Source organism: Flavobacterium album, assembly GCF_003096035.1.
Lineage (GTDB): Bacteria > Bacteroidota > Bacteroidia > Flavobacteriales > Flavobacteriaceae > Flavobacterium > Flavobacterium album.
Window position 1 is genome coordinate 3,573,650 of record NZ_CP029186.1, and the last position, 186,351, is coordinate 3,760,000.

A 186,351-nucleotide genomic window follows, 5' to 3' on the forward strand; every position below is an offset into this window, starting at 1 on the left:
CTTTCCTGAGCCGGCTGTCTGCAATCAATATTATTGGCAGTAGCAGCGGCACCACTATCATTATGCAGGATCCAAATGTTACCCTGGTAATAATTTTTGCTTCAGTTATTTCAGAAAAACCTATCGTGTATTTTTTAACTCCATATTTTATCTCGATGTAATCTTTTGAAAAACTTATACGGGCACTTGATAACCACATCTAAAAACAGGTTTTAAAAATTATTTAGCTTTAACGATAACCAACCCATACATTATGATAGGGCTATCATTTAAAAATAACCCGCAGGCACATACATACCTGCGGGCTCAAACCGAAGCCGTAAAGCCTCATCTAAAATGTTATTTTTGGTTACAGTAAGCATATCGCACTACCTGTAAGGAATTAAAAAAAACCCGCAGGACCTTACATACCTGCGGGCTCCAAACCCAAAGGCTACCAACCTTTGGCATCCAACTAATCTACAAATTATTTTGTACTGGCTGGGAATTTAACACCCCCGTGAAAAATAAGCCGCAAGTCCGAAAGCCTGCGGCTTCCCCAAAAAATGAAGGCAAGCGCCTCCGACATCCAAAATAAATGCTTTTAACACACGGCAGGGGCGGGGGCCCTGCCCACTGCCATGGTTATTGCCTATGTAAGGCATAGTTTTCTATTCCGTCCCTGTTTAGTAGTGGCCTATCTAACCACTGATATACCCGTAGCAATACAATATCTTATCTCGGGAATACAATAAATTCGAATGTACCTGTCTGCCCTGTACCAGTAAATTCCGTAAACTGGATTGTAAAGCCTGTTGTTGTCCTGCTGGTTATCCAAGGTTCCGTTACGGCATCATAATTCCCCTTTAGAATCATTGATATGTGGTAATTCGCATTCGCCATTGGGGTTGAAAAGTTAACTGTTATTTTATTACCGGCAGGTTTAGAAGCAGAGGCGACATTATAACCCAGGTAAACCGTAGCTGCTGCCGGGCTGCCGCCTCCGTAAATATCACCCAACTCTATACTTCCGTAAGCACCATAATTGTTACCTCCAATCGCAACCCAGGATGTACCGTTGCTATACTCCATCAGGCCTGATGTACTATTATATCGCATAGCGCCTGCTCCTGCTGCTGCTGCTGTTTGTGAGCTTGTACCTACACGTACTGCACCATTTACCTGTAGGGGGGTGGTGGGTGCTCCTACGCCTATACCAACGTTCCCTGTTCCGCCTTGCAGGACTACCCTAACTGTTCCATCGGTCTCATCAGAAATGGAGAAGTCCCCGTTTGTACCCATAGGTCGCGCGCCAAATGCCCAAGTATGCCCACCCGTACCGGTATTAGTAGAATAAATTGTGCTATTGTTCCAGCCACTTCCTGCCGCTGTAGCATCTCCTGATAAATGCAGCTTACCCACAGGTGCAGTTGTACCAATACCGACTTTGCCATTTTCATCAATCGTCATACGAGTGGCAGAGCTCGTAGTAAATTGCAAATCGGTCAGTCCAGTGGTGCCATTGCCTCTATAAGTAGAGCTTATCCCCGTAGAATTCCAAATGTTAGCAGATCCGTTCCATTGCCCACCAAAATTAAAACTGCCCGTTGAGTCACCATAGGCCAAGTTAGTGGGCGATGATTTTGTACCGCGGCTCCTGAACATTGCTATTCCTGGATTAGTACCATACGAAGTAATTACAAAATCATCTTTGCCTTCGTTCCCTGTAGCGTCGTTAACAATTTCCAGAACTGAAATGGGATTTGTTGTACCAATTCCCACATTACCACTACCTGTAATACGCATCAATTCACTGAAAGTAGTATTGTTCTTTGTTGTACTAAACACAAATCCGCCTGAACCAAGACCCTGATGGTTAAGGAAGCCATAATAGCCCTGCCCGGTACCACCTAAGTTTGTGCGGTTCCAGGTAAGGTAGCCACCCTCAAGATTTTGTGTAGCTGTACCCGCACCTGCAAAGTGGAAACTTCCTGCGTTATCCAGCGTAACACCCGGAGTGCTGGTACCTATACCTACTCTGTCGTTTACAGCATCTACATTCAGCGTACTGCCATCTATTGTGTAGTGGCTCGTACCGGTAGTAGCGGTTGAAGCAAAATTAAGTGTATTTGTACCCATGGTAACGGTAGTAGCTCCCGATAGCGACCCACTGCCTTTATAGATACCACCTGTACCCGTAGCAAGATCTGCATTGGCTACCGTGGCATCAACAATTTTTGCTGAAGTAACGGCATTGTCTGCAAGGTCGGCTGTTACAATTGTAGCATCGGCAATTTTGGCCGAAGTAACAGCATTGTCTGCAATAGTAGTAGCGTTGCTATTGGCTGCAGCCGTTACATCGCCGGTAAGGGCTGCCCTTTCGAACGTAGTGCCGTTTAGCGTTACTGTGGTAGATCCAGTATATGTGCCCTTATCTACGGCCACCCATTTGGTACCGTCTGAGTAATACAACCCTGGACTCACGGCTGTAGCGCCGCTTCCTGCAGTGGTAGTGTTATACACGGTTATACCGGCCACAAACGCGCTTAGCGGGCTGGGGCTGGCGGTGCTGCTTAGCGCCATACGCGGGAACAAAAGCCCCTTGTTGGTGCTTTCTAACTCAAAAACAGCGTTGCTGTTTACGTTCGTAGGGTTGTCCCCAATTTTTACCTGCGCGGAAACGGCAGAGGCCGTAAGAACGAAAAGCAGGAATAGAAATAATCTAATTTTCTTCATACTATCAAGGTTATTGTTGAAATTTTTAGGAGTCAGTGCGTTATTTAATGTTTATCAGTTTCGCATCGGCTATGGCGCCGTTCGAAAGTTTTATTTTAGCCATATACACGGCTTCTTCATGATTGAATGGTTTTGTAAGCTGTGTGCCGGAAAGTTTGTCGTACACCTCTATCAGCCTTCCGGCAAGGTCGTATACCTCTACCCTTTCCAAAAACCTGTTCGAGTTGACATTAAGCTGGCCGTTTTTAATATAGGCAGTGGCCGTAGCCTGGCTTACTTCGCCGTTATTTAAATCAGGCATCTGGTACACTACATAAAACCTGTCGTTTTGGCTTGCCGCTTCTATAGCGAATGTATAAGGGCTTACAGCAAGGTCCCAGTATATCCCATATTCACTGTCATACAGGTATACGGTTACATCCTGAGTAAAAATACCCTCCCGGTTACTTATACTAATACTAAATTGGCCTTCGTCACCGCTGCCTTTAGATACGCCAAGCGGAACGGTATCGGTAACCACAAAAGAAGGGCGCGTATTGATGGCGATCTTCTGGGTATCTATAAAACTGTACAGCTGCGAGGTGCTCACACTATTTCGCCCTGCATCATACAGCCTGTCATAACCCATTGTGGCTTCTTGAAAATAGCCGATCTGTATCTGGCTGAACACACCGTTATCGGCAGTCATGGTAAGCTTAAACCTGTCGCGCTCCTGCACATCCTGGGCTGCCATCCTGAAAAAGTTGTCATTCCCGTTGGTTATCCGCATACAGTTGGTATAGCTCACACTGCCGGTACCCAACGCCTTAACCCTGAACCCCTGCCCTGATGCTATTTTTCCTGTAGGCAACTGCGATGATGGGGAGGTGACTACATTACCCGCAAGATTCCACAAGGCATAATCTGCCTGGGTGTACTGGCCTGCACCCGAGCCTGTAGATGCTGTTGCTGCGGTCCAGAAATAAAGGGTACCATCGAGCAGGTCGTTTGCCCTTAAAAACCTTGCTGCATCCAGTGCACTGGGATACGGGTTTGCAAGCAGCTCGTAGCTAGACCCTCCGTTTGGAGAGGCAGGGTTGTTTGCCACCGTTACTGTTACATTACCATTGTTTGCAGTACCTGTTAACGGTAAATTTATCCTGGCCTGTGTAGTAGCATCTGTAAAAGGAGCCTGCTGCTTTACCCGGGTAATAAAACCTTTACCGTTTGTAATGGCCGTAAGGCTTTGCCAGCCCCCGCCGGCCCCGGTAACATATTTATATTTTTGGTCAAAAGCCCCGGCAGTAGATTGCCCTTCTGCTATGGCATTATCCAACTGGCTAAAGAAGTTTTCTGCAATCGGCGTACCCCAATATATATAATCCAACTTGCGTTTAAGCCCGGTTGTTTTTACCATTGCTATAGCCGGCGCCGTACTTGTAGTACTGCGCTGTACGATAGATGCTTCCGACTCCATATTTACCTTTCCGCTGCCAGTGCAGCCGTATACAATTTCCAGGTACTGCCCGTTTGCCAGGCTGATATCTGCATTTAGCACCAGCGAGTTACAACTAAGGTTACCGCTATATGGGCCATCAATAACTACCGGATCTGACAGTGTAGGCGGAGACGGGCTCCAGGAAGTTCCGTCCCAGGTTTTAATATTGCCCGAAGACGCTATAAGCGGTGCACACCCGTCTACTTTACCCGCCAGGGTAAAGTACCTGTATGTAGCAAGATTTACACCGGTAGCGGTCACAGACCCTTTGGTAATGCTGCTGTACCCGCCAAGAACAGATACGAAGTCTACCACAGAGGTCAGTTCCTCCCACCTGGCAGTAGCGCTGTTAAAACCTGCAACTACTACGTTGTTGATATCGTTTCCGGTAATTGAGGCTACATCGCTTGACTCCCTCCATGTTAAAGATACGGTTGCCGATGATGCCGTTCCCTTTATATCCCAGTATTCTGTAGCAGAAATAGAAGTAAGCGTAGTTTCTAATACGGCGCTTACAGCAGCGGGATTTGCAAGGTAATATGCTGCATCTGTAGCTGTTGCGGTGCCTGAAGCGATTTTCACCGGCGCATAAAAGCCTCCATCGCCTAACGGATACAAAAACGGGTCGCTGCCATTATACGAAGCATATCCGTTTATATAATGACTGTCCGAAGCGCCGTTTGCAGTTACGCCCGATTCAAAAAGGAGCTTGCCGTAAGCAGTAGTGTTTTTAAATGTAGCTGTTGCGGCAGGAGCATTCCCAAAATTATAAGATCCGGCAGCAACATACATTGACACTCCTGAAGCAACATATATGCTTCCATTATTTTGCACCTGGGCATTTGCATTGATGTATGCAAAAAAAACCAGCATCAGCATACAAGAACCGGAGTATAACCTTTTTTCCTTTTTTAAAGTAAATCTTTTTAACATAATTTGATTTTACAGGTTAACTTTTTTCTGCAGTAAGCCTTTTCTTTTAATAAAATAATAGGCCAGTAAAAGCCCAAGTAATGCTAAGTATACCTGGTAATGGTTTATAGGCACCTCATCCGGCGGCGGATCCGGCCCTTCCTCGTCATCCTGCGCAAACACTGCCAGCGGCAATGCAAACACAATAAAGCAATACACTTTAATTGTAAGTAACTTCATATCGAAAAAATTTAATATTAATAGGGGTTGTAATTTTCGTAATACCAGAAGTGCAGTATTAAACAGGCAACTTCTTATACATAGCGAAATTATAACCGGTGTGAAGAACTTTATATTTAAAAATTGATGCTGCTGTTTAAAAATCAACAAAACATTTTAACATTAGAAAAAAGGGGGCTTTCGATTTGAAATCCCCCATTTTCTATGTTGTCTTGCTTTTTATCCAGTATTGTTTTCTGTAGGCCTCAGGGCTGAGGCCGGTAAACTTTTTAAATGTTGCGCAAAAATTGGACGGGCTGTAAAAACCCATATCTGCTGCCACTGCAGAAACAGGGAGGTCTGTGGCTTCAAGAAGCAGTTTTGATTTTTCGATTTTCCTGTTGAGTATATAACTATAAGGAGTTGTACCCATAAATTGCGAAAACATTCTGATCATATGGTGTTTTTTCCACTTTGTAAGCGGCACGAGGGTGTCAATATCTATTTTCTCGGAAATATGATCGTCTATGTACCGTACCACATCTTTTATACGCAATGGGGCATCCTGGTTAGTAGTGTCTTTAGCCCTTGTTACATCGATATTTTTATATCTGTAATTATTTAAAACCACAGCAACATTAGTTTTAATATCGGCAGCTTTAAAAGGCTTTATTATGATACCATGGGGCCTGGTTTCCTTTATTCGCTCGATAGTTAATTTGTCACTATACGATGTAATAAATATATATGGAAAATTATCCTTTACTAAAAGATCGAGGGCAAGGTCTATTCCATCTTTACTTCTGCCTAAGTTTATATCCATTAACACCAAGCTGGGCTTTTGAGACTGAATTACCTTGAGGGCATCTTCCACATTAGTGCTATGTTGTATCAATTTATAGCCTTCATCCAATAATATTTCCTGTAAGTATCTGGCTACAACATAGTCGTCTTCAACAATCAATATTTTCACACACATTTACTTGTTTTTTTTCTTTATTTGACAAAAAATTAACTATATATTAAAAGGTAATTTCCTACAAATCTAAAATAAAGTAAATACTACATGTATGATTTATTGATACTAATATCTAATAATTGACTAAATTGTTGCTGCGGCCGGCAATGATATAGTGTACTTTACACCATTGCTTGTATCGATTTCTAAAGTTGCATGGAGCTGCAGGGCCAATAACCGGATAAGCTCGATTCCAAATGATTTTTCCGAAATTTTTTCCATATCAAATCCCGGCCCGTTATCTTTAATCATTATTATATAGGCATCATTGCTTTTTGCTATATTTATCGTTATCTCCAGTGCATCGTTATCTAGCTTTGCGTACTTGCATGAATTATTAATTATTTCGCATATTATAAGCCCTAAAGGTATAGCGGTCTGTATATCGAATGTAAAGTTTATATTTTCAAACAAAACCCTGATTTCGGATGAATCTATCTGGTACAAATCAATTATAGATGGTACCAGATTATTTAAATATTGACTAAAATCTACATGCTCTGAATTTTCAAAGTCATAAAGATTCTGATGAATTAGCGCCATTGATATAATACGGCTTTCGTTTTGTGTAATAAATGGATGATGGGCAGGGTATCCAAGTTTCCTGGATTGTATATGCAACAAGCTTATTATTAACAGAAGATTATTTTTCACCCTGTGATGAATTTCTCTCAACAGTATTTCTTTCTCACTTAAGGATTTAGACAGCAATGCCTTGGAAATTTCCAGTTGCTTAATTGCATTGTTTAATTCTAAGGTTTTTTCGGCAACTTTTTGTTTTAAAAACTTTTCGCGTTTTATATTTAAATAGGTACCAAACCGAAAAGCATAATAGACTGTTATTGATAGAATTGCACCAATAATTGCCCAAAAGAAGATTGTTTCGTAATACCTTTTTTCAAAATTAACAGTAAAAGTCCTTACTACACTCTGTGTAGTTCCGTGTGTAGTAATCCTTATGCTTACCTTATCTTTCCCCCCTGCTTTTCTTGCAAAGCTAAATTTATTGCCTGTTACCTTCTTCCAGGATCCATCACTATGCAGTTTATACTCTATACTCAGGTTTTCTCTGTTAAAATAGTAAGCATAGGCAAAAGACACTTCAATAATGGATTTATCTTTGCTAATACTATAGCTTTCGGGATTTGGATTAACAACTTCTCCATCGGCTAAAATTTTATCAATCACAATATCCCCTGTAAAAGCCTGCCTCTTTACCTTTGAAGGGTCATACCATAAAAAACCCTGCATTGTTGGGAATCCTATTATATTACCGTCATTTACCGATGGATGTGTGCATCCCCCATTAAATTCGTTTGTCACAAGCCCCTCCTGTATTGTAAACCTATAGAAATCTACTGCTTTACCTTGTAAGGTATTTTCAACTATTGAAGCCCTGTTTGCGAGCAACAAGCCCTCGTTGGTACTTATCCACATATTGTCGAATTTATCGGTCTCTACAGTATGTGCTGTAGTGATAGCGCGATTACGGTCGTTAACCTTATAATCTATCCCCGATGATACTAAATATAGTCCCTGCCCATAACAGCATACCCAGTAACTGCCAGAACTGTTTTTAACAATATTCCGCGCATAAACATTCTCAAGGCCTTCTATTTTTAAAACCTCCCTTGAAAATGGTTTATAAGCGTATACGCCATTTTCTGTACAAATTAAAATTTTATCATACCATGAAAATAAATTTGTGATCTTTGTATTCTTTAGAGCTTTTGCCAAAAAAAACTCCTTAAACACCCTGCTATTTTGTTTGTATATTACAGGTTGCTCAGGATTGCGGGTTGCAATCCACAATATGTCCTTATGCCAACAGTAACCCAGGTATTCACCCTTATTCTTAAATTCTTTTTCCAGAAGCGGCTTTGATAAAGTATTGATATCGAATAAAACTTTATTGCTTGCCTGTATATAAAAAGTGTGATTGTAATTAAGCAGAAAACCATGGTTACGTTCTGATACAGCCCTGTCATATACTACTTTGTCATCTTTCAGGTTATATCGCCATCCTGTAGCGCTGTATATGGTGTTTTCACCGATTTTAGCTATCGAATAATTAATGTTATTCTTATGTAGTTCAAATTGCAAAGACCTGAAAAAACTATGTTTTACCTGTAATATACCTTTAGTTGCGCTTGTAATAAAGTATATGCTACGGTTTTTATCATGGTATATGGCGGCAACATCATTTACTCCGATATTTACTAAAAACTTTGCTGTTAACTGATTGCCGGTATATTCAATTATATATAAAATGCGATTATGCAGAAGATATGCAGTGTCATCATTACCAACAATTATCCTGTTCGTTTCACTATCACTTATATCTGATTGCTCAAAAAAAGACTGTATCACCTTGTCAGTTTTTATCGGCCTGTCTTTTACTATAGAATTTAGGCGAACTTCATAAACCATTCCATTTTCTGACACAAATATTTTATTACCTGCTTTAAATAATAACTCAGTATTTTTTAGCCGAAGTGTTTTTATTAAACTGAAATTATTGAGATCGAAAATCTTCAATCGATTTGCATATCTTATATATAGATAATGATAGGCTATAAAAAAATTAATAAAGTTATTGTTCGGATATCTTTCTGGCTCTGAAATATTTGCGCAATCATTTTCGATTTCTTTTTTGAACTTACCATTAGTCAAAATCCATTTTGTACTGCGATCATGAACGACACTTTCATCCTGTAGTTTTAAATCAAACCTGCTTATATTACCAGTTTTAATTATATACCACTTCTTCGCCGGAGACGTTTGAAAAAGAATATCACCTGTAAAAACATTTTTTTCCAATATCACGATCCTGTTATTTTCAATATCAGGAAACCATTCATTTCTTATTTTAATAAGCTTTAATCCATCATACCTGTACAATCCCATTTCTGTGGCAATCCATAAAAAGCCGTCGGCATCCTGAACACAGCCACGTATGGAAACTAAAGGATTTACAGAATCGTTTATCCATCTGACATTTGTGTTAATCCGGGCATTCTGAGCATTGCACACGAAAGCAAATAATAGCAATAAAGGGGGAAAAAATTTCATACTGGAGAAACAGTTTAATAATGTGAATTAAATTTACCTGCTTGTACTTTTATGACTTACAAAAAGATTAAAGTAAATGAAAATTATAAAAATTGATTATTACACCATTTAATAAACTGCTGAATGCATTAGTTCTGAATTATATTGAAATCCACATATAGTTGTTTTTACATTGGCCTGTATATTAAATAATAAACCTCTGTAAACAATGTTAATCTATTAGCTGGTTATTTCTTTGGATTCTAATACTTAATAAGGTAACGCAGCCCTGCCAAAAATTTATATTGGCATTATTCCTGAAACGAGATAGGTCTTAAAATTAAAAAAAATAAACCCGGAAAAGATTATTGTTATAAATTAATCGTTCACTTATATTCTTAAGATCCGGAATTACGAACAGATTTAGAGATGAGAGTTCTATCTGAGCGTTCAGAATAATCATACCTTGCCCGAATTTTATCCCTATATATTTTGATAAGACGCTATTGATCTAAACCTGGATTGCTGAATTAGGATTATTCACTGTAAGTCCACTAAGACGGTTAAAACATTCTTACTGTTATACTGCGGCTTGAAGCCTTACTTCCTTCCCTTCTACAAGTAAAGCTGTTTCTCCTGCTTTTAATTTATGGCAGTATATGGGAATAACAACACTACAGGATATGGTTAGCTGCCGATGCAGGTAGTCCAAAAATTCCATCGTATACTTAATTTATATAAAATTATTCCGTTAAATAATTATTAAATACATGTTAAATCTTAAGCATAACTTAAGAATAATTGTAGCCATCCTGAAACTAGCTTAAGTAAATTTGAAACAAAAAAACGATGGATAAAATACTAATCCTTTGGAGCGCAATACTGCTACAAATATCAGTGTACGGGCAGCAAAAAAATGTTTTTGATATCGCAAGAAACGGAACCTTAAAAGAGATTGAAAACAGTTTCATTAATGATCCTGATACTATTAATACAATCGATCCAAACGGTTTCACCCCTCTCATTTTAGCATGCTATCATGGCAATAAGGACGTTGCCTTATTTATTGCGCAAAAAGCTAAAGATATCAACTACAAATCTGCAATGGGCACAGCCCTCATGGCAGCAGTAGTTAAAGGTGATGCAGAAATAGTAAAGGAACTGATAAACCTAAAAGCAAATACCGACAGTTGTGATGCTAACGGCAAAACAGCATTGATCTATGCCGTTTTCTTCAATAAGAATGAAATTGCAAAAATGCTTATACAAGCCGGAGCAAACACATCAATTAAAGGTAATGACAACAAGACTGCCTATGATTTCGCATTAAACAATAAAAATACAGAACTTATAATACTCTTAGACAAATGAAGACAAAAGCCCCGCTTATCCTATTATTGCTTTGTGCTGTTATAAGCACAGCCTATTCGCAGAAAGAAACGCCACTAACTTCCCTCGGCGGCTCAATGAGCATAAAGCTACGGATGGAACAAATGCCCTACCCCCTGCTAACTTTAACCTTAACGGGGCCTGCTACCAAATGGTTTTCCGTTGGCTTTCACGCTACAACAATGGCATCTAACACCGACTGTGTGGTATATTCCACGTCATTCACCGACCGAAAGCTGCCCGGAGGCCACAACGCCCCTGTTACAGATGCCGTGAACGACTGGACGGTTGTAAGCAATACCGTAGCGGGCACCGTACGCACTATCGTAGCGACAAGGCCGCTAAGCACAGGAGATTCAAACGATTATACTTTTTTGTATTCTGCTGCGTCTATAAATATAATCTGGGCTTATGCCAGCACCAACACCACAACTGTTACCAATCACGGCAATAATTATGGAACTGCCAACCTTGCGTTTTCAACCGTTTTAGGTAACGATGAATTCACTGACCCGCTAAAAGATGTTTTTGTTTATCCGGTACCGGCAAATGGTAAACTGTTCGTATCCAATAAAGCAGCCCTGCCAATTGACACCATTACCATTTACAATACCGCCGCACAGGTAGTAACATCGCTGTCTCCCGGCAATCCTAATGACCTGTCGATTGATATATCTTCTTTAGCAGCGGGCGTTTATTTTGTAGAAATTGTATCCGGTAAGGAAAGTACAGTCAAAAAAATACAAGTCAATTAAAGTTTTTATGAAAAAACGAACAATTAAAATAGTTATGATGGTACTACTATTTGGATCATTATCTGTTGTTATCGGATACTATTACCTGATGACAGGCGGCGGAAGGGATCTTGCTACCGAAAATGCAGAATATAGTGTCGCTTCAAAGAACATAGTTACAGAATTTGAATCTAACAGCACCACAGCTACAAAAAAATACATAGACAAAGCTATTGAAGTTGAAGGTGTTGTAACAGAAGTAAAAGACTCTGTCGTAATCTTAGATAAGACAGTGATCTGCAAAATGCAGCAAAAAGAGGGTAACCTGTCATTAGGGGCTCCTGTAAAAATTAAAGGCCGGTGTATCGGTTTTGATGATCTGATGGAAGAACTACAGTTGGATCAATGCTCTGTAATTAAATAACGATAAACATGAAATCAAAAATTTGGATTACAGCGGTACTTATTGTTACCGCCTGTACCCTTGCAAGCGCCCAGGACGATTTGTTAAAGGAACTGGACAGTGTACCTGCCCAAAAAGAAATCGAGACAGCAGCCTTTAAAGGATTACAAATATGCACTATGCAGTCGACAAAAATGGCCGCTAAAAATGAGTTTTATTTTGTGGTATCCCACAGGTTTGGCGATCTTACCAATGGGCTGGACAACTTTTTCGGGCTGGACAATGCCTATACCAAACTGGGAGGTATTTATGGAGTAACCGATTGGTTTTCTGTGGGGCTGTCGCGCCAGACATATAATAAAACCTTCGAGCTTACCGCAAAGTATAAACTGGCAAGCCAGGAAGTTAATGGGTTCCCTGTAACGATCGTGGGCTATAATACAATGGACATAAATACCAAGCTTAGTACCGATACATACCCGGGGCTAAAAGGGGTAAACCGTTTTGGATTTACAACGCAGCTCCCTGTTTCCAGAAAATTTTCAAATTCATTTTCCGCAGAGATAAATCCAATCTATGTACATAAAAATTTTTATGACCCTGCTACAGAGAAAAAAGACCAGTTTTTAATTGGTACAGGAGCGCGCTATAAATTAACGAAGAGGCTCAGTATAAATTTAGAGTATAGCGCCAGGCTTGGCGCCCCTGAAACAGCTGTTTACCACAACCCCTTATCGGCAGGGCTTGATATAGAAACAGGCGGGCACGTATTCCAGTTGGTATTCTCTAACAGCCAGGCCATGAATGATGTAGCTTACTTTACTAACGGAATTGGCCAGTGGAATGGCGGCGGTATTTATTTTGGTTTTAACATGTATAGAGTTTTTTAATCATGAAAACAGTAAAAATTATTTTAGCTATAGCAGGTGGCGTTGCAGCAATAGCCGCCTGTACATCCAACACTTACGAAGAAGTATCGGCGCCGGTATCGGCAAACCCCACTTATCAGGCAGACGTAAAAAATATTATTAACGCTAACTGTGTTAGCTGCCATAGTGAAAGCTTTGGGCAAACCCCTTATTTAGAGACGTATGACCAGGTAAAGAATGCAGTGCTGAGCAATGGCTTATTAGATGAGATAGCAGCCCCTTCCGGCGAAGGAATGCCGGAGGCGCAACGTCTGCCGCAAAGTCAGATAGACGCAATTAACCTATGGGCCGCAAACGGATTTTTAAATCAATAAGAGTATGAAAAAAACAGTTTTTGCAATCACGCTGCTGCTTGCAGCGAATTGCCTCTTTGCACAGAAAATGATGACCCGTAACGGAGAGATAAAATTTGAGGCATCGATGCCTGCCTTAGAGGAAGTGGCAGCTACAAATACTACAGCATCATGTATTTTTGACAAGGCTACCGGAGAATTTGTAACATTGGTACTGATGAAAGGGTTTAAATTTAAGGTACCCTTAATGGAAGAACATTTTAATGAGAATTATGTAGAATCATCACAATATCCTAAAGCCACTTTTAAGGGTAGAGTGCTTAATTTTGATGCCGCCAAACAGGCGGCATCTAAAATGGTTTACGATGTGGAAGGCGACCTTACGCTACATGGGGTTACTAAAAAAGTAAAGTCTAAAATTACATTCAGCATGGTAAATGGTAAATTGCTGGCTACGAGTAATTTTACGATAAAACCAAAGGATTACAATATCGAGATCCCTAATTTGGTAAAGAACAAAATTGCCGAACAGGTACAAATTGCTGTCAACTTTACTCTGGAAGAAAAGAAATAAATTAGATATTAAAATGCAGTAACCCCGAATTACCACTAAATTCGGGGTTACTGCATTATACCATTGTCACTGGCTAGTGCTACTCCGGTTTTTCCTGCAACGGCGTATTAAAAATAAGGGTAACTGTAGTCCCGGAATCTTTTATACTGCTTATAGCAATCGATATATGCAGGAGCGAGGCAATTTTCCTAACGATGGAAAGCCCCAGCCCTGTCCCTTTGATGCCTGCATTTTCTGTAGCTTCTGCCCTGTAAAACTGGTCATACACCTTGTCTATATCATGTTCACCAATGCCAATCCCATTATCCGTGATAGTACACACTATTTTCCCATCTCCGGCATTAACTATTTTAATGGATAGGCTGCCATTATCTACAGAATATTTTATAGCATTAGACAGTACATTCTCTATTATAATTGAAAGCATTGAAGGATCCGAAAGGATATAAAAATGTTGCTCTACATCAAATAATACCCTGATGTCCTTGTCTTTAATCTTCGGGGAATACCGCTCTAATGCTTCCTGCATGATTTCGTCTAAAGCTACCTGCTGAAATGCGGAAGCTTTATCATAATTTTCAAAACGTGCCAGCATCAGCAACCTGTCTACCAGGTTATTCATCCTGCTTACTTCTTCAACACAATATTTTATTTTGCTAATGTATTCATCGGTATCCCGTGGCTTCCTGATAAGTACTTCCAATGTTCCTTTTATTATTGCAAGAGGCGTCCGTAATTCGTGCGATGCGTCTGCGGTGAATTGTTTTTCCCTGGCAATCGCATTTTCAATACGGTTGAGCAATTCATTTATAGTATCCGAAAGTATATAAAGCTCATCTTTGGTCTCCGGTAAGGCTATCCTTTGGCTAAAATCATTATCTGTTATTTTTCTTGCGGTATCTATGATATGTACCACAGGCTTTATACTGCGTGCCGCGATAAAGCGCGTAGCAAAGAATAAAACAATAAGGCCAACAGGATAGGTTAGGAACAGTATATATTTCAGGTTGTCCAATACCCTGGTTTCAGACTCTATCGACATTGCAATTACGGCATAACCCACCGTTTTACCTTTATAGAAAAGAGGGGTTTGTACCTTCCTCACCGGTATGCTGTCGATAAATGTATCTATATGGGTACCTTTTACAGCGCCTTCCGCCAGGACCAGATCACTATGCTTAAGGTTCGGCGATTTTTCCATCAGCTTTTTGTTTACATCATATATTTCAACAAAAACAGGATCCATAAAAACAGTTACATGCTCCGGTTCTTTCCACTCGCCTTCAGGCATGTAGGATATTACTCCGTTACTGGCAGTTACCTCGCTTTGGTGAATTTTTAGTTCCCGTTCAAGGTCTTCGTTGATATCATAGTTAACAGACCAAAAAACAGTACTGTAAATACTTATGAAGATGATAAGCATTAGTATAGCCACTCCAAAAAGGTTATACAATGAAATCCTGTTTTTAAAAGATGTTATTTTCATGACCCTGTGGTATCATTAACGATATAGCCTACGCCCCTAACCGTTTTTATACTATTATCATTTTTTTGCAGCCCGAGTTTTTTCCGGATCCCGTTTATAAAAACATCTATAATACCTGTGTCATAGTCAAAATGTATCTTCCATACATCCCTTATAATATCCTCACGGGTACATATTTTTCCTTTATTGATTAGCAGGTATTCCAGCAACATGAACTCTTTCTGGGTTAAATATACTTCGCTGCCGCCACTAAATATCTGATGTGTTGCCGTTTTAAGGGTAATATTTCCAAATATATAATCAGGCTTATCTGTTACATAGCTTCGCAACTGCACATTTATACGCACCAGGAGCTCTTCAAAGCTAAACGGTTTTTTTATGTAGTCGTTGGCTCCGGCGGTAAGCCCTTTAATGGTATCTTCAAGTGTATCCCTTGCCGTAAGGAAAATTATCGGCGTTGTTTTATCGGTAAGCCTTATTTTCATGCATAATTCGAGCCCTGTCATTTTAGGCAGCATCCAGTCAAGCAATATAAGCGAGTAAGAATGGCTACGGGTTTTATTGAAACCGGAGAGGCCGTCTTCGGCAATATCAACGTTATAGCCCTCTTCTTCAAGCCCCTGCTTAAGGAACTTCAGTATACCGCTTTGGTCTTCAACTACTAAAATATTCATGTAGGTACTGCTTTAAGCCTTAAAGTTACAAATAAAGTGAAATGATATTCTTACCGCTACTATTTCTGTAAATTATGATTGAATAACCTCAAATTTAGCACATCAAAATCCGATATTCAGGCTCCAAAATAATCTTAAGGCAATCTTAAGGTTCAGGCTAATATTCAGTTTGAATTCATTAGGATTGATTTGAAAGCCCCGGATTTCTAAAATAATTCAAAGCCGACTATTTAAAATTCAAAACAATATCGTAATATTGCAATATAAAAATATAATGATGGGCGCAACTAAAACGGACCACTTTACCGACAATCAAAATGAACTTGCCATTTTGGCAAAAGCACTGGGGCATCCGGCACGTATTGCAATACTTGAATACCTGATGAAAGTTGACACCTGCATTTGCGGTGATATTGTTAATGAGATGCCTTTAGCGCAGCCAACAGTATCACAGCATTTAAAAGAACTTAAGAATGCCGGCCTGATTAAAGGAAATATAGAAGGAAACGCGATATGCTATTGCATTAACGAAGCCGGCTTCGAGAAGATAAAAGGTTTCCTCGGGCATATCGCTGACTATACAGATAAGAAAAAATCAAGCTGCTGTTAAATACTCAATATAAATACTATGAAATTATCCGAAATCAAAAACCTGCTGGACACTATACAGCAATTGAGCTTTAAACTTCCTGATGGCAGTTTCGTGCCTGAAAACTTCCACGTGACAGAAGTGGGCCTCATCACTAAAAACTTTATCGACTGTGGAGGGACTATCCGCAAAGAAACAGTTGTAAATTTCCAGTTGTGGGAAGACTCCCACGATGAGGACCACAGGCTTAAACCAACAAAGCTATTGAAGATCATAGCACTGTCTGAAAAAGCTTTGGGTATAGAAGACTTCGATATTGAAGTGGAATATCAGCAAGGGACAATCGGGAAGTACGATTTGGGCTTTGATGGGCAGAGTTTTTTACTGTTGAACAAACAAACGGCGTGCCTTGCATCGGACCAGTGCGGCGTACCAGATGCAAAGAAGAAATTAAGGTTATCCGAAATTGGAGTTTCCGGCAACAACAGCTGCACTCCCGGAGGAGGCTGCTGCTAATTATATAAAGACATACTATGCTATATCCGGAAATTAACTCCATTATCAGTAGCCTAACATGCAATGGCCTGCCAGGAGATCGTAAAGTTATATTGCAACTTCTTATCAATTATATACAAACGAAGGTATCGCAAAAAAAAGAAGTCAGGCTCAATCTGATCTGTACCCATAATTCAAGAAGGAGCCACCTGGCGCAAATATGGGCGCAGGCCGCCGCGGCTTACTACCAAATACCTGATGTCTTTTGCTATTCAGGAGGGACGGAAGCAACCGCAATGTTCCCCGTTGTTGCACAAACGCTTCGAAACACCGGATTTAAAATACAGCAACTGTCTTCAGGAAGTAATCCGATATACGCGGTAAAGTTTGCGAAAAATGAACATCCGGTCATTGCCTTTTCCAAAACATATGATGATGAGTTTAATCCGAAAGAAGATTTCACTGCCATAATGACCTGCTCGCAGGCCGATGGGGGCTGCCCATTTATTGCCGGTGCAGAAAAAAGGATTGCCATTACTTATGAAGACCCCAAGACTTTTGATAATTCGCCCCTGCAATTTGAGAAATACAATGAAAGAAGCATACAGATAGCCACGGAAATGTTTTATGTGTTTTCACAAATAAAAAATTAATTATGTCTTCAACTGATTGCTTCCCTGTACCGGAAAGAAAAAGATTAGGGTTCTTGGACCGCTACCTGACATTATGGATATTCCTGGCCATGATTTTTGGCGTGGCCCTGGGTTATCTCCTGCCTTCAGGCAGCGGCTTCATTAATTCATTTTCAAACGGGACAACCAATATACCATTGGCTATCGGACTGATATTGATGATGTATCCGCCGCTGGCTAAAGTCAATTACAGCAAACTTGGCGAAGTGTTTGCCAATATCAAAGTGTTGGGAGCATCACTCCTGCTCAACTGGGTTATTGGGCCTGTATTAATGTTTTTTCTCGCGCTGCTTTTCCTTAATGGATATCCTGAATATATGATCGGTGTGATTCTGATAGGACTGGCCCGTTGTATTGCCATGGTCGTGGTGTGGAATGATCTTGCAGGTGGCAACCGGGAATATGCGGCAGGCCTTATTGCTTTAAACAGCATCTTTCAGGTGCTGCTGTATAGCGTGTATGCCTATATTTTTATTACCGCACTGCCACCCCTGTTTGGATACGAAAGCTTTGCCATAGATATCAGTATTGGTCAAATAGCACAGAGTGTTGGTATCTACCTGGGAATACCATTTGCATTGGGGCTAACGAGTCGGTATGCTTTAATTAAACTCAAAGGCATAGAATGGTTCGAGTCACGATATGTACCGTTTATTTCACCTGTTACGCTCATAGCCCTGCTCTTCACAATAGTCGTAATGTTCAGCCTTAAGGGAGAGCTCATTATACAGGTTCCTCTGGATGTTATCAGGATAGCTATTCCGCTAATCATTTACTTTGCAGTGATGTTTGTAGGAAGCTTCTTTATCGGGAAATTCTTTGGAGCAGATTACTCTAAAAGCACATCAATAGCATTTACTGCCACGGGAAACAACTTCGAGCTTGCCATAGCGGTGGCCATTGGTGTCTTTGGCATAAACAGCGGGCAGGCATTTGCAGGAGCTGTCGGTCCATTAGTTGAGGTACCGGCATTGATTGCGCTTGTAAACCTTGCTTTTTGGTTCAGGAAGAAATATTACCGGCAGTAGAATGGCTGATGCAGCTATCCCCGCACATTGATGTTGTGCGCCGGGCAGCAGTGGATATAAACTGAAATATACTGCGCTAACTTTTCCCGGTTGCAGCGCTTCTTTTTGCCGTGCTGGACTTTAAGATCAAATATCCCAGGACACCGGCAATTACAGAGGCTGCCAGGATCGCAAATTTTGCTGTTGTTTGTAAATTTATATCTTTGAAGGACAGCAGTGCTATAAAAATCGACATTGTAAAACCAATACCTCCTAAAAATCCTAAGCCGACCACATGTTTCCACGAAGTTTCCTCGGGGAGGCTCGAGATACCCGTTTTGACGGAAAGATAAGACATAATCAATATTCCGACAGGCTTGCCTATAAACAGCCCAATCAGGATCCCTAATCCAAGGTTAGTAGTCAAACCTTCCACCATTCCATCGGTAAACGTGATATTGGTGTTCGCAATTGCAAATATCGGCATTATAAGAAAATTTACAGGCCTGGACAGCGCGTGCTCCAGCTTTTCAAGCGGTGAGTCATAATCTTCCTCGTTGGTAGGTAATGTCAGTGCGGTAAGCACCCCGGCTATCGTAGCATGGATTCCGGAATGATGAATAAAATACCACATTACAATTCCCGGGATAATATAGGCAAACAGGTTTTTTACCCCCAGGCGGTTAAATATAATCTGCAAAGCGAAAGCCGCCCCGGCGTAGCCAAGGTAGGCAAAATGCAGCTCGGAAGAATAGAAGATGGCAATTACCAAAATGGCCATAAGGTCATCAACAATGGCAAGCGCGGCTAAAAATATTTTTAGCCCGGAGGGCACCCGGCTCCCTAAAAGAGACAATATCCCCAGCGCAAAAGCGATATCTGTAGCCATGGGTATACCCCATCCCTTCGAAGTATCCGTCCCGGCATTAAACAGGGCAAACAGAAGCGCCGGCACTGCCACCCCACCGATTGCCGCCAGCACCGGCAACGACGCATGCCGTATCGAGGACAGTTCACCTTCGACTATTTCCCGCTTGATTTCCAGTCCTACCAACAGAAAAAATATCGCCATCAGGCCGTCATTGATCCATAAAAGTATGGGGTATCGCAAATGGACGGTGTCATTTTCAAACCCTGCCTGTGTAGCCAGCAGGTCCGAAAAACCTTCAGCCCAACCGGTATTGGCTATTGTTAACGAAAGCGCAACGCAAAATAAAAGCAGTATGCCGCCCGCTGATGAAGAATGAAAAAAGCGAGCGAATATTTTAAGGTTGATGAGTTTTGCCATAGCTACAAAGTTACCATTTTAGCCTATAATTTACAAGCATTATAAACCTTACCGCGCCAGATATGACAGCAGTTTTCGAACCTCAGCCTGCTCGCTGACAAAGTTTCGGGCAGCCGTCTTCACATTTCCTACTTTAATAGTATAAGCAGTATCCGGTAATTCTTCAAACATAAATTCATCGGTCCAGTCATCACCTATGGCCATGATAAAGCCATAATCCTCATCCGCGGTCAGCCTGGCCGCTACCCTGCCTTTGCTGATGCTGCTGCTTTTTATCTCAAGTACCTTGTTGCCTTCGAGTACTGAAAGCGAGTTGTTGGCCAGCAGCTCTGTTAATACATGCTTAAGCTCCAGCGTTCGCTGTGCGCCCAGATCCCTGTCTGCCCGGCGGTAATGCCACGCAAGGGAAAATTCTTTTTCTTCTATAAAACTGCCGGGGGTGCTGTCTGTGAAATTTTCCATGATCGGTCTCACCTTTTCTTTCCAATCGGTTTTCAGCCGCTCTATTGCAGACCAGTCATGCCCCTTTTTTCGTAACCATACGCCATGGTCGGTAACTATAGTATAATTCTTATTGCCGAACCACTGTTCCAGCGTGGCACGGTCGCGCCCGCTGATGATCACAACTTCGGTGCGATCATCGGCTGCAAGGGAATCCAGCAATTCATATAGCTGTGCGTCAGGGGAAGCTTCCGACGGTATATTTTTGAACCCTACCAGCGTACCGTCATAGTCTAAGAGGAACAATCTCTTACCGGCGTTTTTATAATGTGAGGCTGTAGCGTCCATAAAATCGCTGCCGACTTTTACAGCTTGTGTTTGGGTGACCACATCTTTGGTCTCCTGAAGCGATTTGATAAAAGCTGACGACCATCGTTCCACATCATAGCGCGACACCCTCTTTTGCAATGCCTCCATACGTGATTGCTGTTCTGCTAAAGGCATTTCAAGCGCATATTTAAGGCTGTCGGCCACCTGTTCAAAATTGTTAGGATTAACAAGCAATGCTTCATGCAATTCTTTGGCAGCACCGGCCATCTCACTCAAGACCAGTACCCCGTCAGATTTCGTCCTTGTAGCGATATATTCCTTTGCCACAAGGTTCATTCCATCACGTATCGGGGTAATCAGCGCTACGTCCGAGGCAACATACAGGTCAATAAGGTCATCGAAAGGCATGGACCTGTAAAAGTACCAGATTGGGGTCCAATTTATGGTAGCCAGGCGCCCATTGATCCGCCCGACCAGTTCGTCGGTTTCCCGCTTAAGCTTCTGGTACTGCGACACGTTCTCCCGCGACGGTACCGATAGCATTACCAGCCTTACCTTGCCCTTGTATTCGGGATATTTTTCCAGAAAGTACTCAAAGGCTTTTATCCGGTTGGGAATGCCCTTGGTATAGTCCATCCTGTCAATAGAAAGAATAAGCCTGCTGTCAGCATAGGATATATTATGCGATTCTATATTTTGCATTATCTCTGACCTTGAGTTTACCGGCCGGCGTTCATGCTCTATAGCTGCGCCATGATAGCGGCCATAGTCGATACCCATCGGGAAAAAGTCGGCCTTTATGGTGCGCTCACCGTAAGTAATCTCATTGAACCGTACTTCAAGCCCCGCAATGCGCGTGGCTGTCGATATAAAATGCCTCACATAATCGTAAGTATGGAAACCCAGAAGGTCGGCCCCCAACATCCCTTGCAGGAGCTCATCACGCCAGGGACAGGTCCTGAAGAGTTCGTACGACGGAAACGGGATATGAAGGAAAAAGCCAATGGTAAGGTCGGGGCGCTTTTCCCGCAGCAGCTGAGGAAGCAAAAGCAATTGGTAATCATGTATCCATATGGTATCTCCCTGGCCTGCATTGGCAATTACTATATCTGCAAACTTGCGGTTTACTTCCTTATAACTTTCCCAATGCACCAACTCAAACTCTGTATATGCCTGAAAATAATGGAAGAGCGGCCACAACGCTTTATTGCTAAAGCCATAATAATAATTATCGAGGTCGTATTGTGTAAGCGGAACCCTTATGCATTTTTTTCCCCTCAAAGCCTCATCTACTACATGGTGGCGGCCCGCCGGGATCTCTTCCTCTGTGAGGCCAGACCATCCGATCCATATCCCGTTACCGTCGGCATGAACAGATTTCATCCCCGTAGCCAGCCCCCCAACACTCGATTTAACATTTAGTGTAATGTCATTGAAACTCAGGTCAACAGGCAGCCGATTGGAAATGATTATTGTTTTATTCATCTAAATTGCTTTGGATTAGTAATATGGTTTTAGTAAATTTAAAAAAATACAAGCGTTTGACCTACCTAAATCACGGTTTTATGACTAATTTAAATTATGGCATCATCGGCAATTGCCGCAGCGCGGCATTAATTTCAGATAAAGGATCAATGGATTGGTGCTGCCTCCCGGAATTCGACTCATCCTCAGTTTTTGCAAAGATTCTCGATGAAAAAGCCGGAGGGAGCTTCGGCATAAATGCGGCGGCGGACTACTCCATTACCCAACACTACATTAAACAGACAGCAATCCTCGTCACAGCATTCAATAACGGAAAAGATGCTTTTGAGGTCATCGACTTCATGCCGCGGTACCGGAAAGAAAATGGAGACTATCATTCCCCCCCGGAAATCATACGGTACCTGAAGAAAGTATCGGGGAGCCCCAAATTCAGCGTTCAGTATGAGCCAAAGCTCGAATATGCACAGGATGACACCAAACGCTATGTGAAAGAAGATTTCATCATCAGCGTTACCAACACAACAAAGTTTGATTCCTTGTTCCTTTATACCAACCTCAATAAGGAAGCTGTTGTCAACGGTACGGAACTTACCTTAGAGCAGGACAGTTTTTTGCTTTTGGGCTACAATGAGAAAATATTTAACCCTACCCTGGCCAAGATAGTCCTGGAGTTTGAACGCACCAAAACCTATTGGCTTAACTGGAGCGACCGCACAACTTCGTACGCAAAATATAATAAGCAGATATCGCGCAGTGCAATTACCCTGAAACTGCTCAGCTATGAAAAGACAGGGGCGGTTTTAGCGGCCGCGACCACATCACTACCCGAGACCATTGGCGAAGTGCGTAACTGGGATTACCGCTTCTGCTGGATCAGGGATGCCTCGATGGTGGTAAAGGTGGTTCACGAACTGGGGCATCATGAGATGGCACGGGATTACCTCCGATTTATCATTAATCTTATTCCCGACAAAGATGAAAAGCTGCAGATAATGTACGGGATAAATGGTGAAAAGAAACTGACTGAGGAAATACTTGGCCATCTGGACGGATACATGGGGTCTAAACCGGTGCGCATTGGCAACGCTGCCTATACGCAACGCCAGAATGACATCTACGGCATCCTGATGGATGTGATTTACCAGCAGCTTACGAACTTCAGCACTGACATTGAGAATGGCGAAGAATTATGGAATATTACAAAGGGGATCGTATGGGTGGTAGAGCAGCACTGGCAGGAACCTGATAAGGGAATTTGGGAATTCCGTACAGAGGAACGGCATTTTACCTTTTCAAAGATCTTATGCTGGACAGCAATCGACCGTGCTGTTAAAGTGGCCCGGATAATGAAGAAAACTTCTAAAATAGAAAAATGGCAGCCCCTTGCCGATGCAATCAAAGAAGATATACTGAAGCATGCATGGAGCGGCGAAGTACAGGCCTTTACACAATCTTATGGTTTGGACGATTTGGATGCATCTGTGTTATTAATGGAAAATTACGGATTTATTGATGCGATGGACCCGCGCTATGTTTCGACTGTGAAGGCAATACAACGCGAATTATGCAATGATGGGCTGCTTTACAGGTATAAGAACAAAGATGACTTCGGGCTTCCTTCTTCATCATTTACGATCTGCACGTTTTGGTTTATAAACAGCCTTTATAAGATAGGCGAGCGCAAAGAGGCTGTAAAGCTATTTGACAAGCTGCTCTCATACAGCAACCATCTCGGCCTGTTCAGTGAAGATATCGACTTTACGAGCAAGCGCCTTCTTGGTAATTTTCCGCAGGCGTACTCACATCTGGCGCTGATCGAGACAGCCGTCACAATGGCCGGCCTTACCGATGAAGAAGTCATAATGGATGCCTTGCGATAACAAGCTACATAATTAACCGTACACCTCCGAGTTCGGCCACGCGGTAAGAGAATTTATCGCTCGGGGAACCAATAAACATAAAGTTTTTCGGGATATTCCAATCTGTTGAAAGACGATCGATAAGCTCTGGCCCGAACGTGCCTGAAAGCTCTATGAATTCAATATGTATTTCAGGATAGGCCCTGTCGAGCACTTCCAGATCCGTCTTTAAGGCGGCATTGGAGTCACCGTCGTGCGCCACATTGACGATCTTTAATTTCCGGGTTGTTTCATTTTGCTGTACGTATTGCATCACCTTATTTAGTATGGCGACATCATCCCCTTTTGTAAAAAATACAAATTCCTGGGAATGTATCTTATGTTGCAACTTTCTAAGGTAGCGGTTACTTGCCACTGCAAACCGCCTGACGGGGCGATAGAGGTACTCAAGCGCATCAACACTCGTTTGAATGATGAGTGATCGGTTCAGCATAATGGCTATTAAAATAACCGCAGGTATCAGGTACTTTATGAACGTTTTGAATGCGTCTTCATTCAAAATGATGTTACCGGCAAAACCGGTTATAACAAAAGCTATAGCCAATACGACACTAATACCTTTGGCTTTTTCGGGCCGGGGCAGCTTTTTACGTTTAACTTTCAACAGAATATTACCAATCCCGAACATTGCCATCACAGCAAGGAAAGAAAATGTATAGACCCCTGCCAGTGATTCAATTTTACCTTGCGTTGCGAATAGAACAGAGATGCAAAGTATAAAGAAGGTGACGATGATCCGGTAGCTTGAGCCTTTTTTATTTTCATGGAGAAAATAATTGGGAAGCAATCTGTCAAGGGTGATCCGCTTCAACAGCCCGCTTACGCCAACGAAAGAAGTAAGGACTGCACCGCATAGCACAAGGACAGCATCTATAGAAATAAGCCATCCAAGCCACCCCCCGCCTGTAGTAGCGCCTAAATACGCCAGCAGCGATTCCTTATGTTCTCCCAACTGTACCAATGGTATGATTGCAATGATCAGCAGCGCTATGACGGGATTAAAGAAACTAACCACAACCCACATATTCCTAAGAGTCTTCCTGAATACCCCCGGCTTTTGCTCTTCCACAAAGTTCGCAGAACTCTCAAATCCCGAGATGCCCAGCATTGCTGCCGAAAAACCAAGAAACAGCGTAAAAATTATTCCTTTGGGATTTACAGGCAGTTCCCAGTTAAGGGATAAAGTAGCAGTGCCATTGGTTAATAGAAAATATACGGAGGCCACCACCAGCAGCGACAGCGACAGCAGGTGTATCAAAAATATGCATACTGCAACAGCGGCTGACTCTCCTATTCCCTTTATCGCCAGAATTGTAAAAAAAAGCAATACGATAGCAGTCGCAGGAATGACATCAAATCCCTGAAAAAGGTGGTGCAGATAATGCATTGCCTCGCTCGCAGAAATGACTGCTGTTGCCATGTAAGACAGTACGGTAAGTATGGCTGCAAGTGCTGCCACCCTTTTTGATGAGGTATTCAGAAGCACATTGTACGCTCCTCCGTTCAGGGGGAGCGCGCCAACAACCTCGCCGTATATCTTTCTAAAGAGATAGAGTACCAATGCAACAATTAATAATGAAACCCAGGCATACTGCCCCGCATATACTATTGTGAGGGCTGAAACGTAAAGGCAGGAGGAACTGATATCATTGCCGCAAATCGCAGTGGCCTGAAGCTCGTTAAGCTTATGAGGATCTCTTGAACCCATATTTATTTTAGTTTATTATAAAGTTACTACTTGCTTTGCCCCTGGCAGGTATTTCATTCTTAAATTTTTCTTAAAGGAGTATACAGGTGCTATAAAGTACAGTTAAATGATATTTGCAAAGGCAGCATCTGGAACCTTAGTAGTATAGTATATGCAAAATAAGAGCAATAGTCAAGCTGAGAAGGTGTGATAATAAATCGACTTAAAACAGAAAGTTGAATCGCTTTTCACGGTACAATTCCTTTGATATTCCTGCGCAACCTCATGGAAGCGGGTAAGAGAAGCTGCGCATCCTGGGTAATCAACACACCTCTATGTACAACACAGAACGTATTGCAAGCATGGCACTTTAAGAAAGTTTTGCGGTATTTTAAAGTTTCTTTAAGGGTATTGCATAATACTACCCCTAACTTTGTAAAATTGTTCCGGCAAACCCTGGCACCCACCTGGCGCATCGCGCAACTTAGTCTCCTAACTATAACATCTGAGGAATTTACATTCCGGCTACGGCTATATTTCTATTATTGGTGCTTTGCGGTTAGCCGCTATCGTTTAACCTTAAAATAGAACGCAAAAATGAATGACCTTTTTAACGCAACTTTTTTGGGCAACCCCGCAAAGGACTGGTTTATTGTAACAGGAATAATTACAGGGCTGATGATACTGCTGAAGGTTGTTAAACTTCTGGTTATACGGCGCATAAAAAAGTGGGCGTCAGGCACATCAACCTCATGGGATGACTTTATAATCAAAATGATAGAGCGTAATGTGCTTCCTATACTTTATGTAGCGGCCTTCTACTTCCCGCTGATGTCACTCGATTTTTCCGCCAGCGCCGCCAATATCCTTCAGGTCGCTTTTTTGATAGTCCTTACCTTTTTTATACTGCGCACCATCAGCGCCACATTTAAGAAATTTATATTCACCTTCATTAGCCGGGAGGAAGACAGTGAAACTAAGGAAAAGCAGGCCGCAGGCCTCATTGTGGTGGCAAACATCATTATTTGGGTGCTGGGAATTATATTCCTGATAGACAATTTAGGCTACAATGTGACGACCCTCATAGCCGGTTTGGGCGTGGGAGGTATCGCAATTGCACTTGCGGCGCAGGCTGTTTTGGGGGATCTCTTCAGCTACTTTGTCATCTTTTTTGACCGACCCTTTGAAATAGGAGATTTTGTAACCCTGGATTCCGAAGCCGGCGTGATTGAATATATAGGCATTAAGACTACGCGCATACGTACCCTTAGTGGCGAACAGCTCATTTGTTCTAATACAGACCTGACTAATTCCCGGTTGCACAATTACAAACGGATGGAAAAAAGGCGTGTTGTATTTAAGCTGGGGGTAACTTACCAAACGCCGCAGGAGCAATTACGATTAATTCCAGAAATCGTAAAAAGTATTATCGAAGCTACACCTGAGGTCCAGCTCGACCGTGGGCATTTTTCAGCTTTTAATGATTCCAGTCTGGATTTTGAATTTGTGTATTATGTCCTAAGTCCCGATTATACTATTTATATGGACCGACAGCAAAAGATTTATCTTGATATTGTCGCCAAATTTGAGGCAGAACATATTGATTTTGCATATCCTACACGCACTTTATTTATAGCGCAATAGGCACCCTACCCGATTTATCTTTTAAGCATTTTAGCGCAGGCAGCATTGGTAAATGGTATATACAGAATGCGATCCCGTGTACTTAAATATTAACATTTGTTCATAGAGATAATAAGCATTGCCGTACAAAACTACATTTATTACATCGTTTTAAATAATTGTCACCAACTACGCCTTTCAACAGTCGTTAAACTTCACTCAAAGTGACTAAAATCACTAAATTAAGGAAGGGTTTGTTTATCGAAAATGCGTTATCTTTGAACATAATCGCTCGGCAGGGAGCTTTTATCAGCCAGCGATTAACTCATTCCTGCTAAAATATTTTTTATTACCTAATGGAAATAGAACAAATATATCTGCTCAGGAGTGTTATCGACAATGCGCCTTATCCTATGGGAGTATATGTTGGAGATGACTTTACTATTGAGCTTGCAAACAAGTCGATGATAGCTACTTACGGAAAGGGTAATGATGTTATTGGAAAATCATACCGTAAGTTACTGCCTGAACTAAATGACCAGCAAATTTTTGATCAGATTGAACGAGTACGCAGTACAGGTATACCCTTTCACGCAAAAGATCAACGGGTTGATCTGGTCATAGATGGAGTGAGAAAGGTCCATTACTTCAATTACAGCTTTACTCCGATTTATACTCCTGAAGGGGCAATTTACGGGGTCATGAATACAGGTATGGATGTAACGGACCTGAATAATGCGCGGCAAAAAGTAATTGAAGGCGAAGATAAATTAAAGATGGCAATTGATAATGCTAATCTGGGTACTTACGAAATCAACTTCTCTGATAATTTTATACGCACATCAGGAAAGTTTAATGAAATTTGGAAGGTGTCGCCGCCAATTACAAATGACCACCTAATCTCAAAAATACATCCGGATGACCTAATTGTACGCCAAAAGGCTTTGGAGGCAGGAGAAATAGTTGGAAAAATGGATTATGAAGTCCGTATTATACATGATGATGGCTCAATTCGCTGGCTGCGGATTAATGCAATTTACCTGACGGATGATTATGATAATCGCGTTGGCTTATATGGCACTGTGCAGGATATTACAGAGGAAAGGGATTTTAGCAGGCAGCTGTTGCAACAGGTAAAAGAAAGGACAGAAGACTTACATCGTTCTAATGATAATCTCAGGCAGTTTGCACACGTTATCAGCCATGACATGAAAGAGCCATTGCGTAAAATTGAGTTTTTCAACAGCAGGATGCGCGATGAAGTTTTAAGCGGGTCAACAGAGGGTTTGAGATACAGTGAGAAAATCGCTAAATCAGCTACCAGAATGAACATGCTTATTGACGGGGTGCTTACTTATTCAAAGCATAACAAGGCCTTTTATAAAATCGAAACTGTTGATCTTAATGATGTGCTTAACAGTGTTACTTCAGATTTAGAGCTCACGATACTTGAAAAAAATGCGAATATAACTTCTGATGAGCTGCCTGCTGTACAAGGAGCGCTTATCTTATTAAATCAGCTTTTTTATAACCTTATTGCAAACAGCCTTAAGTTCAGCAGGCCCGGAATACCTCCTGATATTTGTATTACCCATAAATTTCAGTACCTGGAAGACGAAAATAAAGTGGTTTTATCATTTCGGGATAATGGGGTTGGTTTTGACCAGAAGCATGCTGCAAGAATCTTTGAACCCTTTACCCGCCTTCATTCACAAGACGAATATGATGGGACAGGGCTTGGCTTATCTCTTTGCCAGAAAATAGCAACCCGGCATCATGGTAATATAAGAGCGCATGGTATCCCTGGCGAAGGCAGCCTGATTGAGGTTTCGCTCCCCCTGAACCAATCTGTGATTGAGGTATAAATTGCCGGCAGTTCCGAAGCAGATTTTTACTCCTGGCTATTGCTATTAGCAGTGCTTTTTAATCTGTATTACCGTGTTGAGTATGTAAAAATCAATAAATTTCTTTCACCTCCTGTTATAATACTTCATACGGCAAAGTATTTTGTTATCGATTACAATATACTCCTAAAAAACAGTGAATTTACAGGTAAAACAAGTAAAATATTAACCTTTGTTTAGTAATATATATATTACAAAAAATATGTTAATATTGCCTAAAATTGACTAATTTTATGCGTATATTAAATAATCGCTACACGCCAGTCAATTAGAAATGTCATTTATAGCAATTATAGAAGATGAACCCCTCATCGCCAGGGATATACAGGATATTCTGGAAAAGGAAGGCCACGAATGTATGGCCGGCTTTAGCAATTATGAATCTGCCGTTGCGGCGATTGAAATGTATCCGTTCAACCTCATACTTGTAGACATCATGCTCCAGGGCAGGGACGACGGCATCCGCATTGGGGAATACCTGCATGAAAAAAAAGCAATCCCTTTTATTTTTATAACATCATTGCATGACAAGGAAACCCTGTTCCGCCTGTCAAAAATCTATGTCTTCGGCTACATAGTTAAACCCTTTAAGCCTGCAGATATAATAATCAATGTTGAACTTGTACTTCACCGATACAGGCATGTAAATAATGCGGCCACTACCCCTGCACCTGAAATTGCCGATGATGTGCCTTACCAGATACGAAAGGCAATTAACTACATACACGACAACATTTTCGAAAAAATATACCTGGACGACCTTGCCGCGCAAACACGGTGGAAAAAAAACCACTTTATCAGTATGTTTACGAAGACATTAAACATAACGCCGCACCAGTATATCCTCCAATGCAAAATCCGGAAAGCTATGGCGATGCTGAGCGCTGATGATGGTATTGCGGCTGCCGCAGTTGCCTTCGACCTCGGCTTCAAGAGCTATAGCTCTTTCAGCAAACTGTTTAAAAAAGTAGCCGGTTTAACCATAGAAGACTACAGAAAAAAGGAAATGCTGCGCAGGCACCTGCAATAGCGCTAATCAAACCCTATATCCATTGACTGCAGGAACTGGTTAAATTCCATTATTTTGCGCTTTGCCACGGCTACACTGGAACCGTCTATAAATTCGCATTGCATGCCGTCTTTCTTGTTTACCCGCTTTACATATTCAAAATTGATTATAGAGGAACGGCTTGCCCGAAAAAAGTAACGCTGCCCCGAAAGGATATTATCATACACCGAAAGATTTTTCGAAGCCAGCAGTTTTGTGCCGTCTACCAGCCGGAACTCGGTATAACGGCCATCGGCAACACAGTACAAAAGGTCTTTGAGCTTTATGATCTCGTAACTGTTAACCGATGAAATAATAAAAAAACTCCTCTCGTCCACAGCTGGCTTATACTGGTTTTTGGTTACCATCCTGCGGTTCTTTATGTTCAGCAGGGCCTTATCTACGGTAGCGGTAAGCGCATCCTTTTCTATAGGCTTTAGTACAAAACCCGAAGCATTAAATTCGTATGCCTTTGCAGCATCCATTTTGTCGGACGACAAAAATATTACCTCCGGCTGTAGTTTTAACCTGTTTAATGCGGCCGGCACTTCCAGTCCCGAACCTGCGCAGTCTATAAAAATAAGGTCGGGCTGTAGTGTGCATGCGGGATCCTGTAGGTTCGCGCCCTCCATGTCAAAAGGCATTATTACAATCTCGAAAAAAATGTCATTCAGCATTTCTTTTAAAACATGGGCCGCATGACGGTCTTCATCAATTATTATTGCTTTAAATGTCATTGTAAGGTATGGTTTGCTTTGCGAAATTAACATTTCGCCACCAATCGGGTGTGCGAAAAAAAAGCCTGACATGTCAAAAATTAAGATTTTTTTAACATTTATTGACCTACAAAAAAACCGCAGGCATTTTTGCCTGCGGTTCATCCAAACCCAAAGGCAACCAACCTTTGGCATCCAACTAAACTGACTGTTCATTAACTACGGGCCGGTTTTCACCCGTTAAAATAAACCGCAGGCTTTTATGCCTGCGGCTTCCCAAAAACGAAGGCTATTCTGCAGCCTTCCCCTCACAAAATTATTCCTTTAATAATTTTATATACATCAGGGCTTGGTGGCACACCCTGTTGCGGTAATACCGAAAGTTAAAGCATCCGGCATTTAAAATCATAATAGTCAACGCTGGTCCAGCAATGCCTTTAGCTGCCCAATGCCTCTCGGATTGCCTTTTATCTTAAAGGTGTTGTCGGCCAATAAGAGCGCGGGCGTGCCATAAACATTATAATTAACGGCATCAGCGCTGTAAAAGCCGGCACCATCGCATTTATGATACCATAATCCCGGCAAAGCAGCGTTTTCTGTATAACTCTTCCAGGCTGCCGTGTCATTATCGAGGCATACAGCCACGATAGCCAAATCATTAGCTGTATAGGCCTGACTTAGTTCTTTCAAAGCGGGCATAAGCTGTTCGCAATACGGGCAATCGGTTTTCCAGAACAGCACAATTATATTGCGTGCTGTAAGGTTATACAGGCTATTGCCGTTGGATAAGGCAACATCCGGCAATTGCGCGCCGGTATGCCACTGGCTGTATTGCATTTTGCGTTCCTGCATCAATTGCTCTGTTGGGCTGGCGGGGGCGGTTTGGGCATGTGCCCCAACCGCCATAATAAACACCAGCACCGTTAGCCTGCAAAATCTCAGCATACTGCTATTTTACCCATATTTGGTGGTACGTAGAGTTAGCAGCGCTGTTTGCATAATCATCCACTTCCCATCGGTTTGTCAATCCATTGCTGCTTAGGGTACCTACAATACCCCAATGGTATGTACTTCCTTTCCAAAAAGGAAAAGATGTAATTGAATTATCTCCATAATTAGAATAATAACTATCTGAAGCTGCAGGAAGGAAAGCCGTGTGGCCTGATAAAGCAGTAAAGCTTGTTGCAAGGCCCGTCATACTACCGAGGCCTGTTTTCATGTAAGTTATAGCGCCTGCAAGGCTGGTTTTAAAATGTATTACCCTGGTGTGAAGGCTGGTTTTGCCATAAAAACGTACGCTCGTAAAACTAAAGTTAACGGCATTAAACATAGCCGATGAGCAATGCCCCCATGTGGTAGCGCTGGCACTTTCGTCGGTACCCAGCGTACTGCTGCCAAGCAGCGGGAACGAGGTAGATTTTACTACCAATGCCGGTGTAGTGCCTCCTTTATGCAGGTAGTTGGCTACCAGTGTCCAGCCGCCGCCATCGGTGGTCATGTCGCAGTAGGCCTGTACAGGAGTGAATGTGGCATTACAGCCATCTATATCCAGCCAGTACAAACCGTCGGCAGATGATGGATAGTTCGTTTTTATCTGGTTACAGCTTATGGCTACATTACTTGTCGTTGTACCATTGCCATAGGTATACCTGTTAACCGATGTTGAAGGCGTCGTGTTTATAGTATACGTAAAACATCCCGTCGCTACCGGCGTTCCGGACCCTGATAACACTATAAGCTGGCTGCCTGTGCCTGCAAATGTACCGCTACCGGTATACGTTACGCCATTTGCAGTAGCCGATATATTGTATGTACCCACAGTAGTTACCGTTGCGGTAACTTCCATTGTAACAGAGCTTGGTGTTGTAATTCCTAATAGCGAAAAATTACTTCCACCTGCAGGACTATAAGCAGATACTACCGCGGTACCGTTAGACGATGGGTTATTTGCTGTAGTAATGCTAAAGCTGCATGATGGATTGCTGTTTAGCGTATAGGTTTGGGCGCCTGTAGCTGTAGGCGTTCCGCTGGCGTTCAGCACCACTGTTTGCGGGCCGGTAGCGGTAAAGGTCCCTGATTTAGAAAACGATACGCCATTTACAGGGTTTGTGGTAATAACATAGCTGCCCACTGTAGTTACGTTTGCAGTGATGGTTTTGGTTACTCCCGATGCTGCAACACCTGCTGTAAGCGTACCTGAAGTAGCGCCGCTGCAATCGTAGCTTGATACTACAGCTGTACCGTTTGATGATGATGGTACTGCCGTAGCATTACAGAACATCAGGCCGTGCGAGTTGACTCCCGTTGCAGTACTGGTACGTGTTACAGTAATACTGTCGTAGGGTCCTGCAGAACTAATGTTAAAGGCTATAGCAGAAGTGGCTGCTGAACCCGTATTATTAATTGAGGCGGTATTACCGCTTTGAGTAGCCGTAAAAGCTGCTACACAGCTGCCCAGGTTTAACGGTGCAAGTGTTACCGGGACAGGAGTGCCTGCCAATGAAGCCGATACCGTAACGCCCTCACTGTTTTCAGTGCTTTCATTAGCTGAACAATATACCTGTAAGTTCTTAACAGGAATGGTGAACGTGTAAGTGGCACTTTGTCCGGCACTAAGGTTAATCTGGCTATTTGTAGCTGGTGCGATACCACATTGAGTTGATGCGCCAGACCCACTATCAGTGTTCGTGGTTTTTGCAACCGTCACACTGGTACCGCCTACGTTAACGGTTTGTGGGTAGCTGCCGTAAGAAACAGAACATAATGTAGCTGTAAAAGATTCACCTACTGTCCTTGTAAAGGTACAGCCCGGTGTAGTGCTTATAACAAAGCTGCTGGTGCCCGCCGTAGCAGGTGTACCTGTAGCCGTTAGCACAATAGTCTGGGAGCCAAGGGCTGTAAATGTGCCGCTGCCTGCAAAGGTAACACCGTTTGCTGCAGCAGTGCTTATGCTGTAAGTACCCAGGGCTGTAACATTTACGGTAACCGTTTGTGTAACGCCCGATACCGCAGTACCCGCAGTCATTGCCCCTGCAGATGCCGTAGTGCAGCTCGTGATGGTCATTACACCAGTACCACCTGTACTAGGGCTTATGATGTTTCGGGTAAAGGTACATGTAGGAGTAGTATTTAGCGGGAAGCTTGCCACACCGGCTGTTGTAGGTGTTGTAGTAGCCGTAAGGATAATAGGCTGTGAGCCTGTTGCTACAGTACCCGATCCGGTAAAGGTAACGCCATTGGCCGTTGTGCTTATATTATAAGTACCCGCAGTAGTTACTGTAGCGGTAATAGTTTGCGTAACGCCAGATGGCGCAGTGCCTACAGTAAGTGTACCGGCAGAGCCTGTAGAACAGTTATAGGCCGAAACAACAGCCGTACCGCCTGAAGTAAGCGATGTAGCAGTTATATCAAAACTACAAGTCGGGTTGCTGTTAAGCGCATAGGTAAATGTACCTGTAGCTGTAGGTGTTCCGCTTGCATTTAGTACAACAGTTTGTGGGCCGGTTGCAGTAAAGGTACCCGATTTAGAATAGGTAACGCCGTTTACCGGGTTGGTAGTAATAACATAAGTACCTATGGTAGTTACGTTGGCAGTGATAGTTTTGGTAACACCCGTTGCCGCTACACCCATAGATAATGTACCTGCGGTAGCCCCGCTGCAATCGTAGCTTGATACCACTGCGGTACCGTTTGTTGATGATGGTACTGCCGTAGCATTACAAAACATAAGGCCGTGAAGGTTACCACCGCTGGCCGTACTGGTACGTGTTATGGTAATGCTGTCGTAAGGCCCTGTGGAACTGATGTTAAAGGCTATGGCTGAAGTAGCTGCTGAACCTGTATTATTAATTGAGGCGGTGTTACCGCTTTGTGTAGCTGTAAACGCTGACACGCAGGTACCCAGGTTTAGCGGTGCAAGCGTTATCGGCACAGAGACACCGGCCAAGGTAGCCGATACTGTGAGGCCTTCGTTGTTTTCGGTACTTTCGTTATTTGGGGAATACACCTGTATGTTTTTTAGCGGAACCGTAAAAGTATAGGTCGCACTCTGGCCTGCAAGAAAAGCTATCCCGTTATTTGTGGCAGGCGCTATACCGCATTGGGAAATATTTGACTGCAAACCACCATCTGTGTTCGTAGTCTTGGCAATCGTTACGCTGGTGCTGCCTATGCTGATGGTTTGCGGGTAACTGCCGTATGCAACAGGACACAGTGTAGATACAAAAGTTTCGCCTGTAGTACGTGTAAAGGTACAGCTTGGTGTGCTGTTAAGTACAAAGTTGGTTGTACCGGCAGCAGTTGGCGTACCTGTTGCTGTAAGTACAATATTCTGGGAACCAAGGGAAGTAAAGGTACCGCTGCCTGCAAAGGTAACACCGTTTGCAGCGGCAGTGCTTATGCTGTAGGTACCCAATGCTGTAACGTTTACAGTAACCGTCTGGCTAACGCCCGATACCGCAGTACCGGCAGTCATAGCGCCTGTTGCTGTAGTAGAACAGTTGGTAATTGTCATGGCTGCCGTACCACCCGAAGTCGGGCTTATGATAGTACGCGTAAAACTGCACGAAGGCGATGTACTAAGGTTAAAGGTAAAAGGGTTCGTGGCAGATGCAGAGATTGCACCCGGAGTTCCTGTTGCCGTTAATACGATAGTAGATGAAGGTGCGGTAACAGTTCCCGACCCTGAAAAGGTAACACCGTTTACGGCAGGGGTTGTAATGTTATAAGTACCCGATGTGGTTACCGTAGCAGTAATCGTTTGCGTAACACCGGATACCGGAGTACCCGAGGTAAGCGTACCTGCCGAAGCAGTAGAACAGTTGTAGGCCGATACAATGGCTGTACCGCCCGATGTAGGGTTTGCCACTACATTTCGCGTAAAGGTACAACCCGGCGCAGTATTAAGCACAAACGAGTTAGTACCCACGGTTGTAGGATTTCCAGAAGCCGTAAGCACAATGGTTTGCGGCCCTGTAGAAGTCAAAGTACCCGAGCCCGTAAACACGATACCGTTTACAGACGTTGTTATGTTGTAGGTACCAATGGTAGTAACGTTTGCCGTAATGGTTTGCGTAACACCGGTAATAGCTACACTGGCGGTTAATGTACCGGTAGAGCCGGAATTACAGTTATACGACGAAACCACGGCCGTACCGTTGGTAGAAGGATGTGTGCTTCCGGTATAGCTCAAACAGTTAGACCAGGCGCCGTTTTCATACGACTTTACGCAGTTGCTGGATATGTCATACACCACCATCCCGTTTACAGGGCTGACGATGGCATCCGTGTTGGCCACGCGGGTAAGCAGGAGCGCCTTATCGGTACTCTCGAGCTCCAGGGAGGAGCTTGCACCTACGCTGGTAGGGTTATCACCTATCTTTACCTGTGCGGTTGCACAAAGCGAGGTGAAAAACGCAAATAAGAATAAAACTTTTTTCATGTTACTTGTATTAGGTTTGGAAAAAATACGTACTTGTCCTGTTGTCCCGCTGCAGTACACTGCCGTGGGATCATTTAGCGGTTTAACCATTAAAGATTAATAGTTAATTACTTTCTGTTTCACTACAGCCCCGTTTATAAGGGTAATTTTAGCCAGGTAAACGGCCTGCTCGTGGTTAAACGGCCTGCTAAGCTTCATATCGTTGATATCTTTATATACCTGCACCAGCCTTCCTGTAAGGTCAAAAATCTCAACCTGCTTCATTTCAAGCCCTGCATGTGCATAAAACGTATGGTCTTTAGCGTAGGCAAATGCACCATAAGCTGTAAACTCGTTACCCGAAAGCACTTCGGCATTATATACCACTTCAAAACGGTCGGTGTTCACATTCTCTGCCTGTGCAAAGGTGTAAGGGCCGTTTTCTTTTAGGTTATGGTACAGGCCCAGCAGCTTGTCGTGCAGGTAAATAGTAACGTCGTCGGTTGCAAACACGCCGTCACCGTCGTTATAAGTAACACTAAAGGTTTCCTCTGCACGTTTTACCACCTGGAGCGGCACAATATCGGTAGGTTCAAAAAGTGGCCTGGTCTGGATGGCATATCCTGTAGTGCTCCCCTCTATAAGTGAATTGAACTCGGAGGTACTCACATTGCCCAGCCTGGTAGAATCGTAACCGTTATCGTAAGCGGTTGTACCTGCAGAGCTGTATGCTATAAGTACCTGGCTGAAAGAGCCGCTGCTGCCGTTAAGGTTAAGCCAGAACTTGCCTGTCTGCGCTTCATTATTCCTGAAAAAGTTATCGTTGCCCGACAGATTCCGGATACAGTTTGTAAGGCTGAAGGTTATAGGCGAAGGGTTGATCTTACGCACGTATACCGATTGCATTGTAGCTATATAGCCACTTGGCACCTGGCATCCCTGGCATGCAGCCACCCCACCGGAATAGTTATACACAGCATAATCTGCATCATTATAGTTGGTAGCGCTGTTTTGAAGGCCCTGCCTTGGTGTATTGTAGGTCCAGAAATAAATGGTTTTCCTGAAATTGCCACCCATTGCATCCAGCAGCTTCACTGCATTCAGAGGAGATGGGTAAGGATTTCCTATACGCACCCACCCTGCCGCATCGGGTACCGGCACAATAATAGGCCCGTTGTTGGCAGTACCTTCTGTTTTAATATGTACGGGGTATTTTTCAGTATACCACGCCCCTGCTGCGGTAGAAGTGTTGTAAGGACCCTGTGTATATCTTACCGTAGCAGCAAGTCCGCGCCCAATAGGCACGTTTGACGCCGTAACCGGTATAGAGTTTGTACCATTATTGTCGGTAAAGAAATTATAGAATGCCGAATTGGGATACGTATCGTACGAACCGTTTACAGCTGCGTTTGACGCACTGCTGATGTGGCCAAAAAATGTAGCAAAATCATTTATCGGGCTGCTCAGGAACACGTAGTCAAACCTGCGCATAGGGTTTGTAATTTTACTGATTTGTATTTTTGGCGGAGCAGCGCTGCCATCGCGCTGCAACAGGCTGGCCTCCGGACTCATGATCACGGTTCCGTTTCCGGTAAAGCCACGCACTACATCCAGCACGTCGCCATCGGCAAGTGTGTAATTGGCGTTCATGGTAATCGAATGGCACGTCAGGCTGCCTGAAAAAGGCGCGTTGATAACAACGGGGTCGTTAGCCTGGGGTGCCGAAGGCGACCATGAAGAACCATTCCATGTCTTGATATTGCCTGACGATGCCAGGATAGGGAAGCATGAAGTATCGATCTTAACACCTAAAGTGACAGCGGAATAAGTCCCGGGGCTCACAGCAGACGTGCTGGTTATTGAGCCTGCGGTTGGCGTCGATGCACTTCCATCCAGCGCTACAGTGTCAAAAGTTGAGGGAATCTCTACCCATTCGCTGCCATTATACCCTACTATAGTAAGGTCGGATAATGAAGTAGTAAGCATACTGCTAATGTTGCTGGATGCCCGCCATGTAAGGGTAATCACTGCAGCCGAAGCGCCACTTAATTTCCAGTACTCTATTGCCGAGATTTGGTTTACATACGAAGATACCGACGTACCAACCTCGGTAGGCACATTGCGAACATAAGCGACATCTACCCCCGAAGTTGTAGCAGGAACAAGCCTAACTGGGGCAAGCACAGCATTACTCCCTACAGGCGCTATTACAGCATCAGTGCCGTAATACCTGAAGTACCCATTTATAAAATGGCTGTTTGATGCGTTGGCCGAACTTACTGCAGCAGCAAAAGAGAGTACGCCATAGTTTGTGCTGCGTGAAGTAACCGTAGAGGCTGCACCTGTGCCAAAATTATAAGTGCCCTGGCTTACGTGCATGTTTGCACCTTCGCCAATGTAGAGCGATGCATTGTTTTGTACCTGGGCATACAGCCCTGAAACCGGCGCGGCACAAAACAAATAAAACAGCGGTAATAGCTTTACTGCCGAAAAGTGTTTGTATTTATCAATCATACTATTTGGTTATTAAACGGTTAGTCATTAAATCCCGGCCTGCAGGGATTATTCTGGTTTCCGGGTAGTCCGGCCCTGTAAGTAATAACCAGCTCCAATCAGCACCCCGAAGGTCATGGCGTAAGGTATCCAGTCATCAATAGGTGCAGGCGGGTCTTCTACCGGTGGGCCGTCACCATCGTCGTCAAATTCTACAGTACTGCCGAATTTGAGGCCTGCCCTTCCTAATTCCTCCGAAAGCCCGTAGGGATAGGAAAGCAGGCTGCTTAAAAGCGCAAAAATTAAAACGATTCTCTTCATGGTATAAATATTAGATGCATTAATGACTAATTATAAAATGAGGCACAGTACCAGGTATCTAAAATGTTTACTTGAACTCTATGTAAATCCCGGGGTGATTTACTATTTGTCAGTACTGTGCTCATGCCTCCCGAAAACCAGATTCTGCCGTTAATAAATACGGTTAATCATCGTAAAAGTATATCCACTTCCATGAATGCATAGTAACCGTTTAACGAACGTTATGCATCGTGTAACAAACAACAGGATTTAGCACATAAGTTCGCTTCGGCATATAACCGGGAACTTGCGGTACCATTATAAAGGGTTTTTAATATAATTTAATGAGGAGCAGCTACCCGCTGTCAGGCAAACAGGATGCTATAGGATGAAGGAAACATAATCGCTAAATTCTTAGTGAAAGACTTTAGACATACGTAGTTGTATGAGGTTTTTTTTAGAATTCTGAAGGCCTTAAACATAAAAAAAGCTGCTTGAAAGCAACTTTTAATGATAGGTAATGTATTGAAGATATTTTACCTTAGAATTGCCATAGGCAAAGTAAGGTGATATAAATAGGCTTCCGGAAATTAGGCGCTATTATTATAATAATGTGTCCGAATTTCCGGTTTTGCCGGTAAATAAATTAGTGAATACTGCTGTTGCTCCCTTCGTGGTCGCCTTCCTGTACATATTTGCCATATTTCGGTAGCGCTACACTGTCGAATTCGACTGCCAGTTTGTGCAGGCCTGAGAGCAGCTCCCCGTCTTCCATGTGTGTTCCGTGGCCAGTAATGGCTAACTGAGGCTGAAGCATATTCAGCCTGCGTACAGATTCACGCGCCAGCCTCCAGTCGGTTGTAAGGTAGGGCGGCGGGCCATGGACTTCTTCTTTCTGGATAAGCACTTTGTAAAAGGAATCCTGCTGTACGGTAACAAAGGCATCTCCGGCAATGAGCGTCCTGTCGCTTTCCCTGAAAAAAGACACATGCCCCGGAGAATGGCCAGGCGTGTGCACCCACTGCCATCCGGGGAGGTCAGGCACGCTGCCATCTGCGGGAAGCAGCATCAAAACTTCCTGTATGTCAATCGGCTCATGCGGATATATGGAGGATATTTTTGCAAGAAGCCCACCGCCTTCTACACCCGGATCCGGTTCGGGATAGGCAAGCTCGCCCGTAAGGAACGGAAACTCTTCCACATGCGCATAGACAGGCACATCTTTCCATTCTTCCAATAGGTGGACTATGCTTCCAACATGGTCAAAATGCCCATGCGTAAGCAGGATTGCTATAGGTTTGGTTCCTTTACCAAAGCGTTCTTCCGCGGCTGCAATAATGGCGGCGCCCGACTTTGGCATTCCGGCATCAATGAGTATCCATTTTCCCTCATTTGGATGCCCTATAAATATTACGTTTACGATCTGGTTGGTGTAATAATACACATCGGGCCTTACCTCCCTGCCTTTTCCCGCCGAAAATGAGGTCATCGGGATTATATGGTTATCGTCGCTTTGTTTCATGATTTGCTTAATTATAAATTATTTTTTGGCAGTGCTAAGCACCAGTTCGCAAATAAAATCTTCTTTATGCTCAACCCGCTTTCTGGCAAATTAACCAAGTGATGTCCTGGTTTTGGTCATCAGTGCCGCCATGATCTCAAAAACACCCAGTATAGCATGTGGAAGATACAGTGTATCGGAAAAGCCGAAAAGCCACGGCGACAGCGCTAAAATGACACCGGAGATCGCATCAAGCGCCAAATGGACATGCATGGGTATGGCGCGTATCAGGCCCAGCTCATAGCGTGTGTGCAAGCTGTAGAACAATGCTGCCACCCCCGCTATAAGAAAGGAAAGGGCGGCCGGTGTATCAAGGGCAAGGCGGAGTATCCAGGGCATTGCTATAAGCAATACACCTGTGCCGTAGTCAAGAAATCCATGGATTTTTGTAGTAATTGGTTTCATGGTCGGGAGATCGTATTATTATTTGTTCAATTACAAATGCAGAAGATCAAATTTGGCGATTTTAAAATCTAAAACAGTTATATAATTCATCATAATCATTGCATCCGGATGGTTCCGGTCAACGCCTGTTTGGATTTTTACATCTCCGGAAGCAGGATACTATGCAACGTTTTGGAAAAGCAAAGAATTCTGATACATATGCAAACTGATGCACATAGAAACTCCCTGAATTACAGCGTAAAACAATTATTTACGAGAGGTATCCCCGCGAAAATAATTAGCAAATATTTATGATTGATAAACCGGTTGCTGGCATTATTACTGCATATTGAATTACAAATCACTTACTATGCCTATTTACACAATGACCTTTGTTGACGAGGATAAACTCGGCCTGCGCGCAGAAAGCGTTAACGCAGCTGACAGAGTCAGGAAAATTGTGCTTGAAAAATTTCTGGGCCACAATTTTCAGCTGGCAGATTTCAATTGGTCCGGAAACTATGATTCGGATAATACACGCGCGTATTTCTTTGCACCTTACCGGTGCGAAACTGTTGTAGAGATACGCCTCGAACTTGACATAGCAGCATTGGCTACCAGGGATGCCATTTATGATCAATGTCTCAGCGCCCTAAAAAATGGGGAGCTGGCCCTGCAGCACCTTGAACTGCCGGATGACCGGTGCCCGCACAGCCATCACAGCCTGGTACATTTTGCCAGAACCGCCTGATTCCATTTTTTATGCGAAGATATTACTGATTTTTTTGCCTTTTGCGGTAAATCAGTAATGCCGTGATCGCTGTTGCCACAGCCGCTCCGGCGGCTACCTTTAGCAGGAAATTCTTCCTGTTGTATTCCATTTCGGCGCCCCAGCCCCGCTCATTGAAGTAGTCAGGTATATGGCCACGGCTTAGGTCACTGATTATGCCCTCCGCCACACCTACCCTGTCGGCAAGCATCAGCGGCAACCAATGCGCATAATCCGATTCACTGTATTTGAAGGCAAACCTTCTGATGGCGCCGCTCAGTCCCGATGGCGGCAGCGTAGTGCCAAAAACGGCCGGAAGGTTATTGCGCTCGGTAGACGTCAGTATCTCCACATCCCGGGCTTGCTGCGCAGGCCTTTCCCAGGTATAACCAAAGCGTTCTTCATCAGTGCGCCTTTTTATCGGGTAGGTAGGGTCATTTTTCAGGTCGGCGTCGATACCCCACCCTTTTATATGGCTGTACCCTTCGCTTAGCGCATTTGAAGGTACTGCAGGCAGATTATTATTATTTTCCATGGTTTTAGTTTTATATAGTTGCTGATGGCGGTATAAGTACGGTCTTGATGCAGCTGTCGAGCTTGGACGAAAATATATGGTAACCTTCCGCGGCTTCCTCCAACGGAATGCGGTGTGTAATGATCTCTTTAGGATTAATAACCCCATTCTTCACATGCTCGATCAGCCTTGGCAGCAATCTTTTTACAGAGGCCTGGTTGGCGCGTATTGTAATGCCTTTATTCACCACATTTCCTATCGGTACAAGCGCATCTATCGGGCCGTACACGCCTACAATAGAAACAATGCCGCCCTTCTTCACAGAATTTATAGCCCAGTGCAATGCGGTGGTAGACCCTCCCTGAAGCATCAGTTTGGTTCCCATAATATAGTTCAATGTATTGCCGGTGGCCTCGCAACCCACGGCATCGATACACACATCAGCACCTAAGGAGTCGGTGGCTTTTTTTAAAAATTCTACAGGGTCTTCCATAAAACTGAAATTATACGCCTCACACTGGGCAAATTTTTGGACGAATTCCAGGCGGTAATCAAGGTTATCAATAACGATAACCCTGCCCGCACCAAATAGCCAGGCAGACTTCGCGGCCATGATTCCTATCGGACCTGCTCCGAAGACTACTACTGTATCTCCCGGAAGTATGCCTCCCATTTCTGCCGCCTGGTAGCCGGTTGGCACCACATCGGTCAGGAGGACGGCATCATCAGGATCCATCCACTCCGGTATCACCGTTGGGCCCACGTCAGCATACGGCACCCGTACAAACTCCGCCTGCCCGCCGTTATAACCGCCTGCCGTATGGGAGTAACCGAAGATACCACCTACAGCAGTTGCCTGTGCATTGGACTCGTGGCAATTGCCATAGAGTTCCTGACGGCAAAAAGCGCACTTTCCACAGGCGATGTTAAAGGGTACCATTACCCTGTCACCTACTTTCAGCTTGTGTACGGAAGAACCTGTCTCCACCACCTCACCGATAAATTCGTGGCCAAAGGTGCTGCCCACACGGGTGTCGGGCACAAGTCCATGATACAGGTGAAGGTCGGAACCGCAAATGCAGGAGCGAAGGACACGTACAATAGCATCCTCCGGATGTTCGATCTCAGGAATGGGGGCATCCCTGTCTACTCTTACCCTGTAGGGCCCTCTATAATTCATTGCTAGCATAGTCTGGCTTATTTATTTTAGTTATATAGTTTCTAAATTACCACTTATTAACAGCTTCTCTTTACATCATTTCTACCAAAGCTTACATCATTAGGACTTAGGAGAAAAATCTAATTTTGAGGGCTCTCAATAAATGAAGGCTATTGTTTATAATACCTGTATTGAGCATGAAAATTATTACGTTAACAACGGTGCCGCTGTTTCAGGTTCTGCCTGAAAATAGGCTGCGCCGGACACTGTACTTTCAGGTGTTGCTATAAGAGCGTTGCAACGAAACAGTGCAGCTGCCGTGTCGGGACACAGTACGCGGTTTTTGTAGAGGTCAAGGTCATAAATGCCGCAATTGCTGTAGCTGGACAGGTCGTCCCAATCAGGGCGGTCGGTCACGGGATAGATGCAGGCGCCAAGCAGCGGTATATTGTCATTAAGCACTGCCACGCACTCCGCCGTGATCTCATCGATCCATTCTGCGCGGCCTTCGCCGAAATGCCCGGTCTCTGACAGGAAGATCGGCTTTTTATACCTAAGGTATGCCATACGCAGCAAATCGGCAACCCGTGCCCGCTTTAGCTCTGTTTCCGGCCATGGCAGTGTCCCTGTGCCGTGTTCCCACTGGCTGCTCCAGTAGTAATTAAAGCCCAGGATATCCAGATATTCCTCGCTGCCCCCCAGTTCGGGGCACATCCTGCCGGCAATGATGTCCATTGCCTGGAACTGGTGCCCGTTCAGGTTGCTGAGATGATCCGGGTCATCTTCCGGCCTGCCGTGAATACATATAAGCGGTTCTACAAGAATAATGCGGCAGTCAGGCGATACGACTTTAAGCACTCTTATGCCTTCAAGCGCGGCCTTACAGAGATGGTATTTTATATCAAAGCCGCAGTTGACCGCGAATGGCACGGTACCCCGCACGTCGCCCGAATGCCATGACAGGAAGCTGATCTCATTAATAGGCACGACAAAGAGTGGCTCTGAAGAAACGCTGTGGTAAAATTCGCCAAAAGCTTGGCACAGCGCTGTAAACCGTCGGCAGAAATGGGGATGCGTGGGGTAGATACCATCGGGGTATCCAAAATGGCACAAGTCCCAAATCACCTGGATGCCCTTCTCATCAGCAAGGCGTATGCGGTTTCCCACCTCAGAAAAGTCAAAAACGAACGGGGCGGTTTCCACCGCGCTCCAACAAATGCCCTCGCGGACTACCTTAATTCCCAGGTTGGCAAGTCCATCATAATCCTCTCCAGCACGGAGGTCGTGCTCCGTTTCTTTAAGGAGGTTGACACGGTCCCCGGAACGGTTGATATGGTCGGCACATTCGTAGCCGCCCATAAAGAAAGACCGGAAAGGACTCATAAGCTTGCTGGTGTTAGGGTTATATCGACATCCTTCTCTAGTGCCTTAAAAAGATCAAGGGCATTCTTGAAAGCCTGATCCATATTGAAATACTTGTAATTGGCAAGCCTCCCTACAAAATAGACATCCAGAACCAATGCAGCTTCATCCCTGTATTTTTCATAGATCTCCTGGTTCTTCGGATTAGGAACCGGGTAATAAGGCTCCCCTTCATCGGTTGTATATTCCCTGACTACAGTTGTCTTTTCAGATTGCTGGCTGCCAAAGTGTTTGTATTCGATGATCCTTGTAAAGTCTACTTCCTGCCCGGGATAGTTAACCACGGAATTTTCCTGGAAGAATTCGGTATCAACGGTTTCACTAACAAAATTGATCGACCTGTATTCCAGCTTGTCCTCAAGGCTGTGCTTAAAGTCAAAAAAGCGGTCGATAGGGCCCGTATAAAAAAGTTTTTCGTAGCCTTCAATCTGTTCCCGTATTTCAAAGAAATCAATATTTAATACGACCTCGATATTAGGATGGTCGAGTATGCGTTCGAACAACTTTGTATAACCTCCTTTCGGCAGCGCCTGGTAGGTATCCGAAAAATACCGGTCATCATAATTTGTCCGGACAGGTATGCGATCCAGTACAGATGCATCAAGTTCTTCCGGATATTTATCCCATTGTTTTTTTGTGTAGTGCCTGAACATCTTTTCATACAGCACCGGCCCAACCTTGTTCAGGGCTGCTTCCCTGCCATCCGCAGGGGCATCAACGGCCTGCCTGTTTTCGTCCAGCCAGTCTTTCATTTCGGCTTCAGAGCTTATAGCCGTGCCAAACAGCGCATTGACGGTTGTTATATTTACAGGGATTGGCACCAATGAACCATCTACGTTGGCGAGTACCTTGTGCTCCCAGGGATACCAGTCGGCAAACTTGTTTACATATTCCCATACCTGTTCTTCATTAGTATGAAAAAGATGGGCACCGTATTTAGAGACCAGGATACCGTTCTCATCTGTATAATCATAGCAGTTGCCTGCTATATGATTCCTTTTTTCAATAACCAGCACTTTCTTTCCTGCTTTGGCATACTGCTCAGCGAGAACAGCACCCGATATTCCTGCCCCGATAATTACTATATCTGCACTCCTCATACTATAGCATTCTCTTTAATTAGTTCGTTCATCTTGTTGGCGGTAGCATCCCATGAAGTATTTTCGAGAATCAGTTTATATTTATTCGATATAAAAGGATTTTGGTGGCCTTTAATCGCCTCGTCTATAGCGGCTGCAAATTCCTGCGGAGTAGCTACGATAGGCACGCAATTCTTGTAATCGCGCACGACATCGCGTATGGCAGTCGAAATAATTGGTTTTCCAGCAGCCATATACTCCAGGGTTTTGGTCGGGCTGATAAACTTTGTCGCATCGTTCAGGGCAAAAGGCATCATCGCTATGGCGAATGCTTTCAGGTACGCCGGAAGCTCGTTGTAGCCTTTCATTCCGAGGTAATGGATGTTATCAAGTCGCGGCAGCTCATGTTCGCCAATCTTGGCAAGCGGCCCTATCATTACAAAGGAAACATCCGGCTTCAGGGCAGCTGTTTCCTTTAGCAGTTCCAGGTCAATACGCTCGTCAATAACCCCGAAGTAGCCTACAATCGGAGACGGGATCGTGCTGATATCTTCCGGAATCGCAATGCCGTTCTGGGCCTTTGCGAAATGCGCCTGGTCTACAGAACTTGGGAAACAATGTACGTTATCGTGCAGCAGCGATTTGGATTCATACAGCGATTTTCCGCCGGTAAACACTATATCCGCATTAGCAACCAGGTATTTTTCCTGCTCTATCAGTTTCTCCGGCGCTCCCTTAAACAGCGAGAGCTCATCCATGCAATCGTAAACTATGGTATCGAACTTAAAATGATCCAGCAGCCGAACGAATGAGGCAGAGTAAAACCAGCCTGTAGCAACATTTGCACTATTAACGTATTGCGGCAGGATGGTAGCGATCTCATCGATAGACTTTACGTTTGGCTGGAGGATGTGAAGGGTATCACTTATCACGTTCAGCCTGCTGCCCTGCTCATTGTCACGATGCCATGGCTCCTCTATCAGCAGGATTTTGCTGTGGCCCGCGAACCTGCTTATTATGTGTTGCGGCCTTTGGTAAACGAAGTCCCACCTGAGGTGGCAAAATACAATCATATCGTATGATTGGGCTTCATTATTAGAAACACGGGTAGTAGTAGCCTCTCTGGCAGTTTGTTTGATTGATGGTTGCATCTGTTTATATTTAGTTGTTATGCTTTTTTAGCATCGGGGCGATCCCGGCTGAATTGGTATCCCGATATATTTACGCCAGCCGGCCAACGGATTTAGCGTACCAGGGCTATATCGGGAGTAATAGTTATGGGTGCAGGCTTTACAAATTACCTTGTTTGCTGCAGTAATGGATTACATAATTTTTCTGATGCATTGCACAATCCTGCGAATTACAGGTCGGGACAAAACCATAATAGCGGGAAGGCCTGATCTGAAAATACAAAAGTTTTATAATCGCATCTTCCTGATGCGGATTTCGGGGATGGCGGGATCTTTATCTGGCCTCATCCTGTAAGAGGCTCTGCAATTCAATGGTGGCATATCGTTCTTTTTATTTTAAAAGTACAACATCATTGTTGCTATGATTTGAAAACTATTATAAAATTATCTTAAAGGACATGAGGATGTAAATGATCGGAAAAATTATGCAAAACAGAGATGTTTTATAAGATATAATTAGCAGTAAATTACAAACGCTATCAGTAAATTCGTAACCTTAAACGTCCAGTAATGACCAAAAAAGACAACTCTGCAAAAAATGATTTTACCGGCTTTGTAAAGGTAAAGGGAGCGCGGGAACACAATCTCAAAAATATTGATGTAAGCATTCCACGCGATGCTCTTGTGGTGTTTACGGGCATTTCCGGTTCCGGAAAGTCTTCACTGGCATTTGGAACGCTATACGCTGAGGCACAACGCAGGTACCTTGATTCTGTTTCGCCTTATGCACGGCGTCTTTTTAACCAGATGGCTATACCCGAAGTGGATGAGATCGAGGGATTGCCGCCGGCTGTAGCCCTGCAGCAGCAGCGTGGCTCGGTTAGTACCCGCTCGTCGGTAGGAAGCGTGACAACGATCTCCAACCTGCTCCGTATGCTTTACTCGAGGGCCGGTGATTATCCTAAAGGGCAATCCATTATATATGCCGAGGCTTTTTCACCTAACACGCCCGAAGGCGCATGCCCCGTTTGCCATGGGCTCGGAAATGTTTATGAAGTTACCGAGGAATCTATGGTTCCCGATGATTCGCTTACCATTCGCGAGCGTGCAGTTGCCGCATGGCCATTGGCGTGGCAGGGACAAAACCAGCGCGACATACTCACCACGCTGGGATACGATGTAGATATACCCTGGCGGGAGTTGCCTAAAGAAACCCGCGACTGGATACTCTTTACCGATGAACAACCTGTAGTTCCGGTTTATGCTAACCGTCCTCCCGTAGAAGTACGTAATGCACTCAGGAGAAAATTAACCCCTGACTATATGGGGACGTTTACCGGGGCAAAGCGTTATGTAATGCACACCTTTGCAAACACCCAAAGCGCCCTGATGAAAAAAAGGGTCGCACAATATATGATCAGCAGCGTTTGCCCGGAATGCCATGGCAAGCGGTTGAGGAAGGCATCGCTGTCGGTTAAATTTGCAGGCTATGATATTGCAGAGATGAGCCGGCTCTCCTTAGAGGAAATTGCCGGTATTTTCAGCTCCTATGTAACACCGCTCGCAGAGCAGCTTTCAAAATCCGGTAAAGAGCATCCGGAGAAAACCATTGTGGCTTTCCGCATAGCAGAAGATCTTATAGCAAGGCTTAATGTCATTTTAGATCTGGGGCTGGGTTATCTCACCCTTGAAAGAAGCACCCCCACCCTATCGCCCGGAGAACTTCAGCGATTGCGCCTTGCCACCCAGGTGCGGTCTAACCTTTTTGGCGTGGTCTATGTTCTCGACGAACCTTCGGCCGGGCTTCACCCTGCTGATACTGAAGCGCTGCTCAGGGCGCTTGACCGCCTGAAGCAATCCGGCAATTCACTGTTTGTAGTCGAACATGAAATTGATGTAATACGCCATGCCGACTGGATTGTTGATGTAGGCCCCGCCGCCGGCGAACTTGGGGGGCAGGTGTTGTATAGCGGCCCGCCGCAAGGCCTCAGGGATATTGAAGCTTCAATTACTAAACATTACATTTTTGACCGAAAAGCCAAAGCTTCACCCCGGGAGAATAACCCGAAAGGCTGGCTTAAACTCGAAGGTGTCACAAGAAACAACCTGAATGATCTTTCCATTGCATTTCCTCTTGGCGTATTCACAAGTGTTACAGGAGTGTCGGGTTCCGGAAAAAGCAGCCTTGTGAGTCAGGTGCTTGTGGAATTGGTTGGGGAATATCTAGGATCCCCTGTAGCTGAAGCAAAAGAAGAAGCTGAAGACCCGCTGGAGCAAAATGCCCCATCAATTCTGGAAGGAAAAATTATTGAGGGAATGGATCTGATAAAGCGGCTTGTAGTGGTCGACCAAAAACCCATAGGAAGGACACCGAGATCCAATCTTGCAACCTATACCGGGCTGTTTGACAACATCAGGAAACTGTTTGCCTCTACTAAGTTAGCAAAATCGAGAAGGTATGATGCCGGAAGGTTCTCCTTTAATGTTGCCAAAGGACGATGCCCACACTGCCAGGGTGAAGGTTTTGTGATGGTAGAACTGCTTTTCCTGCCAAGCGTATATTCCCCGTGCCCTACCTGCGACGGTACACGCTATAACAAACAAACCCTTGAGGTAACATATAATGACCTGAATATTGCAGAGGTTCTTAACCTGACCGTCGACCAGGCATACGAATTCTTTAATGGCGATAAGGCGGTAGCACACGCGCTGGATACGATACGGCAGGTTGGCCTTGGCTACCTGCGGTTAGGCCAGCCGGCTACCGAACTTTCAGGCGGCGAAGCACAGCGCATCAAACTTGCTACAGAACTGCAAAGGCAGCAGCATGGAAATACGCTTTATATATTAGATGAGCCGACTACCGGGCTGCATCCCTCTGATGTTGAAAAGCTGTTAGTGCAGCTCAAAGGATTAGTGACTGCAGGAAATACGGTAATTGTGGTTGAGCACGACATGGATGTTATTGCCGAAAGTGACTGGGTTATCGATATAGGCCCCGGCGCGGGCAGCAAGGGAGGTACTATAGTAGCCGCAGGAACTCCTGTACATGTAGCAAAAAGCAAGACAAGCCGGACAGCGCCCTACCTGGCAGCACACCTGTAATACTACAAAACAAGGCATACTTATCAAAAGAAAAAGGATCGTATTTGAACGATCTTTTAACTTTCTATTGCTCCCTGAGGTAAGCTTCGACCTTATCAGGGTTATTGCTTCCGGAGGACTTTATAGCATCTAATAGCTCCTGTTTGCTTACTCCGAATTTCTCCGACCAATAGCGCACCTCATAATCTTCTGATGTATTGATGCGATTACGGTCAGGGCTGCCTGTTTTTGATTTGTCGTCACTCATAGTGTTTTAATTTATTATTTTACATTAATTATAGCTGTACTGTTATGGCGGTATCAATCCGCTGTCAGCCATTTTTTCCGGCCTTCCAGGGTAACGCGCCTGTACTTATCGGTATCAATGAGCATGCGGGTATTATCTCCAATTATGATCACATCCTCCGACCCTTTCATCAGTCTCGCGAACAGGTCTATCAGCGAGTTATCGGGAAGGCTGAAGTCGATTTTCATTGTCGTATAATATTTCAATACGACACTGGTAAATAAATGCAGCTTGCTTACTTCCTCGTTTGATTTCTGAACTTTTTCATCAGGATTATCAAGTCCGGCCTGGTAAAGTTTTGCTTCTCCCGCCTGAAGGGAATCTATAACCTTGTTGTAAATTTCTTCACGGCGTTTCTTTGTCCGGCTGTATGGCGGCAGTTTTATCTTATCCGGCAGGTACAGCCACAAATAATACAATTTTCCATCTTTCATAATATTCATTTTAAACATTAAGCCCGGTTCCGAAGAGCGCCCATCAGCGAAAAAATGCCAGCTTTACAGTAGTAATAGCTTATTTATTCCATTATCGCTACCCCGGATGGTAATGAGGACAGGCGCTATTTAGCCGGTTCCTGCTGCTTTTTGGTCTGCTCTGCCAAAACCGGGTCGGGCAATATATTGCTCATAGCCACCTGCATCTTGTTTTTAAATCCTGAAACAACTTTGTCTTTTCCGGCCATCAGGGCTTCGTAACCGTCTTTGGCAACATCTGCAGGGTCTGCCATGTCATCTTCATCCTGAATAGCTTTGCTGTCCAGCATATCTGCCTTCGCAAAGAATCCTGTATCGGTAACGCCCGGCAATAAAGCGGTGATGGTAATGTCTGTATCTTTAAGCTCCGAACGTATGCCTTCGGTAAAAGAAAGTACAAATGCCTTTGTACCATGATAAACCGACTGCCATGGCCCTGGCACCGTACTGGCTATAGAGGCAAGGTTTAGTATCCTGCCGCTGTTCCTGGCTATCATTTCTTTTACGAAGTGTTTTGTCAGGATGATCGTAGACGCGATATTAAGGTCTACTATTGCCAGTTCACGCTCTACATCCGTATCCTTAAAGAGGCCGTATACCCCCTGCCCTGCGTTATTCACAAGTACATCAACCTGTATGCCCCTGGAGCTTACCTCATCGCAAAGTGCAAAGGCTTCGTCGCGGTTAAAGAGGTCCTTCGCGATCGCGACAACCTCAACGCCCTGCTGCCTGAATTCTTTAACTTTACTCTCCAGTTCGTCTGCATGGCGCGCCACAATCACGAGGTTATAGCCGTCGCGGGCAAAAAGTTTAGCAAGCTCATAGCCGATTCCACTTGTAGCGCCTGTGATAAGGGCGAAATTTTTATTTTCTGACATAATGTTAACTTTTATATTATAACGATTCGCTCAATGTGTTATCGGCAGCTTTAAGGTTGATAGTGCTGCAGGCCGCATCGCTGAGTACCATATCGGCCTCTTTCTCTTCGGCAAGCGTTTGCATCAGCAGCTGTACCGCATCATTTTCGCCGAGCGCTTTCGCAAATGCACATAATGTGCCGTAGGTAGCAATCTCGTAATGCTCGATCTTTTGCGAAGCGGCAATGATACCCGCATCGCGCACAGGCCCCGGGGCAGTCTCCTCAAGGATATTGTCACCTTCTTTTACAAGGCCGGCCATCGCCTCGCACTTTTTACCTTCGGCAGTTTCTCCCAGCAGTCCGAAAATGGCATCAAGGCGTTCCACCTGTATCTTTGTTATCTCAAGGTGCTCTGTAATGGCCGATGCCAGCATTGGCGATGTAGCATTGGCAATCATTTTCGGTAGAGCTTTTATAAGCGCATTTTCCGCCCAGTAAATGTCTTTAAGGGAGTCGAGGAACAGTCCCCTCATGTCTGTAGCAGCGTCGCCCGCAGGTTCCACCATTGCGTTGTTCTGCGTTTGTGCAGCTTTTCCTTTAGTATCTTTCATATTTATATCTTTTTTAATTCGTTTATCTATAGTTGCGCTTCGCGTGCCCAAACCCTGTGGCCGGCCATAGCGGAAATGAAATTGGCTGTGATATCATTTTCCATATCTTCATCCATAATGATACCTTCGTCCTCATTGGTAAGCTTCGATGCGAATGCCGCGCCTGACAGAAGCTCAATGCTGTTTCCATGCACTCCTATTACTTTGCAGTGCCTGTAAGCATCGCTGATGAAATCCATGGCATCCGGATTTTGCGAAAGTTCGTTCAGGTCCATCCCACCGGGAATATATACCGCATCAAACAGCACCGAAGAACTGGTAAGGAAACTGAAGTCAACGGGTATAGCGCCGCCCTGGTTCGTTTGTACATGCCCGAGGTAAGGCGCGATAACACATCCCTTTGCACTTTCCCTTATCAGTGCTGACTTCATGGCCAGCACAGCGTTCTCGTCTACGCCATCGGCACATACAATAGCCACTTTTCGCGATGCTATGGTAGGCTTTACAGTCGGGTTATTGATCATGCTTAGCGCCTGCGATGCCTCTACCGAAGATGGCACCAGCTTAGGTTCCTGCTCCAGCCCCCTGCGCTCCGGCGATACGCCATAGTTCATTGGCTGCTCCGGTTTTGCCGGGACGGTTAGCCTTAATCCGGCAGCTACTTTTTCGGCAAGGCCGGCATCTATTTGTGCTACAATACCTATCATGCGTACCCTTATAGCCGTGGTCTCGACTTTACCCAACTCAAAGCGGAATGCCCTTACAATGTGGTCTTTTTCCACCTCCGTCTGGCTGTTAAAGAAAAGCCTGGCCTGGCCGAAATGATCGGAAAAGCTCTCGCTCCTCTGGCGCACCTTATGCGCATCTATACGCTCGTTATAGCTTACAAAACCGCCCTGGTCTATCCTTGCCTGGACCGGGCAGTCGCCGCCAAGTGAATTTGGCGAATAGCTTACCCTTCCTATATTGATTTCCTGGCGCATAAAGCCATCGCGCTGGTTGTTGTGCACCGGTGCTATGCTGCGGTTGATAGGAATTTCATGGAAGTTGGGGCCGCCAAGGCGCAGCAGTTGCGTATCGGTATAGGAGAAGAGCCTGCCCTGCAACAATGGGTCATTCGTAAAGTCGATGCCCGGTACTACATGCCCGGGATGGAAAGCCACCTGTTCGGTCTCGGCAAAGAAATTGTCAGGGTTCCTGTTCAGCACCATCTTACCTACTATAGTAACCGGAACAAGTTCTTCAGGAATTATCTTGGTAGGGTCCAGAAGGTCAAATTCATATTTTTGCTCATCAGCTTCGTCAACGATCTGCATGCCCAATTCCCATTCAGGGAAATTACCCATTTCTATTGCTTCCCACAGGTCCCTCCTGTGAAAATCAGGGTCCTTTCCGGAAATCTTTTGCGCTTCATCCCATACTACGGCATGAGTGCCCAATTTCGGCTTCCAGTGGAATTTCACAAAAAACGACTCATTTTGTGCATTAACAAGACGGAAAGTATGTACGCCAAAACCCTCCATCATGCGGTAGCTGCGCGGAATAGCCCTGTCAGACATCAGCCACATGATCATGTGTGCCGATTCCGGCATCAGCGAAATGAAGTCCCAAAAGGTATCGTGTGCCGATGCAGCCTGCGGAATTTCGTTGTGCGGCTCGGGCTTCACAGCGTGAACCAGGTCCGGGAACTTCGTGGCATCCTGTATAAAGAATACAGGTATATTGTTTCCAACAAGGTCATAAATACCTTCCTGCGTATAAAACTTAACCGAGAAGCCACGAACGTCGCGGGCAAGGTCGGTAGAGCCACGGAAACCGGCTACGGTTGAGAAACGGGCGAACACCGGTGTGCGTTGTCCCGCTTCCTGCAAAAAGCCCGCCCTTGTGAATTGCGGAATAGGGTTTGTTACCTCAAAATAACCGTGCGCTCCGGAACCGCGTGCATGCACGATACGCTCAGGAATACGCTCATGGTCGAAATGGGTGATCTTTTCCCTTAATATAAAATCTTCAAGTAGCGAGGGGCCCCGGTCTCCCGCTTTGAGGGAATTATTATCGTCATTTATCCTCACCCCCTGGTTGGTTGTAAGGAACTTGTTTGTCGAATCGGATTTGTTAGTGGATAAGTCCCGCTGCTTTGCTTCCTGGTCGACATGATAAGGTTTGTTGTTTTGCTTCATTGCACTCCTTTTTTTGACATTTGTTATAAATGTGAAGTTCACCCTTTTTTAGGCCCCGGCATGTCAAAGTTGTGCTAAAACAATTTACATAATTATGTCAGGCTGTTTTCATGTAAACTTTAGGCCGCGCATTCGTAACTAGTTAATAATCATTGCTTTAAACTTATAAATTAATAACACAGACTTTCAGTCATTGTAATAGCATGTAAGATCATGTAAAAAACTTTAATTAAAATTTATAAGTATTTGAAAAACAGGCGATGTATCTTGTATAATGAAATATTGAACCGTGAAACTATAAACCAACAGAATTCAAAACACTAATAACGATGGATGAAATAACACAGGCATTGTTCGCCGCCTCACGCCAGGGAAACGTCCCTGTGCTTAACGAGATCTTTGCTATAAAAGACAATGTAAATGTATATGATGAAAAAGGCTTTACGCCGCTGATACTTGCTGCCTATAACAACCATCCGGAAGCTGTAGAGGCTTTGCTTGGCGCAGGAGCCGATATTAATGCAGCCGATAACAGCGGCAATACGGCGCTGATGGGCTGTGCTTTTAAAGGCTATGGTTACATTGCACAGCTATTGCTGAGGCACGGGGCAAGCCATGACCAGCAAAATGGCAATGGCGGAACGGCACTGATGTTTGCTGCTATGTTCGGGCGTAATGATATCGTAGACTTACTGCTTGAAGCCGGGGCAAATAAAGACATGAAAGATATGCGGGGGATGACTGCCATAGACCTTGCCGCACAGCAAGGCAATATAAGGGCAGTGGAACTCCTGGAGAATAATGTAAAGCACCTGTAACAGTTATGTTGAATTACCAGGTGAGGACAATCATGTAAGATATTTGAAATTTCGTGTAAGCATCGCACAGAATGACACGTTAAATTTGAAAAAAGCTGAATACTTAAATTATGCCATCTAAAATTGTAAACCGCTGCAGCGCGGCAATCGCTGCCAAAGGCTGGAACATTGCTTTCACGGAAAGTGCCACTGCCGGGCGCATGTGCTCGGAATTTGCATTGACGGGAGAATCCGGTAAGATATTGAGGGGCGGGATTTCCTGCTATGAAGTTTTTGTGAAGGAGCAGATATTAAAAGTGCCCCACAAGCTGATCGAGGATCATACGCCGGAGTCCGCAGAAGTAACGGCTTCGCTTGCCCGCCAGTCGGCAAGGCTATTTAATTCGAAGGTTACAGTGGCTGTAACGGGCCTTACAACGACCGGTGGCAGCGAAACACCTGAAAAACCTGTGGGAACAATGTTCCTCAGCATCATAACCCCATTAGGGACAATTGATGACCGGACGGTATTTAAGGGTGACCCGGAGTCAATCATCCTCCAGACAATTGACCGGGCCGCAGAACTTATTGTCAAGAATATTGAAAATAAGATATAAGCTGATGTATGGGCAGTAAAAGGATCTATAACCAGGCAGCGCTGTTTGGGCCGCTTTATGCCTACCTTGTAGTGCTCTCGCCACCGCCTGGGGTTATAGATGCTATTGCCGCTATAAAGCAGGAGATGAACAGTATCGTGGATATTGGCGAACGCAACCTTCATTCAAAGGCGCATATTACCCTTTTTGACCGGCTAACCGATGATGCAGGCCTTGCGGAAACCGTGAAAACCCTTATAAGTACCGATGCTGCTTTCAATGTGACGATAGCTGGATGGGGAACGTTCGACCACGGCCATAGCGTAACAGTGTACCTGAAGATCGCTAATCCTGAACGTATCGTTGCATTGGCAGAAAAGCTTAAATCGAAGGCATCAACGCCGCACATCAGCCTGGCAAAGAAATTGCCTTATGCTACCTTTGAAAAGCTGCAACCCTTCCTCCAGAACTTAAATTTTACTGCAGTGTGGAAATGCGATGAGGTACTCGTATTAAGAAAATTAATGTCTGAAAAGCACCTGGGCTTTAAAGAGTCATTCTATATTCCCTTGCGGACACAATAGCAGGAAACCATTATTAAAAATAATCAGCCTATGAAAGCAATCGAAAAAATTGTCATAGCAGGTATCGTCGGCACCACCTTTATGACGCTCTACAGCTATTTTAAAGCAAAAAAGGAAAACGAGGAGTATGTTGAGCCGGTGATGCTGAATAAGCTTATCGACAAGTCGCCCAACCTGCCATCGGCACGGAACGAGGACTCTCATCCTGCAGGATGGGGGCTCCATTATGGTACCGGGGTAGTGTTTGTGGCTGCGTACTGGCTATTCTGGAAAAAAGTATTGCTGAATCCCACACCCGGAAGGGTTTTGGTTACCGGGATCATCAGCGGGGCGGCAGGTATCCTGGTGTGGAAACTCCTGTTCTCGCAGCACAGCAACCCGCCGCACAATGACCGCAAGGGATATTACAGGCAGTTGATGTATGCACATATTATTTTTTCCCTGTTTTCATTACTCACATACAAGGCGTTAAGCCTGAAAGAAGAAACAACTGCTGCCGTAATTCAGTAATTACGGCATAGCGGTTACCAATAAAAAATAGCAGCGGGAAACTATACCGCTGCTATTTTTTTTACCCGTTATTCTGGTGATCTATCTTTAGCTTGTGCTTTTTCAGGTCGTACCTGTCATATTTGCTCATTACATGTACCGTAATGTTTTCTATGGAGATCGCCTCGCCATCGTCGATATTATTAAAATTAGAGTCGGCTATGCCACGGCCGTCGACCAATATGGTCATTCCCGGCCCTATGGCTTCCATTACATTTCCGCTAATAAGGAGCGCTGTATTTTCCTCAAGGCCTATTCCCAGTAACCTCGGATTGGCAACCACTGCCTGGAACAGCCGGCCTATCCTGCCCCGCTTTACAAAATGCGTATCGATTATAACATCACTTATCAGTGCGAGACCGCTGGTGATCCTTACTTTGCCTTTGTATAATGCATCTTCGCTGGTTCCCTGGAATACCATATTATTTGAGGCCGCAGCAGCCCCCGCAGAGCTCCCTGCATAAATAAAATTGCTGTCGGTATTATATTTCTCCAAAAGGAGTTCCAGGAACGGCGTACCTCCCAGCAGCGATGTGAGGCGCATCTGGTCGCCTCCGGTCACCATTACTACATCTGCCTCCTTCAGCCGCTTCAGCAAGCCTGCATCACGCGCCTCCTCCCTTTCGTTAATATCTATCACGCCGGTATTTGTAACGCCCAGCCGGCCAAAGGCCTGGACATAATCTTTCCCGATCGACTTTTCGGTAGATGCCGTCGACAGGATTTCTATTCGCGATTTTTCTTTTTTTGCCGACTCGTCCACAATACGTTTTAAAATGCCATTCTCATTATAGATCTCTACATTGGCATCACTATCGAAAGTGTAATTTTTTTTGCTGTCATCACCTTTGTTTTCTGCACCTCCAATGATAATGAGTTTACCTTTTCCCATTTTTTTTAGTTTAATGTTTCTGATATCTTAAAATTACCATCCATTTATTAACAATTGTCTAAATACTATAATAAAGTTTTGCCAAAGTCTTTTGTACCGTATGTTTTCCTCAGTTACTTTGTTTCATACAACAAATTACTACACAATTCCATTAAAAACGATGAAAATCATAAAGACACAGGTACTCCGCGGCCCTAACGTGTGGAGCGGATACCGCAAAAAACTGATCCAGATGCGGCTTGACCTTGAAGAAATGGAAGATTATCCTACCAACCGCATCGATGGCTTCAGGGAAAGGCTACAGCAACTGCTGCCATCCTTAATTGAGCACGAATGTTCCGAAGGGCACAGGGGCGGGTTCTTTTACAGGGTAGAGCTTGGCACCTGGATGGGCCATGTGATCGAGCACATTGCACTGGAGCTGCAAAACCTCGCCGGCATGCAAACCGGATATGGCAGGACACGATCTACACGCGAAAATGGCGTGTACAATGTAGTATTCTCATATGAGCATGAAGAAGCGGGGCTATATGCTGCAAAAGCTGCTGTAAGGCTCGCAGAGGCGCTGATAGCCGGAAACCCTTACAACCTTGAAACTGATATTGAAGCGCTTCGTGAGATATGCGCCGATAACTGCCTGGGACCAAGCACTGGCAACATTGTAGCCGAAGCGGTAAAAAGAAATATCCCGTGGATGAGGCTCGGCAACGATTCGCTTATACAACTGGGTTACGGAGCACACCAGAAACGGTTCCAGGCCACGATGACCTGCAATACGAGCATACTGGCGGTAGACCTGGCAGGCAACAAAGCCCGCACTAAAGAACTGCTTGCTGCCGCAGCCCTGCCTGTACCGGCAGGCAGTGTTTGCCGTGAGAGGGAATATCTGGAAGAAACGGTTGCAGACGTTGGCTTTCCTGTTGTGATTAAGCCTTTGGACGGTAACCAGGGAAAAGGCGCGACCATAAATATAACCAATATGGAAGATGCTTATACGGCTTTTGATATCGCTAAAGAGTACAGCCGCAGGGTTATTGTGGAAAAATACATTGAGGGCCACGACTTCCGTATGCTGGTTGTAGACGGTAAATTTATAGCTGCGGCCAAGAGGATGCCTGCACACGTTGAGGGCAACGGCTTTGATACGATCAATACCCTTATCAATGAAGCTAATTCGGACAGCCGCCGCGGCGTGGGGCATGAGAATGTAATGACAAAGATCTATATCAATGACGATACCCACATGATGCTGATAAAGCAGGGCTACACGCTTGACGCTATTCCTGCACCGGGAACGATAGTGTACCTGAAATCGACAGCCAACCTAAGTACCGGAGGGTCTTCGGAAGATGTGACCAATAATGTGTGCGAAGAAAACATTATACTTGCCGAGCGCGTAGCTGCTATCATCGGGCTGGATATCTGCGGCATCGATGTGATGGCAAAAGACCTTTCACTGCCAATTGCCGAAACAAATGGCGCTATAATAGAAGTGAATGCAGCCCCGGGCTTCCGCATGCACCTGGCGCCATCTGTTGGAGAACCGCGCAATGTAGCTGCCCCGGTTATAGACATGCTATTTCCTGACGGCCGGCCAAAGCGCATACCGATAATCGGCATTACAGGCACTAACGGCAAAACCACCACAACGAGGCTTACCGCCCATATTACGCAGAGCTGCGGGCTGAAAACGGGATTTACCACTACTGATGGCATTTATATTAATAAGAAGCTGGTGATGGAAGGCGATACCACGGGGCCTGTCAGCGGTAAATTCGTATTGCAGGATCCCGGTGTTGAATTTGCAGTGCTCGAAACCGCACGAGGCGGAATACTGCGGTCGGGGCTTTGCTACGATGAATGCGACATTGCTATTGTGACCAACATAAACGAAGACCACCTGGGCCTTAACGACATCCATACCCTGGACGACCTCGCAAGGGTTAAGGCAGTCGTGCCGCAAACTGTAAAAAGGGACGGATGGGCCATACTGAATGCCGAAGACCGATACTGCAGGAAAATAGCAAGGGACTTGGATTGTAATGTTGCCTGGTTCGCACTGGATGCGGAAAACCCAATCGTAAAGGAAATGATAGAAGAAGGCCGGGTAGTTGCTTATCCCGACAATGGCTTTATTACGGTAATAAAGCAGGGAGAAGCCATACGGATCGCCTCCCTCAGCAATGTGCCCCTTACCCAAAATGGCGAATTGCCGTTTATGGTTGCCAATACCCTTGCGGCATCACTGGCAACGTATTTGTACGGCTTTACCGTTACACAAATAGCCGATGCACTACAGACATTTGTCCCTGGTTTCGAACTTACTCCGGGACGAATGAACCTTTTTGAGCTGCGGAGCTTTAAAGTACTGGTAGATTATGCACATAACCCACACGGTTACAATGCGATAAAAAACCACATTAAAAATACGCCCGCCCGCCGGAAGATAGGCATTATTTCAGGTGTTGGCGACAGGCGTGATGAAGACATCCGGGAATGTGCCATGATTGCAGGCGAGATGTTTGACCATGTAATCATCCGGCAGGAAAGCGACCTGCGCGGCAGCACGGCCGATAAGCTCGAAAGGCTCATTGCCGAAGGCCTTAAAGAATCTAACAGCGCTATCACTTATGATATCATTTCAAATGAATCAGATGCACTGAAACATGCGATGGACATTGCCGAGGAAGGCGATTTCATAACGGCGCTTACCGAAGATATAAAAACTGTTGTAAAGATCATTAAAGCACGAATAGAGGACGAATCGCGACATGACAGGTTCGTACAGTCTGCATAAGATAACGAATATATACCAAGATAAATAAGCCGGCAATTGCCGGCTTATTCATTACAAAACACTAATAACCAATTATTGACTTCTATTCTGCTACATTTATCGGTAGTACCTTCAGGCCGATTTCTTCTGCAAATGAAACAAAGCTGTAAAAGGCATCCCGGTCGGTTTGCGGAAAAATTGTGATCTCTACCTCATCATCCCGCTCTGATTTACTATCCTTAAACCGCATGGCTAAAAACCGGCTAGGCCCGGCGCTATCCCCCGCAAGATCGCCACTGTCCGAAAAGGAAGCAGTTGCAAATATGGTTTTAACAGGCGCCGCATTTTCTAATTGTGTGTAAAAGCTGCTGTTTGTTGGCAATTCTTCAGAAATAGCAACAATTGCAAGCCCGGCATTTTCCAGGGCCTCACCCATTAATCCGGTACACGATATGTTACCGGATGCCTTATCAATATCAAACTCGCGCGCGCCATAGTCCTGCATGTATTGTACGCCTGCCCGCCGCAATCTTTCCCTGACAATATCAACGGGCTCACCAGCCATGGCACCTACCTTCACGCGCATACCGTAAAAAGCTGCACGAAAAGCAATCCTGGTTGCCAGGTCACCTTCGCTAAATACCGCAATATTTTTGATTTCCATACCGGCTTTTTTATAGTTTATGACATGGTTTTTAACCCGTTGGACATTAAACAGTTGTTAATGAAATTAACATAGCATATCCGAAGCATTCCGTATCTTTGCGAAACACTTTGGATATGCCGATATTTCAATCGTAAACTAAACTTTCGTTTAGCTTATCTAAGGATTGCTCCGGGGCGTTGTAGTGCTGTTCCCTGTGCCGCTGCCCGTAGTATTGCGGTTCCTGTCCTTGTCCATACCGGTGCCTTGCGTACGGGTATCAGTATCTTTTTTCTTATTCACCTTAGAGCGTTTTTTTCCGGTTGCAGAACTGTCCTGAGTAGTGCTCTTGCTGTTGGTCCGGGTACTGTTTCGGTCCGTCTGGGTGCGCGTGCGATTATTGCTTGTAGTATCGGTCTGTGCAGAGGCGATCCCGAATGCCAGCACAGCCATCAGTGTTAAAGCTGCTTTTTTCATATGATAATTTTTTAATGGATTTCTGTAGTTTCTTTATCAAATGTACACAATGAAACAGGGCATCACATTACACTATTTCACCCTGATATTGCATCGTAAGACTTTAACAGATAGTGCTTTTTATCGGGAACCGCTGTACACCAGCCACCATGGTTTTAGTTAACTTTAAACGAAGCTGCCGAAGCGTATCCCTGCGTCATGTTTACACACTCATGACAATCGAGTTTGGAAAAAAGGAATCTTTTAGTCATAAAAAAAGCCGGGGACATGGAGTGCCCCGGCTATGCCTGATATTATACTATCCCGTCCGTATTCCCCTAACCATGAAAACATGAAAGTGAACGGGATCTATAGGATCAGGGTTTTGATGTCTGGCCTCCTGATGTCTGGCCTCCTGCTGTCTGAACTCCGGGGGTTTGTCCGGAATTCTGATTTCCGGAATTCTGGCTTCCTGAAGAACCTGAAGTGGTATTGCCCTGGCCGTTGGACGTTCCGCTTTGCGGGTTGTTGGTGTCTCCGTTAGCCCTTTGCGTTCCGGTAGAAGTGCTGTCATAAGGTAATCCTGTTCCGCCATCTGCACCAACCCCCTGTGCTGCCCCGGGTTCTCCGGTAGGGGCTTGTGTCTCGTCATAACTGTTCCCTGCGTCGGCACCGCTTTCCGAACCGCTTGTTTTATCTTTACAGGATACCAGGCTGAAGGCCGCAAAAATGGCAACAGCCAGGAATGATTTTACATTTAATTTTTTCATGATATTGTAGTTTAATATTATTCCAAAGTTCCCTATTTAATGACCGGGAATATTACATGATCCTACAATATTGTTTCATGATTTCAAACGGTTTACATAAAATTACGCGGAGAAAAGCCTTTACGGATTTCCTGATCCACCGCTTGCGCCATAGATCTGCCCGTTGGAATAGCTGGCATCATTGGCGGCCAGCTGTACGTATATTGAGGCCAGCTCGACTGGCTGCCCTGGCCTGCCCAGAGGTGTCTGCCCGCCAAAAGACTGGAGTTTTTCGGGGGTAGCGCCGCCGCTTACCTGTAGCGGTGTCCATATCGGCCCCGGAGCCACGCCATTTACCCTTATGCCTTTTGGCCCCAACTGCTTAGCCAGCGACTTAATGTAATTGGTAGTCGCCGCCTTGGTCTGCGCGTAGTCATACAGGTCACCGCTGGGATCATAGGCCTGCTCCGAACTTGTCCCAATGATGGATGCGCCGGGTTTTAAATGGGGCAAAGCTGCCTTAATGATCCAAAAGGGCGCATATATATTGGTTTTCATTGTAGCGTCAAAATCTTCGGTAGTTATATCAAGTATCGATTTCTGTGTTTGCTGCCTGGCTGCATTATTCACAACTATATCAAGCCCTCCCAGCCCTTTTACGGCCTCCTCGACCAGTTTCGTGCAAAATGCTTCATCCCGAAGGTCTCCGGGTATAGCTATCGCTTTCCTGCCTTCGGCCTTTATAAGCCTGATCACTTCCCGGGCATCTTCTTCCTCGGTCGGATAGTAATTAATGGCAACATCGGCTCCTTCGCGGGCATAGGCTATCGCCGCAGCCCTGCCCATGCCGGAATCGCCGCCTGTAATCAATGCTTTGCGCCCCTTAAGCCTGCCGGATCCCTTATAGCTTTTCTCGCCATGGTCGGGCTGCGGTTCCATTTTTGAGGCCAGTCCCGGCCAGGGTTGCCGCTGGTTTTTGAAAGGCGGACGGGGGTATTTTGTGGTAGGATCCTCCTGTGGGTCCGGCCCTGCGTACAAATCGTTTCTTAATTCGCCGGCGATAGCCGATGGCATTGCTGCCGTAGCAATAATAGCCCCCATACCTGTAATTGCCGACCGGCGGCTGATGACGTTTTTATCTTTCATATTTTATAGTTTAGTAGTTAAATATCTATAAGCAATTATTTAAAGCTGTACATGCAATAATCTATCGCTACAACCTGATAATTTTGTGAGGCTTCAATAATTTCAGGTGAGCAGCCATAGGATATGATCTCTCTTATCTTTTCTGTGATATCTCGCGTATCGCTACCGTCGATCTCAAAAAGGATATAAGTTGAAAACTCGCCTGCAGGGCTTATTGTCCCTACATCTGCATTATCCAGCACAAGAAAGGTATTTTCGTCCAGCGCGCTGTCTAAAGCTGTAAGAAGTGCAATGCCATTCTGCGGAAGTGCAATATCCCTGGATCCGGGGATTTTTATAAGGCAGTTTTTAGCGTCCATTGTAATTTTTTATATAAAATAACCCAATAAACAAGAATGAAGCCTTACACATTTTTGCACGCCGATTACATCATTAGCCAAAAAAAGCTGCTTGTCAGCAGCTTTTAGTTATTTTATGACCGGTAATGCATTATAAAATTTTCCTTGTCCAGCCCGTCGGTTATATATTGCCAGTTGATATAAATCGTTTCCGAGAGTATCTTGCGGAGCTCCTCATGGTCATCCGGCTTCTTTATAAATACATTCGCCCCAAGAATGAAAGCTTCTTCGGCTAATGTGGGTATATTGAACGATGTGTAAATAGCAATCGTTATTTCCCTCAGCCTCGGGTTCCTCTTGATCTCCTTAAGGCATTCTATACCCGATTTGCCGGGCATAGCAAGGTCGAGGAATATAATGTCGGGGATCTTTTCGGCAGTATTCAGGTAATTCATTAGTGCGATCCCGTCTTCACATACGTCAAGGGTATGGCTAAGGCGCAACTTATCGAAGACGTTTTTAAAGAAAAGGCGGTCATCCTGGTCGTCTTCTGCTAAAACTAGGTGTAATTTATCAGGATACATAATATTTAATTTAGGCTTGAAAGATAATTCCTTTTGTGCATGATCACTTTGTGGAAAGCAGTCGGTGTAAGGCCCGTTATCTTCTTAAACTGGTTTGAAAGGTGGGCAACGCTGCTGTAATGGAGCGCATAAGCAATCTCTGTAAGCGACATATTCTCATTGGTAAGCAGCTTTTTTGCGCGCTCAATTTTGTGGATTATGATAAAGCTCTCGAGGGATATGCAGCAAACCTCCGAAAAAGCCTGCGATATCGACCGGTAGTTTGCCCCTACTTTTTCAGAAAGATAACTTGATATCTTGTGTACAGGCAGGTCTTTTGAATTCAGCATTTCAATAATGGCATCTTTCGTCCTTTGTACCATCATGCCTTTCTTATCGTCAACAATCTCAATCCCGTAATAATTCAGACGGTCGATAAGCATGTTGTATACTTCCCTTTCGGTATTATGCCCAAGGACTATGTTGCCCGACCCGGCAATGGTATAATCCAGGCCAAGCTGCTCGAGCTGTTCCTGCAATACTACGCGGCAGGTTTTTTCAAGGTTATATTTCAGGTATAAGTTCATGGTTGGTGTGGTTTTCGATAAAAGTACGGTAAAATTACAGAGGCTAACTTCACAATTAAGAGTAATTTAGCATTTACCACAAAAAATACCCCATCCTGTAAAGGTGAGGTATGTTGGAAAAAAAGCATGAGTTGGACTATTTACAATAGTGCATATTTGTAAGACCAAACAATATAGGAAGCTATGAGTAACTGTAAATAGCCCGGCTTTTATACTTACAAAGTTCTTTATTAATCTGCATTATGCCTTACACAGTTTTACGATACACTTACACAATTTACCAATTCGCCAATTTATTGCATCTTCAACTACACTTCCTGCAGAAGTTCCCGTATATTTGTTTATTAATTAAATGATATTTTTATGTCGCAATCAGGGGCTGTCGTTATAGTTGAGGACGATATGGATGACAGGATATTCTTAAGCCAGGTGTTTAAAGAAATAAATATGGAACGTGAAGTTTTGTGGTTCAGCAGTACGTCAGAAGCTTTTGAGTTTCTTAAAACTACGAGCCGCTACATTTTCCTTATCTTTTCGGATATTCAACTGCCTGCGGAAAGCGGACTGGAGTTCAAGCAAAAGATTGATGCCAATCCGCGACTCAGGAGAAAAAGCATTCCATTTGTGTTTTATTCTACGTCGGCCAGCCAGCGCGATGTTGACGATGCCTACACAAAAATGACCATTCAGGGGTTCTTTCAAAAACTTGGCGATTACGACGAAACAAAAATGCTGATGAAAACCGTATTCGATTACTGGGACATCTGTAAGCACCCTAATAAGCAATAGCTCTTCCTATTCCCGTTTATATGCCATCAAAAAAAATACAGCAGCCGGCAAATCCGGAATTCCCTATTGTGGGGATAGGTGCATCGGCCGGCGGCCTTGATGCGTTCAGGCGCGTTGTGCGCAATATTCCGCAGGAAACAGGGATGGCCTATGTGCTTGTGCAACACCTCGCGCCCGACTATGAAAGCCTTTTGCCTGAATTAATAGCGAAGGAAACCTCACTGCCTGTCTATGAGATTACCGACGAGATACACCTGGCGCCGGACAGCATTTATATTATCCCCGAAAACAAGATCCTTACCGTAACCGACGGAAAACTAAGGCTGCAGCCCCGTGAAAATAAAAAAGTGCCCAACATGGCTATTGATATTTTCCTTAGCTCGCTGGCCGAGGTACATAAAAGCTTTGCCCGTGGCGTAATCCTCTCGGGATCGGGGTTTGACGGCACGACAGGTTTAAGGGCAATAAAAGAATTTGGCGGCGTTACCTTCGTGCAAAAGCCCGAAACCGCTGCTTTCGACAGCATGCCGCTCAGTGCGATACGCACCGGGGCAGCCGACTTCGTGCTTGCTCCTGAGGAGATACCCGGCAAGCTGCAGGAAATAGACACTGCTTATGATAACAACAGGGCCTATGCCGACAATGACCAAAGCGGCAAATCTGACGATGAATTTTTCAGGAGCGTGATAAAGCTGCTGCGGCTGCGTACCGGCAATGATTTTTCGCACTACAAGCAGCCCACTATACGCAGACGCATCGCAAGGCGGATGGTTATCACTAAAAAAGAAGACCCGGAAGCCTACCTTAGCTTTTTGAAGACTGACAAGAAAGAACAGGATGCCTTGTTCGATGATATCCTGATCCCGGTAAGCTACTTTTTCCGTGATTCAAAAATATTCGACCTGCTATGTGAAGAGGCGTTCCCGCATATTCTAAGCAGGAAAGACCCGGAAGACAGTATCCGCGTATGGATAGCAGGCTGCTCTACCGGTGAGGAAGCCTATTCGATGGCAATATGCCTACACGAATTCCTTGCCGATAAAGCGCCAGGAATAAAAGTACAACTATTTGCGTCTGACATTTCTGAGAATGTGATCGCAAAGGCACGTGCGGGGCTTTACACGTGGTATGACGTGCAGAACGTACCCGAACAACGGCTGAAGAATTATTTCACCAAAAGCAACGGTGTATACCATATCAATAAGGAAATACGGGATATGTGCGTATTTGCAGTGCATAATTTTGTCAAAGATCCGCCGTTTGCAAAAATGGACATTATTTCCTGCAGGAATGTACTGATCTACCTGGATCCGTTCCTGCAAAAGAAAGCCCTTAATACATTCCATTATGCGCTGAGGGGCCACGGTGTGCTGTTCCTTGGTAAGTCGGAAAGCGTGGGCTATTCCAACAACCTTTTCGACCCTATAGTAAAGGGACAGAAGATCTTTGCCAGGAAGGATACCAAAGACAACCGCCCCCCAATCACTTATGAACGGGGCGAAGCGCCATTGGTATCGGCTTCGTTTACAAACCAGAAGAAAAAAGGCGGAACAGAGCCCGACTTCCTGAAAAAGGCCAACGAGGTGCTGTTTTCCAAATACACCCCGCCGGGAGTCATTATCAATGAGAATAAGGAAATTGTACATTTCCATGGTGATACCAGCCCGTTCCTGCTGCCGCCACCCGGAAAGCCCAATTTCAATATCTATAAAATGCTTCGTGAAGGCCTTACTTTCGAACTTCGCAATGCGCTGTTAAAAGCCAAGACCGGTAATGACACGATCAAAAAGGAAAATATTACGCTTAAAGACAAAGAGTACCTGGTAACCCTTGAGATCATCCCGCTGGATAATGACCTCGAAACGCATTATATGGTACTTTTCCATAAGATCATGGCGGCGGAAGGGCAATCGCGCAGCGCCCAGAAAAAATCGGATGCCGAACGCATAAAGATGCTTGAGGCAGAAATAGAGCAGATGCGGGAAGATATCCGACGCGTAACCGAAGACCAGGAAGCCGCCAACGAAGAGCTGCAAAGCGCCAATGAGGAATTGCTAAGCAACAGTGAAGAGCTGCAAACCCTTAATATGGAACTGGAAACAGCTGCCGAAGAACTGCAGTCTAATAACGAGGAGCTTATCACGGTAAACGACGAGCTTATGGACAGGCAGGAGCAGCTTACCGTGGCAAGATTGTATTCAGACGGTATCATAGAGACGATCCGGGAACCACTTATCGTGCTCGACCGCGAACTGCGTATTAAGCGGGCGAATGCTGCCTTTTATAAATATTTCCAGGCCGCCTCGGATGAAGCTGATGGAAAAGTGATCTTTGAGGTTAGCCCTAAGCATTGGAATATAGAAGGCTTACGTACCGTGCTTTCCACCTCTGTGCTGGAAAGGAAAAAAGTGGAAGGACTGGAAGTACGCGTCATATTGCCAGATAGTGGCGAAAGGACCATGCTGCTTAACATAAGTCCCATAACCAACGAGAACCTTGAGGAGAACCTTATCCTGCTGGCAATTGAAGATATTACCGACATTACCAGGGCAAACATTATGCTGAAGCAAAGCAACAGCGAACTGGAAGAGAACAATAAGGAACTTGCCTCCTTTAGCTATATGGCCAGCCACGACCTGCAGGAACCTTTGCGCAAGATACACACCTTCAGCAAGCTTATTAATGACGACGAGGGCAACAGGCTGTCGGGCGACTCCAGGCTGTATCTTGAGCGCATCATGGTTTCTTCGCGAAGGATGCAGCGGCTTACCGAAGACCTGCTGCGTTATTCGCATATTACATCTGATGACACCAGCGAAATGCAGGATACGAACCTGGATGAGATTGTAAAGGAAGCGCTCGATGATATGTCAGGCAAAATAAAAACATGCGGGGCTGACATAGATATTGCTGCACTCCCCACAGTAAAAGCCGTTCCGCTGCTTATGCGGCAATTATTCCTGAACCTTATAGGCAATTCGTTGAAATACTGCGGCAGCGAAAGGGTTCCCGCGATACGCATATCCTACAGCAGGGTTTCCGGCGGAAATGCCGCAGACACCGAAAATCCCGGCGACCTATACAAAATTACCGTGAGCGATAACGGCATAGGTTTCCTCCCGGAGCAGGCCGAACGCATTTTTGAGCCGTTTCACCGCCTGCACAGCAAGGACAAATTTGAAGGCACAGGAATCGGGCTTGCCATCTGCAAAAAGATAGTGTTGTACCACAACGGATTTATAACTGCCGAAAGCCAGCCGGTAGGCGCAGCATTTCATATATACCTTCCTGCTTAATTGAACTATAAACAACTTTAAACAGTTCCTCAGGAATACTATGTCTCGCCTCCGGCAGCCATCTTTTGAAGCATACCGAAAATGGTCTTTTTGAGCAAGGTTACAGAATCGGGCTTTACATAGCATCCGGCTGCACCCAATTTATGGGCCTCTGCCCTGCACCTTTCAGTTACCGACGATGACAGCACAAAAACCGGTATCTTTGCTATATTCTCTGTAAGCTTGATTTGCCTTAGGCATTCAAGGCCATTTACATCCGGCATATTGATATCCAGCAGTACAATATTGGGTAATCCCGTTTTCAGCAATTCTATGCCGTTCCAAATAGTATTGGCATAACTGCATTTTATATCCTGCATGCCTTTAATCGCAAGCTGAAGAAAAATAAATTCATCTTCATCATCATCTATTTGTAATATGTGCATTTCTATACGATATAGGTTTAATTGAATTATCGCCTACAGGTAATGCTGCGGGTTGGAATCCGTCAAAAAGAAGTCACTTGCGGACGAGGTAAAAAGCCTCGTTATTAGGGTCAGACACAAATTTCCGAACTAATTGATGGTGTAACAAATTTTTAAGAACAGCTTAACAAACTTTAACACAAATCGCTAATTATTAAGCTATTATAACATAACTATGTAAATGCATGGACAAATCTTATAACCATTTGAACAGGTAAATGGGTAGCTTCGTAGGAAAGTATTTATTTAATTAAAAAACATCTCTATGAAAGCAGCAGTGATTCACGGTCCGGGCACGATAACGTGCGACAATATTGACGACCCGAAACTCGAAAACCAGGACGATATCATATTAAAAGTAACTTCAACGGCCATTTGCGGGTCCGACCTGCACATTTATTCCGGTGGTATCCCACAGCCCAGGCCAATGGTACTTGGCCATGAGTTTATGGGGATCATTGAAGAAGTGGGCAAAGGCGTTACCCACCTGAGGCCGGGCGACCGCGTTATTGTCCCCTTCCCTATTGCCTGCGGGTCGTGTTTCTTTTGCAACCACGAATTGCCGGGGCATTGTGAGCACAGCAACCCGGAAAATTACGGCCCCGAAGGCGGGCTTGTAACAGAGAAAGGCGGCGCACTGTTTGGCTATACCGACCTGTATGGCGGTTATGATGGCGGTCAGGCACAGTATGTACGCGTACCGTATGCCAACTTCGGCCCACGCGTAGTCCCTGACAACCTTACCGACGAACAGGTGCTTTTCCTTACCGACATTTTCCCTACCGGCTATACCGGTGTAGACTGGGGCGAAGTAAAGGGCGGCGAGACCGTAGCGATATTCGGTTCCGGCCCGGTAGGCATCATGGCTGCAAAAAGCGCATGGCTGCGTGGTGCGAAGCGTGTTGTTATAGTTGATACCCTGCAATACCGCCTTGATAAAGCAATGCAGACCGCAGGATGCGAAACCATATTGTGGGAAGACGGCGCGAAAGATGTGGTTGAACAGATACGTGCAATGACCGAAGGCCGTGGTGCTGATGTATGCATTGACGCAGTAGGTTTTGAACCCGACCGCAGTTTCCTTGACAGGGCAAAAGCAACCCTTAATTTTGAAAAAGGTTCGGTGAAAGTGATGGAGGCATGCATGAGCGCGGTTCGAAGGGGCGGCATCGTTTCGGTGCTGGGTGTTTACCCTGTCAATTATGATAACTTCCCTATAGGCCAGTTCTTTGATAAAGGCATCATCCTGAAAGGCGGGCAGGCGCCTGCGCACAAGCATATCGACAAGCTGCTGGGATACGTAAACGAAGGCCGCGTGAAGCTTGATGACATCATTACCCACAGGCTGCCGCTTACCGAAATATCGCACGCCTATGACATCTTTAAAAAACGTGAGGACGGCTGCGTAAAAGTGGTTCTGGATCCTTGGGCATAATCACATTAAACCCCGGCCTATAGTCAGGCCACCATGATAAGCTTTAAGGACATTTCTTTATAGCAATAAACTTATAAGATCAAAACTATGAAAAAGCTACGACTGTTTACATTTATATCCTGCGCGATCCTTTTTTCGATGACATCGTGCCTTGACAATAACAACAAGAACAATAATACAGAAGACCTTCACGAGTCTGACAACGGAAACGATGCGCCGACCTACAATAAAACCAGGGAGGAAATGGAGGCCGACAGCGCCCAAACCCCGTTGCCGCAAAAACGCGTACCAAAAGACAGTGTGGAGATCATTACCAAAGGGAATGCCTCATCGGAATAGCAGTAATATATGAAAGCAATTATTTTACTGGCTACCCTGAAGGAAAAAGGCTTATCCAACACAGCGGTGCTGACAGAATTTGCATTGGAATACCTGACAAAAGAAAATATCGAATGTGAGGTGGTCCGGCTGGCAGAACATAACATTTCGCCGGGATCGTATATTAATGTGGGCACCGGTGATGACTTTCCGGCCATCTACGATAAAATACTGGCAGCTGATATTTTGCTCTTTGCCACGCCTATATGGTGGAACAATCATTCTTCGGAACTCCAAAGGGTTATTGAGCGGATGGACGAGGTGTACGACATTATCGAGGAAGGCAAGCCCTCTCCACTGAATGGCAAGCTGGGCGGCGTGATCATAACCGGCGATTCGGACGGGGTGGAACATATAACCGGGAACATTGCCAACTTTTTCTGCTGCATTGGCGTTACTATCCCTGCCTACAGCTCTTTGGGTGTGATATGGGAAGGACACAGCAAACAGAAGAAAACAACCCGTGCTGCGCTGCTGAAGTACTACAAAAAAGAATATGCGCAGGATGCTGAAGCCATGGCAAAGCAATTTGCGAAAATGCTTACTGCACAAGGATAACCTTACCATGGCGGCAAAACTTTACATAGGGACATCCGGCTGGCATTATAAGCACTGGAAAGGCACTTTTTATCCAGCCGAACTTAAAGCGAAAGAACATTTTGATTATTACAGCCGGCATTTTGATACCGTTGAGATCAACAACACTTTTTACCGGCTTCCTCCAAAGGAAGTATTTACAAGCTGGAAGGAAAAAGTAGATAAAAGCTTCATTTATGTGGTTAAGGCGAGCCGGTTCATCACCCATATGAAGAAGCTGAATGATACCCTGGAAGGCCTGACACGCTTCCTGGAAAATACAGCGTTGCTCGGCGAAAATCTCGGGCCTATACTCTTTCAGCTGCCACCCGGCTGGGAAATCAATGCCGGACGCCTCGAAAACTTCCTGAAGATATTGCCTAATCATTTCCGGTATGTATTCGAATTCCGGAATGCTACGTGGTACCGGGAGGAAATTTACACCCTGTTGGAACAATACAATTGTGCCTTCTGCATTTATGAGCTGGCAGGGCACCTGTCACCCGTTATGGTCACAGCAGATTTTGCCTATCTGCGGCTGCACGGCCCCGGCGGCAAATACCAGGGAAGCTATACAGACGACGCGCTGCATAAATGGGCCGTACAATGCCGGGAGTGGCTTAATGCCGGGATAGATACCTACGTTTATTTTGACAATGACGAAATGGGCTATGCTGCTTTTAACGCATTGAAGCTAAAGGAATTATTAGGCAGTTAATCCTGCGTTAATCTTCCTGCAAATTTGCTTTACAAAAAGTAACTTTATACTATTCACTAAAATTTCAGGCTATGCCATGGTACAACGGTGATTACCCGCCCTCTTATAAAAACCAGCCGGTGCCGCTACGCGAAAAGGCTGTAGAAATAGCCAATGCCCTTTTAAAAGAGGGTGTGGAGGAAGGCATTGCGATAGCCACAGGGCTAAAAAGGGCCCGCGAATATTTTGAAGATAAAGAGTAAAGTAACATCCCCGTAATGAGAAAGTCAGCTACGATATCCCCTGAAAAAGGCGCTCCTGCAAAAATGCCCACCAATGTAAAGCCCATGCTGGCTACGTTGGTGAAGGAGCCGTTTAACGAACCGGGATGGAGCTATGAGGTAAAATGGGACGGGTACAGGGCGCTGGCTTATATCAAAAGCGGGGAAGCAGAACTATTGTCGCGAAATAATAAATCGTTTACCGAAAAATACTATCCTATCGCCGCAGCCATGGGAAAATGGGATTTTGATGCGGTGCTGGACGGTGAGCTGCTTGTCATCAAAAAAAACGGGAAAGCCGATTTTGGTGCGTTACAAAACTGGCGCAGTGAAGCGGATGGCGACCTTGTATATTATGCCTTCGACCTGCTGTGGTATGATGGAAAGGACATCACAGGGCTTCCGCTATCGGAAAGGCAGGCTATCCTGAAAGATATATTGCCTGCGGATGACGACCGCATACGCCTTAGCGAGGTATTTACCAGCGGTGGCCTCGATTTTTTTGCAGCAGCGCAAAAAATGGGACTGGAAGGAATTATGGCTAAAAAGTCGGATAGCCTGTACACACCTGACAGCCGCTCGAAAGAATGGCTCAAAATAAAGGTGAACCAAAGGCAGGAAGTTGTTATTGGTGGGTTTACCAACAACGAAGGTTCGTCAAAGCTGTTCAGCTCGCTTTTGCTGGGTGTTTATAAAAACGGGAAGCTGGACTATGTTGGTAAGGTTGGCACAGGCTTTACTGTGAAAATGCAGAAGGAAATGATGGAGGCTTTCCGCCCGTTTATAACCAAGAAAAGCCCGTTTGCTTATGAACCGGATATCAACAAGCCTTCACGGTTCCGCCCCGATCCGCCGAAAGCCGTTGCCACCTGGCTGAAACCAGAACTCGTTTGCGAAGTGAGCTTTACCGAAGTGACATCGGACGGCGTTTTCAGGCATCCATCATTTGAAGGAATGCGTACCGACAAAAGAGCCTCTGAAGTCGTACTGGAAACGGCTGTAGAAACAGAAGACGTAACATCTGCAACAAAAAATGGCGATACAGCCCTTGTAAAAGCACCCGAAGCAGCCGATAAGCGTACGCTGCTCAACCCTAATGAAGAATCGCAGGTAAAGGCCATTAATGGGCATAACCTGAAATTTTCGAACCTCAGCAAAGTGTACTGGCCTGAAGAAGGCTATACCAAACGCGATATGCTGAACTATTATTACCAGGCTGCCGAGTTTATCCTGCCCTACCTGAAGGACCGCCCGCTGACATTATACCGCTTCCCGAACGGGATTCATGGGAAAAGCTTTTACCAGAAAGACGTAAAAGGCAAAGCTCCCGAATGGGCAAAAACATTTCCGTATACCACCAGCGATGGCGAGGATAAGGAATTCCTGGTAGGCAGCGACGAGTATACACTGCTGTGGATGGCATCGCTGGGGTGCATTGAAATGAATCCCTGGTTCAGCAGGGTGCAGCATCCTGACCATCCCGATTATTGTGTTATCGACCTGGATCCCGCGGACAGTACAACTTTTGAGCAGGTGGTACAGGCAGCCCTTGAAGTGAAAAAAGTGCTGGACGAAATAGGTGTCCCCGGTTTCCCGAAAACATCCGGGTCAACAGGAATACACATTTATATCCCGCTTGGCGCGAAATACACGTATGACGAATCACAGTTGTTCGGAAGGGTGGTCGTCTCCATCGTGCAAAAACGTTTATCGAGCTTCACCAGCATTGAGCGGCAGATAAAGAACCGGGAAGGCAAGATGTACCTCGACTTTTTGCAGAACCGCCCGAATGCAACGATATCCTGCCCTTATTCCCTTCGCCCAAAACCGGGAGCAACCGTATCGATGCCATTGCATTGGGAAGAAGTAAAACCGGGACTGTCTATGAAAGATTTTACCATAAAAAATGCTATTGCGCGGGCACGGGGCGAGGGCGACCTTTTTAAAGGCACGTTTGGGAAAGGTATCGACATGAAAAAAGCCCTGAGCAAAGCGCAGGGCCTTTTGGAAGCGTAGTTACCACTCTATTTTTACTTTCGAATCGCCCGGTATGCAGAATTCTACAATATCATTTTCCCTGCCAACAGGGCCTGTTTCCTCATACCTCCCGTTTTGATTTACCGAAACTGTAACTGAAGGTACCTTTTGGCCATCGGCTAGTGGTGCAATTACCATACGATAGGTAAAACGGCTGTCTCCACGGGTAGAAAAAGTAACGGCATCTCCACTTTTATGAAATTGCGTAGCAGGATATTCATTAAATATCATAAACCCGCCTTTGTCTACTTTATGGTACTGGCGGGGCACTATCCCAAAAGCAATCCCTGCGCCGTATACTTCCTGCCCTACCTGACCGGACCGGTTCCAGCCATCCTGCAGGTCTTCGAGCGCTATCCAGAGGTTTGGGTCGATCTCGCCCGTTTTAACATCCTCCCTTTCAGCCAGTACTTCCCGTGGCAGTCGCGGAGGATAATAGTAGGAAACCCTGTGTATCACATATTTTATGCATTCGGCGAGCAATAGCCGTACAGAAGGCAGGATTTCTTCAACGCCATCTGCTTCCTTCAGGTAGGTATGGATGGCTGCAAATACTTCCTGTTCCTCGTAGGCAGCGGTATAAGGCGCATCTTTTAACGGATAAATAGCAAAGAAGGTCTGGTAGTGCTTTGCATTGCCATAATCTGCTTCCCACAATTGTACGTTCTTCATCACTGCTGCAATGCATACGTAGCTGAGATTGAGGAACAATTCGTCTTTAGTTTCTTTATACAGCCTTAGCAATGCCCCTGCCGAAAAAGCAGTATTATTGGCCTGGTAAAATACATCGAAGCCAAGGCCGTCAAGTTTCTTCGCCGCCTTAACTGCTTCGTCAAAATATTTTTTGCTGCCGGTGAGCTGCCACACCTGTATCATCAGGTGCGCATAGGCGCCGGGAACATCTTTTTCGCCCCCCTTACCTTCTTCGGTTTCCTGCTTAAGTACTTCAAGGGTAGCCATCTTATAGAATACCGGCCACTCGTAATTGAAGTGTTGGGCAACTTTAATTACGTAATCCACAGAATCCATCAATAGCTTCTTAGCGATTTCGTCGCCATCGAGTGCCATGCGCGAAAGGTTTAGAAGCGGATGGTGCAGGTACCAGGAATCCATCACTTCAGGCTGTTTTTGCTCTTCGCTCCAGTCAAGGTCCTTCTCCTTTGCAGGGAGCCATCGCACCAGGGTTCCCAACTGCTTGTCATAGAAGTTCTCAAGCCCGTTCTTTAGCGTTTCAATCACCGGGGAATGGTCTTCGCCGCTCCATCGGTCGAAATCCATTAATGGAAGCAATACCGCTAACTGCACCATGCTTTCGGGCGGTGTCTTGTAATCGCTTACATAGGCATTCAGGTAGGAGCGCCCATCGGCAAACTGCCAGCAGCCTTTATGGTTTTGCAGGTCGTTCAGCCCTTTATGCAAAAAATCCGGCCAGTCATGGTATTCAGTATCAGGCCTTGGGAGATATACATAAATGTCGGCCAGGTGATTCAGGTAGTGTTGCGCCATTTGGTAATTATCCTGCGGAATTTCGTCCGTAAGCAGGATAAAGGCATCCGAGATAATATAGTCCTCACCTTCCTTTAAAGGCTTGTCAACACTGGTCGCCGGGAGTTTCATTCCAATTTCCGGCCACGAGCCCCCCACCAGGTCGCCCGCCGATGTTTCGGTTTCATTACAATATTTATTAAGCGCCGTCAGGTTCTGGAAATAAAAGACTGAACCGGTTTCGGGATTTTCAAGGCTGAAAAATAAATTTCCCGACCGGCTTCCCACCTGGCCGGCATGCACTGTACCTTTGGTATTCTGTACCCTGCCTGTTTTTGAGAACATGGGCATTATATCGCGGGGCCAGTAGGGCATCAGCAGGTCAAAAGCCGGTGTAAGGGTTGTAATATAACGGAATATGTTTTTTTCATCGTCCGGGAAAGACAGCGTAACACTAATTTTTCCGGTTGTTCCGGATAGCAAAAATTCAACTTCGGTATCATCTTCGGTAATGTTGTCTAAATTTAGCACATCATTCGCAGCATAGGCAGCCCTGAAGGCAACGCGGCCCCCATTCGGCCATTCGGCGACGAACCACATGCAGTAATCCGCAAGGATCGTTGTTAAACGGTAATCATTTAGTTTGCGCTCAAAAATAATCTTGCCGCCCTCCAGTCTGTCCTGAGAGGTTGCGGTCCAGGCAGAAATTGGTTTCATAAGGTATCAGTTGTAATGATCATATAACCTGCAGGTGCGGCCTCACTTTCAGCTCCACCACATCGCATCGTTTGGGCTGGGACAGGCAGTACAGTACGCTCATTGCAATGTCATCGGCAGTGAGCATTTCCAGTGCTTCTATTTTTTTTAGCTTTTCTTCGGTGGACTGTTCCTGCATATCGGTATCTACGGCACCAGGCTCAATAAGCGTAACTTTGATACCGCTCTTGTTGACCTCTTTGCGAAGCGCTTCGGAAAAACCCTGTATACCCGACTTAGTTGCCACATATACTGTTCCCGTCTCTTCCCGTACATCGGCGCTCATTGAGCCTACATTCACAATATGGCCATCGCCTTCCATACGCTCCAACGCCTCAGCGCTGCAGGCAATATAGGACATAAGGTTCGTACTGACCACCCGCTGCCATTCTGTATAAGAACCATCCTCAACATTGCCGGCAGAAAGGGCCGCATTATTGACCAGGATGTCAAGCTTATCAAAATTCCCGTCCACAGCGCTGAACAGGGTGTTAATACCCTCTTCCGTACTAAGGTCGGCTATAACACCATATACCTGGCCTTTAGCGTCTTTGTGGAGGTCTTTCAGCGCATCCTCCAAGTGCTGCCCGTCCAGGCCGGCTATCATCACATGGGCACCAAGCCTGGCAAGCAGCAACGCAGCAGCCCTGCCTATTCCTGTTGTCCCACCGGTAATGAGTATCTTCTTACCTTCCACCGATAGCGGGAGATATTCATTAAGTGCATCCATCTTATCGTGTTTAGGTTATTGTGGCTTCGTTACTGTTGGCGGCGATGCCTGGGTACTATCCGGCGAGACCATTCCCGTGCTGTCCTGTGCCTGAGGTGTTTCAGGCATTGTACCGCCGCCCGAATGGCTGTCCGTTGTTTCTATCGCATCGTCTTCCATCGGGTCGTTGCCTTTAGGATTATCCTTGCAGGATGCCAGCGCCATAATTGTAGTGGCGGCAAGCATTAAAGTTAGCTTTTTCATATACTGGTTTATTTATGTTCTGTTTATTTATGTTCTGTTATTTTATGCAGCCCGCAATTGGCAGGGCCGTTTATTACTTCGCCGTAGGCTGTAAAGCGCGAACCGTGGAGCGGGCAGTCGAATGACTGCTCATCATCGTTCCACTGCAGCACGCCACCCATGTGCGGGCAAACTGCGGTACAGGTATGCAGTTCGCCATTTTCATCCCTGTAGACCGCAATTTTATCCAGCCCCTTCGAAATGATTGCGCCCTTTCCTGCTGCGAGTTCTTCAACTTCTTTGATATCGCCCGATGAGATCCAGTCTTTTATCATCCTGTAAGCCATATTGCCTACCTCTTTCATATAATCAATGCCCGTGCGTAATGTTATCCTTGAAGGTTCGTACAGCGCGGCATACGGATTCTCTACGCCGTTGATAATATCGTTGGTAATGATACCGCCCAGCGTACCGTGGGTCATTCCGTTGCCGGAATCGCCCGTTATGATATAAATATTGTCATCACCGGGATTTTTCCCGATGTAGCCTAACGAATCTACGGGCTCCATTACCTGGCCTGACCATTTGTATTCAATTTCCGAAAAATGAGGAAAATGCTGCATGGTCCAGGCCGTCAGCCTTTCATAACGCTCCGCTTCTGAAATATGTTCCTCTTCCGCCTGTCCGGTTTTGTGGTCTTCGCCTCCGGAAATAAGCAGGTCGAAGTTATCGTCAAGCGGTTCGAGCCTTACGTAGTGGTACGGCTTGGCAACCCACTTCGACTCCATGTTGCCGGTGTCCCACCACATGGCATATGGTAAAATACCTTTCGGCACTTTAGCAGCGATCACGTAGGTACGGTACGGCCATTGTTTAGTATGCATGGTAAACAGGTCATTCACCGGAGTATTTGTAGCCACAACAATATGGTTTGCCCTGATGGTAAATCCGTTTGCTTTCGCACCGTCTTCAGTAATCTCATCCGCATGGGTGTTGGTGTAGATCTCCCCTCCCTTCCTGACAATCGCATCAGCGAGGCCTTTCAGGTATTTAAGGATATGGAACTGCCCCTGGTCAGGGAACCGTATCGCCCTTTGGCTGCCTGATGCAATTCCCGGCATTTGGGAAACCATTTCGGTAGGAAGCCCTGCCCTTTGCGTGGCCTCAAGCTCTTTGTCCAGATTTTCTTCTTTATCAGTAGGATCGGTAAACAGGTATCCGTCTACCCGCTTAAACTGGCAGTCTATATTTTCCAGACTTACCACACTGTTGATCCATTCCAATGCCTGCTTATGGCTTTTCGCGGCCAGGGAGGCTTTTTCGCGGCCAAAGAATTTTTCGAGGTCATAATACCGGTCATCCAGCGCATAGGAGATCTGGGCAGTTGTCCTTCCCGTCTCGCCGCTGCCTAAACAGCCGTCTTCAATAAGCACTACCCTCCTGCCCGACGCCGAGAGGCAGTAGGCTGCCGTAAGCCCGGCAATACCGCCTCCTATAACCAGTACATCGGCCATTACGTCGGTGTCCAGGGTTTTATACTCCAACGGCCTTTGTGAATCATTCCAGTACGAATGATGATTTCCACTCGTAAATTTATCTTTTATCGGATCTCCGTTTTCCATAAGCTAATTTTAAATATGATCAAGAACTGCATTACAGGAACGCTCCTGTTTGGTGAGCCGTACTACAATGAAGCGCCCGTCATCAGTTATATAATGTCTTTTTCAGGCTCGGCATAATCGCTTATCGGGTGCTGCTGCGTTTGTGGCTGCGGCCTGCTGCCGTAGTGCTTACTGTGTTTGTCGCTGCCCTCTGTTTTTACCAGCTTGTTGTAAATGCCAAGAAGCAGGAACGGCGCCGCCCATTGCCCTACGAAGAGCGCAGTGTGCCTTTTGCCAAAGCATTTCAGTGTGGCAGATGCAGCCATAGAGCCAACGGCTGCCCATAAAAACAGGTCGGATGGCAGTTTTGCGGTCTGGTTTTCGATGGCTTTTGCAACCGGCCCTTCGGAATGGTCATTTTGGATAATTGACATAGTTTGTTGTTTTTAGGTTTGTAGTACATAAAATTACTCATACTAAAAACACGCTGTTTGTACCATTATGTTAATCTGTTGTAATATTGCGTTAAAATGTAGGAATTGCATGAAATTTAGATGCAAATCGATCCCCAAACTATATTACATTCAGATCACATTATATTACGATTAAATGAATCTGCCGTAACTATGCCCTGAAAACAAAAAAGCCCCTGATCTTTCGAAAAGGGGCTTTAGCCGGTTTAGATAAACTATCGCTTTATGAATTTTATATGCGCTCCCGAAGCGGAATTTATAAAATACATCCCGGCGCTCAGAGAACCTGTGTCAATAGTATTTACCCCGGATTTTAATGGCTGGCTGCTAACCGTTTTCCCGGTCATATCGGTTATCACGATCTCAGTGGCCTCTTCGGTCTCAACAAACAATTGGTCTACAACAGGGTTCGGATAGACCTTCCAGCCTTTCTTTACAAATGCTTCTGTCCCCAGATCGGTAATTACAACACATTCCGATGTTGCCGAACATCCGTTTTGTGTAACGATAACTGCATAAGAGCCATTTGCCGTTGCCGTGAAGGATGCTTCTGTAGCGCCATTAATAGGTTGGTTCGCTGTACAGTTGATCCATTGGTAACCTGCCCCTGTAGCAGCTGCCGTAATAGTAGCGCCTGAAACAGTCAGCGCAGTGTTTACCGAATTTACAACGACCGTCATAGTAGCTGTAGTCGCACACTGGCCTGCGTTTGGCATGAAGGTGTATGTAGTCGTAGCGGTGTTGTTTATCGCAGGGCTCCAAGTTCCTGTAACGCCATTTATGGAAACCGTTGGCAGTGTGAATGACCCGCCAGGGCATATTGCCGCAACCTGCGAGAATATCGGCGTTACGTTATTATTTACCGTCACCGTCATAGTAGCTGCAGTAGCACACTGGCCTGCGTTTGGCGTAAAGGTGTATGTAGTCGTAGCGTTGTTGTTTATCGCAGGGCTCCACGTTCCTGTAATCCCATTGGTTGAAACCGTTGGCAGTGTGAATGACCCGCCCGGGCATATCGCCGCAACCTGCGAGAATAGCGGTGTCACGTTATTATTTACCGTCACCGTCATAGTAGCTGTAGTCGCACACTGGCCTCCGTTTGGCGTAAAGGTATACGTAGTCGTAGCGTTATTGTTAATCGCCGGGCTCCATGTTCCTGTAATGCCATTGGTTGAAACTGTTGGGAGCGTAAACGACCCACCCGGGCATATTGCCGCAACTTGGGAGAATACAGGTGTAACGTTGTTATTTACCGTTACCGTCATAGTAGCTGTAGTAGCGCACTGGCCTGCGTTTGGCGTGAAGGTGTATGTAGTCGTAGCGTTATTGTTTATCGCAGGGCTCCAAGTTCCTGTAACGCCATTTGTAGAGGTAGTTGGCAGTGTGAATGACCCGCCCGGGCATATCGCCGCAACCTGCGAGAATGTAGGTATCACATTGTTATTTACCGTTACCGTCATAGTGGCTGTAGTAGCACACTGGCCTGCAGCTGGTGTGAAGGTATAAGTAGTCGTAGCGTTATTGTTTATCGCAGGGCTCCATGTTCCTGTAACGCCATTTGTAGAGGTAGTTGGCAGTGTGAATGACCCACCAGGGCATATTGCCGCAACCTGGGAGAATACCGGTGTTATGTTATTATTTACCGTTACCGTCATAGTAGCTGTAGTCGCACACTGGCCTGCATTTGGTGTAAAGGTATACGTAGTCGTAGCGTTATTGTTGATTGCAGGGCTCCAAGTTCCTGTCACGCCATTTGTAGAGGTAGTTGGCAGTGTGAATGACCCGCCCGGGCATATCGCCGCAACCTGCGAGAATGTAGGTATCACATTGTTATTTACCGTTACCGTCATAGTGGCTGTAGTAGCACACTGGCCTGCAGCTGGTGTGAAGGTATAAGTAGTCGTAGCGTTATTGTTTATCGCAGGGCTCCATGTTCCTGTAACGCCATTTGTAGAGGTAGTTGGCAGTGTGAATGACCCACCAGGGCATATTGCCGCAACCTGGGAGAATGTAGGTATCACATTGTTATTTACCGTTACCGTCGTAGTAGCTGTAGTCGCACACTGGCCTGCAGCTGGTGTGAAGGTGTACGTGGTCGTAGCGTTATTGTTAATTGCAGGGCTCCAAGTCCCTGTAACGCCATTTGTAGAGGTAGTTGGCAGTGTAAACGAACCACCCTGGCATATCGGAGCGACCTGTGTAAATGTTGGCACTGTACCCGGGGTTACCGTTACTGTCATTGTAGTGCCAACAGCACATTGCCCTGCATTTGGCTGGAAGACGTATGTTGTTGTGGCATTATTATTTATCGCAGGGCTCCACGTCCCGGTAATGCCATTAGTTGACGTTGCCGGCAATGTAAATGAGCCTCCCTGGCAAATGGCTGCCACTTGTGTGAATGTCGGTGTGGTATTGTTATTTACAGTAACCGTCATCGTAGCAGTAACCGCACACTGGCCTGCATTTGGCGTAAAGGTATAGGTAGTAGTGGCTGTGTTATTCAATGCGGGACTCCACGTACCCGTAATGCCATTATTTGAAGTTGTTGGTAGTGTGAATGACCCGCCTGAACAGATTGCCGCCACCTGTGTGAACGTTGGCGCTATGTTATTATTTACAGTTACCGTCATTGTAGCTGTTGAAGCACACTGGCCTGCATCAGGTGTAAATGTATAGGTTGTAGTGGCTGTAGTGTTCACGGCCGGGCTCCACGTGCCTGTGATACCATTGGTTGAAGTCGAAGGCAGTGCAAACGATCCCCCTAAACATATTGCCGGAACCTGTGTAAAGGCAGGAGTTACCGGATTGGTAACCGTTATGGTTATTGCATTGCTCGTAACGGTTGGTGTAGTCGGGCACAATACACTGCTGGTCATTACAACCGTAACTACAGCGCCGTTAGCCAGCGTGCTTGTGGTGAATGTAGGGCTGTTCGTTCCAGCATTGTTTCCGTTCACTTTCCATTGGTACTGCGGCGCCCCACCGCCATTAACAGGTGTTGCTGTAAAGGTTACCGGGCTGCCACTGCAAACCTGTGTGGCCGAAGCGGCAACGGACACCGAAGCGTTACACGGTTGTATCGCCCCGTAGACGCAAATAGAGAAGTTGTCCGTAGTAAGCCCCTGATACACATTGAATACCCTGATGTAATATTCCTGGCCCTGCGTAAGGCCGGAAGCCGTACCTGTTTCGCTAAGATTTACCCCAACACTGTTGACACAAGCAATAGGAGTACCCGTGCATCCGCCCTGGAACACCTGGAAACCAAGGTCGCGCCCTAACATTGGCCCTATATAAATGGTTGCAGAAGCGCCTTCGGCTATGAACCTGAACCAAACGTCCTGACCTGCCTGTGGTGCGCAAGAGATTGCCGGGCCATCAAACATTGCGCCGCTAAATGTACCTCCAACCTGTGAGCAAGTCGTGTTTTGTGTTAAAAGCGTTGCGTTCTGGCAGGTGTCATTTGCCGGTTTCGGATATTTGGTAATGCAGAAGGAAATATTGTCCGAGGAATACCCTGTCATATTATGGAAAAATCGAACATAATACGTTTGCCCTACAACGAAGTTATTATTGATGTAATATTCCGATGTATTGCTGCCAAAGTTGTTTACGCATGCCATTGGGGTACCCGAGCAGCTTCCTTCAAAGATCTGGAAACCGGGGTTAAAGAAAGAAACCGGGTTAAGATAGATGCTGTAGGTTTGCTCAGTAGCCACAAATTTATACCAAATGTCCTGCGACGTAGTACCTGCCGGGCAGGCAGCCGGCCCATCAAGTGTCGACCCTATGAATGTTCCTCCCACATAAGAGCAGGTTGTACCTGGGAATACTTCTGTTGCATTCGCGCAAAGGTCGTTAGCAGGTGTTGGGTATTTGGTAAGGCATATCCTGAAATTGCTGAGGGGAAGGATGTTGGTAGCATTAAACACCCTGATATAATATTCCTGGCCCGGAATAAAATCATTACTATAGTAGCTCTCAAATGCACCTGCCGCACCCGAATTTACACAGGCAACCACTGTACCGTTACATCCGCCCTGTATAATTTCAAAGCCGTGGTTCAGGCTGGTGATCATGTCGAGCGTAATGCTGTTGGTAACATCGGTCGCGATAAACTTGTACCATACGTCCTGCTGGGTTCCCGTGGCACATGCAGGTATGGCACCATCCATCATAGAACCGCTAAAAGTGCCTGTTATATAGTTGCAGGCTGTACCCGGCGTAAGCTGTACGGCATTAGCGCAAAGATCGTTGGCCGGTGGCGGGTATTTTATAATACATACCTGGAAATTTCTTGTATCCAGTGAGCTTAATGGATTAATAACCCGGATGTAGTATTCCTGGCCGATAACGAAATCACTGGCAAAGTAATACTCAGCAGTATCATTAGAATAGAAATTTTTACAGGATACCAGCGTCCCGTTGCAACCGCCCTGATATAGCTCAAAAGCTACATTTACATTGGTTGCACCGTCAACATCAATTTCCATCATCTTGTCGGTAGCGGTAAACTTGTACCAAACATCCTGCGATGCGTTTACAGCACATCCAGGGACTCCGCCATCTTTTAGCGACCCGCTAAAGGTACCCGAAGTATTTGTACAGGTAAGCCCCGGGGTCAGCTGTATGGCATTGGCGCACAGGTCATTTGCCGGTGGCGGGTATTTTATAATACATACCTGGAAATTTCTTGTATCCAGTGAGCTTAATGGGTTAATCACCCGGATATAGTATTCCTGCCCGATAACAAAATCACTTGCGAAGTAATACTCAGCAGTATCATTGGAATAGAAATTTTTACAGGATATCAGCGTCCCGTTGCAGCCGCCCTGGTACAGCTCAAAAGCAACATTTACATTGGATGCTCCGTCAACGTCAATTTCCATCATCTTGTCGGTAGCGGTAAACTTGTACCAAACATCCTGCGATGCGTTTACAGCACATCCGGGGACTCCGCCATCTTTTAGCGCCCCGCTAAAGGTACCCGAAGTATTTGTGCAGGTAAGTCCCGGGGTCAACTGTATGGCATTAGCGCACAGGTCATTTGCCGGTGGAGGGTATTTGGTAACACAGATCTGGAAGCTGCGCGTCTGCAATGCAGACGATGCGTTGAAAACCCGTACATAATATTCCTGCCCTACGATAAAGTTATTGTTGAAATAATTTTCTCCCCAACCGTCAGGATAATTGTTAACACAGGTGATAAGGGTGCCATTGCATCCTCCCTGGTAAAGCTCGAAACCATGGTTAAGGTCCGACGTTTGGTTAATACCTACACTCATAGTTACATCGGTAGCGGTAAACTTGTACCAAACATCCTGCGATGCGTTTGCAGCACATCCAGGGACACCGCCATCTTTTAGCGACCCGCTGAATGTCCCTGAAGTATATGTACAGGTCGTACCCGGGGTCAGCTGTTGTGCATTGGCACAAAGGTCGTTTGCCGGGGTTGGGTATTTGGTAACACAGATCTGGAAGCTGCGCGTCTGCAATGCAGACGATGCGTTAAAAACCCGTACATAGTATTCCTGCCCTACAATAAAGTTGTTGTTGAAATAATTTTCTCCCCAACCTTCAGGATAACTGTTTACACAGGTGATAAGGGTGCCATTGCATCCTCCCTGGTAAAGCTCGAAACCATGGTTAAGGTCCGACGTTTGGTTAATACCTACACTCATGGTTACATCGGTAGCGGTAAACTTGTACCAAACATCCTGAGATGCGTTTGCAGCACATCCAGGGACTCCGCCATCTTTTAGCGACCCGCTGAATGTCCCTGTAGTATATGTACAGGTCGTACCCGGGGTTAGCTGTTGAGCATTGGCGCAAAGGTCGTTGGCCGGCGTCGGGTATTTGGTAACACATATCTGGAAATTGCGCGTCTGCAATGCAGACGATGCGTTGAAAACACGCACATAATATTCCTGCCCTACAATAAAGTTGTTGTTGAAATAATTTTCTCCCCAACCTTCAGGATAACTGTTTACACAGGTAATAAGGGTGCCATTGCATCCTCCCTGATAAAGCTCGAAACCATGGTTAAGGTCCGACGTTTGGTTAACACCTACACTCATAGTTACATCGGTAGCGGTAAACTTGTACCAAACATCCTGCGATGCGTTTGCAGCACATCCAGGGACACCGCCATCTTTTAGCGACCCGCTGAATGTCCCTGTAGTATATGTACAGGCAGTACCCGGGGTCAGCTGTTGAGCATTCGTGCAAAGATCGTTGGCCGGGGTTGGGTATTTGGTAACACATATCTGGAATGTAGATGTGGCAGCTGTGCCGACATTGAATACGCGAATATGATATTCCTGTCCTACAATGAAGTTGTTATTAAAGTAGTTTTCCCCCCATCCTGACGGATAGGCATTTGTACAAGCAACCTGTGTACCGCTGCATCCACCCTGATAGATTTCAAAACCGTGATTGAGGCTGGAATTTGCATTCAACCCTACAGACATTGTAACATCGGTAGCAGTAAATTTGTACCAGACATCCTGCGATGCACCCGAAGAACAGGATGGCCCCACTCCCGTTATGGTTGCACCATTGAAGGTTCCTGTAGTATAACTACAGGTTGTGCCGGGCGTGAGCGGGATAGCATCCGCACACAGGTCATTAATGGGAGGTACAAGCACTGTTGATGTATCAGCCGCTATTGCCCTACCGCAAATCATTGACATGAAAATGAGAAATAAAAAGAAATAGTTTTTCATATGATTGGTTATAATATTATCCAGGCTGCAAACATAAGAACCAGCATTATTTCAGCCGTACAGCCATGTTGCACGTTTGTGTACTATTGTTGCATTGTTATTAAATCTGCTGATCTTTAGCAAATTGGCTGGGGCTTTTACCAAAGTGTTCCGTGAAAGATTTTGTGAAATACGACTGGCTGCTGAAGCCGCATTTGTAAGCGATCTCAGAAATATTGCCATCGTTGGCCAACAAAAGGTCTTTGGCTTTTTCGAGGCGGACCATACGGATAAAGTTGGTCGTAGAGAAGCCTGTCAACGCAGTAAGCTTCCTGTGCAGCTGGCTCCGGCTCACAGCCATGTCGTCGGACAATTCGTTAACCGAATAGTCAGTGTTGTCTATATTTTCAACAATACAGGCCGTCACTTTATTCACATAGGCATTATCACTTTTGATGCGCTCCTCGAATGTTTTTGGGGACTTGATGGAAGCTTGGTAAGCTTCCTTATTGCGCTGTATCGTGGTAAACAGGTTACGGATGGTAAGCTTCAGCTCATCCGGCGAGAAAGGTTTGGCAATATAAGCGTCCGCACCATACCCAAGGCCTTCAAGGCGGCTTTCGAGCGATGCCTTAGCCGAGAAAAGCACGACCGGAAGGTGATTTGCCAATTCATCTGAGCGTATTTCTTTCAGTAATCCTATGCCGTCTTTTTCGGGCATCATGATATCCGAAAGCACGATATCCGGCAATTCTTCGCGGATGAGGTCGATAGCCTCCTGTCCGTTCCTGGCATGGATAACCCTGAAGTTTTCCTGCAGTACCGATATGGTGAAGGCAGCCGTGTCCGGGTCGTCTTCCGCCAGCAGCAGTGTTGGTACGCCTTCCTGCTGTGCCACCGGAACTGTAGCAATATCCTGTTCCTGTACGGGGATGGATACCTTGAATGAGGTGCCCGAAGGATTGCTTTCCATCTGTATCGTTCCCTGTGCCAGCTCGACCAGTTCTTTTACTAATGATAATCCGATGCCGGTCCCGTTCGTTCCCGCAGCATATTTGCCCCTGAAAAAACGGCGGAATACTTTTTTCTGTTCCTTTTCAGGGATACCCGGCCCGTTGTCTTTTATCTCTAATACAAGGTTCCTACTTTTTATTTCCGACTTAACATGGATTTCCGATCCTTTAGGGCAATATTTTACGGCATTCCCTATGAGGTTGGATAGTATCTTTTCCAAAGCGTTCGATGGGAAGGAATAATTGCCGCCAAGGTTATTCTTATCGTTAATGATGTGTTTGTTATCCGATTCGGCTTCGCCTTCAAAGCTGCTTACGATATCATCGATAAAGTCGCCTATGCTGCCCGTAGTATGATTGAGCCTGAAACTGCCTTTGCCAAGCTTAGATGCATCCAGCAGCTCATCGACCAGGCATATTAGTTTTTTCGAGTTACGTTCCATCAGCAGCAGCTGTTCAGCGTTTTTAACACCCGGCTCCTGCTTCATTACCTGTATAGGGCCTTCAATGAGTGTGAGCGGTGTCCTTATCTCATGGAATATGTTCTCGAACATCTTCAGCTTCTCCTGCTCAAATTGCTGCGTTATCTTTCTTCTCTGGAAAAGAAGGTAAAAGATAAAACCCGCAATGAGCAGCAGTAAAAATGCGCCGAACAGTATAAGGTTGCGCTGGTTTTTCCCCCGTTCGATCTCCTGCTTGTTCAGCTGGAGCTCCTTTTCCTTTTTTTCGCTTTGGTACCTTATCTCAAGTTCATCAACTTCTTTCTGCTTTTGTACTGAGAACAGTCGCTGGCGTGCCTCGCTTTCCAGTTTTTTGTAGTAGTAAGCGTTCTTAAAGTCGCCTACAGATTCATAAGCAAGGCCTAAACGGTCATACAAAGCAGGCTTGAATTGGTCTTCGGGGCGTTTGTCGTTGACAGCAATGGCCTTTTTCATGTATTCAATCGCGCCCGCATAATTTTTATTTTCCAAATTGTAATCACCTATGTTCTGGTAGGCAGTCATCTGGTTTACAAGGTCGTTATGCCTGATTGCAAAGTCCAGGCTTTTTTCGTAATAGTAAACGCATGAATCCGGCTTAACGGTTTGGTAAGCTGCGCCAAGGGAATTGTAAACGGTTGCCAGGTATTCGGGCTGTTTTTTCTTTAAAAGTGTCTTTTCCGCCTCTTTAAGGGTTTTTACCGCTTCTTTAGGTGAGCCGGTAGAGATTTGAAGGATGGCAAGATTTGTAGTGATAAGCGCATAATATTGGTAATCGTTCCCATCTTTCTTGGCCTGTGCCGCAAGTTTCAGGTATTCCTCAGCCTTTTTTGGATTGTTTTGGTAAAAATAACAAACTCCTATCCCGTTGTAGATCGTACCTGCCAATGATTTTTCCTTATGCTTCTCGGCAAGCGCAAGCCCTTTCAGGTAAAAGGAAATGGCTTCCTTCATTTTGTTCTGCTTTTGATAGGCTTCCCCTATTTTGGCATACGACCTTATAACTACAACATGATTATTGTTTCTACGCCCGATTTCGATAGCCTTGTGCGAATAATATATCGCTGAATCAGGGTTTTGCCCCAGATAATAGGTTGCCATCTCTACATTTAGCTCACCCCTTCGCAAATCATTGGCATCTTTCATTAAATTCCGGATGGAATCTGCGGTATTCTGGCTAAAGGCTTTGTAAGGTGACAGGGTTAAGATTACCGCAAAAAGGAGTAAGACAAGATTCCCTCCTATTTTATAGCCGCGCGGCTTTATACTCAAAGTGTTATATTTAACTGACATATGGCTGGTTTCCGTGATTTTTTTTGCAAATATATAATAAGTCGTTATCCAACAAGCTTGTATTTACACTATTTGCTAACACTTTGTTAAATAGTTATCGCTTATTCCCACTCGAAATCTTTTTACTAATCCAACAACCGTTAAATTTCTTACAAACAACGCCTTTTAGAAAAATACAGTTTGTAACTTTATATAAAAGTGTATTGTAATGAAACAGCCCTTACTGGCATTTAACGATAAAGGCATATACTGCGCCGCAGCCGATGTATACCTGGACCCGTGGCGGGCAGTTCCAAAGGCCATTATTACGCACGGGCACAGCGATCACTCCCGCTGGGGGCATGGCAGCTATATCACCCATCACCTCAACGTACCCATTATAAAGCACAGGCTGGGTGACATTAACGTGGCCGGTAAGGACTGGGGCGAGACCTTTACTATAAATGGCGTAAAATTCAGCTTTCATCCTGCGGGGCATATTGTGGGCAGCGCGCAGGTACGGGTAGAGCACAAAGGGGAAGTTTGGGTATTTACGGGCGATTACAAAACCGAGGATGACGGGATTTCCACCCCTTATGAAGTGGTGAAATGCCACACCTTTATTACTGAAAACACCTTTGGCCTCCCCTGCTTTAAATGGCAGCCACAGGCAGAAGTAATGGCCGAGGTGAATGCCTGGTGGTCGCAAAACCGCGCCGAAGGTCAAACCTCCATTCTGTTTGGCTACACACTGGGCAAGGCACAGCGCCTGCTAAAGCACCTCGACCCGTCTATAGGCCCGATATTTACCCACGGGGCCGTAGAGAACATGACACGGGTTATCCGGCAAATGGTGGATATGCCCGAAACTACACTCATAACCCGCGATACCAAAAAAGAAGAACTACAGGGCAGTATTATACTTGCGCCCCCATCGGCACACGGCAGTACGTGGATACGACGTTTCACTCCTTATGTAACGGGTTCTGCAAGCGGCTGGATGGCTTTTCGCGGGGCACGAAGGCGCAGGGCTATTGACAAGGGATTTGTAATGAGTGACCATTGCGACTGGGCAGGCCTGCTGGAAAGCATACAGGCTACCGGCGCCGAAAAGATAATCTGCACCCATGGTTATAGTGATATTTTTAGCACTTACCTTAGGGAACTGGGCTATGATGCGCGCACCGAGCATACACAATACGAAGGAGACGAAGGCGAAACCGACACCATGGAGCCGGATGAATTCACAACTGAGGAAGGAGGCGAATCATGAAGAATTTTGCCGAACTCATAAAAACACTCGACAGCAGCAACAAAACTAATGTAAAGGTTGATGCGCTTACACAATACTTCCGCACTGCGGGAGATACTGACAAGGTGTGGACGATAGCTATACTCTCCCACCGCAGGCCGCCACGCCCGGTAAATACCAACCTGCTGCGCATGTGGGCGGCAGAGCTTGCTAACATCCCGTTGTGGCTGTTTGAGGATTCCTACCACATTGTGGGCGACCTGGCCGAAACAATTGCACTGATTATCCCAACCTCTAAAGACCATAGCGAAAAAACGCTGACGGAATTTGTGGAGGAAATGATCACACTGAAACGAAAAACAGATACCGAAAAGAAAGAGTACCTGCATACCAACTGGCTTTCGCTAAATTATTATGAGCGATTTGTGTTTACCAAGCTGATAACAGGCAGTTTCCGCATCGGCGTAAGCCAAAAACTGATGACCCGCGCGCTGAGCAAGGCCACCGGCGTAAATGAAGATGTACTTGCCTATAAGCTCATGGGTGAATGGGATCCGGCACGGATAAGCTTTGAGAAATTAGTGCTTACCGAAAAGGAAGATGATAACCTGAGCCGCCCCTACCCTTTTTACCTGGCCTATGCCGTAGAGGGTGAGCCTGAGGACCTGGGCGATGTAGCGCAATGGAGCGCCGAGCATAAATGGGACGGCATCCGCAGCCAGACGATCATCCGAAACGGGCAGCTTTATGTGTGGAGCCGGGGCGAAGAGCTGGTTACAGATAAGTACCCGGAGTTCAACAGTTTTCTGGGCGTAATCCCTGATGGAACTGTAATAGACGGCGAAATACTGCCATGGATTGATGGCGGCATCGGCTTGTTCAACGACCTGCAAACACGTATCGGCCGCAAGGTAGTTTCGCCTGCGCTGCTAAAGAAAACCCCGGTTGTAATCCGTGCCTACGACCTTTTGGAATGGGAAGGCCGGGATATACGCACACTGCCTTATACGGAACGCCGTGAGCTTTTGGAACAACTGTTTGAGCAGATAAAAGACTACCAACTGCCGTTGCAGCTTTCGGAACGGATAAAGCTAAACGACTGGGATGAAGCCCTGCACGAAAAAGCCAAAGCCCGCGAGCTGCGAAGTGAAGGCCTTATGTTTAAGCGAAATGACTCTGCTTATGGGGTGGGCCGTAAAAAAGGCGACTGGTGGAAATGGAAGCTCGACCCTTTCAGCATTGATGCCGTTCTTACCTATGCCATGCGGGGCAGCGGCCGCCGTGCCACCCTGTTTACCGATTATACTTTCGCCCTTTGGCAAACCAATGAGGATGGCACAAAAGAACTGGTGACGTTTGCAAAAGCGTATTCCGGGCTGACCGATGCCGAATTCCGCATGGTTGATGACTACATCAAAAAAAATACGCTCGACCGTTTTGGCCCGGTGCGCAGCGTAACGCCAAAACTGGTATTTGAAATTGGCTTTGAGGGCATTGCTTTTTCAGGCAGGCACAAAAGTGGCGTGGCAACGCGTTTTCCGCGGATACTGCGCTGGCGGCATGATAAAACCATTGAAGAGGCAAACAGCATAGACGATTTAAAAGACATGATACCAAAATAGGCCGTTTAACCGAATTTAAATAAATGTCTATTATGAATTTAACCACATAACTTGTCCCGCCAATTGCGGGAGGCACATAGTTTTAGAAGGAATATAAAGCTCAATTAATTGACACAGAGCATGAAGCTTCGCTTCACTATGTGTGAATATGTTTCCTTTATCGACAATAAATAACTATGAAACCTATGTATCTATGTGGTTAATTTAAATTTAGGTATTCACTAAATATATTTTTGGCAACCAAACTATAAACAAACATGAACAGGGAACAGCTTTTCGGCATTGCTACAGACTGGTTTACCAACCGGGGGTGGAAACCGTTCCCATTCCAGACACAAACATGGACGGCTTTTCTACAGGGGAAGCACGGCCTGCTGAACGCCCCTACCGGCAGCGGGAAAACGTATGCTCTGTGGATGCCCATCGTGCTCGACTATATAAAAAGCAACCCTGACTATAAGACCAAACACAAACCCGGGCTTAAAGCCATCTGGATAACACCGCTGCGGGCACTTTCAGTAGAAATAAAGCAGGCGGCAGAACGTGTAGCCAATGAGCTTGAAACGGGAATGACGGTAGGCGTTCGTACGGGCGACACTTCATCTTCAGAAAGGACGAAGCAGAAAACCAAAATGCCCGACCTGCTTATCACCACGCCCGAAAGCATGCAGCTGATGCTTGCCTCTAAAGATTATGCCTCAGTATTTAAAACCTGTCGCGCCATAGTTATAGACGAATGGCACGAACTCCTGGGAACCAAGCGCGGCGTGCAGGTGGAACTTGCCCTCAGCCGGTTAAAAACAGTCGCTCCAAAAATGCGTATCTGGGGGATATCGGCTACTATTGGTAACTTGCAGCAGGCTATGGAAGTGCTGCTGGGCCCGCGATCTGAAGCTTTGGAAAATTCCTCAATGATAAGGGCGCACATCAACAAAAAGATAAATGTTATTTCTGCGATCCCCGAAAAAATGGATGCCTACCCCTGGCGCGGACACATGGGGCTCCATCTGGTTAAAGAGGTAGCAGACATCATTAATAAAAGCCGGACTACCCTGATATTCTGCAATACGCGTTCGCAGTGCGAACTATGGTTCCAGGCGCTGCTTGCCAAATATCCCGAATTTGCCGGGGAACTCGCCATGCACCATGGAAGTATTGCCCGCGAAACCAGGCAGTGGGTAGAACAGGCGATACGCGATGAGCAGCTGAGAGCAGTGGTTTGTACGTCCAGCCTTGACCTGGGCGTTGACTTCGCACCGGTGGAAACTGTAATACAGATAGGCGGTCCGAAAGGGGTAGCGCGCTTTTTGCAGCGGGCAGGGCGCAGCGGCCACCGCCCCGGACAGGAAAGCAATATCTACTTTCTGGCAACCCATGCTATAGAGCTGGTTGAAGCCAGTGCCCTGCGCCGCGCCGTTCAGGAAACCGTGGTGGAAGACCGCGTACCTTACCTTAACAGCTGGGATGTGCTGGTGCAATACCTTGTTACCCTTGCCGTGAGCGATGGCTTTTACAGTGATGCTATTTTTAAGGAAGTGCAAAGCACCTTTTGCTATCAGGGCATGACGGCAGAAGACTGGCAGTTCTGCCTCAATTTTATTACCCGTGGCAGCCAGAGCCTGCAGGCGTATGACGAATATAAAAAGGTAGAGATCGAACCCGATGGGAAATTTAAGGTAAACAGCCGGCAGGTTGCGCTGCGCCACCGGATGCAGATAGGAACTATTGTAGGCGATTCTGTAATGAATGTAAAGTTTTTAGGCGGTGGCTACATTGGCAGTGTCGAAGAATGGTTCGTCTCCAAGCTGAATCCTGGCGATGTATTTATATTCGCGGGCCGCAAGCTGGAGCTGTCACGCATACGAAATATGGAAGTGCTGGTACGCATGGCAAGCCCGTCAGCAAAAGCTGTCCACGCCAGCTGGATGGGTGGCCGGCTCACGTTGTCCAGCCAGATGAGTGAACTTATACGCGAGGAATTATATGCCGCAAATACGGATGATATGAGCTATGAGCTGAAATCGCTTGGGCCCATGTTCGCCCGCCAACGGAAAGAAAGCATCGTGCCTGCCGCGAGCCAGTTCCTTATAGAAACGTTTAAGACACGTGAAGGCTACCATGCTATTTTTTACCCTTTCGAGGGGCGGTATGTACACGAAGCCTTAGCCAGTATTATGGCCTATCGCATCAGCCTGCTGAGCCCGATAACATTTTCCCTGGCCTATAATGATTATGGGTTTGAACTGCTCTCTGACACGGAAATAGATATGCAGCAGGTTCTTGACAACGACTTGTTTTCGCCGGTTCACCTCCATGCCGACCTGCAGCACAGCCTCAACGCGACCGAAATGGCCAGGCGGAAATTTCGCGATATTGCCGTGATAGCAGGGTTGGTATTTACCGGATATCCCGGCAAGGTGGTCAAAACCAAGCACCTTCAAAGCAGCAGCCAGCTTATCTTTGAAGTGTTCCGGGATTATGAGCCCAATAACCTTTTATTCCAGCAGGCCTACCGCGAAACTTTTGAACACCAGTTGGAAGAAGGCAGGCTGCTGATCGCACTTGAGCGGATAGCACAGCAGGAAATTGTGTGGAAGCGCTGTGACAAGCCCACGCCATTCAGCTTCCCCATCATAACGGACAGGCTGCGCGAACGCTTATCCAGCGAGACCCTTGCCGAAAGGATAAAGAAAATGACGGCAAGCTATATGAAATAAAGATTTTTTTTGCCACGAATTACACGAATTTTCACAAATTGCGTTTCTCAGAAAGAGTGGAAAAATTAGTGGAAATTTGTGTAATTCGTGGCTAAATCTTTTGGTGCGTCTGCCCTGATAATGGATAGCATATTATTCAAACTTCCAAAACATAGTGGTATTTTTGCAGCATGACATTGGAGGTTTCGATAAACAATCACGATTTTGTATTGCATTGCTCCGGCGCAATGTATTGGATCCAAAAAAAGATGCTGCTAATCAGTGACGCGCATTTGGGCAAAGTATCGCACTTTCGCAAGCATGGGGCCGCTATACCGGGCGGCATCATCCATAAAAATTTTATAAAGCTCGACGAGGCGATACATCACTTCAATCCCGAAAGTATTTGTTTTTTGGGCGACCTTTTTCACAGCGAATTAAATAACGAATGGCAGTTATTCCAAAACTGGGTAGTCCGGACTAACATTCCTATTGTATTAGTTGCCGGTAATCACGACATCATCAATCCTGCTAAATATCACGACATCAACATTCAGATTGTTAGCGATTGGGAACTCGACGGCGTACTGCTTACCCATTATCCTGAAATTCGCGAAGGCTTTTTTACATTGTGCGGGCACATACATCCTGCCGTGGAATTACGCGGGGCGGGGCGGCAGTATTTGAAGCTTCCCTGCTTCTTTAAGTCCCATGGGCAAATGATATTACCTGCGTTTGGCGAATTTACGGGTACCTATGTTATGCAGCCGCTGCAGGACGATGTAGTTTATGCCATAATAAAAGATGCTGTTATTAAAGTCGCATTCGATTAATAAAGTTTTCATAATCAGACCTGCCAAATTATTCTCTAACTTTGATCTTTATTTAATCATTTTCCGGTCAGGGAAAATACTTCATAATAATCCCTGTTATCCATTAATTCCAAGTTTTGACAAACACTCATGAAAATATTATTCCGTTATTTAAAACAGTATAAAGCTACTGTATTGCTTGCATTGGCGCTGGCAACCATTAACCAGATCTTTTCGCTTTTAGACCCTTTTATCTTCCAAAAAATCATTGATGACGTAGCCACGGTATACAGGGCAGAAAACCATACTGTGAACCAGTTCTTTATGGCGATACTTCCTTTATCGGCTGCATCAGTGGGGGTTGCGTTTGTAAGCCGCATCGCCAAGAATTTCCAGGATTATTATATCAGCACCATCACACAACGCGTTGGCGCGCAGATATATGCCGATGGTATCAGCCACTCGCTACTGCTTCCTTTCGAATCTTTTGAAGACCAGCGTTCGGGGGAGACTTTGGGCATCCTTCAAAAGGTGCGTACCGATGTGGAGAAGATCATCCTTACGGGCATAAACATCCTGTTTCAGTCGGTTATAGCACTAATATTCATATCCATTTATGCCTTTACGGTGCATTGGGCCATCCTGCCTTTGTTTCTTGCCACAGGTCCGCTGATTGCCTGGATAAGTTCTGTACTGAGCAAAAAGATCAAGACCATACAGGTGCAGATCGTAAAACAGTCTACCGGCCTGGCGGGATCTACAACAGAATCATTGCGGAATATCGAGCTCGTAAAATCGTTAGGGCTAGCAAAACAGGAAATAGCCCACCTTAATGCTACAACGCAGAAAATACTTAAGCTGGAGCTCAAAAAGGTGAAATATGTACGCTCCATGTCGTTCATACAGGGCACCTGCGTAAATTTACTGCGTACACTGATGGTACTTGTACTTATTTACCTTATCTACCAGGGCAAGATCACGTTGGGGCAATTCTATACGCTTAACATCTATTCGTTCTTCCTGTTCGGGCCGCTACAGGAGATCGGCAATGTAGTGAATACCTACCGCGAAGTGGAAGTATCACTGCAAAATTTCGACGACATCTTTAAAATACCTGTAGAAGAAAAGCCGAAGAACCCGCACCCTATCATCAATATCGACACCCTTGAATTCGAAAATGTAAAATTCAGGCACCAGTCGGCTAATAAAGATGCCCTTAAAAATATCAGCTTTAAAGCACAGCGTGGCGAAACACTTGCTTTCGTCGGACCGTCAGGCTCGGGTAAATCGACCCTTGTAAAATTGCTGGTAGGCCTGTACCGCCCTAAAGAAGGAAAGATATTGTATAACGGCCATAATTATGACGAGATCGACTTCGACCAGCTTCGGGAGCGTATCGGCTTTGTTACACAGGACACGCAGCTGTTCTCCGGTACGATACGGGAAAACCTGCTGTTCGTAAACCCGTCAGCTACCGATGAGCAATGCCTTGAGGTTCTCCGGCAGGCTGCCTGCCACACGTTGCTCGACAGGGCCGAAAATGGGCTGGACACTATTATTGGCGAAGGCGGCGTAAAAGTATCGGGTGGTGAAAAGCAGCGCCTGAGCATCGCACGTGCGTTACTGCGCAACCCTAACCTTCTGGTATTTGACGAGGCGACTTCATCACTCGATTCCCTTACGGAGGAGGAGATCTCCGAAACCATACGCGAGGTATCTATCGATAAGACCCACCTTACCATTGTTATTGCGCACCGCCTCAGCACCATCATGCACGCCACCAATATCTTCGTTTTAGAAAAAGGGAATATCGTGGAAAGCGGGTCGCATAACGATCTTATAAACCTTAAGGGACTATACTACGCGCTCTGGAGGCAGCAGATTGGTGAGAGGGAAAAATCGGAGCATTAAGAGTTTTGCATCTGACATATGAGCCGTTATCCATGCTGGATAATTCGCCAAAATGGTATAAATAAAATGAGCCCGGTAAAAATACCGGGCTCATTTTATCTACGCTGACTTGTGAAACAAGCCACACTTATTTATTCAGGATAACAACAATTTTATTGAAATCGGCAGCAGCATTGATCACTGCACGATAGGCCTCGAAATTTTCCATAGGGTAATTAAGGATATTGTAATATTCCGTATTTTCTACAATGATCTCATTGCCTTTTTTCTCGTACTTGCTGATAAATGCAGCTTCAGTCTTACCATTCACGGCTAAAGTTTTATCCATGTTGAATTTATCAAGGTTTTTAACCGTAGCGCCATCCGGCAGGATAATCTTTATTTTGCGCGTGTAAGAGTGCGGATGGTTTATCTCTACAGGAAGTACCCTCTTGTTTTCCTGGTAAAGCTCCATTTGTTTGCCTATAGTCTGCCCTACAGAGAATAAATAGTTTTCGCCAGCCTTGTGTATAAGGTCTTTACCATCAAAAGTAATATCCATAATAAACGGCTTTTTACCGATAAAATCCACGCCGTCATTTGTAGTTGTAAGTGTTTTATACTCCGTCTCTACCGTATAATTCTCGGCAATGCTTTTAAGTACAGTCTTATAATTCTCAGCCGGTGCAAAATCTTTTATCGGCTGGAAATTCAATGCTGAATACCCGCCGAATTGTATTTTACTTGTCACCATCGGATTTTCCATGTCTTTAGAAAAATCGACAGTGATATCCATAATGTCATGCGTTATGTCAGCGCCGGGAATCTCAATCATGGCCACTTCACCTATGCCCATTTTGGTACCTGCAAAAGCTTTTTCTTTTATAAATAACCCGTTTGTTCCTGCCAGTTCTTCAGGTATAAGCGGTATCCTGTATTCTACTTCCAATGGTGTCATGTATTTTTTGATCGACGGGAAATAAAACAGCAGCTCGTCCAGGTTTTCGTAGCTTTCAAAATCTTTGTCAAATGCCACCTTGTAACGGCTGGATGTCAGCACAAGGTTATTCTCTACACCCATTGTTGTAAATACCGCAATGTACAGCCTTAAAATATCCGTCTGGTTGGCCTGTTTTGACTTTATGATATCCTGAAGCGATTCCTGTCCATCAATATACCTTTTGTAGGTTATGGTTTTTTTTATCTTATTTTCGATATTCCAAACCTGTTCCTGCAAATCAGACGATTTGGCTATGCCCTTACAAAAATCGGCTATGGCATTTTGGTCTTTTTTACTATATTCAGGATGAAACCTGTCGTACAGGTTGGTAGAAAACTCTTTAAAACTGAAAAGGTTTTTTGTGCCGTTTGCTAAATTCTCATCCAGTTTATATCGAAAACGCTTAATATTGCTGTTCCAGTTCGAATACTTTTCGTCATCGTTCAGGGCAGGCGTATCGGTATCACTTACAGTTAGTGTATTTAATTTTGCCGATGGCGCCTTTTGGGTAATAACCGCTTCAGGAAGCCCATTATAGCTTTTAGTACGGAAAACCAGGTGATCCGGATAAATCAGCTGGAATTCACTCTTGGCAATTGGGTATTCATCCTGTAACTTGATTGTCCGCCCTTTTAGTTCAGGAGTTTCTTCAAGTATGAATATGGTTTCTATGACTGCTCCTTTCTCGAGGCCGTTTACTGCAAAATATTTGTATTTGACACCTCTTTCTTCGTCAGTCTCTTCTTTGATATCGCCTTTTTTAAGTTCGATCACTTTACCGCTTTTCAACAATACACGCGCCTTGGTAGCAATTACATTTTCATTAGAACCGTATGGAATATATATCCTGTTATTACGCTCTACCGCATCATCGCTGTTTATATATATTTTTTCGTGCGACAGATAATATTGCAACGCCCCGTTCTTGCCCGGAACAAGCTCTATCTTAATATTACGCTCGAGTATCGCTTCTTTTTCATCTTTGTATTTGGCCGGGATTTCCGGTTTTGTTTGCTTCTCATCCCAATTGTAATTTTTAAAAGAACAGTCCTGGGCATAGCTGTAACCACAGCATAGGACAAAAAGCAATAATGCAGTTTTTATTCTGAGGGTCAAATTCATTTTTCGATAAGTATTAAGGTTTGTGTATAGGCGCTTTTGAGTTTTTTTATGGTCTCCGTCCATAATGCAAAGTCGGCTTTTTCCAGCAATATCTTTTTAATCTGTATTTTTGCAGCCAGCGATATGATTCCCCCGCTGTTGGTATATTTAAAATCGGCTTTCATTACATCATTATCAAGGCTGAAATTGTCAGGCAGATATTTTACCGAATAATTTTTTGGGATCTCCAGGTTATAAATGACATTTTCTGATGAGAGATAATCCAGGTCATAAGACGTTACACGATCCGGCTCTAGTGTAAGCTTTTCGTAAGTGTGATCCATACAAAGGTTTATATACAGCTCCTTATCTACCTGTATGGCATAATCGTCAAGCTCAAAATTAAAATTAACCTGATAAGGCTTGTCGCGGTCTTGTATATTTGCTTCGGTATAGTCTTTAAGATAAAACTTATTGCTCCCCATCAGGACAAGGCTTTTTATCATTTCGAAACGAGTTTTCCCTGAAGCATCGCCAAGCTGTGATAAAATATTGCTTCTTGAATAGCCACTGTAACTGAATGCCCCCGAACCTACGATTTTTTCCTTATCAAGGCTCAGCTTTATAACTCCGGCAGCTTCATTATTTTCGGCTGCGACAACAGGAACGCGGATAATTTTATAGGTATCCCCATTGCTGATAAGGACTTCTTTCCCCTGGATAAACGCTGTAGGGATGCCGTATCGGGTTTCGCGATCGGTGGCATCAAGAAATATATAATTGCCATTATCATTATATACGGCTATCATGTGGTTGTCTACCGCTGGCGTAGAAAGCTCTTCATAAGAATACGGTATATCGCGCGTGCCAACCCAGGAAACAGTAACATTTTTAACTCCTGCATAATGGGCCATAGCGCTTGTAATGCTGGCCATGTCTTTACAGTCGCCAAACTTACGCTTGCATACCAACGCTGCTTCGCGCGGGATAAAGCCTTCATACCCATTTTCGAAAGCGATGTACTTAATATTGTCCTTCACCCAGTAGAAGATCTTTTTTACTTTTTCGTTATCCACTGTAAGGCCGGCTACAAGCTCCGCAGTGATAGCTTTAAGTTCTGTATCTTCCGTTTTATTGAGGTTTTTTGTAAATGCTTTGTAGTAATCATAGAGTTTTTCAGTGTTGTCCAGTACATTTATTTTTTTGGAATCTACTGTATAATCTTTCACATAAATGTTGATGTGCGGTATAAAATAGCGGAAACCTGGATTATTAGGTTCCATTTTTATTGCTTTTACATTTTTTAGCGTCCAGCGGTATATAAACTTGCCTTTCTTTTCAGACTTGGAAAATTCTATGGTGTTATCAGGGTCGTTAAAAATACGGTAGCCGATGGTTATGTCTTTGTCTGCACGTACTTCAAGGGTAGAATCGAGCATAGGGTAGCCGCTGCCAAAAATATAGCTTTGCAGCAAAAACGGGTCTAAAAATTCGGTCTGTACCGAATATACTTTCCTCGCTCCCGCTTCCAGGTTGGGGAAAATGAGCTGGCGTTCCTTAACATCATTATAAAAAACACCATTTTGCCTTGACTGTTTTTCGTTGGTTTGCGTAACCTTGATTTTGCGCTCTTTGCCTTTGTCATTAACTATTGAGAAAGCCTCATATTCCTTCAGCTTAACCAATTCTGAATATGAAAAATCTTCTTCATTGTTCTGGATGCCATTTTCTGACATGATCATCGATTCGTAATATTTACTGCGCAGCACACGCAGCTTTTTGTCTTCTACAAAAATATCATACGAGCTCTTATCACTAATGATCAGCTCATTAACATCAGCGTACATTTTCTTGTATTCTGAAAACGAGCCCGGTTTTTCCTGTGCTGATGCCTGCAATGCCAGAAGCGGCAAAAGCACCATAAGAAATTTATTTAATCTCGACAAGTACATCTGAATCATAGCGTTTAGTCTGGGATACTGTCCCGTTAGTATATACCTTGCAAAGGCCGTGCATCTGGTCATTTTTGTATTCGGCTGTCACCCACGGCCTGCCGTCTTCTTTAAAAAATTCCTGAAGGCCTTCAAAAGATGAATTTTTAAAATTTTCTTTCTTGTATATTTTGCCGTTGGCATAATATTCTATGCGGGTGCCGTTCAAGAGGCCTTTATCATAGTTACTTTCATACTCCGGTTTTCCGTCAGGGCTGCTGATCATAAATTTCCCATCAAGGTTGCCATTTAAGTAATTAACTTCCATCGCATTTTTCCCGTTAGCGTAAACCGATACGATCTTGGCAGTCTGGCCGGTAATTGGCTTTTTTTCAGATAACTTTCCATCCTTGCCTAACGCTATGTAATAAATCAGCTGGTTACGCCTGTAACCCAATATGAGTATATTATCCCCTTCAAGATTATAATATTTTACTTCCCCTTCTATTTCCTCGTCATACTGGGTAGTTTCAGAGAATTTATTTTTATTGCTGTAATAACGTGTAGTTGTCCCCGTATTATTGCCAAAAAGATAGGTGTCCGCTAACCTGAGGTTACCTGCAATATCATAAATTTTACTTATGCCATTCTCGCGCCCTGCATAATACTCCTTGTCTAACAAAGGCGCTCCTGTAGGGCCGTTTTTAAGGTACCTGCCATGCCTGCTTCCATTTGCATAGTTGCACTGAATGTACACATTGCCTGTTTTATCTTTAATAGTATAGCTGCCGTTCAGCATTCCGTTAGCTAATGTGTATTCATGTACCAAAGTGCCTTTATAGTAAAGGTTCTTAATTTTGCTGCTGTTATTGGTATAGTCTACTTCATTTTCTTTTTTACCGTCAGTATCAAAGGTTTCTATCTTTACTTCAACACCCGCCTTGTAGGTAGTGATTTCGCTTGGATTTCCATTTTGCCAGTAATCATATCTTTTCGAATATAATACATCATTTAAATAAAAACTCTCAGACGAAACTTTTCCGTCATGATAAAAGGTTTTTGCCGGGCCGCTTGCCTTTCCGTGATTGTAATAATAAGTACCCGAAAGGATGCCATAATCATACCTTTCATAGATACCCTGCAGTGAGTCGTTTACATAGTTAGCTATGCTGGCCAGCCTGCCGTCATCATTGTAACCGAATGATTTGCCGGACTGCAGCCCATTTTGGTAACTTTCTTTGCTCCTTAAAATACCGGTGCTGTAAAAATAATCCCATTCGCCTATTTTTTTGCCCTTTTCATATTTGCCGGCGGTAATTGTCATCCCTTCAAGCGTTTTAATAGTGTATGTGCCTTTATTTACCGGGACTTCTGAAGGTTTTGTGTTACCGGCCGTATATTGGAGGCCCGACCTGATCTCATTAGCCTTATAATTTTCCTGAAAATAGAGTTCGCTATTACTATTGTAGTAGTTATAGCCGGATGCATTACCGTCTTTATCATAGGTAACTTCATAGGATTTTTTGCCATTAGCAAAATTAACGACACCTTTTGTAGGAATATTGTTTACAAAAGTGGTTTCTTCCTGAATGGTACCGTTTGGAAAATACTTTTTAAATGGTGAAGAAATGATGCCTGCTTGATAGTCAAGTTCTGATTTTACAACTTTGCCATTGTAGTATTCCATCGATTTACCTTCGCGTTTATCCATAACAAATGAGTCTTCGCTGGATATGTTGCCTGCTTTATCATAAGCAATATATTTACCGTTAAGCTTGCCATTGGAATAATTTTCCTCCGTTTTCTTAGTGCCGTTTTCATAAAGGCAGATCAAGGTTCCCTCACGCTCACCGTTAACAAAATTTCCTTCGCAGGCTTTACCTCCATTCAGGTAATATGATGTGCAGATACCATGAAGCTTGTCATCTTTATAATTTTCTACCAGTTCGATATTGCCGTTCTCAAAATAGGTTGTCCTTTTGCCGTTGAGCTTGCCATTTGTAAAGTATTTTTCTTCAGTAACATTCCCTTTTGAATTATAATATTTCTGCAGGCCTTCAACTTCGTCATTTACAAAGTTTAGTTCCGATATCATGTTACCATTGGAGTTAAGTACTTTATACTTACCTTCTTTTTTGCCATTTACCACTTTACCCAAAAGATACGGTTTCCCATTTTGGAGGTATACCACTACCTCTTCCTGTTTTCCAAAAAGGTCTACTTTACGCTTTGCAAAAACATCCCAGAAATCGTTGGCAATATAGCCGTCAGTAAAAGCCTGCATCTTCTTATTCTGCGATGTAAGCTTTTTACCCAGCTTTTCTTTAAGGCTCATCAAAATATAATAAGAGAATCCTTCAAACTGCTTCTTTTTCGACATGTCCGCTAGCCACGGAATATAGGTAGTTTCAAAAAAACCGTTTTGTATTTTGTGCTCAGGCGCATAATCTATTATTGCCTGTACCTGGCGGATGATTATATCATCAAATTCCGAGTTTACTTTATAAACGCTCTTTAACGGCAGTGAGTTCCTGAGGATGACGTCAATGTCTTCAAAATTATCACCTCCCGCCCTCGAAAACGTAAGTTTGCTTTTATCCAGATAGTTATCTGCAAATTTCTTATTCAGCTTACTTATAATCTCTGGGCCGGCAGAACTCTCCGGAGCCAGCGTAAGATAGGCCAGTAAAGCCATGGTGCCTTCTACAGCACGCCCGTCTTCCAGCGCTATAAGGCCTAAAAGGTAATGTGACCCCAGATGGTTTGGGTTAATGGTAATGGCTTTTTCAAGCAGGTCGACACTTTTTTGCCGCTCTTCTTTCCGTACATAAAGCAATGCCATGTTGTACAGCAGGGAGCTTGAATTTGGGAATAATTTCTGGGCTTCCAAAAACATCTTCTCAGACTTCTCATATTCTTTGCGGTCACTTAAAAAGTTACCATAAGACATATAAAAATCAGGCACTTCGGCCATATATCCTTTTGCAAAAGCATTTTCGTAAAACGCATTAGCGGCCTCTTTATCTTCGCTTGCAGCAAGAGCTATGGCTTTTTCATATTGTGCGGTGTAATAATTCGGATCATTTGTAACGAGCTTATCAAATTGCTTAACTGCCTCAGCATACTTTTGTTCGTCATACAACCTGATGCCTTCAGCAAGAAATGCGCTACCATCATAAACAGCTGAATAGTCTACCTGGGCGTAGGCTGTGCTGCAAAGCCCAAGAACAAGGGCTGCCATTATGTTTTTCATGGGGGAATAATATTTTTCCAAATATAATTTTTTTAACAAACACACAGCGCCCTTCTTAAAGTTTTCTAAAAATTTTTTAAAGCATGACACCAAAAACATTTACAGAACTAAACTAATAAGTTATAATTTAATGAATATAAAACACATACGATACCAACGTGGTTTAAAAAAAATACTATTTTTGGAATAACTTCAATCTTTTACTATGGCCGATAAATCCCAACTAAGAAGTTCTATTTTCAGGCATCTTGATGGCCTTGCTGTGGCACCGGTAGCAATTGCCCTCAGGAAAAAAGGAGTTTTAGAATTCATACTTGACAAAAAGCAGGCACAATTAGCAGACCTTACAGCTGTTTTTAAAGCTAATGAAGGCTACCTGAATGTAGGCCTGAGGATACTGGCTTCACAGGGATTTTTAGGTTACGAAGTGAATAACGCCACACAGGAGATCACGGTTTCAGTAAATGAAAAGACACCGATAGCCTTTCCGCTGTTCTATCTTTATGAAGATGTCGTGGACCTGCTTCAATTCTCAACACAGTTCCATCCAAGGCTTTTTGAGGATGCGCCGTTCGAAAAGCTAAACCTCATCTTTGAGAAATATAAGAAGAATTACGGGATAGAATTTTCCGAAGACAACTTTGTTAAGGATATACAGAACCAGATATTAAAACATATTGAGGGCTACCTCATCGGGCCCACAATTGTACGCCTGGCAATGAACGGAATGTTCCATAAATATTTTATGGAGACCTCTTTCAGGCCCGAAGAATTCCATAAGTCTCCTGAGAACTTTAAAAAGATACTCGACTTCTTTGTACACCTCGGGTGGTTTCTTGAGAAAAACGGCAACTACCAATTTACAGAAACCGGCCTGTTCTATGCCAAAAGAGCCAGCGCTTATGGCGTTACCGTTTCATATCTGCCGACATTTGCCCGGATCGAGGAACTGATTTTTGGTGACCCGTCTGTTTTACGGTTGGTGGCTGACGGGGAGAATGAGATCCACGTTGACCGCGAAATGAATGTTTGGGGAAGCGGGGGCGCGCACGATACTTACTTTAAAGTGGTAGATGAGATCATTGTCAGGCTCTTTAACCTGCCGATCGAAGAACAGCCTAAAGGCATCCTGGATATGGGCTGTGGCAACGGCGCTTTCCTGCAGCATATTTTTGAAGTGATCGACAGGCAGACTTTACGTGGTAAAATGCTGGATGATTATCCGCTGTTCCTTGTTGGAGCAGATTATAACCAGGCAGCCCTGAAAGTCACAAGGGCTAACCTCATAAAGGCTGATATCTGGGCCAAGGTTATCTGGGGCGATATAGGCCGCCCGGATTTGCTTTCGGACGACTTGCGGGAAAATTATAATATCGACCTGAAAGACCTGCTTAACGTGCGCACTTTCCTTGACCACAACCGGATATGGGAAGACCCGAAACATATTAAGGAAGGCAGGGTAAGCAAGTCTACCGGGGCATTTGCCTACCGGGGCAGAAGGATCAGCAACAACATGGTAGAAGATAACCTGCTGGAGCATTTGCAAAAATGGTCGCCGTATGTACGCAAGTTCGGCCTCCTGCTAATCGAATTGCATACCATAAACCCGAAACTTACTGCTGACAACATTGGGAAAACCCCAGCAACGGCTTATGATGCCACACACGGTTTTTCCGACCAGTATATTGTTGAGATAGATGTCTTCAATAGTGTTGCTGCAGAAGCCGGATTATTCCCGGACCCTGCCATATTCAGGAGGTTCCCGGATGCGGATATAGCAACGGTAAGCATCAATCTATTGAAAGGAAATTGATCTTTATATAATAAAAAGAAATGTCTCAAAAATATTTGTCATTCTGACGAAGGAAGAATCTCATATCTATAAAAACCTGAGATTCTTCACTTCATTACATTTCGTTCAGAATGACACTTTTGAGACAGTTTTATATATCATAATTCCTTCATAATTTCAGACAGTATCCTATACGATTTTACCCTGTCCTGATGGTTATGCATATTGCTTACTACCATCACTTCATCTACGCCTGTATCGTCCAGGAATTTTTTCAGCTGTTTGGCTACCGCTTCTTTCCTGCCGACAAACGAATATTTCAGCATTTCGCGAACCGCCGGGTTATGCTGTATCATCATCAGTTCATCGGTCATTTCCATGGGTGGCTGCAACGGCTGTCGTTTTCCTGTCAGTATCCCCAGGAACATCCGGATTACTGAGGTGAAATTCCTCTCTGCCTCGTCATCGGTATCGGCTGCAATAACATTGATACCAGCAATAGTATAAGGTTTATCAAGGTATTGGGAAGGCTGGAATTCCCTGCGATAAATGTCCAATGCCTCGAGCAGCAGCCCTGTAGCAAAGTGGCTGGCAAAAGCATACGGAAGCCCCATTTTTGCGGCAAGATGGGCACTGTCCAGGCTTGAGCCAAGGATGTATATTGGCACGTTAATGCCCTCAGCAACTACCGCCCGCACCTGCTCCCATTCATTTTCTTCCGAAAAATACGTTTGTATCTGCTGTATCTCCCCGGGAAAATTGTTCACTGCCTGCATCCTGTCACTGCGTATGGCATGTGCCGTAATCTGGTCGGTTCCCGGCGCCCTTCCCAATCCCAGGTCGATGCGGTTGGGGTACAGCCTGCCCAGCGTGCCGAATTGCTCTGCCACAATAAGGGGCGAATGGTTGGGCAGCATGATACCTCCGGACCCTACCTTTATCTTTGTGGTATGCCCTGCTATGTTGCCAATAAGCACCGAAGTAGCCACACTGGCAACATGCACCATATTGTGGTGCTCTGCCAGCCAAAACCGGGTATATCCCATCTCTTCCGCCTTTTGGGCAAGCTCGGCGCTGTTTTTAAGTGTCTGCTCTATTGTAACTCCTTCTGACACAATGGCAAGTTCCAGTACGGAGTAAGCTATTTTCTTTTTTGTTGTTTCCATAATTATATTCCGCCTTACTTATGTAAGGTGCTGTAGCTTATCGTGATCCGCTGCATTCAAGAACCGTTCCATGATAAGCTTCAGTTTTGGGTTAATGTAAAGTTCGCAAAAAGGTTTTGTCGGATCGCTGAAATAGTAGTCCAGCAGCTCCTGCCTGCTCCGGGTAAAGGACACAAAAGGAAGTACCCGGGTGATCAAAGGCTTATCGAATTCAGGCTGCAAAGCCCTGATAATATCAAGTGCCTGCCGCCTGTCCCCTTCATTAAAAGTATAAACCGCCGACCTGTATTTATCCCTCATCGGGTGCATCGAGGTACTGCTGTGGGTATATAGATGGATGGCAATAAGCGTTTCGAAAGGCATTATATCATCTTCATAAGTGACAATTACGCCTTCTGAAAGTGATGAATTTTCGCCATCTGAGGCAATCCATCCCTGCTCAACCGACACGATTCCTTTCAATGAAGAAAAAACCGCTTCGGTACACCAATGGCACCCACCTCCAAAACCCGCCTGCTTACTCATCCGCTTTTACTTTCTGCGTATCTTTCAGCTTGCTTTTAAAAAGCTCCTTAAACTTCTTCAGCTTAGGGTCGATAACCGCCTGGCAATAGCCCTGCTCTGCGTTGTTAGCATAATAATCCTGGTGGTAAGCTTCCGCTTTATATAACTGTTCAAATGGAGCAATTTCTGTTACTATTGGGTCTCCGTAAGCGGGCTGCATCTCACCGATCACACTTTGCACAATGCCTTTCTCCTTTTCATTCCTGTAAAAGATAACACTGCGGTATTGTGTCCCGGCATCGGCGCCCTGCCTGTTAAGCGTTGTAGGATTGTGCGTACTGAGATGTATCCGCAGCAGATCGGCATACGATATCTCATCAGGATCATAGGTAACCTCGATTACTTCGGCGTGGCCTGTCATACCGCTGCAAACTTCCCTGTAGGTAGGGTTATCAATGTTGCCGCCGCTGTACCCGCTTTCCACACGGCTAACGCCTTTAAGCAAAGTAAACACTGCCTCAGTACACCAGAAACAACCGCCGCCAAACGTTGCTTTCCTTTCATTGCTTTCTACTTTTTTCAGGGCTACGGCATTCATACAATACCTCAGCCCGCCTGGTTTAGGCCCGTCAGGAAAAACATGTCCCAGGTGGGCATCGCAGGTATTGCATACCGTTTCTACGCGCACCATACCATGGCTCACATCTTTATTATACGCAATAGCATTCTCTGTTACCGGCTGCGTAAAGGAAGGCCATCCGGTACCGCTTTCAAATTTTTCAGCGGCATCAAAAAGCAATGTACCGCAACATACGCAGGCATACTTGCCCGGCTCGAATAAAGAGCACATTTCCGAACTGAACGAGCGCTCCGTACCCTTCAAACGTGTTATCCTGAATTGCTCGGGAGTTAAAAGCCGCTGCCACTCCTCATTGGTTTTTACAACTTTTTCAGTTGGCATAGGGTTGCCGTTATTGGCAAATTTTACAATATCAATCCACTTAAGCATACTAAATCCTTTCTTTAATGTATTTTCTATTATTACAGTTATAAAAAGCGTGCCAAAAGGATTACTTAGGAGTAATCGGCTCTTTTGTCAGGTTATTGCACCTTAGAGGCTAATAATTGATATTGTAATATGTATTAATGCATAACACATTAATTTGCAGAGTGACAGGAGTTACTCCCTTCTGTTTTTTTGTGCTTTAAATTTCATTACATCTTTGCTTAATGACGTGTCTTTAGGGTTAAAGCCCATAAGTTCGGAAGCTATGAACGGATTGGCTTCTATAGACCCGGCTATGATTTCATATGCTATTTCCCTGACAGGTACCTGCAGGGATTCATGCTTGTGGAATTCGATCTTAATAACCTGCAAAAATGCCTCCATCCTGCTGTCTTCAAGCTCATTGGCATAAAAGCGCTTTATCTCGCCGGCAAGCACATCAACGTTATCAATGTTGGCAAAATAGTTATTGAGGCAATTGTGTGCGTCGAACTTTTTGTGCCAGCCTTCCAGCAGCAATTCCTGCGCCTTTAAAGGCTGGCCCATTTTCTTCCGATAAATAAGCGATGCTTTTACAAACTGGTTATTTTTTACATAATCTTCGGCAACCATTGCATAATAGCGGCTGGCTTCGGCCTCGTTGTTCAGGGCCGCATAAAGCTCTGCAACTTTTTCAGTTTTCTCCAGTTCTTTGTAAATATCTATCGCTTTGGCATACAGCCTGCCTTTTTCAAAACATTCCGCAGCGCGCGGCTTGTCTTTGCAATACTTTAGGTAAATAGCACCAGCCTCGCCATAATATCCGCCATCTTCCAAAACCTGTGCTGCCCCGTAATTGTCCTTCAGTAATTTCAAGTACACCCCTGCAGCCTTTTGGTATTCCTTTTGGGCAATGAAATCTTCGGCCAGTTGCTCATAACGGTTTCTAAGAATAGAAAATTTGTCATGGTCAATAGTTGCAGAAAGGCCTCCGCCTGTACGCCCTGTTCTCTTATCATTTTTAAAAGCTGAATAAAGGAACCTCCCTATAAAAACAAAGAGTATAAAAGGAAAAGATGAAGATACCTTACCACTAAATACCAAGCCAAGAAGGAATACCGCCCCCAGTATGACACCAACTACATATAGCAATGTCCTAAGGTCTGATCCGGGGCTTAACATACCACTACCGGTTTTGCCAAATTTGAACCTGCCGCCCCCTCCTCCACGGGAACTGCCGATACTATCCAGGGGGATGCCCAGCTTCAGGGCTTCTTCCGGATGCTTTTCCAGGTATTTAAGCAACTTATCTATTTCCTTCTGGTTGCCCTTCATGACCTTATCGATGTTAAAAGGCAGCTTACCCGAATCCGGCTTCTCAACCTGGCCTTCTATGACCTCCGCCAGTTTTGCCTCATCGGCCTCGATACTTAAAGACCGGATAAATCGGGGTATATACACCCCTTTTGAAGGCACTGTTATTTCTGCCTCCTTAAGTTCCGGCATTGCTATAAGCGCGTCCCAATCAATTTCTTCTGTAAGCTCGATCAGCCCTGTTTCCTGATGTATGACATAAGCGGCGGCGGTAAACTCGCTGTTCCATTCTGCAGAACTCAGACCGGGGGATATGATGGTATTCTCAGGGATAAAAAGCACATTATTCACACACTGCATAAAATTGTGTTTCCCTATATCGTTAACCTTCGTTCCGCCTCTCGGCACTACAAGGCAGCCGAAAAGCTCATTAGCAGCTGAGCCGGGAAGCGCATACATGGAAATATTTTCCGGCTCCAGTCCCATCCTATAGATCTCCTTCAGCCATACACCGGCATCGGCGCCTTTAATGAGCACGGCAGACCTTGAATAACTGTTTTTATGATACGGCCTGATCTTAAGCTCCATGGTTCAGGATGGTATTAATAAAGGGTTGAAAATATTTGGCATCAAAATCATCTATTGCTATATATTCGGTCCCTTTAGTGTCGTTATAATAATCGTCGCTTCCCACAAAACAGGTATCTGTAGCCATAGCCAGCGGGACATGCAGTGTGGTAGGCATATAAATTGCCGGTATATCAGGATTGCTGCTCTTCAAAGTAAGAATGCCAAATCCGTCAGAATATACCGCACTGCCATCAGGGAAAACAAATCTTTTGCTTTTCCATTCATACACTGCCTGTACAGCAACTTCAAAAACCCTGTTACCGGTCAGGATTATACTGCCATGATACACAGAGGGATCGTTTATATTCAAACGGTGCTTATTGATCTGGAGCTGTCCCTGTTTCGTTATGCACAAAGGCATAAAATTCTGAAGTACGCTTTTATATGTAAATATGTTATTAAACCTTTCTATTTTCTTTTTAGTATCTGTAAATCGCTGCAGTATCCCATCCGGGGGCAAGGCGCGCCTCACGTCCAGCTCAGTATCCCTTACGGAAAGAAGTAAATATTCTTCTGCTGCTTCATTAAAGAGGTAAAAGCCATCATCCTCAACTATAGAATAACCGGAAACCCCGCCAATCAGCGAAACACCTTTTTTATGGTATTCCCTTGTATTAAGGTTGAGCATAGAAACATACATTGCTTTGGGATAAAATGCCGCCAGAATGTACTCCCCATACTCATTAACCTGAAGGGCATAAAGGCCATTCTGGTTTACAGAAAGGTCGTGCAGCAGCAATTCGGCGCCTTTATGCATTTTAAAATAGTGTCCTTTGTTTTCCGGCAGGGTTACACTAATCCTGAAAAAAGTACCGGCATTGGTCAACAGAAAGAATTCATCATCCCGAAGGGCAAATACCGCCAGGTGACTTTTAGGCGGAGGCACGAGAATGGGATAATTTATTTCGGGGACTGTACTGTCCCTTCCTGTAGTATGTTTCGACGGTGGTGATTTTTTTCCCGCAGGCTTTTTAGCCCATAGCTCTTCCAGCGGCAGCCAGATGTGCTGTATGAGTTTCCTGCTGCGGTTCTGTACCCTATAGAAATTGAGGCTGCCCCCTGCTTCTGTGGTAATTATATACTTAACCTTATCGTAGTTATCGCTTAATGCGCGCTGCATATCTGCTGCCGCAAGGGCATCTTCGGTAGTGATAAGGAATACCTCCGAATGTTTTACATCAGTATTTTCATCCAGTATGGCGCAGAGTGCAGGGGCAGCATGGAGCTGTGACCCTAAATTATTGAGGCCATCGATAACATCCTCTACGGTTTCCGCACTTATCTCTTTGTAACCATTGCCGATGACAAATATCCTGCATTCGATATCCGTCCTGGGATGTTTGGCTATTGCAAGTGCCGATGCGAATGCCAGTATTTTTGGTATTCCCCAGTTTTTCAGGGAACAGTCTATGAGCAGCAGCCGCACAAATTTATCCGACTCCGGCGGTACCTCACGCTTTATATAAAGCGCTTCGTTATTGGCTATGCGCGACATAAAAACATCATCGTCATACGCAAACTCAGAAATGAGCAGCTTATCAAAGTCGCCCTTATTGGTAAGATCGGACACCCCGCCCAAAGGCTGGTGGCTTGGCGCGGAATGATGCAGCGGAATATTGAGTCCGCCCCAAATGCGGTGTATCAGGCTGCCTACAGGAAACGTTTTAGGCTCATCAATGAGCTGGTCTGTAAAACTGCCCGATACTTGTACAGGCTGCTGCTCTGCTATCTTTTCATCCAGCACTGGCAATTCCGGCACACCGCTTATGGCGGCCAGCAAGGCTTGGTGTGTTGGATATTTTACATTTAAATGTGCAAATACATTAATGTCTTTCTTAAGTGTCGCTTCGCTCAGGGGCAGTTTTTTTGCACATTCTACAAGCAGGTGTTTATGCTCCCTGTAATGCTGCATTATGGTTTTGGCATTCCTTTCCGAAACCCGGTTATGGCAATCTTTAAAAATGGCCTGCAGCAGCTCTTTTCGCTTATCGCCCTCCCTGAATTCCGAAGGCAGCTCACTGAGGGTAGTTAAAAAATTCCGCGCATAGCTAAACCCTCTCGGGTATACGGTTTCCCTTGTAACGCTTTTGCTGTTGTTGACGATCTCAAAAACCTTTGCGAGCGAATCTTTCCCGTTATGGTTGGTTGCTATGAGCGCCAGGAGAAACGACCCGAATGGCGGCAAACCGTCAGGCGAAAGCAGCTCAAGCGTTTCCATGACAAAACGCTCGTAGGCAATAGTGCTGCCACCCGGTATAGTAAGGGCCTCAAAAACGTTATCGGGAGAAAAAACCTCGGTTTCCCACACCCAAAAATAGTTGTCGTATGATTGGAAATACTCCTTAATATCCATTTTGCCCAATAGTGTATGTTAAACGGAATGAGCTTATGGAGAGCGGCATGAAAGCTTCTTTTTCTATAGGAATGTACGAATTGTCCTTATGCCATAGAATCATCATCGAGTTACCAGGGTCTATCTGCTGCATTAGCTTTTTGGCAAGCAATGGCAATTCAAAATCAAAACCGGCAGGCAGCAGGAAATCGTTATACATCCAGTAAGATGCGCCGGCCACGGGCAGCAATGGTGTACCCGCTATGAGCACCTCATCGTTCACGCCCACCCATTGTAACCCGGCGAGCCGCACTTTGGGCGCTGTGTTAATGTAATCTCCTGCCGCTGTTCTTTCGGCAAGCACGGCATATACCGGCTGTTCTTTTTGTGATGGTACTATCCTGATGCCGATCTTTTGGCTGATGCCAAAGTAGTTATGGTTAAATAACGGAAGTTTCACCGGAAGCGCATAGGTCAATGGCGACCACAGCAAATTGTGGGGCATTTTCCGTACCGGCAAAAGGCTGCCCTTCAAAAACAACAGCCCGTCCTTCGCATAATAGACCCTGCTGTAGGGCAAACCTTTAATAATGGCGCTTTCGGCCTGCTCCGGAGTGATATCCTTAACCCAAAGCGATCTTTCATCAAAAGCGGCCTTCAGGTTATCCCAATGCCTTATTTGCCCTAATAATTCCTTATGGGCAGCGGGTATCTCCAGCAAATGATCTGTTACAGGGTTTGCAGTATAGTTTGCCATAAGGCCTCGATCTCGCGTTGAATATATTGTTTTTGCTCGCCGTTAGCTATCCAGTCACACCTTGTCTGCAGGTACCTTAGCTTGTCTTTTATCACGTTCTTTTCTTCAAAAGAAAGCGAACTGTCCTGCCATCTTTCGGCAAGGAGCTTAACGTCCTTTATCACTTCTTCAGGGTTCGGGGCTTTATTGAACGCAGCCTGCGGATGGCTTGCCGGATTGGTATCCTTTTCAATAACCGCGTTTATTATGCTTTCCAGCACTTCTATCTGCTCTTCGGTGTCCCATATATACTTGAGCACCCACAAGTCAGAAAGTGTTGCCTCCATGCGGCCGCACATCAGTGCGCTTGCCGCAATAAGGTTCTGCAGTTTTACAGCCCTCCTGTCGGAAACTTTAATCCCGGTGTTCCTGAGGTTGTGCACCAGGTCTACATAAGGCTGGCGTATGCCCGTGAGGTCTACCTCCCTGCATGCTGCCTGGAGTTCTTTAATTTCGTCGGCATCTATGGTGGCCAGGTCGTCAGAAAGCCGGTTTTCCAGCTTCCAGCCTGCCAGCAATACTTCGTGAAGCTGATCGGGGTCTACATAATCACATTTTATACGGATCAGGAAACGATCCAGCAGGGCGTTCAGTGCCTCATCTTCGGGAAGGACATTGCTTGCCCCTACAAACATCAGGGCGGGAAGCTTCCTGGTCTCTTTACCCCTCCTGAATATCTTTTCATTGAGCGCCATCAGAAGGCTGTTGAGTATTGCTGAGTTGGCATTGAATATTTCATCAAGGAATACCATTGACGCTTCAGGCATCATACCTTCGGTGTTTGTAACCAGTTCCCCATCTTTCAGTTTCCTGATATCGAAAGGCCCGAATATTTCGTTAGGCTCGGTAAACCGGGTAAGCAGGTATTCAAAATTCCTGCCTTGCACTATCCTGTCGGATAACGCTCTTACAATAGCGCTTTTTGCCGTTCCCGGAGGCCCCAGCAAAAAGGCATTCTCCCTGGCTATAAGGCCTATTCCCAAAAGGTCTATAATTTCGTTCTTGCCTATAAAAGTGCTTTTAAGCTGCGATAAGGCGTTGTTTAATTTTTGTGCCGTAGCCATGCGTGTATATAAAGAAATGCCCTAAACAGGCGTAATTAATTAGTTATTGAAATTCGCGCCAAAAATCGTTTTTATAGTCGCCCATATTGGCCAGCAGGGCGCTTTTGATTGTAGCTTCATCTGCCCATTTGGCTGCTTTCCTTTCGGTTATCCTGTCGAGGTAAAGCTGCCTGAGGCAATCGTTATCCATGGCAGCCGCCAGATTTGCTGCGGAGGGGCCTTCATCGGTACCAATGGCAGAATAGTGGAAATCTTTGAGGTAAGCGTTTAAGATCGTTATTAACGGGTCGTTGACATCTACCTTTTCGAGTGCGTGCTTTATGGAGGGCAGGAAACGCAGGCACAGGTCTGCCGACAGCATTGCAGAAGCATCTATGCCGCCGCTGTATGGAGGCAAAAGTGACTTAAGCTCTGTTGCCTTATCCTCACGGTAGAGGAATAGTTGGGCAGCACCGTATACTGTTTTGGCAGCCCATAGTGCAGCATTTGGCGAAAATGGAGGAGCTGTAAAGGGATAATCCGTGGCCTCCCTTTCATATTCGCCCTCCAAAAACGCGATAACGTCCTGCTCTTCCCTGTAAGGTATCGGCGCCAGCCTGTTGTAGAGTATGATATGCTCTACAGTGCGCAAATGATATAAAGTTTCAAGAAAAGGCCTGTCGGGCTGGTTCATAGCAAGTACTGCCTGAATATAACAGGCCTATCCGCAAAGTTATGATAAAAAATGAAACTGCCTGTATGTGTTTTCGCCATGCTATTATTTAAATATAAAATACAAGAACTGCATTATGCTGTGCCCTACTCCTTAAACTCATCATCAACAGCCTCGCGCAAATCATACAGGAGCCATTGTTTGGCAAGAACGGCATTTTTTTGGGACCTTAATAATGCGATAAAATCTTCGACGCCAACAGGCTCATTGCCATTGCCATGAATCAGGACAATACTACCCGCCTGTGCGTGCTGCCCTTTCGCCAGCCATGCATCGCTGCCGACTGGAATAAGCCCGTAACCGGTTACGCGCCCTACGATGGCATTATCCGAAACAAGGCCCGGAAAGCGGAAGAAGACTGAAGGCAGCAACCCACGCTCCAGCATGGAGATCTCGGTGCCGAGTATTTCAAAATCAAGGTCAGTTCCCGGCTCAAGAAGGAAATTATCCTTCAGTGGTATTTTAGGGTCAAAATGGTGGTTATAGGTGTGGTTTACCCATGTAATAGTAATATCGCCTGAAGTTACAAGGCCTTTGAGCCATTGGATGTCTTCCGCATGCGTGAGCATAAACTTGCCGCTAACCGATAGCGCTACAGGTACAGGCTTTTCTATCTTTTGGAACTCTGTAATGAGCGAGGTGAAAACGATCCTGTCCAATGGCTTGTGCGAAGGGCAAAGGTCGATGGTCAGTGTTACACCATGTTCTTTTGGAAAGCCATGGATGATCCCTGCATCCTGCAAAGCAAACGACTGTTTCTTTGCAGTGAGAATGGCCTTAACGTAGGGTGTATCCTTGTATTTTGATAAAAGCTCTGACCAGTTGAGCGGGCTTGCAACTATATTTTTGGAAGGAACCATTTGTGTCTCCAGTGCTTGGGGATCGACAGCGAGATAGCTTTCAATACTGTTCCTGGTAAATTTCCTGAGAAAGATAAGGTCGCGTGTTCCGTACTTGCCGTAGCCGTAAAAAGCTTTGTAATTCCCTATCGTTTCCTGTGCGCCTGCGAGATTGCCTGTTAAAATAACGACCGCTATGATGAAAGAATGAAATATGCGTGGCATCAGCCTGTACGTGCTTTTCATATGTACATCAGTTATTTATTAAATTGAGGTAGCTTCTCGGGTTCCGGCGCGCTATCAGGTCGAATTCTTCGCTGCTAAGGCCCGCAATGGTATCGGAGAGTATCTGCTTTTCAGATTTATGGTTGCGCACCACATAAAAGTCAGTACCAAATAATACCCGGCTCCTCAGTTTGGTATTGTCGTGTTTCAGCGTCGACTTTAGCAAAGAATGGATGGCATTGTCATGGGCAATGTAGCTGATATCGGCATATACGTTGTCAAACTGGAGCATCATACTGCATATTATGGAGTACCAGTCGCAGCCTTTCCATAACTGCTCGATCTTGCCATCGGTTCTTTTGCCGGTTTTGCTTTTCAAAAAAGTGATTCCTACCGTTGGGTTCTTAAGCACCTGGCTGCTGTAGAGGTCGCGGTCAAGCTCAAAGAATCGGTGCCATTCGTCCTCGCCGCCAAAATGGGCAAAGCATATTTTAAGCCTTGAAAGGTTATGGGTAAGAGTCGTGTTTTCATCGGTATAGCCAAACACTTTGTGCAGGCCGGGCGCCTTTTGCACAACTTTTCGCAGCAACTCTTCTTCCAACAGGCAAAGGTAATTTAGCGGATGCGTGAAATTAACGCTGAAATCTTTATTCGAGGTCTCAGGCAATAGCAGCGGAATGTATTTTCCTTTGCCATTGGCCTGCTGAAAAATAGGGTGCCTGTCCCATTGCTTTTCTTTTTTGCCGCGATAAAAAATGGTTCCCCTAATGCAGTGCGTCATGATCGGGATGTTGTTCTCCTGTGCATACAGCCACAGTACCAAAAGCCGCTCATCAAACGGGTAATAGCCCAATGCGGGATATATCTTGAAACCTGAAAAGCCGTTTTCCTCTACATATGTTTTTACTACGCAGGGCTCTAAAACAATCCTATCGTTGGCAATGGTATATTTAAAGAAATTCTCATCATCGGCCATCCTTCTGGGATCGACGAACAGGAACGGGTAGATAACATCCTTCAGTATCTTTTTCATTTTCCTGAGGTCTTCCATCTGGGTGTAAAAATCGGTCGTGACTTTTCCCGCTCCCATATATTCCATATCCATAGGCAGTATTACAAAGGATGTCTTTGACGGATACTGGTCCCTCAGCCTGCGGAATATCCCTGCCTGTGTGGTATAAAATGCAAAGCGACCAATGGTGAGGTAACGCAGTACCAGCTCTTTGGTGCCTTTTCCCGGTAGCGACCTGAAAACCGACCAGCCTTTTTTGAGGAGAAAGAACAAGAGGTTTCTGCCGGTAGGGAAAAACAGCCAGAACGCCAGCACCGTAAGGATTTCAGGGAATGTTTTTTTATGCCACAGCAATATATGGTAACTGATGAGCCAGGCTTTAATTTGGGGCAGCACATCCGGAAAAATCATATACGCAATATGCAGCAACAGCCACAGGCCTAACGCCCAATAGAAGAGTGATAAAACGGCAGACCGTGCAATTCCCATACGGATATGATAAAGTGCAATTGCCAGCCGTTTGTACCAGGGCTTAAATTGCCAGCGATAAGGCCCTTTATACCATTTCCGGAATAAGGTTACGATCCATTTCAGGGAGAGAATGCGATACAGTACACCCCAAAAGATGCCCGAAACGAATGTTTTTGCCAAATATGGCGGCACATGGTCGGCCGTAAAAATATGGGTATGGCAATTGATCATCGGCAGTTCTTCGCCTCCGGCTTCCCTTGTTTCCATAATGGTATTTGGTTTAAAGCATAGTAAAAATAGTAATAAAGAAGTTAACTGTTTGGTTTTTTTGATATACCTTTAATGTAAGCTGCTCACCCAAAAGAATTTTTTATGCATACAGGATCAGACATAAGGGAAGTTGTTTTAAAATACACACTCGACACATCGGATGACATCGCGCTAAATTGCGACCACTGGACTGCAACCGATTTTGCCGGTGCCATAGATTCGGGATTACTAAAGTATGAAGGCTGGAGCCCAATGGGATCTCCGGATAGTGCCTCTACCGGAGGCGCTATAACCGTATTTATTTCCATAAGCATTGAAACTGACGACCCTGTCCTGCAGGAAGAGGACTTCACCAGCGGGCTCATCGATGCCTTCCAGATTGGGGCATGCGTCATCAGCCACAACGATGATCATACTGTAAATGTAACCGTGCGGGGCATCATAAGGGACCATACTATTCACCGGCAGGAATGACCCCTGTTTGACGGCGGGATAAAAAAAGGGGAAGCCGCAGCTTCCCCTATATCTATATTCCATCCTGCTTATTGCAAGGCGTAGCTGATGTTCACATTGGCCGTAACTATCATCTCACCAACGGCAAGTGTCTGCCTTTCTGCGCCGTCCATGGCTTTGTTCATCATCATCATTGGGGCAGGCGGATAATAGGTCTGTGTGTTATCGGTAACCAATAGTGCCTTGCCTGTTTTCTGTCCCAGCGCTGCAGTATAGTCATCTGCTTTCTTTTTCGCATTGGCTACAGCCAAAACCCTTGCCTCGCTTTCGTATTGCGCCTGTTTCGATGTCCTGAATTCAACACCATTTACCGTGTTGGCACCTGCATCTACAACACCCATCATAAGGGCATCGTATTTTGTAAGGTCTTTCAGGTGGATAACAACGGTCTGCGAAGCTACGTAGCTGTATTTCTTTTTGTCATAGTCGTAATTCCTGTTCAGGCTCACCCTTTTTGTCTGGTAATCTTTTTCGGGCAGCTTGGCATTCTTCAGGTATTTCAGGATGGCATCAATAGCAGCGTCATTCTTTTTCTTTACGTCGGCAGCATCGGCCCCCGTGTTTTCAACGCCTATGGTTATTACGGCCTCATCCGGTACAACAGATACCCTGCCTTCGCCTGATACGTTTATCTGTGGAGGCTGGTTTTGCTGGATCTGGGCGTTTGTCATCGTACTTACGAACACAAACAATACTAATGCAATTTTTTTCATGGTAATTTTGTTTTTGATTTTATGATTTGTCTGTAAGATTCCAAAATGCGTGCCAATTATTGCTGTTTACAGCTTTCCCATCTTCGCCATTACGAATAAAATCACGATAGGCACAGCAAGCAGTATGACTACCAAGGTGTTATCATATATCATGTATGGCATTCTTGACAGCGCAATTGCATAACCGCCAATGGCCCCTCCGAAGTGGGCCGTGTGGCCAATGTTGTCATTTTTGGCTTTCATACCATATATGGAAAAAAGCAGGTAAATTATCCCGAAAATGTAGCCCGGAATAAAGAAATTTATTTTCCTGTCGGGATCAATCAATATCGATGCAAAGAGCACCCCTACAACAGCTCCGGAAGCCCCTATTGCCCTGTAAGAATAGTCGTTTTTATGAAAATATAATGTAAGCAGGCTACCGGATATAAGGCTTGTAAAATATACCAGTAAAAAACCAATAACACCAAATTTGAAAATCACGACAGGTGCAAAAAAGAAAAGGGTAACCATGTTAAAGATAAGATGCGTAGGGTTCGCGTGCAGGAATGCCGATGTAAACATCCTGTATTGCTCTCCTGCCCTTATGCTGCCGACATGAAATTCGTATTTTTTGAAAAAGGAATAATCACCGAAAGCCTTATAGCTTACAATTGCATTTATGGCAATGATAGCCACCAAAACCAAATCTATATCTCCCATATATTTTTAATAAAGCGTAAAATTAGCCAATCCTGTTGTTATTTCCCATCCAAATTACCTTACAAACTCCAAATAAATAATAAAAAGTATATTTGCATAAAAAAAGGATGCAGCTTTTAGCATATATATTTAGCTACCCGTTTTTCTGGCTTATTTCGCTGCTGCCGTTCCGGGTACTTTATTTCCTTTCTGACATTACGTATGTAGTTACCTACAGGATCATCGGCTACCGCAAATCTGTAGTGCGCCACAACCTGGCTCTTGCCCTGCCCCACCTTACTGAAAAAGAACGCAGGGAAGTAGAAAAAAAATCATACCGCCATTTTTGCGATACCTTTTTTGAAATAGCGAAGTCGCTCACCATTACCGATAAAGAAATACGCAAAAGGTTTACCTTCACCAACATCGAAGTGGCCCACGAATATGAAGACAAGGGCAAAAGCGTTGTCCTTTTCACCGGACATTATGCCAGCTATGAATGGCTGCTATCTATGAATATGTACTTTAAATCCTTTAAAGGCATCGGAATCTATAAAATAGTAAAAAACAAATACTTTGATGCACTGGTTAAAAAAATGCGCGGCCGGTATGGCGCAGAACTGATCGGCACCAAGAACATTATCCCGGCTATGCGCCAAAACAACAGGAAAGGCATCAAAGGGTTTTATGGCTTCATCAGCGACCAGTCGCCCAAAAAAAGCAGTATTATTTATTATGGCAAGTTTTTTGGCATTACAGTGCCCATGCAGGTTGGTGGGGAGATGCTGGCAAAGAAGCTGGATATGAACGCCATGTTTGCCCGTATCGACAAAACAGGCCGTGGGTATTATGAATGTACTTTTATTCCGTTGCCTGGCAGCCCGAAAGATTATCCCAATTATGAGATAACCGACTGGTTTATGAAATTGCTGGAAGACCAGATCAGGGAAAAGCCCGAGTATTACTTATGGACGCATAAAAGGTTCAAGCATCGCCTCGACGATACTACAGCTCAAACCAACCCTTGATCATTTCGCCTGCATCTGCCTTCGAATTTACATGGCTGAATTCGTTACTTGCATTGTTGTATTTATAATCCTTTGCCCACTCTGTGTGGTTTTCTGCCAGTGCCGCAATGCTGTCGCATACATATTGTATCTCTGCATTGGTAGTTGTCGGATGGATCGACATACGTATCCAGCCCGGTTTCTGGATCAGGTCGCCGGCCGTGATCTTATCAGTGAGGTAATTTGACATTTCCTGATCTACATGCAGCAGGTAATGCCCATAAGTTCCCGCACAGCTGCAGCCCCCACGGGTTTGTATACCAAAACGATCATTGAGGAGCTTTACCCCAAGGTTAAAATGAAGCCCGTCTATGTAAAAGGATATTACGCCAAGTCTGTTTTTATGCTGTGGTGCAAGTATGTTTAAATTTGGGATGTTGCCAAGTCTTTCGAAAATATAGTCAATGATCTCTTTTTCCCTTTCCAGGATATTAACTACGCCCATCTGCTCTTTGAGCTTTATAGCAAGAGCTGTTTTTATAACCTGCAGGAATCCGGGAGTACCGCCGTCTTCACGCTCTTCTATATCATCTACATATTTGTGCTCGCCCCAAGGGTTGGTCCAGCTTACGGTACCACCGCCCGGATGGTCGGGCACCATATTTTTATAAAGCTTTTTATTGAATACCAAGACGCCCGAAGTGCCGGGGCCGCCAAGGAATTTATGGGGCGAAAAGAAAACGGCATCAAGGTAGGCCTCTTCATCAGCAGGGTGCATGTCGATATTTACATAAGGCGCTGAGCAGGCGAAATCTACAAAACAGACACCATTATATTGGTGTACCATTTTTGCTATTTCGTGGTATGGAGTTTTGATGCCTGTAACATTAGAGCATGCCGTAACCGATGCTATCTTAAGCGTGCGGTCTTTATATTGTTCAAGCAGCTCCTTTAAGCTGTCAAGGCATATGAGCCCTTCGGGACAGGCGGGTATCACTACAACATGGGCAATGGTTTCCAGCCATGATGTCTGATTGGAATGATGCTCCATATGCGAAACGAACACCACAGGCCTTTTCTCTTCGGGGATAGTAGTGAATGCCCTGAGGTTTTCGGGAACTTTCAGGCCAAGGATGCGCTGGAACTTATTTACAACACCGGTCATACCCGAGCCTGTAGTAATAAGGATATCATCGTTGCTCGCATTTACATGGTGCTTTATGATGTGCTTGGCTTCGTGGTAAGCATTGGTCATTGCCGTGCCCGATACGGTAGTCTCGGTATGCGTATTGGCTACAAAAGGGCCAAAATCGTTCAGGAGCTTTTCTTCAATCGGGCGATAAAGCCTGCCGCTGGCGGTCCAGTCGGTATAAACAATTTCCTGTTTGCCGAATGGCGAAACGAACTCCTGCCCTATCCCGACAATGTTTTGCCTGAATTTGTCGAAGTAGTGTTCCAACTCGCTTTTTAGCATGGTATCTGCAGCCTGTAACATAGTGTTGCGTGTTTAAGTCCCTGCAAATTTATTAAAGAAACCGATTGAAATATGAATAGTATTGATTTTTTGCCACGAATTGCACTTATTCACAAATTAATATGAAAAACGTGATTATTTGCTGCTCTTTGTAAAATACCCAAAAACCTATATTCCCATCTCCACCTGAAATCGGATATACCAGTTTTGCTTTGATGTGTTATCCAAATAGGTCATGTCGTCAAGGGTAAATTCCATTTGGGCCTTGAAGGCATGTTCCCATACATATTTTGTAACACCAATGCTGTATTCTTTAGTGTCGGGTGCAAGGGCGGCAATATCCCTGTTAACCTTTTGGGTAGAAAACCGCCCAATTATCTCGTAATTCGAAGGGAAAAGGTAACTCAGCTGGTAGTCGAAACCACTACCGGTAAAGATGTATTTAATATCAGTAGCATCATTTGGATTAAAGGTTATCGGGTCATGCGCCGACCGTTTCATGTAAGCTGCCATAGCTGCCCACCCGTTATATTTCATCATGGCATCCAGGAAGGTTGTTTTCATATCCTTTTTCTCAAAAAGGTCATCGCCCAGCTGGCCTCCTGTCCTCCTCGCTTTGTTGTTGTATTGATACGCGCCGGAAACCATCAGTTTAGGCGTTGTTTCCCTTTTAAGGTCACCTTCAAAAAAAGCTCCGTCTTTTGTAAATGAACCGAAAGGGTACAGCTCGACCTTACCGGTATAGGCCAACCCGTTATCAGGCTTATCGGTAGAGTTCCGGCCCTCGCCTGTTGTTATAGCGGTCCTGAAGTTGTAGGAGAATTTATCGGGATGCTCATTTTGGTTGTGTACCTGGAAACCAAAATCCCTGTCGATATTAAATTTGGCATTGTTGATAGTCCTGTCGGTAAGCTGCAGCCCTCCCGAAGAATTGACCCTTTGGCGGTTGCCCGGCAATTTGGTTTGCCCAAAGCCTATGTTCCAATGTTTATTCGGACGATAGAAGATTACGGCATCACGAATTATATTAAGGTTCTCACCTTCTTTGATCTCCCCTACATCACCGGGTGCAAAAGACAGCTGAATAGCATAGATGAACCGCGGATCTCCCACATAACCGTCAAAACGAAGGCGAAGGCGGCGTACCTGCCCGTCAATCGCAGCTTCCTCACCCTCTTCCTGCATATATGTTGCCCTGTTCTGGATCCTGAAGCGGATATTGAACTGGAAGATACTGTCGGGCGAGGTTATCCCCAAACCCTTACCATAATTATAGTAGGGCAGCGCCGAAAGCTTCAAATCATTATCTTTGGTCGTCCTTTTGATATCGATCTGTGCAAATGCGTCTGTGAGACAGAAGAACAACAGGATTAAGAGTACATTTTTTTTCATCGGGTGCCTTTTTTATAATTAAGTTCAATATTGTACAACACAGAAATATTCGCTTTTGGTGAATTGGCAATTGTTACCAAATTGTTTTATTTCAAAAAGCTCTGTAAAGTTTGCGCAAACTTAATATTAAATCCACCCATCCAATGTTACGTAAATATTACCTTTGCAAAAAATTAAAGTTATGTCGAACATTTATATCGGCTATTATTTCACTATCGAGCCTAAAGAACCGGGAGCGGAAATACTGATGGCTGAGCTGGGAGAAACCCCTTTTGAAAGTTTTATAGAAACCGAAGAAGGCCTGTCTGCCTATGTACAAAAGGACTTTTGGAACGAAAACATCCTTGACGGAATCTACATTTTGGGATCAGATGAATTCAGGATAAGCTATACTTTCGAAGAAATCGAGCAGGTGAACTGGAACGAGGAGTGGGAAAAGAATTTTGAACCGATAGAGGTTGACAACACCTGCCGGGTAAGGGCACCTTTCCATGAAAAGAAGGACGTGAAGTACGATATCGTGATCGAGCCTAAGATGAGCTTCGGCACAGGGCACCATGAAACAACTTTCATGATGATACAGCACCTGCTTGAAACAGATGTTGAAGGGAAGAAAACGCTCGATATGGGGTGCGGCACTGCAATTTTAGCAATACTTGCCGAAATGAAAGGCGCACAACCTATAGATGCCATAGACATCGACAACTGGTGCTACCTTAACTCTATTGAGAATGCAGAGCGGAATAACTGCCACCACATCAGTGTTTATGAAGGCGATGCTGCGTTACTGGAGGGTAAAAAATATGATGTTATCATAGCCAACATTAACCGCAACATATTACTGAACGATATGCAGGCGTATATGGACTGCCTTAATGCCGGCGGCACACTGTTATTGAGCGGATTTTACGAAGAAGACATTCCTGCGATCGATGCATCATGTACCGAAAAAGGCCTTACCTTTGTAAAAAAATTTAGCAGGAACAATTGGGTTTCTCTAAAATATGTAAATTAGCATTCAGATTAACAGATTGAATATGAGTACACAGGAAAAAGTTTTAGAAGAAGTATTAGTTGAAGAACTCACTTCGCTGAATAACGAGATCATATTGTATAACGATGAATTGAATACGTTTGACCACGTTATAAATACGCTGATAAAAGTTTGCAGCCATACGGCAGAACAGGCAGAGCAATGCTCCCTCATTGTCCATTATAATGGCAAATGCACGGTCAAGACCGGCGAATATAAAGAGCTGAAACCGCAGTGTACCCAACTGCTCGAGGCAGGATTAAGTGCGGAAATAGTGTAATAAAAAAAGGATGCCGGCTGGCATCCTTTTTTGCTTTAGCACGGGGGCTATTATTTTTCATATACATACTTTATGCTGCCTGACCTGTATATAGCTGCGCCGGCATTATTTCTATCGGGATATTGAGAGAAAATGTTGTCATCCTCCCACGATAGCCTGTTACCCTGCTTGGTAAGCGTAAGGGTAACATCGTTGTTGTTCTCGCCTTCGTAGGTAACAGCAATAATAGCAGTTGTACCACTTCCTTCAACTATTTCCCAGGTACCTGTATAGGTAACATCTTCAGCACAACCTGCAGTACCTTCCGTTTCATTAACAAGGATTGCGGTGGCTACATACGTAAAAGTATTATCAGCCCTTAGCGTGATTTTTCCGTTGTTATAACATGAAGATTCTTTCATCTGGTCAATGTTCGAATCACCATCTTCGTCGAAATCCGTTGCTTCGCCTGTATTTACTTCTTTGAGGTTATATGTTCCCTCAATACGCGATTCATTGTTGTTGCTGTCATTGTCATCGTCACTGCATGAAGTGAATCCCAATCCCGCTATTACAAGCGAGCACATTAATAAATTGATCTTTTTCATTTTACATTAATTAAGTTGTTAATGCCGCAAAACTATTCCCCTATCCCGTTAATAAAAATTTAAAAACAGTTAATTAAATTTACTTTAACACCGGACTGTCTTATAATTTGTCTGTAAGTCATTAAACAACAACACACTTACAGAGAACTGCATAAAATGTAACCTATAGCTTACAATAAGCACATTTTAACAACGATTTTAACAGAATTAACATTTAAAACCTCCTGTTCCACAAGTCATAATACTAAATTCATCATCCTAATGCATATATTACACTTGTTGCGTCGATCATTTCACTACAACAAAATTTATTTTATACTTAAATTAACTATACATTACCACAACATATCGTTATAGATGCGAAAAAAAACAGGCAAATTGAATTCTTCAAATCCATCAAAAAGACTGTATTAATTGAGATTTGTACAATTCAGGATATGAAAATTATAACGTTAAATAATTGTATAGTTTCTATATACCTGCGAAAACGAAATAGTATATGATATAATTACTATTTTGGCTGAAAATTAAAATTTATCAATCATGAAAAAATCTTTACTCTCAAATTTTTTAAAGGGAGCGGCGTTATTAGGGATTACCTTACTATCCGGTAATGTAAAGGCACAAACACAGTTAACTGTAGATGCCAATGCAGCTTATATTGGATATGTAAACATCTTTGAAAATAATGCCGGCCAGGGTTATTTATGGGGAAGCCCATGGGGTGTTGCAGACCTAAAAACAGTGGTAAATACTGCTGATAATACGCTCTCATTATATCCAAATTACAATCTCTATGGTACAGGAGACGATCCAACATACTGGACCAACGGCGATATGGGTAATAAGATTGTTGAAGCAAGCACTTATATAGAAGACAATAATCTTTTGGGACAAAATATCGTATTTAGTGGAAACGTAAATAGCAACAACCTTGCAGCCGGTTATACAGGAACAGCATTTATCAAAGTTTTGGATGCCGGATATGCCATGTTAAGCTACCAGACAGCAGAACTTGATGCAGGAAATTTTACTATCACTACTAATGTAGCTGATTTTCCTGCAGGAGCTCACGTACAATATGGCTTTGCAATAAGGGGACTTAATGGTAATCCTGCAATGGAAGCTGCCAACGGTAAAGTTGTAGTTACAGCAGGAGCTCCTGTAATCGAAGAGCCGGGTAATGATGCGACAATTGTTACTGTAGATACAGCTGCAGCACAAATTGGGTATGTAAATGTTTTTGAAAACAATGCCGGACAAGGCTACCTTTGGGGAAGTCCTTGGGGTGTTGCGGACCTTAAAAGTGTAATCAATACTACTGACAACCAGATATCGCTATATCCGAACTACAATCTTTACGGAACAGGTGATGATCCTGCTTATTGGACCAACGGGGACTTAGGTAACAAAATATTAGAAGCAAGCACCTATGTAGAGGATAATTCACTGCTTGGACACACCATAACATTTAACGGAAACACAATCAGCAATACACTTGTTGCCGGTTATGAGGCGCTTGTTTTTATAAAAGTAATGGATGCCGGTTATGCCACACTTGACTATGTACATGAGCCGCTTGTTGCAGGCACAGCATTTAGCGTGACATCTCATGCTGAATCTTTCCCAACTGCCGCACACATACAATATGGATTTTCTGTTAAAGGCCTGAATGGCAATCCTGCAATGGAAGCTGCCAACGGTTATGCAGTAGTTGGCGCCGCTACAGCAGGTGTAAAAGATTTCTCTAAAAACACTGTTGTAATGTTCCCTAACCCTGCAAGCAACGTGCTTAACTTCGCTTCTGAAAATGCAATCGATGGCATTCAGGTATACAACGTTATGGGCCAGAAAGTAATTGATGCAAAACCTGCGCAAACTAATGCTTCTGTGGATGTATCAGGCCTTACAAACGGTGTTTACATTGTAAATACTACAATAAACGGCAAACAAAGCTCTGCCCGTTTTATTAAACAATAATTTCATATATTTTCTAAGTTCATGTTGATAAAGCCGCCCATAGTGTTTTGGGCGGCTTTTTTTTACCTCGACGATGCACCGCAATCGTTTTTGAGGTTGTATATTCGCGTTTTACCCATCTATAACTAACCAAACTACCACATTTTGATAAAAAAGGCAATCCTCTTACTACTGTTTTCCCTCGCAGGATTTGCGCAGGAACTGCCGCCTATATTAAAATATACGCCCGAAATTTACAATGCGGGCAACCAAAACTGGATGATCAGCCAGGACAGCGGCAACTTTATGTACTTTGCCAACAATGAAGGCCTGCTCGAATTTAACGGGTCGGAATGGACATTGTACCCATCCCCTAACGAAACCATACTGCGTTCGGTAAAGGTTATAAACAACCGTATATATACCGGATGCTATATGGAATTCGGGTACTGGCAAAGGCAGCCTGACGGCAAGCTTAAGTACTTTTCGCTAAGCAAATCCATCAAGAAAGATATACTTGATGATGAACAGTTCTGGAACATCGTCCAGTACGACCGCTGGGTAATTTTCCAGTCGCTGAGCCAGATATTCATTTACGATACAAAGACCCAAAAGTACCGTATCATTAAGCCTAAAACAGGCGTAAATAAAATTTTCACGGTTGAAAATACCATAATGTACCAAACATTTGGCGAAGGGCTTTTTGAAATCGAGAACGGCAGAAGCAAGCTTATAAGCAATGACGCAATGTTCATTAAAAACAAGATCGTAAACATATTCCACGTCAATGATGGTTTACTCCTGCAAACGCAGTTCAATGGCTTTTTAGAATATAAAAATGGCATTATAACACCCTGGGCTACAGAAGCTGACGACCAGATGAAAATCAGCAGCATCTATAACTGCCAGATGCTTAGCGACGGCAGCCTGGCGTTGGGATCGGTATCCAACGGTATCTTTATCATAACGCCGCAGGGCAAACTAAAATACCATATTACACAGAATAAAGGGCTTAGCAATAACACCGCCTTATCGGTATTTGAAGATAAGGATAAGAACCTTTGGGTCGCACTTGACAATGGTATCAATTGCATCAACCTGCAATCGGCAGTACGGAGCTTTGTGGATGATACCGGCTTTTTAGGTACCGTATATGCCTCCATACTGTACAACGGGACACTTTATGTAGGCACAAACCAGGGGCTCTTCTGTAAAGCCTATAAAAGCAACGAAGAGTTTAAATTCGTTTCGGGTACCAAAGGCCAGGTCTGGTCGCTGTACGAATATGACGGGGCCTTATTTTGCGGGCATGATTCGGGTACATATATTATAAGCGGCACCACATCGGCACATTTGTTTGCAGGGTCCGGTACATGGAAGTTTGAAAGGCATCCTTACAATAAAAACCTGTTATTCCAAGGGAATTATCATGGAATATCAGTACTTGAAAAGACGGCAACAGGCTGGAAATTCAGAAACTGGATAAAAGGTTTTGACTACTCCAGCCGCTATTTTGAAGTTGTCGGAAATGACATTTACATAAGCCACGAGTATAAAGGCGTATTCCGTATAACGACTGACAGCGGCTATGGCAAGGTAGTTAATTTCCATGCTTACAAGACCCCGTCAAAAGGCAAGAATGCCAGTCTTAGCAGCCTTAACAACGATATATACTACGCATCAAAAGACGGGTTTTTCAGGCTCGACAAAAAGACAAAAGAATTCGTAAAGCAGGATAAGCTGTCGCAGGTTTTTGTAAACGATGAGTATATTTCCGGAAAGCTCACGCCGGACAGGACGGATAAGCTTTGGTTCTTTACAAAAAACTACATCAATTATTTTTCATGTGGCAAGCTGAATACTGAACTGAAGCATGATATCATACCTATCCCCTCTTCGCTTACCAATTCTATGCTGGGCTTTGAGAACATAACCCAAATAACACCGAGCACTTACCTCATAGGCACGACAGACGGTTACTATACCATCAACATGAGCGAGCTTGCCTTTAACAGGTATAATGTTTTCATTACCAATGTGGCAACCAACGTGATGAACCAAAACACGATATCGCAGCCGGTTTCGTCTGAAGGGAGTTTTGGCCACAGTGAAAACAACCTGACCTTCTCATTTACCGTGCCTGAATATGGTAAATATGTAAATGCCGAATACCAGTATATGCTTGAAGGCCTCCAGGATGAGTGGAGTGAATGGAGCGACAGGCCGTTTATCAATTTTAAGAACCTTGCCTCCGGGGATTATACTTTCCGTGTGAGGGCAAAGACAGGCAACTCGCTATCAATCAACACAGCAGAGTATTCATTTACGATCCTTAAGCCGTGGTATGCCACTACCTTTGCATTAATCATCTACCTGATAATTGCCATAATTGCAGCCTACCTCATCAACCGGGCCTATAAGAACTATTACCACAGGCAGAAAGAAAAGCTGATTGAGGAAAACAACAGGCTGCTCGAGATTAAGGAGCTTGAAAACGAGCAGGAGCTGATGAAGATAAAAAACCAGCAGTTGGAACAGGACTTTGAAAATAAGAACAGGGAGTTGGCTGCCTCAACAATGAACCTAATCAAAAAGAACGAACTGCTCTCGATGATCAAGGATGACCTGAAGAAATCCGGCGAAGGTGGCAATATCAAATCTGTTATCACTACTATCAACAAGAACATCAATGAGGATGATACCTGGGATATGTTTAAAGAGGCATTTAATAATGCAGATAAAGACTTTTTAAAGAAGATAAAGAAAGCCCATCCGTTGCTTACACCGAATGATTTGAGGCTTTGCGCGTACCTGAGGCTGAATTTATCTTCCAAGGAAATAGCGCCATTGCTTAATATTTCGGTAAGGAGTGTTGAGATTAAACGATACCGTTTGCGTAAGAAAATGGATTTACCCCATGAATTAGGGCTTGTTGAGTATATTCTTTCTGTTTAAACTACTACAACAATTATATAAAGTACCTATACATTTCCACAACAAACGATGTAATTACAATGTTTTCGTAGGCTTTGTCCAGTTTTTTGTAACGCTCTTAAAATCGTGTTAATACAGGGGTAATATCAAAAATTGTGTCCCGCAGGTGTTTTTTTCAGGAATGTATATTATTTGTAGGGGTTCATTTTAGTTTATTTATTTAAGACTGGTATAATTTTATAAAATCACAAAAATCAATTTTTATATGAAGTCAAAATTATTCTTGATTGCCTTTATGCTGGTATCATCATTTTGTTTCGCACAGGATGTCGAGATCAGCGGCAAGGTAAATGAAGCGGCAACCGGCCTTTCTATGCCCGGGGTAAACATCGCCGTAAAAAATTCTACGGTAAACTCGGTTACTGACATTGATGGTAATTTTTCCATAACAGTACCCACCGGTTCAACGCTTGTATTTAGCTTTATAGGCTTTGAATCTTTTGAAATGGTTGCCATAACCACCCAAAGCGTTACTGTAAACCTTAAGGAGACTGCAAAAACGCTCGACGAGGTAATAGTAATTGGCTATGGCTCCCAGAAAAAAAAGGAAGTAACCGGTGCTGTAAGCGTAGTGAGCGCTGAAACCCTTGGGAAGCTAAGGCCCGTAAAAGTAGAGCAGGCGCTTCAGGGAACGGTTTCAGGGGTAAATGTGACTACACAATCGGGATCTCCCGGTGCCGGCCTTGATATCAGGATTAGGGGTATCGGTACTAACGGTGCTGCAGGCCCTACAGTAATTATTGACGGCTACATTGGAGAGCTTGGCCTTTTGAACCCGCAGGATATTGAGACCATCACTGTATTGAAAGATGCACAGGCAGCTATATATGGTACTATTGGAGCTAATGGCGTTGTTTTGGTTACAACCAAAAAAGGCAGAAAAAACCAGAAAACTTCTGTTTCTTACAACTTCTATACAGGTTTTCAGGAAACATCAAGGAAACTGCCTACATTAAATGGTACACAATACGCTGCATTGCTTAACGAAAGCTATGCAAATGGCGGGCAGCCAATACCATTTCCAAATCTTAGCGGCCTTGGAAAAGGAACGGACTGGCAGGACCAGGTATTCAGCAAAAATGTACCGCTTATCAGCCATGACCTTAACCTTTCGGGGGGATCGGACAAAATAACCTATTCCCTTAGCGGTTCGCACCTTGACCAGGATGGTATCGTAGGGCCTGACAAGTCGAACTTCCTCAGGAACACTGCCAGGCTTTCACTTGGCGCAGATCTTACTGACAACCTTAAACTGAATACCAACCTTATCTATACGTATTTCAACAGGAGGACATTAAACGAAAACGCTCTTGGCTCGGTACTATTCAACGCGCTTAACGTTTCGCCATTACAAAATCTGCGCGACGAGAACGGCGATTACACCCTTGTACCTGCCACTTCGGGATTTGGTAATGAAATCATCAACCCATTGGCACAGATAGACAATACGTACAACAGCTACTATTATAAAAGGATAAACGGTACTTTCGGGCTTGATTATACCGTAATAAAAGGGCTTACGATCACCGGTAGGATGGGTTTCAATACGGCTAACAGCAACTCAAAGAGTTTCAGTAAGATCGTTGACTACGGCCCTGGTAAAATATACAACGTTACCCGCAGCAGCGTTTCTCAGGCAACTGTAAACGATAATAGCTATACGTTTGACCTCTTTGGGGTTTACCAAAAATCTATTGCAGAAAGCCATAATTTCTCATTCACACTTGGTACTACGGTATTTAAAGAATGGGGCACCGGATTGTCGGCAACAGGTTATGATGTACCGAACAACTCATGGCAATTTGCCGACATAAGCCTTGCAAATGGCCTGCCACTGCAAAAATCTGCCGGATCTTACAAATATGACGAAAGAAGGCTTTCTTATTTCGGAAGGCTGCAATATGACTACAAAGGACGTTACCTTTTCTCTGCGATGCTACGAAGGGATATGTCGACTAAATTCGGTCCGGATAACAGGGTAGCTTATTTCCCTTCTGTTACAGGAGGATGGGTACTTTCTGACGAATCGTTCTTTAAGCAAAACAATATACTTAGCTTCGCGAAACTGAGGGCAAGTTATGGTTCGCTTGGTAACGACCAGATTGGTAACAACCTTTATACTGCACTATTAAGTGGTGAAGCTACTTATGTATTCGATAATGCACTTACCACAGGTACTGCTGTTGGGCCGATACCAAACCCTAAAGTGAAATGGGAAGCTGCCAAGAAATTTGACATAGGTGCCGATCTTAATTTCTTTAATAACGATGTAACCTTTGTTGCCGATTATTTCGTAGATACACGTACCGACCTTCTTATACCAAACATCCCTGTATCAGGTATATTGGGAGCAAGTGCGCCGGGCTCAAGTTTCCCTACCATCAATGCCGGTGATGTGAAGAACTACGGCCTTGAGCTTGCTGTAGGGTACAAAAAGAACCTGAGCGACAACCTTAGGATCGATGTTAATTACAATGTTACCTTCCTTAAAAACAAGGTAACTAAAGTTGATAATGCAACCGGTTTCTTGTCAGGTGGCGGCTTTGGCCTTGGCGAAGCAGCAGCAAGGATGGAAGTTGGCAAGCCAATGGGATACTTCTACGGATTGAAAATGGAAGGTATCTTCCAAAACCAGGCAGAGATCGATGCAGCCCCGTCACAAAGCGGGCTCGGCTCACAAAGTACACAACCGGGTGATATCCGTTTTGCAGACATCAACAATGACGGCAAGATCGATGCTAATGACAAAACCAATATTGGCGACCCTATACCGGCCGCAACAATGGGCTTTAACATCAACCTTCAATATAAAGGCTTTGACTTTGTGGCATACACATTTGCTTCAATAGGCAATGATATGGTAAGGAACTATGAAAGGAACGTGCCGAACGGCAACCGCCTTAACTATGTGCTTAACAGATGGACTGGCGAAGGCACCAGCAACTCAGTGCCAAGGGTGACTACAGGCGCTACCAATAACAATGTTTTCTCCAGCTATTATGTAGAAGATGCATCATACGCAAGGATACAAAACGTGCAGCTTGGCTATACGTTCGATGAAAAATTATTAGGCAAAAGCGGCCCGACGAAAGTAAGGCTGTATGCAGGTGTGAACAACCTGTACACTTTTACAAAATACAGGGGATATGATCCGGGAGCATCATCAGGCGCACCTATAGGAAGCGGTATCGATTATGGCTTCTACCCGGTTGCGAGGACGTATATGGTGGGTGCAAACATTAATTTTTAATTATTACGACAATGAAGAAGAAAATAATAACAGCCGTAGCTGCACTAAGTTTTTTAACGCTGAATATTTCATGCGGGGATGATTTTGTTGACAGGACTCCTCCCTACTCTATAGACTCTGAGAACTATTTTAACTCTAAGGCCGATTATGAGCAGGCGCTGATCGCTGTGTATGATATGCTGCAATCTACCTACCAGAATGTACTGTTGGGAGAGATCGCTTCTGACAATACGCTTTGCGGTGGTGAAAGCGCTACAGATACCCCCGGCTTCCAGCAGGTGGACAATATGAGCCACACACCCGTGAACCCCCAGGTAAAAAACATATGGGACTGGATGTTCGCCGGTGTAAACAGGGCCAACTATATCCTTGAATTTAAAGACAAGACCGATTTTGAAGGAAAAGAGCAGATAATTGCACAAACACGCTTTTTAAGGGCGTATTTTCACTTTGAACTGGTTAAATGGTTTGGCGGCATCCCGATGAAAGGCGATGCCAGGTTTAAGCTGGGCGATGAAACAACAATCCCGCGCTCTTCTGCAGAAGAAGTATATGCATCTATAGAAGCCGACCTTCTTTACGCTATTGAGAACCTTAACCCCGGACCTCCTGCACAGCAGGGAAGGGTAACCCAGAATGCAGCAAGAGCGTTGCTCGGGAAAGCCTACCTGTACTGGGCTGACCTTGGAGACGGCCACCCGGAGAAGTTTGCACAATCGGCAGCTGTTCTTGAGACGCTTATACAATCTAACGCCTACACACTTGTAAGCAATTATGATACGATATTTGAGAACAACAACGAGAACAACTCTGAATCGGTTTTCGAAGTGCAGTACACCGATGCTGAAGGTGGAAGCTTTACCTGCCTGCAATGTAGCGAAGGTAACGTAGCTGTAGGTTTTAACGGCCCAAGGGGCTTTGATGGGCCGTTATACGACCCTGGCTACAGCTTCAACATCCCGACTCAGGAAACATATGACTTTTTTGAGCCCGGAGATCTAAGGAGAGATGCTGCTATATTGAATATAGATGCATTTGCCGCCGCACATACCGACTGGAATAATAATAACGGTGTTCATTACAGCGAAGGTTATGAGCATACAGGCTTTTACAACAAAAAATACATACCAAGGAAAGGCGACCTTAACATTCCTGACCAAAACCTTACCAACCCGAACAACTACAGGTCTATCCGTTATGCCGATGTACTATTAATGGCTGCTGAGGCGCTTAACAGGGGCGGCCTGGACGATGTTAAGGCACGTACATACCTGAACATGGTTAGGCAAAGGGCATTTGGCAATGCAAGCCACAACATTACAGCTTCAGGAAGCGCGCTTACACAATTTATATGGGATGAAAGAAGAAGGGAACTTGTAGGCGAAGGCCACCGTTTCTTTGACCTTGTAAGGACCAAACAGGCTGCATCTACCATAGATGGCTTTGTAGAAGGCAAACACGAAGTATTCCCGCTTCCGTATGAAGAGATACAGTTCTCTAACGGCAACTGGCAGCAAAATCCGAATTATTAATAAAAAGCTATATGAAAAAATTTAAATTTATATTCAGCATCCTTTTCGTAGCGCTGCTTGCAGGCTGCTCTGACGAGGACAACGATACGGCATTTGCCGACAACGCAAATGCCCCGCAAAACCTTTCTGCCCTATTCACCATTACGCAGGATAACAGCGGGCTGGTAACTATAGCCCCTCATGGTGAAGGCGTAGTAAGCTACGAGGTTTATTTTGGCGACGGGACTGTAGAACCTGCAGCCCTCGGCCTTGGTGAAAAAGTGGACCACGTATATGCCGAAGGGCAATATAATGTGACGCTTATCGCTACAGGCATCAACGGCAAGACTACAGAAACAACACTGCCGCTTACCGTAACCTTTGTTGCCCCTGAAAACCTCCAGGTGAACATTGCAGCAGTTGTAGGTAACTCATTATCGATAAATGTATCGGCTACAGCAGATTATGAAACGTATTTTACGGTTTCTTTCGGCGAAGATGATTCCCTGCCTCCTGTACAGTTCAATGAAGGCCAGACAATCAATTATGTATATGATGCCATCGGTACGTATACCGTAACGGTAACGGCTTACAGCGGAGGTGCTGCAACAGCAGTTTATACACAGGATGTGACCATTTCGAACCCAATGGTGCTCCCCATCAACTTTGAGAACCCAACGCTGAATTACAACATCACTACCTTCAACGGTGCAACGGCAAGTGTGATTGCTAACCCGAACTCCGCAGGCATCAACACAAGCTCTAAAGTAGGCGCTATGACACCTGCAACAGGTGCGGTATGGACAGGCGGATTCTTTACGCTTGACACTCCTGTAAGCTTTGCAGCAGGCCACCATTTCAAAATGAAAGTATGGTCTCCGGCAGCAGGCGTTCCTGTAACACTTAAGCTCGAAAACCTTACCAATGCAAACATTAATGCTGAAAAAGCTGCAACTACAACTGTTGCGAATGCGTGGGAAGAACTGATCTTTGACTTTGGCGGGGCTAACCTGAATGCGCAGTATTCAAAAATAGTATTGTTCTTCAATGGTGGCAACCCGGGCACGGGAGATACTTACTATTTCGATGATATTGCCGTATTCAACGGACAGGACCCTGTAGCATTCCCGCTTACTTTCCAAAGCAGTTCTGCGAACTATATTTGGAATAACTTTGGCGGTTCTATCGGTACAAAAGTTAATAACCCGCACATGACCGGTATCAACACAAGTACACAAGTAGGACAGGTAGTGAAAAACGTGGCATCCGAAACCTGGGCAGGTGTTGCGATACCGATGTCGGCTCCTATCGACTTCTCTGTGATGCACAAGGTAAAAGTAAAAGTATGGTCGCCTGCAGCAGGCATCCCGGTGCTTATGAAGTTTGAGAACATGAACCCGCACAACACTGCAGTTGATATTGAAAAGCAAACAACCACTACTGTGGCTAACCAGTGGGAAGAACTGACTTTTGACTTTACAGGAATAAATAACGCAAATAATTATCAGCAGTTGGTGCTCTTCTTCAATTTCGGTTTTGCAGGTACAGGAGAGACTTACTATTTTGATGATGTGCAACTATCAAATTAAAACTATGAAAAAGACATTAAAAACTTTAGGTACCTTCCTGATGCTGCTTTTCCTTGTGACGGGCTGCCAGGATGACGACACAAAATTCGGGGATATCGTAGCCCCTACCAATCTGGCTTTTACCTACGATGTAGTAGGAAAATCGGATGAGTTCCCTAACGGTGACGGAAGCGGAAAAGTGGTATTGAGGGCAACTGCCGATAATGCCATCAGCTTTAAATACATGATCCAGGGCGGCGGTGAGGCAACTGTAGCCGGTGGCGTATATCCTTATACGGTAACAGCACAGGGTGTGAACTCTTATGAAGTTGTGGTAATTGCTTACGGCAAAGGCGGGGTGGCTACAACGGCTTCTTTCATGATGGAAGATGTATTGCTTAACTTCCGGGATGATGAGACTACGCAATTCCTTACAGGAGGCACTTCGAAAGTATGGTATATCGCTGCGGCAGAAGCAGGCCATCTTGGGGTAGGCCCGAATACTCCTGATGGCAACAACAACTGGCCATCGTATTATGCTGCTGCTCCTTTCGAGAAAGCAGGATCTGACGTGAGCAGCTGTTTTTACAATAATAAATTTACCTTTAGCCTTGACGGCGAACAGATCAAATTTGAAAATGACAATGGCGGCGCTACTTTCTTTAACGCTTCCTATACAAGTGTAGGCGGCACCCCTCTTGGAGCGGACAACTGCCTTCCTTATGATGTTTCGGGAGTGAAAAACGTAACACTTGGGGCCGCTTCATCGTATGTATCCCCGGCAGCAAGTACAGGCACACAGTTTACCATTTCAAATAACGGCTTCTTAGGATATTACATAGGCAGCAATACTTATGAAGTCCTTAGCATTACAGCTACACGTATGCAGGTAAGGGTTGTTCAGGGCAACAATACCGACCTTGCATGGTACCTTATCCTTACCACACAGCCTCCATATCCTGACGATGAGCCGGTTTATGACAACCTTGTATGGGAAGACCAGTTTAACGTTGATGGCGCTCCGGATGCTTCTAAATGGACTATGGAAATAGGCAACAATAACGGCTGGGGCAATGGTGAAAAGCAATACTACAAAGCTGAAAATGCAGTAGTATCGGGCGGTACGCTTAAAATAACGGCTAAAGCTGAGAACTTTGGAGGGCAGCAATATACTTCGGCCCGTATGAAGACCGAAAATAAATTTGAGTTTACCTATGGTAAAGTTGTGGTAAGGGCGAAACTGCCAACGGGAAGCGGTACCTGGCCTGCCCTGTGGCTGCTGGGCGCTAACCAGGATGTTGTAGGATGGCCTGCATGCGGCGAGATAGATATGATGGAGCATGTGGGTAACGAACCTAACAAGGTGAGCGGAACACTGCACTATCCGGGCCACTCAGCAGGTAATGCAGACTCTACCACTACTACAGTAAACGGAGTGCAGGATGGTTTCCATACCTATTCGATCAACTGGAGCCCAAGCTTTATCCGTTTTTATGTTGACGACGTGGAATTCAAGACATTCCCGAACTCAGCCGCGGTACCTTTCAACCATGATTTCTTCCTGATATTCAACGTAGCAATGGGGGGTTCACTTGGAGGTACTATTGCCCCTGGCTTTACACAATCTTCTATGGAGATTGATTATGTACAGGTTTTCCAGGAATAAATTTTTAAAAAACATCTGTTCTAATTACCAATAGTATGGAGGCCGGTTACGGCCGGCCTCCTTACTTATTGGATTCAAAAAATTATAATGAAATATAATTTACCTAAATACGCCTGGGTGGCCCTGCTTGCAATTGCGCTGGGATGCGGCTCCACCAAACAAAATGTTGCCTCTGTAAAACAGGAGCTTGCTATAGACCGTAAAGTCGACTCGGTACTGAACCTTATGACCCTTGAAGAAAAAGTGGGCCAGATGAACCAGTACAACGGCTTTTGGGATGTAACCGGGCCTGCACCCAAAGATGGTGTTGCAGCCGATAAATATGAGCACCTTAAAAAAGGATGGGTAGGCTCCATGCTGAATGTAAAGGGCGTAAAAGACGTAAAAGCATTACAAAAAATTGCCGTAGAGCAAACCAGGCTGGGAATACCGGTGATATTTGGCTACGACGTTATCCACGGATATAAGACTATAAGCCCCATACCGCTTGCCGAAGCAGCAAGCTGGGATATGGAGGCCATAGAAAAATCGGCAGGGATAGCTGCCGCCGAAGCAGCTGCTTCGGGACTGAACTGGACATTTGCCCCTATGGTAGATGTATCCAGGGATGCACGCTGGGGCCGCGTTATGGAAGGCGCGGGCGAAGACCCATACCTTGGCAGCCGAATAGCTGTTGCTAGGGTACAGGGCTTTCAGGGAGACCTTGGCGAATTTAACCTTGCTGCCTGCGTAAAGCACTTTGCAGGGTACTCTTTTGCCGAATCCGGCAAAGATTATAACACGGTAGATATAAGCAATAACACGCTTCACAATATAGTATTGCCGCCTTTTAAGGCTGCTTCTGATGCCGGTGCGCTCACGTTCATGAACTCGTTTAATGAGCTTGAAGGTATACCTGCTACCGCAAACGCCTACCTACAGCGCGATATTCTTAAAAAAGCCTGGAACTTTAAAGGCTTTGTAGTGTCGGACTGGGGCTCTATGGGCGAAATGATGGCTCATGGCTATGCGAAAGACCTAAAGCATGCCGCTGAGCTTGCCGCAAACGCAGGCAGCGACATGGATATGGAGTCGCACGGCTATGTACAGCACCTTGTGGCACTTGTAAAAGAAGGCAAGGTATCTGAAGCAAATATAAACGACGCGGTTCGCCGTATTTTAAGGGTTAAGTTCGAGCTTGGCTTGTTTGACGATCCGTACAAGTATTGTAACGAAGCCCGCGAGCAGCAAACCATCGGAAAAAAAGAATTCCACGATGGTGTGCTTGATATGGCTAAAAAATCGATTGTACTTTTAAAGAACGACAACAAAAAACTACTGCCACTTAAAAAACAGGGGCAGAAAATAGCCGTGATCGGTGCATTGGCAAACGACAAGACCAGCCCGCTTGGAAGCTGGAGGATAGGCGCTGATGATAACACAGCCGTATCGGTAATGGAAGGAATGAAGGCCTACAAAGGCAACCAGCTGGTATATGCCAAAGGCGCGGACGTAGCTTTGGGTGACCCTAAATTTATTGTAGAAACAAAGATCAATATGACCGACAAAAGCGGGTTTGGTGAAGCTGTAAACGCTGCTAAAGCTGCCGATGTAGTGGTTATGGTACTGGGCGAGCACGGACTGCAGACAGGCGAAGGCCGCAGCCGCAGCGAGCTGGGATTACCAGGCGTACAGCAGGAGTTACTGGAAGAGGTATATAAAGCCAACCCAAACATTGTTTTGGTACTGACCAACGGAAGGCCGCTGGCATTGCCTTGGGCTGCACAAAACATCCCTGCAATCGTTGAGGCATGGCACCTTGGTACTGAAAGCGGAAATGCCATAGCGCAGGTGCTTTATGGTGATTATAACCCAAGCGGAAAGCTCCCAATGAGCTTCCCGAGGAGCGTTGGCCAGATGCCGTTATATTACAATCACAAAGCTACAGGAAGGCCGGGCAACGGGCAGCCTACCGAGAGTGTTTTCTGGTCGCATTATATCGATCAGAGTACGTCTCCCCTCTACCCTTTCGGGCACGGTTTGAGCTATTCTAAATTTGAATATTCCAACCTGAAGCTGAGCAGTCCTTCCTTCTCTGAAAAAGGGCGTATAACAGTTACATTCGATGTTAAAAATAACAGCAATGTTGATGGCAAAGAGGTAGCACAGTTATATATAAGAGACCTTATCGGGTCGGTTACGCGCCCTGTAAAGGAGCTGAAAGGCTTTGAACTTTTGGAGATAAAAGCAGGCCAGACAAAAACCGTTACCTTCACCATAGACGAAAAAACTATAGAATTTTATACTGACAACGGGAAGTGGGAAGCTGAACACGGCGACTTCATTGTGTTCGTGGGCGGAAGCTCCGAAACGAGCCTAGAAACAGGATTTACTTACGGAAAAGAAGCAAAACCATGAGAAAGATAACAATGGCGCTGGTACTGCTTGCAGCGATCTCTGCTTCGGCACAGGTAAAAAAAGGCAAGCTGGTATGGGAAGAGAACTTTAACGGCAAAAAACTTAATGAAAAAGCATGGAACTTTGAGCTTGGCGACGGGTGCCCCAACGTTTGTGGATGGGGCAACAACGAGCGCCAGCTCTACACCAAAGACAACCACAAGGTTGAGAACGGCTTCCTGACCATCACCGCAAAAAAGGATGGCGACAAATACACCTCGACCCGTATAACCACTGCAGGCAAAAAAGAATTTAAATACGGGTACATAGAGGCACGTGCCAAGATACCTACAGGACACGGTATATGGCCGGCATTCTGGATGCTGGGTTCCAACATCGGGCAAAAGGGATGGCCATTGGCAGGCGAAATAGATATTTTAGAATATATTGGCCGTGAGCCGGATATGGCCTACACTACCCTTCATTTCCAGGATCGCCATGGCGATAATGCCTATGGGCACAAAACCCCTATGCCGGAAATTGAAGAAGGTTTCCATAATTATGCCATACAATGGACGCCGGAAAAGATCGATTTCCTCGTAGACGAAAAAGTATTTTTCTCCTACGCTCCGGAAAATAAAAACGAGGCAAACTGGCCTTATAACCAGCCTTTCTATATTATTTTGAATGTAGCTGTTGGCGGGAACTTTGGCGGCCCGGATGTAGATGACAGTATATTCCCTCAGGAATTTGTTATCGATTATGTAAAAGTCTATTCCAACTAAAATTTTGATTTCAGTTAGTTTTCTTTGAAAAATGGGCCGCTTTTAGAAGTGGCCTTTTTCTTTTATGAAAAACATTAACGAAAAGAATAGGAAGCAAATACGGTCACTACAGATAGTAACGTCAGCCATAAGAATGCCTTGGTCAGCAATCCCGTTCTTGTCCTGAAGTCGACCGACTTGCTGAAAAGGAAGTTTACCAGGAAAAGAAATACAAGGAATACGACCAGTATAATTTCATTGAAAGCTATCCTGCCCAACACAAACCTCCAGAAATTATCAAGCTGTGACTGCAGCTGTTCCTTCCCCCCCAGATGAAATAGTGAAGTAAATATAAGCAGGATACCTACACAAATAAAGTACGTGTAGTTGATAATATAGAAGATTTGTTTCATTGATTTAAGATTAATTCATCAAACCATACATCTTCATATCCTTTGTCGTCAATTAAAAACCTATAACCTGGGGGCAGCGCCAAATATTTTATTATTAGTGGACATTTATCTTTTAAATGACTAATATGAAGAGGAGAGAAAAAATTAGGATCATTCGAAAATGCTTTCCCTCCCCAAATGTACCAACCAGAGGTATCACCTTCAATCTCATGACGAAGACCATTTATTGGCATTTCTCCCTGCATTGCAGATTCTGAAATTCCAATCTTAAAATTATTTGGACTAGGAATATGGTCTGCAAAATATTTTTTACAAATATCTAATTGAGTTAGGTCATCCATATTAATGCGGCAGCTTGTTCTTTATCAGGCCATATAAGTATGTTCCTAAAAGCGATCCAAGCAGCACGACACCTATTCCCCAGAACCCCGCTCCTATCAAAATAAAGATCGGTCCCGGACAAGTGCCTACAAGCCCCCACCCAAGGCCAAAGAGCGTACCGCCAACTATGTAGCGTGTAAAGCCTTTTTCTTTATCGGCAATAATAATGGGCTGCCCGCTGATATCTTTCAGGTTACGGCGCTTTATAACCTGAACGCCTATCACGCCCGTTACCACAGCTACACCAATGATACCAAACATGTGGAACGACTGGAAATGGAACATTTCGTAAATGCGGTACCACGATACGGCTTCCGATTTTGTAAGTACGATACCGAACACCAGGCCTACCAGCAGGAATTTTATAAATTTCATGGTACTTTTAATTAAAGATAAGCGGTAATAACAGCCACGACATAATGAGGCCGCCAATGAAAAATCCGATAACAGCAATAAGCGAAGGCAGCTGCAGGCTGCTAAGCCCCGTAATGGCGTGGCCGGATGTACAGCCTCCCGCATAACGCGTGCCGAAGCCTACCAAAAGACCACCAAGCAATAGTATCCCGAGGATTTTTGGCGACTGCAATGCCTCGATGCTTGTAAGCGTATCTGGAAGCAGTTTGCCGTCGGGCTGGTCGATATGCATCTGCTGCAGTTCGGTCACTGTCTTAGGGTTCAGGTTAACACCCGATCCGTCACTCATATACGTTACAGCAAGCCAGCCCCCGATCATGGCGCCAAGCACCACTACAAGGTTCCAGCGCTGGGCTTTCCAGTCAAACCTGAAAAATTCAGATGTCTTGCCGGCACCGACCATGGAACACATAGTGCGGAGGTTGGACGACATACCGAAAGTTTTGCCGAAATAAATCAGCGACAGCATAACCATCCCAATTATGAAGCCCGATATGTACCAGGGCCACGTTCCGTAAAAGCTATACATAGTTGAATATTGTTTATTTTATTGATTATCGGCTAATGTTGGTGGTACAAAAATAGGAATTTATATGGCATCCCCAACCCCATAAAAAGGCATAAAAAAACAGCTCCCATTTCCGGAAGCTGCCTGTATATTCATTCAATAGGATTGAGCGGATCCTTATCTTTTCTCAATCTGGACATCAGAACCATTTTGCGCGCTTATCGCACTCATTACAGCATCAAAGTCATTCGTATTAACCGTTTGTGAGAAGTAGCCCGGTACGATAGCTACCCTGAATACCTGATTAAGGGAGAAATCCTGCCTTGTTAACGGATCAAAATCGGCTTCCAGGTAAATAGTAATATCATCCTGTGAGAAATCGAAGAAATATTTAAGGTTCTCTTCGTTTGCAGTACCTGCATTAAAAGTATACGATGTCGGTACCGGTTCCCATATATCTTTTCCGTTTGAAGTTGATCCGGAAAGCCTGTACAGCAAAATTACATCAGAAGAATAGATGGATGGATTTAAAGGCACTGTTACCCTGAAATTTCCGGTAGCTGTAAAGTTTACATTATCAACCTCAAATACTTCGCTGATCGTGTCGTTATCTACCCTGTCATCATTATTAGTACAGCTTGTAAAGGCAAGTGTCCCGATTACAGTAGTAAGGAGTAAAAATATCTTTTTCATAATTTAAATTTATTAATGTTATTTTATTGTCTAAAAGTAGCGTTTCAAAAATTGAACCAAAAATTTAAATTGGTAAAAAAATATTAAACTTTTTTTGAATACCTTTATCCTGCAATGGAAACGAACCCTAAACTTTACATGGTTTTACTGGGCTGCACGCCAAAAGGCAGGCTCACGGAACAGCACGATATATTTTTTGGAATCGGAAAATCCGTTTTGGAGCTTAAGCGTGAAATGTATGGCTTTTGGCCCGATGGCGGTCAGCTGCACGTGGATTGCTGGCGCGAAGTCACGCAGGTTGACGGTTATAGCATCACTATTGTCCCGAAAGAAGATGCCGATACCCCGGAGAAACTTTTCTTCCTGAACCTTGGCGGCTACCGCCCGGGGGAATTCGAGGAATACCATTACAAAATGCTCGCGGTCGCCCCTACTATGGGTAAGGCCATAAAGGCATCCAAAAAGACGGCTTTCTATAAAGAATGGGGCTTTAAAGGCGCCGAATCGCACGTAGACGAAAAGTATGCCCTTGATGTTGACGACATGCATAAAGTGGAAGACTTATTTTCCGATGAATTAAAAGCCCGTTACAGCATCAGGATCGAAAAAAAAGAAGGCGCTGAAGATGAGCTGCATATCGGGTACCTGAAACTCGGCAAACGTTAAGCCCTCCCCCCGCTGATAATTTTTCATAATTATTTACCGTGCAATATTACGCTTACAGCCTTTTTCGGTTATATTTAGCTTTTAAATATAAATCCTACCATGGCGAACAGAAGCTACATTTATGGCCTGAAGAATGGGCGCTACACCAGTATTGGCGAATATCCTTATTTTATACCATATGCATTTAAAGTGCTTGCGGGCTTTGACCCTGAGCCTATAGAGTCAGCACTATTCGACCCAAAAGTAGGGATAAAGGCCGATTTTGCAAAAGGGAAAAAAGCCCTTTATTTTATCCTTGACTTTCTATCGGCTACAAAACAGATGGCCGATCGTGACGAGTTTGATGCGTTTGTAGCAGAAACAAAAGCTTTCCTCGACCCTATTGATGCCGAACATATCATTTTGGAAAACGGTGAGATATACAGCCTCTATACCGATGATAACGGTGAATATCTCTCGGCGGAAGGTCTTGAGGCTGCGAACGTGACCGAGTGCAAGACCTGCTTTTTCAGGGGTGAGGAAATCGACGTTATCAGGCAATATAATATTCAGCCTTCACAGTTATTCAACCTTGACAATGAAACCCTGAAAGACATTTTAGCGTCTGTCATCATACTTAAAGACGAATGGAAGAAAAGGCTGGCAGAAGGATGTTGGCGCGATGTGCTGTATTTTCAATTTAATTATAAAGACCAACAATAAAAATGAAGACGATAAAAGATTTCAATACAGATGGTGTACTGGTTATAGCAAATACAACCAAATTGAAAGGAACCTTCCCCATAAACGGGTTTAATTATGATTATCCTGAAGGCCTGTCTGAACTGATAAAAAACGGCACCATCCATATTATAACCACCGACGGCGATGTGAAAGCTATATCATTTGTTTTTGACAAAGAGGAAGTAGATACAGCGAAATGGAAGCTGAATGATTCCAATAACTACTTAAAGGTGGAAGAGGGCGATGAAGTCCGGCTGATGGCCCATGGCGACTTTACGCGTGTATGCGACTGGAAAGGCGGCGATTTCGGGGCTTATGTTGACGACAGCCCTTTTGATACCAAGCGGCTTTTAAAAAGCATGCCGAAAATCGACATCCCAACAGGCTATCACAAGGTAAATGTTTACACTAAAGCAAAGCTTCGTAAATATGCATTCCCTGAATTTATTTTTGTGATGGAACCGGCATCGCCCGCAGACACAAACGAAATCACATTAGAGCCATTGGAATGTTATGGAGGATAAGCAATTATTACTTGAAAAACTACTGAAATATTCGGGTTGTGACCTGAAAACCTGCGAAGAACAGCTGGCAAAACGAAACGGCAATTTCTGGGAAGCGCTCTATGGCCTTACTATGCCGGTTGAAGAAAAAGACATTTTCACAAAAAAACTGTATGTAGCGGAAGATACCACGGAATTATTAGCAATACTCCGCAGCCTTAAGGAAATTTATGGCGGATGGGGATTTTCTGATTTAAAAAGCAAGGTTTATGACGACGACGAGGCATTCTTTATGTCCTGCAAGCCAACCGGAGAAGAAGGCATGTATGAGATCGTTCCACAGCCGGAAGAAATAGAGAAGTATGGAGCGTTGTTGAAGTCGGCGGAACAGGAGGTCGTCATTGAAACCTTACAGGTGCTTGGCATGATTGAAGTAAAGCATTTCAGCAGCGATATCATCAGTGAAATAAAAAAGCTCTTAACAGGTAAAAATGCGCATTTGGCGAATGAAGCCATGAGATCTAACACCACAGACCAGCCTGAAAAAATAGCCGTGTTCTTAGACGAACTGCAACACAACTTTAAGCCCAACCGCAGCCAGAACCATTTTATGGTTATCAGGGCGTTCTGGAGCAAAAATGCACCCATTTATCCCGAAATAACCGATGATATCCAAAGGCTTACCCGCTCGGGAAATAGCCAGGTGCGTGATATGGCTAATGATGTGTTGGTGCGTTACGGACAAATTAGCCCCGAAGAAAAAGCTGCTGCAGAACTAAGGCGGCGAAATGCTGAAGTTGCCGGCATACATCTTAAAGTGGAGAAAATAAAAACCGCAAAAGCCCTTTATACATTTGCCGATAAATTCAATTGGGACGAAGATGTGGAATACATGTTCGCGGTAATTCGCCATGAACTGTGCGAGACAGCAACTGCAAAGCTAGTATACTGGAGGAGCGAGCCTAACTATTATCGGAAATTCACAGACGAAAATCAGGTTGAAGAATATCACAGGGATACCTACCGCCTGCAACGCGAGATCGAACATGGAATTTCGGCGGGGAAATATACCGTAGGGAAATTAAAATACGATCCTAAAGATGATCATGCCCTTGACAGGACTGAAAGCAACATGTCGGAGAGCGAAATAAAGAAGGCGATACCTGAGTTTATGTATTGATGAAGGCCTATCGATCCCGCTTGACCAGCCTGTACGAATAGTCCGGAAACTCACTAACTTTAATGATATAAACGCCTGACTGAAGCCTGCCTACGTCTATCCTGTTCTGCCCGCCTGTGAGCGTACCGCTTAAAGCATTACGCCCATTCATATCAATAAAATCGTACTGGATACCTGCAAGTGACGGCTCTATTTCTATATGGAGCATATCGCCTACGGGATTTGGGTAAACCCGTATCCTGTTTCTTATATCATTGCGCATAGTTGCCAGCGGCAGGTTCTCCAAATACTCCTGAAGATATGCCGAAAGGTCGAACCTGTGAAGCCTTTGCGGCACGTTCACAAAAGGTGCTTTTACGAGATGTTCATTGGTTACAAAATAGTCGAGCCCGTTAGAAGTAGTAATCCCTTCGGCCTGGTGGAAGCCCATGGAAGACATACTTACCTTCCGCTTATTTCCACTGAAAAAATTATGCCCATTGAAGTCATACAGCAGGTAAAAGAACGGTTGTACCAGGCTGCTATAGCCGGTTAGCACTACCAGCTTTTTATCTTCGAGATAGGTTGCACCTGTAATAAGCCCGTCCACATTATAAGTAGCTTTAAGCTGTGCGACATACGTGCCCGGCGTTTTAAGCAGTGCATAAACACTTGTTTTTTTACTGACCCACTGCTTGGTAAACAGGTAGATACTGTCCTGCGCCACTACAAAAGCCTCACAATCAAAGTCGGTATTGTTGCCACCTGTAGGTGTGAGATTGGTTTGGTTGGAATACGAAAAATTAATGGAATTGGCCTGAACATTTCCCGAGAGGAGGTCGGCCTTCCCTACCCTTATTATCCTGAGGTTATTGCGGTTGCCGTTGCTGTTATTACCAAAGTCGCCTATATAAACATATTGGGAATCCTGCGAAATTTCCTCCCAGTCCTTGTTGGAAGTACCGGTTACAGGCAGTGTTTGCAGTACAGCCCCCGTGATGCTGTCGAGCGAATACAATTTGATATCGGTATTGTCGTTATGCGTTACCAAACGCTTGTCCCACTTTATAAGGCCGGAAGTTTCTTCCACGGTATTCGGAAGGTTTACTGAAGTTGTTGGTGCAACCGATGACGAACTGTAGGTACAGCTGCCATCATTTATCGTGGCCTGCGGGTTGTAGTTATTGGAAAGCGGGTCGGTACACCCTGCAACCTGTGCCTGCGCCGGGCAAAAACCAAGCAGGAAAACAAATATGAGGAGAAGTGCTTTCATAGCTGTAAGGTATGGATTTACTATAAAGTTACCAATATCCAGCAAGCATTGAATGTGAGCCGGTTATATTTATGAAAAGTTTAAAGGTAGGGTTGGAAGTCGGATGTTTGGGGGCGGAACTACAACATCGGACATCCGACATCAGACATCGGACAAAAAAACCTTACCAAACGTTAAATCCCTTCTTTTTGCAGAATGGTGTTTCTAATTTTAAGTAAACAAAAAAAGAAACACACCATGAACAAATTAATAAGGGGCCTCATAGCAGGCTGGGGCGCAAAAAAAATCGGGGGCGGATGCATCGGCACCATTATAGCATTTGTAGTGATTTATTATTTATTGGGATACTGCGACAGGATGTAGTTTAGCCTGCGGCTGCAACTGAAGCGGCCGCGGCATTCATCGCAGCCCGGAAATAATGCATTGCTACGAGCGCAAGGAGCATTGTATCTTCTGTCATGGTATCCTCATTTACAGTAAGTAGATACCCGGGGTTAAACTTCCAGGAAAACTCCTGCTTCACTTCCATTACTACTTCACCTTTGTAGTTTTCCAACACATAACCACACTTAAAAAAGCCTTTTGGCTTTAACGTATAAAAATGATGGGCTTCTTTTGTCCTGCTTATCACATTACCGCTCCACTTCGTCTTTATATCGAAAATGGGCATGCCATCTTTCAGCACCTCGCCATGGGTTTTCCAGAAGCCTTTTCCTTTCAGGATATACATTGAGGCTCCGATGGTTATTTCCGCGTCCTGCGAGAACCATTTGGGATAATATAGCGTGCCAAAGGGCTTGCCATCAATAAGTGCGGTATAGCGGCGGTTCTTTTCGGAAGTAATTGTAATCGTTTGCATAGTATGTTTTTTAGTACAGCTAAATTACGCTATGATTAAGCAGTAGCCAAAAATGTTGATGCAGATGATAGTAACTTCATTACATTTTCCAACAAAAAAGCCTCCCCATTACGGAAGGCTTCTATCTAATAATCTAACAGTCTAAAAATCTAATAATCTAAAAGAATTACATATTCCTCCTGTACTGCCCTCCTACCTCGAACAACGCCGAAGTGATCTGGCCCAGGGAGCATACTTTTGTAGCTTCCATCAGCTGCTCAAAGATGTTCTTGTTCTGTATCGCTGCATCCTGCACAATAGCAAGCTGCTCCGTTACTTTGTCGGCATGGATGGTGTGCAGGGCTTCCAGCGCATCGATCTGGAACTGCTTCTCTTCTTCGGTTGCGCGTATCACCTCAGCAGGGATAACCGTTGGCGACCCTTTCGAGCTTAAGAAAGTATTGACCCCAATGATCGGGAACTCGCCTGTGTGCTTCAGCGTTTCGTAATAAAGGCTTTCCTCCTGTATCTTGCTGCGCTGGTACATGGTCTCCATGGCGCCAAGCACGCCGCCACGTTCGGTGATACGGTCAAATTCAGCGAGTACAGCTTCTTCTACAAGGTCAGTGAGCTCTTCGATGATGAACGACCCCTGTATCGGGTTCTCATTCTTCGCAAGGCCAAGCTCTTTGTTAATGATCAGCTGTATCGCCATCGCACGGCGCACGCTTTCCTCTGTGGGCGTCGTGATAGCCTCATCATACGCATTGGTATGCAATGAGTTACAGTTGTCATATATTGCATACAGCGCCTGAAGTGTTGTACGGATGTCATTAAAGTCGATCTCCTGTGCGTGCAGCGAACGGCCCGATGTCTGGATGTGGTATTTCAGCATTTGCGCACGCTCATTGGCGCCGTATTTATTTTTCAGGGCTTTCGCCCAAATTTTACGCGCCACACGGCCAATCACCGCATATTCAGGGTCGATGCCGTTACTGAAGAAGAACGAAAGGTTCGGCCCGAAATCGTTGATGTTCATACCGCGGCTCAGGTAGTATTCCACGTAAGTGAAGCCGTTCGCCAATGTAAACGCCAACTGTGTTATCGGGTTGGCACCGGCCTCGGCAATGTGGTAGCCGGATATGGAAACCGAATAGAAGTTACGTATGTTGTTCGTAATAAAATACTCCTGCACGTCGCCCATCAGCCTCAATGCAAATTCGGTCGAGAAGATACAGGTATTCTGTGCCTGGTCTTCTTTAAGGATGTCGGCCTGTACGGTACCGCGCACCTGTGTCAGTGTGCGGACTTTTATTTCATTGTACACATGAGCAGGCAGTACCTGGTCGCCGGTCACGCCAAGCAGCATCAGGCCAAGGCCGTCGTTACCCGCAGGCAGTTCGCCATTGTAACGCGGACGTGCAATGCCTTTTGCTTTGTATATTTCGTTGATGTGGTTGTCTACTTCTGCTTCCAGGCCGTGCTCTTTGATGTAAAGCTCACACTGCTGGTCGATGGCGGCATTCATAAAGAAGCCCAATAACATTGGCGCAGGCCCGTTGATGGTCATACTCACCGATGTCAGCGGGTGGGCCAGGTTAAAGCCTGAGTACAATTTCTTGGCATCATCAAGGCAGCAGATAGATACACCGGCGTTACCGATCTTCCCATAAATATCGGGGCGTACATGCGGGTCGTTGCCATACAGCGTCACACTGTCAAAAGCAGTAGAAAGGCGCTTGGCAGGCAGTCCGGCACTCACATAGTGGAAACGCTTGTTGGTACGCTCAGGGCCGCCCTCTCCGGCAAACATCCTCGATGGGTCTTCACCCTCACGCTTGAACGGGTATAGTCCCGATGTGAACGGGAACTCGCCCGGCACATTCTCCTGCAGGCACCAGCGCAGGATATCGCCCCACGCCTTGTATTTCGGCAGGGCCACCTTAGGTATCTGCGAATGCGAAAGCGATTCGGTGTGTGTTTGTATCTTGATCTCCTTATCCCTAACTTTAAAGGAATATACCGGATTTTTATATTTGTTCACCTTGTCGTCCCAAGTAAGGATGATCTCCCAGTTGTATGGGTCAAGGTTCATTTTTACACGGTCAAACTCTTTTAGCAGGAGCGAAAGGAATTGCTGTTTATCGTCACCTGTTACAGCAACAGATGCCTCATCAATACCGGCTTTGCTGATAACAGGCGTTTTCCCGGTAACGGTCTCAATGGTCTTATAAAGCCCGTACAGCTTTTGCGCCACTTCCTGCTGGCCCATGGCCACCTCATCATACTTGCGATTGTTCTCTGCAATTTCGCTAAGGTAACGGGTGCGGTGCGGTGGTATCACGAAGATCTTCTCGCTCATTTCGCGGGTGATTTCGAAGGTCGTTTTCAGGTCGGCGCCCGTTTTCTCCACCACTTTGTCCATGATCTTTTTGTAGAGCGTGTTCATGCCCGGATCGTTGAACTGTGAGGCTATCGTCCCGAAAACCGGAAGGTCGTCAGGGTTGGCATCCCACAGGTTGTGGTTGCGCTGGTATTGCTTCTTCACATCGCGAAGTGCATCAAGCGACCCGCGCTTGTCGAATTTATTGATGGCAACCAGATCGGCAAAATCAAGCATATCGATCTTCTCCAACTGTGTAGCAGCACCAAATTCAGGTGTCATTACATATAATGATACATCCGAATGCTCGAGTATCTCGGTATCGCTTTGCCCGATACCTGAAGTTTCAAGGATAATGATGTCGTATTTCGCTGCCTTTAGCACCTGAATGGCTTCAGCAACATATTTGGATAAGGCGAGGTTACTCTGCCTTGTAGCCAATGAGCGCATATACACCCTTGGGTTGTTGATGGCGTTCATACGGATACGGTCGCCCAGCAATGCCCCGCCTGTCTTACGCTTGGATGGGTCGACAGATATAAGGCCGATAGTCTTTTCAGGAAAGTCGATCAGGAAGCGGCGAACAAGCTCATCTACCAATGATGATTTACCCGCACCACCCGTACCCGTGATACCTAATACCGGGATTTGTGACGTTTCATTCTGCTTATGGATGGCATCCAGCGTTTCTTTTGCAATCTCAGGGAAGTTTTCCGCCGAAGATATTACCCTTGCTATTGCTGTCGGGTTCTTTTCTTCCAGGTGGTTGATCTCACCATTAAGGGAATCGCCAACAGGGTAATCGGAACGCTTTACCAGGTCATTGATCATACCCTGAAGCCCAAGCTCACGCCCATCGTCCGGAGAATAAATGCGGGTAATGCCGTAGTCCTGCAGTTCCTTTATTTCCTCAGGAAGGATCACTCCGCCCCCACCGCCGAATATCTTTATGTGGCCCGCGCCTTTTTCCTTCAGGAGGTCGTACATGTATTTAAAATATTCGTTGTGCCCGCCCTGGTAGGAGGTCATTGCAATTGCATTGGCATCTTCCTGAATAGCAGTGTTCACTACTTCTTCCACACTACGGTCGTGCCCAAGGTGGATTACTTCCACGCCGGTGGACTGGATGATACGGCGCATGATATTGATAGCGGCATCGTGCCCGTCAAAAAGCGATGCGGCAGTAACGATCCTTACTTTGTTCTTAGGAATATAAGGTACAGCTTGTTCCATTATGAATTATTCAATTTTGAGAGCGCAATTTACGTATTTATTAAAATTTTAATTGCAGACGGGCGTAAAAATATTTATATAAGAAAACGTTTTCGAAATTTGGGCGTGCCGGCTACGCAAGCTTCGCTGTCTGGCTATCGGCTATATCCCTCCGCAAGCTACGGGTATGCCGCCTCTATCCTTCACGCGGACGGTAATATCGTGTTATCGTTATTTTATATATTTACGAAACATCAAAGCCTGAAATAGTAGTAACTTTCGTGAAAGAATGCATTGAAGAATGTAAATTCCCCAAATGGGATCGCCTGATAACTGATATCCGGAATTATTGTATGTACTAATTCTTCGGGGAACTGTTGCGCATGAAAATATTTTTTCGCCACATCTCCCATCTGATCCATCAAGGGTTTATAATACATTTCCATTTCATGGCTTCTTTTTGGCTCTTTGTAGCCAGGCCGAAGAAAATCAACCGGTTCTGCCAGAGCATGGCTTACATCAGTTTCCAAAACATAGATAACATAATAAGGAATAATAATGCTGACATAAAGGCAAATGGAATAATGCTTTGTACCGATCAATTCTCCAAGTTGTAGGTTATGCGCCCGGTCATTTTGGTGGAACAAAGTAAAATCATAGAAATTCTTTAAAGTATCCAGCGATTCTATTTCTTTATAGAACCTATCAAAATCGCCATTCTTTTTTCTCAATTCTTCTTCATGGCATTTGTTTGACAAAGCTATAAATTCAGTGGAAGCCATATAATCCTGAAGATGGCTTATTTCATTTATACCTCTTGGGAAATATTTATAAACGGCTTCTGTAAAATATTCTTTAGTCATCTCTATAATTTGCAGCCAATTTATAAAAAAGAACAAATATCATCTCACAATATGCCCCACATTGCCTTCATGAAAATAAACAACCCGTGTGCGGAACGATTGCGCATGAACCTTTGTCGGGTACCAGTCCCGGCCTTTGCTCCCGAGGATGAACAACCCGTCATCATCGCCTACTACTGTAAAGTTCTCCCCCCGTGGCTGGCGGTGGAAAATGGGCAGGCCATATTCTTTTACAAGGGTTTCGGCGAGCTCGGTCACATTGTTGGTTACCATACCTATTTCGCTGATGTTGATATACGAATTGCTGCTGAAAGGATAATTCGAAAAGTTCTTGTTACTGTAGCGCGTAATAAACTCGAGTATGTTACCGTTGTTATCGAGAAAGTAAAAGGACTTTGCATCCCAATTAGTAAAGTCGACAATATCGCCCGATGGCCCACCGGAAATGATCTCGGTGCGCCATTTCATCATACGGTAGGCTTCTTCAAAGCGGTTGTTCGGCACATCGATGGCAAAATGATATACCGGCTTTATGCCTGCCGACCGCCTGAAAATAAGTTTTGTCACCCCTATACTGAATGTTACCAGGTCCTTCTCCGCAGCATAAGGGTCCAGCCCTAACACCTTTTTATAAAACCGTGTGGTTTCAGTAAGGTCATCACTAAGCAGTTCTATTTCGATGATGGTCATTCGTGAAGATTTTGGCAACCCGCTAATTTACGTATTAAAGCGGCTGCACATGCAAAACCTATCATAAACTTTGGCAGCCACAACGTTAAAGCATAACGAAATCCTTACATTTGCCGGCAAATTCAACACTTTGCCATGGGGTCGTCAAAATACTATGCTGCCGGGATCACTGCCTTCCTCATTTGGGGATTTTTCAGCTTTGGATTAAAGCCGCTGCACGCATACCCTTCCCTGGATATTCTCTTTTACCGGATATTCTTCTGTGCGCCTGCCATGTCGCTCATAACGTTGCTTTTCCGCAGGAACACAATAGCCGAAACACGGGCCATATTCCGGCAAATGCTTCCTGGCGCAAAAAGAAAATTACTGCTGCTAACTTTCGGCAGCGCTTTATTGCTGATGGCTAACTGGTTCATCTTTATTTACGTTATGAATCACATCAGCGTTAGTGCGGCATCTTTCGCCTACCTCGTCTGCCCGATACTCACCACGGTTTTCGCTTACTTTATCCTGAAGGAAAAACTAACCCCGCTGCAATGGGCTGCCGTAGGCCTCAGCGTTGCGGGGTGCGTGCTGCTTTCCTACAATAACTTTATGACCATACTTTACAGCCTTGTAGTGGCTGCCACCTATGCGCTTTACCTCATCATGCAAAAAAAGATAACGGGTGTCGATAAGTTCCTGCTGCTGAACGTACAGCTTATCATCATCGTACTTTTATTGCTGCCATTCTACCCGTCATACGGCGGCCCTGTACCGCAGGCAGCTTCGTTTTACGGATACATAGGCATCATAGCAGTAATTTTCACCATTATACCACTATTCCTTAACCTGTATGCGCTCAAAGGCATCAGCTCTTCATCCGTGGGGATATTGCTGTACATTAATCCAATTATCGGTTTCTTACTGTCAGCCTTTTATTATAATGAAGAAATTACCGTATACCAGATAGCCGCCTATTCGCTCATACTTGTTTCTATAGTGGTGTTCAATGTGCGTTTCGCGAGGCCGGCTACTACCTGACTTTCCAAAACGGAAGGACATTTTCTGTAAGAAATTTAGCAAGGAAATTAGACTTTATTTTTACGGTTTACTATTTCGGAACGGTTTTTGTTTCCATCAAAAAAACCTTAATAAAATGAAAAAGATATTCTATTCCCTTCTGCTTATAGCTTCGATAACAACAGGTGCCAATGCGCAGTTAAAAGACCTTATCGGGAAAGGCAAGGACGTGCTTTCCGGCGGAAAAGCGTCCAACTTCAGCAATGCCGATATTGGCAACGCTCTTAAAGAAGCCCTTAATAATGGTGTGACCAAGCAGGTTACCAAGCTGACCGCCGTGGATGGCTTCTATAAAAATGAGGCCGTAAAGATACTACTGCCGGAAGAGCTGCAGAAAGTCGATAAAAAACTAAGGCAGATGGGAATGTCCAGCCTTGCCGATGAAGGCATAAAAGTACTGAACCGCGCCGCCGAAGATGCCGTGAAGGAAGCCACCCCGATCTTTGTGGATGCCATTACAAAAATGACCATTACTGATGCGAAGAACATCCTTATGGGTGCTGATAACTCGGCTACTACATATCTTCAAAAGACTACGACAACACCGTTGTATGGCAAGTTTAGCCCGGTGGTAAAAACATCATTAAGCAAGGTAGGTGCCGATACGGTTTGGGCCAACATCATCAGCAAGTACAACGCCCTTCCGCTTGTAAGCAAGGTAAACCCCGACCTTACCGATTATGTGACCAACAAAGCGCTGGATGGCGTATTCAAAATGATCACGGTAGAAGAGAAAAATATTAGGACAAATTTATCATCACGGACTTCCGATTTACTTAAAAAAGTATTTGCTTTACAGGATAAAAAGTAACGATATTTTCCTATGAAAAAGCTCATCCTCCCGCTTCTCGCAATTTGCTTTATGTTCTCCGGCTGCGCCGAATTGCAGCAGGTGGCCTCCCAAATACCACAACTTGGCGAACTCAACAATGCCGATATCGCTGCCGGCCTCAGGGAAGCGCTTGATAAAGGGATTGACAAGCAGGTGAGCAAGCTTACGCAGACCGATGGCTTCTATAAAAACCAGCTGGTAAAGATACTCCTGCCTGCTGAATTGCAAAAAGTGGATAAGACCCTGCGCGACATCGGCCTGGGGAGCCTTGCCGACGAAGGCCTTAAAATGATGAACCGTGCTGCCGAGGATGCCGTGAAAGAAGCAACGCCTATATTCGTTTCGGCTGTGAAGAATATCACTTTTACCGATGCAAAGAACATACTGCTGGGCAACAACGAAGCCGCTACCACCTACCTGAAAGGCCAGACCTCATCGCAGCTGTATACCAAATTCAACCCGGTGATCAAATCGTCCTTTAATAAAGTGGGTGCCGATAAAGTGTGGAGCAGCATCATCACGCAATACAATAAAGTGCCTTTGGTACAAAAAGTAAACCCCGACCTGACCGACTATGTTACTACAAAAGCGCTGGAAGGTGTTTATAAAATGATCGCCGTTGAGGAAAAAGAAATCCGTACCAACATCAATGCAAGGACATCCGACCTGCTGAAAAGGGTTTTCGCTCAGCAGGACAACAGATAGCTAAAAATTTAATTATCAATAAACTATAAATAACATAGCCTTAACATACGCGAGAGATATTTTTAAGTAATTTGCATTTAATAAATGGTTTTCTCACATTTGGTTAGGGTTAGTTAGAAGAATGCCGGTATGATGAATACCGGCATTTTTATTGTGCCCCAGTGCCGCCTGTTGATACCATGCCTGTTTCAAAAAAATTTCGTTAATACGCTGAAATGTAAGCCGAAGGTTAGTTACTTTTGCAAAAAAAAGAATACGTGAAAAGGAGCCTTATTTTACTATGCTTACTGGCACATGCTGTGGGATTTTCGCAGGAATGGAATACCGAACTTGAAACCGCAAAACGCAAGGCAGTTACTTTCAATAAAAATATACTGCTTGTTTTCTCGGGTTCCGACTGGTGCATCCCCTGTATGGAACTGGAGAAAAAGGTTTGGCAGACCCCCGAATTTAAAGCCGCGGCCCAAAAAGACTGGATACTGCTGCGCGCCGATTTCCTCCAAAAGAAAGGTGATCCTGAGCCTGTAAATGTCAACGACCCAAAAATGATACTGGCCGAAAAATACAACCGCGACGGCTTTTTCCCTTTTATCGTAACGCTTGATAAATACGGCAAAGTGATCGGTAAAGTAGGCTATGAGGATTTTGATACCGCAGAGGAGTATATCTTTCTATTTAGGAGGATGCGGAAGTAATTTTTTTTACCAAATTACACAAATACTTTTGAAACGCGGATGACGCGGACTTAGGCAGATTTTCGCGAATTTTCTATGAGGGGTGAATGTTTGTCTTTATAAATTGATTGGTCTTTTTAGAGAAGAAAATTACGAGGCCAATCAATAAGACTATTGAACCGTCAATTATATATTTAGCCGTTTTGTCGTCTACAAATTTTCCCGGAAAAAGGAATATGTCTTTAAAATATTCATAGCCTAAAAATTTATACCTGAGCAATACGTATAAAATCACAAAAACAATAAGTGAATTGAGCCAATATAACCGGTTCTTTACTGTTATGATAGATGAAATGATAAATGCTATCAGCAATCCAACGAAACCTCCCAAAGCCAATATTATAATGAAATCAGAAGTTTCTTCAGGCCTGTTTTCAGCGGTTTGTTTTATTCCTGTTTTATCTGCTTCTGTAATTAGCCCTGCATAATAGCTGAAAACAAAAAATCTGAATGCATAGATCACAAACCATGCTGCCACGCCGTGAAGCATAATAAGTTTCCAGTTAAGCCGGGAAATAATAGTTTTCATTCAATTGTAGTTTGTCCAGATATAATTTTAAACCGGCTCCTCTATCCGCTCCTGCAATTGCTTAAAATAAGCGAACGCCTTAACCATCCTGCTGCCATACCACGAGAACATTTCGCCATCTACAAAAACGGTCTTGGCATGGTGGGTATGCCTGCCCAGCTCAAAGGCATCTTCGTCTTTAAAAGGATAGGGTTCTGACGAAAGCAGCACTACTTCGGGGTCGCCCTGGATGCGCATTTTCTGAACGATGACCTCCGGGTAGCGGCCTTCCCTTTCTTCGTAGATGTTGCTAAAATGGTTGAGCTTCATCATTTCGTTGATAAACGTTTCCTTACCCACCACCATGTAGGGTTCCTTCCAGATAAAGTAAGCCGTTTTAAGCCACTCCTTCCCCTCCATGAACTTTTGGAAGTCGGCTAAAGCATAATTGATCTTATCTATCCACTGTGCCGCAGCGGTACGCACTGAGAATAGCTTCCCAAACTCCGTTATCATATCCAGGCTGTCCTGCAGCGTGATGATATCGCTCGTCCACACCGGGGCGATTTCCCGCAGGCTGTTCACGATCTCCTCGGTATTCTCCTCCTTATTGGCAATGATGATGTCGGGCTGCAGCAGCCGTATCTTTTCGTAATGCACTTTCTTGGTGCCGCCGATTATCTTTTTGGTCGACTTCAAATGGTACGGGTGCACGCAGAATTTGGTTATCCCTACAAGGCTGTCTTCGAGCCCAAGGTCGAACAACAGTTCGGTTTGCGACGGGACGAGGGAAACAATGCGTTTGGGTGTAGCGGATAGCGTTAGGGTATGGCCTGTCTGGTCGGTGTAGGTTTTCATTTTACAGTTTTAATTAACCGCAATACAGTTTCATATTACGTACGTTGTCACTTCGAGCGCAGTCGAGTAGGCAAAATTAAGAAATGCCGCCTTTCGACTCCACTCAATATGACATTTCTTTATCGTATGTCAAGCGCTTTGGAAAGCTGCGAGTCAATAATGATCTCGCACATTTCCTGTTGCATCGTGTACGCCTCTGCCCTTGCCATTTCGGCGAAGTCTTCCCCATTACCGGCGTATATGATGCCGCGTGACGAGTTTACCAGCAGGCCAATGATATCGTTCATGCCGTAGCGGCACACTTCCTTCAGGCTGCCACCCTGCGCGCCCACGCCCGGTACGAGCAGGAAGCTGTCGGGTACGATCCTGCGGACTTCGCTAAAGTACTCTGCCTTGGTCGCGCCAATCACATACATCAGGTTGCCGGAATTCTGCCAGGTGCGCGACGTTTTGAGAACCGTTTTGTAAAGCTCGCCCTCATCGGTTTTCTGCGTCTGGAAATCGTATGCGCCGCCGTTGGAGGTCAGCGCCAGCAGTATGGTAAACTTGTTCTTAACAGCAAGGAACGGTTCCACGCTGTCCCGGCCCATATAGGGCGCTACGGTAACGGAGTCGAACGCCAGGTCCTCGAGGAACGCCTTAGCATACATGGCCGAAGTATTGCCGATATCGCCGCGCTTGGCATCGGCAATGGTGAATATTTCGGGGTGCCTCTGGTTCAGGTAATTGATGGTCTTTTCGAGCGCGTGCCAGCCTTTGAGCCCGTAGGCCTCATAAAATGCGGTGTTGGGCTTGTAGGCCACCGCGAGGTCGTGCGTAGCATCGATAATGGCTTTATTGAACTCGAATATAGGGTCCTCGGTGTCTAACAGGTGCTGCGGAATCTTGTCCAGGTCCACATCCAGCCCGATGCACAGGAATGATTTTTTGCGGAGTATCTCGGCGTGCAGTTGTTCTGTAGTCATGGTAGTTGTTGTTTGCACAAAAATAGGAAATTTTATGGTACCACACAGGGCGACTTTAGAGCCGATGTTGGGATATTTTAGGGTGTGCCGATGTGAATTTCAGGCACGGGTTGGAGGGCTTTAGGTATGAAAAGGTATGAGTGGGGTTAAAAGGGGTTTATTTCGCAAAGTTGTGCAAAGAAGACGCGAAGGTTTTGGGTGTGAGTAAAGTGCTTCCCCTCCCCTAAGGTGTCCGCCGGACGGGGTGGTTAATGATGAGGAAGAATGGCAGCCTGGTCAATAGACATGTCATTTCATATAGCGAAAACTACAGCTAGCAATTGCACGCTAGTACAGTTGCAATTTCTAATGATATTAAATAGAAATACCTTACATTATCTCAATGTTATGTTAACAAAATTTTTATATTTGGTTAAAAAAAATGAGTAAAAGCATAAACGATATTATTGTCGAATATAACCTGAAACATGGAATAGCCGAAAAATATTTGAAAATAGCAAATATAGAGTATGCAGATTTCGATTCAAATGTCGATGATCATATCATCAGTTTTTTTAATTTCCAGTTTTTGCAAAAAAATCAACAACTTATAGCATTGGAGGACGAACTAAATATCTCCTTATTTAGAATTTCAGAAAAAGATACTGTTGATCCCTCAAAATTATCTAAAATACCTCCGAAAAATTACTATTATATAAGCGATGATAAAAAAGTCATTGGCTTAAACTTGAGCGGTAATAATTTTGACTCAATTGAATTTATCAGTCAATTTAAAGAACTTGAGGAACTTAATCTTAATGATAACAAAATTCAAAATTTATCTCCACTAGCTAAATTAACAAGGCTAAAACATTTACAACTAGACAATAATCTAATTATTACCCTAGAGTATCTAAGAGATTTAAAAGCCTTGGAATTTTTAACATTATCAAATAACAAAATTGAAAGTGTAAATTGGCTTACGAATTTGACGAAATTGGTGTCATTAAAGTTGAATGGAAATAAAATAAAAGAATTTAAACAATTGGTAGATTTACCAAAGTTATTGAATTTAGATTTATCTTCAAACGAAATAAGTAATGTATCATATGTAACTAATTTTGAAGAAATTGCGTATAATTTACAAGATAATAAGATCTCAAAAGTTCCCGATTCCTTCTTCATAAAAAAAACCTTTATCAATTATAAACGTCTTAGGCACTCATTATTACATCTTCTATATGTAGCATTAAATTCAAGCAAGCTTGATTCAGGGTTTATTAATAATGTTCTAGATTTACAGGAGAAAACAGATGGAGAAGTTTTAAAAAATACAGCAAAGTATCGACATGCTTATGATAGAATCTATAATACTTACTTTACTTTAATATTTAACTCATATTTCGAAAAAAATCCGATTATTTCTCCACCATTAGAAATAATATTAGAAGGGGAGCATTCTGTTTTTAGATATTTTGAACGAAGAGATACGCAAGAAAGAGAATTCATTTATGATGCTAAAGTGACTATCGTTGGTGAAGGAAGTGCGGGAAAGACATCGTTACAAACAAGACTTTTAGATCCACAAAATGCTTTACCAAAATATGAAGAGAGGACACGAGGCATTAAAGTTGTAGAATACAACTTTGAAAATTTTAAGGCACATATTTGGGATTTTGGAGGTCAAGATGTATATTATCCTGTCCACCGCTTTTTTTTAACTAGCGACTCAGTCTATGTATTGGTTGCAGCAACTAGGGGAAATGTACATAATTTTGAATATTGGATACCAACTATATACCAATTCGGCGGTAATAGTCCAATTATAATAGTTCAGAACTGCTTTGATGGAATTACCGCTAATTGGAATAACATATTAAGCATATTTTATTCTAATCCAGACTACAACATCTTAAAACCTTATTCACAAATTAATTTACCAAACAATAATGAAGGATTAGAAGGTGCAAAAAACATCATTGAAGAGACAATTAAAAAACTTCCTCTAATTGGGAAAGAAGTTGTAAAATCATGGGTTAAAGTAAGAGATAAAGTTATAGAGATATCTGAAACATCGCCGTGTCTTTCTTTTGATCAGTTTAGAGATCTCTGTAGAGAGATAGATATCGAATACGATACGAATCATTTTTCAGATATAAAAGAAATAGTTGACATAGGAAAATTTCTTCATAAACTTGGAATTATTTTATGGTTTAATGATACACCACTATTAAGAAGTTATATTGTAATCAAACCTGAATGGCTTATGAATGCAGTATATTTTATTTTAGATGAAAAAAAATCTGAAAAGGGGTTTCTTACTTCTGTAGAGTTTGATGAAATTTGGAATGATAAATCATATATAGATAAAAGAGATTTTTTGAAGTCAATACTTGAACAATTTAAAATCGCATTCCCAAAAAAATCAAAGCTTGGTGAATATATTATTCCTTCAAAATTAAAATCCTTATCTGATTCGGATCAGTGGAAAATTGACATTAATAATAAATGCATCAGGTTAGAATATGAATTTGATTTTTTGCCGTACGGATTGACTAATCAAGTTAGCTCTGATCTTTCCAAATATATTACAAGCGATGATTCTGTTTGGTTTAATGCAGCCAACTTTAAAAAAAATGATAGTCATGCACAAATTGAAGAGAACCGAATAAAACGAATGCTTTTGATTAAAGCAAGAGGAAATGATGCTAGGGATTTAGTTGCAATGATAATGAAATCAATTGATGATGTAATAGATGAATACAGAGGTGTTAATCTTAAAATTAAAGTACTATGTAACTGTAATGTTTGTATAGGTTTACAAAATCCAATGGAATTTGATTATGATAAAATAAAAGAATGGATTAATTTAGGTAAGGATGAGAAGACTTGCCTAGAAAGCGATGAAAAAATCAATATTAGGAACCTTATCTACGATGCTGGTTTTGACTATATAAGTAAACATGACATGCTAAAAATTTTACAAGAAAATAAGACGATGAAAAATAAAAGTATTAACATATCTCCCATTATAAATAATAATCCACAGTTTAGTCAAAATAACAATATCAATATCCAACAAAAAATTGATATACAATATAGTTCGGAATTTGAAATTATAAAGGAGATTCTTTTGGATTTAAAGGATGAAGCAAAGGACAATAAACTTTGGCAAGAAACGCTTATTGAGTGTTTAGATCACTTTAACCGAATTGAGTACGCAGAAGACAAACCTTCACAAAAAACATCATTATCAATTATTGAACGAGGATTCAAAAAGCTAAAAGACTTGAAGGACATTGTAGCTATTAGCTTTCTATCTGTTGATATAGAGAAAAAATTTCCAGATTTACTGTCTCATTGGGAAGCATTTAAATCTATTTTTTAAACACTTTAACCCTATGCTTACTAAGCCTGAGTTTATCTCCTCGTAGCCCGCTAACTTAGTCCATATATCGCTTGCCCAAACTAACGGCGCGGCCCAAAGAAAAGAGATTGCAGCACTCCGTTCCTCCGCTCGAAATGACAAGTACTCACGGTAAGCGATGGGCAAAAAAAATCCCGACTTACATCGGGATCATTTATTAATATACTTCGCTTTCTTTGAGCTTTTCGGTGTTGTTTACGAGCTGGAGCTCATCGATCATTTTGTGGATGTTACCGTTCATGAAGCCGTCCAAATCGAAGAGGCTAAGGCCTATCCTGTGGTCGGTGATGCGCCCCTGCGAGTAGTTGTAGGTGCGTATCTTGGCCGAACGGTCGCCGCTGCTTACCTGCGAGCTGCGTTTTGCAGCATCTTCTTCCTGCTTTTTGGCAAGCTCCATTTCGTAAAGGCGCGAACGTAATACCTGCAACGCCTTGTCTTTGTTCTTGTGCTGCGACTTTTCGTCCTGGCACTGCGCCACAAGCCCAGTTGGGATGTGCGTCATACGTACGGCCGACTTGGTCGTGTTTACCGACTGGCCGCCCGGCCCTGACGAACAGAACAGGTCGATACGCACATCGTTCATGTCGATCTGCACGTCGAACTCTTCCGCTTCCGGAAGTACCATTACGGTAGCCGCAGACGTGTGCACACGGCCCTGTGTCTCGGTTTGCGGCACACGCTGTACGCGGTGCACGCCGGCCTCGAACTTAAGGGTACCGTAAACATCCTCGCCGGTAACCTCAAAAATGATTTCCTTGAAGCCGCCCGAAGTACCTTCGTTCATATCTACAACGCTGGTTCTCCAGCCCTTTGCTTCGCAGTATTTGGTGTACATCCTGAAAAGGTCGCCCGCAAAGATACTGGCCTCGTCGCCTCCGGTACCGGCACGTATTTCGACCATCACGTTCTTGGCATCTTCAGGGTCTTTTGGTATCAGCAGGAACTTGATCTCCTCTTCAAGCTGCGGAAGCCTTTCTTTAGCTTCATCCAGCTGCATTTTAGCCATTTCCACCATTTCGGGGTCGCTGCCGTCGGCGATTATTTCCTGCGCCTCTTTAAGGTTGCCGGTCACGTTGAGGTATTCCTCGCGTTTTTCTACCAGCGCCTTGAGGTCTTTATATTCTTTGTTCAGCTGTACATAGCGCTTCTGGTCGGCAATGATATCCGGCTGGATAACAAGGTCCGACACCTCATCAAAACGCTGCTTTATAAATTGTAACCTGTCTAACATTTTCTTTCTCCTTATTTCGAGGTGCAAAATTACAAAAATTGTTCCAATCCTGCACGGTTTGTTTATAATGATTAAAGGTGCAAGTCTTAGCCACGAATTACACGAATTTTCACAAATTATTACTCACCATTATTGTAATGGGTTGAGTGAGCAGAATTAGTGAAAATTCGTGTAATTCGTGGCAAAAAAAATCTACGAACATGCAGCGCAATACCCCGTTACCCAACTGCTGATGCTTTCTTTTCGGTAACCCTGTGGCAGCTGTACAGTGACCTGCTCTTCAAGGCATTCCACCTTTTGGCAGCCCACACACCGGAAGTGGAAATGGTCGTGCATGTGGTGCTCATGGTCGTGGCAGTCCAGGCAAAGGGCAAAGTAGTACTTACCTTCGTCGCTCAGGATGCGGTGGGTCACGCCATCCTCGCAAAAGCTGTTCAGCACACGGTAGATGGTCACGCGGTCCATTTCGCCCTTTACTTCGGCTTCTATCATTTCCTGGCTCAGGGCGTTGCCTGCATTTTTCAGCAGGTTAAGGATGGTGTTCTTGGCGGGGGTGTTGCGGCGTTTCATTTATTAATGCAATTATGTTGCAATAATATGAATTTAATTTATATTTGCAAAATAAAATTTGGAATGCGGATCGGGCGGATTTTCGCAGATGATTTAACCACATAGATACATCCGCTGTATAGCACTATTAAGATTTGCCTTTAGTGACACAGAGATTGAAGCGTCGCTTCACTATGTGGAAATATGTTTCCTTAAAGGTTGATAAAAAACTTTGAAACTATGTCTCTATGTGGTTAAAAACTAATAATAACTGTAAACATTGAAAATGAAAAAATACGACGTTATCATCATAGGCGGGAGCTACAGCGGGCTGTCGGCGGCAATGGCCCTGGGGAGGACATTACGGAACGTGCTTATCATCGACAGCGGGAAGCCTTGCAATCGGTTTACACCGCATTCGCATAACTTTATAACGCACGATGGCGAGGTGCCGGGCGTTATTTCGGCGAAAGCCAAAGAGCAGGTGCTGGCCTACCCTACCGTTGAATTTGTTACCGATACCGCTAAAGATGCCACCAGGATAGACGGTTTTGAGGTAACAACAGCATCGGGCTTAGCCTATACTTCTAAAAAGCTGTTGGTCGCCACAGGTGTAATCGACATCATGCCGGACATTAAGGGCTTCGAAGATTGCTGGGCAAAGTCGGTGGTGCATTGCCCCTACTGCCACGGCTATGAGATCCGAGGAAAGAAAACAGGTATCGTGGCCAATGGTGATGCAGCTTATCATTATGCGCTTCTGGTGTCGCAACTAACGGATGACCTCAGCATTTTTACCAATGGCAAAGCGGAGTTTACTGAGGAACAACGGGCAAAGTTTATGAAGAACAACATTGCCATTAATGAAAAAATTATTGCTGAACTGGTGCATACCGACGGCTACGTGAACAGCATTGTCTTTGAGGACGGCAGCCGCCAAAACATCGAGGCTATCTATTCGAAGCCTGCGAATATACAGCATACGGATATTCCTGAAAAACTGGGGTGTACCATTAATGAATCCGGCCTGATACAGGTGGACGATATGCAGCGGACAAATGTTTCCGGAATCTATGCGGCAGGCGATTGCACAAACGGTCAAAGGGCAGTGGCGATTGCGGTGGGATCAGGAATGAAAGCCGGTGCCATGATAAATGCCGAACTGGCGATGGAGGTGTTTTAAAATAGCGTATCATTGCCTTTTTAAAGCTATGGAATATAAAGTCTATACCCCTTGTGACGAACTAACCAGGCAGATACGCTATCACTGGAGCCTGGATGCCGGTGCTGATGCTCCCAAAGAACGCGAGCGTATCTTTCCTGACGGATGCATAGAGCTCATCTTTAATTATGGCGAATTGTTCATGAAGCATGAGCCGGACGGAAGCTCCTTTTTGCAGCCGCGAGGCATTATTTACGGACAGATAAAATCGTTTATAGAAGTTGCCCCTACCGGTAAGGTGGGGCTTTTCAGTACGCGTTTCAACCCGGCGGGATTACAGCCTTTTCTCAATTTTGACGTGAATGATTTTACCGGAAAGGCGCTTAGTGTCGGCGAAATATGGGGAGATGAAGGCATTGCTTTGGAAAAGGAAATGATTGAATGTGCCGACAACGAAGCCCGTAAAGCCACTGTTGAGGCTTTCCTGTTAAAAAGACTGGAGTCGATTGCGTTTGACACTCACGATGTGGAATACTATGTAGATGCCCTACTGCAAAACGAAGGTACAATAAGCATTGACAAACTGGCCGATGAGCTCTCCATTGGAAAACGACAATTGGAACGTAAATTTATCGCAGCGGTCGGGCTTTCGCCGAAGTTCCTGTCACGCATCATCAGGTTTCAAAACACACTGCAGCTTATTGAGAAAAAGGAATTCATCAGCTTCACCAATGTGGCCTACGATGGCGGTTTTTACGACCAGGCGCATTTTATAAAGGACTTTAAAGAATTCACTGGGCTGAATCCAAAGCAGTATTTCTCCGAGAATTTAGAAATGGCGAAACATTTTGTTTTTGATGAGTAATCTTTAATTCTACAAAGGACACCACAGAAAACACAACGATTCCAAAGGTTTGTTCTGTGTCCCTCTGATAAAATAGCTCATGTCGTTTTTTTACAATTTTGCCATTCGGCTAAAACACATCTTTGCAGCACATAAATAAACAATCATGAAAAGAACTACAATTTTATCTGCTATCCTTTTGTGCGGAGTATTACATTCCTGCAATAGCAAAAAAGAAACTGAAACGGTTGAAACAGATCCCGCAACTGTAGCAAAAACCTATCCGCAGTTGGAAAAAGCCGGCTGGTTTATCGGTAACTGGGGCAACACAACGCCTGAGGGTACATTAACCGAAAGCTGGAAAAAGAAAAACGACTCGGTTTATAAAGGGCAGTCTTTTTTTGTGATCGGCAAGGATACGGTATTCGCCGAATATATCGACCTGGCCGAAACAAACGGCAAGCTAATCTATACCGTGAGCGTAAAGGGCCAGAACAATGAAGCTCCGGTATCTTTTGAAATGACATCGGCGACCGAAAGCCAGATGGTGTTCGAGAACCCGAAACATGACTACCCAACTAAGATAACCTATAATAAAATTAATAACGACTCGCTTGTAGCAGAAATTTCCGGGATGCAAAAAGGCAAACCGGCAAAAGAAACTTTCACGATGAAAAGGCAATAAAACCACTTTATTATTACTGTAAACCCTGCTTTTCTGTGGGGTTTTGCTATTTTTGCCACACAACTTCCACCAATGAAATTAATCACCGATACCGTTTATACAAAACAGGATTACACTGCAACTCCCCTGCCCTACGCCGAGTATGACAACTGTACTTTTACCGACTGCCTGTTTAATGATGCCAACCTTACCGGGATCATTTTCACACAATGCCGCTTTGAAGGATGCAACCTCAGCAATGCCAATATAAAGGGTACGGCCTTTAAGGAAGTAGTGTTCATCAATTGCAAGACGCTTGGGCTTAATTTTAGCATAAGCGAGCCTTTCCTTATAACACTTGGCTTTTCGGAATGCCAGCTCGACTTTGCATCCTTTTATAAGCTAAAGCTAAAAGGCACACGGTTCCTCAAATGCAGCCTTAGGGAAGCCGATCTTACCGAAACTGATCTTACTTCAGCAAGCTTTGACGGCTGTGACCTGGCACACGCGATATTTGAAAATACCATACTCGAAAAGGCCGATTTCCGCTCGGCGATCAATTATAGTATCGACCCGGAAAACAACCGCATCAAAAAAGCGAAGTTCTCCCTGCAGGGCGTGCCGGGGCTTTTGAATAAATACGATATCGGCATCGAATAGTTACCGCCGGGCATCAAAATACCTAAAATACGCTACACAGCCTGATTCGTACAGATCATCGTAATAAGCCGGATACAGTTTTTTAAGTTTCTCCTTGTATTGGTTATGGCTAAGGGCATAATCATAGCCGCCCGACGAGTAATCCTCAGCGTTACTGTCATATTGGTACTCCACCCTTTCATGCTCACAGTAGGAAGCCATCCGCAGGCAGAGCGCGCGGAATTTCCTCGTCTTTGCAGATTTGAACGCTTTCAAATAATACTGCTTTGCATACAGGCAGCTATGGAAATCCGCCTCATCCGGCAGGCTGCTGCTGAGCTCGCTGCTGGACCACATATAGCGGCGCATATACCAGGTGTTCCCTATCTGCGTCATGTTCAGGTAACAATTGGCTGCCAGGAAGTTGTAGTAATCCCTGTCTTTCTCACGGGGGTTGTTTCCTTTTGAAATATATTTTATAAGATGCTTCGTAATATCGGCTTTGGTAAGCTGTATGCTGTCTTTCCGGTGAACAAAATCGGAAGTATATTTGATTTCATAAAAAGGATTATCATCTAAATAGCCGGATGTACGCGAGTCGGGTTCCATCCTTTCAAAGGCCGCAAGCGCGTCGTTAAGCCTGTTGAGGCGGATGTATTTTGTACCGAGCAGGTCGTACAGCAGGTTTACATCGGTAACTTTTTCATAAAGCCATTTGGAAAAAACGTCATTAGCTTTGTTCGACTTTACCGCTGTGATTAGCTTTTGAATAGCAAGCGGAGAATAAACCCCATCTATATAATCGAAATAATAGCTGTAGTAATCATTATAATACGGGCTGCGCTGGTCGCGTGCTTTCCAGTCCATACCATCAAGGCGGGAATAGATCAGGGCGGCATCGGTGGTATTACCAAGGTATTCGAGTTCCCGCCCAATGGCAAAAACAAATTTTACATTTACAGATGCCTCTGCCATCAGTATTGGTTTTACCTCCTGCGGTATAACAGCCGAACCGTATGCCTGATTAGCTGTGAGGCATAACGCCCTGATAAGCGTAAGCTGGTGCGCCATCCTTTCATTACCTTCTGAACGTTTTTTCAGGGAATTCACCTGTGCAAGGCAGGCATTGTAGTCTTTAACCATAAACAGCAGATAAGCCCTGGCTACCCTGAAAACATCAGGGTCTTTTACTTTATTTAAATTCACCGAATTGACGAACTGCAGCAACTTGGCCGCATAACGCCTGTCATCAGCAACTTTTTCGAGCAGAATCGGTGTTGCCGAAGCCGTTGGATTATCATAATTATCGACTAATGACGGGCTGAAATACGAATAATAAGGCGTATATATCCAGTCCTCCAGCTTGTTCATTTCGCGCACCATCAAAAAACCAAGCGCTTCGGATGACCTGTTGTTCTTATAAATCTCCTCAAGCAGGGTAAGCGAATAATCGGTTTTCCGCATTCCGGCCATTTCATAGATATCTGCTGCCTTATTTTTAGCATGCTTTAGTATCTGATCCAGCGGCAATTCATTATGGAAATAATTAGATACGGGAAAGCGCTTATCGGATACTTTGGCAAATACCAGCGCAGCATAATAGCTTTGCAATGCCGGGTCTTTTTCGGCAGCCGTACGGAAATACAGGCTCCAGTAATCGATTATAGTAGTGCTTTCTTTTACGGCAAAATATTCGTCGTACAGCTTTCGTACACTATCAAAATCCTTATTGTAAAATGCCATACGTATGGCAAGGAAATAATACCTTGATTTTATAGCGCTGTTTTTAGCCGACTTTGCTTTCTCTATGGCGATGCTTATCCTGCTTTTTCTTTTTGGGGAAACGATATCCTCGTCACGTTCCCACGGGTTTTCATAATACTCATTGTAGCTTTCGACCGCCTTAGCAAACCTCAGGTACTCCAGCGCCTCATTATCCTTCATTTTGTAAAGGTACTGCACCATCGGGTTGTTGTCATACTGTTCCATCAGGGCGCTGCCATATACCGCTTCCTCAATACTTTTCAAGGAAACTTTATGGTTGCAGTAGGCCAGCCACAATGCGATGTTAGGGTCCTCTTCCGCACTTTGGCGATAGTCTGTCGGCGGGTCATATGAAAAATAGGAAGCCGTATAGTTGAACATGCTGTAGCCGCCGTAATAATCCCGGTAATCGGTAAAAAAGCAGAAACGGATATCATCACCTGTAGGGTAATACCAGCAGGCACGGGCCGTTTGCCAAAGGCTACTCAGTAAAAGCAGTGTAAATACGGTTGACTTCTTCATTGCTGTAATTCTTTAATTGTTCGGCATCAAGGTGGAAAAGCGACACGGTTATGGTTTCACCCAAAGGGACTTTTTTCTTAATTATGCTAATGACTTCCTGCAACGCTTCTTTAGTCACAGTTTCTTGTTTTACCAAATCGCCTTTGCGTATCCATATATCATCGACCATCGTGTCCCGAACTGCTTCATACCACAGGCCTTCCTTTTTCCGGAAACCACCTTCTGTCATAGGGTTGCTGTACATTATGGCCCTGAACTTGTTGTTTTGGTACAGCTGTGCCCAGGAATATACCGGCAAAGCGATATCCAGGTGCAACGGGTATTTTTCGCCGGTATCGAGATAGCTCTTTAATTCGTCAACATCAAGTATCGTATTTTTCTTTTTGTCTTCCAGCGGATGGATAAGGTTGTAGCACATCAGCATGGCGCTGTCTACCGGCGGAATGCCCATCTTATCGGGATATTTGTAGGGGTATAACCTCAACGTGCAGCTTATCTTCTTTTTCGAAAGTGCCTTTAGCTTTTTGAGAAAGTAGAAATAGTTATCTTTTGTAGATGGTGTCCAGTCGCAATCCATTTGGTACTCTGCTATCCTGCCTGCGGTTGCCGTGTCCCTGCTGACCTGCATGGCATATTTTTAATCAGGAAATTTACATTATCCGCAAGGCTGTCGAGGCCGCCTTTAGTACATTTCTTAAAAACCTCGTTGCGCAGGTATACCACAGGGACTACCGTATAGGCACTTTCGGGATCGAACAAATGGAACTGCGTCTTGGCAGTGGGAATGTTACCGAACAGGGTATCAGGCTCCACTTCAAAAAATTTGATATAGAGCTTCCTCGCTTTTATGGTATTCAGAAGCGTGTCTTCCTTACCCTGCAGGCCCCAGGAATTGTTTTTCCAGTAATAAAAGGCTTTTTCTACATGGGCAGCCTTGTGGTCTGTGCAGGATAACAGCAAAAGTGCCGCGAGAAGCGACAGGAAGTGAGGTTTCATCAGTAAGGGTTGGATTATAGACTTGTAACGTATAAGTATGTTAAAAGTATATACTTTCCTTCAATTATTTTCATAAAAAAACCTGTTTATTTCTAAACAGGTTTTTTACTATTTTGTTCTGTCACTTCGAGCGCAGCCGGAAGTTTTCGAAAAAAGAAAATGCCGCATTTCGACTGTGCTCAATGTGACATTTTCTTTTACACGATTAGGTTACTTCACGGGAATATTCTCCAGTATTTCCAACACGAACTTCCAGTATTTCTGTGCCGACTTAATGCTTGCCCTTTCGTCCGGGCTGTGTGCTCCTTTGATGGTTGGGCCAAAGGAGATCATGTCCATTTTCGGGTAATTGGTACCAAGGATACCGCATTCCAGGCCGGCATGGCACGCCACAACGCTCGGCTTGCTGCCATTCTGCTTTTCATAAATATCAGTCAGTACGTCAAGAATCGGGGAATTTACGTTCGGTGTCCAGCCCGGGTAAGAACCTGAGAAGGTCACCTCGCAGCCTATCAGCTCGAATGCCGAACGCAATGCATTGGCCAGGTCGAACTTGCTGCTCTCTACTGACGAACGCGTAAGACAGCCTACGTGAAGCCTGCCCTCTTTCACGATCACTTTCGCAATGTTATTGGAGGTTTCTACAAGGTCGGCCATATCGGCGCTCATGCGGTACACGCCATTGTGGGCTGTATACAGCGCACGGATAAGTCCTTCCTGAACACCCAGTTCCATTACTTTGGCAGGCGTATCGGCTTTTTCGATAAGTATCTCAAGGTTCGGCTCGGTGGTTTTGAATTCTGTTTTGATGTCATTTATAACTTCCTGCATATCGAATACAAAAGCCTCATCGAATATTTCGGAGATAATCACTTTGGCAACACTCTCCCTCGGGATCGCATTGCGAAGGCTACCCCCGTTTATCTCGGCAATCTGCAGGCCGAAGTTCTCAAAGCTGTCGAAAAGCAGGCGGTTCATGATCTTGTTGGCATTTCCCAGCCCTTTATGGATGTCCATGCCCGAGTGCCCGCCGTTCAGCCCTTTTACAGTAATGCTGTAACCTACCGAGTTTTCAGGTACGTCCTCTTCATGGTATTCCCTTTCGGCGGTAACATCCACCCCACCTGCACAGCCGATGTCTATTTCATCGTCTTCCTCGGTATCAAGGTTCAACAATATCTCGCCCCTTAATAATCCACCCTTAAGCCCCATAGCGCCGGTCATACCGGTCTCTTCGTCAATGGTAAACAGCGCTTCGATAGCCGGGTGTGGTATGTCGGTGCTTTCCAGTATCGCCATGATGGTGGCTACGCCAAGACCGTTGTCTGCCCCAAGTGTTGTCCCTTTGGCACGCACCCAGTCTCCGTCCACATACATTTCAATACCCTGCGTATCGAAGTCGAAAACCGTCTCGGCATTTTTTTGGTGCACCATATCAAGGTGGCTCTGCATCACGATGGTTTTGCGGTTCTCCATACCTTTGGTGGCAGGCTTCTTAATGATCACGTTGCCTACTTCGTCCTCAATGGTTTGGAGGTTTAATTTTTTCCCGAAGTCTTTCATGAAAGCAATAACCCTTTCTTCTTTTTTAGAAGGGCGCGGCACCGCATTCAGGTCGGCGAATTTATTCCAGAGCGCTTTTGGCTCAAGATTCCTAATTTCCTGGCTCATTTATGTTTGTTTGTTGTTTAGTTCTTCAAGTATTAATTCGATGGAATGCTTAAAATGCGGGAGGTCATTGGTAATTACATCCCAAACTATATGATTGTCAATCCCAAAATATTCATGGACAAAGATATTTCGAAGGCCTACGATTTGCCGCCATTCAACAGAATTATATTCGGCTTTTATGTCATCCGATAAATGATTGCTTGCTTCACCGATAATTTCAAGTTGTTTAATACAGGCAAACAGCATCATTGAATTTGCGGAAAAATCTTCGAAGTTTGTCGAATTGAGATAGTTTTCAATTTCATTGATCGCATCATAAATATGCTGAAGCCGCGCAAGGTCACCAAGTTTACTTCGCATAAATCAATTGCTTTTCATTATCTACAGATTCGCGCAGATGTTTTGATACGGCATCGGAAGAAATAAGGTCAACTTTTACTTTAAGCAATTCTTCAAGGTCAAGTTTCATTTGTATGAATTGCAATCCAATTCTTTGCCTGTAATCAAGGTCAACTATCAAGTCTATATCGCTGTCCCCATCAGCTTCTCCCCTTACGTAAGACCCAAAAAGATAAGCCTTTAAGACAGGTTTTGCCTTAAAGTAATCTTTTATGGTTTCTATTTTAGATTTTGCCAGTTTCATAACAATTTACGGGGTAAATTTTAAACAGGCATCAATATCTTCTCTAATTAATGAAGGATATTGTCTTAAAATTTCCTTCTTAGATTCGCCTGCACTCAAAAACTCCAGAATTGTCTGCACAGTAATACGCTTGCCGCGGATAGTTGGTTTACCGTTGCAAAGTTTATCGTCAATAGTTATCCTTTCAGCAATATAGTCCATTGTAAAAATGTATAAACAAACTTAGTGAATTTAAAGTATACCGATCACAAAAATATATTTCTTAAAAATTTGCCATCCATATAAAAATAACCTTTTCCGGCACACCGATCTTTTTCATTGGGCTATCCTGTTTACCAAGACAAAAATAGTATTTATCTTTACAAGATACTTAAACTGCCCAATGAAGAAAAAGAAAATACTCGCCATCCTGCTTGTCGTACAGATAATTATTGTTAACCTGCTCGGATTATTTCCTGAATTTACAGAGAAGTATTATAGCAACGGCCTTTTCCCTTTCCTTTCAAAAGCATCGCGGGTGCTCTTCGGATGGATCGGCTTTTCTATAGGCGACATCCTTTACCTTATTGCTATTGTCCTTTGCATCCGATGGCTTTTAAAGCGAAGGAAAACCTGGCGCAGGGAATATAAATATAACCTGCTGACCATGGCGGCGGCATTTTCTGTTTTCTATTTCCTGTTCAATTTCCTATGGGCAGTAAATTACAGGCGCGTACCGTTGCATGAAAAAATGGGCATGGACAAAGACTATACGCTTACCGAGCTCGTGGCATTCACCAAAAAGCTTATTGTTAAGACCAACGCCATGCATGCAAAGATCGAAAAGATCGACAGCCTGAAAGTTGTAAGTCCCTATTCTGTTGACGATATATATATGAAGTCGATAAACGGCTACAGCAACCTTGGCAAGCAATATTCCTATTTCGCCTTTGAGCATGAAAGCATAAAATCGTCGCTACTGAGCACACCGCTCTCCTATATGGGATTTGGCGGCTACCTGAACCCTTTTACCAACGAGGCCCAGGTCAACTGCAACCTGCCACTTTACAACCTACCCACTACGGCCTGCCACGAAATGTCGCACCAGATAGGCTATGCCAGCGAAAGTGAGGCTAACTTCATAGGGTATATGGCTTCTATTTACAATAACGACCTTTATTTTAAATATTCGGGATACTCTTTCGCGCTAAAATACTGCATGAACAATATTGCCAAAAAAGATGAGAAGCTGGCCAAAAGCCTTGCGCCGCTTATCCATAAAGGCATATTGGCCAATTTTAAAGAGAGTGAAAAATTCAATGCCGAATATGATTCTTTTATTGAAGATATTTTCGAATATATTTACGATAATTACCTGAAGCTCAACGACCAGAAAGATGGCATGAAGACCTACAGCAAGTTCGTTGGGCTGCTTGTCAATTATTATAAAGATAAAGAATTATAATATTCCCTGTAACATTTTCGGCTTTTGAGCTACCAATGCAGCATGAGTTCATCAATTGAAACGTCTTTTGTAACGCAGCTTCAGGAACACCAAAACCTGATCCATAAAATATGCAGGCTCTACACTAACAATGAAGATGCCCACAAAGACCTGTTTCAGGAGATAACCATTCAATTATGGAAGGCGTACCCGCAATTCAGGGGCGATGCCAAATTTACCACATGGGCCTACAGGGTCGCGCTGAATACCGCCATCACACTTTACCGAAAGAAGACAAGGACCGTAGATACCATTGAGTTTGACAGCAAGCTCCACAGGGTAAATCAGGAAGAATATAATTATGAGGAAGAAGAGCACATAAAACTGCTCTACCAGGCAGTTCAGCAGCTTAATGACATCGAAAAGGCGCTCGTATTCATGTACCTTGAAGACAAGGATTATAACGAGATCGCCGAAACACTGGGTATCAGCGAAGTAAATGCCCGGGTAAAAATGAACAGGATAAAAGGGAAACTAAAGAAAATATTAAATCCGTAAGGAAAAAATGGAAGAGTTAGATAAATTAAAACAAGACTGGAAGAAGAACCAGGGTAATTTCCCGAAGTTCTCCGAAAAGGACATTTATGCTATGCTGCATAAAAAGTCGTCTTCCATCGTAAAATGGATACTCATCATCAGCATACTGGAGTTTCTGTTCTGGCTGGGAATCTCGTTCCTTATGAAAGACAGCTCAAGCCAAAAGCAGATGGAAAGCTTCCATGTAGATTACATCACGATACCGATGACGATAATCGGGTACGGCATCATCATTTATTTCTTCTGTATGTTCTATATCAACTACAGGAAGATAACAACAACCGACAACGTAAAAAACCTTATGTCCAGCATACTGCGGACAAGGAAAACAGTATCAAACTACATTATAGCCAATATAATATACCTGGTAGTGACGTGTGTGGTAGTATTCATCATTTACTTTAACAAAGACACACAGCTTATTGCTACACTTCATAAATATGAAATGAACGGCAATGCAGGGATGTTCTATATGATCTATATCCTCTTAGCGGTAATTTGCATAGGGATCATTATCCTTTTTATCTGGCTGTTCTACAAGCTTATATACGGCCTGCTGCTGAAACGCCTGCGCCACAACTACGAAGAACTTAAAAAGATAGACCTTTAAACCATCACCATGAAAAAATTACTGATCGCCGCCATAGTGTTTTTGAGCTGCTTTGCCAATGCACAGAAACTTGATAATTCACTCCTTTGGAAAATTTCGGGTAACGGCCTGAGCAAGCCTTCCTACCTCATGGGCACCATTCATGTTACCTGTGATAACACACTCGACAAAAAGGTACTGGATGCACTTGGCGCTACATCGCAGCTTTACCTGGAACTTGACATGGATGAGCCGGGCATGCAGATGAAAATGATGAGCGGCATGATGATGAAGGACGGTAAAACCCTTACCTCCCTTGCTACGCCGGAAGATTACAAGATAGTAGATGAGTTCTTCAAAAAGAACATGGGCATGGGCATCAAGATGATGGATAAGTTCATGCCATCTGTTGTTGGGATGATGGTCCTCCCGAAAATGGTAGACTGCCCTATAAAGTCTGTTGAAGAAGCGCTGATGAATGTGAGCAAGGAGCAAAAAGAAGAAGTGTACGGACTTGAAACTATTGAAGATCAAATGGCAGTATTTGATGCTATACCTTATGAGGAGCAGATGAAGGAACTGGTAAAGACCGCCAAAGACGGCCTGGATGCAAGTAAAGCTACCTTTAAAAAGATGATGGATCTTTATAAATCGCAAAACCTTACTGCCCTGATGGATTTCATGCAGGATAAGGAAAACCAGTTTTACGGAGAGAACAGCGATGTATTGCTGGACAACCGCAACAGCAACTGGATCCCGAAAATAGAGGAGATCGCTAAAAAGAACCCTACCTTTTTTGGCGTTGGCGCTGCCCACCTTGGCGGCGAAAAAGGCGTAATTATGCTGCTAAGGCAAAAAGGCTACACCATTGAGGCTGTGAAATAACATCATCCTATAAAGGTTATACTTAAAATCTTATAAATCAATTTTTAACCATATCGGCATATAACCTTTGAACCTATGTATCTACGTGGTTAATTAAATCAGACAGTTATTAAATCTTAGAAATATCTTTCCGGCCTGCAATTGCGTAGGCCTTTATTATATAAAACCAACCAACAGCCTTACAATGAAATACATTTACGCATTCCTTTTACTGGTTACCTCTACCGGAGTATTTTCGCAGGTCGTCAATGATACCATAAAGAATGACAGTATCGGGAAAATGGAAACCGAACTGGACGAGATCGTACTCGAAAAGAAGAAAAAAGCCATAGAGCGCAAAGCCGACAGGACTATTTTTAATTTTGAAGACCAGCCACAACTGAATTCAGGTTCTTTGTATGACGGCCTAAAAAAGATCCCGGGGCTTATCATTTCAGATGTTGCAGGGATGCTGTACCAGGGTAAGGCACTTCAGGTGTATATGGATGGGCGCCCGCTGAATATTTATTCCAATGAGCTGAATGCTTACATGGAAGGCCTCCCGGCAAACTCAATTGAGAAAGTAGAGATCATTACACAGCCCGGAGCTGAATTCCCTGCTACGTCCGGCGGGGCAATCATCAACATCATCACATCGAAGAACACGAAGAAATATTTGTCGGCTACCTATTCCAACGGGTACAGCTATACAAAATACGATGATTCAAGGCACAGGTTCAATAACAGCCTACTGCTGAGCTCGGGCAACAAGCTTTTCACCTGGCAGGTAAACGGCGGGCAGAGCTATGCCGAAAGCTATCAGGCCACAAGGTTTACCGCCCCGGGTGTAGTGCTTTCGGAAAATTATACCGACAGGGCGAACCGGTTTTATTATTTAAAATCAGGCGTAAAATTCGACTTCAAAAAAGACCGCCTGCTGCTTAACTATGACCTTAATGGAAACAACAACACTTCGTATATAGCAGCGGAAGGCGCAGGCTTTACCTCGGACGATAAAACCAAGACAAAGCGTTTTTATAACGATGCCATGATTACGTACCAGAAACGCTTCAATGATCCTTTTACAAAGCTGGACTTCCGCTTCAATTATAATAACAGCAACAATGATTTCAGCCAGGATTCAAGGCTGAATCAAAATACGGTACTCGGAAATAACAGCAACCAGGATTTTTACCAGTTCAAAACCGATTATACACAGGAGCTTAAGCTAATAGAAAAAACCAAGATTAGCGCAGGCGTACTGGCCGACAGGTTGGACTTCACAACTGAAAGCGCAGGTGTAAGAAATCTTGAATATACCCGGTCGAGCTACGCCGCTTATGGCGAGGCGCAGGTAACGTATAAGAAATTCGACTTTATACTGGGCGGAAGGCTGGAGTCGTATGACATTCACGGCAGTACTGCTACCGACAACCTGATCCCGTTTGACCTGACACGTTTTTTCCCGAATGCGACTATACAGTACAACATTATGCCGCAGGTATACCTGAATACCAATTTCAACAAAAAGATAAGCCTGCCGGATACTTCTTCGCTAAACCCGAACAATACGAACTACCAGAACCCCAACGTAGGCTTTTTTGGGAACCCGAACCTGGAACCGTCTATCTTCAATAACTATGAGATCCTGTTAAGCGCTTTCGAATATTTTACGATAAATTATTCGGTTACCGACGCCAACAACCTTATCATCAACCGGATTATAACCACCCAAAGCGGCGGGGCAGCCAGCGTTTCCCAAAACCTGCCGAATGCTACCATCCATAATTTCAGCTTCGGGATACCGGTACCGTATATGCTTTTTACCAAAGGCCTTAATGAGGTACTGAAAATGGATTTCAACCCGGACGAGATCAACTTCCTGTACATTTACGCCGGAAGCCAGAAGCACAATATACCGGGAGTAGATACCAAAGCCGTTTGGAACCTCAATTTTTCATCACAAATTATCCTGCCAAAGAAGATAAAACTGTCGGCCAATTTCAATACGACAACTGCCGGGGGTAACTATTATTATTATACCGTAAAACGCCCGCTTTACCAACAGTTGGACCTTAACTTCTCGAGGAAATTCCTATCGGATAACTTATCTGTTTCTGTGTATGTAAATGACCTGCTTAACACCAACAGGCAAGGGTTCGGCTCTGTGGGTACCGACCTGCTTTACACGACCAAAACGGATACCAGGAGAGTTGGTTTTTCCCTGAATTATAAAATACCCACCAAGAACAAGCTGGCTAAGGAAAGTAACATCCTGAGCAATGAGAAACAGCAGCAGGATAACCTGATAAAGAATTAAATGAGGTTTTCTCCACTTGCTGCGGCTGTAGAATACATACAGTTATGACTAAAAAACAAGAGAGGCGGTTGCCTCTCTTGTTTGCAATAGCTAATACTGCCATTTCCGTTGTCTATTGAGCTCTTCCTGCTGCTCCATGACCTCTGTAGGGATAACCTTCAGGAAAGACGGATGCTGCTCAATAGCATATTCTATTTTCTCTATGATCGATTCAACGCTCTCATTTTCATAATCGATCTGGAGCGGTTCCTTTACAATGAAAGATTGCAGTATGCCTTTCTTTTTCATACGCAGTCCTTTCTTATCGAAAGAGCGGCGAAAACCGTCAATAACTATAGGCACTACAATGGGCTTATGCTGCCTGATGATATGCGCTGTACCCTTCCGGATTGGCTTAAAGGGCTTTGTAGTACCCTGCGGAAAGGTAATAACCCAGCCGTCTTCCAGTGCGATACGTATATTCTCCGTATCGTTCGGGTTTACCTCGCGCTGTACCTCTTTTCCTTTGGCCCTCCAGGTGCGTTCTACGGTTATAGCCCCAGCATAGGAAAGTATTCGCGGCAGCAGGCCTTCTTTCATGGTTTCCTTAGCCGCTACGTAATAAATGTTGAGCTTAGGCTGCCACAGGTAGCCAACGTTTTTTATGTTGTCCTCGCGCCCTTTAAGGCTGGCATTGAACACATGGAACATCGCCACAACGTCGGCAAAATAGGTTTGGTGATTGGATATAAAGAGGACGTTCCTATCCGGCAACGCCCTGATGATCTCAGACCCATCTATGATAAGCTCGTTAAAACCCCTGTATCTCCTGTGTGTAAGTACACCGAAAACACGGATGAGCCATTTTTTCAGGAAAAGTATATGTCCGAAAGGATTTCTTTTAAATAACCCCATAATTATAGCAAAGTGAACCGCAAACTTACGAAAAGGTTATTATTTTAGGGCGATTTTTATCGTTTCTTTAAGCTCGCTGAGCATCATGGCCGTAGCGCCCCAAACAATATGCTCTTCAAACTTAAATGCAGGTACCATCAGATTTTCAGCATAAGAGGTTGTCATTCCGGTACTGACTATAATAGAATCATCGAGGAAGACATCGAGCGGCAGGTGGATGAGCGCTACTACTTCGTCCGGATTTGGCTGAAAAGCAGGCTCGTTTTCTGTTATGCCTAAAAAAGGATGTACAAGGAAATTGCTTGGCGGTATGTATATTTCCGAGAACGGCATGATGACGTTTATTGCCTCGGGCGATACACCAATTTCTTCAAAAGTTTCACGAAGGGCGGTATCGGCAAGAGTCTTATCTTGCGGTTCTGCCTTCCCCCCCGGGAAAGATATTTGTGAAGAATGCACTCCCGGATAGGCATTACGCTTTATCAACACAAGGTGGGTTATACCTTCTATGGGATAGAACAGCATCATCACTGCCGATATGCGCGGGTTTTTATCTTTGTAAAAGTCTTTATCAAGAGAGCGGACCCTTTCCATCGGGGACATTTTTACATGCGCTTCTACGGCAGGCAGCTGTTGATTGAGTATCTTTGGGATATATTTGATAAATTCGGTAAAAAGCATTGTATCGTTTCGGTTTCAACTATAAAGATACTTTAAAATAAAAACAAACAAGCATGTTTAGCAAAGCAGAGGCACAAAAAATCAAGAAGGAATTCTGGACAGCATTCGCAGAGGCATATCCCCGCAAATGGCTTTTATATGACACAAAAATTAAAGATGTATCCTTTAAGTTTTATGTCGATAATAAAAAAGCGCAGGTAATGCTAGATATCGAGCCCAAAGAAGATGAGAAGCGCATCATTTATTTTGAAAAAATAGAATCGCTAAAGGCAATACTGCACGATGAATTTTTGCCCGATGCCGTGCTCGAAAGGAATTTTTACCTTGAAAACGGAAAAGCCATCAGCCGGATTTGGGTAGAGTTAAATGGCATCAGCCTGTACAATATGGCAAGCTGGGCGGCTATCTTCCGTTTTTTCAACATTAATATGGATGCCTTCGAACGCTTTTTTTATGAATACGAAGATTACATTCGCGACCTTGACATTAACACATAAAAAAGGGCTGCCAAAAAGCAGCCCTGATTGTTTTAGTAAATTTAGTTAGCGGAGCATTGCAAAGTGCCCTCTTAGTTCCCTGCCGTCTTCCCTTGTAACTACAAACCAATAGTCTGTTGAGGGCAGCTGGGCGCCGTTAAGTGTACCGTCCCATCCTTCGTAGTTAGGCCCGAATGATGTGATCAGCTTGCCGTAACGGTCGAATATTGTTACATTGAAATGTGGTTCTTTTACAGAATATTCAATACGCCACCTGTCGTGTGAGCCATCGCCATTCGGTGTAAAGAAATTAGGGTAATGCATCAGCACCACTTCTTTAATATCCTGGCCACAGCCGTTGGCATCTTTAACATACACCTGGTAAACACCGGTCTCAAGGCCTGTAAATACATTTTCAACCTGGTAGTTTATTCCGTCGATAGAGTACTCGTAGTCACCTGCCTCTTTGGTATAAACGGTTATCGAGTTATCGTCCCTGGTCCAGTCTTGCGTATCTACTTTTTCAATTTTCGGCGTAGAAGATGCCTTGATCTCTACTTCAGCATAACCATCACATGATTTGTTGCCGTATGCTTTCTCTACGATAACGGTGTAAACACCCGGATCTGTCACCATAATGCTGCGCGTCGTTGCCCCTGTAGACCATAGGTAGCTGCTATAGCCTGCACCAGCCGAAAGCATTATCCTGCCTTCGTTACATATTGTCCCGGTGGTTGTAATAACCGGCTCCTGGTAATCGCCAATAAATAACCTGAACGAAGTAGTGCCGTGGCATATTGATATCTCGTTATGTACAAGCCTTGCATATATTGTCTGACCATTAGTAACATTTGTATAATATTCAGGAAGCGGGTTTGTACCGTTATCAGCATCCTCCTGCGTAAGGTGGTACGTAATTGTATAAGTAGCGCTGAACAGCGGACCCAATATGCCTGCATTTTGATCTGTAAGGTGGAATTCATGGTTTTGAACAGTACCGGCTTCAGCGCAGATTATCATATCACCGGGATTTGACGCATTTGCCAGTGCAGGTAAAGATTGTACATTGAACCAGCGTGTAACGATATTACCGCATGTATCTTCAATTTCAAACACATATTCTGCAGGCTCAAGGTTGGTGAATACGTTGCTTGTTCCGTTATTGAATGCGAAAGGTGAGCCATTTTTTTCGATGATCTTATACGCTGTTGGGTAACCTGTCACATCAAGCATAACGTTGTTTGGTGTTCCAAGGCACGCAAGAGAGTAGGCACTGTTTATGGAGAATCCTTCGGTATATTCAAATTCGCCAAGTACGCTGATACAAACTGTATTTTCCGCACTTCCGTTGCTAAAGGTCTCAAATTTCTTAACGATCCTGAACTTGCCTGAGTAGTTAAGGTTATTCTTTACTGTATTATTATTAAGCTTTATGCTGTTGCCGGTCACAGGTACAGATCCTTCAGTGTACATATTTCCGTTTGAAGGATGGCCCCAGGCGCCTGTAGCAGGATTAAACTTCTGAAGCCAGTAGGAAGACGCTTCAAGTCCGTTGCTACCATCGGTAACTTTTACAGAGAACCCACCGCAGTTTGGTGTGTATACAAAGCTATTCTGCGGAGGCATATATCCTTCAACATTTATAGTTTGTGCTTTTACAACGCCACATACGTCTGTTGCGGTAAAAGTATACGTTCCCTGTGGAAGAGCTGCCATGTAAAGATCGCCCTCACCATCAATATTAGCTGATACATTATATGGTAAAGCATGCCCGAATGCAGATGGCGCAGCTGTGATTGAAGCCGATTGAAGATTACCGTTGCCGCTTCTTACACGAACGGTACCAAAACCTGCATCACATGCCGGAAGCGTGGCGATATCAAAATCTTTCTCTACATAAGGAGGTACTTCAACATCCTTTTGATACTCGAATCCGCAATCATCTGTAAAAACTATAGTATAAGTACCCAGAGGCATGTTATTAAGTGTCAGCCTTCCCTGTGCATTAATATTTGACGAAACATTTTGCGGCAATGCTATGGTATAAGTAGCCGGTGCTGCAATGATAGTCGCTGTCACGATTTTTTGCAACGGAACGCTTATTCTTATCTTACCAAATTCAGAGAAGCATCCGTTATTAGATCCACTTGCAGTGGGCTTTGGCTTGATGAACTCAACCAGCAACGTTGTAGTTGCTGTACGGCCACAGCTATCTGTTATCTCAACTTCGTAATTCCCGAAAGGCACCGGATTGGTAGCGCTGCCATAATTTACAGTTGCATCTGTAAAAGTACCTCCCGCGTTAGAATTAAATGCAGCAGCATCAAATCCTTCAGGCGCACTGGTAAAATTAACTGTATAAGAGTTTGTGAATTTTGTAGCAGTAAGGG

The 186,351-nt window shown here is 44.5% G+C and carries 154 protein-coding genes (2 of these 154 only partly in view); 67 read left to right on the forward strand and 87 right to left on the reverse strand.

What is annotated here, in order from left to right:
- From HYN59_RS16100 to HYN59_RS16125, 6 genes are all read right to left on the reverse strand, one after another.
- Positions 1-199, reverse strand: the 5' portion of a protein-coding gene (locus HYN59_RS16100) for a hypothetical protein (protein WP_108779256.1). The gene continues 191 nt to the left of window position 1, outside the view; the window shows 199 of its 390 coding nt (coding positions 1-199); the start codon lies at positions 197-199; its stop codon lies beyond the left edge, outside the window.
- A gap of 515 nt (positions 200-714) precedes the next feature.
- Entirely contained in the window at positions 715-2,715 is a 2,001-nt protein-coding gene (locus HYN59_RS16105) for a beta strand repeat-containing protein (protein ID WP_108779257.1), read from the reverse strand.
- 40 nt (positions 2,716-2,755) lie between these two features.
- Positions 2,756-5,071, reverse strand: coding sequence for a hypothetical protein (locus HYN59_RS16110; protein WP_108779258.1), 2,316 nt, complete (start codon positions 5,069-5,071; stop codon positions 2,756-2,758).
- A gap of 63 nt (positions 5,072-5,134) precedes the next feature.
- Complete coding sequence (locus HYN59_RS16115) at positions 5,135-5,344, reverse strand: hypothetical protein (protein ID WP_108779259.1); 210 nt, start codon at positions 5,342-5,344, stop codon at positions 5,135-5,137.
- Positions 5,345-5,546: 202 nt separating this feature from the next.
- Complete coding sequence (locus HYN59_RS16120) at positions 5,547-6,296, reverse strand: response regulator transcription factor (RefSeq protein WP_181369465.1); 750 nt, start codon at positions 6,294-6,296, stop codon at positions 5,547-5,549.
- A 129-nt stretch (positions 6,297-6,425) separates the two neighbouring features.
- On the reverse strand, positions 6,426-9,413 hold the full coding sequence (locus HYN59_RS16125; RefSeq protein ID WP_108779261.1) for a sensor histidine kinase: 2,988 nt from the start codon (positions 9,411-9,413) through the stop codon (positions 6,426-6,428).
- Positions 9,414-10,241: 828 nt separating this feature from the next.
- Here HYN59_RS16125 and HYN59_RS16130 point away from each other — a divergent pair.
- Genes HYN59_RS16130 through HYN59_RS16155 form a run of 6 tightly spaced genes read left to right on the forward strand, consistent with a single transcriptional unit; the run spans position 10,242 to position 13,714 of the window.
- A complete protein-coding gene (locus tag HYN59_RS16130; RefSeq protein ID WP_108779262.1) occupies positions 10,242-10,763 on the forward strand; it encodes an ankyrin repeat domain-containing protein in 522 nt (173 codons plus the stop codon).
- Entirely contained in the window at positions 10,760-11,536 is a 777-nt protein-coding gene (locus HYN59_RS16135) for a T9SS type A sorting domain-containing protein (protein ID WP_108779263.1), read from the forward strand. Before HYN59_RS16130 ends, HYN59_RS16135 begins: the two co-directional genes overlap by 4 nt.
- Before the next feature lie 34 nt (positions 11,537-11,570).
- A complete protein-coding gene (locus HYN59_RS16140) occupies positions 11,571-11,939 on the forward strand; it encodes an OB-fold protein (protein ID WP_181369466.1) in 369 nt (122 codons plus the stop codon).
- An 8-nt stretch (positions 11,940-11,947) separates the two neighbouring features.
- A complete protein-coding gene (locus HYN59_RS16145; protein ID WP_108779265.1) occupies positions 11,948-12,808 on the forward strand; it encodes a DUF5777 family beta-barrel protein in 861 nt (286 codons plus the stop codon).
- Between the two features lie 2 nt (positions 12,809-12,810).
- A complete protein-coding gene (locus tag HYN59_RS16150; protein ID WP_108779266.1) occupies positions 12,811-13,161 on the forward strand; it encodes a hypothetical protein in 351 nt (116 codons plus the stop codon).
- A 4-nt stretch (positions 13,162-13,165) separates the two neighbouring features.
- Entirely contained in the window at positions 13,166-13,714 is a 549-nt protein-coding gene (locus HYN59_RS16155) for a YceI family protein (RefSeq protein ID WP_108779267.1), read from the forward strand.
- Between the two features lie 79 nt (positions 13,715-13,793).
- Here the strand turns inward: HYN59_RS16155 and HYN59_RS16160 are convergent, their stop codons facing one another.
- Entirely contained in the window at positions 13,794-15,200 is a 1,407-nt protein-coding gene (locus HYN59_RS16160; RefSeq protein WP_108779268.1) for a sensor histidine kinase, read from the reverse strand.
- Positions 15,197-15,874 (reverse strand): response regulator transcription factor, encoded by a 678-nt coding sequence (locus tag HYN59_RS16165; RefSeq protein ID WP_108779269.1) that lies wholly within the window; start codon positions 15,872-15,874, stop codon positions 15,197-15,199. Before HYN59_RS16165 ends, HYN59_RS16160 begins: the two co-directional genes overlap by 4 nt.
- A gap of 277 nt (positions 15,875-16,151) precedes the next feature.
- On the opposite strand from HYN59_RS16165, the gene HYN59_RS16170 reads away from it, so the two are divergent.
- From HYN59_RS16170 to arsB, 4 genes are read left to right on the forward strand one after another with little or no spacing between them, the layout of a single operon-like run.
- Positions 16,152-16,484, forward strand: coding sequence for an ArsR/SmtB family transcription factor (locus HYN59_RS16170; protein ID WP_108779270.1), 333 nt, complete (start codon positions 16,152-16,154; stop codon positions 16,482-16,484).
- 18 nt (positions 16,485-16,502) lie between these two features.
- Positions 16,503-16,979 carry a DUF6428 family protein gene (locus HYN59_RS16175; protein ID WP_108779271.1) on the forward strand — a complete coding sequence of 159 codons (477 nt, stop codon included), beginning with the start codon at positions 16,503-16,505 and terminating at the stop codon, positions 16,977-16,979.
- 17 nt (positions 16,980-16,996) lie between these two features.
- Positions 16,997-17,611 (forward strand): low molecular weight phosphatase family protein, encoded by a 615-nt coding sequence (locus HYN59_RS16180; protein WP_108779272.1) that lies wholly within the window; start codon positions 16,997-16,999, stop codon positions 17,609-17,611.
- Positions 17,612-17,613: 2 nt separating this feature from the next.
- A complete protein-coding gene (gene arsB, locus HYN59_RS16185) occupies positions 17,614-18,678 on the forward strand; it encodes an ACR3 family arsenite efflux transporter (protein ID WP_108779273.1) in 1,065 nt (354 codons plus the stop codon).
- Positions 18,679-18,754: 76 nt separating this feature from the next.
- On the opposite strand, the gene nhaA is transcribed toward arsB, so the two are convergent.
- Both nhaA and HYN59_RS16195 read right to left on the reverse strand, forming a co-directional pair.
- Positions 18,755-19,945: a Na+/H+ antiporter NhaA gene (gene nhaA / locus HYN59_RS16190; RefSeq protein ID WP_108779274.1), complete on the reverse strand. Its 1,191-nt coding sequence runs from the start codon at positions 19,943-19,945 to the stop codon at positions 18,755-18,757.
- Positions 19,946-19,993: 48 nt separating this feature from the next.
- Positions 19,994-22,201, reverse strand: a complete 2,208-nt coding sequence (locus HYN59_RS16195; protein ID WP_108779275.1) for a bifunctional alpha,alpha-trehalose-phosphate synthase (UDP-forming)/trehalose-phosphatase — start codon at positions 22,199-22,201, stop codon at positions 19,994-19,996.
- A gap of 80 nt (positions 22,202-22,281) precedes the next feature.
- On the opposite strand from HYN59_RS16195, the gene HYN59_RS16200 reads away from it, so the two are divergent.
- Complete coding sequence (locus tag HYN59_RS16200) at positions 22,282-24,081, forward strand: glycoside hydrolase family 15 protein (RefSeq protein WP_108779779.1); 1,800 nt, start codon at positions 22,282-22,284, stop codon at positions 24,079-24,081.
- 4 nt (positions 24,082-24,085) lie between these two features.
- Here HYN59_RS16200 and HYN59_RS16205 read toward each other — a convergent pair whose 3' ends face one another.
- On the reverse strand, positions 24,086-25,828 hold the full coding sequence (locus tag HYN59_RS16205) for an APC family permease (protein WP_108779276.1): 1,743 nt from the start codon (positions 25,826-25,828) through the stop codon (positions 24,086-24,088).
- Between the two features lie 576 nt (positions 25,829-26,404).
- Here HYN59_RS16205 and HYN59_RS16210 point away from each other — a divergent pair.
- The 3 genes from HYN59_RS16210 to HYN59_RS16220 all read left to right on the forward strand — a co-directional run bounded on the left by HYN59_RS16210 (position 26,405) and on the right by HYN59_RS16220 (position 30,364).
- Positions 26,405-27,451, forward strand: coding sequence for a mechanosensitive ion channel family protein (locus HYN59_RS16210; RefSeq protein ID WP_108779277.1), 1,047 nt, complete (start codon positions 26,405-26,407; stop codon positions 27,449-27,451).
- A gap of 335 nt (positions 27,452-27,786) precedes the next feature.
- A complete protein-coding gene (locus HYN59_RS16215; protein WP_108779278.1) occupies positions 27,787-29,295 on the forward strand; it encodes a sensor histidine kinase in 1,509 nt (502 codons plus the stop codon).
- Positions 29,296-29,608: 313 nt separating this feature from the next.
- Entirely contained in the window at positions 29,609-30,364 is a 756-nt protein-coding gene (locus HYN59_RS16220; RefSeq protein WP_108779279.1) for a response regulator transcription factor, read from the forward strand.
- Between the two features lie 2 nt (positions 30,365-30,366).
- Here the strand turns inward: HYN59_RS16220 and HYN59_RS16225 are convergent, their stop codons facing one another.
- The 7 genes from HYN59_RS16225 to HYN59_RS16255 form a co-directional block, all read right to left on the reverse strand.
- The gene (locus HYN59_RS16225) at positions 30,367-31,119 is read right to left on the reverse strand and encodes a LytR/AlgR family response regulator transcription factor (RefSeq protein ID WP_181369467.1); all 753 of its coding nucleotides are present in this window, start codon (positions 31,117-31,119) and stop codon (positions 30,367-30,369) included.
- Between the two features lie 393 nt (positions 31,120-31,512).
- Positions 31,513-32,043: a TlpA family protein disulfide reductase gene (locus tag HYN59_RS16230; protein WP_108779281.1), complete on the reverse strand. Its 531-nt coding sequence runs from the start codon at positions 32,041-32,043 to the stop codon at positions 31,513-31,515.
- 4 nt (positions 32,044-32,047) lie between these two features.
- Positions 32,048-36,538, reverse strand: coding sequence for a fibrinogen-like YCDxxxxGGGW domain-containing protein (locus tag HYN59_RS16235; RefSeq protein WP_108779282.1), 4,491 nt, complete (start codon positions 36,536-36,538; stop codon positions 32,048-32,050).
- 96 nt (positions 36,539-36,634) lie between these two features.
- The gene (locus tag HYN59_RS16240) at positions 36,635-39,031 is read right to left on the reverse strand and encodes a hypothetical protein (protein WP_108779283.1); all 2,397 of its coding nucleotides are present in this window, start codon (positions 39,029-39,031) and stop codon (positions 36,635-36,637) included.
- A gap of 48 nt (positions 39,032-39,079) precedes the next feature.
- On the reverse strand, positions 39,080-39,331 hold the full coding sequence (locus HYN59_RS16245) for a hypothetical protein (RefSeq protein ID WP_108779284.1): 252 nt from the start codon (positions 39,329-39,331) through the stop codon (positions 39,080-39,082).
- A gap of 625 nt (positions 39,332-39,956) precedes the next feature.
- Entirely contained in the window at positions 39,957-40,832 is an 876-nt protein-coding gene (locus tag HYN59_RS16250; protein WP_108779285.1) for an MBL fold metallo-hydrolase, read from the reverse strand.
- 90 nt (positions 40,833-40,922) lie between these two features.
- The gene (locus HYN59_RS16255; RefSeq protein ID WP_108779286.1) at positions 40,923-41,276 is read right to left on the reverse strand and encodes an SPW repeat domain-containing protein; all 354 of its coding nucleotides are present in this window, start codon (positions 41,274-41,276) and stop codon (positions 40,923-40,925) included.
- A 349-nt stretch (positions 41,277-41,625) separates the two neighbouring features.
- Here HYN59_RS16255 and HYN59_RS16260 point away from each other — a divergent pair, with 349 nt between their 5' ends.
- Positions 41,626-42,006: a hypothetical protein gene (locus HYN59_RS16260; RefSeq protein ID WP_146185970.1), complete on the forward strand. Its 381-nt coding sequence runs from the start codon at positions 41,626-41,628 to the stop codon at positions 42,004-42,006.
- 22 nt (positions 42,007-42,028) lie between these two features.
- On the opposite strand, the gene HYN59_RS16265 is transcribed toward HYN59_RS16260, so the two are convergent.
- From HYN59_RS16265 to HYN59_RS16285, 5 genes are all read right to left on the reverse strand, one after another.
- Positions 42,029-42,559, reverse strand: a complete 531-nt coding sequence (locus HYN59_RS16265) for a hypothetical protein (RefSeq protein ID WP_108779288.1) — start codon at positions 42,557-42,559, stop codon at positions 42,029-42,031.
- Between the two features lie 10 nt (positions 42,560-42,569).
- A complete protein-coding gene (locus HYN59_RS16270) occupies positions 42,570-43,727 on the reverse strand; it encodes a zinc-dependent alcohol dehydrogenase (RefSeq protein ID WP_108779289.1) in 1,158 nt (385 codons plus the stop codon).
- A 177-nt stretch (positions 43,728-43,904) separates the two neighbouring features.
- The gene (locus HYN59_RS16275; protein WP_181369468.1) at positions 43,905-45,080 is read right to left on the reverse strand and encodes a glycoside hydrolase family protein; all 1,176 of its coding nucleotides are present in this window, start codon (positions 45,078-45,080) and stop codon (positions 43,905-43,907) included.
- Positions 45,077-46,219: a UDP-galactopyranose mutase gene (gene glf / locus HYN59_RS16280; protein ID WP_108779290.1), complete on the reverse strand. Its 1,143-nt coding sequence runs from the start codon at positions 46,217-46,219 to the stop codon at positions 45,077-45,079. Before glf ends, HYN59_RS16275 begins: the two co-directional genes overlap by 4 nt.
- Positions 46,216-47,349 carry a glycosyltransferase gene (locus tag HYN59_RS16285; RefSeq protein ID WP_108779291.1) on the reverse strand — a complete coding sequence of 378 codons (1,134 nt, stop codon included), beginning with the start codon at positions 47,347-47,349 and terminating at the stop codon, positions 46,216-46,218. The genes glf and HYN59_RS16285 overlap by 4 nt, the downstream gene beginning before the upstream one ends.
- 549 nt (positions 47,350-47,898) lie before the next feature.
- On the opposite strand from HYN59_RS16285, the gene uvrA reads away from it, so the two are divergent.
- Positions 47,899-50,433, forward strand: coding sequence for an excinuclease ABC subunit UvrA (gene uvrA / locus HYN59_RS16290; RefSeq protein WP_108779292.1), 2,535 nt, complete (start codon positions 47,899-47,901; stop codon positions 50,431-50,433).
- A 64-nt stretch (positions 50,434-50,497) separates the two neighbouring features.
- On the opposite strand, the gene HYN59_RS16295 is transcribed toward uvrA, so the two are convergent.
- The 5 genes from HYN59_RS16295 to HYN59_RS16315 all read right to left on the reverse strand — a co-directional run bounded on the left by HYN59_RS16295 (position 50,498) and on the right by HYN59_RS16315 (position 54,842).
- Positions 50,498-50,680, reverse strand: a complete 183-nt coding sequence (locus HYN59_RS16295; RefSeq protein WP_108779293.1) for a DUF3606 domain-containing protein — start codon at positions 50,678-50,680, stop codon at positions 50,498-50,500.
- A gap of 53 nt (positions 50,681-50,733) precedes the next feature.
- Entirely contained in the window at positions 50,734-51,153 is a 420-nt protein-coding gene (locus HYN59_RS16300; RefSeq protein WP_146185971.1) for a hypothetical protein, read from the reverse strand.
- Between the two features lie 125 nt (positions 51,154-51,278).
- A complete protein-coding gene (locus tag HYN59_RS16305) occupies positions 51,279-52,070 on the reverse strand; it encodes an SDR family NAD(P)-dependent oxidoreductase (RefSeq protein WP_108779295.1) in 792 nt (263 codons plus the stop codon).
- A gap of 16 nt (positions 52,071-52,086) precedes the next feature.
- Positions 52,087-52,662 (reverse strand): YciE/YciF ferroxidase family protein, encoded by a 576-nt coding sequence (locus HYN59_RS16310; RefSeq protein WP_108779296.1) that lies wholly within the window; start codon positions 52,660-52,662, stop codon positions 52,087-52,089.
- A gap of 26 nt (positions 52,663-52,688) precedes the next feature.
- Complete coding sequence (locus HYN59_RS16315) at positions 52,689-54,842, reverse strand: catalase (protein WP_108779297.1); 2,154 nt, start codon at positions 54,840-54,842, stop codon at positions 52,689-52,691.
- 329 nt (positions 54,843-55,171) lie between these two features.
- Here HYN59_RS16315 and HYN59_RS16320 point away from each other — a divergent pair, with 329 nt between their 5' ends.
- The 4 genes from HYN59_RS16320 (at position 55,172) to HYN59_RS16335 (ending at position 57,329) form a co-directional block, all read left to right on the forward strand.
- The gene (locus HYN59_RS16320; RefSeq protein ID WP_108779298.1) at positions 55,172-55,660 is read left to right on the forward strand and encodes an ankyrin repeat domain-containing protein; all 489 of its coding nucleotides are present in this window, start codon (positions 55,172-55,174) and stop codon (positions 55,658-55,660) included.
- A 110-nt stretch (positions 55,661-55,770) separates the two neighbouring features.
- Entirely contained in the window at positions 55,771-56,256 is a 486-nt protein-coding gene (locus HYN59_RS16325) for a CinA family protein (protein WP_108779299.1), read from the forward strand.
- Between the two features lie 8 nt (positions 56,257-56,264).
- On the forward strand, positions 56,265-56,819 hold the full coding sequence (locus tag HYN59_RS16330) for a 2'-5' RNA ligase family protein (RefSeq protein WP_108779300.1): 555 nt from the start codon (positions 56,265-56,267) through the stop codon (positions 56,817-56,819).
- 30 nt (positions 56,820-56,849) lie between these two features.
- On the forward strand, positions 56,850-57,329 hold the full coding sequence (locus HYN59_RS16335) for a hypothetical protein (protein WP_108779301.1): 480 nt from the start codon (positions 56,850-56,852) through the stop codon (positions 57,327-57,329).
- A 61-nt stretch (positions 57,330-57,390) separates the two neighbouring features.
- Here the strand turns inward: HYN59_RS16335 and HYN59_RS16340 are convergent, their stop codons facing one another.
- On the reverse strand, positions 57,391-58,260 hold the full coding sequence (locus tag HYN59_RS16340) for a cyanophycinase (RefSeq protein WP_108779302.1): 870 nt from the start codon (positions 58,258-58,260) through the stop codon (positions 57,391-57,393).
- A gap of 160 nt (positions 58,261-58,420) precedes the next feature.
- Between HYN59_RS16340 and cphA the strand changes: the two genes are divergently transcribed.
- Positions 58,421-61,057: a cyanophycin synthetase gene (cphA, locus tag HYN59_RS16345; protein WP_108779303.1), complete on the forward strand. Its 2,637-nt coding sequence runs from the start codon at positions 58,421-58,423 to the stop codon at positions 61,055-61,057.
- An 82-nt stretch (positions 61,058-61,139) separates the two neighbouring features.
- On the opposite strand, the gene HYN59_RS16350 is transcribed toward cphA, so the two are convergent.
- From HYN59_RS16350 to HYN59_RS16380, 7 genes are all read right to left on the reverse strand, one after another.
- Complete coding sequence (locus tag HYN59_RS16350) at positions 61,140-61,700, reverse strand: 3-hydroxyacyl-CoA dehydrogenase NAD-binding domain-containing protein (protein WP_108779304.1); 561 nt, start codon at positions 61,698-61,700, stop codon at positions 61,140-61,142.
- A 159-nt stretch (positions 61,701-61,859) separates the two neighbouring features.
- Entirely contained in the window at positions 61,860-62,156 is a 297-nt protein-coding gene (locus HYN59_RS16355; RefSeq protein WP_108779305.1) for a hypothetical protein, read from the reverse strand.
- A 356-nt stretch (positions 62,157-62,512) separates the two neighbouring features.
- Positions 62,513-62,905 (reverse strand): hypothetical protein, encoded by a 393-nt coding sequence (locus HYN59_RS16360; protein ID WP_108779306.1) that lies wholly within the window; start codon positions 62,903-62,905, stop codon positions 62,513-62,515.
- A 120-nt stretch (positions 62,906-63,025) separates the two neighbouring features.
- The gene (locus tag HYN59_RS16365) at positions 63,026-64,030 is read right to left on the reverse strand and encodes an SDR family oxidoreductase (RefSeq protein ID WP_108779307.1); all 1,005 of its coding nucleotides are present in this window, start codon (positions 64,028-64,030) and stop codon (positions 63,026-63,028) included.
- A gap of 35 nt (positions 64,031-64,065) precedes the next feature.
- A complete protein-coding gene (locus tag HYN59_RS16370) occupies positions 64,066-64,389 on the reverse strand; it encodes a hypothetical protein (protein ID WP_108779308.1) in 324 nt (107 codons plus the stop codon).
- Between the two features lie 113 nt (positions 64,390-64,502).
- A complete protein-coding gene (locus tag HYN59_RS16375; protein WP_108779309.1) occupies positions 64,503-64,952 on the reverse strand; it encodes a response regulator in 450 nt (149 codons plus the stop codon).
- Between the two features lie 5 nt (positions 64,953-64,957).
- Positions 64,958-65,518 carry a helix-turn-helix domain-containing protein gene (locus HYN59_RS16380; protein WP_108779310.1) on the reverse strand — a complete coding sequence of 187 codons (561 nt, stop codon included), beginning with the start codon at positions 65,516-65,518 and terminating at the stop codon, positions 64,958-64,960.
- Between the two features lie 363 nt (positions 65,519-65,881).
- Here HYN59_RS16380 and HYN59_RS16385 point away from each other — a divergent pair, with 363 nt between their 5' ends.
- Together HYN59_RS16385 and HYN59_RS16390 are read left to right on the forward strand one after the other, a co-directional pair.
- Entirely contained in the window at positions 65,882-66,307 is a 426-nt protein-coding gene (locus HYN59_RS16385; protein WP_108779311.1) for a response regulator, read from the forward strand.
- 20 nt (positions 66,308-66,327) lie between these two features.
- Positions 66,328-69,603 carry a CheR family methyltransferase gene (locus tag HYN59_RS16390; RefSeq protein WP_108779312.1) on the forward strand — a complete coding sequence of 1,092 codons (3,276 nt, stop codon included), beginning with the start codon at positions 66,328-66,330 and terminating at the stop codon, positions 69,601-69,603.
- A gap of 38 nt (positions 69,604-69,641) precedes the next feature.
- Here HYN59_RS16390 and HYN59_RS16395 read toward each other — a convergent pair whose 3' ends face one another.
- Entirely contained in the window at positions 69,642-70,028 is a 387-nt protein-coding gene (locus tag HYN59_RS16395; protein WP_108779313.1) for a response regulator, read from the reverse strand.
- 304 nt (positions 70,029-70,332) lie between these two features.
- On the opposite strand from HYN59_RS16395, the gene HYN59_RS16400 reads away from it, so the two are divergent.
- From HYN59_RS16400 to ligD, 6 genes are all read left to right on the forward strand, one after another.
- Entirely contained in the window at positions 70,333-71,502 is a 1,170-nt protein-coding gene (locus HYN59_RS16400; RefSeq protein WP_108779314.1) for a zinc-dependent alcohol dehydrogenase, read from the forward strand.
- Positions 71,503-71,589: 87 nt separating this feature from the next.
- Positions 71,590-71,841, forward strand: a complete 252-nt coding sequence (locus HYN59_RS16405) for a hypothetical protein (RefSeq protein ID WP_108779315.1) — start codon at positions 71,590-71,592, stop codon at positions 71,839-71,841.
- A 9-nt stretch (positions 71,842-71,850) separates the two neighbouring features.
- Positions 71,851-72,438: a flavodoxin family protein gene (locus HYN59_RS16410; protein WP_108779316.1), complete on the forward strand. Its 588-nt coding sequence runs from the start codon at positions 71,851-71,853 to the stop codon at positions 72,436-72,438.
- Positions 72,439-72,445: 7 nt separating this feature from the next.
- Positions 72,446-73,174, forward strand: coding sequence for a DUF72 domain-containing protein (locus tag HYN59_RS16415; RefSeq protein ID WP_108779317.1), 729 nt, complete (start codon positions 72,446-72,448; stop codon positions 73,172-73,174).
- A 71-nt stretch (positions 73,175-73,245) separates the two neighbouring features.
- Positions 73,246-73,416, forward strand: coding sequence for a DUF2188 domain-containing protein (locus HYN59_RS18120; RefSeq protein WP_181369469.1), 171 nt, complete (start codon positions 73,246-73,248; stop codon positions 73,414-73,416).
- A gap of 15 nt (positions 73,417-73,431) precedes the next feature.
- Positions 73,432-75,450 (forward strand): DNA ligase D, encoded by a 2,019-nt coding sequence (gene ligD, locus HYN59_RS16420; RefSeq protein WP_108779318.1) that lies wholly within the window; start codon positions 73,432-73,434, stop codon positions 75,448-75,450.
- On the opposite strand, the gene HYN59_RS16425 is transcribed toward ligD, so the two are convergent.
- From HYN59_RS16425 to HYN59_RS16455, 7 genes are all read right to left on the reverse strand, one after another.
- Positions 75,451-77,673 (reverse strand): hypothetical protein, encoded by a 2,223-nt coding sequence (locus HYN59_RS16425; RefSeq protein WP_108779319.1) that lies wholly within the window; start codon positions 77,671-77,673, stop codon positions 75,451-75,453.
- Between the two features lie 19 nt (positions 77,674-77,692).
- Complete coding sequence (locus HYN59_RS16430; protein ID WP_108779320.1) at positions 77,693-78,442, reverse strand: SDR family oxidoreductase; 750 nt, start codon at positions 78,440-78,442, stop codon at positions 77,693-77,695.
- A 15-nt stretch (positions 78,443-78,457) separates the two neighbouring features.
- On the reverse strand, positions 78,458-78,685 hold the full coding sequence (locus tag HYN59_RS16435) for a hypothetical protein (RefSeq protein WP_146185972.1): 228 nt from the start codon (positions 78,683-78,685) through the stop codon (positions 78,458-78,460).
- A 23-nt stretch (positions 78,686-78,708) separates the two neighbouring features.
- Positions 78,709-80,286, reverse strand: coding sequence for an FAD-dependent oxidoreductase (locus tag HYN59_RS16440; protein ID WP_108779322.1), 1,578 nt, complete (start codon positions 80,284-80,286; stop codon positions 78,709-78,711).
- An 86-nt stretch (positions 80,287-80,372) separates the two neighbouring features.
- Entirely contained in the window at positions 80,373-80,699 is a 327-nt protein-coding gene (locus tag HYN59_RS16445; protein WP_219928787.1) for a hypothetical protein, read from the reverse strand.
- 254 nt (positions 80,700-80,953) lie between these two features.
- On the reverse strand, positions 80,954-87,463 hold the full coding sequence (locus tag HYN59_RS16450) for a T9SS type A sorting domain-containing protein (protein ID WP_146185973.1): 6,510 nt from the start codon (positions 87,461-87,463) through the stop codon (positions 80,954-80,956).
- A 100-nt stretch (positions 87,464-87,563) separates the two neighbouring features.
- Positions 87,564-90,206 (reverse strand): hybrid sensor histidine kinase/response regulator transcription factor, encoded by a 2,643-nt coding sequence (locus tag HYN59_RS16455; protein ID WP_181369470.1) that lies wholly within the window; start codon positions 90,204-90,206, stop codon positions 87,564-87,566.
- A 229-nt stretch (positions 90,207-90,435) separates the two neighbouring features.
- Between HYN59_RS16455 and HYN59_RS16460 the strand changes: the two genes are divergently transcribed.
- The 5 genes from HYN59_RS16460 to HYN59_RS16480 all read left to right on the forward strand — a co-directional run bounded on the left by HYN59_RS16460 (position 90,436) and on the right by HYN59_RS16480 (position 98,499).
- Positions 90,436-91,479: a ligase-associated DNA damage response exonuclease gene (locus HYN59_RS16460; protein WP_108779325.1), complete on the forward strand. Its 1,044-nt coding sequence runs from the start codon at positions 90,436-90,438 to the stop codon at positions 91,477-91,479.
- A complete protein-coding gene (locus HYN59_RS16465; RefSeq protein ID WP_108779326.1) occupies positions 91,476-93,080 on the forward strand; it encodes an ATP-dependent DNA ligase in 1,605 nt (534 codons plus the stop codon). Before HYN59_RS16460 ends, HYN59_RS16465 begins: the two co-directional genes overlap by 4 nt.
- A 257-nt stretch (positions 93,081-93,337) precedes the next feature.
- Positions 93,338-95,797, forward strand: a complete 2,460-nt coding sequence (locus HYN59_RS16470) for a ligase-associated DNA damage response DEXH box helicase (RefSeq protein ID WP_108779327.1) — start codon at positions 93,338-93,340, stop codon at positions 95,795-95,797.
- A gap of 227 nt (positions 95,798-96,024) precedes the next feature.
- On the forward strand, positions 96,025-96,609 hold the full coding sequence (gene pdeM, locus HYN59_RS16475) for a ligase-associated DNA damage response endonuclease PdeM (protein WP_342748358.1): 585 nt from the start codon (positions 96,025-96,027) through the stop codon (positions 96,607-96,609).
- A 129-nt stretch (positions 96,610-96,738) separates the two neighbouring features.
- Positions 96,739-98,499 carry an ABC transporter ATP-binding protein gene (locus tag HYN59_RS16480; protein WP_108779329.1) on the forward strand — a complete coding sequence of 587 codons (1,761 nt, stop codon included), beginning with the start codon at positions 96,739-96,741 and terminating at the stop codon, positions 98,497-98,499.
- Positions 98,500-98,626: 127 nt separating this feature from the next.
- On the opposite strand, the gene HYN59_RS16485 is transcribed toward HYN59_RS16480, so the two are convergent.
- Genes HYN59_RS16485 through HYN59_RS16495 form a run of 3 tightly spaced genes read right to left on the reverse strand, consistent with a single transcriptional unit; the run spans position 98,627 to position 105,763 of the window.
- Entirely contained in the window at positions 98,627-100,567 is a 1,941-nt protein-coding gene (locus tag HYN59_RS16485; RefSeq protein WP_181369471.1) for a DUF3857 domain-containing protein, read from the reverse strand.
- 29 nt (positions 100,568-100,596) lie between these two features.
- Positions 100,597-102,501 (reverse strand): DUF3857 domain-containing protein, encoded by a 1,905-nt coding sequence (locus HYN59_RS16490; RefSeq protein ID WP_181369472.1) that lies wholly within the window; start codon positions 102,499-102,501, stop codon positions 100,597-100,599.
- Positions 102,502-102,508: 7 nt separating this feature from the next.
- Entirely contained in the window at positions 102,509-105,763 is a 3,255-nt protein-coding gene (locus HYN59_RS16495; RefSeq protein WP_181369473.1) for a toxin-antitoxin system YwqK family antitoxin, read from the reverse strand.
- A gap of 205 nt (positions 105,764-105,968) precedes the next feature.
- Here HYN59_RS16495 and HYN59_RS16500 point away from each other — a divergent pair, with 205 nt between their 5' ends.
- Positions 105,969-107,576: a class I SAM-dependent methyltransferase gene (locus HYN59_RS16500; protein WP_108779333.1), complete on the forward strand. Its 1,608-nt coding sequence runs from the start codon at positions 105,969-105,971 to the stop codon at positions 107,574-107,576.
- Between the two features lie 137 nt (positions 107,577-107,713).
- On the opposite strand, the gene HYN59_RS16505 is transcribed toward HYN59_RS16500, so the two are convergent.
- From HYN59_RS16505 to HYN59_RS16550, 10 genes are all read right to left on the reverse strand, one after another.
- Positions 107,714-108,721 (reverse strand): LLM class flavin-dependent oxidoreductase, encoded by a 1,008-nt coding sequence (locus HYN59_RS16505; RefSeq protein WP_108779334.1) that lies wholly within the window; start codon positions 108,719-108,721, stop codon positions 107,714-107,716.
- A gap of 18 nt (positions 108,722-108,739) precedes the next feature.
- Positions 108,740-109,246: a peptide-methionine (S)-S-oxide reductase gene (locus tag HYN59_RS16510; RefSeq protein WP_108779335.1), complete on the reverse strand. Its 507-nt coding sequence runs from the start codon at positions 109,244-109,246 to the stop codon at positions 108,740-108,742.
- Positions 109,239-110,234 carry a bifunctional methionine sulfoxide reductase B/A protein gene (locus HYN59_RS16515; protein WP_108779336.1) on the reverse strand — a complete coding sequence of 332 codons (996 nt, stop codon included), beginning with the start codon at positions 110,232-110,234 and terminating at the stop codon, positions 109,239-109,241. The genes HYN59_RS16510 and HYN59_RS16515 overlap by 8 nt, the downstream gene beginning before the upstream one ends.
- A gap of 171 nt (positions 110,235-110,405) precedes the next feature.
- Entirely contained in the window at positions 110,406-112,112 is a 1,707-nt protein-coding gene (locus tag HYN59_RS16520; RefSeq protein WP_108779337.1) for a hypothetical protein, read from the reverse strand.
- Complete coding sequence (locus HYN59_RS16525; RefSeq protein WP_108779338.1) at positions 112,102-114,507, reverse strand: hypothetical protein; 2,406 nt, start codon at positions 114,505-114,507, stop codon at positions 112,102-112,104. The genes HYN59_RS16520 and HYN59_RS16525 overlap by 11 nt, the downstream gene beginning before the upstream one ends.
- Complete coding sequence (locus HYN59_RS16530; RefSeq protein ID WP_108779339.1) at positions 114,497-115,243, reverse strand: hypothetical protein; 747 nt, start codon at positions 115,241-115,243, stop codon at positions 114,497-114,499. Before HYN59_RS16530 ends, HYN59_RS16525 begins: the two co-directional genes overlap by 11 nt.
- Positions 115,216-116,346, reverse strand: a complete 1,131-nt coding sequence (locus tag HYN59_RS16535; RefSeq protein WP_108779340.1) for an AAA family ATPase — start codon at positions 116,344-116,346, stop codon at positions 115,216-115,218. The genes HYN59_RS16530 and HYN59_RS16535 overlap by 28 nt, the downstream gene beginning before the upstream one ends.
- A gap of 43 nt (positions 116,347-116,389) precedes the next feature.
- Positions 116,390-117,019 carry a hypothetical protein gene (locus tag HYN59_RS16540; protein WP_108779341.1) on the reverse strand — a complete coding sequence of 210 codons (630 nt, stop codon included), beginning with the start codon at positions 117,017-117,019 and terminating at the stop codon, positions 116,390-116,392.
- Positions 117,020-117,144: 125 nt separating this feature from the next.
- Positions 117,145-118,143 carry a polysaccharide deacetylase family protein gene (locus HYN59_RS16545; RefSeq protein WP_108779342.1) on the reverse strand — a complete coding sequence of 333 codons (999 nt, stop codon included), beginning with the start codon at positions 118,141-118,143 and terminating at the stop codon, positions 117,145-117,147.
- Positions 118,144-118,150: 7 nt separating this feature from the next.
- Complete coding sequence (locus HYN59_RS16550; protein WP_108779343.1) at positions 118,151-119,872, reverse strand: amidohydrolase family protein; 1,722 nt, start codon at positions 119,870-119,872, stop codon at positions 118,151-118,153.
- Between the two features lie 105 nt (positions 119,873-119,977).
- Here HYN59_RS16550 and HYN59_RS16555 point away from each other — a divergent pair, with 105 nt between their 5' ends.
- Entirely contained in the window at positions 119,978-120,349 is a 372-nt protein-coding gene (locus HYN59_RS16555; RefSeq protein WP_108779344.1) for a hypothetical protein, read from the forward strand.
- Between the two features lie 68 nt (positions 120,350-120,417).
- Here HYN59_RS16555 and HYN59_RS16560 read toward each other — a convergent pair whose 3' ends face one another.
- Together HYN59_RS16560 and HYN59_RS16565 are read right to left on the reverse strand one after the other, a co-directional pair.
- A complete protein-coding gene (locus HYN59_RS16560; protein ID WP_108779345.1) occupies positions 120,418-121,101 on the reverse strand; it encodes an SIMPL domain-containing protein in 684 nt (227 codons plus the stop codon).
- Positions 121,102-121,167: 66 nt separating this feature from the next.
- Positions 121,168-121,794, reverse strand: a complete 627-nt coding sequence (locus HYN59_RS16565) for a rhomboid family intramembrane serine protease (RefSeq protein WP_108779780.1) — start codon at positions 121,792-121,794, stop codon at positions 121,168-121,170.
- A 116-nt stretch (positions 121,795-121,910) separates the two neighbouring features.
- Here HYN59_RS16565 and HYN59_RS16570 point away from each other — a divergent pair, with 116 nt between their 5' ends.
- A complete protein-coding gene (locus tag HYN59_RS16570; protein WP_108779346.1) occupies positions 121,911-122,810 on the forward strand; it encodes a lysophospholipid acyltransferase family protein in 900 nt (299 codons plus the stop codon).
- Here HYN59_RS16570 and HYN59_RS16575 read toward each other — a convergent pair.
- Both HYN59_RS16575 and HYN59_RS16580 read right to left on the reverse strand, forming a co-directional pair.
- Positions 122,788-124,284: an aminotransferase class V-fold PLP-dependent enzyme gene (locus HYN59_RS16575; protein ID WP_181369474.1), complete on the reverse strand. Its 1,497-nt coding sequence runs from the start codon at positions 124,282-124,284 to the stop codon at positions 122,788-122,790. The two genes, HYN59_RS16570 and HYN59_RS16575, sit on opposite strands and share 23 nt — an antisense overlap.
- Positions 124,285-124,431: 147 nt before the next feature.
- Complete coding sequence (locus tag HYN59_RS16580) at positions 124,432-125,655, reverse strand: porin (protein WP_108779347.1); 1,224 nt, start codon at positions 125,653-125,655, stop codon at positions 124,432-124,434.
- 181 nt (positions 125,656-125,836) lie between these two features.
- Between HYN59_RS16580 and prmA the strand changes: the two genes are divergently transcribed.
- Positions 125,837-126,670: a 50S ribosomal protein L11 methyltransferase gene (gene prmA / locus HYN59_RS16585; protein ID WP_108779348.1), complete on the forward strand. Its 834-nt coding sequence runs from the start codon at positions 125,837-125,839 to the stop codon at positions 126,668-126,670.
- 22 nt (positions 126,671-126,692) lie between these two features.
- Complete coding sequence (locus HYN59_RS16590; RefSeq protein WP_108779349.1) at positions 126,693-126,968, forward strand: ATP-dependent Clp protease adaptor ClpS; 276 nt, start codon at positions 126,693-126,695, stop codon at positions 126,966-126,968.
- 50 nt (positions 126,969-127,018) lie between these two features.
- Here the strand turns inward: HYN59_RS16590 and HYN59_RS16595 are convergent, their stop codons facing one another.
- The gene (locus HYN59_RS16595; protein ID WP_108779350.1) at positions 127,019-127,555 is read right to left on the reverse strand and encodes a DUF5004 domain-containing protein; all 537 of its coding nucleotides are present in this window, start codon (positions 127,553-127,555) and stop codon (positions 127,019-127,021) included.
- Positions 127,556-128,098: 543 nt separating this feature from the next.
- Here HYN59_RS16595 and HYN59_RS16600 point away from each other — a divergent pair.
- The 8 genes from HYN59_RS16600 (at position 128,099) to HYN59_RS16635 (ending at position 143,664) form a co-directional block, all read left to right on the forward strand.
- Positions 128,099-129,535 (forward strand): T9SS type A sorting domain-containing protein, encoded by a 1,437-nt coding sequence (locus HYN59_RS16600; protein WP_108779351.1) that lies wholly within the window; start codon positions 128,099-128,101, stop codon positions 129,533-129,535.
- A gap of 144 nt (positions 129,536-129,679) precedes the next feature.
- The gene (locus tag HYN59_RS16605; protein WP_281261172.1) at positions 129,680-132,469 is read left to right on the forward strand and encodes a triple tyrosine motif-containing protein; all 2,790 of its coding nucleotides are present in this window, start codon (positions 129,680-129,682) and stop codon (positions 132,467-132,469) included.
- A 244-nt stretch (positions 132,470-132,713) separates the two neighbouring features.
- On the forward strand, positions 132,714-135,758 hold the full coding sequence (locus HYN59_RS16610) for a SusC/RagA family TonB-linked outer membrane protein (RefSeq protein WP_108779352.1): 3,045 nt from the start codon (positions 132,714-132,716) through the stop codon (positions 135,756-135,758).
- Positions 135,759-135,769: 11 nt separating this feature from the next.
- Positions 135,770-137,290, forward strand: coding sequence for a RagB/SusD family nutrient uptake outer membrane protein (locus tag HYN59_RS16615; RefSeq protein ID WP_108779353.1), 1,521 nt, complete (start codon positions 135,770-135,772; stop codon positions 137,288-137,290).
- A gap of 11 nt (positions 137,291-137,301) precedes the next feature.
- Positions 137,302-138,858: a PKD domain-containing protein gene (locus HYN59_RS16620; protein WP_108779354.1), complete on the forward strand. Its 1,557-nt coding sequence runs from the start codon at positions 137,302-137,304 to the stop codon at positions 138,856-138,858.
- Positions 138,859-138,862: 4 nt separating this feature from the next.
- Positions 138,863-140,503, forward strand: a complete 1,641-nt coding sequence (locus HYN59_RS16625; protein ID WP_108779783.1) for a glycoside hydrolase family 16 protein — start codon at positions 138,863-138,865, stop codon at positions 140,501-140,503.
- 87 nt (positions 140,504-140,590) lie between these two features.
- Positions 140,591-142,900 (forward strand): beta-glucosidase BglX, encoded by a 2,310-nt coding sequence (bglX, locus tag HYN59_RS16630; RefSeq protein WP_108779355.1) that lies wholly within the window; start codon positions 140,591-140,593, stop codon positions 142,898-142,900.
- Positions 142,897-143,664: a glycoside hydrolase family 16 protein gene (locus tag HYN59_RS16635; protein WP_108779356.1), complete on the forward strand. Its 768-nt coding sequence runs from the start codon at positions 142,897-142,899 to the stop codon at positions 143,662-143,664. Before bglX ends, HYN59_RS16635 begins: the two co-directional genes overlap by 4 nt.
- A 74-nt stretch (positions 143,665-143,738) precedes the next feature.
- On the opposite strand, the gene HYN59_RS16640 is transcribed toward HYN59_RS16635, so the two are convergent.
- From HYN59_RS16640 to HYN59_RS16660, 5 genes are all read right to left on the reverse strand, one after another.
- Positions 143,739-144,056: a hypothetical protein gene (locus tag HYN59_RS16640; RefSeq protein WP_108779357.1), complete on the reverse strand. Its 318-nt coding sequence runs from the start codon at positions 144,054-144,056 to the stop codon at positions 143,739-143,741.
- Positions 144,053-144,397 (reverse strand): immunity protein Imm33 domain-containing protein, encoded by a 345-nt coding sequence (locus HYN59_RS16645; protein ID WP_108779358.1) that lies wholly within the window; start codon positions 144,395-144,397, stop codon positions 144,053-144,055. Before HYN59_RS16645 ends, HYN59_RS16640 begins: the two co-directional genes overlap by 4 nt.
- Position 144,398: 1 nt before the next feature.
- Complete coding sequence (locus HYN59_RS16650) at positions 144,399-144,812, reverse strand: DUF6691 family protein (protein WP_108779359.1); 414 nt, start codon at positions 144,810-144,812, stop codon at positions 144,399-144,401.
- 7 nt (positions 144,813-144,819) lie between these two features.
- Positions 144,820-145,380, reverse strand: a complete 561-nt coding sequence (locus HYN59_RS16655; protein WP_108779360.1) for a YeeE/YedE family protein — start codon at positions 145,378-145,380, stop codon at positions 144,820-144,822.
- Positions 145,381-145,536: 156 nt separating this feature from the next.
- Positions 145,537-146,052, reverse strand: coding sequence for a hypothetical protein (locus HYN59_RS16660; RefSeq protein ID WP_108779361.1), 516 nt, complete (start codon positions 146,050-146,052; stop codon positions 145,537-145,539).
- A 114-nt stretch (positions 146,053-146,166) separates the two neighbouring features.
- Here HYN59_RS16660 and HYN59_RS16665 point away from each other — a divergent pair, with 114 nt between their 5' ends.
- The 4 genes from HYN59_RS16665 to HYN59_RS16680 all read left to right on the forward strand — a co-directional run bounded on the left by HYN59_RS16665 (position 146,167) and on the right by HYN59_RS16680 (position 149,124).
- A complete protein-coding gene (locus HYN59_RS16665; RefSeq protein WP_181369475.1) occupies positions 146,167-146,718 on the forward strand; it encodes a DUF1543 domain-containing protein in 552 nt (183 codons plus the stop codon).
- A 99-nt stretch (positions 146,719-146,817) separates the two neighbouring features.
- A complete protein-coding gene (locus tag HYN59_RS16670; protein WP_108779362.1) occupies positions 146,818-147,420 on the forward strand; it encodes a DUF7822 domain-containing protein in 603 nt (200 codons plus the stop codon).
- A gap of 2 nt (positions 147,421-147,422) precedes the next feature.
- A complete protein-coding gene (locus tag HYN59_RS16675; protein ID WP_108779363.1) occupies positions 147,423-147,965 on the forward strand; it encodes a hypothetical protein in 543 nt (180 codons plus the stop codon).
- Positions 147,955-149,124, forward strand: a complete 1,170-nt coding sequence (locus HYN59_RS16680) for a DUF4274 domain-containing protein (RefSeq protein WP_108779364.1) — start codon at positions 147,955-147,957, stop codon at positions 149,122-149,124. Before HYN59_RS16675 ends, HYN59_RS16680 begins: the two co-directional genes overlap by 11 nt.
- Before the next feature lie 7 nt (positions 149,125-149,131).
- On the opposite strand, the gene HYN59_RS16685 is transcribed toward HYN59_RS16680, so the two are convergent.
- A complete protein-coding gene (locus HYN59_RS16685; protein ID WP_108779785.1) occupies positions 149,132-150,376 on the reverse strand; it encodes a T9SS type A sorting domain-containing protein in 1,245 nt (414 codons plus the stop codon).
- Between the two features lie 237 nt (positions 150,377-150,613).
- Here HYN59_RS16685 and HYN59_RS18395 point away from each other — a divergent pair, with 237 nt between their 5' ends.
- Positions 150,614-150,739, forward strand: coding sequence for a hypothetical protein (locus tag HYN59_RS18395; RefSeq protein WP_281261173.1), 126 nt, complete (start codon positions 150,614-150,616; stop codon positions 150,737-150,739).
- A gap of 1 nt (position 150,740) precedes the next feature.
- On the opposite strand, the gene HYN59_RS16690 is transcribed toward HYN59_RS18395, so the two are convergent.
- The 4 genes from HYN59_RS16690 to HYN59_RS16705 all read right to left on the reverse strand — a co-directional run bounded on the left by HYN59_RS16690 (position 150,741) and on the right by HYN59_RS16705 (position 156,362).
- On the reverse strand, positions 150,741-151,235 hold the full coding sequence (locus HYN59_RS16690; protein ID WP_108779365.1) for a hypothetical protein: 495 nt from the start codon (positions 151,233-151,235) through the stop codon (positions 150,741-150,743).
- Positions 151,236-151,401: 166 nt separating this feature from the next.
- On the reverse strand, positions 151,402-154,830 hold the full coding sequence (locus HYN59_RS16695) for a methylmalonyl-CoA mutase family protein (protein ID WP_108779366.1): 3,429 nt from the start codon (positions 154,828-154,830) through the stop codon (positions 151,402-151,404).
- A 233-nt stretch (positions 154,831-155,063) separates the two neighbouring features.
- Positions 155,064-155,672, reverse strand: coding sequence for a hypothetical protein (locus tag HYN59_RS16700; protein ID WP_108779367.1), 609 nt, complete (start codon positions 155,670-155,672; stop codon positions 155,064-155,066).
- A 39-nt stretch (positions 155,673-155,711) separates the two neighbouring features.
- Positions 155,712-156,362 carry a VOC family protein gene (locus HYN59_RS16705; RefSeq protein ID WP_108779368.1) on the reverse strand — a complete coding sequence of 217 codons (651 nt, stop codon included), beginning with the start codon at positions 156,360-156,362 and terminating at the stop codon, positions 155,712-155,714.
- Between the two features lie 135 nt (positions 156,363-156,497).
- On the opposite strand from HYN59_RS16705, the gene HYN59_RS16710 reads away from it, so the two are divergent.
- From HYN59_RS16710 to HYN59_RS16725, 4 genes are all read left to right on the forward strand, one after another.
- Positions 156,498-157,385, forward strand: coding sequence for an EamA family transporter (locus HYN59_RS16710; protein ID WP_108779369.1), 888 nt, complete (start codon positions 156,498-156,500; stop codon positions 157,383-157,385).
- A 115-nt stretch (positions 157,386-157,500) separates the two neighbouring features.
- Complete coding sequence (locus HYN59_RS16715) at positions 157,501-158,235, forward strand: DUF4197 domain-containing protein (RefSeq protein WP_108779370.1); 735 nt, start codon at positions 157,501-157,503, stop codon at positions 158,233-158,235.
- 12 nt (positions 158,236-158,247) lie between these two features.
- Positions 158,248-158,961 (forward strand): DUF4197 domain-containing protein, encoded by a 714-nt coding sequence (locus HYN59_RS16720; protein ID WP_108779371.1) that lies wholly within the window; start codon positions 158,248-158,250, stop codon positions 158,959-158,961.
- A gap of 257 nt (positions 158,962-159,218) precedes the next feature.
- Entirely contained in the window at positions 159,219-159,656 is a 438-nt protein-coding gene (locus HYN59_RS16725; protein ID WP_108779372.1) for a thioredoxin family protein, read from the forward strand.
- 73 nt (positions 159,657-159,729) lie between these two features.
- Here HYN59_RS16725 and HYN59_RS16730 read toward each other — a convergent pair whose 3' ends face one another.
- The 3 genes from HYN59_RS16730 to pyrF form a co-directional block, all read right to left on the reverse strand.
- Positions 159,730-160,224, reverse strand: a complete 495-nt coding sequence (locus HYN59_RS16730) for a hypothetical protein (protein WP_108779373.1) — start codon at positions 160,222-160,224, stop codon at positions 159,730-159,732.
- 27 nt (positions 160,225-160,251) lie between these two features.
- A complete protein-coding gene (locus HYN59_RS16735; protein ID WP_108779374.1) occupies positions 160,252-161,061 on the reverse strand; it encodes an ABC transporter substrate-binding protein in 810 nt (269 codons plus the stop codon).
- Positions 161,062-161,180: 119 nt separating this feature from the next.
- Positions 161,181-162,026 carry an orotidine-5'-phosphate decarboxylase gene (gene pyrF / locus HYN59_RS16740; RefSeq protein ID WP_108779375.1) on the reverse strand — a complete coding sequence of 282 codons (846 nt, stop codon included), beginning with the start codon at positions 162,024-162,026 and terminating at the stop codon, positions 161,181-161,183.
- A gap of 421 nt (positions 162,027-162,447) precedes the next feature.
- On the opposite strand from pyrF, the gene HYN59_RS16745 reads away from it, so the two are divergent.
- Positions 162,448-165,393, forward strand: coding sequence for a COR domain-containing protein (locus tag HYN59_RS16745; protein ID WP_108779376.1), 2,946 nt, complete (start codon positions 162,448-162,450; stop codon positions 165,391-165,393).
- Between the two features lie 196 nt (positions 165,394-165,589).
- Here HYN59_RS16745 and prfA read toward each other — a convergent pair whose 3' ends face one another.
- Positions 165,590-166,663: a peptide chain release factor 1 gene (prfA, locus tag HYN59_RS16750; protein ID WP_108779377.1), complete on the reverse strand. Its 1,074-nt coding sequence runs from the start codon at positions 166,661-166,663 to the stop codon at positions 165,590-165,592.
- 192 nt (positions 166,664-166,855) lie between these two features.
- Positions 166,856-167,233 (reverse strand): Fur family transcriptional regulator, encoded by a 378-nt coding sequence (locus tag HYN59_RS16755; RefSeq protein WP_108779378.1) that lies wholly within the window; start codon positions 167,231-167,233, stop codon positions 166,856-166,858.
- Positions 167,234-167,498: 265 nt separating this feature from the next.
- Here HYN59_RS16755 and HYN59_RS16760 point away from each other — a divergent pair, with 265 nt between their 5' ends.
- From HYN59_RS16760 to HYN59_RS16775, 4 genes are all read left to right on the forward strand, one after another.
- A complete protein-coding gene (locus HYN59_RS16760) occupies positions 167,499-168,395 on the forward strand; it encodes an NAD(P)/FAD-dependent oxidoreductase (protein WP_108779379.1) in 897 nt (298 codons plus the stop codon).
- A 28-nt stretch (positions 168,396-168,423) separates the two neighbouring features.
- Positions 168,424-169,239: a helix-turn-helix domain-containing protein gene (locus HYN59_RS16765; protein ID WP_181369476.1), complete on the forward strand. Its 816-nt coding sequence runs from the start codon at positions 168,424-168,426 to the stop codon at positions 169,237-169,239.
- A 145-nt stretch (positions 169,240-169,384) separates the two neighbouring features.
- Positions 169,385-169,903 carry a DUF6265 family protein gene (locus HYN59_RS16770; protein ID WP_108779381.1) on the forward strand — a complete coding sequence of 173 codons (519 nt, stop codon included), beginning with the start codon at positions 169,385-169,387 and terminating at the stop codon, positions 169,901-169,903.
- Between the two features lie 72 nt (positions 169,904-169,975).
- Positions 169,976-170,542, forward strand: coding sequence for a pentapeptide repeat-containing protein (locus tag HYN59_RS16775; protein ID WP_108779382.1), 567 nt, complete (start codon positions 169,976-169,978; stop codon positions 170,540-170,542).
- On the opposite strand, the gene HYN59_RS16780 is transcribed toward HYN59_RS16775, so the two are convergent.
- The 7 genes from HYN59_RS16780 to HYN59_RS16810 all read right to left on the reverse strand — a co-directional run bounded on the left by HYN59_RS16780 (position 170,543) and on the right by HYN59_RS16810 (position 176,318).
- Positions 170,543-172,807, reverse strand: a complete 2,265-nt coding sequence (locus tag HYN59_RS16780; RefSeq protein ID WP_108779383.1) for a hypothetical protein — start codon at positions 172,805-172,807, stop codon at positions 170,543-170,545. It lies immediately after the preceding gene.
- Positions 172,767-173,435, reverse strand: coding sequence for a hypothetical protein (locus HYN59_RS16785; protein ID WP_108779384.1), 669 nt, complete (start codon positions 173,433-173,435; stop codon positions 172,767-172,769). Before HYN59_RS16785 ends, HYN59_RS16780 begins: the two co-directional genes overlap by 41 nt.
- The gene (locus HYN59_RS16790; protein ID WP_108779385.1) at positions 173,396-173,803 is read right to left on the reverse strand and encodes a hypothetical protein; all 408 of its coding nucleotides are present in this window, start codon (positions 173,801-173,803) and stop codon (positions 173,396-173,398) included. The genes HYN59_RS16785 and HYN59_RS16790 overlap by 40 nt, the downstream gene beginning before the upstream one ends.
- A 210-nt stretch (positions 173,804-174,013) precedes the next feature.
- Positions 174,014-175,474 (reverse strand): aminoacyl-histidine dipeptidase, encoded by a 1,461-nt coding sequence (locus HYN59_RS16795; RefSeq protein WP_108779386.1) that lies wholly within the window; start codon positions 175,472-175,474, stop codon positions 174,014-174,016.
- Positions 175,475-175,834 carry a HepT-like ribonuclease domain-containing protein gene (locus HYN59_RS16800; protein ID WP_108779387.1) on the reverse strand — a complete coding sequence of 120 codons (360 nt, stop codon included), beginning with the start codon at positions 175,832-175,834 and terminating at the stop codon, positions 175,475-175,477.
- Entirely contained in the window at positions 175,824-176,117 is a 294-nt protein-coding gene (locus tag HYN59_RS16805) for a nucleotidyltransferase family protein (protein ID WP_108779388.1), read from the reverse strand. The genes HYN59_RS16800 and HYN59_RS16805 overlap by 11 nt, the downstream gene beginning before the upstream one ends.
- A gap of 6 nt (positions 176,118-176,123) precedes the next feature.
- On the reverse strand, positions 176,124-176,318 hold the full coding sequence (locus HYN59_RS16810) for a DUF433 domain-containing protein (protein ID WP_108779389.1): 195 nt from the start codon (positions 176,316-176,318) through the stop codon (positions 176,124-176,126).
- A 181-nt stretch (positions 176,319-176,499) separates the two neighbouring features.
- On the opposite strand from HYN59_RS16810, the gene HYN59_RS16815 reads away from it, so the two are divergent.
- The 5 genes from HYN59_RS16815 (at position 176,500) to HYN59_RS16835 (ending at position 181,910) form a co-directional block, all read left to right on the forward strand.
- Complete coding sequence (locus tag HYN59_RS16815) at positions 176,500-177,561, forward strand: DUF3810 domain-containing protein (RefSeq protein ID WP_108779390.1); 1,062 nt, start codon at positions 176,500-176,502, stop codon at positions 177,559-177,561.
- 42 nt (positions 177,562-177,603) lie between these two features.
- Complete coding sequence (locus tag HYN59_RS16820) at positions 177,604-178,098, forward strand: RNA polymerase sigma factor (protein ID WP_108779391.1); 495 nt, start codon at positions 177,604-177,606, stop codon at positions 178,096-178,098.
- A 7-nt stretch (positions 178,099-178,105) separates the two neighbouring features.
- On the forward strand, positions 178,106-178,747 hold the full coding sequence (locus HYN59_RS16825; RefSeq protein WP_108779392.1) for a hypothetical protein: 642 nt from the start codon (positions 178,106-178,108) through the stop codon (positions 178,745-178,747).
- Between the two features lie 9 nt (positions 178,748-178,756).
- Positions 178,757-179,611, forward strand: coding sequence for a TraB/GumN family protein (locus tag HYN59_RS16830; RefSeq protein WP_108779393.1), 855 nt, complete (start codon positions 178,757-178,759; stop codon positions 179,609-179,611).
- A gap of 184 nt (positions 179,612-179,795) precedes the next feature.
- Entirely contained in the window at positions 179,796-181,910 is a 2,115-nt protein-coding gene (locus tag HYN59_RS16835; RefSeq protein WP_108779394.1) for an outer membrane beta-barrel family protein, read from the forward strand.
- A 90-nt stretch (positions 181,911-182,000) separates the two neighbouring features.
- Here the strand turns inward: HYN59_RS16835 and HYN59_RS16840 are convergent, their stop codons facing one another.
- Positions 182,001-182,804, reverse strand: a complete 804-nt coding sequence (locus HYN59_RS16840; protein WP_108779395.1) for a lysophospholipid acyltransferase family protein — start codon at positions 182,802-182,804, stop codon at positions 182,001-182,003.
- 39 nt (positions 182,805-182,843) lie between these two features.
- The gene (locus HYN59_RS16845) at positions 182,844-183,485 is read right to left on the reverse strand and encodes an NUDIX hydrolase (RefSeq protein ID WP_108779396.1); all 642 of its coding nucleotides are present in this window, start codon (positions 183,483-183,485) and stop codon (positions 182,844-182,846) included.
- 53 nt (positions 183,486-183,538) lie between these two features.
- Between HYN59_RS16845 and HYN59_RS16850 the strand changes: the two genes are divergently transcribed.
- The gene (locus HYN59_RS16850; protein ID WP_108779397.1) at positions 183,539-183,982 is read left to right on the forward strand and encodes a DUF4268 domain-containing protein; all 444 of its coding nucleotides are present in this window, start codon (positions 183,539-183,541) and stop codon (positions 183,980-183,982) included.
- A gap of 45 nt (positions 183,983-184,027) precedes the next feature.
- Here the strand turns inward: HYN59_RS16850 and HYN59_RS16855 are convergent, their stop codons facing one another.
- A protein-coding gene (locus HYN59_RS16855; RefSeq protein WP_108779398.1) for a T9SS type B sorting domain-containing protein crosses the window boundary here: on the reverse strand, positions 184,028-186,351 show its 3' portion. The gene runs 928 nt beyond the window's last position; only the last 2,324 of its 3,252 coding nucleotides appear in the window; its start codon lies beyond the right edge, outside the window; it ends in the stop codon at positions 184,028-184,030.

Coding starts and splice junctions, on each gene's coding strand:
- HYN59_RS16450 (WP_146185973.1), bottom strand. CDS start 87,463: ATGAAAAACTATTTCTTTTTATTTCTCATTTTCATGTCAATGATTTGC.
- HYN59_RS16305 (WP_108779295.1), bottom strand. CDS start 52,070: ATGTCAGAAAATAAAAATTTCGCCCTTATCACAGGCGCTACAAGTGGA.
- HYN59_RS16590 (WP_108779349.1), top strand. CDS start 126,693: ATGAGTACACAGGAAAAAGTTTTAGAAGAAGTATTAGTTGAAGAACTC.
- HYN59_RS16435 (WP_146185972.1), bottom strand. CDS start 78,685: ATGAAAAAGCTAACTTTAATGCTTGCCGCCACTACAATTATGGCGCTG.
- HYN59_RS16490 (WP_181369472.1), bottom strand. CDS start 102,501: ATGGTGCTTTTGCCGCTTCTGGCATTGCAGGCATCAGCACAGGAAAAA.
- HYN59_RS16335 (WP_108779301.1), top strand. CDS start 56,850: ATGAAAGCAATCGAAAAAATTGTCATAGCAGGTATCGTCGGCACCACC.
- HYN59_RS16795 (WP_108779386.1), bottom strand. CDS start 175,474: ATGAGCCAGGAAATTAGGAATCTTGAGCCAAAAGCGCTCTGGAATAAA.
- HYN59_RS16170 (WP_108779270.1), top strand. CDS start 16,152: ATGGGCGCAACTAAAACGGACCACTTTACCGACAATCAAAATGAACTT.
- HYN59_RS16665 (WP_181369475.1), top strand. CDS start 146,167: ATGGAAACGAACCCTAAACTTTACATGGTTTTACTGGGCTGCACGCCA.
- HYN59_RS16320 (WP_108779298.1), top strand. CDS start 55,172: ATGGATGAAATAACACAGGCATTGTTCGCCGCCTCACGCCAGGGAAAC.
- HYN59_RS16165 (WP_108779269.1), bottom strand. CDS start 15,874: ATGAATATTTTAGTAGTTGAAGACCAAAGCGGTATACTGAAGTTCCTT.
- HYN59_RS16470 (WP_108779327.1), top strand. CDS start 93,338: ATGAACAGGGAACAGCTTTTCGGCATTGCTACAGACTGGTTTACCAAC.
- HYN59_RS16690 (WP_108779365.1), bottom strand. CDS start 151,235: ATGCAAACGATTACAATTACTTCCGAAAAGAACCGCCGCTATACCGCA.
- HYN59_RS16260 (WP_146185970.1), top strand. CDS start 41,626: ATGCCTATTTACACAATGACCTTTGTTGACGAGGATAAACTCGGCCTG.
- HYN59_RS16640 (WP_108779357.1), bottom strand. CDS start 144,056: ATGAAACAAATCTTCTATATTATCAACTACACGTACTTTATTTGTGTA.
- HYN59_RS16845 (WP_108779396.1), bottom strand. CDS start 183,485: ATGCTTTTTACCGAATTTATCAAATATATCCCAAAGATACTCAATCAA.
- HYN59_RS16535 (WP_108779340.1), bottom strand. CDS start 116,346: ATGGCTACGGCACAAAAATTAAACAACGCCTTATCGCAGCTTAAAAGC.
- pdeM (WP_342748358.1), top strand. CDS start 96,025: ATGTATTGGATCCAAAAAAAGATGCTGCTAATCAGTGACGCGCATTTG.
- uvrA (WP_108779292.1), top strand. CDS start 47,899: ATGACCAAAAAAGACAACTCTGCAAAAAATGATTTTACCGGCTTTGTA.
- HYN59_RS16610 (WP_108779352.1), top strand. CDS start 132,714: ATGAAGTCAAAATTATTCTTGATTGCCTTTATGCTGGTATCATCATTT.
- HYN59_RS16155 (WP_108779267.1), top strand. CDS start 13,166: ATGAAAAAAACAGTTTTTGCAATCACGCTGCTGCTTGCAGCGAATTGC.
- HYN59_RS16520 (WP_108779337.1), bottom strand. CDS start 112,112: ATGGAGCTTAAGATCAGGCCGTATCATAAAAACAGTTATTCAAGGTCT.
- HYN59_RS16295 (WP_108779293.1), bottom strand. CDS start 50,680: ATGAGTGACGACAAATCAAAAACAGGCAGCCCTGACCGTAATCGCATC.
- HYN59_RS16310 (WP_108779296.1), bottom strand. CDS start 52,662: ATGAAAGATACTAAAGGAAAAGCTGCACAAACGCAGAACAACGCAATG.
- HYN59_RS18395 (WP_281261173.1), top strand. CDS start 150,614: ATGAACAAATTAATAAGGGGCCTCATAGCAGGCTGGGGCGCAAAAAAA.
- HYN59_RS16415 (WP_108779317.1), top strand. CDS start 72,446: ATGGCGGCAAAACTTTACATAGGGACATCCGGCTGGCATTATAAGCAC.
- HYN59_RS16650 (WP_108779359.1), bottom strand. CDS start 144,812: ATGAAATTTATAAAATTCCTGCTGGTAGGCCTGGTGTTCGGTATCGTA.
- HYN59_RS16240 (WP_108779283.1), bottom strand. CDS start 39,031: ATGATTGATAAATACAAACACTTTTCGGCAGTAAAGCTATTACCGCTG.
- HYN59_RS16215 (WP_108779278.1), top strand. CDS start 27,787: ATGGAAATAGAACAAATATATCTGCTCAGGAGTGTTATCGACAATGCG.
- HYN59_RS16495 (WP_181369473.1), bottom strand. CDS start 105,763: ATGAAAAACATAATGGCAGCCCTTGTTCTTGGGCTTTGCAGCACAGCC.
- HYN59_RS16545 (WP_108779342.1), bottom strand. CDS start 118,143: ATGAAAAGCACGTACAGGCTGATGCCACGCATATTTCATTCTTTCATC.
- HYN59_RS16760 (WP_108779379.1), top strand. CDS start 167,499: ATGAAAAAATACGACGTTATCATCATAGGCGGGAGCTACAGCGGGCTG.
- HYN59_RS16715 (WP_108779370.1), top strand. CDS start 157,501: ATGAAAAAGATATTCTATTCCCTTCTGCTTATAGCTTCGATAACAACA.
- HYN59_RS16325 (WP_108779299.1), top strand. CDS start 55,771: ATGCCATCTAAAATTGTAAACCGCTGCAGCGCGGCAATCGCTGCCAAA.
- HYN59_RS16805 (WP_108779388.1), bottom strand. CDS start 176,117: ATGAAACTGGCAAAATCTAAAATAGAAACCATAAAAGATTACTTTAAG.
- HYN59_RS16140 (WP_181369466.1), top strand. CDS start 11,571: ATGATGGTACTACTATTTGGATCATTATCTGTTGTTATCGGATACTAT.
- HYN59_RS16720 (WP_108779371.1), top strand. CDS start 158,248: ATGAAAAAGCTCATCCTCCCGCTTCTCGCAATTTGCTTTATGTTCTCC.
- HYN59_RS16790 (WP_108779385.1), bottom strand. CDS start 173,803: ATGAAACCTCACTTCCTGTCGCTTCTCGCGGCACTTTTGCTGTTATCC.
- HYN59_RS16775 (WP_108779382.1), top strand. CDS start 169,976: ATGAAATTAATCACCGATACCGTTTATACAAAACAGGATTACACTGCA.
- HYN59_RS16810 (WP_108779389.1), bottom strand. CDS start 176,318: ATGGACTATATTGCTGAAAGGATAACTATTGACGATAAACTTTGCAAC.
- HYN59_RS16245 (WP_108779284.1), bottom strand. CDS start 39,331: ATGAAGAGAATCGTTTTAATTTTTGCGCTTTTAAGCAGCCTGCTTTCC.
- HYN59_RS16800 (WP_108779387.1), bottom strand. CDS start 175,834: ATGCGAAGTAAACTTGGTGACCTTGCGCGGCTTCAGCATATTTATGAT.
- HYN59_RS16680 (WP_108779364.1), top strand. CDS start 147,955: ATGGAGGATAAGCAATTATTACTTGAAAAACTACTGAAATATTCGGGT.
- prfA (WP_108779377.1), bottom strand. CDS start 166,663: ATGTTAGACAGGTTACAATTTATAAAGCAGCGTTTTGATGAGGTGTCG.
- HYN59_RS16460 (WP_108779325.1), top strand. CDS start 90,436: ATGAAACAGCCCTTACTGGCATTTAACGATAAAGGCATATACTGCGCC.
- HYN59_RS16405 (WP_108779315.1), top strand. CDS start 71,590: ATGAAAAAGCTACGACTGTTTACATTTATATCCTGCGCGATCCTTTTT.
- HYN59_RS16285 (WP_108779291.1), bottom strand. CDS start 47,349: ATGCAACCATCAATCAAACAAACTGCCAGAGAGGCTACTACTACCCGT.
- HYN59_RS16370 (WP_108779308.1), bottom strand. CDS start 64,389: ATGGACGCTAAAAACTGCCTTATAAAAATCCCCGGATCCAGGGATATT.
- HYN59_RS16300 (WP_146185971.1), bottom strand. CDS start 51,153: ATGAAAGATGGAAAATTGTATTATTTGTGGCTGTACCTGCCGGATAAG.
- HYN59_RS16355 (WP_108779305.1), bottom strand. CDS start 62,156: ATGAAAAAAGCAGCTTTAACACTGATGGCTGTGCTGGCATTCGGGATC.
- HYN59_RS16380 (WP_108779310.1), bottom strand. CDS start 65,518: ATGAACTTATACCTGAAATATAACCTTGAAAAAACCTGCCGCGTAGTA.
- HYN59_RS16445 (WP_219928787.1), bottom strand. CDS start 80,699: ATGTCAATTATCCAAAATGACCATTCCGAAGGGCCGGTTGCAAAAGCC.
- HYN59_RS16115 (WP_108779259.1), bottom strand. CDS start 5,344: ATGAAGTTACTTACAATTAAAGTGTATTGCTTTATTGTGTTTGCATTG.
- pyrF (WP_108779375.1), bottom strand. CDS start 162,026: ATGACTACAGAACAACTGCACGCCGAGATACTCCGCAAAAAATCATTC.
- HYN59_RS16230 (WP_108779281.1), bottom strand. CDS start 32,043: ATGCTGAGATTTTGCAGGCTAACGGTGCTGGTGTTTATTATGGCGGTT.
- HYN59_RS16220 (WP_108779279.1), top strand. CDS start 29,609: ATGTCATTTATAGCAATTATAGAAGATGAACCCCTCATCGCCAGGGAT.
- HYN59_RS16745 (WP_108779376.1), top strand. CDS start 162,448: ATGAGTAAAAGCATAAACGATATTATTGTCGAATATAACCTGAAACAT.
- HYN59_RS16425 (WP_108779319.1), bottom strand. CDS start 77,673: ATGAAACCAATTTCTGCCTGGACCGCAACCTCTCAGGACAGACTGGAG.
- HYN59_RS16635 (WP_108779356.1), top strand. CDS start 142,897: ATGAGAAAGATAACAATGGCGCTGGTACTGCTTGCAGCGATCTCTGCT.
- HYN59_RS16685 (WP_108779785.1), bottom strand. CDS start 150,376: ATGAAAGCACTTCTCCTCATATTTGTTTTCCTGCTTGGTTTTTGCCCG.
- HYN59_RS16390 (WP_108779312.1), top strand. CDS start 66,328: ATGCCATCAAAAAAAATACAGCAGCCGGCAAATCCGGAATTCCCTATT.
- HYN59_RS16235 (WP_108779282.1), bottom strand. CDS start 36,538: ATGAAAAAAGTTTTATTCTTATTTGCGTTTTTCACCTCGCTTTGTGCA.
- HYN59_RS16560 (WP_108779345.1), bottom strand. CDS start 121,101: ATGAAAAAAATTGCATTAGTATTGTTTGTGTTCGTAAGTACGATGACA.
- prmA (WP_108779348.1), top strand. CDS start 125,837: ATGTCGAACATTTATATCGGCTATTATTTCACTATCGAGCCTAAAGAA.
- ligD (WP_108779318.1), top strand. CDS start 73,432: ATGAGAAAGTCAGCTACGATATCCCCTGAAAAAGGCGCTCCTGCAAAA.
- HYN59_RS16315 (WP_108779297.1), bottom strand. CDS start 54,842: ATGAAGCAAAACAACAAACCTTATCATGTCGACCAGGAAGCAAAGCAG.
- glf (WP_108779290.1), bottom strand. CDS start 46,219: ATGAGGAGTGCAGATATAGTAATTATCGGGGCAGGAATATCGGGTGCT.
- HYN59_RS16135 (WP_108779263.1), top strand. CDS start 10,760: ATGAAGACAAAAGCCCCGCTTATCCTATTATTGCTTTGTGCTGTTATA.
- HYN59_RS16200 (WP_108779779.1), top strand. CDS start 22,282: ATGACTAATTTAAATTATGGCATCATCGGCAATTGCCGCAGCGCGGCA.
- HYN59_RS16555 (WP_108779344.1), top strand. CDS start 119,978: ATGCATACAGGATCAGACATAAGGGAAGTTGTTTTAAAATACACACTC.
- HYN59_RS16130 (WP_108779262.1), top strand. CDS start 10,242: ATGGATAAAATACTAATCCTTTGGAGCGCAATACTGCTACAAATATCA.
- HYN59_RS16205 (WP_108779276.1), bottom strand. CDS start 25,828: ATGGGTTCAAGAGATCCTCATAAGCTTAACGAGCTTCAGGCCACTGCG.
- HYN59_RS16385 (WP_108779311.1), top strand. CDS start 65,882: ATGTCGCAATCAGGGGCTGTCGTTATAGTTGAGGACGATATGGATGAC.
- HYN59_RS16365 (WP_108779307.1), bottom strand. CDS start 64,030: ATGAAAGATAAAAACGTCATCAGCCGCCGGTCGGCAATTACAGGTATG.
- HYN59_RS16840 (WP_108779395.1), bottom strand. CDS start 182,804: ATGGGGTTATTTAAAAGAAATCCTTTCGGACATATACTTTTCCTGAAA.
- HYN59_RS16815 (WP_108779390.1), top strand. CDS start 176,500: ATGAAGAAAAAGAAAATACTCGCCATCCTGCTTGTCGTACAGATAATT.
- HYN59_RS16465 (WP_108779326.1), top strand. CDS start 91,476: ATGAAGAATTTTGCCGAACTCATAAAAACACTCGACAGCAGCAACAAA.
- HYN59_RS16695 (WP_108779366.1), bottom strand. CDS start 154,830: ATGGAACAAGCTGTACCTTATATTCCTAAGAACAAAGTAAGGATCGTT.
- HYN59_RS16730 (WP_108779373.1), bottom strand. CDS start 160,224: ATGAAAACTATTATTTCCCGGCTTAACTGGAAACTTATTATGCTTCAC.
- HYN59_RS16430 (WP_108779320.1), bottom strand. CDS start 78,442: ATGGATGCACTTAATGAATATCTCCCGCTATCGGTGGAAGGTAAGAAG.
- HYN59_RS16105 (WP_108779257.1), bottom strand. CDS start 2,715: ATGAAGAAAATTAGATTATTTCTATTCCTGCTTTTCGTTCTTACGGCC.
- HYN59_RS16160 (WP_108779268.1), bottom strand. CDS start 15,200: ATGAAAATAACATCTTTTAAAAACAGGATTTCATTGTATAACCTTTTT.
- HYN59_RS16830 (WP_108779393.1), top strand. CDS start 178,757: ATGAAAAAATTACTGATCGCCGCCATAGTGTTTTTGAGCTGCTTTGCC.
- HYN59_RS16525 (WP_108779338.1), bottom strand. CDS start 114,507: ATGGATATTAAGGAGTATTTCCAATCATACGACAACTATTTTTGGGTG.
- HYN59_RS16835 (WP_108779394.1), top strand. CDS start 179,796: ATGAAATACATTTACGCATTCCTTTTACTGGTTACCTCTACCGGAGTA.
- HYN59_RS16175 (WP_108779271.1), top strand. CDS start 16,503: ATGAAATTATCCGAAATCAAAAACCTGCTGGACACTATACAGCAATTG.
- HYN59_RS16785 (WP_108779384.1), bottom strand. CDS start 173,435: ATGCAGGTCAGCAGGGACACGGCAACCGCAGGCAGGATAGCAGAGTAC.
- cphA (WP_108779303.1), top strand. CDS start 58,421: ATGAAAATCATAAAGACACAGGTACTCCGCGGCCCTAACGTGTGGAGC.
- HYN59_RS16395 (WP_108779313.1), bottom strand. CDS start 70,028: ATGCACATATTACAAATAGATGATGATGAAGATGAATTTATTTTTCTT.
- HYN59_RS16265 (WP_108779288.1), bottom strand. CDS start 42,559: ATGGAAAATAATAATAATCTGCCTGCAGTACCTTCAAATGCGCTAAGC.
- HYN59_RS16770 (WP_108779381.1), top strand. CDS start 169,385: ATGAAAAGAACTACAATTTTATCTGCTATCCTTTTGTGCGGAGTATTA.
- HYN59_RS16675 (WP_108779363.1), top strand. CDS start 147,423: ATGAAGACGATAAAAGATTTCAATACAGATGGTGTACTGGTTATAGCA.
- HYN59_RS16705 (WP_108779368.1), bottom strand. CDS start 156,362: ATGACCATCATCGAAATAGAACTGCTTAGTGATGACCTTACTGAAACC.
- HYN59_RS16500 (WP_108779333.1), top strand. CDS start 105,969: ATGGCCGATAAATCCCAACTAAGAAGTTCTATTTTCAGGCATCTTGAT.
- HYN59_RS16540 (WP_108779341.1), bottom strand. CDS start 117,019: ATGAACCAGCCCGACAGGCCTTTTCTTGAAACTTTATATCATTTGCGC.
- HYN59_RS16765 (WP_181369476.1), top strand. CDS start 168,424: ATGGAATATAAAGTCTATACCCCTTGTGACGAACTAACCAGGCAGATA.
- HYN59_RS16350 (WP_108779304.1), bottom strand. CDS start 61,700: ATGGAAATCAAAAATATTGCGGTATTTAGCGAAGGTGACCTGGCAACC.
- HYN59_RS16210 (WP_108779277.1), top strand. CDS start 26,405: ATGAATGACCTTTTTAACGCAACTTTTTTGGGCAACCCCGCAAAGGAC.
- HYN59_RS16570 (WP_108779346.1), top strand. CDS start 121,911: ATGCAGCTTTTAGCATATATATTTAGCTACCCGTTTTTCTGGCTTATT.
- HYN59_RS16780 (WP_108779383.1), bottom strand. CDS start 172,807: ATGAAGAAGTCAACCGTATTTACACTGCTTTTACTGAGTAGCCTTTGG.
- HYN59_RS16440 (WP_108779322.1), bottom strand. CDS start 80,286: ATGGAAAACGGAGATCCGATAAAAGATAAATTTACGAGTGGAAATCAT.
- HYN59_RS16510 (WP_108779335.1), bottom strand. CDS start 109,246: ATGAGTAAGCAGGCGGGTTTTGGAGGTGGGTGCCATTGGTGTACCGAA.
- HYN59_RS16550 (WP_108779343.1), bottom strand. CDS start 119,872: ATGGAAACAAGGGAAGCCGGAGGCGAAGAACTGCCGATGATCAATTGC.
- HYN59_RS16645 (WP_108779358.1), bottom strand. CDS start 144,397: ATGGATGACCTAACTCAATTAGATATTTGTAAAAAATATTTTGCAGAC.
- HYN59_RS16615 (WP_108779353.1), top strand. CDS start 135,770: ATGAAGAAGAAAATAATAACAGCCGTAGCTGCACTAAGTTTTTTAACG.
- HYN59_RS16710 (WP_108779369.1), top strand. CDS start 156,498: ATGGGGTCGTCAAAATACTATGCTGCCGGGATCACTGCCTTCCTCATT.
- arsB (WP_108779273.1), top strand. CDS start 17,614: ATGTCTTCAACTGATTGCTTCCCTGTACCGGAAAGAAAAAGATTAGGG.
- HYN59_RS16330 (WP_108779300.1), top strand. CDS start 56,265: ATGGGCAGTAAAAGGATCTATAACCAGGCAGCGCTGTTTGGGCCGCTT.
- HYN59_RS16225 (WP_181369467.1), bottom strand. CDS start 31,119: ATGACATTTAAAGCAATAATAATTGATGAAGACCGTCATGCGGCCCAT.
- HYN59_RS16700 (WP_108779367.1), bottom strand. CDS start 155,672: ATGACTAAAGAATATTTTACAGAAGCCGTTTATAAATATTTCCCAAGA.
- HYN59_RS16250 (WP_108779285.1), bottom strand. CDS start 40,832: ATGAAACAAAGCGACGATAACCATATAATCCCGATGACCTCATTTTCG.
- HYN59_RS16735 (WP_108779374.1), bottom strand. CDS start 161,061: ATGAAAACCTACACCGACCAGACAGGCCATACCCTAACGCTATCCGCT.
- HYN59_RS16620 (WP_108779354.1), top strand. CDS start 137,302: ATGAAAAAATTTAAATTTATATTCAGCATCCTTTTCGTAGCGCTGCTT.
- HYN59_RS16515 (WP_108779336.1), bottom strand. CDS start 110,234: ATGCTTAAGTGGATTGATATTGTAAAATTTGCCAATAACGGCAACCCT.
- HYN59_RS16375 (WP_108779309.1), bottom strand. CDS start 64,952: ATGTATCCTGATAAATTACACCTAGTTTTAGCAGAAGACGACCAGGAT.
- HYN59_RS16660 (WP_108779361.1), bottom strand. CDS start 146,052: ATGAAAAAGATATTTTTACTCCTTACTACTGTAATCGGGACACTTGCC.
- HYN59_RS16150 (WP_108779266.1), top strand. CDS start 12,811: ATGAAAACAGTAAAAATTATTTTAGCTATAGCAGGTGGCGTTGCAGCA.
- HYN59_RS16655 (WP_108779360.1), bottom strand. CDS start 145,380: ATGTATAGCTTTTACGGAACGTGGCCCTGGTACATATCGGGCTTCATA.
- bglX (WP_108779355.1), top strand. CDS start 140,591: ATGAAATATAATTTACCTAAATACGCCTGGGTGGCCCTGCTTGCAATT.
- HYN59_RS16125 (WP_108779261.1), bottom strand. CDS start 9,413: ATGAAATTTTTTCCCCCTTTATTGCTATTATTTGCTTTCGTGTGCAAT.
- HYN59_RS16480 (WP_108779329.1), top strand. CDS start 96,739: ATGAAAATATTATTCCGTTATTTAAAACAGTATAAAGCTACTGTATTG.
- HYN59_RS16625 (WP_108779783.1), top strand. CDS start 138,863: ATGAAAAAGACATTAAAAACTTTAGGTACCTTCCTGATGCTGCTTTTC.
- HYN59_RS16180 (WP_108779272.1), top strand. CDS start 16,997: ATGCTATATCCGGAAATTAACTCCATTATCAGTAGCCTAACATGCAAT.
- HYN59_RS16820 (WP_108779391.1), top strand. CDS start 177,604: ATGAGTTCATCAATTGAAACGTCTTTTGTAACGCAGCTTCAGGAACAC.
- nhaA (WP_108779274.1), bottom strand. CDS start 19,945: ATGGCAAAACTCATCAACCTTAAAATATTCGCTCGCTTTTTTCATTCT.
- HYN59_RS16755 (WP_108779378.1), bottom strand. CDS start 167,233: ATGAAACGCCGCAACACCCCCGCCAAGAACACCATCCTTAACCTGCTG.
- HYN59_RS16410 (WP_108779316.1), top strand. CDS start 71,851: ATGAAAGCAATTATTTTACTGGCTACCCTGAAGGAAAAAGGCTTATCC.
- HYN59_RS16340 (WP_108779302.1), bottom strand. CDS start 58,260: ATGGGAAAAGGTAAACTCATTATCATTGGAGGTGCAGAAAACAAAGGT.
- HYN59_RS16825 (WP_108779392.1), top strand. CDS start 178,106: ATGGAAGAGTTAGATAAATTAAAACAAGACTGGAAGAAGAACCAGGGT.
- HYN59_RS16505 (WP_108779334.1), bottom strand. CDS start 108,721: ATGGAAACAACAAAAAAGAAAATAGCTTACTCCGTACTGGAACTTGCC.
- HYN59_RS16255 (WP_108779286.1), bottom strand. CDS start 41,276: ATGAAACCAATTACTACAAAAATCCATGGATTTCTTGACTACGGCACA.
- HYN59_RS16595 (WP_108779350.1), bottom strand. CDS start 127,555: ATGAAAAAGATCAATTTATTAATGTGCTCGCTTGTAATAGCGGGATTG.
- HYN59_RS16530 (WP_108779339.1), bottom strand. CDS start 115,243: ATGGCAAACTATACTGCAAACCCTGTAACAGATCATTTGCTGGAGATA.
- HYN59_RS16580 (WP_108779347.1), bottom strand. CDS start 125,655: ATGAAAAAAAATGTACTCTTAATCCTGTTGTTCTTCTGTCTCACAGAC.
- HYN59_RS16600 (WP_108779351.1), top strand. CDS start 128,099: ATGAAAAAATCTTTACTCTCAAATTTTTTAAAGGGAGCGGCGTTATTA.
- HYN59_RS16275 (WP_181369468.1), bottom strand. CDS start 45,080: ATGAGTCCTTTCCGGTCTTTCTTTATGGGCGGCTACGAATGTGCCGAC.
- HYN59_RS16270 (WP_108779289.1), bottom strand. CDS start 43,727: ATGCTAGCAATGAATTATAGAGGGCCCTACAGGGTAAGAGTAGACAGG.
- HYN59_RS16360 (WP_108779306.1), bottom strand. CDS start 62,905: ATGAAAAAATTAAATGTAAAATCATTCCTGGCTGTTGCCATTTTTGCG.
- HYN59_RS18120 (WP_181369469.1), top strand. CDS start 73,246: ATGCCATGGTACAACGGTGATTACCCGCCCTCTTATAAAAACCAGCCG.
- HYN59_RS16400 (WP_108779314.1), top strand. CDS start 70,333: ATGAAAGCAGCAGTGATTCACGGTCCGGGCACGATAACGTGCGACAAT.
- HYN59_RS16145 (WP_108779265.1), top strand. CDS start 11,948: ATGAAATCAAAAATTTGGATTACAGCGGTACTTATTGTTACCGCCTGT.
- HYN59_RS16670 (WP_108779362.1), top strand. CDS start 146,818: ATGGCGAACAGAAGCTACATTTATGGCCTGAAGAATGGGCGCTACACC.
- HYN59_RS16850 (WP_108779397.1), top strand. CDS start 183,539: ATGTTTAGCAAAGCAGAGGCACAAAAAATCAAGAAGGAATTCTGGACA.
- HYN59_RS16195 (WP_108779275.1), bottom strand. CDS start 22,201: ATGAATAAAACAATAATCATTTCCAATCGGCTGCCTGTTGACCTGAGT.
- HYN59_RS16110 (WP_108779258.1), bottom strand. CDS start 5,071: ATGCTGATGCTGGTTTTTTTTGCATACATCAATGCAAATGCCCAGGTG.
- HYN59_RS16575 (WP_181369474.1), bottom strand. CDS start 124,284: ATGTTACAGGCTGCAGATACCATGCTAAAAAGCGAGTTGGAACACTAC.